General features: G+C 46.0%; 227 protein-coding genes and 8 tRNA genes (2 of these 235 running past the window's edge). 74 read left to right on the top strand and 161 right to left on the bottom strand.

The window, feature by feature from the left end:
• The 3 genes from P2W84_RS09985 to gyrB all read right to left on the bottom strand — a co-directional run.
• Nucleotides 1-161: the 5' portion of a right-handed parallel beta-helix repeat-containing protein gene (locus P2W84_RS09985; RefSeq protein WP_276089968.1), read on the bottom strand. It extends 1909 nt beyond the left edge of the window; the window shows 161 of its 2070 coding nt (coding positions 1-161); the start codon lies at nt 159-161; the stop codon falls past the left edge of the window.
• Between the two features lie 122 nt (nt 162-283).
• The gene (locus P2W84_RS09980; RefSeq protein WP_276089967.1) at nt 284-655 is read right to left on the bottom strand and encodes a hypothetical protein; all 372 of its coding nucleotides are present in this window, start codon (nt 653-655) and stop codon (nt 284-286) included.
• Nucleotides 656-882: 227 nt separating this feature from the next.
• Nucleotides 883-2841 (bottom strand): DNA topoisomerase (ATP-hydrolyzing) subunit B, encoded by a 1959-nt coding sequence (gene gyrB, locus P2W84_RS09975; RefSeq protein WP_276089966.1) that lies wholly within the window; start codon nt 2839-2841, stop codon nt 883-885.
• A gap of 165 nt (nt 2842-3006) precedes the next feature.
• On the opposite strand from gyrB, the gene P2W84_RS09970 reads away from it, so the two are divergent.
• Nucleotides 3007-3591 (top strand): OmpH family outer membrane protein, encoded by a 585-nt coding sequence (locus P2W84_RS09970; protein WP_276089965.1) that lies wholly within the window; start codon nt 3007-3009, stop codon nt 3589-3591.
• A gap of 58 nt (nt 3592-3649) precedes the next feature.
• Here the strand turns inward: P2W84_RS09970 and P2W84_RS09965 are convergent, their stop codons facing one another.
• Nucleotides 3650-4057, bottom strand: a complete 408-nt coding sequence (locus P2W84_RS09965) for an RNA-binding S4 domain-containing protein (protein WP_276089964.1) — start codon at nt 4055-4057, stop codon at nt 3650-3652.
• 91 nt (nt 4058-4148) lie between these two features.
• Here P2W84_RS09965 and P2W84_RS09960 point away from each other — a divergent pair, with 91 nt between their 5' ends.
• Genes P2W84_RS09960 through miaA form a run of 6 tightly spaced genes read left to right on the top strand, consistent with a single transcriptional unit; the run spans nt 4149 to nt 9758 of the window.
• Nucleotides 4149-4967, top strand: coding sequence for a 2,3,4,5-tetrahydropyridine-2,6-dicarboxylate N-succinyltransferase (locus tag P2W84_RS09960; protein WP_276089963.1), 819 nt, complete (start codon nt 4149-4151; stop codon nt 4965-4967).
• 2 nt (nt 4968-4969) lie between these two features.
• A complete protein-coding gene (locus P2W84_RS09955) occupies nt 4970-6091 on the top strand; it encodes a glycosyltransferase family 1 protein (RefSeq protein WP_276089962.1) in 1122 nt (373 codons plus the stop codon).
• Between the two features lie 5 nt (nt 6092-6096).
• Nucleotides 6097-6663, top strand: coding sequence for an L-threonylcarbamoyladenylate synthase (locus P2W84_RS09950; protein WP_276089961.1), 567 nt, complete (start codon nt 6097-6099; stop codon nt 6661-6663).
• Between the two features lie 26 nt (nt 6664-6689).
• The gene (locus P2W84_RS09945; protein WP_276089960.1) at nt 6690-8096 is read left to right on the top strand and encodes an HD domain-containing protein; all 1407 of its coding nucleotides are present in this window, start codon (nt 6690-6692) and stop codon (nt 8094-8096) included.
• 57 nt (nt 8097-8153) lie between these two features.
• Nucleotides 8154-8822: a hypothetical protein gene (locus P2W84_RS09940; RefSeq protein ID WP_276089959.1), complete on the top strand. Its 669-nt coding sequence runs from the start codon at nt 8154-8156 to the stop codon at nt 8820-8822.
• Between the two features lie 9 nt (nt 8823-8831).
• On the top strand, nt 8832-9758 hold the full coding sequence (gene miaA, locus P2W84_RS09935; protein ID WP_276089958.1) for a tRNA (adenosine(37)-N6)-dimethylallyltransferase MiaA: 927 nt from the start codon (nt 8832-8834) through the stop codon (nt 9756-9758).
• Here miaA and P2W84_RS09930 read toward each other — a convergent pair.
• The 19 genes from P2W84_RS09930 to P2W84_RS09840 form a co-directional block, all read right to left on the bottom strand.
• Entirely contained in the window at nt 9742-10056 is a 315-nt protein-coding gene (locus tag P2W84_RS09930) for a DUF3467 domain-containing protein (RefSeq protein ID WP_276089957.1), read from the bottom strand. The genes miaA and P2W84_RS09930 overlap by 17 nt on opposite strands.
• A gap of 99 nt (nt 10057-10155) precedes the next feature.
• A complete protein-coding gene (gene rpoC, locus P2W84_RS09925) occupies nt 10156-14442 on the bottom strand; it encodes a DNA-directed RNA polymerase subunit beta' (RefSeq protein ID WP_276089956.1) in 4287 nt (1428 codons plus the stop codon).
• Nucleotides 14443-14463: 21 nt separating this feature from the next.
• The gene (gene rpoB, locus P2W84_RS09920; RefSeq protein ID WP_276089955.1) at nt 14464-18267 is read right to left on the bottom strand and encodes a DNA-directed RNA polymerase subunit beta; all 3804 of its coding nucleotides are present in this window, start codon (nt 18265-18267) and stop codon (nt 14464-14466) included.
• A gap of 154 nt (nt 18268-18421) precedes the next feature.
• Entirely contained in the window at nt 18422-18799 is a 378-nt protein-coding gene (rplL, locus tag P2W84_RS09915; protein ID WP_276089954.1) for a 50S ribosomal protein L7/L12, read from the bottom strand.
• A gap of 63 nt (nt 18800-18862) precedes the next feature.
• Nucleotides 18863-19384, bottom strand: a complete 522-nt coding sequence (gene rplJ / locus P2W84_RS09910) for a 50S ribosomal protein L10 (protein WP_276089953.1) — start codon at nt 19382-19384, stop codon at nt 18863-18865.
• Nucleotides 19385-19387: 3 nt separating this feature from the next.
• The gene (gene rplA, locus P2W84_RS09905) at nt 19388-20086 is read right to left on the bottom strand and encodes a 50S ribosomal protein L1 (RefSeq protein WP_276089952.1); all 699 of its coding nucleotides are present in this window, start codon (nt 20084-20086) and stop codon (nt 19388-19390) included.
• Between the two features lie 23 nt (nt 20087-20109).
• Nucleotides 20110-20553 (bottom strand): 50S ribosomal protein L11, encoded by a 444-nt coding sequence (gene rplK / locus P2W84_RS09900; RefSeq protein WP_276089951.1) that lies wholly within the window; start codon nt 20551-20553, stop codon nt 20110-20112.
• 78 nt (nt 20554-20631) lie between these two features.
• Nucleotides 20632-21174: a transcription termination/antitermination protein NusG gene (gene nusG, locus P2W84_RS09895; RefSeq protein ID WP_276089950.1), complete on the bottom strand. Its 543-nt coding sequence runs from the start codon at nt 21172-21174 to the stop codon at nt 20632-20634.
• A 13-nt stretch (nt 21175-21187) separates the two neighbouring features.
• Nucleotides 21188-21385, bottom strand: a complete 198-nt coding sequence (secE, locus tag P2W84_RS09890; RefSeq protein WP_276089949.1) for a preprotein translocase subunit SecE — start codon at nt 21383-21385, stop codon at nt 21188-21190.
• Nucleotides 21386-21398: 13 nt separating this feature from the next.
• Nucleotides 21399-21469: transfer RNA gene (locus tag P2W84_RS09885), tRNA-Trp, on the bottom strand.
• Between the two features lie 83 nt (nt 21470-21552).
• On the bottom strand, nt 21553-22740 hold the full coding sequence (tuf, locus tag P2W84_RS09880) for an elongation factor Tu (protein WP_276089948.1): 1188 nt from the start codon (nt 22738-22740) through the stop codon (nt 21553-21555).
• A 121-nt stretch (nt 22741-22861) separates the two neighbouring features.
• A tRNA-Thr gene (locus P2W84_RS09875) sits at nt 22862-22933 on the bottom strand.
• A gap of 45 nt (nt 22934-22978) precedes the next feature.
• A tRNA-Gly gene (locus P2W84_RS09870) sits at nt 22979-23051 on the bottom strand.
• A 10-nt stretch (nt 23052-23061) separates the two neighbouring features.
• Nucleotides 23062-23144 (bottom strand) — tRNA-Tyr (locus P2W84_RS09865).
• 8 nt (nt 23145-23152) lie between these two features.
• Nucleotides 23153-23225, bottom strand: a tRNA-Thr gene (locus P2W84_RS09860).
• Nucleotides 23226-23430: 205 nt separating this feature from the next.
• Nucleotides 23431-23778: a ribosome-associated translation inhibitor RaiA gene (raiA, locus tag P2W84_RS09855; RefSeq protein ID WP_276089947.1), complete on the bottom strand. Its 348-nt coding sequence runs from the start codon at nt 23776-23778 to the stop codon at nt 23431-23433.
• A gap of 13 nt (nt 23779-23791) precedes the next feature.
• A complete protein-coding gene (locus P2W84_RS09850; RefSeq protein ID WP_276089946.1) occupies nt 23792-24673 on the bottom strand; it encodes a tyrosine-type recombinase/integrase in 882 nt (293 codons plus the stop codon).
• 138 nt (nt 24674-24811) lie between these two features.
• Nucleotides 24812-25006, bottom strand: coding sequence for a 30S ribosomal protein S21 (rpsU, locus tag P2W84_RS09845; RefSeq protein WP_276089945.1), 195 nt, complete (start codon nt 25004-25006; stop codon nt 24812-24814).
• A gap of 91 nt (nt 25007-25097) precedes the next feature.
• Entirely contained in the window at nt 25098-26267 is a 1170-nt protein-coding gene (locus P2W84_RS09840; protein ID WP_276089944.1) for an acyl-CoA dehydrogenase family protein, read from the bottom strand.
• Between the two features lie 197 nt (nt 26268-26464).
• Here P2W84_RS09840 and P2W84_RS09835 point away from each other — a divergent pair, with 197 nt between their 5' ends.
• Nucleotides 26465-27508 (top strand): hypothetical protein, encoded by a 1044-nt coding sequence (locus P2W84_RS09835; protein ID WP_276089943.1) that lies wholly within the window; start codon nt 26465-26467, stop codon nt 27506-27508.
• A 6-nt stretch (nt 27509-27514) separates the two neighbouring features.
• Here the strand turns inward: P2W84_RS09835 and P2W84_RS09830 are convergent, their stop codons facing one another.
• The 3 genes from P2W84_RS09830 to P2W84_RS09820 all read right to left on the bottom strand — a co-directional run bounded on the left by P2W84_RS09830 (nt 27515) and on the right by P2W84_RS09820 (nt 29879).
• Nucleotides 27515-28246: a LuxR C-terminal-related transcriptional regulator gene (locus P2W84_RS09830; RefSeq protein ID WP_276089942.1), complete on the bottom strand. Its 732-nt coding sequence runs from the start codon at nt 28244-28246 to the stop codon at nt 27515-27517.
• A gap of 184 nt (nt 28247-28430) precedes the next feature.
• On the bottom strand, nt 28431-28973 hold the full coding sequence (locus P2W84_RS09825; RefSeq protein ID WP_276089941.1) for an adenine phosphoribosyltransferase: 543 nt from the start codon (nt 28971-28973) through the stop codon (nt 28431-28433).
• Between the two features lie 3 nt (nt 28974-28976).
• On the bottom strand, nt 28977-29879 hold the full coding sequence (locus P2W84_RS09820) for a helix-hairpin-helix domain-containing protein (protein ID WP_276089940.1): 903 nt from the start codon (nt 29877-29879) through the stop codon (nt 28977-28979).
• A gap of 101 nt (nt 29880-29980) precedes the next feature.
• Between P2W84_RS09820 and P2W84_RS09815 the strand changes: the two genes are divergently transcribed.
• Complete coding sequence (locus tag P2W84_RS09815; RefSeq protein ID WP_276089939.1) at nt 29981-31732, top strand: GNAT family N-acyltransferase; 1752 nt, start codon at nt 29981-29983, stop codon at nt 31730-31732.
• Here the strand turns inward: P2W84_RS09815 and P2W84_RS09810 are convergent.
• Nucleotides 31729-33213, bottom strand: a complete 1485-nt coding sequence (locus P2W84_RS09810) for an alpha-amylase (protein ID WP_276089938.1) — start codon at nt 33211-33213, stop codon at nt 31729-31731. The genes P2W84_RS09815 and P2W84_RS09810 overlap by 4 nt on opposite strands.
• A 273-nt stretch (nt 33214-33486) precedes the next feature.
• On the opposite strand from P2W84_RS09810, the gene P2W84_RS09805 reads away from it, so the two are divergent.
• Complete coding sequence (locus P2W84_RS09805; RefSeq protein WP_276089937.1) at nt 33487-34680, top strand: hypothetical protein; 1194 nt, start codon at nt 33487-33489, stop codon at nt 34678-34680.
• A gap of 32 nt (nt 34681-34712) precedes the next feature.
• Here the strand turns inward: P2W84_RS09805 and P2W84_RS09800 are convergent, their stop codons facing one another.
• From P2W84_RS09800 to P2W84_RS09730, 15 genes are all read right to left on the bottom strand, one after another.
• Nucleotides 34713-35240 (bottom strand): hypothetical protein, encoded by a 528-nt coding sequence (locus P2W84_RS09800; protein ID WP_276089936.1) that lies wholly within the window; start codon nt 35238-35240, stop codon nt 34713-34715.
• Nucleotides 35241-35383: 143 nt separating this feature from the next.
• The gene (locus P2W84_RS09795; RefSeq protein ID WP_276089935.1) at nt 35384-36820 is read right to left on the bottom strand and encodes a hypothetical protein; all 1437 of its coding nucleotides are present in this window, start codon (nt 36818-36820) and stop codon (nt 35384-35386) included.
• 88 nt (nt 36821-36908) lie between these two features.
• Entirely contained in the window at nt 36909-39674 is a 2766-nt protein-coding gene (locus tag P2W84_RS09790) for a TonB-dependent receptor (protein ID WP_276089934.1), read from the bottom strand.
• A 179-nt stretch (nt 39675-39853) separates the two neighbouring features.
• On the bottom strand, nt 39854-40375 hold the full coding sequence (locus P2W84_RS09785) for an Mpo1-like protein (protein ID WP_276089933.1): 522 nt from the start codon (nt 40373-40375) through the stop codon (nt 39854-39856).
• A gap of 8 nt (nt 40376-40383) precedes the next feature.
• Entirely contained in the window at nt 40384-41946 is a 1563-nt protein-coding gene (gene rny / locus P2W84_RS09780) for a ribonuclease Y (RefSeq protein WP_276089932.1), read from the bottom strand.
• Between the two features lie 265 nt (nt 41947-42211).
• Nucleotides 42212-42502 (bottom strand): cell division protein ZapA, encoded by a 291-nt coding sequence (locus tag P2W84_RS09775; protein ID WP_276089931.1) that lies wholly within the window; start codon nt 42500-42502, stop codon nt 42212-42214.
• A 33-nt stretch (nt 42503-42535) separates the two neighbouring features.
• Nucleotides 42536-42826, bottom strand: a complete 291-nt coding sequence (locus P2W84_RS09770) for a hypothetical protein (RefSeq protein ID WP_276089930.1) — start codon at nt 42824-42826, stop codon at nt 42536-42538.
• A gap of 29 nt (nt 42827-42855) precedes the next feature.
• The gene (pheT, locus tag P2W84_RS09765; RefSeq protein WP_276089929.1) at nt 42856-45255 is read right to left on the bottom strand and encodes a phenylalanine--tRNA ligase subunit beta; all 2400 of its coding nucleotides are present in this window, start codon (nt 45253-45255) and stop codon (nt 42856-42858) included.
• A 57-nt stretch (nt 45256-45312) separates the two neighbouring features.
• Nucleotides 45313-45507 (bottom strand): hypothetical protein, encoded by a 195-nt coding sequence (locus P2W84_RS09760; protein WP_276089928.1) that lies wholly within the window; start codon nt 45505-45507, stop codon nt 45313-45315.
• A 1-nt stretch (nt 45508) separates the two neighbouring features.
• On the bottom strand, nt 45509-46900 hold the full coding sequence (locus P2W84_RS09755) for a radical SAM protein (RefSeq protein ID WP_276089927.1): 1392 nt from the start codon (nt 46898-46900) through the stop codon (nt 45509-45511).
• On the bottom strand, nt 46897-47640 hold the full coding sequence (locus P2W84_RS09750) for a prolipoprotein diacylglyceryl transferase family protein (protein ID WP_276089926.1): 744 nt from the start codon (nt 47638-47640) through the stop codon (nt 46897-46899). The genes P2W84_RS09755 and P2W84_RS09750 overlap by 4 nt, the downstream gene beginning before the upstream one ends.
• A gap of 1 nt (nt 47641) precedes the next feature.
• A complete protein-coding gene (gene radC / locus P2W84_RS09745; protein WP_276089925.1) occupies nt 47642-48343 on the bottom strand; it encodes a DNA repair protein RadC in 702 nt (233 codons plus the stop codon).
• 88 nt (nt 48344-48431) lie between these two features.
• Nucleotides 48432-48686 (bottom strand): 30S ribosomal protein S20, encoded by a 255-nt coding sequence (gene rpsT, locus P2W84_RS09740; RefSeq protein WP_256004177.1) that lies wholly within the window; start codon nt 48684-48686, stop codon nt 48432-48434.
• A 115-nt stretch (nt 48687-48801) separates the two neighbouring features.
• Entirely contained in the window at nt 48802-49341 is a 540-nt protein-coding gene (locus P2W84_RS09735; RefSeq protein WP_276089924.1) for an SRPBCC family protein, read from the bottom strand.
• Nucleotides 49342-49479: 138 nt separating this feature from the next.
• Nucleotides 49480-50970 carry a PAS domain S-box protein gene (locus P2W84_RS09730; RefSeq protein ID WP_276089923.1) on the bottom strand — a complete coding sequence of 497 codons (1491 nt, stop codon included), beginning with the start codon at nt 50968-50970 and terminating at the stop codon, nt 49480-49482.
• 229 nt (nt 50971-51199) lie between these two features.
• Between P2W84_RS09730 and P2W84_RS09725 the strand changes: the two genes are divergently transcribed.
• Together P2W84_RS09725 and P2W84_RS09720 are read left to right on the top strand one after the other, a co-directional pair.
• Entirely contained in the window at nt 51200-51565 is a 366-nt protein-coding gene (locus tag P2W84_RS09725; protein ID WP_276089922.1) for a hypothetical protein, read from the top strand.
• A 114-nt stretch (nt 51566-51679) separates the two neighbouring features.
• A complete protein-coding gene (locus P2W84_RS09720) occupies nt 51680-52210 on the top strand; it encodes a ferritin (protein ID WP_276089921.1) in 531 nt (176 codons plus the stop codon).
• 222 nt (nt 52211-52432) lie between these two features.
• Here P2W84_RS09720 and P2W84_RS09715 read toward each other — a convergent pair whose 3' ends face one another.
• Nucleotides 52433-53005 (bottom strand): thymidine kinase, encoded by a 573-nt coding sequence (locus P2W84_RS09715; protein ID WP_276089920.1) that lies wholly within the window; start codon nt 53003-53005, stop codon nt 52433-52435.
• 96 nt (nt 53006-53101) lie between these two features.
• Here P2W84_RS09715 and P2W84_RS09710 point away from each other — a divergent pair, with 96 nt between their 5' ends.
• Entirely contained in the window at nt 53102-54187 is a 1086-nt protein-coding gene (locus P2W84_RS09710; RefSeq protein ID WP_276089919.1) for a hypothetical protein, read from the top strand.
• Nucleotides 54188-54195: 8 nt separating this feature from the next.
• Here the strand turns inward: P2W84_RS09710 and rodA are convergent, their stop codons facing one another.
• The 7 genes from rodA to purN form a co-directional block, all read right to left on the bottom strand.
• Nucleotides 54196-55464, bottom strand: a complete 1269-nt coding sequence (gene rodA / locus P2W84_RS09705; RefSeq protein ID WP_276089918.1) for a rod shape-determining protein RodA — start codon at nt 55462-55464, stop codon at nt 54196-54198.
• Nucleotides 55445-57418: a penicillin-binding protein 2 gene (mrdA, locus tag P2W84_RS09700; protein WP_276089917.1), complete on the bottom strand. Its 1974-nt coding sequence runs from the start codon at nt 57416-57418 to the stop codon at nt 55445-55447. The genes rodA and mrdA overlap by 20 nt, the downstream gene beginning before the upstream one ends.
• Complete coding sequence (locus P2W84_RS09695; RefSeq protein WP_276089916.1) at nt 57418-57933, bottom strand: rod shape-determining protein MreD; 516 nt, start codon at nt 57931-57933, stop codon at nt 57418-57420. Before P2W84_RS09695 ends, mrdA begins: the two co-directional genes overlap by 1 nt.
• Entirely contained in the window at nt 57923-58762 is an 840-nt protein-coding gene (gene mreC / locus P2W84_RS09690) for a rod shape-determining protein MreC (RefSeq protein ID WP_276089915.1), read from the bottom strand. The genes P2W84_RS09695 and mreC overlap by 11 nt, the downstream gene beginning before the upstream one ends.
• 14 nt (nt 58763-58776) lie before the next feature.
• Nucleotides 58777-59799, bottom strand: coding sequence for a rod shape-determining protein (locus P2W84_RS09685; RefSeq protein ID WP_048907325.1), 1023 nt, complete (start codon nt 59797-59799; stop codon nt 58777-58779).
• Nucleotides 59800-59886: 87 nt separating this feature from the next.
• Nucleotides 59887-61413 carry a bifunctional phosphoribosylaminoimidazolecarboxamide formyltransferase/IMP cyclohydrolase gene (gene purH / locus P2W84_RS09680; protein ID WP_276089914.1) on the bottom strand — a complete coding sequence of 509 codons (1527 nt, stop codon included), beginning with the start codon at nt 61411-61413 and terminating at the stop codon, nt 59887-59889.
• Between the two features lie 54 nt (nt 61414-61467).
• Nucleotides 61468-62046 carry a phosphoribosylglycinamide formyltransferase gene (gene purN, locus P2W84_RS09675; RefSeq protein ID WP_276089913.1) on the bottom strand — a complete coding sequence of 193 codons (579 nt, stop codon included), beginning with the start codon at nt 62044-62046 and terminating at the stop codon, nt 61468-61470.
• A gap of 134 nt (nt 62047-62180) precedes the next feature.
• Here purN and P2W84_RS09670 point away from each other — a divergent pair, with 134 nt between their 5' ends.
• Together P2W84_RS09670 and P2W84_RS09665 are read left to right on the top strand one after the other, a co-directional pair.
• Nucleotides 62181-63359, top strand: coding sequence for a hypothetical protein (locus tag P2W84_RS09670; protein ID WP_276089912.1), 1179 nt, complete (start codon nt 62181-62183; stop codon nt 63357-63359).
• Between the two features lie 186 nt (nt 63360-63545).
• Complete coding sequence (locus tag P2W84_RS09665) at nt 63546-64856, top strand: gluconate:H+ symporter (protein WP_276089911.1); 1311 nt, start codon at nt 63546-63548, stop codon at nt 64854-64856.
• On the opposite strand, the gene P2W84_RS09660 is transcribed toward P2W84_RS09665, so the two are convergent.
• Nucleotides 64840-65055: a hypothetical protein gene (locus tag P2W84_RS09660; protein ID WP_276089910.1), complete on the bottom strand. Its 216-nt coding sequence runs from the start codon at nt 65053-65055 to the stop codon at nt 64840-64842. The genes P2W84_RS09665 and P2W84_RS09660 overlap by 17 nt on opposite strands.
• Before the next feature lie 154 nt (nt 65056-65209).
• Between P2W84_RS09660 and P2W84_RS09655 the strand changes: the two genes are divergently transcribed.
• The 3 genes from P2W84_RS09655 to P2W84_RS09645 all read left to right on the top strand — a co-directional run bounded on the left by P2W84_RS09655 (nt 65210) and on the right by P2W84_RS09645 (nt 70396).
• Entirely contained in the window at nt 65210-67612 is a 2403-nt protein-coding gene (locus tag P2W84_RS09655; RefSeq protein ID WP_276089909.1) for a TonB-dependent siderophore receptor, read from the top strand.
• Nucleotides 67613-67786: 174 nt separating this feature from the next.
• Nucleotides 67787-70258 carry an outer membrane beta-barrel protein gene (locus P2W84_RS09650; RefSeq protein ID WP_276089908.1) on the top strand — a complete coding sequence of 824 codons (2472 nt, stop codon included), beginning with the start codon at nt 67787-67789 and terminating at the stop codon, nt 70256-70258.
• A 65-nt stretch (nt 70259-70323) separates the two neighbouring features.
• Nucleotides 70324-70396 (top strand) — tRNA-Phe (locus P2W84_RS09645).
• 404 nt (nt 70397-70800) lie between these two features.
• Here P2W84_RS09645 and P2W84_RS09640 read toward each other — a convergent pair.
• Nucleotides 70801-71037 (bottom strand): hypothetical protein, encoded by a 237-nt coding sequence (locus P2W84_RS09640; RefSeq protein WP_276089907.1) that lies wholly within the window; start codon nt 71035-71037, stop codon nt 70801-70803.
• Nucleotides 71038-71065: 28 nt separating this feature from the next.
• Nucleotides 71066-71269, bottom strand: coding sequence for a hypothetical protein (locus P2W84_RS09635; protein ID WP_276089906.1), 204 nt, complete (start codon nt 71267-71269; stop codon nt 71066-71068).
• A 283-nt stretch (nt 71270-71552) separates the two neighbouring features.
• Between P2W84_RS09635 and P2W84_RS09630 the strand changes: the two genes are divergently transcribed.
• The 3 genes from P2W84_RS09630 to P2W84_RS09620 all read left to right on the top strand — a co-directional run bounded on the left by P2W84_RS09630 (nt 71553) and on the right by P2W84_RS09620 (nt 72848).
• A complete protein-coding gene (locus P2W84_RS09630) occupies nt 71553-71993 on the top strand; it encodes an Hsp20/alpha crystallin family protein (protein ID WP_276089905.1) in 441 nt (146 codons plus the stop codon).
• A gap of 240 nt (nt 71994-72233) precedes the next feature.
• Entirely contained in the window at nt 72234-72392 is a 159-nt protein-coding gene (locus P2W84_RS09625) for a hypothetical protein (RefSeq protein WP_276089904.1), read from the top strand.
• Nucleotides 72393-72476: 84 nt separating this feature from the next.
• Complete coding sequence (locus P2W84_RS09620; RefSeq protein ID WP_276089903.1) at nt 72477-72848, top strand: STAS/SEC14 domain-containing protein; 372 nt, start codon at nt 72477-72479, stop codon at nt 72846-72848.
• On the opposite strand, the gene P2W84_RS09615 is transcribed toward P2W84_RS09620, so the two are convergent.
• Nucleotides 72845-72982 (bottom strand): hypothetical protein, encoded by a 138-nt coding sequence (locus P2W84_RS09615; protein WP_276089902.1) that lies wholly within the window; start codon nt 72980-72982, stop codon nt 72845-72847. The genes P2W84_RS09620 and P2W84_RS09615 overlap by 4 nt on opposite strands.
• Before the next feature lie 160 nt (nt 72983-73142).
• Here P2W84_RS09615 and P2W84_RS09610 point away from each other — a divergent pair, with 160 nt between their 5' ends.
• Both P2W84_RS09610 and P2W84_RS09605 read left to right on the top strand, forming a co-directional pair.
• The gene (locus P2W84_RS09610) at nt 73143-73286 is read left to right on the top strand and encodes a hypothetical protein (protein ID WP_276089901.1); all 144 of its coding nucleotides are present in this window, start codon (nt 73143-73145) and stop codon (nt 73284-73286) included.
• A gap of 14 nt (nt 73287-73300) precedes the next feature.
• Complete coding sequence (locus tag P2W84_RS09605) at nt 73301-74092, top strand: type 1 glutamine amidotransferase domain-containing protein (RefSeq protein WP_276089900.1); 792 nt, start codon at nt 73301-73303, stop codon at nt 74090-74092.
• 95 nt (nt 74093-74187) lie between these two features.
• Here the strand turns inward: P2W84_RS09605 and P2W84_RS09600 are convergent, their stop codons facing one another.
• Nucleotides 74188-74856, bottom strand: coding sequence for a YceI family protein (locus P2W84_RS09600; RefSeq protein WP_276089899.1), 669 nt, complete (start codon nt 74854-74856; stop codon nt 74188-74190).
• 187 nt (nt 74857-75043) lie between these two features.
• Between P2W84_RS09600 and P2W84_RS09595 the strand changes: the two genes are divergently transcribed.
• The 9 genes from P2W84_RS09595 (at nt 75044) to P2W84_RS09555 (ending at nt 83821) form a co-directional block, all read left to right on the top strand.
• Entirely contained in the window at nt 75044-75445 is a 402-nt protein-coding gene (locus tag P2W84_RS09595) for a c-type cytochrome (protein WP_276089898.1), read from the top strand.
• 12 nt (nt 75446-75457) lie between these two features.
• On the top strand, nt 75458-75706 hold the full coding sequence (locus P2W84_RS09590; RefSeq protein WP_276089897.1) for a hypothetical protein: 249 nt from the start codon (nt 75458-75460) through the stop codon (nt 75704-75706).
• 10 nt (nt 75707-75716) lie between these two features.
• The gene (locus P2W84_RS09585) at nt 75717-76061 is read left to right on the top strand and encodes a TfoX/Sxy family protein (protein WP_276089896.1); all 345 of its coding nucleotides are present in this window, start codon (nt 75717-75719) and stop codon (nt 76059-76061) included.
• Nucleotides 76062-76176: 115 nt separating this feature from the next.
• Nucleotides 76177-78510, top strand: coding sequence for a PSD1 and planctomycete cytochrome C domain-containing protein (locus tag P2W84_RS09580; protein WP_276089895.1), 2334 nt, complete (start codon nt 76177-76179; stop codon nt 78508-78510).
• 37 nt (nt 78511-78547) lie between these two features.
• Nucleotides 78548-79966: a DUF1501 domain-containing protein gene (locus P2W84_RS09575; RefSeq protein WP_276089894.1), complete on the top strand. Its 1419-nt coding sequence runs from the start codon at nt 78548-78550 to the stop codon at nt 79964-79966.
• A gap of 68 nt (nt 79967-80034) precedes the next feature.
• Nucleotides 80035-80928 carry an aldo/keto reductase gene (locus P2W84_RS09570; protein ID WP_276089893.1) on the top strand — a complete coding sequence of 298 codons (894 nt, stop codon included), beginning with the start codon at nt 80035-80037 and terminating at the stop codon, nt 80926-80928.
• A 4-nt stretch (nt 80929-80932) separates the two neighbouring features.
• A complete protein-coding gene (locus P2W84_RS09565) occupies nt 80933-82225 on the top strand; it encodes a 4Fe-4S dicluster domain-containing protein (RefSeq protein WP_276089892.1) in 1293 nt (430 codons plus the stop codon).
• Nucleotides 82226-82233: 8 nt separating this feature from the next.
• On the top strand, nt 82234-83034 hold the full coding sequence (locus tag P2W84_RS09560) for a (Fe-S)-binding protein (RefSeq protein ID WP_276089891.1): 801 nt from the start codon (nt 82234-82236) through the stop codon (nt 83032-83034).
• A complete protein-coding gene (locus tag P2W84_RS09555) occupies nt 83024-83821 on the top strand; it encodes an MBL fold metallo-hydrolase (protein ID WP_276089890.1) in 798 nt (265 codons plus the stop codon). The genes P2W84_RS09560 and P2W84_RS09555 overlap by 11 nt, the downstream gene beginning before the upstream one ends.
• On the opposite strand, the gene P2W84_RS09550 is transcribed toward P2W84_RS09555, so the two are convergent.
• Complete coding sequence (locus P2W84_RS09550; RefSeq protein ID WP_276089889.1) at nt 83787-84269, bottom strand: hypothetical protein; 483 nt, start codon at nt 84267-84269, stop codon at nt 83787-83789. The two genes, P2W84_RS09555 and P2W84_RS09550, sit on opposite strands and share 35 nt — an antisense overlap.
• 51 nt (nt 84270-84320) lie before the next feature.
• On the opposite strand from P2W84_RS09550, the gene P2W84_RS09545 reads away from it, so the two are divergent.
• Entirely contained in the window at nt 84321-84800 is a 480-nt protein-coding gene (locus tag P2W84_RS09545) for an ABC transporter ATPase (protein ID WP_276089888.1), read from the top strand.
• A gap of 47 nt (nt 84801-84847) precedes the next feature.
• On the opposite strand, the gene mtgA is transcribed toward P2W84_RS09545, so the two are convergent.
• The 5 genes from mtgA to P2W84_RS09520 all read right to left on the bottom strand — a co-directional run bounded on the left by mtgA (nt 84848) and on the right by P2W84_RS09520 (nt 88101).
• Nucleotides 84848-85525 (bottom strand): monofunctional biosynthetic peptidoglycan transglycosylase, encoded by a 678-nt coding sequence (gene mtgA, locus P2W84_RS09540; protein WP_276090085.1) that lies wholly within the window; start codon nt 85523-85525, stop codon nt 84848-84850.
• 149 nt (nt 85526-85674) lie between these two features.
• Nucleotides 85675-86118, bottom strand: coding sequence for a 50S ribosomal protein L9 (rplI, locus tag P2W84_RS09535; RefSeq protein WP_276089887.1), 444 nt, complete (start codon nt 86116-86118; stop codon nt 85675-85677).
• Nucleotides 86119-86130: 12 nt separating this feature from the next.
• A complete protein-coding gene (gene rpsR / locus P2W84_RS09530) occupies nt 86131-86394 on the bottom strand; it encodes a 30S ribosomal protein S18 (RefSeq protein ID WP_276089886.1) in 264 nt (87 codons plus the stop codon).
• Nucleotides 86394-86753: a 30S ribosomal protein S6 gene (gene rpsF / locus P2W84_RS09525; RefSeq protein ID WP_276089885.1), complete on the bottom strand. Its 360-nt coding sequence runs from the start codon at nt 86751-86753 to the stop codon at nt 86394-86396. Before rpsF ends, rpsR begins: the two co-directional genes overlap by 1 nt.
• 82 nt (nt 86754-86835) lie before the next feature.
• Complete coding sequence (locus tag P2W84_RS09520; RefSeq protein WP_276089884.1) at nt 86836-88101, bottom strand: hypothetical protein; 1266 nt, start codon at nt 88099-88101, stop codon at nt 86836-86838.
• A 54-nt stretch (nt 88102-88155) separates the two neighbouring features.
• Between P2W84_RS09520 and P2W84_RS09515 the strand changes: the two genes are divergently transcribed.
• Entirely contained in the window at nt 88156-89973 is a 1818-nt protein-coding gene (locus tag P2W84_RS09515) for a DNA polymerase III subunit gamma/tau (RefSeq protein ID WP_276089883.1), read from the top strand.
• Here the strand turns inward: P2W84_RS09515 and P2W84_RS09510 are convergent.
• The gene (locus P2W84_RS09510) at nt 89970-90377 is read right to left on the bottom strand and encodes a hypothetical protein (protein ID WP_276089882.1); all 408 of its coding nucleotides are present in this window, start codon (nt 90375-90377) and stop codon (nt 89970-89972) included. The genes P2W84_RS09515 and P2W84_RS09510 overlap by 4 nt on opposite strands.
• Nucleotides 90378-90480: 103 nt before the next feature.
• Nucleotides 90481-92700 (bottom strand): NADP-dependent isocitrate dehydrogenase, encoded by a 2220-nt coding sequence (locus P2W84_RS09505; protein ID WP_276089881.1) that lies wholly within the window; start codon nt 92698-92700, stop codon nt 90481-90483.
• Nucleotides 92701-92894: 194 nt separating this feature from the next.
• Between P2W84_RS09505 and P2W84_RS09500 the strand changes: the two genes are divergently transcribed.
• On the top strand, nt 92895-94994 hold the full coding sequence (locus P2W84_RS09500) for a TonB-dependent receptor (RefSeq protein ID WP_276089880.1): 2100 nt from the start codon (nt 92895-92897) through the stop codon (nt 94992-94994).
• Between the two features lie 155 nt (nt 94995-95149).
• Here P2W84_RS09500 and P2W84_RS09495 read toward each other — a convergent pair whose 3' ends face one another.
• Both P2W84_RS09495 and P2W84_RS09490 read right to left on the bottom strand, forming a co-directional pair.
• On the bottom strand, nt 95150-95707 hold the full coding sequence (locus tag P2W84_RS09495) for an HPP family protein (protein ID WP_276089879.1): 558 nt from the start codon (nt 95705-95707) through the stop codon (nt 95150-95152).
• Nucleotides 95708-95767: 60 nt separating this feature from the next.
• Nucleotides 95768-98155: an ATP-binding protein gene (locus tag P2W84_RS09490; protein WP_276089878.1), complete on the bottom strand. Its 2388-nt coding sequence runs from the start codon at nt 98153-98155 to the stop codon at nt 95768-95770.
• 72 nt (nt 98156-98227) lie between these two features.
• Here P2W84_RS09490 and P2W84_RS09485 point away from each other — a divergent pair, with 72 nt between their 5' ends.
• A complete protein-coding gene (locus P2W84_RS09485; RefSeq protein ID WP_276089877.1) occupies nt 98228-98737 on the top strand; it encodes a hypothetical protein in 510 nt (169 codons plus the stop codon).
• A gap of 18 nt (nt 98738-98755) precedes the next feature.
• Here P2W84_RS09485 and P2W84_RS09480 read toward each other — a convergent pair whose 3' ends face one another.
• Nucleotides 98756-99442, bottom strand: a complete 687-nt coding sequence (locus P2W84_RS09480) for an RluA family pseudouridine synthase (RefSeq protein ID WP_276089876.1) — start codon at nt 99440-99442, stop codon at nt 98756-98758.
• A 26-nt stretch (nt 99443-99468) separates the two neighbouring features.
• Complete coding sequence (gene panB / locus P2W84_RS09475) at nt 99469-100284, bottom strand: 3-methyl-2-oxobutanoate hydroxymethyltransferase (RefSeq protein WP_276089875.1); 816 nt, start codon at nt 100282-100284, stop codon at nt 99469-99471.
• A gap of 166 nt (nt 100285-100450) precedes the next feature.
• Between panB and carA the strand changes: the two genes are divergently transcribed.
• The 6 genes from carA (at nt 100451) to P2W84_RS09445 (ending at nt 105644) form a co-directional block, all read left to right on the top strand.
• Nucleotides 100451-101563 (top strand): glutamine-hydrolyzing carbamoyl-phosphate synthase small subunit, encoded by a 1113-nt coding sequence (carA, locus tag P2W84_RS09470; protein ID WP_276089874.1) that lies wholly within the window; start codon nt 100451-100453, stop codon nt 101561-101563.
• A 4-nt stretch (nt 101564-101567) separates the two neighbouring features.
• Complete coding sequence (locus P2W84_RS09465) at nt 101568-102332, top strand: ABC transporter ATP-binding protein (protein WP_276089873.1); 765 nt, start codon at nt 101568-101570, stop codon at nt 102330-102332.
• Between the two features lie 10 nt (nt 102333-102342).
• On the top strand, nt 102343-103431 hold the full coding sequence (locus P2W84_RS09460) for an ABC transporter permease (RefSeq protein ID WP_276089872.1): 1089 nt from the start codon (nt 102343-102345) through the stop codon (nt 103429-103431).
• A gap of 113 nt (nt 103432-103544) precedes the next feature.
• Nucleotides 103545-104843: a phosphopyruvate hydratase gene (gene eno / locus P2W84_RS09455; protein WP_276089871.1), complete on the top strand. Its 1299-nt coding sequence runs from the start codon at nt 103545-103547 to the stop codon at nt 104841-104843.
• Nucleotides 104844-105021: 178 nt separating this feature from the next.
• Entirely contained in the window at nt 105022-105198 is a 177-nt protein-coding gene (locus P2W84_RS09450) for a histone H1 (RefSeq protein WP_276089870.1), read from the top strand.
• A gap of 146 nt (nt 105199-105344) precedes the next feature.
• The gene (locus tag P2W84_RS09445; protein ID WP_276089869.1) at nt 105345-105644 is read left to right on the top strand and encodes a septum formation initiator family protein; all 300 of its coding nucleotides are present in this window, start codon (nt 105345-105347) and stop codon (nt 105642-105644) included.
• 43 nt (nt 105645-105687) lie between these two features.
• On the opposite strand, the gene P2W84_RS09440 is transcribed toward P2W84_RS09445, so the two are convergent.
• The 6 genes from P2W84_RS09440 to P2W84_RS09415 all read right to left on the bottom strand — a co-directional run bounded on the left by P2W84_RS09440 (nt 105688) and on the right by P2W84_RS09415 (nt 111403).
• Nucleotides 105688-106299, bottom strand: a complete 612-nt coding sequence (locus P2W84_RS09440) for a trimeric intracellular cation channel family protein (protein WP_276089868.1) — start codon at nt 106297-106299, stop codon at nt 105688-105690.
• Nucleotides 106300-106309: 10 nt separating this feature from the next.
• A complete protein-coding gene (locus P2W84_RS09435; RefSeq protein ID WP_276089867.1) occupies nt 106310-108385 on the bottom strand; it encodes a hypothetical protein in 2076 nt (691 codons plus the stop codon).
• Nucleotides 108386-108387: 2 nt separating this feature from the next.
• Nucleotides 108388-109131, bottom strand: a complete 744-nt coding sequence (gene fabG, locus P2W84_RS09430; RefSeq protein ID WP_276089866.1) for a 3-oxoacyl-[acyl-carrier-protein] reductase — start codon at nt 109129-109131, stop codon at nt 108388-108390.
• A 54-nt stretch (nt 109132-109185) separates the two neighbouring features.
• The gene (locus tag P2W84_RS09425) at nt 109186-110256 is read right to left on the bottom strand and encodes an agmatine deiminase family protein (protein ID WP_276089865.1); all 1071 of its coding nucleotides are present in this window, start codon (nt 110254-110256) and stop codon (nt 109186-109188) included.
• Between the two features lie 8 nt (nt 110257-110264).
• Nucleotides 110265-111137, bottom strand: coding sequence for a carbon-nitrogen hydrolase (locus tag P2W84_RS09420; protein WP_276089864.1), 873 nt, complete (start codon nt 111135-111137; stop codon nt 110265-110267).
• 62 nt (nt 111138-111199) lie between these two features.
• Nucleotides 111200-111403 (bottom strand): cysteine-rich CWC family protein, encoded by a 204-nt coding sequence (locus P2W84_RS09415; protein WP_276089863.1) that lies wholly within the window; start codon nt 111401-111403, stop codon nt 111200-111202.
• A 76-nt stretch (nt 111404-111479) separates the two neighbouring features.
• On the opposite strand from P2W84_RS09415, the gene P2W84_RS09410 reads away from it, so the two are divergent.
• Nucleotides 111480-113618, top strand: a complete 2139-nt coding sequence (locus tag P2W84_RS09410) for an LruC domain-containing protein (RefSeq protein WP_276089862.1) — start codon at nt 111480-111482, stop codon at nt 113616-113618.
• A gap of 83 nt (nt 113619-113701) precedes the next feature.
• Here the strand turns inward: P2W84_RS09410 and P2W84_RS09405 are convergent, their stop codons facing one another.
• From P2W84_RS09405 to truA, 10 genes are all read right to left on the bottom strand, one after another.
• Complete coding sequence (locus P2W84_RS09405; RefSeq protein WP_276089861.1) at nt 113702-116080, bottom strand: ribonucleoside-diphosphate reductase subunit alpha; 2379 nt, start codon at nt 116078-116080, stop codon at nt 113702-113704.
• Nucleotides 116081-116176: 96 nt separating this feature from the next.
• Nucleotides 116177-117148: a ribonucleoside-diphosphate reductase small subunit gene (locus tag P2W84_RS09400; RefSeq protein WP_276089860.1), complete on the bottom strand. Its 972-nt coding sequence runs from the start codon at nt 117146-117148 to the stop codon at nt 116177-116179.
• A 382-nt stretch (nt 117149-117530) separates the two neighbouring features.
• A complete protein-coding gene (locus P2W84_RS09395; RefSeq protein WP_276089859.1) occupies nt 117531-117977 on the bottom strand; it encodes a septal ring lytic transglycosylase RlpA family protein in 447 nt (148 codons plus the stop codon).
• A 112-nt stretch (nt 117978-118089) separates the two neighbouring features.
• On the bottom strand, nt 118090-118569 hold the full coding sequence (locus P2W84_RS09390; RefSeq protein ID WP_276089858.1) for a methionine-R-sulfoxide reductase: 480 nt from the start codon (nt 118567-118569) through the stop codon (nt 118090-118092).
• A gap of 149 nt (nt 118570-118718) precedes the next feature.
• The gene (sucD, locus tag P2W84_RS09385; protein ID WP_276089857.1) at nt 118719-119591 is read right to left on the bottom strand and encodes a succinate--CoA ligase subunit alpha; all 873 of its coding nucleotides are present in this window, start codon (nt 119589-119591) and stop codon (nt 118719-118721) included.
• A gap of 54 nt (nt 119592-119645) precedes the next feature.
• Nucleotides 119646-120446, bottom strand: a complete 801-nt coding sequence (locus P2W84_RS09380; protein ID WP_276089856.1) for a DUF1080 domain-containing protein — start codon at nt 120444-120446, stop codon at nt 119646-119648.
• A gap of 41 nt (nt 120447-120487) precedes the next feature.
• Nucleotides 120488-122890, bottom strand: a complete 2403-nt coding sequence (locus P2W84_RS09375; protein WP_276089855.1) for a gliding motility-associated C-terminal domain-containing protein — start codon at nt 122888-122890, stop codon at nt 120488-120490.
• A 55-nt stretch (nt 122891-122945) separates the two neighbouring features.
• Nucleotides 122946-124202 (bottom strand): C4-dicarboxylate transporter DctA, encoded by a 1257-nt coding sequence (gene dctA / locus P2W84_RS09370; RefSeq protein WP_276089854.1) that lies wholly within the window; start codon nt 124200-124202, stop codon nt 122946-122948.
• A gap of 55 nt (nt 124203-124257) precedes the next feature.
• A complete protein-coding gene (locus tag P2W84_RS09365) occupies nt 124258-126030 on the bottom strand; it encodes an ABC transporter ATP-binding protein (RefSeq protein WP_276089853.1) in 1773 nt (590 codons plus the stop codon).
• A 3-nt stretch (nt 126031-126033) separates the two neighbouring features.
• Entirely contained in the window at nt 126034-126795 is a 762-nt protein-coding gene (gene truA, locus P2W84_RS09360) for a tRNA pseudouridine(38-40) synthase TruA (protein ID WP_276089852.1), read from the bottom strand.
• Between the two features lie 78 nt (nt 126796-126873).
• Here truA and P2W84_RS09355 point away from each other — a divergent pair, with 78 nt between their 5' ends.
• Nucleotides 126874-127332, top strand: a complete 459-nt coding sequence (locus P2W84_RS09355; RefSeq protein WP_276089851.1) for a DUF4293 domain-containing protein — start codon at nt 126874-126876, stop codon at nt 127330-127332.
• A gap of 81 nt (nt 127333-127413) precedes the next feature.
• Complete coding sequence (locus P2W84_RS09350; protein WP_276089850.1) at nt 127414-129228, top strand: DEAD/DEAH box helicase; 1815 nt, start codon at nt 127414-127416, stop codon at nt 129226-129228.
• Between the two features lie 83 nt (nt 129229-129311).
• On the opposite strand, the gene P2W84_RS09345 is transcribed toward P2W84_RS09350, so the two are convergent.
• The 3 genes from P2W84_RS09345 to P2W84_RS09335 form a co-directional block, all read right to left on the bottom strand.
• Nucleotides 129312-130310 (bottom strand): NAD(P)H-dependent glycerol-3-phosphate dehydrogenase, encoded by a 999-nt coding sequence (locus tag P2W84_RS09345; protein WP_276089849.1) that lies wholly within the window; start codon nt 130308-130310, stop codon nt 129312-129314.
• A gap of 76 nt (nt 130311-130386) precedes the next feature.
• Nucleotides 130387-131730 (bottom strand): efflux RND transporter periplasmic adaptor subunit, encoded by a 1344-nt coding sequence (locus P2W84_RS09340; RefSeq protein ID WP_276089848.1) that lies wholly within the window; start codon nt 131728-131730, stop codon nt 130387-130389.
• A gap of 42 nt (nt 131731-131772) precedes the next feature.
• Complete coding sequence (locus P2W84_RS09335) at nt 131773-133113, bottom strand: TolC family protein (protein WP_276089847.1); 1341 nt, start codon at nt 133111-133113, stop codon at nt 131773-131775.
• Between the two features lie 88 nt (nt 133114-133201).
• Here P2W84_RS09335 and P2W84_RS09330 point away from each other — a divergent pair, with 88 nt between their 5' ends.
• Together P2W84_RS09330 and P2W84_RS09325 are read left to right on the top strand one after the other, a co-directional pair.
• The gene (locus P2W84_RS09330; RefSeq protein WP_276089846.1) at nt 133202-133819 is read left to right on the top strand and encodes a polysaccharide deacetylase family protein; all 618 of its coding nucleotides are present in this window, start codon (nt 133202-133204) and stop codon (nt 133817-133819) included.
• Nucleotides 133820-134092: 273 nt separating this feature from the next.
• A complete protein-coding gene (locus tag P2W84_RS09325) occupies nt 134093-136366 on the top strand; it encodes an aconitate hydratase (protein ID WP_276089845.1) in 2274 nt (757 codons plus the stop codon).
• 106 nt (nt 136367-136472) lie between these two features.
• On the opposite strand, the gene P2W84_RS09320 is transcribed toward P2W84_RS09325, so the two are convergent.
• The 3 genes from P2W84_RS09320 to P2W84_RS09310 are packed head-to-tail and all read right to left on the bottom strand — an operon-like array spanning nt 136473 to nt 140162.
• Complete coding sequence (locus P2W84_RS09320; protein ID WP_276089844.1) at nt 136473-136898, bottom strand: DUF2007 domain-containing protein; 426 nt, start codon at nt 136896-136898, stop codon at nt 136473-136475.
• Nucleotides 136899-136954: 56 nt separating this feature from the next.
• A complete protein-coding gene (locus P2W84_RS09315) occupies nt 136955-138292 on the bottom strand; it encodes a GH1 family beta-glucosidase (protein WP_276089843.1) in 1338 nt (445 codons plus the stop codon).
• 49 nt (nt 138293-138341) lie between these two features.
• Nucleotides 138342-140162 carry a DNA mismatch repair protein MutS gene (locus P2W84_RS09310; protein ID WP_276089842.1) on the bottom strand — a complete coding sequence of 607 codons (1821 nt, stop codon included), beginning with the start codon at nt 140160-140162 and terminating at the stop codon, nt 138342-138344.
• A 62-nt stretch (nt 140163-140224) separates the two neighbouring features.
• Here P2W84_RS09310 and rlmH point away from each other — a divergent pair, with 62 nt between their 5' ends.
• Together rlmH and P2W84_RS09300 are read left to right on the top strand one after the other, a co-directional pair.
• On the top strand, nt 140225-140698 hold the full coding sequence (gene rlmH / locus P2W84_RS09305) for a 23S rRNA (pseudouridine(1915)-N(3))-methyltransferase RlmH (RefSeq protein WP_276089841.1): 474 nt from the start codon (nt 140225-140227) through the stop codon (nt 140696-140698).
• A gap of 52 nt (nt 140699-140750) precedes the next feature.
• On the top strand, nt 140751-140876 hold the full coding sequence (locus P2W84_RS09300; protein WP_276089840.1) for a hypothetical protein: 126 nt from the start codon (nt 140751-140753) through the stop codon (nt 140874-140876).
• Between the two features lie 26 nt (nt 140877-140902).
• Here P2W84_RS09300 and P2W84_RS09295 read toward each other — a convergent pair whose 3' ends face one another.
• The gene (locus P2W84_RS09295) at nt 140903-141439 is read right to left on the bottom strand and encodes a DUF5606 domain-containing protein (protein WP_276089839.1); all 537 of its coding nucleotides are present in this window, start codon (nt 141437-141439) and stop codon (nt 140903-140905) included.
• A 1-nt stretch (nt 141440) separates the two neighbouring features.
• Nucleotides 141441-141878 carry a peptidylprolyl isomerase gene (locus P2W84_RS09290; RefSeq protein ID WP_276089838.1) on the bottom strand — a complete coding sequence of 146 codons (438 nt, stop codon included), beginning with the start codon at nt 141876-141878 and terminating at the stop codon, nt 141441-141443.
• 81 nt (nt 141879-141959) lie between these two features.
• Here P2W84_RS09290 and P2W84_RS09285 point away from each other — a divergent pair, with 81 nt between their 5' ends.
• On the top strand, nt 141960-142523 hold the full coding sequence (locus P2W84_RS09285; protein WP_276089837.1) for an NAD(P)H-dependent oxidoreductase: 564 nt from the start codon (nt 141960-141962) through the stop codon (nt 142521-142523).
• Here P2W84_RS09285 and P2W84_RS09280 read toward each other — a convergent pair.
• The 3 genes from P2W84_RS09280 to P2W84_RS09270 form a co-directional block, all read right to left on the bottom strand.
• Entirely contained in the window at nt 142520-143161 is a 642-nt protein-coding gene (locus tag P2W84_RS09280; protein WP_276089836.1) for a DUF6266 family protein, read from the bottom strand. The genes P2W84_RS09285 and P2W84_RS09280 overlap by 4 nt on opposite strands.
• A 271-nt stretch (nt 143162-143432) precedes the next feature.
• Complete coding sequence (locus P2W84_RS09275) at nt 143433-144095, bottom strand: DUF6266 family protein (protein ID WP_276089835.1); 663 nt, start codon at nt 144093-144095, stop codon at nt 143433-143435.
• Between the two features lie 154 nt (nt 144096-144249).
• The gene (locus P2W84_RS09270; protein ID WP_276089834.1) at nt 144250-144735 is read right to left on the bottom strand and encodes a hypothetical protein; all 486 of its coding nucleotides are present in this window, start codon (nt 144733-144735) and stop codon (nt 144250-144252) included.
• Nucleotides 144736-144824: 89 nt separating this feature from the next.
• Here P2W84_RS09270 and P2W84_RS09265 point away from each other — a divergent pair, with 89 nt between their 5' ends.
• A complete protein-coding gene (locus tag P2W84_RS09265) occupies nt 144825-145988 on the top strand; it encodes an ATP-binding protein (RefSeq protein ID WP_276089833.1) in 1164 nt (387 codons plus the stop codon).
• A gap of 3 nt (nt 145989-145991) precedes the next feature.
• Here P2W84_RS09265 and P2W84_RS09260 read toward each other — a convergent pair whose 3' ends face one another.
• The 9 genes from P2W84_RS09260 to P2W84_RS09220 form a co-directional block, all read right to left on the bottom strand.
• Entirely contained in the window at nt 145992-146642 is a 651-nt protein-coding gene (locus tag P2W84_RS09260; RefSeq protein WP_276089832.1) for a cyclic nucleotide-binding domain-containing protein, read from the bottom strand.
• A 22-nt stretch (nt 146643-146664) separates the two neighbouring features.
• Nucleotides 146665-147030 (bottom strand): AraC family transcriptional regulator, encoded by a 366-nt coding sequence (locus tag P2W84_RS09255; protein ID WP_276089831.1) that lies wholly within the window; start codon nt 147028-147030, stop codon nt 146665-146667.
• Between the two features lie 22 nt (nt 147031-147052).
• On the bottom strand, nt 147053-148282 hold the full coding sequence (locus tag P2W84_RS09250) for a thioredoxin fold domain-containing protein (protein ID WP_276089830.1): 1230 nt from the start codon (nt 148280-148282) through the stop codon (nt 147053-147055).
• Nucleotides 148283-148298: 16 nt separating this feature from the next.
• A complete protein-coding gene (locus tag P2W84_RS09245) occupies nt 148299-150566 on the bottom strand; it encodes a prolyl oligopeptidase family serine peptidase (RefSeq protein ID WP_276089829.1) in 2268 nt (755 codons plus the stop codon).
• Between the two features lie 45 nt (nt 150567-150611).
• The gene (locus tag P2W84_RS09240; protein ID WP_276089828.1) at nt 150612-151286 is read right to left on the bottom strand and encodes a DUF4397 domain-containing protein; all 675 of its coding nucleotides are present in this window, start codon (nt 151284-151286) and stop codon (nt 150612-150614) included.
• Between the two features lie 24 nt (nt 151287-151310).
• Entirely contained in the window at nt 151311-152756 is a 1446-nt protein-coding gene (locus P2W84_RS09235) for a RagB/SusD family nutrient uptake outer membrane protein (RefSeq protein WP_276089827.1), read from the bottom strand.
• A 9-nt stretch (nt 152757-152765) separates the two neighbouring features.
• Nucleotides 152766-156110 carry a SusC/RagA family TonB-linked outer membrane protein gene (locus tag P2W84_RS09230; protein ID WP_276089826.1) on the bottom strand — a complete coding sequence of 1115 codons (3345 nt, stop codon included), beginning with the start codon at nt 156108-156110 and terminating at the stop codon, nt 152766-152768.
• A gap of 138 nt (nt 156111-156248) precedes the next feature.
• Entirely contained in the window at nt 156249-157553 is a 1305-nt protein-coding gene (locus P2W84_RS09225) for a FecR family protein (RefSeq protein ID WP_276089825.1), read from the bottom strand.
• Nucleotides 157554-157692: 139 nt separating this feature from the next.
• Nucleotides 157693-158259 (bottom strand): RNA polymerase sigma-70 factor, encoded by a 567-nt coding sequence (locus P2W84_RS09220; RefSeq protein ID WP_276089824.1) that lies wholly within the window; start codon nt 158257-158259, stop codon nt 157693-157695.
• A 131-nt stretch (nt 158260-158390) separates the two neighbouring features.
• Here P2W84_RS09220 and P2W84_RS09215 point away from each other — a divergent pair, with 131 nt between their 5' ends.
• The 6 genes from P2W84_RS09215 (at nt 158391) to P2W84_RS09190 (ending at nt 163620) form a co-directional block, all read left to right on the top strand.
• Nucleotides 158391-159089, top strand: a complete 699-nt coding sequence (locus P2W84_RS09215) for an SMUG2 DNA glycosylase family protein (RefSeq protein ID WP_276089823.1) — start codon at nt 158391-158393, stop codon at nt 159087-159089.
• Between the two features lie 180 nt (nt 159090-159269).
• A tRNA-Pro gene (locus tag P2W84_RS09210) sits at nt 159270-159343 on the top strand.
• Between the two features lie 162 nt (nt 159344-159505).
• Nucleotides 159506-160627 carry a DUF4105 domain-containing protein gene (locus P2W84_RS09205; protein ID WP_276089822.1) on the top strand — a complete coding sequence of 374 codons (1122 nt, stop codon included), beginning with the start codon at nt 159506-159508 and terminating at the stop codon, nt 160625-160627.
• 119 nt (nt 160628-160746) lie between these two features.
• A complete protein-coding gene (locus P2W84_RS09200; RefSeq protein WP_276089821.1) occupies nt 160747-162012 on the top strand; it encodes a hypothetical protein in 1266 nt (421 codons plus the stop codon).
• A gap of 535 nt (nt 162013-162547) precedes the next feature.
• Nucleotides 162548-162895, top strand: coding sequence for a hypothetical protein (locus P2W84_RS09195; protein ID WP_276089820.1), 348 nt, complete (start codon nt 162548-162550; stop codon nt 162893-162895).
• A 434-nt stretch (nt 162896-163329) separates the two neighbouring features.
• A complete protein-coding gene (locus P2W84_RS09190; protein ID WP_276089819.1) occupies nt 163330-163620 on the top strand; it encodes an antibiotic biosynthesis monooxygenase in 291 nt (96 codons plus the stop codon).
• Nucleotides 163621-163653: 33 nt separating this feature from the next.
• Here the strand turns inward: P2W84_RS09190 and P2W84_RS09185 are convergent, their stop codons facing one another.
• The 4 genes from P2W84_RS09185 to P2W84_RS09170 all read right to left on the bottom strand — a co-directional run bounded on the left by P2W84_RS09185 (nt 163654) and on the right by P2W84_RS09170 (nt 166262).
• Nucleotides 163654-164280 carry a hypothetical protein gene (locus P2W84_RS09185; protein WP_276089818.1) on the bottom strand — a complete coding sequence of 209 codons (627 nt, stop codon included), beginning with the start codon at nt 164278-164280 and terminating at the stop codon, nt 163654-163656.
• A gap of 139 nt (nt 164281-164419) precedes the next feature.
• Nucleotides 164420-164725, bottom strand: a complete 306-nt coding sequence (locus P2W84_RS09180) for a hypothetical protein (RefSeq protein ID WP_276089817.1) — start codon at nt 164723-164725, stop codon at nt 164420-164422.
• A gap of 87 nt (nt 164726-164812) precedes the next feature.
• A complete protein-coding gene (locus tag P2W84_RS09175; protein ID WP_276089816.1) occupies nt 164813-165406 on the bottom strand; it encodes an alpha-ketoglutarate-dependent dioxygenase AlkB in 594 nt (197 codons plus the stop codon).
• Nucleotides 165393-166262, bottom strand: coding sequence for a methylated-DNA--[protein]-cysteine S-methyltransferase (locus P2W84_RS09170; protein WP_276089815.1), 870 nt, complete (start codon nt 166260-166262; stop codon nt 165393-165395). Before P2W84_RS09170 ends, P2W84_RS09175 begins: the two co-directional genes overlap by 14 nt.
• 153 nt (nt 166263-166415) lie before the next feature.
• Between P2W84_RS09170 and P2W84_RS09165 the strand changes: the two genes are divergently transcribed.
• The 4 genes from P2W84_RS09165 (at nt 166416) to P2W84_RS09150 (ending at nt 170168) form a co-directional block, all read left to right on the top strand.
• Entirely contained in the window at nt 166416-167033 is a 618-nt protein-coding gene (locus P2W84_RS09165; protein ID WP_276089814.1) for a hypothetical protein, read from the top strand.
• A complete protein-coding gene (locus P2W84_RS09160; protein ID WP_276089813.1) occupies nt 167030-167332 on the top strand; it encodes a transcriptional regulator in 303 nt (100 codons plus the stop codon). The genes P2W84_RS09165 and P2W84_RS09160 overlap by 4 nt, the downstream gene beginning before the upstream one ends.
• A gap of 51 nt (nt 167333-167383) precedes the next feature.
• Entirely contained in the window at nt 167384-168778 is a 1395-nt protein-coding gene (gene creD / locus P2W84_RS09155; protein ID WP_276089812.1) for a cell envelope integrity protein CreD, read from the top strand.
• 208 nt (nt 168779-168986) lie between these two features.
• Complete coding sequence (locus P2W84_RS09150) at nt 168987-170168, top strand: asparagine synthetase B (RefSeq protein ID WP_276090084.1); 1182 nt, start codon at nt 168987-168989, stop codon at nt 170166-170168.
• On the opposite strand, the gene P2W84_RS09145 is transcribed toward P2W84_RS09150, so the two are convergent.
• Genes P2W84_RS09145 through lpxK form a run of 3 tightly spaced genes read right to left on the bottom strand, consistent with a single transcriptional unit; the run spans nt 170165 to nt 174028 of the window.
• Nucleotides 170165-172186, bottom strand: a complete 2022-nt coding sequence (locus P2W84_RS09145) for a putative porin (RefSeq protein WP_276089811.1) — start codon at nt 172184-172186, stop codon at nt 170165-170167. The two genes, P2W84_RS09150 and P2W84_RS09145, sit on opposite strands and share 4 nt — an antisense overlap.
• Nucleotides 172186-173001 (bottom strand): purine-nucleoside phosphorylase, encoded by an 816-nt coding sequence (locus P2W84_RS09140; protein ID WP_276089810.1) that lies wholly within the window; start codon nt 172999-173001, stop codon nt 172186-172188. Before P2W84_RS09140 ends, P2W84_RS09145 begins: the two co-directional genes overlap by 1 nt.
• Entirely contained in the window at nt 172973-174028 is a 1056-nt protein-coding gene (gene lpxK, locus P2W84_RS09135) for a tetraacyldisaccharide 4'-kinase (protein ID WP_276089809.1), read from the bottom strand. The genes P2W84_RS09140 and lpxK overlap by 29 nt, the downstream gene beginning before the upstream one ends.
• Before the next feature lie 63 nt (nt 174029-174091).
• Here lpxK and pruA point away from each other — a divergent pair, with 63 nt between their 5' ends.
• A complete protein-coding gene (gene pruA / locus P2W84_RS09130) occupies nt 174092-175726 on the top strand; it encodes an L-glutamate gamma-semialdehyde dehydrogenase (RefSeq protein WP_276089808.1) in 1635 nt (544 codons plus the stop codon).
• Between the two features lie 58 nt (nt 175727-175784).
• Here pruA and P2W84_RS09125 read toward each other — a convergent pair whose 3' ends face one another.
• From P2W84_RS09125 to P2W84_RS09115, 3 genes are all read right to left on the bottom strand, one after another.
• Nucleotides 175785-176450 carry a carbonic anhydrase gene (locus P2W84_RS09125; RefSeq protein WP_276089807.1) on the bottom strand — a complete coding sequence of 222 codons (666 nt, stop codon included), beginning with the start codon at nt 176448-176450 and terminating at the stop codon, nt 175785-175787.
• 5 nt (nt 176451-176455) lie between these two features.
• Nucleotides 176456-178060, bottom strand: coding sequence for a SulP family inorganic anion transporter (locus P2W84_RS09120; protein ID WP_276089806.1), 1605 nt, complete (start codon nt 178058-178060; stop codon nt 176456-176458).
• 82 nt (nt 178061-178142) lie between these two features.
• Nucleotides 178143-178484 carry a hypothetical protein gene (locus P2W84_RS09115; RefSeq protein ID WP_276089805.1) on the bottom strand — a complete coding sequence of 114 codons (342 nt, stop codon included), beginning with the start codon at nt 178482-178484 and terminating at the stop codon, nt 178143-178145.
• 94 nt (nt 178485-178578) lie between these two features.
• Between P2W84_RS09115 and P2W84_RS09110 the strand changes: the two genes are divergently transcribed.
• The 4 genes from P2W84_RS09110 to P2W84_RS09095 are packed head-to-tail and all read left to right on the top strand — an operon-like array spanning nt 178579 to nt 183083.
• Complete coding sequence (locus P2W84_RS09110) at nt 178579-179814, top strand: porin (protein ID WP_276089804.1); 1236 nt, start codon at nt 178579-178581, stop codon at nt 179812-179814.
• A gap of 17 nt (nt 179815-179831) precedes the next feature.
• The gene (locus P2W84_RS09105) at nt 179832-180992 is read left to right on the top strand and encodes an MFS transporter (RefSeq protein WP_276089803.1); all 1161 of its coding nucleotides are present in this window, start codon (nt 179832-179834) and stop codon (nt 180990-180992) included.
• Nucleotides 180993-181038: 46 nt separating this feature from the next.
• A complete protein-coding gene (locus P2W84_RS09100) occupies nt 181039-182151 on the top strand; it encodes a M42 family metallopeptidase (RefSeq protein ID WP_276089802.1) in 1113 nt (370 codons plus the stop codon).
• A 32-nt stretch (nt 182152-182183) separates the two neighbouring features.
• Nucleotides 182184-183083, top strand: coding sequence for a sugar phosphate nucleotidyltransferase (locus P2W84_RS09095; protein WP_276089801.1), 900 nt, complete (start codon nt 182184-182186; stop codon nt 183081-183083).
• A 116-nt stretch (nt 183084-183199) separates the two neighbouring features.
• Here the strand turns inward: P2W84_RS09095 and dnaK are convergent, their stop codons facing one another.
• From dnaK to P2W84_RS08930, 33 genes are all read right to left on the bottom strand, one after another.
• Nucleotides 183200-185110, bottom strand: a complete 1911-nt coding sequence (gene dnaK, locus P2W84_RS09090) for a molecular chaperone DnaK (protein WP_276090083.1) — start codon at nt 185108-185110, stop codon at nt 183200-183202.
• Nucleotides 185111-185272: 162 nt separating this feature from the next.
• Complete coding sequence (locus P2W84_RS09085) at nt 185273-186589, bottom strand: SAM-dependent methyltransferase (protein WP_276089800.1); 1317 nt, start codon at nt 186587-186589, stop codon at nt 185273-185275.
• The gene (gene rplQ / locus P2W84_RS09080) at nt 186546-187082 is read right to left on the bottom strand and encodes a 50S ribosomal protein L17 (protein ID WP_276089799.1); all 537 of its coding nucleotides are present in this window, start codon (nt 187080-187082) and stop codon (nt 186546-186548) included. The genes P2W84_RS09085 and rplQ overlap by 44 nt, the downstream gene beginning before the upstream one ends.
• Before the next feature lie 83 nt (nt 187083-187165).
• Entirely contained in the window at nt 187166-188158 is a 993-nt protein-coding gene (locus P2W84_RS09075; RefSeq protein WP_276089798.1) for a DNA-directed RNA polymerase subunit alpha, read from the bottom strand.
• A gap of 77 nt (nt 188159-188235) precedes the next feature.
• Complete coding sequence (rpsD, locus tag P2W84_RS09070; protein ID WP_276089797.1) at nt 188236-188844, bottom strand: 30S ribosomal protein S4; 609 nt, start codon at nt 188842-188844, stop codon at nt 188236-188238.
• 66 nt (nt 188845-188910) lie between these two features.
• On the bottom strand, nt 188911-189300 hold the full coding sequence (gene rpsK, locus P2W84_RS09065; RefSeq protein ID WP_276089796.1) for a 30S ribosomal protein S11: 390 nt from the start codon (nt 189298-189300) through the stop codon (nt 188911-188913).
• A gap of 23 nt (nt 189301-189323) precedes the next feature.
• Nucleotides 189324-189701 (bottom strand): 30S ribosomal protein S13, encoded by a 378-nt coding sequence (rpsM, locus tag P2W84_RS09060; protein WP_276089795.1) that lies wholly within the window; start codon nt 189699-189701, stop codon nt 189324-189326.
• Nucleotides 189702-189778: 77 nt separating this feature from the next.
• Nucleotides 189779-189895: a type B 50S ribosomal protein L36 gene (gene ykgO, locus P2W84_RS09055; RefSeq protein WP_008244551.1), complete on the bottom strand. Its 117-nt coding sequence runs from the start codon at nt 189893-189895 to the stop codon at nt 189779-189781.
• Between the two features lie 2 nt (nt 189896-189897).
• Complete coding sequence (gene infA / locus P2W84_RS09050; RefSeq protein ID WP_048907428.1) at nt 189898-190116, bottom strand: translation initiation factor IF-1; 219 nt, start codon at nt 190114-190116, stop codon at nt 189898-189900.
• Between the two features lie 71 nt (nt 190117-190187).
• The gene (map, locus tag P2W84_RS09045) at nt 190188-190973 is read right to left on the bottom strand and encodes a type I methionyl aminopeptidase (protein ID WP_276089794.1); all 786 of its coding nucleotides are present in this window, start codon (nt 190971-190973) and stop codon (nt 190188-190190) included.
• A 4-nt stretch (nt 190974-190977) separates the two neighbouring features.
• Nucleotides 190978-192318, bottom strand: a complete 1341-nt coding sequence (gene secY / locus P2W84_RS09040) for a preprotein translocase subunit SecY (RefSeq protein ID WP_276089793.1) — start codon at nt 192316-192318, stop codon at nt 190978-190980.
• 3 nt (nt 192319-192321) lie between these two features.
• Nucleotides 192322-192768, bottom strand: a complete 447-nt coding sequence (gene rplO / locus P2W84_RS09035) for a 50S ribosomal protein L15 (RefSeq protein WP_276089792.1) — start codon at nt 192766-192768, stop codon at nt 192322-192324.
• Between the two features lie 124 nt (nt 192769-192892).
• On the bottom strand, nt 192893-193072 hold the full coding sequence (gene rpmD / locus P2W84_RS09030; protein WP_276089791.1) for a 50S ribosomal protein L30: 180 nt from the start codon (nt 193070-193072) through the stop codon (nt 192893-192895).
• Between the two features lie 4 nt (nt 193073-193076).
• Nucleotides 193077-193595 carry a 30S ribosomal protein S5 gene (rpsE, locus tag P2W84_RS09025; RefSeq protein ID WP_276089790.1) on the bottom strand — a complete coding sequence of 173 codons (519 nt, stop codon included), beginning with the start codon at nt 193593-193595 and terminating at the stop codon, nt 193077-193079.
• Nucleotides 193596-193613: 18 nt separating this feature from the next.
• Entirely contained in the window at nt 193614-193967 is a 354-nt protein-coding gene (gene rplR, locus P2W84_RS09020; protein WP_276089789.1) for a 50S ribosomal protein L18, read from the bottom strand.
• Nucleotides 193968-193972: 5 nt separating this feature from the next.
• On the bottom strand, nt 193973-194530 hold the full coding sequence (gene rplF, locus P2W84_RS09015; RefSeq protein ID WP_276089788.1) for a 50S ribosomal protein L6: 558 nt from the start codon (nt 194528-194530) through the stop codon (nt 193973-193975).
• Between the two features lie 18 nt (nt 194531-194548).
• Nucleotides 194549-194947, bottom strand: coding sequence for a 30S ribosomal protein S8 (rpsH, locus tag P2W84_RS09010; protein ID WP_276089787.1), 399 nt, complete (start codon nt 194945-194947; stop codon nt 194549-194551).
• 105 nt (nt 194948-195052) lie between these two features.
• On the bottom strand, nt 195053-195322 hold the full coding sequence (rpsN, locus tag P2W84_RS09005; RefSeq protein WP_276089786.1) for a 30S ribosomal protein S14: 270 nt from the start codon (nt 195320-195322) through the stop codon (nt 195053-195055).
• Nucleotides 195322-195888 carry a 50S ribosomal protein L5 gene (gene rplE / locus P2W84_RS09000; RefSeq protein ID WP_276089785.1) on the bottom strand — a complete coding sequence of 189 codons (567 nt, stop codon included), beginning with the start codon at nt 195886-195888 and terminating at the stop codon, nt 195322-195324. The genes rpsN and rplE overlap by 1 nt, the downstream gene beginning before the upstream one ends.
• Nucleotides 195888-196226 (bottom strand): 50S ribosomal protein L24, encoded by a 339-nt coding sequence (gene rplX, locus P2W84_RS08995; protein ID WP_346348957.1) that lies wholly within the window; start codon nt 196224-196226, stop codon nt 195888-195890. The genes rplE and rplX overlap by 1 nt, the downstream gene beginning before the upstream one ends.
• 1 nt (nt 196227) lies before the next feature.
• Complete coding sequence (gene rplN / locus P2W84_RS08990; RefSeq protein ID WP_066006038.1) at nt 196228-196596, bottom strand: 50S ribosomal protein L14; 369 nt, start codon at nt 196594-196596, stop codon at nt 196228-196230.
• A 1-nt stretch (nt 196597) separates the two neighbouring features.
• Nucleotides 196598-196852 carry a 30S ribosomal protein S17 gene (gene rpsQ, locus P2W84_RS08985; RefSeq protein ID WP_084237687.1) on the bottom strand — a complete coding sequence of 85 codons (255 nt, stop codon included), beginning with the start codon at nt 196850-196852 and terminating at the stop codon, nt 196598-196600.
• Nucleotides 196853-196864: 12 nt separating this feature from the next.
• A complete protein-coding gene (gene rpmC / locus P2W84_RS08980) occupies nt 196865-197074 on the bottom strand; it encodes a 50S ribosomal protein L29 (RefSeq protein ID WP_276089784.1) in 210 nt (69 codons plus the stop codon).
• 74 nt (nt 197075-197148) lie between these two features.
• Entirely contained in the window at nt 197149-197571 is a 423-nt protein-coding gene (gene rplP, locus P2W84_RS08975) for a 50S ribosomal protein L16 (RefSeq protein WP_276089783.1), read from the bottom strand.
• A 38-nt stretch (nt 197572-197609) separates the two neighbouring features.
• Nucleotides 197610-198452: a 30S ribosomal protein S3 gene (gene rpsC / locus P2W84_RS08970; protein ID WP_276089782.1), complete on the bottom strand. Its 843-nt coding sequence runs from the start codon at nt 198450-198452 to the stop codon at nt 197610-197612.
• 5 nt (nt 198453-198457) lie between these two features.
• Complete coding sequence (gene rplV / locus P2W84_RS08965; RefSeq protein ID WP_276089781.1) at nt 198458-198820, bottom strand: 50S ribosomal protein L22; 363 nt, start codon at nt 198818-198820, stop codon at nt 198458-198460.
• Between the two features lie 7 nt (nt 198821-198827).
• The gene (rpsS, locus tag P2W84_RS08960; RefSeq protein ID WP_008244581.1) at nt 198828-199094 is read right to left on the bottom strand and encodes a 30S ribosomal protein S19; all 267 of its coding nucleotides are present in this window, start codon (nt 199092-199094) and stop codon (nt 198828-198830) included.
• Nucleotides 199094-199918, bottom strand: a complete 825-nt coding sequence (rplB, locus tag P2W84_RS08955) for a 50S ribosomal protein L2 (RefSeq protein ID WP_276089780.1) — start codon at nt 199916-199918, stop codon at nt 199094-199096. Before rplB ends, rpsS begins: the two co-directional genes overlap by 1 nt.
• A 23-nt stretch (nt 199919-199941) precedes the next feature.
• Complete coding sequence (gene rplW, locus P2W84_RS08950; protein ID WP_276089779.1) at nt 199942-200232, bottom strand: 50S ribosomal protein L23; 291 nt, start codon at nt 200230-200232, stop codon at nt 199942-199944.
• Nucleotides 200233-200234: 2 nt separating this feature from the next.
• A complete protein-coding gene (gene rplD, locus P2W84_RS08945; RefSeq protein ID WP_276089778.1) occupies nt 200235-200864 on the bottom strand; it encodes a 50S ribosomal protein L4 in 630 nt (209 codons plus the stop codon).
• Nucleotides 200865-200868: 4 nt separating this feature from the next.
• The gene (rplC, locus tag P2W84_RS08940) at nt 200869-201486 is read right to left on the bottom strand and encodes a 50S ribosomal protein L3 (protein ID WP_276089777.1); all 618 of its coding nucleotides are present in this window, start codon (nt 201484-201486) and stop codon (nt 200869-200871) included.
• Nucleotides 201487-201660: 174 nt separating this feature from the next.
• Nucleotides 201661-202056 carry a DUF1634 domain-containing protein gene (locus P2W84_RS08935; protein ID WP_276089776.1) on the bottom strand — a complete coding sequence of 132 codons (396 nt, stop codon included), beginning with the start codon at nt 202054-202056 and terminating at the stop codon, nt 201661-201663.
• Between the two features lie 2 nt (nt 202057-202058).
• The gene (locus tag P2W84_RS08930) at nt 202059-202895 is read right to left on the bottom strand and encodes a sulfite exporter TauE/SafE family protein (protein WP_276089775.1); all 837 of its coding nucleotides are present in this window, start codon (nt 202893-202895) and stop codon (nt 202059-202061) included.
• Between the two features lie 85 nt (nt 202896-202980).
• Here P2W84_RS08930 and P2W84_RS08925 point away from each other — a divergent pair, with 85 nt between their 5' ends.
• On the top strand, nt 202981-203583 hold the full coding sequence (locus P2W84_RS08925) for a hypothetical protein (protein WP_276089774.1): 603 nt from the start codon (nt 202981-202983) through the stop codon (nt 203581-203583).
• Between the two features lie 81 nt (nt 203584-203664).
• On the opposite strand, the gene rpsJ is transcribed toward P2W84_RS08925, so the two are convergent.
• The 4 genes from rpsJ to rpsL all read right to left on the bottom strand — a co-directional run bounded on the left by rpsJ (nt 203665) and on the right by rpsL (nt 207105).
• Nucleotides 203665-203970, bottom strand: coding sequence for a 30S ribosomal protein S10 (gene rpsJ, locus P2W84_RS08920; RefSeq protein WP_084237698.1), 306 nt, complete (start codon nt 203968-203970; stop codon nt 203665-203667).
• Nucleotides 203971-204071: 101 nt separating this feature from the next.
• Complete coding sequence (fusA, locus tag P2W84_RS08915) at nt 204072-206186, bottom strand: elongation factor G (protein WP_276089773.1); 2115 nt, start codon at nt 206184-206186, stop codon at nt 204072-204074.
• 21 nt (nt 206187-206207) lie between these two features.
• Nucleotides 206208-206675 carry a 30S ribosomal protein S7 gene (rpsG, locus tag P2W84_RS08910; protein ID WP_276089772.1) on the bottom strand — a complete coding sequence of 156 codons (468 nt, stop codon included), beginning with the start codon at nt 206673-206675 and terminating at the stop codon, nt 206208-206210.
• 16 nt (nt 206676-206691) lie between these two features.
• Nucleotides 206692-207105 carry a 30S ribosomal protein S12 gene (gene rpsL, locus P2W84_RS08905; protein ID WP_010599925.1) on the bottom strand — a complete coding sequence of 138 codons (414 nt, stop codon included), beginning with the start codon at nt 207103-207105 and terminating at the stop codon, nt 206692-206694.
• A gap of 153 nt (nt 207106-207258) precedes the next feature.
• On the opposite strand from rpsL, the gene P2W84_RS08900 reads away from it, so the two are divergent.
• Nucleotides 207259-207894: a hypothetical protein gene (locus P2W84_RS08900; RefSeq protein ID WP_276089771.1), complete on the top strand. Its 636-nt coding sequence runs from the start codon at nt 207259-207261 to the stop codon at nt 207892-207894.
• A 28-nt stretch (nt 207895-207922) separates the two neighbouring features.
• Here the strand turns inward: P2W84_RS08900 and P2W84_RS08895 are convergent, their stop codons facing one another.
• Nucleotides 207923-209887 carry a M1 family metallopeptidase gene (locus P2W84_RS08895; protein WP_276089770.1) on the bottom strand — a complete coding sequence of 655 codons (1965 nt, stop codon included), beginning with the start codon at nt 209885-209887 and terminating at the stop codon, nt 207923-207925.
• Nucleotides 209888-209936: 49 nt separating this feature from the next.
• Complete coding sequence (locus tag P2W84_RS08890) at nt 209937-210284, bottom strand: arsenate reductase (protein ID WP_276089769.1); 348 nt, start codon at nt 210282-210284, stop codon at nt 209937-209939.
• Nucleotides 210285-210405: 121 nt separating this feature from the next.
• Here P2W84_RS08890 and P2W84_RS08885 point away from each other — a divergent pair, with 121 nt between their 5' ends.
• From P2W84_RS08885 to P2W84_RS08865, 5 genes are all read left to right on the top strand, one after another.
• Entirely contained in the window at nt 210406-211920 is a 1515-nt protein-coding gene (locus tag P2W84_RS08885; RefSeq protein ID WP_276089768.1) for a histidine kinase, read from the top strand.
• A gap of 9 nt (nt 211921-211929) precedes the next feature.
• The gene (locus P2W84_RS08880; RefSeq protein ID WP_276089767.1) at nt 211930-212610 is read left to right on the top strand and encodes a LytTR family DNA-binding domain-containing protein; all 681 of its coding nucleotides are present in this window, start codon (nt 211930-211932) and stop codon (nt 212608-212610) included.
• A 70-nt stretch (nt 212611-212680) separates the two neighbouring features.
• Nucleotides 212681-216190, top strand: a complete 3510-nt coding sequence (locus P2W84_RS08875) for a response regulator (RefSeq protein WP_276089766.1) — start codon at nt 212681-212683, stop codon at nt 216188-216190.
• 1 nt (nt 216191) lies between these two features.
• Nucleotides 216192-217019, top strand: coding sequence for a protein-glutamate O-methyltransferase CheR (locus P2W84_RS08870; RefSeq protein ID WP_276089765.1), 828 nt, complete (start codon nt 216192-216194; stop codon nt 217017-217019).
• Between the two features lie 18 nt (nt 217020-217037).
• Nucleotides 217038-218627 (top strand): response regulator, encoded by a 1590-nt coding sequence (locus P2W84_RS08865; RefSeq protein WP_276089764.1) that lies wholly within the window; start codon nt 217038-217040, stop codon nt 218625-218627.
• A gap of 21 nt (nt 218628-218648) precedes the next feature.
• On the opposite strand, the gene pth is transcribed toward P2W84_RS08865, so the two are convergent.
• From pth to P2W84_RS08845, 4 genes are all read right to left on the bottom strand, one after another.
• A complete protein-coding gene (pth, locus tag P2W84_RS08860) occupies nt 218649-219209 on the bottom strand; it encodes an aminoacyl-tRNA hydrolase (protein ID WP_276089763.1) in 561 nt (186 codons plus the stop codon).
• Nucleotides 219210-219335: 126 nt separating this feature from the next.
• Nucleotides 219336-219914 (bottom strand): 50S ribosomal protein L25/general stress protein Ctc, encoded by a 579-nt coding sequence (locus P2W84_RS08855; protein WP_276089762.1) that lies wholly within the window; start codon nt 219912-219914, stop codon nt 219336-219338.
• Between the two features lie 131 nt (nt 219915-220045).
• Complete coding sequence (locus tag P2W84_RS08850) at nt 220046-220987, bottom strand: ribose-phosphate pyrophosphokinase (protein ID WP_276089761.1); 942 nt, start codon at nt 220985-220987, stop codon at nt 220046-220048.
• Nucleotides 220988-221058: 71 nt separating this feature from the next.
• Nucleotides 221059-221129: transfer RNA gene (locus P2W84_RS08845), tRNA-Gln, on the bottom strand.
• Nucleotides 221130-221535: 406 nt separating this feature from the next.
• On the opposite strand from P2W84_RS08845, the gene P2W84_RS08840 reads away from it, so the two are divergent.
• On the top strand, nt 221536-224565 hold the full coding sequence (locus tag P2W84_RS08840; protein WP_276089760.1) for a DUF2723 domain-containing protein: 3030 nt from the start codon (nt 221536-221538) through the stop codon (nt 224563-224565).
• Nucleotides 224566-224630: 65 nt separating this feature from the next.
• Here P2W84_RS08840 and P2W84_RS08835 read toward each other — a convergent pair whose 3' ends face one another.
• From P2W84_RS08835 to P2W84_RS08815, 5 genes are all read right to left on the bottom strand, one after another.
• On the bottom strand, nt 224631-225596 hold the full coding sequence (locus P2W84_RS08835; RefSeq protein WP_276089759.1) for an acetyl-CoA carboxylase carboxyltransferase subunit alpha: 966 nt from the start codon (nt 225594-225596) through the stop codon (nt 224631-224633).
• A gap of 175 nt (nt 225597-225771) precedes the next feature.
• A complete protein-coding gene (locus tag P2W84_RS08830) occupies nt 225772-227184 on the bottom strand; it encodes a calcineurin-like phosphoesterase family protein (RefSeq protein WP_276089758.1) in 1413 nt (470 codons plus the stop codon).
• A gap of 31 nt (nt 227185-227215) precedes the next feature.
• On the bottom strand, nt 227216-228751 hold the full coding sequence (locus P2W84_RS08825; protein WP_276089757.1) for a DUF5689 domain-containing protein: 1536 nt from the start codon (nt 228749-228751) through the stop codon (nt 227216-227218).
• 23 nt (nt 228752-228774) lie between these two features.
• Complete coding sequence (locus P2W84_RS08820; RefSeq protein ID WP_276089756.1) at nt 228775-230340, bottom strand: SusD/RagB family nutrient-binding outer membrane lipoprotein; 1566 nt, start codon at nt 230338-230340, stop codon at nt 228775-228777.
• 11 nt (nt 230341-230351) lie between these two features.
• Nucleotides 230352-230686, bottom strand: partial view of a SusC/RagA family TonB-linked outer membrane protein gene (locus P2W84_RS08815; protein ID WP_276089755.1) — the 3' portion only. 3121 nt of this gene lie beyond the right edge of the window; the window shows 335 of its 3456 coding nt (coding positions 3122-3456); the start codon falls outside the window, past its right edge; the stop codon is at nt 230352-230354.

The following is a 230686-nucleotide window of genomic DNA, read 5'->3' as shown; positions in this document are numbered from 1 at the left end:
TTCCTTGCAGCGGTAAGTGTGGCGAATGGTGCCTTCGCTGTGCCCGGGTTGTTGTCCTTACCGTCGGGGGCAACATAAATGGTCAATGCACTGGCGCTGGGAAGAGCTGCCTGCAGGCAGAATAAGAACAGTGAAACAGCGATCAGTCTGGCTTTGTTCATCTTACATAGGGGTTTGAACTCCTATAAATTTAAGCATAAGCCTGCACTGTCCGCATAATGTTCCGGAAATAAATTAAGATAAAAACGATAATAACCAAATTATTGCACCAGCCCCGTATAGTTTATGCCGAGGTACGGCCGTTTTTGGCCGGATATTTATTGCCTGTAAACTTGTTGCCTGTAAATTTACTGCCTCCAAACTTACCGGCTTCAGGTCCCTTGTTACCCGACCCCTTTTTTACAAAAGTCTTGGCCCTTTCCTCCGCGATCTTTACATTGAGGCGTTTACCACCAAGTTCCAGCCCGTCGAGTGCTTCTATTGCCCGGTCGGCAGCAAATTTGTCCTGCACTTCTACAAAGCCATAAAGGTTTTTTCCGGATTGCTTATCTACGATCAATTTAATGCTGCTTACTAAGGCGTGCAAGCTAAACATTTCGATGAGCCTGATCTCGCTCACATTGTCGCTGATATTCGCGACAAACAATTTCACCATATCCTGTATATTTTAAAAGTCTCCCTTTTCATCAAAGTTATTATTATTCTTTCTATTTACCAATGAGCGGAAGCTAAAACAGAAAGTTGCCCCGCTACCGGGTTTGCTTCATAGGGCATTTAAGCTATGTGTATGCCCGAAAGTACAACAAAAAACGGCGACCTTTTTTGGGTCGCCGCTTATCCTTTTATATTTTTATTATCGGATTGCTATTCAGAGACAGGCCTTTAGGCGTCGATTTTTGCATATTTAGCATTCCTTTCAATGAAGTCACGGCGCGGTGCCACATCGTCACCCATGAGCATGGAAAAGGTATGGTCACATTCGGCGGCATTTTCTATGGTTGCCTGCATGAGTGTTCGTCTCGAAGGATCAAGGGTGGTATCCCAAAGCTGTTCTGCATTCATTTCTCCAAGGCCTTTGTAGCGCTGTATGTGTACGCTGTCTTCCTTGCCTGCCCCCTTAAGTCGCTGCACGGCAGCATCGCGCTGCTGGTCATTCCAGCAATATTCAAATTCCTTACCCTTCTTCACCATATAAAGCGGCGGAGCAGCGATATAAACATAACCTGCCTCGATAAGCGCCTTCATATACCTGAAGAAAAAGGTAAGAATAAGCGTTGTGATGTGCGATCCGTCAATATCCGCATCTGTCATGATAATGATCTTATGGTAGCGCAGTTTAGTGAGGTTAAGTGCCTTATCATCTTCCGGGGTACCGATACTGACACCCAATGCCGTAAACATATTCTTGATCTCATCATTCTCATAGATCTTATGCTCCATAGCCTTTTCCACATTGAGTATCTTACCCTTCAATGGGAGAATAGCCTGGTAGTTACGATCACGGCCCTGCTTGGCAGTCCCGCCTGCAGAGTCACCTTCGACAAGAAAGATCTCGCATTTCTCCGGATCATTGTCGGAACAGTCAGCCAGTTTTCCCGGAAGGCCGGAACCTCCCATGACACTTTTGCGTTGCACCATCTCCCTGGCTTTACGGGCTGCGGCCCGTGCGGTAGCGGCGAGTATAACCTTATTGACAATAGACTTGGCTTCCCGTGGATTTTCTTCAAGGTAATTGCCTAAAGCCTCACCTACGGCAATATCCACTGCACCGGTCACCTCGGAATTCCCAAGTTTGGTTTTGGTCTGGCCCTCAAACTGCGGCTCAGCTACCTTAACAGAAACGACAGCAGTAAGTCCTTCACGAAAATCGTCACCGGTAATTTCAAATTTTACGTTCTTGAGCAGCCCTGATTTATCAGCGTAGTTTTTCAGCGTACGGGTCAGGCCTCTGCGGAAACCGGCAATATGGGTACCTCCTTCATGAGTATTGATATTATTGACGTAGGAGTGTACATTTTCGGTGTAGCTATCGTTATACTGCATCGCCAGTTCTACGGGAATGCCATTTTTGATACCTTCGACATAAATCGGAGATTCGATCAGTGACGGACGGTTACCGTCAAGGAACTGTACAAATTCCTTAAGGCCGCCTTCGGAATAGAAAAGTTCGGACAGGAAATTACCTTGCTCATCTTTTTCCCGCTCGTCGGTAAGTGTAAGTTTTATGCCCTTGTTAAGGAACGCAAGTTCGCGAAGCCTGGAAGCCAGGGTATCATAACGATACTCGATGGTCTGGGTAAAGATCTCGGGGTCAGGCTGGAAGGTCTGAATGGTACCTGTTTTGTCTGAAGTACCGATCTCCTTGACGTCGAACAGCGGTTTCCCACGTTCGTATTCCTGGGTAAATATCTTGCCTTCACGGTGTACAACGGTTTTCACGTGGGTGGAAAGTGCGTTAACGCAACTGACACCCACACCATGCAAACCGCCGGAAACCTTATAAGTGTCTTTATCAAATTTACCACCGGCGTGGAGTACAGTCATTACGATTTCAAGGGCCGATTTACCTTCTTTCGTATTGATTCCTGTAGGGATGCCCCTCCCGTTATCCTCAACAGTAATGGAATTGCCTTCATGTATGGTTACAAAGATATCGGTACAGTATCCGGCAAGGGCCTCATCAATGGAATTGTCCACTACCTCATAAACAAGATGGTGCAAACCTTTGACACCAGTATCCCCTATATACATCGAAGGGCGCTTTCGCACCGCTTCCAATCCCTCCAGAACCTGTATGTTATCTGCCGAATAATTTGATTTTGAATCCTGTTCTTCGCTCATAATTTTAGTTGAAACAATAAGATATCAAAAATAACCAATTGCGCTTAATTTAAGGCAAATGTGGATAACTACATTGTAAATTTTATATTTGTGGCAAAGCATGCCAAACCGGTCTTGCTTTTACTTAATGAACAGAAAACAAATACAGAACAAGAGCAATAGCTAATGAAAAAAACAACAAAACTAGGTAGCCTGGCCGCGGCGGTAGCAGTGGTTTCCCTGATGGCTTCCTGCCAGGACAAAGAGAAAACGGCAGGTGCTGTGAAACCTGCGGCTACTGAAGTGAGCAGCAGCGAAAAGATTGTATATGTGAACTCGGATTCGCTACTGAGCAAGTACCAGTATTTCAAGGACCTGAAAGTTCGTATGGATGGAAAAGCAAAAAAGGCCGAACAGGATGTACAATCTAAAGGGCAGGCTTTTCAGCGTGAGGTAGCTCAATACCAGGCTCAGCAGAGCACATTACCTGCCGATCAGCGTGCTGCTACGGAGGAGCGCCTGGGCCGCAAACAACAGGAGTTCCAGGCTTATCAGCAAAACGCTGCCGCGGCATTGCAAAATGAACAAAATTCGGAAAATGTAAAGCTGTATGACAAGATTGCAGATTACCTGAAAGGTTATGCAAAGAAAAAAGGGTATAAAATGGTGCTGACCTATGCAAAAGGTAACAGTGCAATCCTATTTGCAGACGAGAGCCTGGATGTAACGAACGAGGTGATCAATGGGCTGAATGAGGATTACAAAAAGTAAGGCGTTTAAACCAGATTAAAGTATTTCAGGCCGGTTCTTTCCAGAACCGGCTTTTCTTTTAATCTTCATCATCTTCACCGAATATACCTCTGATGAGTTCATCAGTTTCCCGGCGGTCTTTTTTAGTTGGCCGGCCGGTTCCACGGTCGCGTTTTAAAGCAGGTGCATGAAATACGGATTTGAATGCATGTGTTTCTTCTACAGGAGTGATGTCCCGGTACTTGGTGACCGCGATCTTTGCCTCTGCACGGTTGTAAAGCAATTCCACAACTTCGATCACCTTCCGCTCGATCCCTTTAGACACCTGATAAATGTCACCAGGCTTTACAATTGCCGACGGTTTAACGTTCTGCCCGTTTAGCTTAACTCTTCCAGCCTTACACGCTTCAGTCGCCATACTTCTTGTTTTAAAAAGTCTGATAGCCCAAAGATATTTATCAATCCTTAATTTCTCCTGTTCGCTCATAACTCAAATTTAGTGCAAAAAGAAGATTATATGTCAACAAACGCCTCCCAATCCCATAAAATTGATTTATTTTGTCAAAAAATAACATCAAATGATAGCAGATTTAAAAAAACTGGTTGAAGCGGCCTGGGAAGACAGGACTTTACTGGAATATGCAGAGTACTGCGAGGCGATTGAAACCATCATCCTGCAACTGGACAAAGGTGAACTTCGGGTAGCGGAGCCGGTGTTGAACAGTTGGGGTGTCAATGAATGGATCAAAAAAGCAGTAATCCTTTACTTCCCGATCAGGGAAATGAAGGTTTCTGAAGCTGGCCCCTTCACGTACCACGATAAAATGAAGCTTAAAACCAATTACAAAGAGTTGGGAGTAAGAGTTGTACCGGGTGCAAGCGCCCGTTATGGCGCATACCTGTCAAAGGGTGTGATCCTGATGCCTTCGTATGTAAATATCGGGGCGTATGTGGATGAAGGTACAATGGTAGATACCTGGGCTACTGTGGGTTCATGCGCACAAATTGGCAAGCATGTACACCTGAGCGGTGGTGTAGGTATTGGAGGTGTTCTGGAACCGGTCCAGGCTGCCCCTGTCATTATTGAAGACAACTGCTTTCTGGGTTCAAGGGCTATCGTGGTAGAAGGCGTACGTGTTGAGAAGGAAGCTGTTCTGGGTGCAAATGTGGTGCTCACGGCTTCCACCAAGATTATTGATGTAACCGGGCCGGAACCAGTAGAATATAAGGGTATTGTCCCTGCCCGCTCGGTGGTAATTCCGGGAAGTTATGCGAAAAAATTTCCGGCTGGCGAATATCAGGTGCCATGCGCATTGATTATCGGAAAGCGTAAGGAGTCTACTGATAAGAAGACTTCGCTGAACGATGCACTGAGGGAAAACAACGTTGCAGTATAAGTATGAATATTGGTTTTGACGGAAAACGGGCGGCCAACAATCTGACAGGATTGGGGAATTACAGCCGTTCACTGGTTACTCAGCTGGCCCGCAGTTTCCCTCAAAACCAATATTTCGTTTATACACCTAAAGTGCGTGTTGCAGCTCAGATCGAAGCGTTCATCAGAACTTCCGGAATAACGCTCCGCCTGGGCTCAGGAATATTATGGCGCAGTTTAGGGATTAAAAAACAATTACTCAGGGATCGGATAGACCTGTATCACGGATTAAGCCACGAGATTCCTTTCGGTCTTTCAGAAGCAGGCATTCCTGCTGTAGTCACCGTACATGACCTGATCTTTTTACGGTTTCCGCAATACTTTGGCCGTATCAGTCGTTGGATATACGAGCTGAAATGCAGGTATGCCTGTAAGCATGCAGACAAGATCATAGCGATTAGCGAATGTACCAAAAGAGATATTATTTCCTTTTTCGGCATTGAACCCGGTAAGATCGATGTGATTTATCAAAGCTGCGAAGATGGCTTTAAGACGATGGCCAACGTTGCTATACGAGCGTCGGTTAGGGCCAGGTTGGGACTTCCTGAACAGTATCTGCTTTATGTAGGCACGATTGAGACGAGAAAGAACCTCTTAACGCTGATCAGGGCATTGCCACGGATCGACACTGCTTATCCACTGATCGTTATCGGAAGGGAAACCCCGTATGCGGAACTGGTGAAACGGGAAATAGCAAAAATCGGATTGAAAGACAGAATACGCTTCCTGCGTAATGTATCCTTTGAGGACTTGCCTGTAATTTATCAAATGGCTGCCGTTTTTATTTATCCTTCCGTTTTTGAGGGCTTTGGCATACCCGTGATCGAGGCTTTGTATTCTGGTGTTCCGGTAGTTGCTGCCACAGGCTCCTGCCTGGAGGAGGCGGGAGGGCCTTCAAGCCTTTATGTGGATCCGGATGACCACGATGGCTTTGCCAAGGCAGTTAACAGTATTTTATCTGCTCCTGAAAAAGCTGCGGAAATGCGGGAAAAGGGGTTGCATTATGTACAGCGTTTTAACGACAATGCATTAAGCTCACAAATGATGACGGTCTATACTACCGTGGTTTCGACCAGAAAAAATTAAATGACATGCTGAAAACTGAGATTGAAAAGGCACTGGAGGTATTAAAAAACGGAGGCGTGATTCTTTACCCGACAGATACCATCTGGGGTTTGGGCTGTGACGCGACGAATGAAGCAGCAGCAGCTAAGATCAATGAAATTAAGGGCCGCAGTGAAGACAAGAGTTTCATTGTGCTGCTGGATTCAGAGGCACGTCTGCCTTCTTATGTTTCTGAAATACCAGATGTAGCTTATGACCTTATAGAATATGCAGAAAAGCCGTTGACATTAATCTTTCCAGGTGCAAAGAATCTGGCATCCAATGTAATCAATACAGACGGCAGTGTAGGAATACGTGTGGTAAGACACGATTTTTGCAGCCAGCTGGTGCAACGTCTCCGCAAACCCATTACTTCTACTTCCGCCAATAAATCGGGCGCGCCATCACCGGCCTTTTTTGGAGAAATCAGCCGGGAAATTATAGATGCGGTAGACTATGTGGTAGACTGGGAGCAGGAACTTACCGTAAGGAAACAACCTTCGACCATTATGAAGTTGGCTCCCGGAGGGCAATTTTCCTTTATTAGAAAGTAAGATTTGCTACTTTTGCAGTTCAGCAAATGGAAAAACATCTACAACACTCTGTTTTTAAGATTCTTGCCGATATCGCACATGCGAATAACATTGAAATTTATGTGATCGGAGGCTACGTACGTGATATATTCCTCAAAAGGCCATCAAAAGATATTGATGTTGTAGTATTGGGTAACGGCATTGCTTTTGCAGAACTCGTTGGCGAACAGTTACGAACCAAAGTATCGGTATTTAAGAACTTTGGCACTGCTATGCTCAGGTATCAGGACCTGGAAATTGAATTTGTAGGTGCCCGTAAGGAATCCTACCGGGCAAATTCACGCAAACCCATTGTAGAAGATGGTACCATACGGGACGACCAGTTACGTCGTGATTTTACCATAAATGCATTAGCTATTTCTTTGAATGCAGAGAATTATGGGGCAATGGTTGATCCCTTTAACGGACTAGAAGACCTGAAACACCAACTGATCCGTACACCGTTGAATCCGTCAGTCACCTTTTCGGACGATCCGCTTCGCATGATGCGTGCAATACGCTTTGCTGCACAGCTTGATTTCAGCATTGATACCAATGCCATGAAAGCAATCGATACACAGAAGGAAAGGATTGGAATTGTGTCTAAGGAGAGGATTACCGATGAGCTGAATAAGATTATCCTCTCTCCTAAACCTTCAATTGGCTTCAGATATTTGTTTGATACCGGATTGTTAAAATTGATCTTTCCTCAAATGGCCGCACTACACGGAGTGGACATCGTCCACGGCAAGGGCCATAAAGATAACTTCTATCACACGCTACAGGTACTTGACAACATATGTAAAGTTACAGACGACCTATGGCTTCGCTGGGCAGCGATTTTACACGATATTGCAAAACCTGCCACCAAACGTTTCGAAGAAGGACATGGATGGACTTTTCATGGACATGAGGATAAGGGAGCCCGCATGGTGCCCGGTATTTTTGCGCAGTTGAAACTCCCATTGAATGAAAAGATGAAATTTGTGCAAAAGCTGGTACAACTTCACCTTCGGCCGATTGTGCTTGCCCAGGAGGTGGTTACAGATTCGGCAGTAAGACGGCTGCTATTTGACGCCGGTGAGGACATTGAAAGCCTGATGCTTCTTTGCAACGCCGATGTGACTACAAAGAATGAATATAAAATCCGAAAATACCGGAACAATTTTGAATTGGTTAAGCAGAAGCTTAAGGATGTTGAGGAACGGGACAAAATCCGTAACTGGCAGCCGCCGGTAACAGGTGATGACATCATGAAGGCATTTGGCCTGCCTGCAGGGAAAGAGGTTGGCATTATAAAAAACGCCATCAGGGAGGCAATTCTGGAAGGTGAAATTGCAAACAATTATGAGGAAGCACAAGCATTTATGCTTAACAAAGGTAAAGAGCTGGGCCTCGTCCCTGCGGGCCTCTGACCAGATTACAAAAATCACGTTTAATTTTTTATTTTTACAGCCAGAAAAAAAGCTCAGATGGCCATTTACAGATTTAAGATAAGTTTCGAAGATTTTGACGAAGTTGTCAGGGAAATTGATATCAAATCAAACCAGACTTTTGAGGACCTGCATAAGGCAATACACCGCTCTACAGGATATTCTGCCGAAAAATCTTCTTCTTTCTACGTAAGTACAGATAATTGGATCAAAGGCGACGAGATTGCATATTTGCCCACTCAGCGAAAAGCAGATCGTGGCGTAGCTATGATGGAAAAATCCAAATTAAGTAGCTTTATTGAAGATCCCCATCAGAAATTTTATTATACCTACAATTTCGACCGTCCCTTTGATTTCCATGTGGAACTGATCAGGATTATACTCGAAACTGACCCCAATATTGAATACCCATTTCTAGTCAAGAGCGTTGGGGAGGCCCCAAAAATCATTGAAAAGAATAACTTAGGCTCATTCGCAGTAGCTTCGACACAAAGTTCATCTTCCGACTTTGATTTCCTGAATGAAATGGACTTCGTTCCGGAAGATACCGAAGAGCTTGAAGCGATGGGAGGTAGAGGGATCAATACAGATGTAATAGAAGACGATCATCATGACGAGCAAGAAGATGACGGTCCTGATGAGTTTTCTGATAATGAAAATTACGAAGAAGAAGACGGCGGCGGTTATAATAAGGAAGACGACTACTAATTCCTGGTCATGGTGCCCGGAAAAACCCTTATTGTTGTTGCAGGCCCTACTGCAATAGGCAAAACAGCCCTTGCTATACAACTTGCCAAATTCTTCTCAACAGAGATTATTTCTGCAGACTCCAGGCAATTTTTCAGGGAAATGGAAATCGGGACGGCAAAACCATCGAAGGAAGAGTTGGCGGAAGTAAAGCATTATTTCATAAACTCACATAGCATTTCAACACTTTTCAGCACTGGTGATTTCGAGGTTGAAGCCCTGACTTTAATCCAGGAGCTTTTTACAAAAAAGGATTTGCTGATCATGGTGGGAGGTTCGGGCTTATATCTGGATGCAGTATGCAAAGGTCTGGATGAATTACCCCAAACAGACTTAACGATAAGAAAACAATTGAATGAGCAGTTTGAACGGGAAGGAATAACGCATATCAGGGAGCAGCTTCGTATCCGTGATCCCGAATATTTTAATAAAACAGACCAGTCGAACCCGCAACGAATGATCAGAGGACTTGAATTTTTTTTATCTACGGGGAGCAGACTATCATCATTTCATACTAAACAGGTTAAAGAGAGGCCTTTTAATATTGTTAAAATTGCACTGAATACTGATCGGAATAAGTTATACGAACGTATCAATACACGCGTAGATTTGATGATGCAGGCCGGTCTGCTTGAAGAAGTCCGTTCATTACAACCTTACCAGCACCTGAATGCATTGAAAACCGTCGGATATTCCGAACTATTTGATTATCTTGAAGATAAAACAACTTTAGCATCAGCTGTTGATAAGATCAAACAAAATACCAGAAGGTTTGCAAAACGACAACTCACCTGGTTTAGAAGGGACGATGCCACGAAATGGTTTGAACCTGAACAACTACCGGAGATTATAGAATATATCCGGCAATCGGTTAAGTCTTTTAAGCCTGGGCTGTAGGACCACCAAAATTTATCGGAAAAGCCGGAGAATCCTCCTGGCTCTTGATCCTCCCATTTAGCGCCTCGAATTTTTCTATATTATCATTTAAGGCGCCTAGTAATCGTTTTGCATGCTCAGGGGTAAGTATAATTCTTGACTTGACACGAGCTTTGGGTATTCCTGGCATTACCCGTATAAAATCAAGTACAAATTCAGTATTGGAATGCGTTATGATTGCAAGATTAGAAAAAATACCCTCCGCAATCTCTTCAGAAAGCTCAATATTCAGCTGGTTGTCGTTGTTTTGTTCTTCCATGATACAAAACTAACGCTTAATATCAATAAACCCAGAGCATAATATAAAAAAAGTCCCCCGGTAAAACCGGGGGACTTAATAAAAATCAATTAAGGTTGACTAAGCTTCTACTTCTTCCTGTTTTGAAGCCAGGAGTTTATCGTATTCCTCCTGTGAACCCACAATGATACGCTCGTAGCCGCGAACACCAGTACCTGAAGGAATCAGGTGACCAACGATCACATTTTCCTTCAATCCCAGCATTTCGTCACGTTTGCCGGCAATCGCAGCTTCGTTAAGCACCTTAGTGGTTTCCTGGAATGATGCCGCAGAAATAAACGACTTAGTTCCCAGTGAAGCACGGGTAATACCCTGCAGAATAGAACTTGCCGTAGCGGGCCTTGCATCACGTACCTCGATCTGTTTAAGATCTTTACGCTTCAATTGAGAGTTTTCATCTCTCAATTTACGCAGAGAAAGTATCTGACCAGGCTTAACGGTTGACGAGTCTCCGGCATCAACAACAACCTTTTTATCATAAATCTCGTCATTTTCCGACATGAAGTCCCAACGGTCTACAGAGTTGTTCTCAAGGAAGCTGGTGTCGCCAGGATCCTCAATATGTACTTTTTGCATCATCTGATGTACAATCACCTCAAAGTGCTTGTCATTGATCTTCACCCCTTGCAGACGATAGACTTCCTGGATACCATTAACCAAGTACTCTTGAACGGCGGCAGGCCCTTTGATTGCAAGGATATCTGCGGGAGATATAGATCCATCGGATAACGGCATACCTGCCTTCACAAAGTCATTGTCCTGAACCAGGATATGCTTGGAAAGCGGCACGAGGTACTTCTTAACTTCTCCGTCTTTAGATTCAATAGTGATCTCACGGTTACCACGTTTCACGCCTCCGAGGCTAACAACACCGTCGATTTCAGTTACAACAGCTGGGTTAGATGGATTACGTGCTTCAAAAAGCTCTGTTACACGCGGCAGACCACCCGTAATATCCCTTGTTTTACCAGTAGCACGAGGAATCTTCACCAGGATTTGTCCAGGTTGGACATTCTCGCCTTCATCAACTGCAATGTGCGCACCTACAGGAATATTATAATTCCTGATCAGATCACCTTTCTTATCTACGACCTTTACCGATGGGTTTTTAGTCTTATCACGTGTGTCGATAATCACTTTCTCGCGGTGTCCAGTTTGTTCGTCAGACTCTTCCCGGTAAGTAACACCTTCAACAATAGCATCAAACTCAATCTTACCTGCAAATTCGGAGATGATGACCGCGTTATAAGGATCCCATGAACAGATCTTCTCGCCTTTGGTCACCTTAGCACCCTCCTCCACAAACAGGAACGAGCCGTAAGGAATGTTATTGGTCATGATCACTTTACCTGTTCCAGGTTCAACGATCCTGAATTCTCCGGAACGTCCGAGTACGATCTGGACATTACCCTCTTCAGTTTTGGTTTCTACAGTACGAACATTTTCAAACTCTATCACACCATCAAACTTAGCCGTGATTTGTGATTCAGCTGCGATGTTAGATGCAGTACCACCTACGTGGAAGGTACGGAGTGTCAACTGAGTTCCAGGTTCACCGATAGACTGAGCAGCAATTACACCCACAGCTTCACCTCGCTGAACACGTTTACCTGTAGCAAGGTTACGTCCGTAACAAAGCGCGCAAACACCACGCTCGTTTTCGCAGGTTAATACGGAACGAATTTCAATACCTTCAAGTGGCGATTCCTCTATTGCCCTTGCAATATCCTCGTCAATATCCTGTCCGGCAGCTACCAACAACGAACCATCCAATGGATTGAATACATCATGTAACGAAATACGACCAAGTATCCTGTCATACAAAGGCTCAACGATGTCTTCATTATCTTTCAGCGCTGTAGTATACATACCTCTCAGTGTACCACAATCCTCGGCATTTACGATCATATCCTGTGCAACATCATGCAAACGACGGGTCAGGTAACCGGCATCAGCCGTTTTCAGCGCCGTATCCGCAAGACCCTTACGGGCACCGTGCGTAGAAATAAAGTATTCAAGTACCGATAAGCCCTCCTTAAAGTTGGAAAGGATCGGGTTCTCAATAATCTCACCTCCCGAGCCAGATTTCTGAGGCTTGGCCATCAGTCCCCTCATTCCGCAAAGCTGACGAATCTGCTCCTTAGAACCACGGGCACCCGAATCGAGCATCATATACACAGAGTTGAAGCCTTGGTTGTCACTAGACAACTGATTCATTACATGTGATGTCAAACGGTTGTTGATACGAGTCCAGATATCAATAATCTGGTTATAACGTTCATTGTTGGTAATGAATCCCATATTATAGTTATTCCTTACCTCTTCAACCTCTGCAGAGGCCTGTTCAAGCAGCGCATGTTTCTCTACAGGAATGTTCACATCCTGTAAGTTGAATGATAGCCCTCCACGGAACGCCATCTGGAAACCAAGCTCTTTAATGTCGTCCAGGAATTTAGCAGCACGCGCCATACCTGTGATCTTCACTACTTCACCAATAATGTCTCTTAAAGATTTCTTGGTCAGCAACTCGTTGATGTAACCTACTTCTTCCGGAACTACCTGATTGAACAATACCCTTCCAACAGTAGTCTCAGTCAGTTTGTTTACAATATTTCCGCTCTCGTCCTTCACATTCACCTTCACTTTGATGAATGAATGCAGGTCTACTTTTTTCTCATTATAAGCAATGATCACCTCCTCCGGCGAATAGAATACAGCATCCTGACCTTTCATAACTCGCTGTGCATCAGTTCTGCGGCCTTTAGTAATATAATAAAGGCCAAGAACCATATCCTGGGAAGGAACTGTAATCGGCGTGCCGTTTGCAGGGTTCAAGATGTTATGAGCTGCCAGCATCAGTACCTGTGCCTCAAGAATTGCAGCGTTGCCCAACGGCAAATGCACCGCCATCTGGTCACCATCAAAGTCGGCGTTGAATGCTGTACATACCAATGGGTGCAGCTGAATTGCCTTACCTTCTACCAATTTAGGCTGGAATGCCTGAATACCCAACCTATGTAGCGTAGGTGCCCGGTTTAGCAATACCGGATGTCCCTTCAGTACATTCTCCAAGATATCCCACACCAGCGGATCCTTCCTGTCAACGATCTTCTTCGCTGATTTTACGGTTTTCACCACTCCCCTTTCGATCATTTTACGAATAATGAAAGGTTTGTATAATTCAGCTGCCATATCCTTAGGCAAACCGCATTCATGTAGTTTCAGGTTTGGACCAACGACAATGACCGAACGCGCTGAATAATCCACACGTTTACCCAATAAGTTCTGACGGAAGCGGCCCTGCTTTCCTTTCAGAATATCTGAAAGGGATTTCAATGCCCGGTTACCCTCAGTTTTTACTGCGTTCACTTTACGTGAGTTATCGAATAAAGAGTCTACGGCCTCCTGAAGCATACGTTTTTCATTGCGCAGGATGACCTCAGGCGCCTTGATCTCAATCAGACGCTTTAAACGGTTATTACGTATAATCACACGACGGTAGAGATCGTTCAAGTCGGAAGTAGCGAAACGGCCACCTTCCAATGGAACCAACGGTCGCAGTTCAGGCGGGATCACAGGAACGATCTTAATGATCATCCACTCCGGGTTATTCTCAATCCGTGATTGGGAACCCCTAAACGCCTCTACAACCTGAAGGCGTTTCAATGCCTCATTTTTACGCTGCTGCGAAGTCTCATTAGCCGCTTGATGGCGTAAGTTATAAGATAAGGTATCCAGATCTATACGTTTCAGAAGATCTTCAAGCGCCTCGGCACCCATCTTCGCCACAAATTTGTTAGGATCCTTGTCGTCAAGGTATTGGTTTTCCTTAGGCAACTTATCCAGAATATCCAGATACTCTTCCTCTGTCAGGAAATCCATAAACTGAATTCCCTCCTCAGCCATAAGACCAGGTTGGATCACCACATAACGCTCATAGTAGATGATCAGGTCAAGACGCTTCGTAGGAAGCCCCAGTAAGTACCCAATTTTATTAGGCAACGAGCGGAAGTACCAGATATGCGCAACAGGCACCACAAGATTGATGTGGCCCATACGCTCACGGCGTACCTTTTTCTCAGTTACTTCTACACCACAACGGTCGCAGACAATCCCTTTGTAGCGTATACGTTTGTACTTACCGCAATGGCATTCATAGTCCTTTACCGGTCCAAAAATCCGCTCACAGAACAAGCCATCACGCTCAGGTTTGTAAGTACGGTAATTAATGGTCTCGGGTTTCAACACCTCTCCACTCGAACGTTCCAAAATAGCCTCTGGCGATGCCAGACTAATAGTGATCGAAGTGAAATTGCTTTTTAATTTATTATCCTTTTTATAAGACATAGCTCTTTTGTGTTTTCTACGTTAATCTAACGTAATGTCCAAACCTAATCCGCGTAACTCATGTACCAGTACATTGAATGATTCAGGTACACCAGGTGTAGGCAGGTTCTCACCTTTAACAATCGCCTCGTAAGTTTTCGCCCTTCCGATTACATCATCAGACTTCACAGTCAGAATCTCTTGAAGGATATTGGCTGCTCCGAATGCTTCCAGTGCCCAAACCTCCATCTCACCGAAACGTTGTCCGCCGAATTGTGCTTTACCACCTAATGGTTGCTGAGTAATCAGTGAATATGGCCCGATAGAACGCGCGTGCATCTTATCATCAACCATATGTCCCAGTTTCAACATGTAGATGATACCAACAGTAGTCGGCTGATCAAATTTCTCTCCAGTCAGACCGTTGTTCAGATAAGTTCTTCCCGAAGCCGGCAGGCCAGCCTTCGCAATCCATTCCTCTACTTCATCATGCTTAGCGCCGTCGAAGATCGGAGTAGCAAACTTAACACCAAGTTCCTTACCTGCCCAGCCCAATACTGTTTCGTAAATCTGCCCAAGGTTCATACGCGATGGTACGCCAAGAGGGTTCAGTACAATATCTACAGGCGTACCGTCATCCAGGAACGGCATATCCTCATCACGTACGATACGGGCAACAATACCCTTATTACCGTGACGGCCCGCCATCTTGTCACCTACTTTTAGCTTACGCTTTTTAGCTACGTAAACTTTCGCCATCTGCACTATACCTGAAGGAAGTTCATCACCTACGCTAATCGCAAATTTATCGCGCTTATAAGCACCAAGTTCTTCGTTCACACGGATGCCGTAGTTATGGAGCAACATTTTGATCTGCTCGTTCTTGTCGTCATCGGTAGTCCACTTGTATGGGTTGATATGGGCATAATCCAGTTCGGCCAGGCTTTTCTGGGTAAACTTGGCGCCTTTAGGGAACAAGAGCTCCTTATAGACATTGTAAACACCCTGTGAAGTCTTGCCATTCACAATCAGGAACAATTTGTCAACAAGCTCAGCCTTGAGGTTCGTCATCGCGATCTCATACTTCTTATCGAGTTTGTCAATGGCCGATTTCTCTTCCGCCTTGGTTGTTTTCTTGGCCCTTGAGAACAGCTTGGTATCAATCACCACCCCTTTGATCGAAGGAGGCGTTTTCAGCGAAGCATCCTTCACATCACCAGCTTTGTCACCAAAGATCGCGCGGAGCAGCTTTTCTTCAGGTGAAGGGTCCGATTCACCTTTAGGGGTGATCTTACCGATCAGGATATCTCCTTCTTTTACCTCGGCACCTATACGGATGATACCATTGTCATCCAGGTCTTTAGTAGCTTCTTCAGAAACGTTGGGAATATCCGGTGTAAGTTCCTCTTCACCGCGTTTGGTATCCCTTACCTCCAGTTCAAACTCTTCGATATGCAGTGAAGTAAAGATATCTTCTCGCACGATACGTTCGTTGATTACGATCGCATCCTCAAAGTTATATCCCTGCCAAGGCATGAACGCCACCTTCAGGTTCCTTCCAAGCGCAAGCTCACCGTTCTCAGTCGCATAACCCTCGCAAAGCACCTGTCCTTTAACTACCTTTTGGCCTTTCTTAACGATCGGCTTCAGGTTGATACATGTATTCTGATTGGTCTTCTTAAACTTAGTCAGCTTATAGGTCTTACTATCACCCTCAAACGACACGAGACGATCATTATCATTTCTTTCGTATCTTATCGTAATTTCGTTTGCATCAACGTATTCCACCACGCCCGCACCTTCGGCATTGATCAGCGTTCTGGAGTCACGCGCTACCCTTCCTTCAAGGCCAGTACCAACAACTGGTGCCTCAGGACGCAATAATGGCACTGCCTGGCGCTGCATGTTCGATCCCATCAACGCCCTGTTCGCATCGTCATGTTCCAAAAACGGGATCAGAGAAGCCGCAATTGAAGTAATCTGGTTAGGGGCAATATCCATCAGATCGAGTTTCTCAGGCTCAATGATCGGGAAGTCACCTTCATAACGGGCTTTTACACGAGGAGTTACGAAATTACCCTTGTCGTCATATTCAGCGTTGGCCTGTGCGATAGTCTTGCCATCTTCATCCTCAGCAGAAAGATAAATTACCGGTTCATCAACAGCAACTACACCGTTGTCAACCCGCTTATACGGCGTCTCGATGAAACCGAGATTATTGATCTTAGCGTGAACGCAAAGTGACGAAATCAGACCGATGTTCGGTCCCTCAGGTGTCTCAATAGTACATAAACGGCCATAATGCGTATAGTGCACGTCACGTACCTCAAAACCTGCACGCTCACGCGACAGACCGCCTGGCCCAAGGGCCGAAAGACGACGCTTGTGCGTGATCTCTGCCAGCGGGTTGGTCTGGTCCATGAACTGCGAAAGCTGGTTTGTACCAAAGAATGAATTGATCACAGACGACAGCGTACGTGCATTAATCAGATCGGTAGGCGTGAATACCTCGTTGTCACGGATGTTCATACGCTCACGGATGGTACGGGCCATGCGGGCCAGACCTACGCCGAACTGCGCATACAACTGTTCGCCAACGGTACGCACACGACGATTTGACAAGTGGTCAATGTCGTCTACTTCTTCCTTGGAATTGATCAGTTTGATCAGATACTTGACAATCGCAATGATGTCATCCTTAGTGAGCACCTTAACATCGTCAGGAGTATCCATCTTCAGTTTGCGGTTGATGCGGTAACGCCCTACATCGCCCAGATCATAACGTTTGTCAGAGAAGAACAAACGCTCAATAATACCCCTTGCTGTTTCTTCATCAGGTGGTTCCGCGTTACGCAGCGCACGATAGATGTTTTCCACAGCTTCCTTTTCAGAATTAGAAGTATCTTTCTGTAAAGTATTATAGATAATCGTATAATCAGCCTGACTGGCACCATCATCTTTAGAAAGAATAATGGTCTTTACGCCAGCATCAATGATCATATCGATATGGTCATCTTCTAAAATTGTATCCCTGTCCAGGATCACTTCGTTACGGTCTATAGATACCACCTCACCGGTATCCTCGTCAACAAAATCTTCAACCCACTTGCGCAACACCCTTGCAGCAAGCTTCCGGCCAATATATTTCTTCAGACCTGATTTGCTGACCTTTACTTCGTCAGCAAGATCGAATAATTCAAGAATATCTTTATCTGAATCATATCCGATCGCACGCAGTAATGTAGTTACAGGGAATTTCTTCTTACGGTCGATGTAAGCATACATGACGTTGTTAACGTCAGTAGCAAACTCGATCCATGATCCCTTAAACGGAATTACACGGGCAGAATAAAGTTTAGTACCATTGGTGTGGCGGCTCTGACCGAAAAACACCCCTGGCGACCTGTGAAGCTGCGAAACGATGACACGCTCTGCACCATTGATCACAAAAGTACCCTTCGGAGTCATATAGGGAATTGTCCCCAGATAAACATCCTGAATGATCGTTTCGAAATCCTCATGTTCCGCATCATTACAGGAAAGCTTCAGCTTCGCCTTCAGCGGAACACTGTAAGTTAGCCCCCTGTCAATACACTCTGCGATATCATAACGCGGTGGGTCTATAAAATAATCAAGGAATTCCAGAACAAAGATGTTCCTGGAATCTGTGATCGGGAAATTTTCCGCAAATACCTTGAATAACCCTTCAGTATGACGATTGTCAGAAGTGGTTTCAATCTGGAAAAATTCTTTGAATGATTGCAACTGCACGTCCAGAAAATCTGGATAGTCTATGACGTGCTTACTACGTGCAAAATTTACTCTTTGGTCGACTTTATTTGCCAATGGACTAAAGTTAAATTACTTTAAGAATAAACTATTTGTTTGGTTAGCCAATATTCACTTTTCATCAACCAAACAAAATGAAAAGTTTATAAACAGGTATAGACTCCGACTATGTAGTCGGAGTCTATGTTAAAGTGATATTAAAATTAAGTGATTACTTAATCTCAACTACAGCTCCAGCTTCTTCAAGTTGTTTCTTCAAAGCTTCAGCTTCATCCTTAGCTACACCAGCTTTCAACTCTTTAGGAGCGCCGTCTACCAAGTCTTTAGCTTCTTTCAGTCCAAGGCCAGTAAGGTCTTTTACCAGTTTAACAACTGCCAATTTCTGACCACCAGCTTCTTTAAGAATTACATCGAAAGTTGTTTTCTCTTCAGCTGCAGGAGCATCAGCACCAGCAGCAGGAGCAGCAACAGCCACTGCCGCAGCAGCAGGCTCAATACCATACTCGTCCTTCAAAATTTGAGCGAGTTCATTAACTTCTTTAACTGTCAAGTTTACCAATTGCTCAGCAAACGCTTTCAAATCTGCCATTTTTATAGATTTTTAAAATTTACTTATTATATTAATTAATATGAACTTTATCTAAGGAAGCTCCTAACCTTCTCTCTCCTGGAGAGTTTTTACTAAACCTGCAATTGTATTTCCACCAGATTTAAGTGCGGAAATAACATTCTTAGCAGGCGATTGCAACAAGCCGATAATCTCTCCGATAAGTTCTTCCCTTGATTTCAGGCTTACCAAAGTATCCAGCTGGTTGTCACCAATAAATACTGTTGAATCAATATAAGCTGCTTTCAATACAGGCTTGTCAGAGCCCTTTCTCAAAGCCTTGATCAGTTTTGCCGGACCATTACCTACATTTGAAAAAAGTAAAGCCGACTGACCTTTAAGCGCAACAAAGATATCCGATGCATCGCCATCTAATCCTTCGATCGCCTTTTTGATCAAAGTGTTCTTAGCTACCTGCATTTCAATTCCTGCTTCAAAGCACTTACGGCGGATCATATTTACCTTCTCAACAGACAAGCTAGAGGTATCTGCAATATAGAAATTGCCATATTCCTGCATCTTACCCTGAAGATCAGAAACCAATACGTGTTTTTCTTCTCTGTTCATAAATTAAATCCCCGCTACTGATTTAGTTTCGATAGCAATTCCCGGGCTCATTGTAGAGGAAACGTGAATGCTCTTGAAATAAGTTCCTTTTGCTGCAGAAGGCTTAAGCTTAGAAATTACCTGAAGTACTTCAAGTGCATTCTCGTAAATCTTCTCGGCAGGGAACGATACTTTTCCTATCGAAGCGTGAATGATTCCTGTTTTGTCAACTTTAAAATCGATCTTACCACCTTTTACATCAGTTACCGCTTTACCAACTTCATTGGTTACAGTACCCGACTTAGGGTTAGGCATCAGGTTACGCGGACCTAAAACACGGCCCAGCTTACCTACCTTCGCCATACAAGCTGGAGTAGTGATAATAATGTCAACATCAGTCCATCCGCCTTCAATCTTGGCTACATACTCATCCAGACCTACAAAATCTGCACCGGCAGCCTTAGCTTCTTCCTCCTTATCAGGAGTACAGAGCACTAAAACGCGGACAGTCTTTCCGGTTCCGTGAGGTAAGGTTGCGATACCACGTACCATTTGGTTCGCTTTACGCGGATCAACACCAAGGCTGACATCTATGTCAACCGAAGCATCAAACTTAGTAGTGGTGATCTCCTTAACCAACGCAGATGCATCCTTAAGGGTATACACCTTACCGGCTTCTAGTTTAGCATGTGCCTTCTTTTGGTTTTTTGTTAATTTAGCCACTGTTGTAAACTGTTATTAGTTAATTAATTAGTCCAGGGCGCATCACCGGTAACGGTGATTCCCATACTGCGTGCTGTACCGGCAACCATACTCATCGCCGACTCAATAGTGAAAGCGTTAAGGTCAGTCATCTTATCTTCAGCAATAGCCTTAACCTGATCCCAGGTTACCGAACCAACTTTCTTACGGTTAGGCTCAGCAGACCCGCTCTGCAGCTTTGTGGCATCCTTTAATTGGATGGCTACAGGAGGGGTTTTGATGATGAACTCAAACGACTTGTCAGCATACACAGTAATTACAACTGGTAACACTTTACCTGGCTTATCCTGGGTACGGGCATTGAACTGCTTACAAAACTCCATAATGTTCACACCCTTTGCACCCAATGCGGGTCCAACTGGTGGAGATGGGTTTGCAGCACCGCCCTTAACCTGTAACTTAACAAGCGCACTGACTTCTTTTGCCATTTTCTGTTTCTGTTAATTTGTAAAACTCAATGTTAAATGTGGAAGCAATGTAACACTTAAGGTCTTTATAGTAGCTTACTACTCTTTTTCAACTTGCATATAATTAAGCTCCAGAGGGGTTTTCCTACCAAAAATCTTAACCATAACTTTTAATTTCTTTTTCTCTTCGTTAACCTCCTCAATCACACCAGTAAAGCCATTGAATGGTCCATCCATTACCTTCACATTCTCTCCAACGTAATAAGCAATGTTCATGGTCTCGCTTTGCTGACTCATTTCATCAACTTTACCTAGTATCCTGTTAACTTCTGCCTGGCGCATTGGAACAGGGTTACCTCCCTTGTCACCCAAAAAGCCGATAACACTATTAATATTCTTGATTACGTGTTCTAACTCTCCGTCCAGAATGGCTTCGATCAAAACATAGCCAGGATAATAGTTACGTTCCTTGGCAATCTTCTTACCATCCTTCATCTGGTAATACTTCTCCATAGGAATCAGTACCTGAGGCACCAAATGAGTGACCCCTAAACGGCTGATTTCAGCATCAATGTACTGCTTTACTTTCTTCTCTTTACCGCTAACAGCTCTGACTACATACCATTTCAACTGATCGTTCATTTAGCTATATATATTAATTAGAAAGTGATTTGTAAAACGTATCCAATACAAGAGTAGACCCTTTGTCCATTGCAAATATAACACAGGCAATGATCAGGGAGGCTACAAGAACGAGCACGGCCGAATTTTGCAACTCACCCCAGGTAGGCCAGGTTACCTTCTGGGTCATTTCTTCGTACGACTCTTTAAAAAACTGAACAACTCTAGCCATAATTATTTATTTGCACGGGAACAAGGATTCGAACCCTGATCAAAGGTTTTGGAGACCTCTATTCTACCATTGAACTATTCCCGTGTTTCAGAACAAAGTACTTAAGTAAAACCTAAGTACTTTGTTTCTTATTCTTCAATTTTCTGGTAGCCTAAGCTATCAAAAAACTATTTCAAAATTTCAGTCACCTGACCTGCACCTACTGTTCTACCACCTTCACGGATAGCGAAACGCAGACCTTTTTCCATCGCGATAGCGTTGATCAGCTTCACGGTGATCGTAACGTTATCACCAGGCATAACCATTTCAGTACCTTCTGCCAGTGAAATCTCACCAGTTACGTCAGTAGTACGGAAATAGAACTGAGGACGATATTTGTTGAAGAATGGAGTGTGACGTCCGCCTTCTGCTTTTGACAACACATAGATCTCAGCTTTGAAATCAGTGTGAGGAGTTACTGAACCTGGTTTGCAGATAACCATACCGCGACGGATATCAGTTTTTTCAATACCACGTAACAACAGACCTACGTTATCACCAGCTTCACCATAATCAAGGATCTTACGGAACATTTCCACACCTGTAACAGTAGATTTCAGGTTTTCAGCACCCATACCCAGGATTTCTACAGGGTCACCAGTGTTGATCTGACCACGCTCGATACGTCCGGTTGCCACAGTACCACGACCAGTGATCGAGAATACATCTTCTACCGGCATCAGGAAAGGAAGATCAGTCAAACGTGGAGGAATCGGAATGTAGCTATCTACAGCAGCCATCAGCTCCATAATCTTTTCAACCCACTTAGGCTCACCATTCAGGCCACCCAGTGCAGATCCTTGGATTACAGGAATATCATCTCCAGGGAATTCATAGAACGATAACAGTTCACGAACTTCCATTTCAACAAGTTCAAGCAGTTCAGGGTCATCAACCATATCCACTTTGTTCATGAATACAACCAATGAAGGTACACCTACCTGACGGGCAAGCAGGATGTGCTCGCGGGTCTGTGGCATCGGACCATCAGTAGCAGCAACCACGATGATCGCTCCGTCCATCTGGGCAGCACCGGTAACCATGTTTTTCACATAGTCAGCGTGACCTGGACAGTCAACGTGCGCATAGTGACGGTTTGCAGTTGAATATTCAACGTGCGCAGTATTGATCGTAATACCCCTTTCTTTTTCCTCCGGAGCAGAGTCAATTGAATCAAATGAACGTGCCTCAGACAAACCTGCATCAGACAGAACTTTTGTAATTGCTGCTGTCAAGGTTGTTTTACCGTGGTCAACGTGACCGATTGTACCGATGTTCAAGTGCGGTTTACTGCGGTCAAACTTTTCTTTTGCCATGTTTTTATACTTATTAGTAGGTTAACTTTTTTATTTTTTATTTATTGTTTTCAAACAATTTCAACACAAAAAACCTTGTTCATTCTGACATTACTCAGACTCAACAAAGTTTTGTTACTTGAGCCAAAGATGGGACTTGAACCCACGACCTCTTCCTTACCAAGGAAGTGCTCTACCGCTGAGCTACTTCGGCTTTAAAATCTCCAGCCACTTTTGCCGGTCGCCCAACTTTTCTTTGAGCGGAAGACGAGGTTCGAACTCGCGACCTATAGCTTGGAAGGCTATCGCTCTACCAACTGAGCTACTTCCGCTTTCTTTTAGTGGGGAGAGAAGGATTCGAACCTTCGAAGTCTTACGACAACAGAGTTACAGTCTGTCCCATTTGGCCGCTCTGGTATCTCCCCAAAAAAAGAGCCTCCTATCGGGATCGAACCAATGACCTACTGATTACAAGTCAGTTGCTCTACCAGCTGAGCTAAGGAGGCTTATATTATACTAATGCTGTTTTAAGCCAGTATTTTATAATATTTCATCTTTCATAGAACTTTCCGTTTCATTTCCGGATCAACGCCCTCTCTGAAATGGAATGCAAATCTACAAGATTAATATTTCCGTGCAAAATTATTTTCAAAAAAAATTGGCAGATTTTAGCTCTGCCAATTCATTTTAAACTACATTAAAAATATCTGTCTAATAATCAGACACTTCATTTCCCATTAAAATCGCCTTATGCTCGCTTAATTTTAACCTGGTTTTATCCTTATGTTTAGTAATCTGCTTTCTCAGTGACTCAATAGCCAGATCCGTGGCTTCTTCAAACGACTTACATTGCTCCTTTGCGAACATCGTACCACCTGGAACCATCAGCTTGATCTCACTGATCTTATTCGCCTCATCCTCTACATTTTCAAGTTTCAGGTAAACTTCCCCATTAATGATCTGGTCGAAAAACAAGTCAAGCTTATCAACTTTCTTCTGAATGAAATCTAACAACTTGCGGTCCGCATTGAAATGGATCGATTGAACAGTAATTTTCATATTTCCTCCTTTTTTACGCCTTTGGATGGGCTTGTTTATATATAGATTTTAATCGCTCTACGGAATTATGTGTATAAACCTGTGTTGCAGCCAGGCTCGCATGTCCCAAAAGTTCCTTGATGGAATTCAGGTCGGCTCCCCTGTTGAGCAGAGCCGTCGCATAAGAATGTCGTAAAACATGCGGACTCAGCTTCTCTTGTGTAGATACCCTGCTCAAATGATGTTTTACAATTTTGTAAACCATCAATGGATACGCTCTGATACCTTTATCAGTAACGATCAGGTGTGCATTTTTGTTCGCGGAAAAATGACGGGACTTCAACTCCACGTAAAACTTAAGCTGATCCAGCAACTGTTTGCTTACCGGCACAACCCTTTGCTTACTGCGCTTACCCGTTACCTTCAGGCTGCCGTAGTAAAAGTCAATATCAGACTCTTGTAATGCCAGGAGTTCGGCAAGCCGAATTCCTGTTCCATACAGCAGCTCAATGATCACTTTATTCCTTACCTCAGGGAAATTATCGTCAGGACATTGCGCATCAAGTAATTCATCCAGCTTATGCTCATCAACGAATACAGGTATGCGTTTAGGCACCTTTGGAGGTTTCACCAGCGCCACCGGATTACTGGCAATACAACCCAACCTCAGCATGTATTTAAAAAAGCTCCTTAGAGTCGAAAGCTTCCTGCCTACCGAACTTTCCTGCATCCCTTTTTCCATCAGCATAACCACAAATTCCCTGATGTGCAAATGACCTGCCTTCGAAACTTCCAGATCAAAAACGTCAGTCATAAAACCGGAAAACTGGTCGAGATCGTTACGGTAAGACTCGACAGTGTGCAATGAATATCGCTTCTCGTGTTGCAAGTATGTTAGAAATTGCTCAACAGCCATAGAAACCTTTTAATGCTCGGTAATGTCAATGTACGAAACATTAATTTAACAAAGACCATTTTTTCTGTAAAAAAATCCGGACAAAAAAAAAGCGTTTCAGGAGTGTCCTGAAACGCCTTGTATCATGAAGCTTCCGGCCTAGATTGTGCCTTCCTGCTGCAAACCTTGCTTATAGATCGCGTGTTTTACCTGTGTACGACGGGTAACGGATTTCTTTTCGTATGCCTGACGGCTACGAAGCTCTCTCAACACACCAGTCTTCTCAAACTTCTTCTTAAAACGCTTCAGCGCCTTATCCAGTGATTCACCGTCTTTAATATTAATAATGATCATATCGTAAAAATACCTCCTCTCGTCTTTTAAGGGACTGCAAAGCTACGGAGTTTTCACTAAAAACCAAACAATAAATTATTTAATTCAATACTCACTTTAATATTTCTCTTGCGATCACAATCTTCTGTATTTCCGAGGTACCCTCTCCAATCGTACACAGCTTGCTGTCTCTGTAAAACTTCTCTACCGGATAATCCTTGGTGTATCCATAGCCGCCAAAAATCTGTACTGCATCAGTTGCCACCCTCACAGCCACTTCTGAAGCATAATACTTAGCCATTGCCGACTCCTTGGTTACCGGGAGCCTGCGGTTCTTCAAATCGGCCGCCTGTCTTATCAGCAATTCCGCAGCAGCTATTTCCGTAGCCATATCGGCAAGCTTAAAACTGATTCCCTGAAAGCTGGATATGGGCTGACCAAACTGATGGCGCTCCTTCGAATAAGTTATCGCGGCCTTATAAGCCCCCTTAGCAATTCCCAGCGCAAGTGCCGCGATGGAAATACGCCCTCCGTCCAGCACTTTCATCGCCTGCTTAAATCCCTCTCCCTCCGCTCCAAGTAAATTACCCTTAGGTACGCGGCAATTGGTAAAGACCATTTCGGTAGTTTCAGAAGCCCTCATACCCAGCTTATTTTCCTTCCTTCCTGCTGAAAATCCAGGTGTATCACGTTCTACCACAATCGCAGATATGCCACCTGCGCGCCCTTGTTCCCCTGTCCGCACCATTACTACAGCAACATCTCCGCTCTTTCCATGTGTAATCCAGTTCTTTGAACCATTGATTACATACTCATCTCCTTCCAGTACTGCCGTAGTATTCATACGCAACGCATCAGAGCCGGTATTCGCCTCTGTTAAGCCCCAGGCTCCTATCCATTCTCCCGTAGCCAGCTTGGGCAACCAGCGGTGTTTTTGTTCTTCATTGGCAAAAGCCTGGATATGCCCGGTACATAGCGAATTATGTGCAGCCAGCGATAAACCGACAGACCCGCATACACTCGCAATTCCTGCGATAACGTCAACGTATTCCTGATATCCGAGTCCTGAGCCCCCGTAGGCCTCAGGAACCAGTATACCCATCAATCCAAGCTCACCCAGCCGCTTAAAAACCTCTAAAGGAAAATATTGAGCTTCATCCCATTCCATCACATGCGGACGGATGTTCTTCTCAGCAAAATCGCCGACCATCTTGCGAATCAATTCCTGATTTTCGGAAATATGAAAATCATATCCATCCGAATTGTCCATTATTTCTAACATAGCTTTTTTATGAATAACCGCAATTTTAAACAATTCAACTGCAATATCAGTAGCCAATAATCTGCCAAATCAATGAACAGACGAGTATTTGGTCTATAATCATTGTAAACTTTCACTATACCCACAGAAAATGCTGAGATTTTTTTTTATTTTTTTTAGATTAGTTACTCAAAAAGTATCTGAAAACGCGTAAATCTATGTCCTTCGTCAACAGACAAGCCATAACCACACAGCTAAAAGCCGATCTCATCGGTAAAGATTCCTATCGGGGTGTCACTCTTTCCTATGCTTGGCTGGCCAATCAATTCGGTCATTTTTCACTCGGTTTTATCCCGGCAATAGTCGTTTACCACCTTTTACAGTCTTACACATCAGTTAACTTTCCCGAACTATGGGCCTCTTTTGGGGTATGGGGACTTTGGGTTGCATTCGAAACCTACAACTTCCTGGGACCGCTACTGTTAAAGATCGGCACAAGGCGAAAGGCACTGAACAAAGGTGATTATACTTTCAGGCCCGCATGGGCAAACATAGCATTCGATACACTGACAGACCTTATCTATTTCGGTATTGGCGCACTTGCTGCAAGCCTCGTTTGTAAATTCCACCCCGAAATGCTGATGGGAACTCTTGCATTGCTTATTCTGGCAGCCTATCCGGCTTATTACTGGTATTCGACGAAAATTTATCTGCAGAATGCTGATTATCCCTTTCAGTTAAGACTAAGTCAATGGAACGAACGCATCAGTGATCAAAATAAAAAAGCTGTACTCGATTTTCTGGACCACAGAGGAACTGAAGGCAAGCACATGCTGCTGTTTGGTTCAAAAGGCAGTGGGAAAACGATGTTATCGGTGGGTATTGCCACGGAAACCTCCATAAGAAACAATTGCTGCAGTTATGTCACCGCGGTAAAACTATTAAGCATGTTTTTTGACCAGAATACCGCTCCCCAAACATTTTCCAGACTATGGTCCTGGCGACAATGTAACCTGCTGGTCATTGACGACATCAATCCCGGCAAACCGGTAAAAGGAGATATCATTACCACAACATTATTCTATGAGCTGCTTAACAATGTAGATTGCGGCCCTGACAACCTTCAGCACATCCGCGAAAAAAATATCATCTGGGTTATGGGCAGTGACGATCCTACAAGTCTCCTGGAGCAAAAATGGCAGGATCTTTTACTTCAGATTGGGATCAACCCTTCCAACATCGTTACCGTCAACCTTGACTAAACTTGATCAGGGCAGGATATTGTTGTCATAAGCAAAACTGACCAGGTGTGTAAGGCTTTTGACTTCAAACCGCTTATATAAAGGAATGATCCTCTTTTCGATCGCTGAATGGGAAACATTCAGCTCGTAAGCAATTTCCTTGAATGAGAATCCTCTGGAGACCATCGAAAGGGCTTCCTTTTCCTTATCAGATATCGCAAGGTGATAAAACAGGGCTTTGTTGAGTTCTTCTTCGAACTTTTCCTTCTCCGGTCCAAAGGCAGCGTAACGCATTACTCTCCCGAAGATCAGATTGCGGTTCACCTGGAACCTGCCAATAATTGCAGTTACCTTACCTTCTTCCGAACTGAACACACCTACACGGGCAACAACAGGCACCTCACTCCCATTCTTATGTATCTTTTTAAGTTCAATGGTAAAACTATAAGATTCCAGGTCTTCATTTTTACCATGAATAAATTTAAGAGCCTTGTCATTAAGATCATGCGAAAAAGGGGCAAATTCAGGCGCAGACATATTCACAATGGCCAGCATATTGATTTCGTCGTCCCGATAACCGACCACCTCTTCCCAACCGCTTGCAAAGACCATCCGATTCTCCTTAAAGGAGTATATGTATATGGCCTCCTCAGGAAACTTGGGAATTGTTCTTTTAAAGTATTGTGCCTGCTCGCTTTCCAGATCAGCAGGAATATCCGTAATGAACATACGGGAGTAATCTCCAAAATTTTTTTCCATTGCTTTGATCCCCTTGAACTTCAAAAATAATATAAACTGCGTATTTTCTCAGTTGATCGGCAACAAAATCAGCAATAATTTGCAACCAATTTCAACAAACCATGAAAAATAATCTTTACACCACCAGCTTTTCTGTGTTCGTTTTGCAATTCATTGCCTTCGTGTTGTTTATCCTCTGCATTTATCAGATATCCTGAATCTGGTAGGCGGAAAGGGCAAATACAGGAGCGCCCAACTGTTTCAGCCGCTCCTTGCCCTGAAGAAAATCAAGCGAGATTAAAAAAGAATAGGCAACAACCTTCGCGCCCAATTTGCCTGTCAGCTCCGATGCCGCAGCAATGGTGCCACCCGTAGCAAGTAAATCATCATGCAGCAGTACCCTCTGACCTGGAAGAAACGCATCTTCATGACATTCTATCGAGGCACTGCCATATTCAAGATCATAAGACTGACTAACCGTCCTGTACGGCAGCTTACCAGTTTTCCGCACAGGCACGAACGGCACATTCAACTTCTGGGCAAGCGAGGGTCCAAAGAGAAAACCTCTGCTTTCAATACCTGCGACAACATCTATCGCTATCCCATCCAACGCATCAGCAAGTGCCGAAACAATAGCTATGCATAAAGACGGATCTTTCAATATCGGGGTAATGTCCTTAAAGACAATCCCCGGTTTTGGAAATCCAGGAATATCGCGCACAGCCTGCTTAATTCTTTCTTCCATCATCAGTTAATAGGTTAAATAAGGTGCCAGCCGGGCAATATCCGCTGCACTGAATAACAACACCTGGCTAAGGTCTGCAATATTATGGTAATTACCATGCTGTTTTTTGAACTGCAGCAAAGCATTTATTTGTTTATATCTCAAATAAGGATGCCCCTTCAACATCTCAAAGGTAGCCTCATTTATATTGATTTTGCGTACAGCAGCTGAATCCACAGTAACCTGTTTCAATATTTCCATATATTTTAAGGAATCCAGTCCAAAAATCTCCATCAACTGGATAGTATTATAAAAGCCGCCGAGCCGGTTCCTGTAGCGAATGATCCTGGAAGCAAAGACAGGACCGATCCCTTTTATAAGGCACAAGCCAGCACTATCTGCGCCATTCAGTTCAATCGCTGGAAATACCGCCGGACGTTTTGTGTTATTGAGATTACCTTGTCTGAAACCCGTATCCGTACCTTGCCGTTCAATGCGTATATACGGCAGCAGCCTCCGGTAAATCCGGGGGTTTATTGTGTACATTTTCCGCAAGTCTTCCGGCTTATTGAAATGTCCTCCTTTCTCCCTGTATTTTAAGATCACAGCAGCCTGCTTTTCAGAAAGCCCCAATGCCAGCCATTCATCCAGGTCAACCTGGTTAGGATCAAAAACAAACAACCTGGTGTGTTTATTCGCAGTCGAATATTTCCTGTGTAAAGGAAAAGGGTTCATCACCGCCCTTTTTTCAAGCTTTGCAATTGCCTGCTCAGTTTCTTCGAGATCAATGCCATCCTGCGTGTCAGGCCGCAGCCATTGCCACACATAAGGCGCGGCAATAACGGTGATGACCAGCCAAGCGAGTACGATCAGCCCTCTAAACTCTGTTCTGGTCATTCCCAGATATTTATTCAGTCTTCTTTTTATCATAGGATAAGGTATGTGATTTTCTCCTGACCTCACGAGTTGTTACGTTTGAAATTTTAATACTATTTTTGAGGTTGGAATTCAGATCACTAACCGAGTTTTAAATGAAGATCATTACTACCCAGGAGTTTGCCAAAGCCACAAAAATAGATAAACTGGGCGTTCCGGGCCTCGCGGCCCTACTCATGGAAATCATGAAGCTCAACGACATCAATAAGGTATTTTCGCAAAACAAACATTTCAGTGGCCTGGAGTTCGTAGACAAAATATTAGAAACTATCGGAGTCAGTATAGATTTCGACGAAGATGACCTCAGGAATATTCCCAAAACAGGCGGGTTCATTGCCATAGCCAATCATCCTTATGGGGGTGTAGAAGGATTAGCACTCGTAAAGCTCCTTTGCAGCGTAAGACCTGAGGCCAAGGTCATGGTCAATTTTATTCTTAAGAAAATCCCCAACCTCAGTGAATTCTTTGTTGCCGTAAACCCTTTTGAAAATGTGCAGCACTCTTCCAGTATCAGCGGACTTAAAGCAACATTTGACCTTCTGCAAAACGACATCCCGATCGGAATATTTCCTGCCGGCGAGGTTTCTACATTCAGCCTCGACAAACAGGAGATTACCGACAGACTCTGGCATCCAGTCGTAGGTAAGCTGATTGCAAAGGCAAAAGTACCGGTTGTCCCCATCTATTTCCATGGTAATAACGGCGTGCTGTTCAATATACTCAGCTTCCTCCATCCTACCTTACGCACGGCCAAACTTCCGTCTGAATTCCTTAACAAGCAAGGTTTAAAAATAAAGGTGCGGATCGGTAAGCCCATAAATATTGAAGACATCTCTTACCATAAAAACACCAATAAACTACTTGATTTCCTCAGGGCACGTACTTATGCATTAGGCACAGGACTGGAGGAAGAGAAAAAGCTGTTCAATCCCATTAATCTGTTCAAGATTAAGAAAAAACCGGAACCTGTTATTGTAGAAACCGACCGTAACCTTATTGTCAATGAAGTTGCTCAGTTGGAGCAGTTCCGTGTATGGCAGGAAAAGAACTATGAAGTTTACATCTGCCCCACTGCAAACATCCCCAATATCCTGAGGGAAATCGGGCGTTTACGGGAGATTACCTTTCGGGAGGTAGGCGAAGGCACAAATAAAAAGATAGATCTTGATAATTACGATATCTATTACAACCATCTTTTCATCTGGGACAAGGACCTGCAAAATCTTGTTGGGGCCTACCGGATCGGCAAAGGAGATGAGATTCTGAATACGATGGGCAGGAGAGGATTTTATCTCTCCGAACTGTTTAAAATCAAAGAACCGTTCTATCCGGTACTTCGCAAAGGCATAGAACTTGGCCGCTCCTGGATCCGGAAAGAATATCAGCAAAAACCGCTACCATTGTTCCTGTTATGGAAAGGTATTCTCAAATACCTGCTCGACAATCCGCAGTACCGATATATGTTCGGCCCTGTGAGTATCAGTAATAGTTTTTCAAAATTCTCCAAATCACTCATAGTTGACTACATTACCAAAAATCACTTTGACTATGAACTGGCACGCTACGTAAAGCCAAAAAATAAATTCAAAGCCGATCTTTCTGCCATCGACAAAGACCTGCTTATAGAAAGCAGCGAATCACTGAAAGATCTTGACAGCCTCATCTCAGATATTGAAAACTCTCACATCAAGATACCTGTACTGCTGCGTCAGTATATGAACCTTAATGCCAAGATCATTTGCTTTAATATTGATCCCAAGTTCTCCGATTGTCTGGATGGCTTTCTACTGGTAGATACCCAGAATATTCCGCCAGAAATGCTGGAAAAGATCGGTAAGAATTTTTAACTATAAGTCCAAACAGATACAGAACCACTGTTTACGTTGAATTCACCCCATCCATTTTCATCAATTACCACGGTTTCCTGAATATGCCCAAGCTTGTCATAGAAGATTTTGCCAGCATGTTTCATACCCATCTCCATTCGTTTGGCAGCAGCAATACCGTTAGTCAGTATCACTGCACAACCGGATCCATGATGTGTTTCATCTCCTTCCCTTGTCCAGCCAATGCAATGCGCATCATCAAAGTAATCGCGTTGCAGCCCATAGGCTAGATATTTGCGGACATAAAGCAGCGCCTTTAGTTCCTGTAATATCGTCATCGTAACCTTCTGGTCTATCCCCTCCTTGTCCTTATCTTCATATTCCGAACCATAAAGATCAGCATAAAAAACACAGGGATACCCTGCCTCCCTGAGCAGGATCAGTGCATAGGCAATAGGCCTGAACCATGGTTCCACAGTTTGCTCCAAAGACTGTAAAGGCTGCGTGTCATGGTTTTCAACAAGCGTGACAGCCAATTCGGGTCTGGCCTGCACAAGTGTATTGTCAAATATCGTACGCATATCATACTGGTCAATACTCACCGACGCCCGGTGAAAATTCGCCTGTAAACAGGCGTCGAATAATGACATCCGTCCTTCGGTCACGCTAATATACCTCAGCATAGCGTCCAGATCTCCAGGCGCCCAATATTCTGCTACAGTATAAAACTCCTTTTTAAAATAACCCCTCATTGCATTCAGCCACTCATTAAAAAAAAGCGGATCTATATGTTTCACCGCATCCAGCCGGAATCCATCAAAGCCAACCGTTTCATAAAACCATTTTCCCCACTTCACCAGTTCTTCCCTTACATGAGGATTACGAAAATCAATATCACAAAGCATCAGGTAATCGTAATTACCAAACTCATCCGAAACTACATCCTGCCACCCTTCACCATATTCATTCTGTATACTGAAAATCGCCGTCTCTTGGGTACTGGCATCATAATCAATACCTGCAAAACAGTTATGGTCCCATACAAATTGAGAATACTTCGCGTTTCTTCCCGGAAAGCTAAACTTTGTAAAAGCCTCAATTTCATATGGCTCCGTAATAAATTCCAAACGGTTATCAGGATTTACCTTTCTTACCATCACCCGCTCCTTTTCCTCCGCGCCCCCCATGTGGTTAAGTACAATATCTGCATATACTTGCAGCCCCGCCTGTTGTCCGGCTTTAACAGCAGCAATAAACTCATCTCTGGTACCATACTTAGTCCTCACGGAGTTTCGCTGGTTAAACTCCCCAAGGTCATAGAGATCATAAGCATCATAACCACTTGCTTCAGCGCCCTCCATTCCCTTATGCGCCGGAGGCAACCAGACCGAATCAATACCAATGTCTTTTAGATCATTTGCCTGCTCAGCAAAAAAACGCCACAAGCTGCCATCTGCCGGGTAATACCATTCAAAAAACTGCAGCATTGCAAAGTTCTCCATCAACATTCTATTATCGGTTCAGAAGGGTCAAAGTTGCATAAATCATTCCAAAAAAAGCACAAGCCCGGCATCCACCAGGCTTGTGATTATCAACTAAACCTAAACGTATAAATACTAACCAAATATTTACGCTACAAAAGTAGCACAAACATGTTAAGGCTCCGTTAACCATCCATTATCTTAACAGCCACTCAGCACAAAAATTTAATACACATACAATGTTAATTTTATGTATATTCAATGTTATCAAAAAGTTAAGCAAACCGAAGTCAGATGCGAAAATGGATAAGAACGATGATCACTATTACCCTGTTGACCCAGGGTATGGTCTTCGGGCAGCAAATCCGTAACAATATCTGCTTTGACTTTTATGGCCATACTTTTAATCTCGAACTTTCCGCTTCCATTATCAACCGACTGCCGGATTCCTTGTCCGAAGCATATATATGGGAGTCCTACCGTAAGGCAAACAGCGGTCGATACCGCCCGATACTTGATTCTTTACTTACCTACAGAAAACAGAACGAGCTTAATGACTGGATATATTACCAGCTGATCAGGAAAACCGCAGAAGCTATAAGCCCCAAGAAGGAAAACTATGAACGCTATACCTTTTATAAGTGGTTTCTCATGGTCAAATCTGGTTACGATGCACGGTTGACCATATCGGGAAACCGCATTATCTTTTATGTTCATACCGACGAAGACATTTCAGACATTCCATACCTCGTCTACAAAGACAGGAAATACATGTGTCTGAACCATCACGACTATGCTTACGCAGATCTGAACAAGACTCCGCCCGATCACATGATCAGCATTCCCGAGGCAAAGGAAGCTTTTTCCTACAAAGTTACCCGCATGCCCGATTTCAGGCCTGAAAGTTACGCCGATAAACAACTCTACTTCAGCTACGGCCACAAAGCGTATCATTTCGATATCAAACTCAATCCAGGCGTTCAGGATCTCTTTGCCAACTACCCTGTGGTAGACTTCGAATCGTATTTCAACATTCCACTGAGCAAGGAAACCTATGGTTCCTTAATTCCCATACTCAAAAAGACAGTAACCGGCATGAAACAAAAAAAAGGCGTAGACTACCTGATGCGCTTCACCCGTTACGCCTTCCTTTATGAAGATGACGATCGCAACTTTGGCCGTGAAAAAAGGCTCTCGCCAGAACAGACACTCTTTGCCCAATACAGCGATTGCGATGACCGTGCTGCACTTTTCTTTTACCTGGTAAAGGAAATCTACAATCTTCCCATGATCGCCCTGCTCTATCCTACCCATATTACGATGGCTGTCCGGTTTGACAAACCAATAGGACAGCCTATCATCTACAATGGCAAAATCTATTCAGTTTGTGAACCCACACCTCAAAAAGAAAACCTGCCTATCGGCCAGCTTTCAGCTAAACTCAGGCACATTCCTTATGAGATCGTTTATGCTTATGATCCAAGATAAATACTTGCCAGTCCGTCAAACAACCTGAAGCGCTAGTTAATCACAAAATTCGGATAGAAATATTGTTTGATAAACAACGTATCGGTCACCTTACTCCCACCCTGAGGCATCAGATACAGCTTTACCTCCAGCAGCCATTTAGTCTGATCAGCACGCTTATCAGGTGATACGTTAATTCCCTTAATATATCCCTCTACCGGTCTCATAGGTATACTAAAACAAGCAGGACATATGCTGGTCAGCAGCACTTTACTTTCAAAGTCCTGCCGCTTAAGATAAAATTCCCGTGCATCCTGCGGTGTACGGATATATAATCTGCTGTCTATACCAGAATAACGGAAGCTGGACCAGAACAACCGGTAATTACCCGGCTGAAACAACAACTGCTTGCTAATATCCGCACCTTCGGTATACAGAAATTCACAGTCCGCATTATCCGGACACACCGTCAGGTCTTTGTCGGTAATTTCAATACCGGTTTTCTTTACCCCGTCTTTTTTGCAGGAACTAAATACTGGCAATATGGCCAGCAAAAGCAAATAGGTAGCTGATATTTTCATATTCTCAATTGTTTGATTCTACAGGTAATACGGGAATTAAAAGTTCTTCGCTACAATGGCATTGTTAAGCTTTCGTTAAATCGGTTGAAACAAAAAAAGCGAATGCCATAGGCATCCGCTTTTAAGTATAATTCAGGTTTAAATTATTTTACAGCACCAGGGGTAGTGTAAGCAAGCGTCTGAGGATTAAAGTGAGCCCAGCCTTCTGCCCAGCTAGTAGTACCAAACGCACCTTTATAAGCTACATTTTCAAAGCCAGAAGATAGCTTAGCATTTGTAAAACTAGCCCCGCTAGCAGCGATAGAACCATCTACTACCCTGAAATCAGGAGTACCTTGTTTAGCGGCAGCAGCCAGGTCAGGAGCAAATTTGTAAGGATCTCTAACCACTGCACTTGCATATACATTCGCATCAAAAGTATTACCAGCAGTCAGTGCGGTCTTCAAAGCATCCAATATGCCAGCTGCACCCTTAATCTGATTAGATTTACCATTGCAACCCAAAACCAGGTTATTCGCAAATACCGAGCTGCCAGAAGTAAAGTTTGCATAGGTAGCTCCGGCAGTAGCAACCTTGGTATCATCATAATAGATGCCTTCAGTATAGCCAGCGAAAATAGAATTAAAGATACTGATAGAAGAATTACGGCGGATTTGAGCCGCATGCTGGAAGTTAGAGTTAATACTTCCTGCACCAGCAACGTCAATTGGTCCAAGGATCGTTACGTTTGAAAACACTGCTGAAGTTTTTGGAGTATTGTTACTTCCATTGCCGTCGTTGTCAGATTCGAAACCGTTAGAACCAGATACGTCAGCAGTCGAAGCCAGACGCTGAGCCAGCGCAAACTGAACTTTTCCTGAATATCCGAAGTCAGTATCGAAATCATCATCCCAGCTATCGATGGCCAAAAGGTGTTTACAATTTACAGTTCCGCCAAACCACTCGAATGAGTCGTCACCGGAACGGTAAACCTCTACATAGTCAATGGTAGTCCCAGAACCAACGCTGCCCATGGTCAGACCATTAATCTCGTTATCCGGCCCTAAAGCAATACCTGCAAACTCTATCCGTACATATTTCAAAGTTCCGGAATTATCGCCGTCTTCGTTGCCACCATATTTAGCTTTATCAGTATCATCAGAAATGCCTTCGATTTTGATAGAAGTGCCCTGGTTGTTGGTAGCTTTACCTAATAGGATTACACCACCCCAGTCACCTTTGTCCCTTGCACCTGCAGGCTGATTTGAGGTGAAAACAATTGGTTTATCAACGGTGCCGGCTGCTTCAATTTTAGACCCTCTTGTAATAACCAAAGAGCCTTTAGTAGCTTTGTCACCTTTGATAATCGTTCCTGGCTGAATAGTCAGTGTAGCATTACCAGTAACAAAAACATTCCCTTTAAGAAGGTATATTTTATCTGCGGTCCAGGTTGTGCTTGTAGAAATATCACCGCTTACGGTAACAACCCCGTCTGTTGCAGGCGGATCGATGATTTCGTTTGAATCTTTTTTAGAGCAACTTGCGAGAAGTACAAGTAAACTCAAGGCAGATGCTAATAACTGTTTTTTCATTTTGTTCATATTTATAATTTCAAAAGTATTAAGGAGAATTTAAGTACTCATTAACAGTTCTTTAAATAAATGTTAAGTCTACTCAAATGCTGTTAGGTCAGAAGTTATAGGAGAAAGATAGTGAGTAATTGGTACCAAGCTTATACCTGTTAATTGTCTCATCCTGGTTATTGTCGTCATATCTCTTATTTGCGTTGTTATCGTAATATAAGGTCGTGTAGTTGTTTAACAGATCGCCGACATTAAGCTTAAACTCGCCTTTGTTTTTAAAGGCCCTGAGACCAAGTTGCAAATCGATAACATTTCTTGGAGCTTCCCAGATACTTCCGAAATTCGATCCACCAACAACAGTGATTCTACGTCCCACTCTGTTGTACAGCGCATTGAAGGTCATTTTATTATTCAAAAATGTATGTTGCAAACCTGCATTAACGGTATATGGTGCCTGGCCTACCATTGGGCGCTCCTTCTCTAAAAACGTGATACCAGAATTAACCGGATTCACTGCATTTGACTTTACCAGTGAAAGATTAGTATAAACAGTAGTATTCTTAAGGAAGTCACTCTCCGAGATAAAATTCAATGATTTACGAACTTCAAGCTCCAATCCGTAAACAGTAGCCTCTTTAGAATTGAAATAGCTAATCGTCCTTGTTGAATTGTAATCTTCATTCAAAGGCTCGATTGCATCTTTAAACTGTTTGTAGTAAGCCGAAATGGAGAAGATCTGCCCTACTTCAGGATATAACTCAAAACGGACATCTGCATTATTGATCTGAGCGCGCTTCAACTTTGAATTTCCGTCCATAAAAGCCAACTGTTCGTAATCATAATAGGAGAACGGCGCCAGTTCCCTGAACTCCGGACGGGCAATTGAACGGTAATAAGACGCCCTCAGGTTGATTTTATCCGTCAGACTGTAAGTGAAATTTGCAGACGGTAAAATGTCCAGATAATCCTGATCAATAGGTGGCCTTAACGGATCTTCAGATTTGAGATTCAGGTTAAATTTCTCTGCCCTGACTCCCCAGACCAACCTAATTTTACTCCCTATTTTATTGTCCAGCATCGCATAAGCTGCATTCGTAAATGCATTTGCTGTATACATATCGGTCAAGCTGCCTATTTCACCAAGCTTATATAGGTTTTGATCAATAAGATCTTGTCCGAAAAGCGTATTAAGCGGTCTTATACGTATTTCCCTTAGTTGCTCAGGATCGGTTGTTTTTACTTCAGCGCCAATAAACCTCGCATTGAAGTCACGATCCCGGTAACCAGATGACAACCCAGCTTTAAAAGTTGCCGATTGGGCAAACATCTTTAAAGGGAGCGCGTAGTTAACAGCACCATTATAACCATTTTCATTCAGTGTAGAAAACAAACGCGTATTCTCTTTTCCGATACCAGTAATATTTGCTTCATAAGGTACATCCGGATCATTAACGTAGGCGATATTCCTCGCATAATTTACCTTCCGTTGGTCCGGCTGATCATTTTTAACGTTACTAAAACCAATAGACCAATTCAGCTTGGCATTCCTTTCACCTAGCTGATGGTTTCCCTCAACAGTTGATTTAAGTAATGACTTTTCAATCAAATCAAATGCGTAAAACTTGTTGTCAGAAGTAGTGGACTCATTTATACCTGTACGATAAGTATACACATCGTCAAATATTCTGTTATAGATATTTTTGAATGTTATTTTGCTTTTACCATACGTATAGGCAAAGTTTGCCAGCGCTCCTATGCTACTTGAAAACTTGTAAGTATTATCCCTGTAATCGTAAGTATAGAAGTCACGGTCTGCGTTTAACGTGGTGCTTTGCGCATTCCTGTAACTCAGAGATACAATAGCGCCTAATTTTTTGCCATTATTCTGAAAATCCTTAACCCTGCCAATAGTAAACTGGTAATTTTGGGTTGGCAGTGCAGCATTATTATAGATATTCCAGTCCTGAGACAAGCTCTTCAGTGCCGCATTATTCTGCGCATTGCTCAGTCCACCGTCCGCAACTATCCTCTTGGTCGAAGGAAAGCTTGGAGGGAGTTTTCTGTTACTTCCATCAAAAGTAAAATAGTCGGTAGTGTTCCTCTGACCGCTGTAAAAATCCTTAAAAGTAGAAACGGTATTGTAGCCGAGACTACCGCTCAAAGAAATATAGTTCTGATCAGGAATATCCTTAGTCTGGATCTGAATTGCGCCACCTGTGAAATCACCAGGAAGATCAGGCGTTGCAGTCTTATTAATGATCAGGTTATCAACCAGGTTAGAAGGAACGATATCAAAGGAAAACGCCTTCCTGTTAGGTTCGGTGCTTGGCAGAGACGACCCGTCCAGGGTAGCTGTGTTATACCTGTCACTTAATCCCCTGATCACTACAAATTTGTTATCCTGCACAGTTGCACCGCTAACACGTTTCAGGACATCAGAAGTATTTTTATCGGGAGACCGCTTAATCAGCTCGGAGGAAATACCATCAGATACTGAGGCACTGTTCTTCTGCAAAGCATATAAAGCATTCACACTCTCCTTCTTAAAATCGGCTTTAATCACGATTTCCTGTAAGTTTTGTCCGGCAGACTCATCAAGTATCACATTCAATACGGTACTCTTGCCGTTTGATACATCAATACCGCTAACCTCTTTGGACGTATAACCGACATATTGGAATACCAACGTGTATTTACCTGCTGACAGCCCTGGAAGTGAATAATTGCCGTCTACATCCGTAGCGGCACCCTTACTGGTATCCTTAATACGAACAGTCACCCCGATGAGCGTTTCACCGGTCTTTCCGTCAGAGACCTTACCGGAAATCTTTCCTGTTTGTGCAAATACTGCAGAGCCGATTATTACAAACATTATTGTAATAATTGCTTTCTTTAGATTTAATTGTGGTTTCAATTTGCTGAATATTAATTTTCAGCAAAGCTATTACCACAATGTTAGGCCTGTGTTAGGTGTAAATTACCTTTCGTTTAGCTAAGTGTTAATTCCATGTTAAGCGCCCTGGCCCATGCATCCGCGCAAGGCAATATCCATCAGTACCTCAGGCCTATTTTCTTGCAAACGAAGTGCAGCAGCCATATGGGGCCGATTAATAAGAATTTAACATCATCCAGAAACGACGGCTTCTTTCCTTCTATTTTATGGCCTATGAACTGGCCGATCCAGGCCAGTACAAATATACCCAGGCATGTCTGCCATAATGCAGGGCCACCTGCAGCCGCCCACTTTTCCAGCTGCACTACGCCGATGCTCATGGCAAATATGATCAGCAGCATCAGGTAAGACATTACCGGAGAAAGTCTGTAATAGTAATATATAGAAAAGGCGATCAGGAAGGAGGCCCAATTTACGTAACCATTGTAACGACCAAGAAAATCAAGGTGCGGAAACGGCACCGACCACACCAGCCCCAGCAGGCTGAAAACAATAGCCGGCACACAGATCCAGTGGATCAGTTTATTTGTCGGATGTTGATGGCTTTCCGCATATTTATCAAAAAGCACATCAGCCTCACTTCTTTGTACCATCTCTGCAGGCTTGTTTTTCCTGGCCATGGCTTAGGTTATTTAGCAAATGCTACCGACCTGGTTTCCCTGATCACTGTCACCTTAATCTGCCCCGGGTACGTCATCTCGGTTTGAATACGGTTAGAGATGTCCGCAGCCAGTAACTCCGCCTGCTGGTCAGTCACGCGCTCACTCTCAACTACTACCCTCAGCTCGCGGCCCGCCTGTATCGCAAAAGTCTTTTCAACCCCAGGGTAAGACAACGCCAGTTCTTCCAGTTCCTTCAAACGCTTAATGTAGCTTTCCACAACCTCGCGCCTTGCACCGGGACGCGCACCGGATATCGCATCACAAGCCTGTATGATCGGTGAAATCAGTGCCGTCATCTCAATTTCATCGTGGTGGGCGCCAATGGCATTGCATACATCCGGATGCTCCTTATATTTCTCGGCAAGCTGCATACCCAATATGGCATGTGGCAGTTCCGGATTGTCATCAGGCACCTTACCAATATCGTGCAAGAGACCGGCACGCTTTGCCATCTTTGCATTCAGGCCCAGTTCAGCCGCCATCGTTGCACAGAAATTCGCGACCTCACGCGAGTGCTGCAATAAGTTCTGTCCGTAAGAAGAACGGTAACGCATACGACCAACCATCCTGATCAATTCCGGATGCAACCCATGAATACCCAGATCAATTACCGTACGCTCACCTATTTCCACGATCTCATCTTCGATCTGCTTCTTTGTTTTGGCAACAACCTCCTCAATCCTTGCAGGGTGTATTCTTCCGTCGGTTACCAAACGGTGCAATGCCAGACGTGCAATTTCCCTTCTCACTGGATCAAAGCCAGATAAGATGATCGCCTCAGGGGTATCATCTACAATGATCTCAATACCTGTAGCCGCTTCCAGCGCGCGTATGTTACGTCCCTCACGACCGATCACACGTCCCTTAATTTCATCACTTTCAATATGGAATATAGAAACTGTATTCTCAATGGCAGCCTCAACCGCGGTACGCTGTATGGTCTGGATCACTACCTTTTTCGCTTCCTTAGCAGCAGTCAGCTTAGCCTCATCCACAATATCCTTTACCTGGATCATCGCCTGTGTCCTCGCCTCCTGCTTCATATTCTCTACAAGCTGTGCCCTGGCTTCCTCTGCACTGATTCCTGCAATGGTTTCCAGTTGTTTCACATGCTGATTCTTCAGCACCTCAACCTCCTCCTGCTTCTTCAGTGCAATATCTGTCTGCTTCTCCAGGTTCTTCCGCTGGTTGTCCAGATCCTGCTCCTTACGGTTTGCATTTTCGAGTTTCTGGTTCAGGGACTGCTCCTTCTGTTTCAAAGAGTTCTCTCGCTGACTGATCTGGTTATTCTTGTTGTTTACTTCTTTTTCATGCTCCGATTTCAGCTGCAGGAACTTCTCCTTAGCTTCCAGCAAACGGTCCTTCTTCAGTATCTCCGCATTAGTCTCTGCATCCTTCAGTATTTTCTTTGCTTTGTTCTGCGCCGCTACCTCCTGGCTTTTCAGCAGGCTACGCAGCAGGTACCGGCCAACAACGACGCCGATCACCAGGCCAACCAATACATAACCAATTATTCCTAATATTTCCATTTTGTCTTAAATCCCCCTATACGATGCCTGGGGCATGGCTTTAAAAAAATTAAAAAAAAACCGCAACTAAATTTAATGGGTCTCATGTTTTAAAAACCTCAACTAATTATAATTAGGATTTAAGTCATTTTCAGGTGCGTTCGCAAATGAAATACACTTTCTCAATCCTATAAATATTGAAGTGTTAAGTTTTAAAAAGTGAAACCCAAAAATCTAGCTGCGGCTAATATCTTTGCAATTCAAACTAAATATAAAGAACTTCCTTTTATTTAGAGAAAAAACCATTCAATAAATTATCCAGTTCCTCCACCTTGCCCGCTACAGCGATATCCTGGTGCTGAACCTTGTTCTCCACCCTGAGCGCTGCCGTCGCATAATGCAGTACAGACATTGAAAGCAGGTCCTGTTTGTCCCTGACCGCATAATTTTCCTGATAGTCTTTTATGCGCTCATTAATCATTTTAGCAGCCCTTCTTACAATCTCCTCCTCCTCCATGTTTACCTTTAAGGGATAAACACGATCGGCGATGGTTATTTTTATCGAGATTTCTCCCATTACTTTAGCTTTGTTTCACTACTCCTGCACTGCTTATTTTTTAAGCAATGTTACACACTTATCAATTTCACGCACAAAATCGTTAATTTTTTGCTTTATATCAAGAGTCTTTTCACTAGTACCCTCAATACTTTTCGCCAGCTTCAATACCCGCATCTTTTCTTCCAGTTCCGCGTTTTTGGAACTGAAGTCTTTTAACGAGTTCTTTACAGACTGGTTTTCAAGCTTTAGCAGATCATTCTCTTCCTGCAATGCATTGCACAACTCGATCAAACGGGCCGTTTTCAGCAATACTGAATTTAACTGATCTGCAACTATTGACATTATCTTTTCTGTTTAACGTAACCTGACTCCTATTTCCTGATCTCAGCTCCCGCGTTCTGTACTAAGTTAGTGATAATCTTTTGCATCACCGCATCGATCTGCTTGTCCGTCAGGGTCTGCTCCTCGTCCTGTAAAGTAAAATTCAATGCATAAGATTTCTTACCCGCCGGAAGCTTGTCACCGGCGTATACATCAAACACCTGTACGTTCCGGATCAGCTTCTTCTCCGACTTATACGCAATCGCCTTCAACTGGTCAAAATTTACAGCAGTATCTACCAACATCGACAGATCACGCCTCACCGCAGGATACTTAGAAACATCCCGGTTCACGATCCTGTTCTTCCTTACCATGTCCAGCAGCCCCGCCCAGTCAAAGTCTGCATAAAATACTTCCCTATCCACGCCAGTCTTTTTCCGGTCAGCCCCTGTCACTGCACCAAAGGTCACGATCGTCTTTTCACCCCTGAAATACTTCAATCCGTAAGCGAAATCCGCATCACCAATCTCAGCGGATTGATAACCCGTTACGCCGAGTCTGCCCAGAACCGCATCTACCGCAGCCTTCAGGTTATAAAAACTCGCGGGGGCAGCCTTATGGTTCCATTGTTCCGGTAGTACCGATCCGGACAATACCAGCAGCAAACGCGGACGCTCTATATATTGTCCCCCTATCAGGTGATAAGTCTTACCGAACTCATAAAATTTAATATCCGCTGTCTTCCTGTTTTGGTTATAAGCAACACTTTCCAGCGCAGGCATCAATAAACTCTGACGCATCACATTCAGATCAGAACTCAGCGGGTTTAGTATCTGAACTGCTTCCTCCGGATGCTTCGAATAAGCACCTTTCGTCAAAGAGTTGCACCAGATCTCCATAAAACCATTTGCCGTCAGCAGGTCAGCTACCGCATGTTGCGTTTGCTCACGGTCAGGCTTCTGACTGTAAGACAGGGAAGCATTGACCTTACTTGGTATCGCAATATTATCGTAACCATAGATGCGCAGTACTTCTTCGGTAATATCGCACGCTCTGGTCACATCCACCTTATACGGGGGCACCTCCAGCTGAAGCGTACCCTCAGCTTCAGATTTCACCGCAATACCTAAAGCAGTAACGATCGATTTTATTTCTGCATCCGGAATCTCCGCCCCGATCAGCTTATTAATATATGCATAACTTACCTCCACCTCAAATGGCTTCACCGGTATCGGGTAAATGTCAGAGACTTCAGAAGTAACCTTTCCACCACCAAGTACTACGATCAGCAATGCTGCGCGTTTCAGCGCCGTCACCGTCATATCCGGATCCGTACCCCGTTCAAAACGGAAGGAAGCATCCGTTTTCAATCCGTGCCGCTTGGCTGTCTTTCGTACAGATACCGCATTAAAATAAGCACTTTCCAGGAAGACATTTACCGTAGATTCAGTTACCCCCGAACGTTTACCACCAAAAACACCTGCAATGCATACCGGACCCTCTGCGTCACAAATCATCAGGTCATCCCCGGACAGTTTGCGTTCCACTCCGTCCAGTGTTATAAAAGGAGTTCCCTCCTCACACTTTTTCACGATTATTTTTCCCCCGCTGATCTGGTCGGCATCAAAGGCATGCAGCGGTTGTCCCAGATCATGCAATACATAATTGGTCACATCCACCACATTGTTGATCGGCCTGATGCCAATTACCTTCAACTTGTCCTGCAACCAGTCCGGCGAAGCTTTCACTTCTACCCCACTAATCGTCAGGCTGCTGTATCTAGGGCAGGCAAGGGTATCCTCAACCGAAACTCCCAGAGCCAGCCCGTCAGCCCCTGCATTAAAATCAGAAAGGTCAGGCATTTGCACCTGCTTACGGAAATAAGCCGCCAGGTCTCTTGCCACCCCCAGGTGCGAAGCCGCATCGGCCCGGTTCGGAGTCAGACCAATTTCATAAACATAATCATCCTCAAGTTTAAAATAAGCCTTTGCCGGAATACCCGCCGCCGTATCCGCAGGCAGCACCATGATGCCGTCATGCGACGCACCCAGACCAATCTCATCTTCCGCGCAGATCATACCCTCGGAAACTTCACCCCGGATCTTAGACTTGCTGATCTTAAAAGGCTCACCGTCGGTTGGATGAACTGTCGTACCAACAGTCGCCACGATTACCTTCTGACCCGCAGCCACATTAGGCGCTCCGCATACCACCTGCAGCACTTCAGGCCCGCCGACGTCTACCGTGGTCACACGTAACCGGTCAGCATTCGGATGCTGCACACAAGTCAGTACCTGGCCGGTCACCAGCCCTTCCAGACCACCAGCCACCGCCTGTACCTTATCGAGACTTTCCACTTCCAAACCGATATTGGTCAGAATCAGGGAAAGCTCCTGCGGGGTTTTATCCGTTTCGATAAACTGCTTAAGCCAGTTATAAGATATCTTCATTTTTTAAGTTCCGTAAAAAACGCAAAGATATTATTTAATGGCGAAAGCAGAAAAGTCTTATCCTATACTTAGGCCACCGATCATGGCTGCACAGGCTCCGGCCCCTATTACCAGCAGGACAATACCCACCAGTAAGATTTTCAGTCCCGGCTTGTAAGGCTTTTGCTGCACTGCTGCTGCAATCAGCTTTATCAGCCCGACCAGCAACAGTACCAGCATCCCGATCCAATAAGCAATCAGCAAAAAACCCATATCAGTTTATATTAATGGTTTCCCTGAGACGGTCAATCTTCCCGTCCCGGTAAAAAATATTCATCGTCTCAAAAGGAATAATCTTCAGCTTGTCACTGACAATATGCACACACGATTTCTTCACTGCCCTTACATCAAAATCGAGCGGGTCCATGAAATTCATGATAATGATCCTGAAAAGATTACTGTAATTAAGGTCGCCGCCCTGCACCCTTGGCAGGCAGCACATCAGTTCACCAAGCATGCCTTCTGCACAATCCACCGAAACCCCTGTACTGAACAGGTTAAGCATATGCTGTTTCAGCCGCTCGTCGTGTTCAAACACAATCGTGTTTTTGGAATTGTTTAGTAAATCATCCGGGTTAACCAGCCGCGTCATCGGCGCAACCTCCCCGTTCAGTTTGAGTGCGTAAGCCATACACAAGGCGTCAGGATTACAAGGCACAGGTATCAGGTCCGCGGGGGTAAACAACGGATACTGCTCCGTGATCTTCCGCCTCACCTCGGTAAGCGTGATCCGGCCGGAAAGGTCATCATAGTTGTCGTTACGACCAGCAACCTGTGTCGGCTGAAAGGTAACCCCGCGAACACAGGGCTGTTGCAGGGCATATTCCAGCACATCACCGATCTCATGATCATTGAGCCCCTTTTGCAAGGTCATCACCAGCGTGGTCGATATGTTGAAAGTGTTCAGGTGCTCAATTGCCTTTTTCCGCACTTCACTCAGATCTTCGCCCCTCAGCCTTTCCAGTACCCCGCCGTCAAGACTGTCAAACTGAAGGTAAATCTCAAAATCCGGCATGTATCCGGCAAGCCGCTCGGCAAAGCCTCTATCCCTGGCAATACGTATCCCGTTGGTATTCACCATCAGATGTTTTATAGGCTTTGACTTCGCCAGGTCAAGAATCGCAAAAAAATCTGGGTGTATCGTAGGCTCACCGCCAGACAACTGTACCACATCCGGTTCACCTTCATTCATGACCACTACATCCAGCATTTTCTCAATCTCCTCCAGTGTCCGGTGCCGTCCGTAATGCGGTGAAGACGTGGCATAACACGTAGGGCAACTCAGGTTACAACGGTCCGTCACCTCTACAATGGTCAGGCAGGAGTGCTGCTCATGATCGGTACAAAGGCCGCAATCGTAAGGGCATCCGTAATGCACCTTTGTATTGAACTTTAACGGCATTTCCGACTGCTTGTTAAAATTCCTGATCTGTTTGTAGTACTCTACATCGTCGGCGATCATCACACGGCTTTGCCCGTGTTCTCGGCAATTCTTCAGCATAAAAACCTTCGTATCCTGAAAAACGATCTTCGCGTCACACAACCTCAGACACTCTGGACAAAGGCTTTTGGTGTAGTCATAATAGATATAGTCTCTTGTCTTCATAGGGGAAGCAGCTTACGGGTCCATCTGCAAAGGAACCGGTAATAATAAAGGAAGATAAGCAATGCCGACCAATGTATACTGCTCAGACCAAAAAAAAGCGGCTGGTAAGGCTTTATGAACTCCACCATGAACCTCCAGAAAAAATAGAGTATCATGAAAGCCTTGAATCGCTCACCAGGTGCAAGCGCACGCTCGCGGATAAGATAAAAAAACAAAGCCATAAGCGCTACATAAGCCATCTCATACAGCGCTACGGGGTGCCTGATCAATCCGTCGCCCAGGTCCATTCCCCACGGCCAACTGGTTTCCACACCATATACAGGCTCATCGGTCCCCATCAGGAAACACCCGATTCGCCCGACAAACAGCGCAAGCAGAATGGGAAACACATAAACATCTCCTGAAGCCACATGAACACCGATCAGCTTTTTGATCAGCTCTACTCCAAGCAGCCCGCCCAGCAAACCACCTGCTATCGTTTTACTCTGATAAACAACTGCCCAGCTCAACTGCCCCAGCTCAGCGGGCGCCTCCAGAACAGCAAAGAGCCTCGAACCGATCAGTGCACCGACCATGGCCCCAAGCATGATCCACAGCCTGTCCTCATCAGAAACAGGATCAGCGATCCCTTTTCTCAGATAAAAGTAAAGCCTGACCCCTGCAAAAAAAGCCAGCGTCTCCAGAATGAAATGCCAATGGAAAGATTGTCCGAACAATTGAAATTTTACCGGGAACACCATATCAGATCAGTCCTTCATCTGCAAAACTATAATAACCCTGGTCTGTCACGATCAGATGGTCGAGCACGAACAGGTCCATCATTTTCCCCGCTTCCACCATTTTCCGTGTAATGCCGATATCCGCATTACTCGGCTGCAGATTACCGGATGGATGATTGTGTGCCAAGATCATATTTGCAGCATTGTGCTCCAGCGCCAGCTTGAAGATGATCTTAGGATCGGCCACTGTACCCGACTGCCCGCCTTTGCTGATCAGGCATTTCCCTGTTACCAGGTTTGCGCGGTTCAGCATCAGTATCCAGAATTCCTCATGGTTCAGATCAGCAAATACCGGCTTCAGCAAAGCGAATGCATCCCTTGAACCGCAGATTCTCGCCCGCCCGGCAGATTTGGTTTCGCCCCTGCGCCTCCCCAGTTCCAGCGCGGCAATAATGGCAATTGCCTTCGCCTCACCGACACCTTTAAATTTAGACAGCTCTTTTACCGAAAGCTTACCCAGCGCATCCAGGTCATTTCTGTAGCTGGCCAGTATACGCTTGCTCAGGTCAACTGCCGTCTCCTTAGTGTTGCCTGTACCAATCAATATCGCAATCAGCTCCGCATCGGTAAGCAGTCTTCTACCCAGCGTTATTAATTTTTCGCGGGGCCTGTCAGCCTCTGCCCATAGTTTAATACCCAGTTTTTGCGGACATAGTTGTTCCATCCCATTAACAAATTAAAATTACGAATAAAAAAACGGGGTATGCAATTGAATGCATACCCCGCAGTACGAGTTATGGGATAACTTATGCTTATTTCAGGCCATTTACAAATTTAGTCAGCTTAGATTTGTTGTTCGCTGCCTTATTTTTGTGAATCACGTTCTTTTTAGCCAAACGGTCAAGCATAGATACTACCTTAGGCAACAGCTCAAGACCAGTTTTTTTATCCTCTGCTGCACGCAGTCTCTTAATGAAAGTACGTGTAGTTTTAGCCTGATACCTGTTGCGCAGGCGCTTTGCTGCGTTTGCCCTGATTCTCTTTATTGAAGACTTGTGATTTGCCATTTTTTATTGTTAAAATATTTTATAGTTAGGGCAAAGCCCTTTTTTGTTCTATTTTTTTAGGACTGCAAATATAGAACTAATGTTTTTAATTTACAAAACCACAATCAGAATAATTTTATTTTTCCAATATGGTTTTCAGGTTGTTGAGTCCGCTTTGCAGATCCTTACCCAGCATTTCGTCCATATTCATCATCACCAGCATCAGGTTCATCGGATAATCCATACGACCGTAAAACCCCCACTTGACCAGCGTCTGTCCATTCCCGGTATCTTCGGTAACCATGTAAGCGCTATCATTCGCTTCAAAAGGCTTTATAAAATGCAGTTTCATGTCAATCCGCTCGCCATCCTTAATAGCTGCGATCGTCTGTTCGCCCTTACCCGCCTCCTTTTTCTCACTGTCCCAGGCATAGGTAAAGCCAACCGTACCATCCACACCGGTATAGGCCTTCTGCATATTCGGGTCAAGCTGGTTCCATACGCTGTAATTATCCTGGTTCTTAATGTGTTTCACATATTCAAACACTTCCTGCCTGGGCTTGTTAATCGTCGTCTGCCTTTCCACTGCATAATCCTTTTTGATAAAGATAGCCGCTATCAGGGCGATTACAATAATACCCAGAACAATTAAAAGAATAGTTTTTAAAATTTTCATGTCTGTTGGTTTAAGTTAGCTTTTTGTTTGCTTAGTTAAATTTACATTTTTTACTTACAACACAAAGATCATTATCATTCCAAAAATTACCCCGGGGCATAAGCGACAAATCAAGGGGCCATTAACGAAGTAACGCGTCTAAGGCTTCAGCAATTCCGGTATCATAAAGTAAAAGGTAGTACCTTCACCTTCTTTGCTTTCTACCCAAAGTTCTCCCCCATGCTTCAGCACAAAATCATTGCAAAGGCTCAGGCCCAAACCAGTCCCCTTCTCTCCCGCCGTGCCAAACGTCGTGTAACTGGCATTTTTACTAAAAAGCTCCGGAATCTTATCCGCAGGGATCCCCCTCCCGTTATCCTGTACCATAAATAACGTTCCTTTCTCACCCAGTTCCGCCCTGATCTCAATCTCCCCTCCCTGACCGGTAAACTTCACCGCATTCGTCACCAGATTCCTGATCACGGTTTCCAGCATCGCTCTGTCTCCGTATATCCGTACCCCTTCCGGCACACGTTCAGAAACCCGTATCCCTTTCTTCTCCGCCATTACCATTGCAGTCTGTATGCTTTTGTGGATTACCTCGCTCACATCGTCAATATCGACCGGATTAAAACTCACTGCATTAAACTGCGATCTCGCCCAGGTCAGCAAGTCTTCCAACAGGTTATTGGCATTGGACAATTCCTGCTTCATCCTTGAAAGGTACATGTGCACTTCGTCCGCAGAACTCGATTCCAGGTCATTCAGCGTCAGATCCAGCAATTGGAGACTTCCCGAAATCGGGTTTCTAAGATCATGACCAATAATCGAAAACAACTTGTTTTTTTGTTCATTTGAAGCCGTAAGCTCGTTATTCAATGCCTGTAGTGCATTCTCATGGAACTTCCGGGTAGTCACATCACGCATGCTGCCCTCGGTACCCGTTACCACACCATCTTCCATAATCAACCGCGCATTTACTGAAGCATAGCGCAGTTCGTCATTCTTTGTTTTCAGCCTTACTTCGAAATCCACCACCGAGCCGTGTTGCCGCAATTCTTCTACAATCCGCTCCCTGTCCTGCACATAATAATAGAAATTGTCTACCGTCCGGCCAATGATCTCCAGTCGGGAATACCCAGAGTGCTGCTCGATCGAAGGGCTTATATCCGTGACGACCCCATCCTTGTTAGTCTGGTAAAACACATCCTGTACATTCTCAAAGATCGTCCTGTATTTTTTCTCGCTCAGCACCAGATCGTCTTCTATTTCCTTCCGCTTGGTAATATCCTCTATCTGCGAAACATAGTGCAACGGTCTGCCTTCCCGGTCATAAAGCATCGTTGCCGCAATGATCACCCAGATATAATATCCGTTCTTATGCTTATACCGCTTTTCGTATTTAATGTCTTCTATCTCTCCCTTGCTCAGGCGGTTCAGTAAACGCAGCGTATTTCCCAGATCATCAGGATGCGTAATGTCCTTTACATTCAACCGGATTAATTCTTCTTCTGTATAGCCGAGTATGTGACACAAACTACGGTTGGCCCGCTTCCAGTCCCCCCTCAGGTCTACCAAACCCATGCCGATCATCGAATTTTCAAATATCTGCTGAAACTGCTCGTTATAGTCTTCTTTGGCCTTTTCCATGGCGCGCTGTTTTCTTTTGAGAATATCGTCTTTTTTTTGGTACAAAACGAATAACAGCTTATAAGTTTTTTTGTTCAACCCGGTCCAACCCGCGACGTAAACACGCAAAACGAGTCCATTTGTGGTCAACTTAATTTCAGAAGAATCATAATCAAAGAATATTTTTTCTCCGATTTGGATTAATTCTAAATAAATACAATATTTGCATCCATAATATTCAAAGCGGAAAATGCAAGAAGTATCTCTACTACCAACTTTCGATTTCTCTGAAGTGTTCAGTACTGCTTCCGGCGCCATCTTTCAGAGCGACAGCGAGCGTTGCTGGTACGTGGACTTTGCCGGTAAACTCGCCCGTTTTGATTACCGCAACCTGCTGAAACTGAAAAAGGCGGTTTACCAGGTAGATATCGAACAGAAACTCCTCAGCAACGATAAGTCGCCGGACGTCGAGATCCTTTTCATCTGTGCCTCCGACCACTGCTATGTATTGTCCCTTCTACAGGTCATTGCATTAAAGGAACTGCTGCAGGGAACCTTCGTTATGCTGGAGCTCAACCACATTATCTGCGACAGGTTGTACAGGATAGTAGCCTGATTAACTTAGAATTAGAATCTTTCCATATTGTTTTTATTTTCTTTCACGCATATTTATAGCATTACTTTTGATACAGTAATACCAATCAGGATAAGCTAAAGAAAAGACAATAACATGAAAGATATCATTCGCGCGAAGTGCCTCATCTCATCAGATGTGGAGGCGCTTATCAACCAGCAAATAAAAAAGGAAGCACACTCATCGGCAATTTACCTGTCTATGGCTTCCTGGTGCAACCGCAATGGTTACGACTTTTCATCTGAATATTTCTTCAAACAGGCGGAGGAAGAACGTATGCATCAGCTGAAGTTCTACAAATACGTCCTGGATATGGGTGGCACGGCCATTTCTCCGGAAATCACCAACATTAAGATCGAGTATAATTCTTTCCGTGAAGTATTTGAAGAGGCTCTAGACCAGGAAGTAAGTGTAACCCAGTCCATCAAAAACATAGCTGCCCGTTGCCACAAAGAACAGGATTATGTTACCCTGGAATTCCTGAACTGGTTCTTTAAGGAGCAACGTGAAGAGGAATACAAAGCACGCCGCGCCCTCGAACTATTCGACGTGATCGGAGAAGAAGGAACCGGAAGATGGCAGATCGACAAGCATGTCGGACAAATCAAATATGACAGCGAGCCATAAGCACAGTCAGGTTAATAAAGAATTGAGGTACATGCTGAAACAGTATGTACCTTTTTGTTTACTTTTACTTTCCGGTTTCTAAAATTGGCACATGTCGAAGAAAGACAAAAAGAAATCCAAACAGGAAAAGAAAGAGAAAAAGAAGAAAGAATGTTGTGAGAAGTACCTGAGGGGCAAGCGCTGCAAAAACTGCCCTATGCGCTAAGCAAGTCATCTATGATGTCAGATCATATGAAAGCAACGTCTGCATCTAGGCTCGTAACTATCCTTTTCCCCAAGCAATACTCTCGCCTCACTGGCGACAGTACGGTAAGAATACATAGCTGGGGCACCGCAACGTACACACACCGCATTTACCTTGGTTACATGTTCAGCAATGGCCATCAGCGCAGGAACAGGCCCGAAGGGCTTCCCTGAAAAATCCATATCCAGACCCGCAACGATTACCCTGATCCCTTTCTGGGCAAGCCTGTTGCAAACATCCGGCAACTCATCGTCAAAAAATTGCGCTTCATCAATACCGACCACCTGGGTTTTTGTTCCCAGCAACAATATGGCAGACGAATTGGCTACCGGTGTAGATTGTATGGAATTGAGGTCATGAGAGACCACTGCATTCAGATCATAGCGGGTATCCGTACTTGGCTTGAATATCTCCACATTTAATCTGGCGATCTGCGCCCGCCGAAGCCTCCGGAGGAGTTCTTCGGTTTTGCCTGAAAACATGGAGCCGCAAATAACTTCAATACTACCGCAAAATTCTCCTCTTCTGAAGTTCTGTTCGCTGAATAACATAAGGTTTGTGTACCTGATCGGCCACTAATATCAGAATTTTGCACTATTTTTGATGGTCAAGTTACCAACATTGTAACCTTCTAATCAATTAAACACATGATGAACCAGGCCGATATTTTCAGAAAGATAGGAAACATACTCAACGAACTGACCGAGCAATACGATTTTCTTGCCAGAAACCCAGAACAGCTCAACGAACTGGAGCTGGAGCTTTTTCTTGCCAATGCAAGTTTCCTTTCCGATCATATCGACATCATCAGGCGACTGAACATAGCAAAGCCGGTAAAACACCTGTCAGAACCTGCAAAAGATGCCCGCCAGGAAGAAGCGTCCCAGCAATCTGTTGAACCGCCGGTAACCAATGCACCAGTGGTGGATGATCTGCCAGAGCCCAAAGACTATTCTTTCTTCGAGAAGCCAGCCGACCTGGTTGAATACGTTCAGGAGGCCGGCGAAGAGAAAGTCACGGATGAGGAAGCGGATAATGAAGAACAAGCCGAAGCCAGGCCTGGTTTTGAGTTTGATTTTAGCGAACCGGCTTCCGGCAGGTTTGACTTTGAAGAGAAACCGGTTACGCAGATATTCGATCGCCAGCTGAGCGACGAAGAACAGCGTATCATTGCCGAAAAGCAGCATACCCTGGAATTACAGGAACGCAACCGGGAAATCAATCCCGCCCCCTCCCTGGTCACCGATTTCATTGCCGAGAAGATCGTACACCCAGCCCCAGCCGTTTCCGATTCCGATTCAACTACTCCGTCACCTCTGTTCAGTGAAGACAAGATAGCACGTAAAATCGTACCTGATCCTGCACCTGCAACATCAGATCCGGCCTATAAACCAACATTAAACGATCTGCTGGCCACAAGGGCCGGCAATCACAGTGTCTCACCTGCTGCACCTGCACAAAGACATGGTGAAGAAAGTCAGGCCAAGCCCCCGGTCAGTGATCTCAAAGCTGCGATCACCCTCAATGAAAAACTGTTGTACATCAAGGATCTTTTTAACGGTTATAATCTGGCTTATTCAGAGGCTATAGATCTGATCAACAAAATGCCCGACCTGAAAACTGCTGATGCCTTTCTGAAAAACAACTATGCAGAGAAGAACAACTGGGCTGCCAAACAAGGAACTGTCGAACAGTTCTATGAATTGCTTGCCCGTCGTTTCCCCAATGGCTAGCCCTACCCTTAAATAAATCCCATACGGTTAGAATCCAGCTTCAGAAAGATAAACAACAGCACCGTAAAGCTCCATAGCGAAGAACCACCATAGCTGATAAACGGTAAGGGAATACCAATTACCGGTACAATTCCTATAGCCATGCCGATGTTAATGAAGACGTGAAAGAAGAGGATACAGGCTACGGAATATCCGTATACCCTTGAAAAACTCGAACGCTGCCGTTCTGCCATATTGATCAGTCGTAACAGCAAAAAGATAAACAGCCCGATCACCACAAAGCAGCCCACAAACCCCCACTCCTCGCCAATTGTAGAAAAGATAAAATCGGTACTCTGTTCAGGCACATAGCCGTATTTTGTCTGTGTCCCCTGCAAAAATCCCCTCCCGGTCAGTTGCCCGGAGCCAATGGCAATCTTGGATTGGATGACATTATAGCCTACCCCCTTGGGATCGGTCTTCAGGCCCAGGATAATCTCTATCCGGCTGCGGTGGTGTTGCTTCAGGATATTATTATAGGCAAACTTTACCATAAACAGGTAAGCGATGGCTACAATCGTCGTAATAATGGCCGAGAACATGATCTTTTGTTTTCTGCGGTTGCTGTAGACAAAAAATCCGCCGATCATCAGAATCACCGGAATAAGTACATTGGAAGGCACGAGGAAATCCGCGACAAACAGCACGATCATACCCAGGAACGTAAGCAGAAAATAACCGGAAAGTCCCTCACGATACATCGGAAACATAAAAGAAAGGAACACCAGGGCAGATCCCGCGTCCGGTTGCCTCAGGATCAGGAACAGGGGTATACCCACGATCAGCGCAGCCGTCAATATAGAACGGGAATCCCTGAATTTGGGATTAAAGGTACTCACATACCGGGCCAGCAACAGGGCTGTACCTACTTTTGCAAGCTCCGAAGGCTGTAACCTGAAACTACCAATGGCAATCCAGGCCTGGTTACCACCTACATTCCTGCCAATCACCAACACCAGTACCAGCAACACCAGGGTAATGCCATAAACGACCGGGGAAAATATACTGAAGAACTTCGCATCCAGCAGCAATATTGAAAAACCCAGAATAAGACCGGTGACAATAAAGATAAGCTGCTTACCGTAATTAGCGCCAAAATCAAACAAGGCCCCCTGTTCACTGTTAGAGGGCACGGAAGCATAGATATTTACGAAACCTACTGTGCAAAGCAACACATAGACCAGTATTGTAATCCAGTCTACTTTGAAGAAGAACCTGTTATTGTGCTGAGTGTTCATTTCTGCTCGTAATCTTGGGTTGCTGTTCAGGCTTTACCGGGCTGTTCAGCGCTGGCAAAGCCTGTTCCGTTTTCAATACTGTACTGTCTGCCGGTTTGATCAAAGGCTTTCCCTTAGCCTTGGGTGGTGGCGGTAGCACCACCTGTTTCTTCATCCATTCGACTTGTGCCTTCCTGTAGCCGCCAATACTGTCTTTCAGGTATTTTTCAGCCATATAGCTGGCAATCGGGGCAGCATAGGCACTGCCATAACCTGCATTCTCCACGATGACCGCCAAAGCGATCTTCGGATTGTCACGCGGTGCAAAGCCGATAAATACGGAGTGGTTCTTTCCCCTTGAGTTTTGCACCGTACCCGTCTTTCCGCACATCAGGATGTCCGGTATTCTCGATTGTATCGCAGTTCCCCAGGGTGAATTTACCGCCTCCTGCATTCCATCTATGACCGGGTTAAAATGCCGGGCGTCCACGCCCACATAGTTCTTCCTCACATATTCCTTCCGGATAACATGTTTCTGACCGATGGCCTTGATCAGGTGCGGTTTAATATAATAACCCCGGTTGGCAATCACCGCCATAATATTGGCCATCTGCAATGGGGTAGCATCCATTTCGCCCTGCCCGATCGCAAGCGAGATCACCGTACCATACCCCCAGTATTTACTGTACTTTTTTGAATAGTAAGCCGCATCATAAAGCCTTCCCATCCTTTCACTGGGCAGATCAACACCCAGGGTATCGCCCAGGCCCCACAGCTTCACCTTATTCCGCCAGTCATCATAGGCAATTTTCTGATTTTTGTATTTGCGCTGGGTCAGGAGTTTCTGGAACACATAACACGCATAAGTATTACAGGACCTGGCCAGGCCTCTGCGCAAGGCAATATTACCATCCACATGTTCACATTTTGTAATGTGGTTACCAACCTTGAAATAACCCGGGCAATTGAAAGTCGTATTTTCATCAATTACCCCTTCCTGCAAACCGATAAGAGCATCAAGCGGCTTAAATGCCGAACCCGGAGAATAATAACCCTGTATAGGGCGGATGTTGAACACACGGTTCGGATTTTTCAGCAGCTCCATATAATTGTTGCCCTGTTGTCTGCCCACCATCAGGTTAGGATCATAGGAGGGGCTGCTTACGAAAGCCAGGATCTCACCGGTAGCAGGCTCTATCGCTACGATACTCCCTATCTTATTCCGCATGAGTTCTTCGCCCATTTTCTGCAGGCCGGCGTCAAGTGAGGAGATCAGTTGTTCTCCAGATACAGCGGCTGTATCGAATTTACCTTCGGCATAACTGCCCTGAGGAACATTATGCACATCATAAAGCATATTGACGACTCCCCGTTCGCCCCTCAATACCGTTTCATAGGCACGCTCTACTCCGGATTTTCCGATATAGTCGCCCGACCGGTAGTAACCTTCAGAACGATCGATCTCTTTCTGGGTAACTTCCTTAATGTAGCCTACGAAATGACTGCCTATACTGTCCGGATATTGCCTTATCGTTCTGCTCTGTACAAAGAAGCCGGGAAAACGAGAAAGTTGCTCAGAAAGGGCCTGGTAGATCTCGACCGAAAGCTGCTTTTCGATAATCCCGGGCTGATACCTGGACAAACGCCTTGCCTTTCGAAGGTTTTTACCGAAACGGGCCGTATCCACGTCAATGATCCTGCACAGTTCAATCGTATCAAAAGGTTTGACATCATTTGGAATAGCCATCAGGTCATAGACTGGCTCGTTCTGTACCAGTACTTTTTCGTGCCGGTCCAGGATCACTCCGCGCGCCGGGAAAGTATAGATCTTTCTCAGCACATTACTCTTGGCTGAAAGAAAATATTTGTCACTGTATACCTGTATATAAAACAAGGTGCCCAGCAGGATCAATCCAATGACGATAAATAGCCCCTGTACCACATATTTCCTGTTAAACAGACTATTTGTTTCCATCAGCGGGCCTTTCTGTTATAAAAAATGAATTCGACCAGAACAACGGTAAACAAGGTGAACATGCCACTCATCAGGCATCTGAGCAAGGTATAGGATAGCTCTGTAAGACGGAAGGTCTCTAAAAGAAACAATACAAGATGATGAGAGAAAGTACAAAACAGTGCGTAAAGAAGAAACCACTTAAACCCCATATTTCCCAGCGTAGGCTCAGGTTCGTCAAAGCCATCCCGGCTCACCGTTACAGAAATAAACAAGATGCGCACGAAGACCAGCGTTATACAAGCTGTCGTATGCACGCCCAGCGTATCATAAAATGCATCCAGGGTAAGTCCGGTAAAAAAAGCGACAAGGTACAATACGATATTGGGAATGCCAAAAGGCAGCAGCAGCAGAAAAAGGATATAAGTAAACGGGGTGGCCATGTTGTAAAAACTCAGGTTCCTGAGCAGCAGGATCTGTATCAACAGCAGGATTACCCAGCGCGTTATATTGACCAATATCAGTTTACTGTTCATCTGAATTTTTAGCTTCTAGTGCCTGCTGTTCCGCGGCATATTTGTTTTTGATCACATAAACGTATTGCAAAGTACTGAAATCATTGATCAAGTTGATTTCAATCGTCATGAAATTACCACCGGTAGCAATACCCGTATTACTTACAGTGCCAACAGGTATTCCCGAAGGGAACTTAGAGTAGATAGAGGTCACTACCGTATCTCCCAGTTTCACTTTAAAATGATTGGGAATTTCTTTAATGTAGGCCTTGCGGTAGTCAAGATTGCGTTCACCCCAGATCAGCGAGCCTACCGCATGGTTTTTCTTGATGCTTACACTTACATAGGTCTTCTGGTGCAGCAAGGATTGTATCGTAGCCAGGTGTTCGGATACATCGCGTATATATCCTACCACACCCTTACCCGGAGAAATCACAGACATACCGGGCTTGATGTCGTCAAGGCTGCCCTTATTGATCGTGATCACATTGTTACGCAACGTAATTGAGTTCTTGATCACCCGTGCTGCCAGGTAAGTATACTGAGGCGTACCCATAGTATCCTTTATGGTAACATCCCTTGCGGTGTCCACACTGCGCAGCGCGAGAATCTCGGTTTTCAGCCGTGCATTTTCTGCGGAAAGGCTGTCGTTCACCATACCCAGATTCATATATTTCTTCAGGATATTCAGGTTATTGTATACATCGCCTACCACCTTATTTGTAGAATTAACGGTCACACTACGCTGGTAAGCGTTGTTCTTTACCGTTAGGACGATACCTGTAATGAAGAAGATGACAAAGAAGAAAAATGCGTTATATCTGCTGACGAAAATCCAAAGGTTACGCATTGGGCTTCATTCCGTTATTGCATTAAGAACTTAAAGCCACCGATGTTCTTCAGTGCAATCCCCGTACCACGGACCACTGCACGCAACGGGTCCTCCGCAACATGCACGGGCAGCTTAGTCTTGGCAGCCACGCGCTTGTCCAGTCCACGTAGCAGGGCTCCGCCGCCGGTCAGGTAAATACCGGTCTGGTAGATATCGGCCGAAAGTTCAGGAGGAGTAATTTCCAGCGCTTTCAGGATCGCTTCCTCAATCTTGGAAATGGATTTATCCAGACAGTGTGCAATCTCGGTATAAGATACGGTAATCTGCTTGGGCACACCGGTCATCAGGTCACGCCCCTGTACGGCAAAGTCGGCAGGCGGATCCTGAAGCTCAGGTAACGCAGCACCTACCTCGATCTTGATCTTTTCGGCAGTACGGTCACCGATCATGATATTATGCTGGCGGCGTATATAGTTCACGATGTCTGAATCAAAGTTATCGCCCGCTACACGTATTGACTGATCACAGACAATACCCGAAAGCGCGATCACTGCGATCTCAGTAGTACCCCCACCGATATCGATGATCATATTGCCCATAGGTTCCTCCACGTCGATACCGATACCTACAGCAGCAGCCATAGGCTCATGGATCAGGTACACTTCCTTTGCACCGGCAATCTCCGCAGAGTCACGCACTGCACGTTTTTCCACCTCGGTAATGCCTGAGGGGATACAGATCACCATACGCAGGGAGGGGAACATCCAGCCCTTACCGCCGTTCAGCATCCTGATCATTCCTTTGATCATCGCCTCGGCAGCATTAAAGTCGGCGATCACACCATCTTTCAGAGGCCTTACCGTACGTATATTATCGTGGGTCTTGCCTTCCATCTGCATCGCCTGGCGCCCTATCGCTATGATCTTGTTGGTCTGCCTGTCAAAAGCAACAATGGAAGGTTCATCTACTACTACTTTGTCATTATGTATGATCAGGGTGTTGGCCGTACCTAAATCTATGGCAACTTCCTGTGTGAACCAATTGAATAAACCCATCTATAGGTGATAATTAAGTATTAAAAATCCTGTGTACTATTACTAATGTAAAACTACGTGTTTTTATTGTATTCGCCGACAAATAAATTAGTGCTTAAAGTGTCTTACACCGGTAGTTACCATCGCAATCCCCTTCTCGTTGGCCATATTCACAGAATCTGCATCCTTTATAGAACCTCCCGGCTGTAAAACCGCGGTAATACCTGCTTCGGCGGCCAGTTCTACGCAGTCAGGAAAAGGAAAAAACGCATCGGAAGCCATTACCGCACCCTTCAGGCTGAATCCGAAAGATTCTGCTTTAACAACCGCCTGTTTCAGCGCGTCTACCCTTGAGGTCTGCCCTACTCCCGAGCTGATCAGCTGATCATCTTTCACGAATACGATCGTATTCGACTTGGTATGCTTCACGATCTTATTTGCAAAGTGCAGGTCTTTCAGTTCCTGTTCCGTCGGTTGCTTCCCGGTTACGGCAGTCATCTGCTCAGGCCCTTCGATCACCAGGTCCTTGTCCTGCTCGATCACTCCGTTCAGCAAGGTCTTGAACTGCTTTTTGCTCAGCTCTACCTCGTTGCGCTGCAGAATCACCCGGTTCTTTTTGGTACGGAAAAGCTCAATGGCCTCCGGCGCATAGGAAGGCGCGATCAGCACCTCAAAAAACAGTTTGTTGATCTCTTCCGCAGTTGCCAGGTCGATCTCGCGGTTAGCGATCAGGACACCGCCGAATGCCGATACCGGGTCACAGGCCAGGGCCACGTTCCAGGCTTCCAGGATGGTAGGTTTGCTCGCCACACCACATGCATTCGTATGCTTCAGGATAGCGAAGGTAGGTGCCTCGAATTCGTCGATCAGTGCTACTGCAGCATCTACATCGACCAGGTTATTGTAGGAAAGTTCCTTACCGTTCAGCTTGGTGAACATTGCATCCAGGTCACCATAGTAAACGCCTTGCTGATGCGGGTTCTCGCCATACCTCAACGTCTGCGATTGCGCGATGCTGTGCTTAAACACGGTCAGCGGCTCTTCTGTATTGAAATAATTAAAGATCGCCGTATCGTAATTGGAAGACGTGTGAAAAGCCTTCTTTGCATAAGCCTTGCGCTGCGCCTGCGTAGTCTCACCATTCTGTGTTTCCAGTTGCTCCTGCAAAGTCGAATAATCGTCTTTAGAAGCCAGGATAACCACATCGTTAAAGTTCTTTGCCGCCGCCCTGATCAGCGAAATACCACCAATATCAATTTTCTCGATGATTTCCTGCTCAGTACCTCCGCCTTTTACTGTTTCCTCAAACGGATAAAGATCAACGATTACCAGGTCAATTTCAGGGATTTCATACTGTGCGATCTGCTCCTGGTCACCAGCAAGTGACCTGCGGTTCAGGATGCCGCCAAATACCTTCGGGTGCAGTGTCTTCACACGACCACCCAGAATGGAGGGATAGCCCGTCAGGTCCTCCACTGCCGTAACCGGCAAACCCAGGTCCTTAATGAACTGTTCCGTACCTCCCGTAGAGAACAATTGCACACCCTGCGTGGCCAGCAAGCGCACCAAAGGCTCCAGACCGTCCTTATAATAAACTGAAATTAAAGCGTTTTTGATCTTTATAGATTGGCTCATTCGAGAAAAATTTTGAGCCGCAAAGTTACCGGTTTTTCTCTTAGTGTCAAATGCTTATTTCCTGATCTTTCTGATGATCGTATCTACAATGCGGGGATAATGCAAATGCTCCAGTTGCTGCCCTTTGAACTTGATTGTCTCCAGCGTATCGCCGGGCTCAATCTTGTATCTTCCCTGATAGATATACTCGCCCTCATCATACTGCTCATTTACGTAGTGGATCGTAATGCCGCCTTCTGCCTCCCCACCGGCCAGCACCGCATTGTGCACATGATCACCATACATACCCTTGCCTCCAAATTTAGGCAGAAGTGCAGGATGGATATTGATAATGCGGCCCGGATACTCGTGGATCAGGTTTTTAGGGATCAGCCATAGGAAGCCAGCCAGCACAATCAGGTCAATGTCCAGGTTCTTCAGCATATCGATAATCGTATCGGTATGGTAGAATTCATGACGGTCAAATACGTGAGAAGGTATCTCGAAATTATCAGCACGTTGCAATACGTATGCATCAGGATTGTTGGTCAGTACCAGAGCTACCTCAACGTCAGGACTACGTTTGTAAAGTTCCATGATCTTCTGGGCATTGGAACCAGAACCGGAAGCAAAAATGGCAATGCGTTTTTTCATAGGATATGATGTCTTCAGTTCGCCTGACATCCCCAAAAATAGGATTTTGCCTGGTTTTCAAAAGTATTTTTTGTGCAAATCACTATTTTAGCGGCAACCGGTAACGAAATTACCCCCTTGCAGAATTATTGAGTATGACCAGAAAACTACATTTCCTGTCCCGTTTTTTTCTTTTGTCCCTGCTTGCGGGTACCTCCTTTTCCCTGCAGGCACAGCGGCTGAATAAAGCCCAGGCAGGAAAATTTGCCACCGAAGCCCTGCGCCGTCAGGCGGCACTTCAAAAACCGGCACTGGAAGCCATCTGGCAGCAAAAGCAAATCAGCTACGATAAATATACCATGAAGTTCGAGTATCGCATCCTTGGTGAAAAACCTGCCGGCGGACGTAGTCTGTACATTTCCATGCACGGCGGCGGAGGTACTGCCGCAGCGGTGAATGACCAGCAGTGGAAGAACCAAATCAGCCTTTATACGCCCAAAGAAGGCATTTATGTTGCACCCAGGGCTCCCACAAACAACTGGAACCTCTGGCACGAACCCCATATAGATACCCTGTTCGCGCAACTCATCAAAGCCGCCATCCTTTCTGAAGATGTCAACCCGGATAAGATTTACCTCACCGGGTATTCAGCCGGGGGAGACGGAACCTTTCAGATGGCCCCCCGGATGGCTGACCACTGGGCCGCGGCAGCGATGATGGCGGGACATCCCGGAGACGCAGAAGCCCTGAACCTGCGCAATCTGCCTTTTGCGATCTACATGTGCGGTAAGGATGCTGCCTATCAGCGCAATGAACTGGCGGCTGTGTGGGGCAAAAAACTGGATAGCCTGGAACAGGCAAATCCAGGCTGTTTTAAGCACGACCTGCATATTTATCCGGATATGCCGCACTGGATGAACAGAAAGGATACCGTCGCCATACCCTGGCTGGCGCAGTTCAGCAGAAAAGCGCTGCCTGAAACCGTATTCTGGGTTCAGGATGATGTGCACCGCGGCCGTTTTTACTGGTTGGGCGTGCCCTTGAATGAGCATGTTAAAACCGGAGCAAAAACAATAGTCGCTATTTCCGGCAATGACATCACCATCGTGCAGAACGAAAATCCCGTATTATTTATCTATCTCAACGACGGGATGCTGAATCTGGATAAAAAAGTTAGGGTAACGCAGAACGGCAAGGTACTGTTCAGCGGCAAAGTACACCGTAATGCGAAACTTATAGAATCCACAGCAGCGGATCTGGATCCCGGACATGTCTTCAGTGCAAGGCTTACTGTTACCGGCAAAACGGTCACATCGTCCCTGCCCGGGAATTGATAGGGCTATGTACCCTTCAGGTTCACTGCAGCTTCGGAACGAATCCGGCGCAGCTTCGGAAAAAAGAACCCGTTTTCCGAAGCTGATATGACTTTGCCGCAGATTTGCCCTGGTTTTGCCCTAAGCATTGACCGTGTAATACTTAAGCCAGATAATTTCATTAAGTTTGGTGATAACCCTAACCAAATGACACTGATTATTGTAACGGCTTCTATTTTGTGCCTGGTACTGCTCATCACCTGGTTACGCCTGAATCCCTTTATCGCGTTTCTGATCGTATCTATCGTCTGCGGACTATTGCTCGGTATTCCCGTAAAATCGGTGACAGGTTCGGTACAAAAAGGTATGGGTGACCTGATCGGAGGGCTTTTACCGGTGATCATCTTTGGTGCCATGCTAGGTAAACTGGTGGCCGAAAGTGGTGCCGCCCAAAAGATCGCTTCAGTAATGGTGTCCTTATTCGGAACAAAATATGTACAATGGGGCCTTGTATTTACAGGCTTTATCGTCGGTATTCCATTATTCTATAATGTAGCATTTGTTCTGGTCGTTCCTTTGATCTTTTCCGTTGTTTACAAATACAAACTGCCCGCAGTCTTTATTGGCCTGCCTATGTTGTCCGCTTTGTCGGTAACACATGGTTTTCTGCCACCTCACCCCGCCCCTTCTGCCCTGGTGCTGCAATTCAATGCCAATATGGGGCTTACCTTACTTTACGGGGTCAGCCTGGCCATCCCGGCCATCGTCCTGGCCGGTCCCGTCTATTCCCGCAGCCTCCGGCAAATTAACGCAATGCCGCTGAAAATTTTTCAGTCCGAAGAACTCCCGGAAGATAAACTGCCAGGTGCAGTTAACGCTTTCCTGTCTGCCTTGCTACCGGTAATTATGCTGAGTGCTACTGCGGTTTACAGTGCCTTTGTACCGGAAGGCATTTGGAAAGACATTACTGTCTTTCTCTCCGAACCAACTGTAGTGATGCTGATTACCTTACTGATCACCACCTGCACACTCGGTCTGCGGTCGGGGAGGGATATTAACCGGGTAATGGAGATTTATCTGGCTGCTGTTAAAGACATTGCTATGGTCGTGCTGATCATCGCCGGTTCCGGCGCATTAAAACAGGTGCTGACAGACAGCGGCGTAGGCCAGCAGATCGGCACAGCTTTAAACGGCCTGCAGATAGAACCTTTGGTACTCGGCTGGCTGATCGCTGCACTGATCAGGGTAAGCGTAGGTTCTGCTACAGTAGCCGGACTGACTGCGGCGGGGATTATTCTCCCTGTGATGCAGCAAACGCATACCAATCCAAACCTTATGGTCTTATCTATCGGTGCGGGCAGCCTGATGTTCTCTCATGTGAACGATCCGGGCTTCTGGATGTTTAAAGAATATTTCAACCTGACCATTAAACAGACCATACGCTCCTGGTCAATAATGGAAACAATCGTTGCAGTGACCGGCCTGATCGGAGTGCTGTTGCTCAATATGGTTGTATAAGATCAGCCTTATTCAATTTGCTGTTTTCAAGTAAATAGACCACGATCTGGTCTAAAGTATTATTACGGCAGGCCCTTGCTGCAGATTTAATGATTTCCCTGGTGGTGCCCAGCTTGGTCGCCCAGTAATCGATTTGTGCTTCTTCGGAAAAGTCCAGAACAACATCTTTAATGCTGATCTGATCGCTAGCTTTTTTCATGAACAATAAGAATACGTACGGTTGATAAACAACCTAACCGCAAAAAAGTTTGAACAGCATATCCATGCTGCAAATAAATTATTATTTGGATTTGATCTAAATTACATATTACTTTGCTGCATTATTTTTACACATTCTAAATAGCATTGCTTATATGAAATTTTTACGATTTTTTTTGCTTTTGGTTATGACGATGGGCTATGCCTATGGCCAGCAGGCTAAAACAACATCAGTCAGGGGCAAAGTTACGACCTCAGATGGCCACAATGCAGCTTCTGTATCAGTAAAGCTGGTTGGCAAAGCCCTTGGCGCTACAACCGACGAAAATGGAAACTATGAAATCACCAGGGTAAAGCCGGGACATTATACCATTCGCGTTTCAGCAGTTGGCCTCACCGCTCAGGAGAAACAGATTGATGTTGGGGATACAGATGTTACAGTAGCGGATTTTGTATTAAATGAGGATTTAAGCACCCTGGAAGAGGTGAATATTTCGACCAATACCAGAAGGTATAAGACGGATAAGCCTTCTGCTTCATTGAGATTAAACCAGCCCTTGCTGGAAGTTCCGCAAAATATTCAGGTAGTTACCGCCTCCGCTTTAGCGGATCAGCAAGTGATCAGCATGAGCGACGGCGTATTGAGAAACGTGAGTGGAGCTGTAAGGCTTGAACACTGGGGCGATCTTTATACCAACGTGCTGATGCGCGGGTCTCAGCTTCAGGCATTCCGCAATGGCTTCAACGTAGTAAGTTCTTTCTGGGGGCCGCTCACAGAAGACATGAGTATTGTCGATCACATAGAATTCGTAAAGGGTCCGGCTGGCTTTATGCTCGCCAATGGCGATCCTTCAGGTCTTTATAACGTCGTTACCAAAAAACCCACAGGACAGACACGCGGAGAGGTAAGCATGACCCTGGGCAGCTATGATCTGTACCGGACCTCCCTTGACCTTGACGGAAAGCTCAGCAAAGATGGTCGTCTGCTTTATCGCCTTAATGTAGCGGGCCAGAACAAAAAATCGCACCGGGCATATGAATACAACAACAGGTATACTTTCGCACCGGTGCTTTCTTATCAGATCGACGACCAGACCAGGTTAACTGCAGAATACACGCTGCAATACGCCAAAATGAGCGACGTTGGCTCCTATTACCAATTTTCTAATGAAGGGTATGGATCTTTGCCGGTAGATGCGACCAGCTTACAGCCGGGTCTGGATCCTACCAAAATTAAAGACCATTCCGCCTTCATCAACCTGGAACACAAGCTGGACGACAACTGGAAGCTCACTGCACAGGTTGCTTACCTGAAATACATCCAGAATGGCAGCAGCATGTGGCCTGCGGATGTAAATCCCGACGGCACAATGATCCGCAGCGTAGGCATCTGGGATGCCGACAGCGAAATGACACTTGGGCAAGCCTTTTTAAACGGCAATGTACAAACCGGGGCAATACAGCATCGCATACTCGCCGGCCTTGACGTTGGGACCAAGGACTATATGGCGGATTGGGGCCAAAGCCATGCGCTTGACCTGGCGGCAAGTCCGTTCGACCCTAAAAATCCTGCCTATGGATTCCCTTCTAACGGATTTCCAAGGTTTGACCGTACAGCCAGCCTCGGAGAACGTGCGCTTGCCGCAGGAGGCTACATCAATCAAAAATACAGAGGTATCTATGTACAGGACGAACTTGGTTTTTTGGAAAACCGGTTCAGGCTGACGTTGGCAGGGCGCTATTCCAAGGTCACCCAGTCTGAATGGGGCGGAGCACCGGTAAGTGCAGATCACTTTACGCCACGTATCGGATTGAGCGTCTCTCTGGATAAGCAAAGTACAGCTTACGCATTATATGACCAGGCGTTTATTCCCCAGGCCGGCAAATTGAGCAGTGGCGGAAAAGTAAGACCAATTACAGGCAACAACATTGAGCTGGGATTAAAACGGGACTGGCTTGACGGCAAATGGAACACCACACTCTCTGCCTATCGTATCATCAAGAAAAACGAGCTTACTGCCGATCCAAATGCTGCACCAAACTCGGGATTTAGCGTGGTAATCCCTGAAAAGATTGCCCAGGGCATTGAGTTTGATCTCAGGGGTGAGCTGGTCGACGGTTTCAACGTGACGGTAAATTATGCCTATACCGATGGAAAGTATACCGATGTCGCCGGAACCACATTTGTTCCGGATGGCCCCATTCCCGGTTTCGCAAAGCACACCTTCAACTCATGGTTAAGCTATAAGTTTCAGCAGGGGCCGGTGAAAGGCCTTGGTGCTTCGGCCGGAGCGAGCTACCTGGTAGACAGAGCGACGTCAACCTTTTTTCCTGAACACCCCGAAAGGAATATTCCGGACTACTTCCGGTTAGACGGCGGGTTATTTTATGAAAAGGGCAAAGTCAGGCTGACTGGCAACATCATTAACTTACTTAACCGTTATTTGTATAGTGGTGGTTATTATGAGGGTTATTTTGTTTCTTCACCAGCAGGTGTATACTCCTGGCAGACTGAAGCGCCCCGAAGCTTTAGGTTGAGCTTAAACTACAAATTTTAAACACTATAACACTGACGCTGAAGCAGGACCATTCCCGGTCCTGCTTTTTTTTTGAAATTTTCTGTAACCTTTCGGGTAGCGCGCTCATCTTATTGCTGAATAACCAAAACCACCTGATCATTTTAACACAGACCCAAGGGTATGCCGGCAGGCGTACGGGCCAGACTATGCCTTATGAAATACCTGAAAACAACCATCCTCTTGATAACTGCAGCTTTTTTTCTAAGCAGTGCAAGGGCACAGACCGTCAGCGATACCGGTAAGCCTGTAACGGGAGACGCGGAACTTTCAGGAAAGGTTCTTGACGAACAGCAAAAAGATTTTCCCTTTTCTACAGTCAGCCTGCTTTCCGTAAAAGACTCTGCCCTGGTCAAAGGAACCCTGAGTGCTGAGAATGGAAGTTTTACCTTTAGCGGCCTGAAACCTGGCAGCTACCTGGTCTCGGTGTATGTGGTCGGATATAAAAAGTTGCTGAAAGGCCCCTTTACATTGACAGCCGGCAATAAAAAGCACATCGGAACCTTGCAAATGCTGGTCGAGGCACAACAACTTAAGGGTGTTGAGGTTGTAAAAAAGAAACCGCTTATAGAACGTCAGATTGACAAAACCGTGGTTAACGTGGAAAAGAGTGCACTTGCTGCCGGAAATTCAGCGCTGGAAATACTTGCCCGGGCACCTGGAGTAACCGTAGATAAGGATGGCAAGATCAGCCTGAGGGGAAAACAGGGTGTAAACATTATGCTGGACGGTAAGCCAGCTTATCTGTCTGCTGAGCAACTGGCTAACCTGCTCCGCTCCACAGAGGGTAACGCGGTACAGAGTATCGAACTGATCACCAACCCTTCTGCCAAATATGATGCGGCGGGCAATTCGGGTATTATTAACATTAAACTGAAAAAAAACCGGAGTTATGGCACAAACGGTTCGGTATTGGCCGGGGGTGGCTACGGAGCGTACTATAAATTTAACGGGGGACTGAGCCTGAACCACCGGCAAAAAAAGTTCAATGTATTCGGCAATCTCGACTATGGTGAAAACAAGCGCTTCGGAGGTACCGATATTGAACGTGTGAACGGCACGGCAACTGATCCCACTTATTTCGACCAGACCAACTTTTCAAGAAGGATGCGAAAGAACGGCAATTACAAGGCCGGTATCGACTATTTCATCAGTGACAAACATACTTTGGGCTTCACGGCAAATGGATATAACAGCCATGGCCATACGGATTCAAAAGTCCTTACACTGATTGGGAGTGCCCCCGGAAGAAGAGATTCGTCCGTTGTCGCCAGTAATCCCAACGGCTACAGGTACACAGGCAATTCCTTCAACATGAATTATAAAGGCACCCTGGATACACTCGGTCAGGAGATCAGTGCAGATGCGGAATATGCTGATCATGTAGGCCGCGAGGACAACAATTTCAATAACCAGTATCTGGATGTAACCGGACAACAATTGAAACCGCCCTATCTGTTCAGGAACCTGGCAAAGACGACTACCAGAATACGGGCCGCGAAGATAGACTATGTCTATCCCCTGCAGAAAGACATGAAAATGGAGGCCGGGCTAAAAACCAGCTTTGTAAAAACGAATAATGATTTCTACTTCGAAAATTTCGACAATGGGAACTGGATAAATGACCTCAGGCGCAGCAACCAGTTCCTCTATGACGAAAGTATCAATGCGGCCTACATAAATGTCAATCGAAAATTTGGCAAAACTTCAGTCCAGCTGGGCCTTAGGGCAGAGCAAACGAATTCCAAAGGCAATTCAGTTACTGAGCAAAAGGTAGCAGACCGGCATTATCTCAATCTGTTTCCCAGCGTTTTTCTAAACCAGGAACTGGGCAAAAAGCACGAAATGGGCTTTTCTTACAGCAGGCGCGTCGACAGGCCCAATTATGAATCGTTAAATCCGTTTATCTATTACCTGGACCTGTACTCCTACAGGTTCGGCAACCCGTTCCTGAAACCTCAGTATACGAATTCCTTTGAGCTTTCCTATTCTTTTAAAAAAGAATTACATATGAGCGTGGGCTACAGCCATACCACAGATGTAATGTCTGATGTACTCCTTACAGACACGGCTACAAAAACCATCTTTATTTCTAACCAGAACCTGGCGACACAGGACAGCTACAACCTGAATGTAAACTACCCGCTTCAGATCACCAGTTGGTGGAATAGCTCCAACAACCTGAACACCTATTACAATAAATTCAGTACACCCGATCTGCTGGGTACACCCTACAAAAGCGGAAAACTGGCTGCCAGCTTTAATACGACACATACATTTACATTTAAACATGATCTCGGTGCCGAGCTTTCAGGCTGGTATAATTCCAGGCAGGTATATGGCACTTTACTGATCGACCCGCAATACAGTATAGACCTGGGACTGAGTAAAGGGTTAATGAACAAACAGCTGAACATAAAACTGGCGGCTAACGATATCTTTAAGCTGCAAAAATCCAGGATAAGGAGCGCCCTGCCTTCCCAGAACTACCTGATCAAGGAACGCTGGGAGAGCCGGGTTTTTCGCATGACACTGACCTACCGTTTCGGAAGTAACGAAATCAAGGCGGCCCGTGAGCGTTCCGGAAGTGCGGATGCAGAAGGAAGACGTGTCAAATCAGGCGGTTAACAATTAATTTCAAAAAAGATTTTGATACTCAAAAAAAGAAACTAGATTTGCAGTCCCAAAAGGGCGGTACGGTAGCTCAGTAGGTAGAGCAATGGACTGAAAATCCATGTGTCGCCGGTTCGATCCCGGCCCATACCACACTCAGATAAAAGGTCTTTTTCACTCGAAAAAGGCCTTTTTTGTTGGATTAAGGCATGTATTAAACCTCCTTCCATAAAGAGCTAAATCAGCCATTTCAAAAAAAGCACGTTTTTTTTGTTTAATTGAGCCAAAATGTTTTACAATGTTTTACAGTGACAAACATTGGCTCGAAACCGGTAAAAGTGGCAAGATTACGCGAAGTAGTTTTGGCCCATGAAAAGAAAGAAGATGGTACCTGGAACTTAAAAATCAGAGTAACCCACAAAAGACGGTCTCTGTAACTTGACTCAGTTCACTATGTCAGGAGGTAAAGTCTAAGACTAATTGTGCAAAACGCAATTCTGGTTGATCCCCAAGAGTGGCCTAAGCAGGTTGCTAAAACCGGCTCCCGAGGCTGCGAATTAATTTTCAGCGAACATCTTGTGCAGGAAAATGTTCTTGCGGATGGAACTGAGTATTGGTAAGTCCAGTGTACAACCCCTGGTCTCGCAGTGATCATGGTTTTTCTCATCAATTTTGATCTCTCCGGCAAGCTTCCCTGATTCGTCATAGATTTCGTACCACTGGTTTCCGAGCGCTTTCAAGCGGAGATTTCGCTCTTTAATGTCGTCGCTTACGCTGATTTCAAATTCTTCCATTATTGTTTTTGATTTTTGATTTTGCTAATTATAGTTCGACTGGGATTTCCGGGCGGTCGAGGTTGTGCCGGTGTGCCAGATTTGGAGCAGGATCATGTCTGTGAATTTTGAAGCCCTTGCCGCCCAGGGTAATTTGCCTTGCAAGATGTTGCTGTCTTTCTTTCTGCCTGATCCAGACTTTGATGCCTTCGTAAATGGCGATGCCGATGATCGCGTCTTTGATAAATCCCATTTCCTTATTTTAGGTACTTAACAGCTGATTGGCCGGACTGGTTTGGGACTTGAGGTTTTTGGGGTTAGCGCTGACTTCGGTAGTGCTAAGCCTGGTTGCGAAATTATGACATTTTTAGGCTGAAAATTTTTCATTGTTTCTGCAATTTTTTCAGCGTTTGAATGGCAAAGATAGGTATTTTGGGTAGTGGCATTTTGCTTGTAGTAATGCTTTCGAACACGTGGTTCAGCGTTTAATTAATTGTAAGTTTTAATCATAAAATCAAATTAAGGAGGATAAAACTATGACACTGGTTAAATTTAATTCCGACGCTAAAAAAAACGTAGCTGTACCAAGCTTTAACAACGTTTTTGATTCTATTTTCAACGACACCTTTTTCTCAGACCGTATGATGACCCGCGTTCCTGCGGCGAACATCAGCGAAACTCAGGACCTTTATCACGTGGAGCTAGCTGCACCAGGCTTGAAAAAAGAAGACTTCAAGTTGAAACTGGAAAGGGATACCCTGAGCATTTCTGTAGAGCAGGTGAATCATCAGGAGCAGGATGAACGCAGCTATGCGAAGCGTGAGTTCAGCTACAGTTCATTTGTGAGGGCATTCACTTTGCCTGAAAGCGCCAACACTGAAGGTATTGAGGCGAAGTACCTTGATGGGATTTTGTGCATCGATATTCCTAAACGCGAGGAAGCTAAAATGGTGACCCGCCAGATTGAGATCAAATAATTTTTTGGTTTTTCCTATTTGATTGGGGCTGCTCTTTTGGAGCGGCCCTTTTGTATATTTTGTCAGTCAAACTATGGAAGTCAGGTATGTGAAAGGACATAATACCTCGTCTTTGAGCAGAATGGATATACCACAGAGATCGGCTTGGCCAACCGTGCTGGTTTAGGAACAACTTGAAATTTTGTAAACCTTTGGGATCGTGATATGTTGTATAGACACATCAACCTAAATTCAAAGATTATGCCTAGAGGAACAAAAGTGGAAAGGAATTCGGTATCGAATCAGCCACATGAGATCAATTATGAAGCTGGAAAAATGGGTGTTAAAGCATCTGATATTAAGAATGTGAAAAAAGATGGTTCAAACCAGCGCAAGGACATTGAAAAGAAAATGAAATAAGAAAGGCCCCGGTTACGGGGGTTTGTTGTTTTAAGGGCGATACCTCCGCAATCAATAATTCTTGAATTAAATGCTACCATAACGATGTTAACTACTATTGAAAACCTGCCCGATCATGTATTGGGCGTTCGTGCAACTGGAGAAGTGGATAAGGACGATTTGGACAATGTGCTACTTCCCGGACTGAAAGCTTTGGCTGATCAGTACGGGGAAATTTATTACCTATTGGTACTGGAAACTCCAGTAGAGAATTTTACTGCGGGAGCCTGGTGGAAGGATTTAGTGGCGGGGGTCAGGCACTTGACGCATTGGAAGAAGATGGCCATTGTCACGGATCAGAAAGCGGTCGAGAAATTCACGGATTTGTTTAGTTACGTAAGCCCCGGTGAGGCGAAAGGTTTTGAACTGGCGGAACTGGATGAGGCGATCAGTTGGGTGAGTAATAAAACCGATTAGTATGAATCGCTTGCGGTCATCATTGTGCAGGACGTGCCCTTGCGCTCAAAAGCCCCATAAATGATCACAGGGTATTTGCTGTTGGGGATAGTCCCGTCATCGGTCAGGTTAAGAATTTCAAATTGAGGTTCCATATGCTGTTTTAAAAACAATAGTGCAGGAAGATAGTCGAAGATTTCAGCAGAAAATATCAAAACTAACATGCCTTTACTCCTGACCAGCTCGCCCTAATTCAAAAAGGGCGAACTAATGCTGCAGAGTTTTGTTATCAATCACAACTAAATCCCATTGACCATGAAAGATCCCAACGAAAAAAGCGAGGCAAATCCTGATACAAACCATCCTGAGCGAGCATCAGAAAAAGAAAACAGCGGCTGGGACCAGCACCAGCAAATAGATGAAGAAGGTAACGAAGTTGCCCCTGATGATGTCAAATAACAACAACACCTATCATGATGAAAACGATACTGATGGTACTGACATCGCACAGTTCGATGGAAAATACCGATAGCAAGACCGGAGTATGGCTTGGCGAGTTTACCGATCCCTATTACAAATTTATCGATGCAGGCTACCAGGTCAGCCTTTGTAGTCCTAAAGGCGGCAGGCCACCGGTAGACCCCATGAGTGAGCTCACCGAGCACATTACCGGAGCTAACCGCAGATTCCAGGATGATGAAGCCGCGAAACACGACTTCAGTCACACCACCCCGCTAAATCAGATCAAATCATCCGACTATGACGCGGTATTTTACCCGGGCGGGCATGGGCCAATCTGGGATCTTGCAACAGACAATAACAGCGGCATGCTGATTCACGAATTCCTGGATGCAGGGAAGCCGGTAGCAGCAGTTTGTCACGGACCGGCCGCACTCATCAGCGCAGAAAATCAAAGGCCCGGATTTCTAAAAGAAAAAGTGATCTCCGCCTTCAGCAACACTGAAGAAACTTTGGTAGCGCGCAGCAGCAATGTGCCCTACATGCTTCAAAGCAAACTTGAACAATTCGGTGCCCAGGTAAAAACCGCATTAATGCCCTTCCTGTCGCACGTAGAACGGGACGGCCTGCTGATCACCGGACAGAATCCTTTATCAGCAGGACCCGCAGCAGAGGCCCTGATTGAGATGCTGGAATCACTTGCCGCGGTACGATCTAATGAATCCAAAACAGAAGAACAGCAATGGCAAGAGCGGGCCGACAAATACATGGAAACAAAACCGGATAGCACAGTCTGCCCTGATTAAAAGCAAAACCCAGTTAACCATAAGTTAACTGGGCCTTAATTTTTTTATAGATGCAAAATATGCCTGCTTTCGTCAGGTATACCTGCTTAACGATCTTATTTTTTTGCGTTCAGGGTCAGACCGATCTCCACATCTTTTGAAATGATCCAGTTCTCAGGGCTACCCTCAGTTTTATAGTTGATTTTCCAAGCCGTTCTATCGATAACAAATTTAGCTAAAGCAGTCACCTCCGACGAGGAAACCGTAACCTTTGCAGGGAAAGTAATATTAAGTGTACTGTCCTTAAGCGTAAGATTACCACTGATCAGATAATTAGGATCAGCTAATAAAGTAGATTCTTCACCTTTTACAAAAGGTGCAACCTTCGTGATGACGAATTTCGCAACAGGGGCTTTGGCAACATCAAAAAAGTCGGCACTTTTCAGGTGGCCTTCCAGGTCAGAAGCTTTTTTATCTTTCTCAGTAACAGATGCCGGATCGACATGAAGAGAATTCATATCAATTGTAAACTCACCACCACTCAGGGAATCATTATTAACAAAAACTTTACCGGTAGTAACACTGATTTTACCCCAACGAGGGGCAAGTCCGCCCTTGTGCGTAGCCTTCCAGGACACCGATGTTGCCGCTGTGTCAATCGCTAAAGAATCACCGGTCTGGACCGCAGCAACCTGCTCTTCTGCAGTTTTTGCATTATTAGTTGAAGAACCTCCACAAGAGGCGAGTAAAAAAAGCGCCGGAAGCGCAAAGATTAATTTTTTCATGTTTTTAATTTTTTAAGTTTATTGCATGATAGCAAGCTATAAAATTTACCAAAAGTAGATATAGAATCAATAACAGGTCTTGATGTATGTTAATTAATGTAATTAAATTAGAATAGAATCATTCTGAATTGCCATTTTACATACAATAATCCATTTCTGGTCTGTATCTTATCCTATATTTTCCGGTATGCGCCACAAAAAGACCTTTACCTTAACCATCATGATCGCTACGGTAGCCATCATGAGTAGTTTTATGTCAAAGCAGGAACCTAAGCCAAAATATACCAATCTGAAGGTCCTCCCAAAGAACATCAGCAAAGAAGAACTGGACAATGTCATGGATGGTTTTAAAGCAGCACTTGGTGTAAAGTGTAATTTCTGCCATGCGCCAAGAAAAGACGACGCCAAAAAGCTGGATTTCGCGAGTGACGAAAAGCAGCACAAGCTGATCGCGAGGGAAATGATGAAAATGACAGCTAAAATAAATAAGAAGTATTTTCACAGAAAAGACAAGGAAGGCAAGATGACGAACATTAGCTGCATGAGCTGTCATAACGGCAAGGAAGAACCCCAGACCATCAAGTTATAGCCGACGATACCGATGAGTGCATATCAACAGGAATGGAAGGTCCTGATGCAAAAGCATGAGGATTTTAAAGACTGGAAGATCAGGGCGAGCGGTGGAGATCTACTGGTACGTGTACCTCCTGATACCGATATGGATGTATTAAGGATGCAATTTGCAGATACCATCGCCCCTATAGCGCCGCTGATAAAATCACCGAAAACCACCTTGAAATTCTTTGTCGGACAGTCGGAAGAAACCGATTTCGTATTTACACTCAACTAAACCCGCTGCTATGGCGTTTGATACCCATCTGGCAGACCGTATCCGCGAACTGCTCGAAGACCGTGAAGATGTTACCGAAAAGCTGATGTTCAGCGGAATTTGTTTTATGGTTAACGAAAAGATGTGCATCTGTGTGACCAGTTCCGGTCTTTTATGCCGCGTGGGGGCCCAGGAGGCCGTAAAAGCACTGGAAAGCGGCAACTGCAGGCAAATGATCAACAACGGCCGGGCCATGAAAGATTTCGTATACGTGGAAGATATCGATCTCAGAAACACTGCGCAATTGAGGTACTGGCTCGACCTCTGTCTGCAGTACAACCCCCTTGCCAGGGCCTCCAAAAAGAAAACAAAATAACCACTAGCTGGACAGGACAGTACAGGTTGCCTTTACCGTCAAATAAATGCATATTTATCTTCATTGGCCTGTCCAACACATAAGGCCTTGATTAACCAAATATAAACCTGGATTTATGGGAAAAGCACCTGCGTTTTGGCTATGGGATTTTTTCGGGCACCTGCACCCGCTGGCCGTACATTTTCCGGTAGCCCTGTTGCTCTTCGCCGCCTTGCTCGAACTTCTCACCCTGAAGAACTACCGTTCCGGGCTACGCCAGGGAATCAATGCACTCATCATAGCAGGCACAGTCTCCGCAACTGTTGCCGCAATTTTCGGCTGGCTGCTCTATTTTCACGGCGACTATAAGGGCAATACACTTAATCTGCATCTCTGGACCGGATTGTCTACAGCGCTGCTGGCCCTGATCACCTGGATCCTGATGGCCAGAGCCAACAGGCACCCTAGCGGCAAGGGTGCCGGCAGCTACCGCATATTTCTTTTTCTGACGGCCATCGGAGTGGCTGTCGCTGGGCACTTCGGCGCCAATCTTACCCATGGAAGCGATTTTGTTTCTTCAACCCTGCCCTGGAACAAACAGCGTGCGGACAGCACATCGGCCGGCAGTCCGGAGTTCATAGAGGTGAAAGCTATCCTTGCCCACAATTGTTACAAGTGTCACGGGCCTGACAAAGTAAAGGGCGACCTTCGGCTGGATGGCAGGCACGTTGCTTTTAAGGGTGGCGAAAACGGCCCGGTCATTATCCCCGGAGATCCTGCAAAAAGCGAGCTTTACCGGCGCATTGCTTTACCGGCAGGGCATAAAGACCTGATGCCCGCCAAGGAAAAGAAGCTCTCAGACAAAGACATCGCTACCATCATGAACTGGATTGCCAAGGGCGCCATCTGGCCCGAAGATGGCAGCAAACCGGCCAGCTTCAGGGTAGCCAAGCTCGAACCCAGGAATCCACCCCTGCCATCTGGCAACGCACAGCTGGTTAATCCTGTAGACCGCTGGACGGACCAGTATTTCCGTAAGGCTAAATTTGCCTGGCCTGAACCAGTAAGCGACCCCGTTTACCTGAAACGCATCTACCTGGACATCATCGGCCTGCTGCCCACACCCGCAGAACAGGACACTTTTATAAACGACAAAACACCGCAAAAACGAGAGGCATGGGTTAAAAAGCTGCTCAGCCGTAATGACGACTATGCACTGCACTGGCTCAGCTTCTGGAACGACGCGCTGAGGAACGACTATACCGGCACCGGTTACATTACAGGCGGCAGGTATAACATTACCGATTGGCTGTACCGGTCACTTCGCGATAATAAGCCTTACGACCAGTTTGTTCGCGAACTGATCAGCCCCAGCCCCGAATCACAGGGATTCGTTGCGGGCATCAAATGGCGGGGCGTAGTCAATGCCAGCCAGCGTACCGAAATGCAGGCCGCACAAAATGTATCGCAGGTCTTTCTGGGGCTCAATCTTAAATGCGCTTCCTGCCATAACAGTTTCATCAGTGATCTTAAACTTGAGGATGCTTATGCATTTGCCAACATCTTTGCAGACACCGCACTGGAAGTCAGCCGCTGCGAAAAGCCAACCGGTAAGTTTGTCGACGCCCGCATGCTGTGGAAGCAACTGGGCAATATCGACGCCAGGGCACCAGCAGCAGTAAAGCAAAGGCAACTGGCGGAAAACCTCACAAAACGCGAGGATGGCCGGTTATACCGCACCCTGGTGAACCGGGTATGGGCACAACTGATGGGCCGGGGGCTGGTAGAACCGGTGGATGTGATGGACAACGAACCCTGGCACCAGGACCTGCTCGACTGGATGGCCTTTAATTTTGCAGAGAATAAAGCCAACGTCAAAGACCTGATCGCCATGATCGTTACCTCCCGCACCTATCAGTTGCCATCGGTCGGGTATAAAGATGTGGCCCAGCTTGGCGACCAGAAATATCAGTTTAGGGGAATGGCGCGCAAACGCATGTCTGCCGAACAGTTTTCCGATGCAGTAAGCAGCATTGTGTTCCCCGTCTTTGCAGACTCGAACATAAGGTATAATCCATTTAGCGATGCCCGCTATACCAATTTCCGCCCTCAGTTCATCAGGGCCTCGCAGGTAGCCAACAATGGCTTCCTGACTGCCCTGGGCAGGCCGAGCAGGGAAACGGTAGTTACCAGCCGGGAGTCGCAGGCCAACTTGCTGCAGGCCCTGGAACTGACCAACGGAACGACCTTCAATACGACGCTGAAAAACGGGGCCCTGCAATGGGTTGGCCGGGGCACCGGCGGCGACCCGATAATCGCAGATCTTTACAAAAGGGCACTGGGCAGAAAGCCGAGTGCGGCAGAATGGAAGGCTGCCCGTAAGGTCATAGGCAACAAGCCCGGCACCGAAAATATACAGGATTTGTTCTGGGCCATACTGATGTTGCCGGAATTTCAAATCATTTACTGACATACCCAATGGTTGAACGTCAAAATCAAAAAGAAAGATGAGCTGGAACAGAAGAGATTTCTTAAAGAACACAAGTGCCGCCACACTGGCCGCACTTGCCGCAGGAAGCCCGCTGAGCAGTCTGCTTTCCGGCTGTGGCCGCAAGGGCAGCAACGCCACTGCCGATACCGTCATTTTGCTGTGGATGGCAGGCGGGATGGCACATACCGAAACCTTCGACCCAAAAAAGTACACGCCCTTCAGCAAAGGCATGGAAGCCAACAGTGTATTAAGCACTTTCAAATCTGTACCTACGGTGCTGGATGGCGTACATTTCTCTGAAGGACTGGAATCCATTGGCCAGGTGATGGACAGAGGCACCCTCATCCGCTCCTACGTAGCAGCCGATATGGGCCATATCCTGCACTCCAGGCACCAGTACCACTGGCATACCTGCTACAAACCCCCACAGTCTGTAGCCGCCCCGCACATGGGGTCCTGGATCGCGAAGGAACTTGGCCCGCTTAACCCGGTCATCCCCGCATTTATAGATATCGGTCAGCGCTTTACCGTCGGCGAAAGCGAAGAACTCAAAGCCTTTCATACTGCAGGCTTCCTGGGCAATGAATATGGCCCCTTCCTTATCCCCGATCCTTCTTCCGGGCTGGAAAGCGTAAAGCCTCCGGCCGGGATGTCGGCGTCGAGATTTGAAAAGCGCAACCATATCTATAACGAACTGATCAGTGGAAGTGCATTTGGCGAATTTGGCAGCGATTACCAGAAAGAGTCCCTGAAACGTTCGATGGAGCAAGCTTATATCCTGCTCAATTCCCCGGAAGCCAGGGCCTTCGACCTCAGCCAGGAGCCCAAAGAGGTCTATGACATTTACAATACCGGCAGGTTCGGGCTAGGTTGCCTCATGGCCAGGAGACTGGCAGAACAGGGTGCCCGCTTCATTAGTGTAACTACAGAATATGAGCCATTCAAAGGTTGGGATACGCACGACAACGGCCATACCCGCCTGTCCGACATGAAAAAGCAGATTGACGGGCCTGTCGCACAACTCATCAAAGACCTGGAAAAGACCGGCAGGCTAGACCGTACGCTGGTGATCCTCGCCAGTGAATTCAGCCGTGATATGATGGTAGAGGGCCGGCCGGATGCAAAGGTACAGGAACAGGTAGATCAGCCGGACATCATACAGGACATCAAGAACTACGGCATGCACCGTCACTTTACCGACGGCTGCTCCATCCTCATGTTCGGTGGCGGCATCAAAAAGGGCAGTGTCTACGGGAAAACCGCCGACGAGCGCCCCTGTAAGACGGTCGAGAACCCGATCGTTATCGACCAGGTGCACCAGAGCATTTACCACGCCCTGGGCATAGCGCCGGACACCAGCTATACGATCGAGAAGCGCCCGTTTTATACCACACCCGATGGGCTCGGCAAACCGGTAATGGAGCTTTTTACATGAAAAAGATGAACAATCACACCTGTTCCTAAGTTTATTCGCTTAAATTTGGGCTTATACAACAGGATTATATGCAAAAGGTTTACATGGGGGACGCGGGCCCGAAGGTATCGCCCGCGATATATGGATTCTACAGATGGGATGACGTACAGGACAGGGTTGAAGTGCTCAGAAAAACGGTACATCTTTGCCTGGAACTTGGCATCAACACCTTCGAGCATGGCGACAGCTATGGCTCTTATGAATGCGAGGAACTGTTCGGCAATCTGCTGAAGGAAGGCGGCATCAGGAGAGAGGAAGTCATCCTGTTCACCAAATGCGGACTCAGACAACCACATCCCCAAAACCCGGACATCAGGGTAAAACACTACGATACTTCTGCTGCGCATATCACCAGGAGCGTAGAGTCCTCACTGAGAAAACTGCGCACCGATTATATCGATATTTTCCTGCTTGATAAGCTTGACGCCATTTCCAACCTCGAGGAAACGGCGCTGACACTGGAAAAGCTGAAAGACTCGGGCAAAGTAAAAAGCCTGGGCGTGGCCAATTTCTCTGTCTTCCAGCACCAGCTGCTGGCTTCTTATCTGAGTAAACCCATTGTCACCAACCATATCGAACTGAACCTCCTGCGCACACAGGCACTGGATAACGGGCAGATTGACTACATTAAACAGCGCTATATGCGCCCGCTGGCCTATGCACCGCTGGCAGAGGGACGGATCGCCATCGGAACCGACAAGCAGGCGGTAAGAGTGCGTGAAAAACTGGAAGAACTCAGCACCAAATATCATGTCGATATTGAATCATTAGCAGTAGCCTGGCTGGTAAAACTGGGTGCCTTACCTTTGATCGGTACCACCAACGAGCAGCGCATCCGGAATGCCGTCAATGCCTTTACCATAGAACTTGATCACCAGGACTGGTACGACCTTTATAATACCTCGGTAGCCAACCTAGCATAACTTTATGGCACAGATCCTATTCATCGTACTGACTGTTTCCGCCGTTGCGCTGTTCAGCTACAACCTCAGGAAAATCATCCGGAACATCCGCCTGGGCAGACCGGCCAACCGTTCAGACCAGCCGCAGAAAAGATTCGCTACCATGCTCCGCGTAGCTTTCGGACAATCGAAGATGTTCTTCAGGCCGGTACCTGCTCTGTTGCACCTGTTTGTTTACGCTGGTTTTATCATCATCAATATCGAGGTTCTGGAAATCATGATCGACGGTATTTTTGGTACGCACCGGGTATTTGCCGGTCTGGGTGGCTTTTACAATTTTTTGATCGGTGCTTTTGAGCTGCTGGCCCTCAGTGTTTGGCTGGGCTGTGCAGTATTCCTGATCAGACGCAATATCATCAGGCTCAAAAGGTTCAGCGGAACAGAAATGACCAGCTGGCCAAAATCCGATGCCAATGCGATCCTGATCACCGAGATCCTGCTGATGACCGCGTTCCTGACCATGAATGCGGCAGACGCGAAATTACAGTCAATGGGAGCGGGACATTACATCACGGCAGGCGCATTTCCGGTCAGCCAGTTCCTGCTGCCTTTAATGCCCGGTTCCGAAAGTGCACTGGTCCTGATTGAAAGGGGTTGCTGGTGGTTCCACATCATCGGTATCCTGGCCTTTCTCAACTACCTCCCCTATTCCAAGCACCTGCACATCATTGCGGCGTTCCCCAACACCTATTTTTCAAATCTGGAGCCCAAAGGTGAATTTACCAATATGAAGAGCGTGACTAACGAAGTAAAGGCCATGCTCGATCCCGCTTATACCCCGGAAGAAACACAACCCGGCAGGTTTGGTGCAAAAGACGTTAACGATCTCAGCTGGGTCAACCTGATGAATGCCTATTCCTGCACCGAGTGCGGGCGCTGCACCTCGGTATGCCCCGCCAACATCACCGGAAAACTGCTGTCGCCGCGCAAGATCATGATGGACACACGCGATCGGATGGAACAGGTAGGCCGTAACATTGACAAGACCGGAAAAGGCTTCGAAGACGGGCGCTCCCTGCTGGATGACCACATCAGCCGGGAGGAGATCTGGGCCTGCACCAGCTGCAATGCCTGCGTCCAGGCCTGCCCGGTAAACATCGATCCGCTGGCCATCATTACTGAACTGAGAAGATATGCCGTTATGGAAGAGTCGCAGTCTCCGGCCAGCATCAGCGCCATGCTGGGCAATATTGAAAACAATGGCGCACCGTGGAAGTACTCCCCCGCAGACCGTTTCAACTGGGCTGGCGAAAACTAAAGAGAAAAATGAGCGAGAAACTGAATTTTGAAGTACCTACCATGGCACAAATGATGGCCAGGGGCGAAGAACCGGAAATCCTGTTCTGGGTAGGCTGCGCAGGCAGTTACGACGAACGTGCGCAAAAGATCACCCGCGACATCTGTAAGATACTGCACCATGTAGGCATCAAATATGCAGTGCTGGGCACCGAGGAGAGCTGTACCGGCGACCCGGCAAAACGTGCAGGAAATGAATTTCTCTTCCAGATGCAGGCTATGGCCAATATAGAATTGCTGAACGGCTATAACATCAAAAAAATCGTTACCGGCTGTCCGCACTGCTTCAACACCATAAAGAACGAATACCCGGGCCTGGGCGGAAGCTACGAGGTCATCCACCATACACAACTCATTCAGCAGCTCATCGATGAGGGCAAGCTGAAGGCCGAAGGCGGTGAAAGCTTCAAGGGCAGGAGGATCACTTATCATGATCCCTGTTACCTGGGCCGCGGCAACGGCGTTTACGAAGCTCCAAGAAAGGCGCTGGAAATTCTCGATGCCCAGCTGTTAGAAATGAAACGCTGCAAATCGGGAGGACTTTGCTGTGGTGCCGGAGGCGCCCAGATGTTCAAGGAACCCGAAAAAGGCCATAAAGACATCAATATTGAACGTATCGAAGAAGCACTTGAATTGCAGCCTGCTGTTATTGCCGCTGGTTGTCCCTTCTGCATGACCATGCTGCGTGACGGCGTAAAGCTGAAGGACCAGGAACAAAACGTACAGGTACTGGATATCGCCGAAATTACGGTAAAGGCCAATGGTCTCTAAACCACTCTATATCGCCTCCCTCAATTCCGGCAGCAACGGTAATTGCTATTACGTAGGTAACGATGATGAAGCTGTATTGATCGATGCGGGCCTTTCCTGCCGGGAAACGGAAAAACGCATGGCGAGGATCGGACTGTCCATGGGTAAGGTAAAAGCGGTCTTCATCTCCCATGAGCACACGGATCATATCAAGGGGCTATGCACCCTCTCTGCCAAATACAGCCTGCCCGTTTACATCACCGGGGGTACGCTCAACGGTTGCCGGTTCAACATCCGGCAGGACCTGGTCAGGCCGCTTTCCGGTCACCAGCAGGCCCAGGTCGGCCAGCTGACCATCAGCAGCTTCCCGAAGATACATGATGCCAGGGAACCCCATAGTTTTATGGTTTCCTGCGGCGCACTCAACATTGGGATCTTCACCGATATCGGCCATCCCTGCGAGCCGCTCGTCCATCATTTCAAACAATGCCATGCTGCCTTTCTGGAGGCCAATTATGACGATGAGCTGCTCAATAAAAGTGCATATCCCTATTTCCTGAAACAACGCATCAGAGGCGGGCGCGGACACCTCTCCAATGCCAAAGCGCTGGAACTGTTTACCACACACCGGCCACATTTCATGAGCCATCTGTTACTTGCCCACCTTTCCGCAGACAACAACTGTCCGGACCTGGTCAAGTCATTGTTCGACCTCCACAGCGGCAATACGGAGATCATCATCGCTTCGCGCTATAGCGAAACACCTGTTTTTACTATTTCTGCGCAAGCCGCTGAGCGTTCAGCCTGACCAGCCTTTCCGAAAGCGCCGTCAACTGTTCCGGCTCAATTTCCTTCAAAGGGATGGCCATGTAGCTGGCCATACTGTCTATATCCCCGCCCCTGCGGTCATGATAAGTCTGCACAATGACATCCTCGCCCTTTGTACGCAGGTACAGTACACCCTGCTTATCTGTTCCATAATAATCCATATCCCGGAACTTTTCGAGGTTAAAGGAAAAAAACTCTACCTTCCCATTGTCAAAATAACGCTTGTAACGGCAGAAGCCACTGTTGAGAACATTCAGCTCATACCGCCTGATCTGTCTTTTTCCCTGGGTACTGTCATGGTGTTCGGAAAGCAGCTGCCTGATAAATTCCGTCTGCTCATCCCTGAGACCAGCTTCAGAAAACGCGGCAAAAACCAGGGATACAGTTATAAAAAAGCACATTTTCAAATACAATGTAAACTTTCTCATCACGTTATTTATTTAGTCAAATCAAGATAATTAAATCCGTAATTTTGGACTATGAGTTTTTCTCCACAATCCAGGGTCTGGGTATACCAGAGTGACCGGGTGTTATCATCTGAAGAGACCGTTGCGATCCAGCATCTGTTAGATGAATTTGCTACACAATGGAAAGCACATGGCCATCAGCTTCAGGCAAAGGCACAGGTGTTGTACAACCTTTTCCTGGTGTTCACCGTCGACGAGGCCGCAGCGAATGTAACGGGCTGCTCGATAGATTCTTCCGTAAGGGTAGTCAAAGCGATCGAACAGCAGTATGGGATTGATCTTTTCAACCGTTTCAACCTGGCTTACAAGCAGGATGGCCAGGTGATTGTAGTCAATAAGGAAGATTTTGAGACATTGGTCAACATCAGGGCCATTGGTCCGGAAACCATTGTGTTCAACAACATGGTGCAGACACTAGCCGAGTTTGAAGCGAAATGGGAAGTCCCTTTTGAGCAAAGCTGGCACAGTAAAGTCTTTGCGCACCTGCTTTGAACCCAAGGTCAAAATACGCCGGTCGTTATCTGCGCAACAAAAACCACTTAAAAATCAAGTGGCCCCAACCTGCGCATATTGCGCATGATCAGGTATTTCCGGTGTAAGATGTATGGGGTTGCCTTCTCAGGTGTCCACCTCCTGGGATTTGGAAAACAAGCCGCGATCAGGGCCGCCTGAGATCTGCTCAATTTACGGCAGGATTTACCGTAATAGGCCTGGGAAGCCGCTTCCGCTCCATAGATCCCATCCCCCATTTCAATGACGTTCAGGTAAACCTCCAGTATCCTTTCCTTATTCCAGAAAATCTCAATCAGCATCGTAAAATAAGCCTCGAAACCTTTTCTGATCCAGGAACGGCCGGGCCACAGAAAGACGTTCTTGGCCGTCTGCTGCGATATGGTACTGCCGCCCTTAACCCGCTTTCCCTTCTGGTTCGACTGAAAAGCCTTTTCAATGGCCTTCACATCAAAACCCAGGTGTTTTAAGAACAGCTGGTCTTCCGCAGAAACAGCTGCCCGTTTCATATTGTCCGAAATGTCCTCAAAAGACACCCATTTCTTGTCTGTCTTAAAAGGCTTTCCCTCCGCCTTACGCTCAAAATTACGCTGTATCATCAGAAAGGTAACCGGGGGGTTAATAAAGCGGTAGGCGATTACCCACAACACAGTAGCAGAAACAAACCACAACAGTATCCTGCCAGCTATCCGGGCTATTTTCTTCAGCAGGGGCAACTGTAATACCCCCTTACTTTGTTTGCGCTTTTTCACCGTGCAAAGTTAAACTTTAACTACTTTCCTTTATCTGCCGGTGCATAAAAAAACGGCCTGCCGTTGTCGGCAGACCGTTTATATCTTTCATTTGTTAATTGCGATTACTCGGCAACTACCTCGAAAGGAACTTTCACCTTCACTTCTTTGTGCAGGTTCAGGTTAGCGACATACTCGCCCAGTACCTTAGGCTCAGTTTCGAAAGTAATACGGCGACGGTCAACATCAAAACCTTGTTGTTTCAGGGCTTCAGCGATCATGATGGTATTTACTGCACCAAAGATCTTTCCGCTCTCACCAGCTTTCGCACCGATGCTCAGCTTCACATCAGCAAGACGTGCAGCAACGCTCTCGGCATCTTTCTTGATTTTGTCTTGTTTAAAGGCTGCCTGTTTCAGGTTCTCCGCCAGTACTTTTTTAGCTGAAGGAGTAGCCAGTATAGCGAATCCCTGAGGGATCAGGTAATTACGGCCATAACCAGGCTTCACAGTTACGATATCGTCTTTCTCCCCTAGGGATTTAATATCTTGCTTTAAAATAATTTCCATCTCTCTCAGCTCCTATTTTAATTGGTCAGCAACAAAAGGTAACAAACCAATGTGACGTGCACGCTTAACTGCCTGTGCCACCTTGCGTTGGAATTTCAAAGAAGTACCGGTCAGACGACGTGGTAAAAGTTTACCCTGCTCGTTAACGAACTTCAGCAAAAAGTTTGCATCCTTATAATCAATGTACTTAATGCCATTTTTCTTGAAACGGCAATATTTCTTCCTGTTATCGTCCACTTTAGGAGCGGTAACATATTGTATCTGATCCTTTGCCATTATACTGCAGCCTCCTGTTTTGGTTTTTTGTTAAAAGCTCCGCTACGTTTTTTCTCGTTGTAGGCAACCGCATGACGGTCAAGCCTAACGGTCAGGAAACGCATCACGCGCTCGTCACGCTTCAGCTCCAGTTCCAGTTTACTAATCAATTCACCTGAGGCTTTGTACTCGGTAAGGTGAAAGAACCCGCTTGCTTTTTTAGCGATCGGGTACGCTAATTTTCTCAAACCCCAATTGTCTTCCTGGACAATTTCGGCTCCGCTGTCAGTGATGATCTTGGTGAATTTTGCAATCACCTCTTTGGCCACCTCTTCTGACAACAACGGGGTTAGAACGATAACAGTTTCGTACTGATTCATTGTTATAATTTAATTATTTATACATCCGCTTCGAATGCGGGATGCAAAAATAGCAATAAATTTCTAATAATCAAACGTATAATCAATTATAACCCTTAAAGAAATAAGAGAAGCCGAAAGTCGTTCTTGCAAACAACACACTGTAGCCACCGAAGGTGCGGATTTCTGCGGGAGCAATATAATTTGCCGACAACTCGAACCTCCGGGAAACCAGCACGCCTACCCGGCCGACAGCAGATACGGTGAATGGTTCAAGCTGGGTGTTTTCACTTTCAAACATCTCCGGGGCCGCAGCAGTCGCAGAAAAAAACCTTCCAACACGGTTATTGCGATAGTTCGTATAATTCACGACCCCACCCAGTCCAGCATAAATCCTCAGGGGACGGCTGGCATAAAAATGATAGATTACCTGCGGCATCACGGAAACGGTGCGTTCGTCAAAAGAATGAATATATTCCGATTTCCGGATCTCGTTTTTGCTGCTAAAATAGGCCAGTTCGGCCCTGAGCACTATTCTTTTCCGCTCAGCGTCCAGAAACAGATCACAGCCTGCGTTAAGCATTAATTCCGTGGATCTCTTTGTCCTGACGTCATCAGCACTAAGTATGTGGCTGCCTTTATAGCTCAGTTCAGCCACATTTATTCCGGCACCCGCAAAAAATGCAAACCTGGACGCCGTTTCCCGGGGAAGCCGCTGGCCATTAGCTGCAGCAACCACCTTGATCAGGTCACTGCCGTCATACCTGAGCACATCCAGTTTGGTAATGTCATATCTGTCTTCCACACCATTGGCGGTCATGGCATTCAATAGCTGCGTCCGGAAGCGGTAATCTCCCTTTACTTCATAACCGGTACCAGTCAGATACTGCGCGCGGAACAGTTCCACCGGTTCCTTGTCCAGGCTGCTTTGCAGGTAAAACCGCTCCTTGATCTCGTCGGTGTATGAGAAGAGCGTGAAAGGCTTTCCCCTTTGCAGAACCTTCAGAAATACCGTTTGCCTGCGGTATGAAGTATCCAGTCCCGGCCTCAGGTTGGAGGTGCGGGTATAGGCCTGGCTCACGTTCACTGTAAACCGTTCATAGTATGCCTTGCCGTCTACCCCGTAGCCCAGGCAATTTTCCAGATTATAGGTTTCCGCAGGGGCATCCTCATCTTTTTTAAACTTCAGTGATTCAGCAGTCTGGTATGTTCCCTTAAAATCTACATAGCCCTGTAACGTCTCCCCGGATACAGTAATGACATAACCCTTCAGGTAATTGGACTGCGCCGTACCCAGCAGCGGTGCCGCCAGGAACAACAAAAAAAGAAAGCGGTAAATCAGCGCTTTGCCGGAAAGCCACAGTTTCATATCAGCATTAATTTTAGATGCTGCGAAGATAAATGTTTTGTTTAATTTCGCCTAATGGAAAACTTTATCGTTTCTGCCCGTAAGTACCGCCCGGCAACGTTTGAGACTGTTGTGGGTCAGGGACATATCACAGGCACGCTAAAAAATGCCATCAAGAACAACCAGCTGGCACAGGCTTTCCTTTTCTGTGGCCCGCGCGGCGTAGGCAAGACTACCTGCGCACGCATCCTGGCCAAGACCATTAACTGTACAAGCCCTACGGCCGATATGGAAGCCTGCGGGACCTGTGAGTCCTGTATATCCTTTCAGACCGGTCATTCTTTCAACTTCCATGAACTCGATGCCGCTTCCAATAATTCTGTGGACGACATCAGGAGCCTCATCGAACAGGTCAGGATACCGCCCCAGGCCGGTAAATACAAGACCTACATCATCGATGAGGTGCATATGCTCTCGGCCAACGCCTTCAATGCTTTCCTGAAGACGCTGGAAGAACCACCTTCCTATGCCATCTTCATCCTGGCCACCACGGAGAAACATAAGATCCTGCCTACCATCCTGTCCCGCTGCCAGATATTCGACTTCAACCGCATACAGGTAGAGGACATCGCGGGACACCTAAGCCAGATCGCCAGCCGCGAAAATATCCAGGCAGAACCTGACGGACTGCACATTATCGCCCAGAAGGCAGACGGCGGCCTGCGTGACGCACTGTCTATGTTCGACCAGATCGTCAGCTTTACGAACCGGAACCTGACTTATAAGGCCGTGATCGAGAACCTCAACATTCTCGATTACGATTATTACTTCCGGCTTACTGATCAGCTTACCGGCGCCAATGTCAGTGAGGCCCTGCTGTTATTTGACGAAATACTGAACAATGGCTTCGATGGCAACAACTTCATTAACGGGCTGGCCAGCCATCTGCGTAACCTGCTCGTCGCCAAAGACCCTCAGACCACGCGTCTGCTTGAGGTGAGTGAAAACATCAGGCAAAAATACATCAGGCAAAGTCAGCAGGTACAGACCTCCTTTCTGCTGACGGCACTGAACCTGGCCAACCAGTGTGATCTCCACTACAAAAACAGCAAGAACCAGCGCCTGCAGGTGGAACTGTCGCTGATCAAGATGTGTCACATTCCATCGGTCATCCAGCTCGCACAGCAACCACATACACCAACTGACTCAGATCAGATTAAAAAAAAAACTAATCTGAGTTCCAACAGCCCCGTCACATCAGGACTGCCTGCTGAACCTGTGGTTCCTGGCCCGGGCCCTGATTTTGCAACCCCGCACCATGGGACAACGGCTGCCCCGGCAAATGAAAACCCAGATAACAACAAGCCTGATGCCGTACCTGTAAACCCTGCCCCTGCCGGGAAAATCGCCCTGACTCCAGTAACCCTTCCTAAAACCAGCCTGCTCATCCCCTCGCTTACCGATCTGGAAAGGGCTGCCGCCGGAGAAGACGAAGAACCTAAATACCTTACCGGAAACGACAAGGAACCCTTCACACAGGCGCAAATGGCCGAGCTGTGGAATGAATACGCGGAGCAGGCAAAGACAAACCACAGGATCAACGTATATACGCTGCTGAGCACTGCGGCCCCGCTGCTGGAAGCAGATGATGTCATCATCGCCCATGTAGAGCACAAGATACAGGAAACCCTGCTGCAGGAAGAAATGATTGAGCTGCTCAATTTCCTCAGGCCGCGCCTGAAGAACTTCAACATCACCATCCGGCCCCGGCAAATTGAACGCGAGGTCGTGAACCGCCTCTATACCAGCGGAGAGAAATACCAGTACCTCGTCGGGAAAAACCCCAAACTGGAAGAAATGCGCCGGCTGTTCAACCTGGATATCAATACCTAAGGCCTGTCATTGACCGGATATCCCTCTTCATCCAGGTCATCACGGTAATCTTCCGGTGTCCTGGACAAATATTCGTCCTCAGGGTCAACCGCTACACTCTCCCCATTGTCCACATGCATACCCAGGTCATCCAGCCTGTTTTCTGCAAGCTCATCTTTCCTGGCATATTCATCGCCGATATAAGGATTCTGCTCGTCATAGTCCGAGTTGTCATCGCCGCCGCTTGCCGCGGTGGTATCATAGGGAAGCGGATGGTCATAATCCTTATCTTCCCCTTTTACATCGAGTTCATAACTGTCCTTTTCCTCATCAAAAGACAACTCATTAAAGTCCTGGGTTTCGTCCAGGTTGTAGTCATGGATCTTATCCTGAGCCTTCCGGCCGTTGTTGCTGTTGGTTTCCATATTGTCAGAATTACATCCCTATAACCAATGCCTGCGGCGATTTGTTTGTAAACAAAAGACCCGGCTTATGGCCGGGTCTTCCTTATATTCCTGATTCGATTGGCTACAAATCTGCCAGGGCATTGTTCAGCGTTACGCTTGGGCGCATGGCAGCCGAAGTCTTTGTTTCATCCGGGTTATAATAACCGCCGATATCCTGCGGCTTACCCTGGGCAGCGATCAGTTCGGCAGCAATCTTCGCTTCATTTTCAGCCAGTACCTTCGCCAGCGGGGCAAACTTAGCCTGAAGTTCCGCATCCTTACTCTGGGCGGCCAACGCTTCTGCCCAGTATAATGCCAGGTAGAAATGCGAACCACGGTTATCAATCTGGCCTACCTTACGCGCAGGCGATTTGTCATTGGCAAGGAATTTCTCGGTTGCGGCATCCAGTGTTTCGGCCAGCACCAGCGCCTTCGCATTGCCCTGGGTCTGTCCCAGATGCTCCAGCGAAACCGCAAGGGCCAGGAACTCACCCAGCGAGTCCCAGCGCAGGTAACCTTCCTGTATAAACTGCTCCACATGCTTAGGCGCAGAACCCCCTGCCCCCGTTTCAAACAGGCCGCCTCCGTTCATCAAAGGCACAATAGACAGCATCTTCGCAGAAGTGCCCAGCTCCAGGATGGGGAACAAATCGGTCAGGTAATCACGCAATACATTGCCCGTTACCGAAATCGTATCCTCACCTTTGCGGATCCGCTCCAGTGAAAACTTCGTTGCCTCAACCGGTGACAGGATACGGATATCCAGCCCGTTGGTATCGAAATCAGGCAGGTATTTATTGACTTTCTTAATGATCTCGCGGTCATGTGCACGGTTCTCATCCAGCCAGAAAACCGCCGGAGTAGCAGACAGGCGCGCACGGTTTACCGCCAGCTTCACCCAGTCCTGTATCGGTGCATCCTTGGTCTGGCACATCCTGAAAATATCTCCCTGCGCAACCGGCTGCTCGAAGAACACCTTGCCGGAAGCATCCGTCACCCGGATCACACCCTTAGCCGCAGCCTGGAATGTCTTGTCATGGGAGCCGTATTCCTCTGCCTTCTGCGCCATCAGACCTACGTTGGGTACCGAGCCCATGGTCTTCACATCAAAAGCGCCGTGTGCCTTGCAATCTTCGATCGTAGCGGTATAGACTCCTGCATAATTGCGGTCCGGAATAACCGCGATCGTATCCTCAAGCTTGCCTTCCTTATTCCACATTTGTCCTGAAGACCGGATCATTGCCGGCATGGAAGCATCCACGATCACATCTGATGGCACATGCAGGTTGGTAATTCCCTTATCTGAGTTCACCATAGCCAGGTCAGGACCTGCAGCAATGGCCGCGTCGATCGCCGCCTTCACCTCAGCCTCCTGCGGATGCCCGGCAATTTTCGCATAGACGTCACCAAGACCGTTGCGGGTATCTACGTTCAATTCGCTAAAAAGCTGAGCATATTTTTCAAATACGTCAGCGAAGTATACCTCTACGATCGCACCGAAGATAATCGGGTCGGAAACCTTCATCATTGTTGCCTTCAGGTGAGCAGAAAGCAGTACGCCCTCTGCCTTGGCCGAAGCGATCGCATCAGCCACAAAAGCCTTCAGTGCAGACAGGCTCATCACCGAACTGTCGATCACCTCTCCTGCCTTCAGCGGGCTCAGTCCTTTCAGTTCCGTCACAGCACCATCTTCAGCCACAAACTCGATCTTAAACTGAGTCGCCGCTTCTACCGTCACCGACTTTTCAGAACCATAAAAATCACCTTCGCTCATGCTCAGCACACGCGTCTTAGACTCCGGAGACCAGGCCCCCATCGAATGCGGGTTTGCCTTCGCATAGTTCTTCACTGCCTTTGGCGCCCTGCGGTCAGAGTTACCTTCGCGCAGCACAGGGTTCACTGCCGATCCCAGTACCTTAGTGTATTTGGCCTTTATCTCTTTCTCTTCCGCAGTCTGTGCATCCTCCGGATAGTTTGGCACCGCAAATCCCTGCGCCTGCAATTCGGTTATCGCAGCTTTCAGCTGAGGGATAGAAGCAGAAATATTCGGCAGTTTGATGATATTGGCCTCCGGCGTAGTCGCCAGATTGCCCAGTTCCGTCAGTGCATCTCCAATCCGCTGGTCCTCCTTTAAAAACTCGGGGAAATTGGCCAGGATCCTTCCGGCAAGCGAAATGTCCCGTGTTTCCACATCGATCCCTGCAGATGCCGTAAAGGCCTGAACGATCGGCAATAAAGAATAAGTCGCCAGCATAGGCGCCTCATCGGTCTTGGTATAGATAATTTTTGATGTACCTGACATACTGAATACTAAATTATTAAGGTAAGTAATCAGGCAGGCCGCAGCAGCTGCCCGCCCGGGTTAAAAAACGCCTAAAGATATAACAAAATTTAACAACTGAAGCCATCCGGATAAATTCGGCACCTGGTGACGCCAGGGGTAAATTAACGGATACAGAAACAAAATTATGCCGCGAAATCTTAGCTTTGTTGAGCATGAGAATCTTTTTGACCTTCAGCATCGCCTTTGGTTTGACCTTCACCGTCAGCACACTGCTGGCCCAGAAAAGCAAGACGGATACCGCAACCCATCTGCAGGAAGTCATCATCCGGCCCTATTTCAGCCCCGTTTCCCTGCAAAGGGCCACCGGCAGCGTCGGCATTGCAGATACCACCGTGCTGGACAAGCAGCCCTCAACTTCGCTCGTCAGTACCCTGAATACCCTATCCGGTGTCCGCATGGAGGAACGTTCCCCCGGAAGCTACCGGCTCTCCATCAGGGGCAGTCTGCTCCGGTCGCCATTTGGCGTCCGTAACGTCAAGATCTATTTCGATGATTTCCCGCTCACAGATGCAGGCGGCAACAGCTATCTCAATGCACTGGATGTGTCCGGCACCACTGCGCTGCAGGTACTTAAAGGTCCCCAAAGCAGTATCTTCGGAGCCAATTCCGGCGGCGTCGTACTCGTCCAGCCGACCGGAAGCACCGGTTTCGGCCAGCCAGGGCAGCCTGGCAGCACACTTGCGCAGTTTTCCGCAGAAGGCGGCTCCTATGGCACGTTTCGGGAAAGCGCTTTCTTAAATCAGCAATACAGACGTTACCGTTTCAACATCACTCAGGCCTATCAACGCAGCGATGGCTACCGCGAACACAGCGCTATGGACCGGAAATACCTGCAAACTTTCCAGCAGTTCGATTACGCCACCAATGCCTCCTTAAAAGCCCTGCTTTTCTATTCTGATTTACACTACAATACACCAGGTGGTCTCACTGCAGCTCAGTTTACCGCCAATCCGCAGGCATCCAGGCCGTCCACCCCCGCCACCCGCAGCGCCATCGAGCAGCGGGCCGGCATTTACAGCAAGACATTCTACGCAGGGCTCTCCAATAACTGGGCCATCAGCGAGCACTTCCGTCATGTGCTTTCCGTTTATGGCAGTTATACCGATTTTAAAAACCCCTTCATTACCAATTACGAACACCGTATGGAGACCACGCTTGGGCTCCGATCCTACCTGGAATATGCCTTACAAACCACAAACGCCAGGTGGAAGGTCAATGCCGGTCTAGAAAGCATGACCACCGGCACCGGGTTCAACAACTATGACAACAACTTCGGCACCCCCGCAGCAGTTCAGGCAACTGATAAACTCCATGCAGACGCCAGCTTCGGCTTCCTGCAACTCACCGCAGACCTGTATGATAAACTGCTGATCGAACTGTCTGCAAGCCTGAACCTCTACGGCTACGATTACAAAAGTACCGCCCCGGTAGCGATTGCCCGTAAAACTGTAGCCTTTGACACCCAGCTGATGCCCCGCGCTGCGGTTTCCTACCTCATCAGCAACGCATTCTCCCTGCGGGCATCCGCAAGCAAAGGCTACTCGCCGCCCACCCTTGCCGAAGTGCGTGCTTCCAATAATGTGATCAACACCAGCCTTCAGCCCGAATACGGCTGGAGCTACGAGACAGGTTTCCGGCTGCAAACAATGGACGGCCGTTTCTTCGCCGATCTGAACGGCTTTCATTATCAGCTGCGCGATGCCATCGTCAGGCGGCTGGACCAGGCTGACCGGGAATACTTTATCAATGCCGGTGGCACCAGCCAGTGGGGCCTGGAAACCGGTATGTCTTACCAGCTGCTTCCACTGCGCGGCCAGGGCATCGTGAGAGGTTTTCTGCTGCGCAATGCCTATACCCTGAGCAGGTTCAGGTTTGGTGATTACGTAAGCGGCAACAACGACTATTCCGGAAACGCCCTGACCGGGGTACCGAGGACCGTAGTGGTCAGCAGCGCAGAACTGCAGCTACCCCATGCCGTATATGTCTTTTTCCAGCACAATTATACCTCCAGCATCCCGCTCAACGACGCCAATTCCGTTTATGCCCGCAAGTATCATTTGCTGCAGGCCAGGATCGGCTGGAAAAACCTGCGCATCGGGACCACCACACTTGAACTCTTTGCCGGTGGCGACAACCTGCTCAACCAGACTTACAGCCTGGGCAACGACTTGAATGCCGTGGGCAACCGCTATTTCAACGCCGCAGCAAAACGCAATTTCTACGGTGGACTGGCCGTAAAATTCAGGAAGTAAAATCTAAATGAGCTATTATCTGCTCCGGCTTTGCTACGGGTTTGCTTCGGCTTTACTACGGCTTTGACACGGTCCGGGCCGCAGCAAACGCATAGCAGTGCCCTTCCGGATCTCTGGCAGGAAAGGGATCAATACTGGTTCAGATCTTTGCTTCTTTACCTGAAAAAACTGCGGTGCGGATATTTCCGGTGCCGGAGGTTGTTAAACACCATCGCCACTGCCAGCAGGATAAACACTCCTGAAAATACCGGTGACAAGACATACAGATAGCCCAGAGCCTTGATCTTTTCGCCGCCGGTAACAGCGATCAGCGCGGTAGCCCCGCCGGGGGGGTGCAGGGTTTTGGTCATCTGCATGACAACAATAGATACGGAAACTGCCAGGGCACAGGCCAGCCAGGGTTCACCTCCCGCCAGCTTCTGAACGGTGACACCGACCAAAGCGCTCAGCACATGCCCACCGATAAGGTTGCGGGGCTGGGCGAGCGGACTGTTGATGATCCCATAGATCAGTACAGAGGAAGCACCGAAGGAGCCGATCAGGTAAATGTTGTCGTTAACGACCAGATATTGGCTATTCAGCAGGCCGATGAGCCCGATACCTGTAAATGCCCCTATAAAAGTTAATATGTGTTCCTTTACATCGATAAGGGTTTCACGATACAGCACGTACCTGGCCTTGCGGAATTGCCTCCTGATCAGTCTTCTTGGCATTGGCTATTTTTTGGGCGCAAAAATAACATATTCGGTCATTATCTTCCGCCCGTATCCTGTTTAATCAGGGAAGACGTAATTCCATACCTTATTATAAAGTACCGCGGGCAAAAATGGCTTTACCACCATATCGTCCATCCCCGCGGCATATACTTCTCCGCTCACTTCTCCCGGCAGGTTAGCGGTGAGTGCGATGATGGGAATCCGGATGCCTGAAGCCCGCATAAGCCTTGCAGACTCATACCCGTCCATTACCGGCATGTGCAGATCCATCAGGACAAGACGGTGACGGGAGGTATCGAGCAGTGCCAGGGCCTGTTCACCGTTTTCGGCTACATCTACCCCCGCACCCCACGACCTGAGGAAATTTCGGGCTACCATGACATTGACCGGGTTGTCTTCCACCAGCAGGATATGGATACCCTCCAGCGGCTTTTCATCCTTATGGGGCAATTGCCGCTGCTTTTCCGGGACAACAGGTACGACCGAAAGGTGCTTTTCGAAGGTAAGATCGAAGTAGAACGTGGAGCCTTTTCCCGGGCTGCTGTTCAGTTTCAGCTCCGACTCCTGGAGTTCGAGTATCCTTTTGCAGATGGCAAGTCCCAGGCCAGTGCCCCCGAAACCTCGTGAGGTTGAAGAATCGGCCTGTGTGAAGCGTTCAAAAATGATCTTCTGGTGGGCTTCTGAAATGCCGATGCCTGTATCCTTTACCGCAAACCGCAGGCTGACGTGTTGTGCGGTTTCTCTGAGCACCTTGACGATCAGACCCACTGAACCGGCATGAGTAAACTTTATCGCGTTATGTACCAAGTTGTTAAGCACCTGAAACATGCGCGTAGGATCCCCTGTAACTTTGTTCTTCAGCGCTTCGTCCAGTTGCAGGTAAAGTTCCAGTTGCTTTTTCTCGGCTTCCGCCTGTAAACCGGTAACTACATTGGAAGCGACGGATGCAATGTCCATTTCAATGTGTTCAAAACGGACTTTCCCTGCCTCTATCTTGTTGTAGTCGAGAATGTCGTTCACGATGGTGAGCAGGTGGTTGGCGGAAAACAGCATGATCTCCAGCTGGCGGGCCTGGTCTTCACGGGGATTGTTTTCCAGGAGGATATGGCTGATTCCGATTACAGAGTTAAGCGGGGTCCTGATCTCATGACTCATATTGCTCAGAAATTCACTTTTGATCTTTAGCCCCTGTTCCGCTTCCAGTTGTGCCTTTTTCAGGACGAAGGATACCCTGTGGGAGAGCACCATGGACTGCAGGAAGAAAAAACCGATATAGCTCATAAAATTGAGCACTTGTAGCGCATGCGTAATCCCCCAGTAGTGTAAGAGCGAGATCGCAAAGACGCCCATGAGCGCAACGGAACTCCAGAGTGCATAAACAGCCCCGGGCAGCCTCCTGCGGAAGGCCTTGATGTAGATAAAGGAGGTATAGACAATACAAAAGACCATGACCACCAGGAAAGGATTGATGAGCTGGCTAAACCATACCGGCGGCATCAGCAGTGAACTGAGTGCGAAAGCAGCGCAAAGTATGGTGACAAGACCGACAGCCAGCGGACTGACAACGCTGGGATAGAGGTAGCGGGTATATAAGGCAAAAAGGCTGACGCCGAGAAAAAGACTGAGGTATTCCAGTCTTATCGTGATGTACCAGCTGAGGTCTGGAAAAATGGTATGCAGTACATAATTGTCTACTCCGGCAATACGGTAACTGAACACGATGGAGTACAGCGAGAACAGCAGGATGGCCTTATCTCGGCTGCCCCGCAGGTAGAGGCCGAGAAAAAACAGTCCGCCCATAAAAAGACATCCGGTTAGAAAGACATCTACTGCGCCGTCCCGCTGACGGGCAAGCTCCATTTTCTTCCGGTTGCCGATAGTGATCTCATCTTTAAATCCTCCTTTGTGATGCGAGAAGTTTGCCACCTGGATCAGCAGGCGGATGGTATCGGTGCGCCTGGGCAGATCTGTGTAACGATATTGCCAGTGCGGCTCGAAACCTTCGGCTGAAGTGCTTACCTTTCCGTTGGCAGCGGCAAGTTCGCCGTTGATATAGAGTGTATAAGCGGAGTAGGCGTCGGGCATACCCAGACGCAGTTCTCTTTCGCCTGGTGGGAGCAGAAGCATGAGCGAATAAGTGGCATAACCAAAGCCGGGGTTTTTCTTCCCCTTATTTTGCGGGTAAAGGTTCCAGATACCCGGAAAGTTTACATTGAACGGCGTGCTTTTCGGTTCATCTCCAGGTTTCAGCAGTTGCTGCCAGTAACATTTGAATTCTCCTGATATGGCCAGTATTTCTGAAAAATTTTCCTGACGGAGATCCAGTACGCCATTTTTTGCATAAACCTTGCGGCTGGCTTCAGGCGGATGTGCCGAAAGGCGGCCCGTCGCCACAAAAAGCAACAGACAGATGAAAGATAGTGCCCTGGTTTTTCTTATAGTCATTGGCAACAAGTCAATTAAAAACAACAGGGTAATGAAAACGTTATATATTGAAAGCTAATATAATATTAATCTATGATAAAGAAACCACTTTTTCTGGCCATGCTGTTTGCAGGATGCATAGCAGCCTGTAACAGCGAAAAAAAGGACAACCAGGCAGCAGACAGCACGGAACTGATCGCGGAGGATACGACCTTTACAGCGACCCAGCCGAAAGACGGACAGTCTGAGGAAAGCCACCGCACCGAGTGCTATGCCTATGTAAAGGGCAGGGATACGGTGATGATGCAGCTAAATGTGGCTGCAGAAGAATACACGGGTACGCTGAGCTATAATTTTTATGAAAAGGACAAGAACAAGGGAACCTTTTCGGGGGAAATGAAAGGCGACACGCTGATCGCGGAATACATCTTCGATTCGGAAGGCATGCGATCGGTACGTGAGGTAGTGTTCCTGAAAAGGGACGGTAAGCTGGTGGAAGGTTTTGGCGATGTCGTGCAAAAGGAAACAAAGACGGTCTTTAAAGACCGGTCGAAACTGAAATTCGGAGATGCAGTGGTTTTGTCTGAGATCACCTGCAAATAAAGGCAGCTTCAGTAAACGCTAAAAACCCTCGAATTTTTCCCAGAAGCCATCTTTGGGCAGCCTGGCAAAGATGCTGACCGGTTCTTTTTTTACCGGATGGATAAATTCGAGTCTGCGGGCGTGAAGGCAGATGCTGCCTTTGCGGCTGCCGCGGGGATAGCCGTATTTGTTATCGCCGACGATGGGGCAGCCCATGGTGGAAAGCTGCACCCGGATCTGGTGCGAACGGCCGGTAAGCGGGTCTACTTCAATCAGGTAATAACCATCCAGTTCGCCAATGAGCCGGTAGCTGAGTTCACAGCGCTGACTTCCGGGCACTTCTTTATCGTATGGGGTGACGACGTTTTTCTGCGGGTTCTTAATGAGCCAGTGAACCAGCGTACCGAAGGGCTTTGCCGGTTTGCGGCGAACGACGGCCCAATAGGTCTTTTTAACTTCCCGGTTCTTAAAGATCTGGTTCATCCGCTCCAGGGATTTGCTGGTTTTGGCAAAAAGGATGACCCCGCTGACAGGACGGTCTAAGCGGTGTACCACGCCGAGAAAAGCTCCGCCCGGCTTGTTGTATTTAGTGGCGATATACTTCTTGACCTGCTCGTCCAGGGGCTCGTCACCAGTCTCATCGATCTGTACGATATCACCTGCGCGCTTAAGGACAGCAATGAGGTGGTTATCTTCGTAAAGGATGTCTTTATCGGTTACAGGCATCAATATGGTTCTTTCTCTCTGCTGGTTTAATATTGCTCTTTTTCGCTGGGGAAGTCCCTGGCCTTTACATCGCTGATATAGGATTGGGCGGCACCTTTGATACCTTCATAAAGGTCAAGGTACTGACGGAGAAAACGCGGTTTGAAGCCCTTGGTAAGCCCGATCATATCGTTGACCACCAGTACCTGTCCGTCACAATGGGTCCCCGCACCGATACCAATGGTGGGGATATGCAGGTTTTCGGTGACCTCCCGGGCCAGCAATGCGGGGATCTTTTCCAGTACGATACCAAAACACCCTGCCTGCTGCAGAGCCATGGCATCGCTGCGCAGCTTTTCTGCCTCTGCCTCTTCCTTTGCCCGGACAGTATAGGTACCGAACTTATAAATAGACTGCGGGGTAAGCCCCAGGTGGCCCATGACGGGAATGCCTGCGGTGATGATGCGGGAAACGGATTCCGTGATCTCCACCCCACCTTCGAGTTTCACACCATGCGCGCCGGACTCTTTCATAATGCGGATAGCGGAATTGAGGGCTTCCTTGGAATTTCCCTGGTAACTGCCGAAAGGCAGGTCTACGACAACGAAGGCACGGCTTGCGCCCCTGACCACACTCTGGGCATGGTAGATCATCTGATCAAGGGTGATGGGCAACGTGGTCTCGTGCCCGGCCATGACATTGGAGGCAGAGTCGCCCACCAGTAAAACATCGAGGCCCGCATCGTCAAGGATTATAGCCATCGAGTAGTCGTAAGCGGTGAGCATGGCGATTTTCTCGCCCCGCAGCTTCATCTCCTGAAGGGTATGCGTGGTTACACGCTTAACTTCTTTATTTACAGACATGGTGATCTTGTTTTGTCAGGCAAAATTAGTTTTTACATTTGATAAAGGCGGACATTAAAAAAAATTGGAGGATAATGTTACAAAGCCTTATATTTGTACCCCGAAATGAACGGATTCTACTACAGCACATCCTCCTTTTTTTACACCTTAAAATTTTCTTTGTTACATGACTAATTACACAAAATTACCTGCGGTTTTGTTACTGGCCGATGGCACCGTTTATTATGGAAAAGCTGCCGGAAAGATCGGGACGACTACAGGTGAGATCTGCTTTAACACCGGAATGACAGGGTACCAGGAAATCTTTACCGACCCATCTTACTATGCGCAGATCATGGTGACTACCAATGCCCATATTGGTAATTATGGCATCCATAAGGATGAGGTAGAGTCAGAAAGCATCAAGATTGCGGGCCTGGTCTGCAAGAACTATAACATCGGTTATAGCCGCAAGGGTGCTTCCGAATCGATACAGGACTATTTCCAGGATGAAAATATTGTAGGTATTTCAGATATAGATACCCGTGCACTGGTGCGCCACATCAGGCACAAGGGTGCGATGAACGCCATCATTTCGTCGGAGATCACGGATCTGGACGAGCTGAAAAGCAGGCTTGCGGAAGTTCCGTCAATGGACGGACTGGAGCTTTCTTCTGTAGTATCGACCAAGGAGCCTTACTATTACGGTTCGCCTGAGGCGAAGTATAAGATCGCAGCGCTGGACCTGGGTATCAAAAAGAACATCCTGCGCAACTTCGACGACAGGGATGTCTATGTAAAGGTGTTCCCGGCCAAAACCACTTTTGAGGAAATGAACGCATGGGGTGCAGATGGCTATTTCATTTCGAATGGCCCTGGTGACCCTTCAGCAATGCCTTATGCGATCGAGACCGTGAAGCAGGTACTGGCGGCGGACAAACCAATGTTCGGGATCTGCCTGGGCCATCAGCTGCTGGCAGAGGCAAACGGCATCGGCACAATGAAAATGTTCAACGGACACCGTGGTTTGAACCACCCGGTTAAAAATATCATTAAAGACCACTGCGAGGTGACTTCCCAGAACCACGGATTTGGTGTGGTTCCTGAGGATGTACGCAACTCGGATAAAGTGGAGATCACCCACATCAACCTGAATGACCAGTCTATCGAGGGGATCAGGGTAAAGGGCAAGAAGGCTTTTTCTGTGCAGTATCACCCGGAATCTTCTCCGGGCCCGCACGATTCACGCTATCTTTTTGACGATTTTGTGGACCTGCTGAAAGGCGGTGAGGGCTGGTAAACAGATGGGCACCCGGGCAATCATCAGTGTAAAGGACCTGGTCAAAAAATATGACGACTTCACCGCGGTGAAGGGGCTCAGCTTTGAGGTGTTTGAAAACGAGATATTCGGCTTGCTGGGGCCTAACGGCGCCGGCAAGACGACCACCCTGGAGATCATAGAGACTTTGCGTGAAAAGACTTCGGGTGAGGTCTGGGTAGATGGCCTTTCTGTGGATACGGACGCGGGTAAGATCAAACAGCTGATCGGCGTTCAGTTGCAGGCGGCGGGCTATTATCCAAACCTGAACCTGGTCGAGCTGATCGAGCTTTTTTCCGGGCTGTATGGTTCGGACGTGAAACCGATGGAGATGCTGGAAAAGGTGAACCTGCAGGACAAGGCAAAGGCAAAATACAAGGCACTTTCGGGTGGTCAGAAACAGCGGTTTTCCATCGCTACGACGCTGATCAATTCTCCCAAGATCATTTTCCTGGATGAACCCACTACCGGGCTTGACCCCCAGGCCAGGCGCAATCTCTGGGACCTCATTACAGAAATCAGGGACCAGGGTACTACGGTAGTGCTGACGACACATTATATGGATGAGGCAGAACAGCTTTGTGACCGCGTGGCCTTTGTGGAGAAAGGCGAGATCATGGTGCTGGATACCCCTGACAACCTGATCGATCAACTCGTAAACAGTGGTTTTGAGCGTAAGAAGGAAGTGAAGAAGGCCAACCTGGAGGATGTTTTCATCAGCCTGACGGGGAAAGAATGGCGGGAGGGTTAATATAACACAGATGAACAGACCTTATAGTAACACCAAAGCAACGCTGGCCCTTGCCAAGGCAAGTTTCCGCTCGATCATGCGCAGCCCTTCGGCGGTTGTATTCACACTGGCTTTTCCATTGATCTTTATCCTGGTATTCGGCTTCCTGGGTGGCGGCCGCGTACGTGTGGATGTAGCAATAGCTCCTGGTTCGGATTTACAGAACCCGGTGATCGCGGCACTGGAAAAGATAAGCGTGGTACACCTCATCCGCGACAAGAGCACCGAGGAGATCAAAACGGCACTGGAAAAGGGTAGTTATGATGCGGTGATCGACGTGCGCAGAAATACGGGACAGCCTGCCTTTCTGGCCAGTGTGCAATATACTTCGGCCTCTGTGGATAAGGGAAATATCCTGAAATCGGTGCTGAACAATTTAATCTATTCGGTAAATGCGCAGGACAGGGCACCTGCGGTGGCTGAGCTGAAAGAAAGCACTGTACAGGGCAGGGTTTACCGTACCATCGATTTTATCCTTCCCGGGCAACTTGGGTTTTCCCTGCTCAGCACCGGTGTATTCGGCACGGCCTTCGTGTTTTTCAGCCTGAGGCAGAACCTGGTAATCAAGCGCTTTTTCGCTACTCCGGTAAAACGGTCGAGCATTGTGTTCGGGGAAGGTATTGCCAGGATCGGTTTTGCATTACTTGGTGCAGTATTCATTATCCTGGTCGGACATTTTTGCTTTCACTTTACGCTGGTTCACGGCGCGGTCACGGTGATCAATATGCTGTTGCTCTCGCTGATGGGCCTGATCGTATTCATGGGCTTTGGTTTTGTGGTGTCGGGTATCGCCAAAAGTGAAAGTACGATCCCTCCTATTTCCAATATCATTACTTTGCCGCAGTTCCTGTTATCGGGTACTTTCTTTTCTATTGAGGCCTTTCCCTCCTGGTTACAGCCCATCAGCAGGGCTTTGCCACTGACCTACCTGAACGATGCGATGCGGAAGGTCGCTTTTGAGGGTGCGGGACTGTGGGATGTGAAACAGCAAATCCTGATCATTGCTGTTTGGGGCATAGGCGTTTACGCGGTGGCGGTGAAGGTTTTCAAGTGGGAATAAAATTTAATTTCGGTCACGAAAATTTAAAATTTATTATAACTTTGGAAGCCGTCCTGGTAATTGTACTTTGTACACTAAGACCAATGGCTGATTAACTAAAAAAACCAATAAAAATGAGTTTAATAATTGATGTTCGTGCACGGCAAATCCTTGACTCCCGTGGCAACCCTACGATCGAAGTAGACGTAATTACAGAAAATGGCGTACTTGGCCGTGCAGCAGTACCTTCCGGTGCTTCTACCGGCGCCCACGAAGCTGTTGAGCTTAGGGACGGTGACAAAAAAGTTTACCTGGGCAAAGGTGTGCTGAAAGCTGTAGCCAATGTAAATGACAAGATTGCCGCTGAACTGAAGGGTATTGACGTATTCGAGCAGAATGCGATCGACAGCCTGATGATCAGGCTGGACGGAACTGAAAATAAAGGTAACCTGGGTGCAAATGCGATTCTTGGTGTTTCCCTGGCTGTGGCTAAGGCTGCTGCGCAGGAAAGCCGTCAGCCGCTGTACCGTTACATTGGTGGTGTGAATGCCAATACCCTGCCGATCCCGATGATGAACATCGTCAATGGCGGATCTCACTCTGATGCACCTATCGCATTCCAGGAGTTTATGATCATGCCGGTTGGCGCTTCTTCTTTCTCTGAGGCCCTGCGCTGGGGTGCTGAGGTGTTCCACAACCTGAAATCTATCCTGCATGACAGGGGGCTTTCTACTGCTGTGGGTGATGAAGGTGGTTTTGCACCTACCTTTGACGGCACTGAAGACGCAGTTGAGACCATCCTGAAAGCGATCGAGAAAGCTGGCTATAAGCCCGGCGAGCAGATCTGCCTTGCTTTCGACTGTGCGGCTTCTGAATTCTATAAGGACGGAAAATACGATTATACTAAATTTGAAGGCGACAAAGGAGCTATTCGCACCAGCGCTGAGCAGGCCGACTACCTGGCTTCCCTGACTGAGAAATATCCGATCATTTCGATAGAAGATGGTATGGGTGAAGACGACTGGGCAGGCTGGAAGCTGCTGACCGAGAAGATCGGTGACCGCGTACAGCTGGTCGGTGACGATTTGTTTGTAACGAATGTAAAGCGTCTGCAAACAGGTATAGATAACGCTACGGCCAACTCTATCCTGGTTAAGGTAAACCAGATCGGTTCACTTACAGAAACCATCAATGCGGTTTCGCTGGCACAGACCAATGGCTATACTTCTGTAATGTCACACCGTTCCGGTGAGACCGAGGATGTGACCATCGCCGACCTGGCTGTAGCGCTGAACTGCGGACAGATCAAGACAGGTTCTGCTTCACGTTCTGACAGGATCGCTAAATACAACCAGCTGCTTCGTATTGAAGAAGAACTGGGCGATGCGGCACGTTTTATCGGCAAAAATTTTAAGTACGCCATTAAGAAGTAATCCGCTTACAGATCAGGAACTGACTTTTCCTGACAGACAAGTACAAAAACCCCGGAAATCCCGGGGTTTTTTATTTTGTAATTTTTGCAGTTTTCAGAGGAAAATATATAAGTTTACAATAAGTCCCGCTATGGTTTGTATAAACCAGGCAATTATCAAATTAATTATTTAAAGAATAATGGAAAAATTCACTAAATTAAAAGAGCTTGTTGCAGCAGCTGAAGCTGATGCAGGAAAATTTTACAGTGCGGCAAATGGTGCAGCAGGAACACGCACCCGGAAGGCTATGCAAGACATCAAAACACTTGCACAGGAAATCCGCAATGAAATTACGGAGAAGAAAAACGCGAAGTAAGATCGGTCACGTTTTAATAAGCCCTGTAGGAGATACGGGGCTTTTTTTTGTTTAAATTGGCCAGTTTTACCCTTCGCGATGGCCATATGTGGATAAGTGGAAGATTTTTTTGCGGATACGCAATGACTTTTTATAACTTTGGTAGTATGGAACGTCTACTGGAACTTGCCCGCAATAAATATTTCCTGGCCGTGGCTGCTTTCGCAGTATGGATGTTGTTTTTTGACAAAAATGATGTCATTGCACAATATGAATACAGGAGCGCAGTGAATAAGCTCCAGGAAGAAAAGGACTTCTATGTCAAAGAAATCGCCAAGGTAAAAAAAGATCTTGACGAACTGAATACCGACCTGGGAACCGCCGAAAAGTTCGCCAGGGAAAAGTACTTCATGAAGAAGGACAATGAGGATGTCTTTGTGATCGTTAAGGAACATCCCAAAAACTAAGTACCCTACTCCGGCAATGTGTTTCCTGTAGCGTGATGGCTGATCAGTACCTGAATTTGGGTAAAGTGATCTTGTACCTGACAACGATGATCCTGAAAACGAATATGAAGGCGATGACAACAATCTTTGCCACGTTTTCTCCTAAGTTGAAATAAAGCAGTATAAAATACAGGACCCCACCTAATATACAGGCTGTGGCATAAACTTCCTGGCGGAAGATCAGTGGAATCGTATTGAGCAATGTGTCTCTGATGATCCCTCCGAAGCATCCTGTAATGGTGCCCAGTGCAATGCAGATGCCCGGACTGAGGCCGAAGGTAATTGCCTTTTGTACGCCAAACATGGTAAACAAGCCCAGTCCCATAGAATCGAACAAAAATAACGTGACCTTAAATTTCTTGATGTGCGTTTTGAAAAAGATCGTTGCAATAGAGGTAAGCAGGATCAGCAGCGAGTAATTGACGTTACGCATCCAGGCCACAGGGGTATCGCCCAGAAGGAGGTCACGTACGGTACCCCCTCCTATAGAGGTAACAAATGCGATGATCAGTACGCCAAAAGGATCCAGCCTGCGCTGCATGGCAGCAAAGGACCCTGATATGGCGAAGGAAATAGTCCCCAGTATCTCGATGGCATCCATGGTATCGATCTGCATAAGCCTGTTTTTAAGTTTCCCCGTTCTGTTTGCGCAGGAACCATTCCGCGCTTAACAGCAGCAGGATGAGGGCGAACACCCATTTAAAGTTAATAAGTTCGCGGTAATTCCGGTCTTCATAGCTGATGGTCCTGATCTGCTCATTCGCCCTGATTTCATCTGCTATTTTCAACAGGTTGACGGGCATATATAGCTTACCGCCGGTTTGTGAAGATAAAGTATGCAGAAGCTGATGGTTCGCAATTGTCTGCTGAAATTCTGTATTGAGCAGTTGTATATGAAATTCACCTTTCGCCGAATACGCTGCATTCCCCAACCTGACGGACGCCTCATAGCGATAACTGCCGGCTGGTAATGCGCCCGCATCGAGCTGATAGGTGTTTTCCTTCTTTGAGAAAAGGAACCGGTAACGTTTGCCGGCATCGTTCTGCAGCGAAATACTGACATCCGGGGTATTGACGGCCTGATAACTGTCGTTGTACAGTACTGCATTGAGGATCACGTTCTCGTTTTCTTCAAAGGTAGCCTTAGCCGGGTAGACCCTGAACTTACGTTTGTCATCCCTTACAGAAAGGTACTGAACCGTTGCGCTGATCAACTGATCGGTGACGCCTGCGCGTGCAGGATCTTCTGCTTCGGACAACCTCCAGCGCCAAAGCCCTTCACCTGCGAGATAGCCGGCCTTGCGTCCATTGTCGTTGCTGAAAAAAAGCAGGGGCTGGCCGGTTCTGATCTTACCGATACGCTGGGTAAGTGCTACCGTAGCAGTGGAAAGAGGTACAATTTTACCCAGGGGGGCCTGCAGGGGATCGAAGGACGCAAGTACTTTCGCAGCTGCCGGATGCAGGCTGAACAAGGTAAAACTGGGATCTGGTTCGGCAAAAACATCCTGGAGCGTAGTCGTGGTGCCATTGTAAGTCGCCTGCTTTTGGACCTGGTTAAAGTCACTGAGGCTACTTTGCGCCCCCAGGATATACCAGGCCGGGGTATTGCTCCGCTGCAAGGCCGAAACCAGGCCCTTTCCCTCCTGATGAATACCGGGAAGCTGATATAGGATGACCAGACTATAACCGTCAGGGTTAGCCGCATCGGCCTCCTGGCCAATGGCCACCTTCAGTTCGTAATTTTTATTGCTGGAAATCGCCTGCTTTAAGGCAGAAAGATCGGGATGAGGCCCTGCTGCCGCCAGTAAAACCTTATTCCGGGCGTCAATTACTTCAATGAAGATCTGCTGTGTATTGTTTTGTATGGAGATTTCACCTGGCAGGCTGCCCAGGCTCAGGGTATATTTCTGCAGGCCAAGTTTCTTTGCCTTTAATTTGAGCGGTATCTGTTGCACAAAGGCTTCTGAAGTGATGTCTACACGGCTTTCGAGTACCGGTTTGCTGCCTTCGGTAACAGTTAACCGCGCTGCAGTTCCTTTTGCCGCAAAAGCCTGAATCTGTACTTCTATCGTAAATTCGTTGTCGAGGTAAACCAGGTTGTTGTAGTTTACATTGGCAATAAGCAAATCCTTTTTGGGAACTGTATCGCCCAAAGCGATGGTATAAACCGGAGCCTTAAGTCTTTCTGCCTCGGCCAGGGGGCTGCCCCCCCGGTTAAAAATACCGTCGGTGGCCAGTATGACCGCTCCCACATTACGGTTCACCAGGCCATCCACGATCTGGTTCATAAACCGTGTGCCGTTGGTAAACGTACCCTTGCCGGCGAATTCAAACCCATTGCCTACACGATCACTGAAATGATAGACCTTTACATCATAGTCTTTACTGAGTTGTTCTTTGAGTGCTTCCAATTGCTGCCGGTAACGTTTGGGATCGAAACCCGCAGGACTGACCTGGCTGACGGAAAGGGAGTTATCCTGGCCGATGACGATCACCGGCTTTTCCAGGCGGTAAGCAATGCTCCTGACCAGGGGAAAAAACAAAAGGAAGCCGATTCCAGTAATCACCAGGCTGCGTAAAACGGCAAGGCCCAGCCGCAGCGGCTTATCCAGATGGCTGGACCTGCCGTAAAGCAGCCAGGCCAGAAGGATACCTGCAAGCAGGCTTCCCAGTAAAGTAACTATGGTGAAAGCGCCATCCATGGCTACAACATGCCGCCGCAGACTGAGATCACCTGTCCGGTTACATAAGCGCTCATATCCGAAGCCAGGAATACGCATACGTTGGCCACATCGTCAGTCTCTCCCGCACGTTTCAACGGGATTCCCTCTTCCCAGCCCTGTACTACCTTAGGATCAAGCACGTCGGTCATTTCGGTGCGGATGAACCCTGGTGCAACTACGTTTGTACGGATGTTTCTTGAGCCAAGTTCCTTTGCTACCGATTTAGAGAAGCCGATGATACCTGCCTTTGAGGCCGCATAATTGGCCTGACCGGCATTGCCCTGGACACCTACGACAGAGCTCATATTGATGATAGATCCCTTGCGGGCCTTCATCATGACCTTGGATGCCGCCTTGGTGACATTGAAAACTGACTTCAGGTTAACGTCCAGTACTTCGTCCCAGTTTTCCTCGGTCATACGCATCAGCAGGCCATCTTTGGTAATACCGGCATTGTTTACGACGATATCTATGGTACCAAAATCGGCGACGACAGCATTGATCAGCTGTTCTGCCTCAGCAAATTTCGAAGCATCGGAACGGTAACCTTTTACCTTGGTGCCAAAGGACTGCAGTTCCTCCTCAAGTGCCTGTCCTTTTTCTACCGATGAAAGGTAAGTGAAGGCCACGTTGGCACCCTGTTCTGCAAATTTCTCGGCGATCTTGCGGCCGATACCTTTAGATGCACCTGTAACCAGTGCCGTTTTTCCTGCTAATAACTTCATGTTGTTAATTTGAATATTTTTATTTGGTTGAATATACGAATCGGTGTCAAATGTTTAGCCTTTGAGTGCAGGCTCCTGCTGGCTGAGGCAATGGAAGCTGCCCAGTCCCCAGATGATATCGGTGGAATCAATACCGACCACCTTACGGTCGGGGAAGACACTGCGAATGATGGCCAGGGCCTTTTCATCGTTGACATCGCGAAAGGTGGGTACAATGACCGCTGCATTGGCAATGTAAAAATTGGCATAGGAAGCCGGCAACCGGGTATCTTCATAAATAACCGGAGACGGCATGGGCAATTCAATGATCTGCAGCGGACGTCCATCGGAAAGGCGCATTTTCCGGAGTGTTTCCAGGTTTTCCTGCAGCAGGAGATAGTTCTCGTCGAGCGGGTTGCTTTCTACTACGGTCAGTACAGTGTCCTCATTGACAAAACGGGTAATGTCATCGATGTGGCCATCGGTATCATCCCCTACGATGCCATCACCCAGCCAGAGCACTTGTTCCACTCCGTAATATTCCCGAAGGTATGTTTCGATCTGTTCCTGACTGTATTCAGGATTTCTGTTCTCATTAAGCAGGCAGGCCGTAGTGGTCAGAACCGTACCGGCCCCGTTGAACTCTACGGAACCGCCTTCCATGACAATGCCCGGATGGAATACCGGCAGGCCGAAATGTCCGGCAATACGGGTCGGAATGACATCATCCAGGTCATAAGGAGGATATTTACCGCCCCAGGCGTTGTAGCCCCAGTCCACAACGGCTTTTTTTGTCCCCGCCGCATTGAGCAGGAACGCAGGGCCATGATCGCGGCACCAGGCATCGTTACTGGGATTAAAATGGAATTCGATCTGGCTGAGGTCTGCACCTGCTGCTTTAAGTTTGCTGACCGCAAATGCCCTGGTCGCCTCATCATTGATATTGATCCTGACCTTTTCACCTGCAGCCACTTCTTTGATAAATTCACAGTAGGGTGCATAAATGGCATCGATCTTACCGGGCCATGAGGCTTCTTTATGGGGCCAGCTGAGCCAGGTGGCTTCATGCGGGGTCCACTCTGCGGGAAAGCTGTAGCCCTGCTTTTTAGGGCTGTTACTGAATTGTGCTTCGTTAAAAGAGGACATGCTATTGGTTATGCTTCGTCGTCAATGTATCTTTTGGTAATCTGAGAATAGCTGTCTATGCGGCGGTCGCGCAGGAAAGGCCAGTGGGTGCGGTAACTGTCCGATTTGGCCAGGTCCAGCTCCACTACTTTCAGGGTTTCCTCATGGTGGGGAGCCTGGTAGAGTACCGTGCCGAATGGATTGGCGACAAAAGAGCCGCCCCAGAAGTCAACGCCTGCTTCATGCCCGACCCTGTTGACGCTTACCACCGGAATACCATTGGCAACAGCGTGCGAGCGCTGAATGGTCTGCCAGGCGTTGTACTGTTCCGTATTCGTGTCCTGGTCCTGTGTAGTTGCCCAGCCGATGGCTGTAGGATAGAAAAGAAAATCAGCCCCCATAAGGGAAGTAATACGGGCAGCCTCCGGATACCACTGGTCCCAGCAGATCAGCACACCTATTTTGGCATATTTTGTTTTGAATACCTTATAACCGAGGTCTCCCGGAGTAAAGTAGAATTTCTCATAGAACCCCGGGTCATCCGGAATGTGCATCTTACGGTATTTTCCAAGGTAAGCCCCGTCTGCGTCGAGCACTGCTGTTGTATTGTGATAGAGGCCTTCTGCACGCTTTTCAAATAAGGACGCAACGATCACGACGCCGAGTTCTGCCGCTACTTTCGATAGAGTATCGGTTGAAGGTCCCGGAATGGCCTCTGCAAGCGCGAAGTTGTCATAATTTTCCTCGTCACAAAAATAGAGGGAAGTGAAGAGTTCCTGAAGGCATACGATCTGCGCACCCTGGGCCGCAATTTCCCTGATCTTTGCTACTGCCTTATCTAAATTTTCCTGCTTATTGCTGGTACAGCTCATCTGCACCAGGCCAACTTGTATTTTTGCCATGCCTTGTCAACATCTGTTTTGCCGCAAAGTTAGCAAAAAAATAAAAGACGCCTGCTGTAGGTTCAAGACGACATACTGTCCTGATATTCCTGCCGCAACTGAAATAAACAAAAAGAACACAGGCAGCCGTCGTACTGCTCGCCGATGTATTCCATTTCGTTCAGTGTAAGCTGTACCTCGCTGCACTGACATTTGGTATAGGAATTGGCCTTGCATTCGATCGGAGCGCTACAACGCTCGCAGGAAATGATCTCGTGTTTAATCATTTATCTGCAAAGGTACGATGTTTTATGGCATCTGTTTTGTGCCGGTTGTCACATCAACTTAAAAAAAAATTCAGCCATGAAAAAAGTCATCCCTTTTTTTGGTCTGGTTTTTCTTGTTATGGCAGGATCTTTATCCTGCAAGAAAGACAGGTCAAAAGATCCTGATCCCGATCCCGGCGGCGGGTCTGAAATCCCAGGTAGTTTCAGTTACATCACCACCAAGAACCTGGACATTACCGTAAGGCTCCTGAGTAATGACAGCAAACCAATTAAAGGTGCGCTGGTGAGCATTACAGACCCCGGAAATACCGAGCGTGACGTGCTTAAGGCAGTAACGGATGCCGACGGTTACGTCCGAGGGAATATTACGGTACCGGCATATCTGGATACTTTACTGATCAACCCTAACTACACCGGCCTGCTCAACAGGGTCAAAGCGCTGATCGGGGGAAAAACGGCCATCAGTGCTGTGATCGGGGGAACGTCTATGCTCAGCGGTGACGTGCTCATTGAAGGCGTAAATCCGCGCAATACCAATCCTGATGTTCTGCTTGCTACAGGGGATATCGGGGCCAGGGGACTGTTCAGCGTTACTTACGGTTACCCGACGGGATACACCTCTTCGGGAGACGCTATCGTGAGCAGTCCGGCTTATCCTGCGAGCCTGGGCAGGCCAAAGTACCTCGAGCCGACTCCTGACGCCATAGACCCCAGCCTGCTGAGTTATGTCAATGCATCTCTTCCTGAAGGAAAGCCCCTCACGACCACGCATCCGGAATACCTGACTTCCTCGGCCGGATCTAACCTGGTGATCACGCAAACTGCCGATGTATGGGTCACTTTTGTGTCTGAAGGTGCAGGCTATCTGAATACCCTTGCTTACTATACCTACGACACCAATAACCCACCCTCTTCTGTAACGACAGGTACCGCGTTTGGCGGAATTGATAAGGTAACGATGATCTTTCCCAATGCATCTGCCTACGGCACAGGAGGCGGGCTGCTGTCCGGGGACAAGGTCAAACTAGGTACCTTTGAAGCAGGCACAACCATTGCATTCGTACTCCTGCAAAATGCCTGGACAGGAAGCGGCATCAATACGTCAACCTCGACCAAGTTCTATTCAGAGTCGAAATTTAATCCGGAAACCGTTACCAGCAGAAAAAAGCATTCCGTGCTCCTGTATGATGACGTTCATAAACTATACCTGATGGGATTTGAAGATATCAACCGCTCGGACGGTTCAGGTTCTGATAACGACTTTAACGACCTGGTGATCTATGCGACTGCCAACCCGATAACCGCCATCTCTAATACAGGCGTATCTACGGTAGATAAAGGAGGTGATTCTGATGGCGACGGCGTGCCGGATACGCAGGATGCATTTCCAAACGACCCGTCAAGAGCCTATATTACTTATTTCCCTTCATCAACCGGATATGCGACCCTGGCCTTTGAAGATTACTGGCCGTTCAAAGGCGATTACGACATGAACGACCTGGTGGTCAATTACAGGTATACATTTACAAAGAACGCACAGAACAATACCGTAGAGATAAAAGGCGAATATCAGCCTGTTGCGGCTGGTGCTGGTTATAAGAACGGCTTTGGGGTACAATTCCCCTTTGCCGCCGGAAAAGTCAGTTCCGTAAGCGGCCAGGTCTTACAAAGCAATTACATCCAGCTTGCAGGAAACGGAGTGGAAGCAGGCCAGACGAATGCTGTGGTCATTCCGTTTGACAATTATGAGAACCTGATCAAAAATGCCGACGGCAGCGAAAAAGTAAACACCGACCCGGCGAAACCGAAAGCTAACGCGTCTACGGCTACATTGAATATCAAGTTCAGCAGCCCGCTGACTGCAGCAGAGCTTGGATTACCTCCGTTCAATCCTTTCCTGATCAGCGACCGCCGCAGGGCTTATGAGATCCACCTGCCTAATAACCCACCGACAGATAAGGCTGATAAATCCGTTATCGGCACCTACGATGACAATGGTAGTGTCGCTACAGGAAGATACTACCTGAATAAAAACAACGAGCCCTGGGCGCTGAGCTTTACAGATACCTTCAGCTATCCTGCCGAAGCCAGGTCCATACTCGATGCCTATCTGCATTTCCTGGAATGGGCCAAGTCGGGCGGTGTAAGTTATCCTGACTGGTATATAAACACCGCTGCCGGTTACCGGAATACAGCCAATATTTATAATAAGTAGCAATAATTCTATAAAAACAAGGGGGCCTGATGTTGATCAGAGCCCCCGTTGTTTTTTATTGAGGTTTCAAATGGTGACAAACTCTAACCTGAGCAGCTGATGCAGCCCTCTTCCATTGTACATACCGGACCTTCGATGATCTCCTCGGCAGGTTGTTCGATATGCGCGGGAATAACCGGCTCCATATTCTTACCAGCCTGGTTTTCCACGGTGAATTTAACGGCTTGTGACGCTGCCTGGGTACGCAGGTAATACATACCGGTTTTCAGCCCTTTCTTCCAGGCATAGAAATGCATTGAGGTCAGTTTCGACGTGTTAGGAGAATTGACGAAAAGGTTCAGTGACTGAGACTGGCAAATATATGCACCTCTGTCTGCAGCCATATCGATGATACTGCGCATCTTGATCTCCCAAACGGTTTTGTAGAGTTCCTTGATATAATCCGGAATTTCCGCGATGTCCTGGATAGAACCGTTGGCCATAATGATCCTGTCCTTCATGGCAGGCGACCATAAGCCCAATGCGACCAGATCCTTCAGCAAGTGCTTGTTCACCACGATAAACTCACCACTCAGCACACGCCTGGTGTAAATATTGGAAGTATAAGGCTCGAAACATTCATTATTGCCCAGGATCTGCGAAGTTGAGGCAGTAGGCATAGGTGCTACCAGCAATGAGTTATATACACCGTCCTTTACTACTTTCTTACGAAGGTCTTCCCAATCCCATCTGCCGCTGTCCGGTGTTACATTCCACAGGTCAAACTGGAACTTGCCCTGCGATAACGGAGAGCCCTTAAAGCTCTGGTACGGACCATGCTTTACAGCCAGGTCGTGTGAAGCAGTCATCGCGGCAAAGTAGATGGTCTCGAAGATTTCCTTGTTCAGGATACGGGCACCTTCACTCTCAAACGGCAGACGCATCAGGATAAAGGCATCGGCAAGGCCCTGTACACCAAGCCCTACCGGTCTGTGGCGCATGTTCGAGTTTCTGGCTTCCTCTACAGGATAGTAGTTATAATCGATGATCTTGTTCAGGTTCAATGTAGCCTGGTAAGTAACATCATAGAGTTTCTGATGGTCAAATTCACCATTGATCACATACCTCGGCAAAGCAAGGGAGGCCAGGTTACAGACAGCTACCTCATCCTTTGAGGTATACTCTATAATTTCAGTACAAAGGTTTGAGCTCTTGATCGTACCCAGGTTTTGCTGGTTGGATTTGCTGTTTGCCGCATCTTTATATAACAGGTAAGGGGTACCGGTTTCGATCTGGGAGTCCAGGATCGCAAACCAAAGCTCCTGGGCTTTCATCGTTTTACGCGCACGGCCTTCTTTTTCGTAACGCTCGTATAATTCTTCGAACGCCGCACCGAAACAATCCGCTAAACCGGGTGCCTCATCCGGAGAAAACAAACTCCAGTCTCCGTTTTCTTCTACGCGCTTCATAAACAGGTCGCAAACCCAAAGTGCGTAAAACAGATCCCGTGCACGCAGCTCTTCCTTACCATGATTTTTGCGCAGGTCCAGGAAGCTCAGGATATCTGCATGCCATGGTTCAAGATAGATCGCGAACGCGCCCTTGCGTTTGCCCCCACCCTGATCTACATAACGTGCGGTATCGTTGAAGACTTTCAGCATCGGGACAATGCCGTTACTGGTTCCGTTCGTGCCACCGATATAAGCACCGGTTGCACGGATATTATGGATGCTCAATCCTATACCTCCGGCACTTTGAGATATCTTAGCCGTTTGTTTTAATGTATCATAAATGCCTTCAATGCTGTCATCCTGCATCGTCAGCAGGAAACATGAAGACATTTGTGGCTTAGGTGTGGCTGCGTTGAACAAAGTAGGTGTAGCATGGGTAAACCAACGCTCGCTCATCAGATTATAGGTTGCGATGGCACTGTCGATATCCGACTTGTGGATACCTACGGCAACACGCATGAAAAGGTGTTGCGGACGTTCTACGATCTGCCCGTCGATTTTCAGCAGGTAAGATTTTTCCAGCGTCTTGAAACCAAAATAATCAAAACCGAAATCACGGTCATAGATAATCGTGCTATCAAGTACGTCAGCATTGTCCCTGATCACTTCCCATACATCATCAGCGATCAGCCCGGCCTGCTTGCCTGTCTTTTCGTCAATGTAGGTGTAAAGCTGTTCCATCGTCTTAGAGAAGGACTTGGTGGTATTCTTATGCAGGTTAGACACCGCGATACGTGAAGCCAGCAGCGCATAATCGGGGTGTTTTGTCGTTAAAGAGGCTGCTGTTTCGGCAGCTAGGTTATCCAGTTCTGAAGTGGTCACCCCGTCATACAACCCCTCGATCACCTTCTTGGCAACATCGATCGGGTCTACAAGTTCAGCATTAAAACCATAGCATAACTTCTCAATCCGAGCCGTTATCTTGTCAAACTTTACGGCTTCCTTCCGGCCGTCTCTCTTTATTACAAACATATTTTCTAAGGTATTTTAGGGTTATGGCACCCGGCAGGTTTCCGCCACCGGACACCAGAAATTAACTAAATCATTTTTATCAGGCGATGACGTTTGTTAAAAATCGTCGTCCAGTGAAAATGCCTGGGCCTTATCTTCAGAGGCGGTAAGTACTCCGCTCTTCTGATAGTCGCCCACACGCTTCTCGAAGAAATTGGTCTTACCTTGCAATGAGATCATTTCCATAAAATCAAATGGGTTGGTCGCATTATAGATCTTAGTGTAACCCAGTTCCTGTACCCATCTGTCGGCCACAAATTCGATGTATTGCGACATCAGCTTGGCGTTCATTCCGATCAGGGCTACCGGCAATGCGTCACTGATAAATTCCTTCTCAATTTCCACTGCGTCCTTGATGATCTCATGTACCTGTTTCTCGGTCAGTCTGTTCGACAACATGCTGTATAACAGACAGGCAAATTCACAATGCATCCCCTCGTCCCTGGAGATCAATTCGTTACTGAAAGTCAGCCCGGGCATCAGGCCACGTTTCTTCATCCAGAATATAGAACAGAAACTTCCGCTGAAGAATATACCTTCTACCGCCGCAAAAGCAACCAGACGTTCCGCAAAACTACCGTTCTCTATCCAGCGCAGGGCCCATTCCGCTTTTTTACCGACACAAGGTACTGTCTCAATGGCATGAAACAACCGGTCCTTTTCTTCGGGATCTTTCACATAAGTATCGATCAGTAATGCATAGGTTTCAGAATGGATGTTTTCCATCATGATCTGGAAACCGTAAAAACAGCGCGCCTCCGGCAACTGGACCTCGCTCATGAAATTAACGGCCAGGTTTTCGTTAACAATGCCATCACTCGCTGCAAAAAATGCAAGAACATGTGAAATGAAATGACGCTCGCCGCTGTTCAATCCTTCCCAGTGCTTCAGGTCGTCAGACAGATCGATTTCCTCCGCAGTCCAGAAGCTTGCCTCACTTTTCTTATACATCTCCCATATCGCCGGATACTTGATCGGCAACAGTACGAACCGGTCCTTATTTTCCTTCAATAATAATTCTTCTTGCATAAGCCTCTGTATTTGATAGTGAATGAATAAATTGGTTGTCAGCAGACCTCAATAAACAACGCAGACACCGAACCGGTATTTAAATCGAAAGATCGAAGAACATGAAATTCTATAAAACCTTAAGCAACTAAATACTAAACCTTTAACTAAGAATCGACGTGTGATTTATCAAAGAATCTTACTAAAACAAATATAGATGAGATCGATTTTTCTGTGGAACAAAGTTGTTAACACGTTGTTGGTTTTAGCCGGCTTCAGGATCAGATGAGCGTCATAATCAACTACCAAAAATGCTAATCATTTCGTTTTTAGCGAATAGTAAAAAAAAGAGAGTGTTAATAATTTATTAAAACTGACTTTTGCAGCACAGAAAGTTAGGCGGTCAGTCTTCTTCAGGAGTGTAGGCAATTTCCAGCTCGGCAACACCTTTACCGTAAAAGCCAAGGGCCTTTGCAGCAGCGGTTGATACATCTATAGAGAATTTTTTTGAATGTGGACCCCGGTCATTGATCACCACATCGACCGACCTTCCGTTGTCTGGATTGGTTACGGTAACTACCGTGCCAAAAGGAAGTGTTTTATGGGCTGCCGTGAGCTTTTTTCCACGGTAGCGCGCACCACTGGTTGTCCGCCTTCCTTCAAAACGACGCGCATAATAAGTACCATACACCGTCTCGGAAACCATCGCAGAAGATTTGTCTGTTGCTGTTGAGTCTGCTACCGCCGCTATTGCTGTACCTGTATCATTTGAGTCCCGGTTTCCAGGCATATTCTGGGCAAAAGCCACAGAAGAAAAGAGCATCCCACTTAACAATAAACAATACTTCATATATTTACTTTAGTTGGTGAATGCCACAAACATAAGCAAACGAAATCCGTAAAAACAAAAAATGCCTGGCAAGTTATCGCCAGGCAAATATTTTATATACGCATCAAACAATTTATTTCTTATCGGGCACAAAACTCATGGAAATCGAATTGACACAATGCCTTGTATTTTTTGAGGTGAATCCTTCACCGATAAACACATGTCCGAGATGTGCTTTGCAATTGGCGCAAATGATCTCGGTACGTGATCCGTCTGCATCCGGTATGCGAAGCACTGCACCTTTGATCTCGTCATCAAAACTGGGCCATCCGCAATGTGAATCAAACTTATCATCAGAACGGTATAAAGGGGCGTTGCAGCGTCTGCAGATGTAAGTTCCCTTCTCTTTATTGTTCAACAGCTTACCCGTACCCGGATACTCGGTACCTTTGCGTACAATTACATCCTCTTCTTCCTTAGTGAGCTTATTCCATTCCATACTTTTTGTATTTTTCTGAGAGTTTTCTTTTTTAGGTTGCTGCGCGCACGCAGCCAGCGTTGTTAAAGCCAACACGCTGAACAGCATAAATGTTTTATTGACCAATATTCCCATTTGCATTACGTTTATACAATATACGGCCAAAACACTATCTGTGGTTCTACTTCTTTGCCATAATTTGGTCACAAGCAAGTGGAAAGACACCACATAAAAAAGACCTGGCGAAATACGCACCAGGTCTGGAATATCCTGAATGATTGTATTTACTTTTTCAACAGGGCAGCCATTGTCTCGCCGATCTCAGCAGGACTTTCCACTACGTGGATACCGCACTCTGCCATGATCTTCATCTTGGCGGCTGCGGTATCGTCAGCGCCGCCTACGATTGCGCCTGCATGTCCCATTCTGCGACCTGTCGGGGCAGTCTGTCCCGCGATGAAACCGACCACGGGCTTGGTGCCATTTTCCCTGATCCACCGTGCAGCCTCAGCTTCCATACCTCCGCCGATCTCGCCGATCATGATAATTCCTTCAGTTTCGGGATCGTTCATCAGCAGCTCTACTGCTTCTTTTGTGGTAGTTCCAATGATCGGGTCTCCACCGATACCGATCGCAGTAGTAATTCCTAATCCGGCCTTTACCACCTGATCTACCGCTTCATAAGTCAGGGTACCTGATTTTGATACGACACCTACAGGTCCTTTCTTAAAGATGAAGCCAGGCATGATGCCAATTTTAGCCTCATCCGCAGTAATTACTCCGGGACAGTTCGGGCCGATCAGCCTGCAGCCTTTATCTGAAATGTACTCCTTTACCTGAACCATGTCTTTGGTAGGGATACCTTCGGTGATGCATACAATTACCTTAATCCCCGCTTCTGCCGCTTCCATAATTGCATCAGCAGCAAATGCGGGAGGTACAAAAATGATAGATACATTTGCACCAGCCTGGTCTACCGCGTCTTTAACGGTATTGAACACAGGTCTGTCGAGATGGGTCTGACCACCTTTTCCAGGGGTTACACCACCAACAACATTAGTGCCGTATTCGATCATCTGGGAAGCATGATAAGTACCTTCGTTACCGGTGAAACCCTGAACAATAACTTTTGAATCCTTATTTACTAAAACGCTCATGTATCTTGATTTTTTTCGTTGCAAACTTAGATAAAATTGTCCTTAAAAACAATGTCAGCGATGTGGCAGCTCCTTAATTTCTATATTTCTGAAATCAATGGGCTGGCCCTCGCTCTGAAGCGCGATAAACCCGCTGCTGAGCAATTTGCCGTCTTGTTTATATCTGGGATCGTAGCCATGCGCCACGCCGCCCCCGATCTGGGGTTTTGAATATTGCAACACGGTATCTCCGTTGATGACATGCGTAATCAATTCGTTACCTAAAACGATCAGCTCGCCTTTTACCCATTCCCCCGCGGGATAGGTTTTTGAGGTAGAATTGATACAATGATCCGGTGAGATCCTGCCTTTATAGATCACATCTGTTCCCGGCGAACACATATTCCCTGTAGGGCGGGGCCGTCCGTCCCCCAGGCCGGCCAGCAACTGCATTTCTATAGAGATCGGCCAGTCCTGTTCCTTAAGCATTGTCCTTGGGTCCTGGGAATGGAACATCACCCCGCTGTTGAGCAGGGTATAGTCAGGTGCACCACGCTGCAATTCACCGACAAAGCGGTATTCGAATTTCAGGTGGTAGTAGGAAAAGGGTGTCTTATAATACAGGTGTCCGAACTGGTCATTAAAATCGCCATACTGATCATAACGGATCTTGATCATGCCGTCTTCTACCCTGAAGGTGTTGCCGTAATTCTCCCCGACTTCATGGTGATGGATTTTGACAAACCAGTCCTTGGTGTCTTTTCCGTTAAACAGCTTTTTCCAGCCTTTGCCGCCGGTTCCGGCTTCAGTGGCCGACTTCTTTACGCCGCCGCAGCCCAGACATAGCAAGGCAACGACGATACAGGTATATTTCATGACCTATTCAATTTGGTTTCGGGTACAAAATAAATATTTTTCTAACGAATCAAACTAACAGGCCCCGTCAATGTCTTGTCGCCATCTTTTTTCAGTACATAATAATAAGTTCCGGGCGGCAGATCGACACCCCGGTGCCTCCCGTCCCATTTGATTTTGTGGCCGCTATCCTGGAATACTGCCGCACCGTAACGGTTATAGACAACAACGGAAATGGTTTCATCAGACGCGTCTGCTTCCACTACCCACATGTCATTCAGCCCATCCGAATTCGGGCTGAAAACATTGGGAGGTTTGGGCGGCGGGCAATAATCCATTACAAGGTATAATGTACTTGCTTTACATCCTCTGGCATCGGTGACCTGAAGCGTATAGCTTCCAGCCGACGTAACATCCAGGTAATTTGCCGTCGTTTCCACTCCGTTCCAGGTATAAGATGAAAATCCCGGTGCCGCAGTTAACCGCAGCTGCTGCTGCTTTTTGGTACACAGCTGGAAATCCGGTGGCCGTTCCAGCTTGATCTCTTCTTGTACCTTAACCACGGCGGTGGGGCTCCTGCGGAAACAATTTCCATCCAGGATCACATCCACATGGTAATTGCCTGGCTTGGCAGTAACAATCGACTGTGTAGTTTCGCCGGTGGGATACCACTTGTAACTGGCTCCTTCCTGGTAAGGAGCGGTCAACGTTACCTGTTCTCCGAAACACAACGACTCCTGTTTACTCATGGCAATTACAGGTTGTATGGCGGGCACCAGCTTGAGTTCTACCACCTCAGATCGCGTGAAGTTGTTTTCGCAATCCTGGTACAGCAGCCTGTATTTGCCAGGCATCGTGGTCGTCAGCACATTGGAAGTCGCACCCGGGATCAGTTCGCCGTCAAGTTCCCACCGGTAAATATTTCCCTCCTTTGCACGAAAGGTATAGCTACAACCCTCGTACATTGTGATCACCTCCGGATAGTTAAATTCCGGCTCTATTTTCTGCGGCTGCCTGAGCCATATTTTCCCCAGATCCATACTTTCGCCACAGTCTGAAGTGATCCGTATCCCGAAATCCCCCCTTACGTCGATCACCGTTGTCGTCAGGCCGGTTAGGTTCTCCTGTACCACCCGGTCAGATTCAATCTCCCACATATTCTCCGCGCGAAGCCACTCGATTTTATAAGTATGCGTTAACACCTGCGGCAACTGTATTTTAAAGGTATATTGCTGCCCGTTACAGAGCTGATAGATCCTTTGTCTTACCGGTCCGTCCACATAAAAGATATCAGGCGCCTTTTTGATCAGGTCAACATCTACGTCGGAAAAACGTGCCGGAGATAAGCCAAGCCTGCGTATACCATCAGCAGTCGCGAGCCAAACGGCCTGATCGCATAACCCGTCAGGATTGTCCGGAGAATAATAGACGTCCAGCGCAATGCTGTTGACTGCTCCATTATAGATATTGAACCGGTAAAATGAAATCCGAGTAATATCTGGTGTTGTGCCGTAAATCATGCCATACTGGAGTGCCGGCATAAACAAGCCCTCGTCAGTAGCTACCAGTGTAACCTTATAGTTAAAAAAATCACGGAACAGATTGAGCTGTTTTATATCATTTACCTTACTCTGTATCACCCGCCTTACGTTGCAGCTCTGCGCATACTTGATGAAAAGACCATTGTCCGTTCCCCAAAAATCCATCATCGTGGCTGGTTCCTGAACTTCCTCGTTATAGGTGGACTCAAAGTAGCTGCAGTTAACCTTTCCGGAATATTCCGCTCCGGACTCCGGCAACTGCCGCATGCGGGGTGCTGTACCGACCCGGTTAAAGTATTTGAACTCCGTGTTTCCGAAGCAACTGCTGGCTTCAGGCGCACGGAACTGGAAGTCGATCGACTTATAGCCCGCATTGGTGATCCGCCAGTCCTTTGCCGGATCAAGTGGATCCAGTTCATTGCTGATTTTAAGTGTACGGAGGGGATCAGACCTTTCAATCCGGAACAACTGTGTCGACGTAGCCACCGCGAGCCAGTCCTGCTGATGCGGTATATATCCCGCTAGAAACCGATTCGTCGAGCCATTGACGACCGCAATATTATTAATCGTGCCTGTGCCAGGAGGAAGACCAATCTTTGCGGTTGCAGATGGGCCGGACACCTCATAAAGTTCGGCACCAATTAAGAAATACATTTTGTCCACCCGGTATCCTGCGAGATCCCTCACACCAGTAAAATTTCCGAAACGTTTGAAATCGTCTTCTCCGCTTTTCTTTAAATAAACTTCCCCGTTTACAGCAAGTCCCCATACCGCATGGTCATCCGCACATACCACGACCTTTTGCATTGCAGGAAGCTTAAAATAGGTTACATTCTGCGCAGATATTCCCGACTGAATATCTTGGCCTGAGGCCAGGAAACAGCCAAAAAATACAAATAAGATACAGAGAGATGCGGTCTTCATTAAAGCAATTTAATGAAAAACAAGCAGATTTTCAGGATTATAGAAGGTTATTTGGCTACCGCTCCTCCGTTGTATCGCCAACGGCCAGCAGATACTTTTGTTCGTCAAATTCACTTTCACTCTTGGCAATCACGATCGTCGCAATGCCATTGCCAATCATGTTGGTGATCGCCCGTGCTTCAGACATAAACCGGTCAACCCCAAGAAGTATCGCAATGTGTTCTACCGGCATGATCTTAAGCGCAGTCAGTGTAGATGCAAGTACAATAAAGCCACTTCCAGTCACTCCTGCCGCTCCCTTACTGGTCACCATCAGTACTGCAAGCACACTCAATTGCTGAGCGAGCGACAAGTTTACCTGGAAAACCTGGCACAGAAAAATAACGGCCATACTCAGATAGATCGCAGTACCATCCAGATTAAATGAATATCCGGTCGGAATCACCAATCCAACCACAGATTTTTTGCAACCAATGGCCTCCATTTTCTGCATCATACTGGGCAATACAGATTCAGAAGAAGATGTACCCAAAACAATCAGTATCTCCTGTCTGATATAACGGAGGTATTTCCAGAGGCTGAAACCATAGTAGCGGCAGATCATGTTGAGTATAACAAAAATGAACAGGAAGCAGGTCAGATAAACTGCCCCCATTAGCTTGGCCATAGGCAGCAATGTATTCAACCCATAGGTGCCTATACTATACGCCATACCACCAAATGCCCCTACCGGCGCAAGCCGCATAATGACCTTCATGATGTTAAAGAACACTTTAGACAGCTTTTCGATACCAGTAGTCAGGGATGCTCCTGTCTCACCCATTTTGTTCAGGCCATAACCAAATAAAATAGCAAAAAACAAGATCTGCAGGATTTCTCCCTTCGCAAAAGATTCTGCAATATTATGCGGGATAATATGGACGAAGAATTCCACCCAATTGATGCTGCCTGCCTGGTCGGTGTAAGTCCTGATCTTCTCTGCATCAGCATCTGTCGCCGTCACGCCTGCACCGGGCCGCAACAGGTTGGCCACCGCCATACCGATCAGGATCGCCACTGTAGTCACAATCTCAAAATATAGCAATGCCTTCCCACCCACGCGGCCAACCTTTTTCATATCGCCCATATGGGCAATCCCCAGTACTATCGTAAGAAATATGATCGGGGCAATCAGCATGCTGATCATATTGATAAAACTCTGGCTGATCAGTTTTGCATGCGGAGCAAAGCCGGGGAAAAAAACGCCGGTAACAATCCCCAGCGCAATAGATACCAGAACCTGGAAAGTAAGGTTTGACAAGATTAATTTCATCAAACGATTATACAAAAATTTAACTGCTTCAGGAACAACAAACGAGGCTGTTCTTTTACCTCACCGATATACCTCCGGAATTAAACTGAAGATCATAGAGTTTCTTATAGTAGCCGTTGAGCCTGAGCAGTTCCTGGTGTGTTCCTTTCTCTTTGATCTGGCCTTTGTCCAGTACGATGATCTGATCGGCTTTTTGAATGGTCGATAGCCGGTGAGCAATGACAATTGAAGTACGCCCCTTCATCAGGTTCTCTATTGCACGCTGGATCAGCAGCTCTGTTTCGGTATCCACTGAGGAAGTCGCCTCGTCCAGCACCAGGATAGCGGGGTTGTATACCAGCGCACGGATAAAGGAGATCAGCTGGCCCTGACCTGCAGATAATGTAGCACCTCTCTCCATCACATTATAAAGATATCCGCCAGGCAGCCGCTCGATAAAATCATGCGCACCTACCTTTTTTGCCGCTTCCACAACCTCATCTAAAGTGATATCGGGATTACCCAGTGTAATATTGTTGAATATGGTATCTGAAAAAAGAAAGACATCCTGAAGAACCGTAGCGATATTCCCTCTCAGGTAATTCAGCTCATAGTCCTGTACACGGACACCATCGATGCGGATCTCACCTTTCTGAATCTCATAAAACCTGTTCAGTATGTTTATAGTGGAAGATTTTCCGGCACCGGTTGCTCCGACCAGTGCAATCGTTTTTCCGGCTTCTACCTCAAAGGAAATATCCCTGAGTACATAATTGTCGTCGTTATAGGCAAACCATACCTGGTCAAAGCTGATATTACCGCTTATCCTTTTTGGAACAACAGTCCCCCTGTTTTCAGTGATTTCATTTGTATCCAGAACCTTGAACACCCTCTCGGCACCTACCATACCCATTTGCAGCGTATTGAATTTATCTGCAAGCTCCCGGATAGGCCGGAACAGCATACCGATATAAAGCAGGAATTCTGCAATTGTACCCGGTGTTACATCCAGCGGCTTGGCCAGGATGCTCTTAGCTCCATACCATACCAGCAGTCCCATCGACATTGCCGAGATGATCTCTACAACAGGAAAGAAAATAGAATAATACCAGTTAGACCTGATGTTTGCGTCGCGGTACCTCGAATTGATCTTTACAAACTTGTTGTACTCCTGCTCCTCTCTTGCAAAGTACTGGATGATAGAAACTCCGGTAATATGTTCCTGCAGATAAGTATTCAGATTAGCCACCTCAGTCCTGATCTGTTGAAAAGCAGATTTTATGGCGCGCTGAAAAACCGATGTGGCGATCATCAGTAACGGCATGGGCAGCAGCACAACCAGTGTAAGGGCCCAGTCCTTATAAACCATTACACCAATGATGACGACCACCATCAGCATATCGCCGATAATAGAGATCAATCCCTCAGAAAATATCTCTGCGATTGTTTCCAGATCGGAAACAGTACGTGTGATCAGCTGACCGATCGGCGTATTGTCAAAATACTTTAACCTGAGACTGCTGATGTGATTGAACACGTGAATACGCAGGTCGCGGACAGCAGACTGCCCAAGCGTATTGGTCAAGAGCGTATGGCTGAACTGGATGATTACCTGTAATATCAGCAGTGCAAGCATCAGCACGGTCATTGACAATAAGCCATTATAATTTCCCTTCATGACATATCCGTCCAGCGTATACTGGATCAGGAACGGCCTTACCGGTGCGATCAGTGCAAGCAGGACCGTCAGTATCACGGCCCAGCCAAATATTCCGCGGTAAGGCTTTACGTACTGAAACACCCGTTTCAGTAATCCTATATTGATCGCATCTCCGGTAATTTTCGACATCGCTTATGATAAAAAAGGATAAGTAACACTGACCAGATACAGACCACAGGCAGGAACAGACTGCCCGGCATTGCTCCGGTCTTTACTTTCAATGATCTCGCGAAATCTCTCCAGGTCAACCTCCTGCTTCCCGACAAGTACCAATGTACCGACAATCGCACGCACCATATTCCGCAGAAACCGGTCTGCGCGGATCGTAAATCTGAGCCCATTGTCAAATGGCTCAAAGAATGCTTCCGTAATCCTGCAATTGTTCGTAAAAGTCTGCGTATGTGATTTACTGAAACAGGAAAAGTCGGTATAGTCCTTTAGCAGGGCCGCTGCTTCGTTCATCGCTTCTACATCGAGGACTCCCTTGAAAAGCCAGGACCTGTCCAGTAAAAAAGGGTCCTTGTTAAAATGCAGATGGTAGTGATAGGCCCGTGAGTTGGCGTCAAATCTTGCGTGTGCTTCCGGACCGACCGGGAAGACCCGCTTTACAGCGATCTCATAAGGCAACAGCGCGTTGATCCCGTTAACAGCCTTCTCCAGCCGGTTGTCTTCATCGGCCTGTCCGTATGGTGTGTGGAGATCGAAATGGGCGAAAAACTGCGTCGCATGCACGCCGGTATCTGTACGGCCGCAGCCCACAGATACCACCGGTTCCCGGAAAAAAACAGACAATGCGCGGTCCAGTATTTCCTGAACACTAACGGCATTTGGCTGGCTTTGCCAGCCGTGAAATCCGGTGCCCTTATAGGATAGCTCTGTAAAGTATCGATACATGGTCAATGCCGCAAATCTACGTTTTTGGATTGCTTAGTTTCAGCCTTTTGGTATCTTTGTTGAAATTGTGGATTTGATATGATACAAAGGGTTCAGTCTATATGGCTGTTTTTAGCCAGTCTATCGTTGGTTTTGTTGTTATTGTTACCGGTGGCAAGCAATCAAAACAGTGGTTCTGAATTTTGGGTCACTGTTACGGGATTATACCAGCAAAGCAACGGAACGGCACAAAAGATAGAAACCTTCCGTCCATTATACACAGGCGTCCTGGTTACTGCGCTTATTTGTTTTGCGGCTATTTTCAGCTTCAGAAACCGCACGGTGCAAAAACGGATCATCAGTACAGTCATCATCCTTATCGCGGGCCTTTCCTTCTGGACCGTCAGCTATGCAGGCAAGATACCAGGCGGACTGGAAAGTGCATCCTTCGGAATAGGCATTATTTTGCCCCTGCTTTCGGTTGTATTTTGTGTACTTGCCTTCAGAGGAATACGCAAAGACGAACAATTACTGCGGTCAGCGGACAGACTCAGATAACTAACCCCCTCATTTTTATTTAGTTAACAACACCGAAAATACGGATTATTAACCGTACCTTTGCGGCTTAATTTTATATACATGATAAACCCATTTAGTAATTTGGGGATAAGTGATGACGTTGTTAATGCCATAAAGGACCTGGGATTTGAAAACCCAACTCCTATTCAGGAACAAAGTATTCCTGTACTGTTAGAGGGCAGTAACGATTTTGTTGGTTTGGCCCAAACAGGAACAGGAAAGACAGCAGCATTTGGCTTGCCGCTGTTAGAATTGATCGACTTTAGCATAAGAAAGCCCCAGGCACTCGTCCTGTGCCCTACCAGGGAGCTATGCTTACAGATCACAGGCGACATCAGGAATTTCTCCAAGAACATTCCGGGGGCAAATGTGGTAGCCGTTTATGGCGGTGCCAACATTGTACAGCAGCTCCGTGAAATCAGGCAAGGCGTACAGATCGTCGTAGCCACTCCAGGCCGTATGCTGGACATCATCCGCCGTAAGGCGATAGACTTCAGTGACGTGAGCTACGTTGTACTGGACGAAGCAGATGAGATGCTCAACATGGGCTTCCAGGAAGACATCAACGACATTCTGTCAACCACACCTGACGACAAAAAAACATGGCTGTTCTCGGCCACCATGCCACCAGAAGTAAGGCGGATCGCCCGCAATTACATGGAAGACCCGGTAGAACTTACCATGGGCACCAAGAATACAGGTAACGTAAATATTGAGCACGAATACTATATCGTCCGTGCAAGGGATAAATATGCTGCTCTGAAACGCATCGTAGACTTTAATCCCGAGATCTTCGGTGTCGTATTCTGCAAAACCAAAATTGATACCCAGGAAGTAGCGGAACACCTGATCAAGGACGGATACAATGCCGATGCACTGCACGGCGACCTTTCCCAGCAACAACGCGACAAAGTCATGCAACGGTTCCGTGACCGCAGCATGCAACTGCTGATCGCTACCGACGTAGCGGCGAGGGGTATCGATGTAAACAATGTTACCCACGTGATCAATTATGCCCTTCCTGATGAGGTAGAAAGCTATACCCACAGAAGCGGGCGGACCGGCCGCGCCGGAAAAACAGGTGTATCCATTTGCATCATCAATTCAAAGGAACTCGGAAAGATCCGTCAGATCGAAAAGATCATTGGCAAGAAGTTTACCAAGGCAGATCTGCCTACCGGCTTTGATGTGTGTGAAAAACAACTGTTTGCACTGGTACACAAAGTACATAACGTGGAAGTAAATGAAGCTCAGATCGAGCAGTACATCCCACGCATTATGGATGAATTCTCGGAATTGAGCAAAGAAGAAGTGATCAAACGCTTTGCCTCGCTGGAATTCAACCGATTCCTGGAGTATTATAAAAACGCGCCCGACCTGAACGTCAGCGAAGAGCGCCGCGGTGAGCATGGTGAAAGGCCAGAGCGCGGAAGCCGCGTACGCAACGACGACGGTTACACCAGAATGTTCATCAACCTGGGCTCAGTAGACGACTTTACCCGCGGCGACCTGTTGTCTTTCGTTTGTAACAACGGAAAGATCAGCGGAAAATCTATCGGGAAGATTGACCTGAAAGGTGTATACTCTTTCTTTGATATCGAAAATACAGCTGTAGACGGCCTGCTGAATAACTTCAGGAACGTAGACTTTAATGGCCGCGGCGTGCGGATAGAACAGACAGCTGAAGGTGAATCCAAAAGCCGCGGCGGCGGTAGCTATAATGGCAGCAAACGTCGCGACGGAGAGCGAAAAAGCTTCGGAGGAAAACGTGAAAGCGGAAGGCGTGAGGGCGGCAGCAACGGTGGCTTCAGAGACTATTCCGGCAGAAGCCGTGAAGAACGGCATGGAAAGCGCGAAAGCGGAAGGCGCAGATAGATAGCGTACGAATAAAAGAAAAGCCCCGGTGCAGTTATACTGACCGGGGCTTTTCTTTACCTGTTATACTCCGCAACGGATATTTAACTCAGTTGTTCTGTCAGCAGCCTCATTTCAATCTGCGGACTATGCTTTTCATACAGAACTGCATAGACGGCTCTGCTGATCGGCATATCTACCTTATACTTCTTATTCACATGATGCATAGATTTTACCGCATAATACCCCTCTGCGATCATATTCATTTCCAGCTGCGCCGATTTCACTGTATACCCCTTTCCGATCATGTTACCAAAGGTACGGTTGCGGCTAAATTGAGAATATGCCGTAACCAGCAAGTCACCCAGGTAAGCAGATTCATTAATGTCCCTTGATATCGGATGCACAGCATCTACAAACCGTTTGATTTCCCGGATCGCATTGGCGATGAGTACAGCCTGAAAATTATCTCCATATCCAACGCCATGGCAAATGCCACTGGCAACTGCGTAAATGTTCTTAAGAACGGCTGCATACTCTGTACCGAAGATGTCATCGGACACATTCGCTTTGATATACCTGGTAGAAACCAGTCCTGCGAAACGTGATGCAAGCGCCGTATCTATGCCCGCAATAGTGAGATAAGACAGCTTTTCCAGCGCAACTTCCTCTGCATGACAAGGGCCGCTGATCACCAGGATATCTTCCAGTTGCACGCCATAGTTGTTATGGATAAATTCACCCACAATGCTGTTGTCTTCAGGTACAATCCCCTTAATTGCAGAAACCACTTTCTTACCTTTCAGCGCCTCAGGGCCAATCGCGGCCAGCGTTTCCTTCAGAAAGGCGGCAGGCACATTAAGAATAATATAATCCGCTGCAGCGATCACACCGGACAGGTCATTGGAAATATTATCTTCCGGTATCCTGACCTCTACAGAACTCAGGTAACTCGGATTGTGTTTATATTTACGGATGTGTTCAATTGCTGTCACATTCCGCATCCACCAGTAGATCTCCTTCGCAGCGAAATTATCCGAAAGCATCTTGACAATCGCTGTAGCCCAGCTACCACCGCCAATCATTGCAACTCTAGGTACCATAGCAAAAAAATAAAAAACCCCGGCTTATTTTAGCCGGGGCAATTTAGTTATTTAAAACGATTGAAGTCCGATCATTTTATTTTGGAGCAGCAAACAACTGGTCCTTAGTCGTTTTTTCAACCTTTGCGCCATCTTTTAACCGGCCCTGGATTGCGGAATACGGGCCTGTCACGATTTCTTCTCCCGCCTTCAGGCCAGATTTGACCACAATATACTGGTCGTTCTGTATACCGGTCGTTACTTCTGTCTTCTTTACCTTACCATCACTGCCATACACATAAACATATTGTTTTATCGTCTTGTCCGTCAGCTTAGACTTCTGCTTACCAGAGTCATTATTATTATTCGGCTCTGTGTTCGGCTTTGCCTGGTTGTCATCGGTAAATACTGCCTGGATAGGTACCGACAATCCTTTCACCGTTTCGCTTTCGATATCCACAGTAGCACTCAGCCCGGGCCTGAAAGGTGAGGGTAAATCTCTTGCGCCTTCCTTCAGGTCGTTATAAGACTCTGTCAGTATACGCACTTTCACCACAAAATTCGTCACCTGGTCGGTAGATGTCGCCGTTCCAACATCTTTCGAAGAACTGGCGATCTCGGTAACTATCCCTTTAAACTTCCTGTCCGCAAATGCATCTACCTCAATGGTAGCCTTATCATTTACATTTACCCGGTTAATGTCATTTTCGTTTACATCGACATTTACCTCCATAGAATTCAGGTTAGATATCCTCATAATTTCTGTACCCGCCATCTGTGCGGTACCCAGGATACGATCTCCTAGTTCAACCGAAAGCTTGGAGATGACGCCGTCAACAGGAGCATAGATCGTTGCCTTGGCCAAATTGGCGCCTGCTTCCTGAACATTTGCGGCAGTCTGCGCCTGCTGAAACTTCGCAGCGGTATAATCTTCCCTGGCACGGCCCAGATTGGTCTTGGCGGTGAGGTAGGCAGCCTTCGCCGCATCGAACTCAGCTGCGGAAATCACTTTCTTACCGTGAAGTTCAACATTACGTTTATAAGTTGCCTCTGCATTTACAAAATTGGCCTGGTTTTGCTGAAGTATCTGCTGTGCAGCAGCTACGCTGGCCCGCTGCGAGCTATTGGCTGCCACAGCCCTGTCAAAGCCAGATTTCAGGACATCCGGCCTCACGCGGATCAGCAATTGTCCCTTTTTGACGATGTCCCCCTCCTTTACCAAAAGTTCCGTAACCTCACCCGAAACCTCAGAACTCAGCTTCACTTCAGTTTCAGGCTGTATCTTTCCACTGGCAGTAACCGTTTCGATCACCTCCTTCACGGCCGCCTTTTCCACAGTTACCTTTTCCACTTTCTCGCCCCCGATCAGGCCGGTAAATTTGGCTATAGCCAGCAGCACCGCCAATGCGCCTACGATTATCAATATGGTCTTCAGTTTCATCAGTTATTGGTTTTATATGTGTTTCTATTATCTGCTCCGGTCTTAGAATACGATCTGCTTGCCCAGGTAATAATCAATCACCTTTGCCTTAAACAGCAGGTCATATTTTGCCCTGATCATGTCGATCTCCGCTTTATTTCTATTTGTCTGCGATGTATTAAAATCCAGGGAATTCACCAGTCCCACATTGTAGCGCTGCTCGGTCACGACAAAAGCTTCACTGCGGGCGTTAAATGTTTTGGTTGCGGACTCGTAAGTACTTCTTGCGGCTTTCAGATCGGCAACTGCCTGATAAACAATCTTGTTCAGGTTATTTTTGGCCAGCTGTTCATCTACCTGGTATTGCATGTAGTTAATCTTCGCACGCTTCACGGTAATGCGGGTCTGCAGGCCATTAAATATCGGAATCGAGATCCCAAGGCCAACCCCCTTCGAAACATTGTTCTTGATCTGGTTCCAGAAGTGTGCGTTTTCATTAGCAGACAGGTTATAATTATAGTTGTAAAATGACCCATAGCTGCCGCTCAATGTAACTCTTGGAAAATAACCGCCTTTGGAGATGTCAATATCCTTTTTTGCAGATGCAGTCCTGAGCCCCGCCAATTTGATATCGGGGTATATGTTCAATGCCTGCTGGTAAACCTGCTCCGCTGAGAATACCATTGTCGGCTCCTTAAAAGTATCGATTGAGGGTGCCTGAACTTCATATCTCGTATCAGAAGGGATATCCATCAACTGGGCCAGGATAATTAAAGAGATCGACAGTGCATTTTCCGCCGTGGTCACATCAAGTTCTGCAGTTGCCACCAATGCGCGTGTCTCAGCAATGTCGGCAAGTGTCTTATTCCCTACATCCAGAAGCTCTTGTTGTTGTTTCAACTGCAGATTGGCCACTTCAAGCTGCTGCCTGGCGGCCTTTAACCGGTCCCGATTATAAAGAATGTCCATGTATGAAGTTACCACCTGCAGGATGAGGTCATTTTTTACCTTATCAGTGTTCGCTTTACCCACTTCGAGCAGAATCTTGTTTTGCCTGATCTGGTTAAGTTTCGCAAACCCGTTAAATATATCTACAGACGCCGAAGCCCCGGGTCTGAAACTATAGTTTTGCGTGTTCTCGTAAATACCGGTGTTACCGAGGTTGTTACGGCCCCATCCCATGTCCTGGTTCAGCCCGGCATTCAGGCTCGGATAAATAGCCAGTCTGGACTGACGGAAATTTTCAAACGCCACATCTTCGCTCAGCCTGGACTTTTTTATCTGCAGATTATTATTGAGCGTATTTTCAATAGCTTGCTGTATCGTGATCACCTCCTGCGCTGCTGTATCGATATAGCAAATAGTCAACAGTGCAAGTGTAATAATTAAGGTAAGCTTTTTCATAATTTAAATTTCACAATATTAATATAAACAACTTATTCATTTTGTAAATTTTCGGGTACACCAACTGCATTTTTTTCTAAGTTTGGGCATGTACCTTGTCAAATCCCCCATTTTGCTGAAATGGTATTACCCATCGCTTACCTGGCATAAAAACCGGGATGAACAAGTCATTTATCTCACCTTTGACGATGGCCCGATCCCTGATGTTACAGAATTCGTCTTAAAAACTTTAAAAACGTACAGCGCCAAAGCCACATTTTTCTGCATTGGCGACAACATCCGTAAACATCCCGGTATTTTCAGCAAGATAAAGAACGACGGCCACTCCATCGGTAACCACACCTACAATCACCTCCGCGGTTGGGCTACCCCCGATGACACCTACCTCGACAACTTCAGCCAGTGTCAGCAGCTCACACAGACCAGGCTGTTCCGTCCACCCTACGGCAGGATCAGAAAAACGCAGGCCAGCGGCATCCGCAAGCTCGTTCCCGGTATGGAAATCATCATGTGGGATGTCCTCAGTGGCGATTTCGATCAAAGTCTGACACCTGAAAAATGCCTGCAGAATGTACTCCGGCACACCACCAACGGCTCCATTGTTGTCTTTCACGACAGCATTAAAGCCTTCGACCGGTTAAAGCACGCCCTTCCGGGGCTGCTGCATCACTTCAGCGCCAGGGGCTACCAGTTCCGTGCGCTTTGACACCTGAATGCCAATTTGCAGGCCAGAGAAGTAAAAACACGCAATAAATTCAATATCAACAATTTAGCAGCAGACCGAAAATGTATACCGTTCATAACCGGACAGTACTGTACGCTACCGGACTGCATATACATGCATGGTTTAAAACAGCCGAACAAAGCTATTTAGAACATATATAAATAATACAATGACCCGGAGATGATCCCCTCCGCCTGTTTTTTTTTGTAAATTCGCTAAATTTTATAAGTACTTACCCTTTTAACCTAATTATCAATGGCTTTTGATATAGAAATGATCAAAAAGGTGTATGCAAACTTCGGCCCTCGCGTAGAAGCGGCACGCAAAATAGTAGGCAGACCTTTAACACTTTCAGAAAAAATTCTTTACGCCCACCTTTGGGACGGACATGCGAGCACCGCTTACGTAAGGGGTACCGATTATGTGGATTTTGCACCTGACCGTGTGGCCATGCAGGACGCTACGGCACAGATGGCCCTGTTGCAGTTCATGCAGGCAGGCAGGCCAAAGGTAGCTGTTCCTTCTACAGTACATTGCGACCACCTGATCACAGCCAAGAACGGAGCTGAGGTAGACTTGCCTGCGGCAAATACCGAAAGCAAGGAAGTATTCGATTTTCTGGCATCAGTATCCAATAAATATGGTATCGGCTTCTGGAAACCTGGTGCAGGTATTATCCACCAGGTCGTACTTGAAAATTATGCGTTTCCCGGAGGCATGATGATCGGCACCGACTCCCACACCGTAAACGCGGGTGGGTTGGGTATGGTAGCCATCGGTGTCGGCGGTGCAGACGCCTGTGACGTCATGGCCGGGCTTCCCTGGGAACTTAAATTCCCTAAACTGATCGGCGTTAAGCTGACCGGAAAACTCAATGGCTGGACCTCTGCAAAAGATGTGATCCTTAAAGTTGCCGGTATCCTTACCGTAAAAGGCGGCACGGGTGCAATTGTTGAATACTTTGGTGACGGTGCGACCGGTATGAGTTGTACCGGAAAAGGCACTATCTGTAATATGGGCGCGGAGATTGGCGCTACCACCTCTACTTTCGGATATGACGAAAGCATGGAACGCTACCTGCGTGCTACCAATCGCGCCGATGTAGCCGACGCGGCAAACTCCATCAAAGAATACCTGACAGGTGACCCTGAAGTGTATGCAGAACCTGAGAAATATTTTGATCAGCTGATCGAGATCAACCTATCCGAGCTCGAGCCTTACCTGAACGGACCTTTTACACCAGACCTGGCTACCCCGATCTCCAAAATGAAAGAGATTGCTGTTGCAAACGGCTGGCCAACCAAGGTTGAAGTGGGCCTGATCGGCTCCTGTACTAACTCTTCTTATGAAGACATTTCCCGCGCCATCAGCGTGGCCAAACAAGTAGCAGAAAAAGGCCTGCAGTCTAAAGCAGAGTACTGTATTAACCCTGGTTCGGAGCAAATACGTTACACGATACAGCGCGATGGCTTTATGGACGTGTTCAAAAACATCGGAGCCAAGGTATTTACTAACGCCTGCGGCCCATGTATCGGCATGTGGGACAGGGTTGGTGCTGAAAAACAAGAGAAAAACACGATTGTGCATTCCTTCAACAGGAACTTCGCAAAACGTGCGGACGGTAACCCGAATACCTTTGCCTTTGTGGCCTCTCCGGAGATCGTTACCGCACTGGCCATTGCAGGCGATCTGGGCTTCAACCCGATCACTGACACCCTGACCAACGATAAAGGTGAACAGGTGAAACTTGATGAGCCATCAGGCTACGAGCTTCCGGTAAATGGCTTCGCAGTTGAGGATGCCGGCTACCAGGAACCCGCAAAAGACGGCAGTGGCGTACAGGTGATCGTCTCACCAACCTCGCACCGTCTGCAATTGCTCGATCCTTTCGCAGCATGGGAAGGCACCGACCTGAAAGGCCTTAAACTCCTGATCAAGGCCAAAGGCAAATGTACTACCGACCATATCTCCATGGCCGGTCCTTGGCTGAAGTTCCGCGGTCACCTCGATAACATTTCCAACAACATGCTTATTGGTGCCGTTAACTACTATAATGAAAAAACTGACCTGGTCAAAAACGCCCTTACAGGCGAATACGGCCCGGTACCGGCCACCCAGCGTGCGTACAAGGCTGCAGGTCTGGGATCGATCGTAGTAGGTGACGAAAATTATGGCGAAGGCTCCAGCCGTGAACACGCAGCGATGGAACCACGTCATCTTGGCGTGCGTGCGGTACTGGTAAAGTCATTTGCCCGTATCCATGAGACCAACCTGAAAAAGCAGGGCATGCTCGCATTGACTTTTGCTAATAAGGAAGATTACGACAAGATCCTTGAAGACGATGTAGTTGACATCATCGGACTGACCACCTTTGCACCGAATACCCCACTTACCCTGGTACTGCACCATGCTGACGGCACTACAGACGAGATCGCTGTAAACCACAGCTATAATGCACAACAGATCGAGTGGTTCAAAGCGGGTGGCGCATTGAACATCATCCGCAGGGAAGCAGCTGCAAAAGGCTAATTCCTGGCAAACTTAATCATAAGACCCCCAAACGGGTCCACAATAAAAAAACTCCCGCTTTTCAGGCGGGAGTTTTTTTATGAATTGCTGAACTTATTGTTTATTCTTAGAATTCGTGCTGGCAATTAAAACAATGATGTACTTTCTTTGCCCTGAACGGATACACCAGCAGCAGCAAAGACACCAGTATGGTCAGAATGCCAAACCGCTCCTTTGTAGCCTGAACATAGCCCACATGATCAGATCCGCAATTCGGGCAAGTCATACCCGATACACCCTCCGCATCCTCAGCATTCTCAAAATCTTCCGCTCCCTCCGCACCGCTTTCGGCCAAAATACTCTTCACCAGCGGCACGTCATGTTCAAACACATGCAATTTAACCCCACCCAGTGCCTGGTTATACAAAGGATTCACCGTCAACGTATTTTCATCGGAAAGAAAACACTGTACCCCACTGTCCAGCAGCTTAGACTTAATGATATTGGCCTCGATGGGATTATAGAAAGTTTCGTAAACAACGATCTTGCTCATGATGAAATCAGTTAATGGTAAATCAGGCTGGCATTCTGAAGATACTGATTTTTTCCTTAACGACCCAGAAACTCGCGAAACCAATATCCCGAATCCTTGATCACCCGTTCCTGCGTCCTGAAATCCACATGCACCAGGCCAAAACGGGCGTTATAACCCTCCGCCCATTCGAAGTTATCCATCAGGGTCCACACCAGGTAGCCATCTACAGGAATTCCTTCACGTTTTGCCCGCAGCAGCGCCTCCAGGTAAAGCTCAAAGTAAGCGATCCGCTCAACATCATGTACCTTGCCCTGCACCAGCTTATCCCGGTAAGCCGCCCCGCCCTCCGTGATCATCAGCCTCCTCACACCCGGATAAGCCGCAAACTGCTTAATGATGTTGTAAAAACTATCGGCATTGATCTCCCAGCCCATCGCCGTATGCGGTTTCCGGCGGTTCACCGCTTTCACCTCCCAGGCCTGCAGTATCGGCACAAAGGCATTGTATTTTACCGTGATGGGGAAATAATTCTGCAGCCCGATAAAGTCAAAGTCAAAGGCCATCCGCTGTGTATGACGCCAGGTAGAATGCTGTATTTTGAACTTCTCCAGTACCTCCCAGTCGGTTTCCGGGTATCCCATACCCAGCGCCGGTTCTATGAACAGACGGTTCATCAGACTATCAAACCGGCGCGCAGCCATGAGGTCCGCATCACTGTCGGTATAAGGCATTACCTCCGAGCAGGAAAATGTCGTACCGATATTGGCGCTGCTCACCTCTGCCCGCAGAATCCTGCCGCCATCCGCCTGCGCCAGCGCAGTATGGTGCACTGCTGAAAAGAAATTAGTCAGACCGGTCCTGCCCGGCGCATGGATCCCCAGCATATAGCCCAGCGAAGTAAAGCCAAAAGGTTCATTCAGTACGATCCAGTTCTTTACCTTATCGCCATAGGTCCGGGCGCAAAATGAGGCAAACTCGTTAAAAGCATGGTTAATGCCATATGCCGTCCAGCCCCCCTCCTGCTCCAGAACTTCAGGCAGGTCCCAGTGATAAAGCGTCACATAAGGCACCAGGTTTTCACGCAGACAGGCATCTATTACCTCATGATAAAAACGCACACCCTCCATATTCACACGGCCTCTGCCAAAAGGCATGATCCTCGACCAGGAAAGCGAAAACCTGAACACCTTAAACCCGAGTGCTTTCACCATCTGGATATCAGCTGCATACCGGTGATAAAAATCACAGGCTACCGCCGGATGGTGACCGTTCCTGATCTTGCCCGAACGCTTTGAAAAAGTGTCCCAGATCGAAGCGCCCCGCCCATATACATCCGCTGCGCCCTCAATCTGCGCTGCAGCCACTGCCACACCCCAGAGGAAGTCCGCCCCAAAATCTGATGAACTGATCATGTACTCAATTGTATAGCGCGTAAGATGCGACTCTATTGTTAAATTAGCATTAAGCCTCACTCAAACTTAGCCCGATTTGCTTCAGCAGCAAAGCAGCATTAAAGGTCTTACAAGGGCCAGTCTTCAGTTGATAATCAAACTCCATTTCACCCGCTTCTATCCTGATATCGAAATGATAGTTCCTTACCGCATCAGGATAGCGTTCCTGCAACTCCGAAAGCTGCAGGTCATGCGTCGCGAAAAGCGCCGGCGTCCGTTGTGCGATCAGCTTCTCGATAAAAACGCCCGAACCCAGAAACTTGTCCCTGCTGTTGGTCCCCCGCAACATTTCATCAATCAGCACAAAGGCATTCTCCGCTTCAGCAGTCAGTTCAAGGATCATCTTCAACCGGTTCAGTTCCGCCTTAAAAGTTGAAGTACGGTCATTCAGCGAATCCCTGATGCGCATATAAGAAACCAGCCTGAACACCGAAAGCGACAAGGCCGCCGCACAAACCGGCGCACCTGCATAGGCCAGCACCATATTTGCCCCTACCGTACGCAGGAAAGTGCTCTTCCCCGCCATGTTCGAACCCGTCACGATATCTACCGTCGGCTCTGCTCCCAGCGAAAAATCATTCGTCACACGCTCGCCGGCCGCGATCAGCGGATGCCCCAGCGCCTGCGCTTTCCATCCAAAATCCTTATTCAGCACGGGGAAAACCCATCCCGGTTCATTGTACAGCAAGGTCGCCAGCGATACCAGCTCCTCAAACTGGCCTACCCGCATCAGGCCCCGCATCAGGTCATCCGAAGCCCGCTCATACCAGTCGGCCAGCCGGAAGGAACAACGCAGGTCCCACAACAGCATCACGCTCAGCACAGGTGCCAGCACCAAATTCAGCCGCGCATCAAAATCCCTGATGATCGCCGCCAGTTCCCTAATTTCCCCACTCACCCCCGAAGACCGCTGCCCGGCGAAGAACCGTTCAATATAGGGGCTTTTCCATGCTCGCGTCTCCGTCCATTTTATGGTCGAGGCAAAACGGTCCAGCGACTTCGAGCTGTCACCAAAACCATAATACAACTGGTTCACCCGACCGATCACCGAAACCACCGCCACAGCGTTCAGCAAAGCCACCAACCCGAAAATATTCCACAACAGCCCGCCATAAACAATCGCCGCAAACAGCAGCCCGAACATGACGAAAGGCATTACCTTTACATAAGGCCGCAGCCAGGACTTCCGCGTGAAAGCCAATTGTGCAGGCATCTGGTACTGCAATTTATCTTTGATTTGCCGCATCTGCGCAAGATCATGATCCTGTAGTAAAGCCCTGAAATCAAAAGTTGCGTCAATCGCCTCCGCAATCTCACGAACCGCCACCTGCCGCTGCAACATCGCGCCAGTGTCCGCAGGAAAGCTGCCCAAGGCAGCAGCCAGCAAACTAAGCCCGTCCTCCGTTTTCCCCCGGTTGATCATCGCGAAAAGTGAGCCCCTGCCATATATGTCGAGATCTGAAGCATAAGGATGCGCATCATCTACAAAAGCAGTCCCATGATCATAGCCGTTCGCCTCCCCATTGAATATGGCTACCTCGTTCTCATACACCCAGAGTAATTTAGCCGCATATTCTTTATCGTCCAGCAAACCTGCCTGGCGCTTTACCAGGTACAAAAACAACAATACCGGCCCGAGCAACAGCGGAATGAAGATCCAGGAATAGCCCAGCCTGATCATCAGCGCCACCAGCAAGCCCTCTGCGATGAACACACCCAGCCGCGAAAAAGATGTCCTGTCCAGCCTGCGCTGCAGATCACCCAGCAATTTTCGTTGCACACGCACCCTACGTTCATATTCCGTTAAAATATCCTGCCTCGTTTTCTCCATATTAACCCGGTTTTGGCTATGTTTGATAAATATAGGCAATTCGTAATCTGCCGCTGAATTAGATGAAAATAACTTTGCTTGTTACAGGAAAAACTGAAGAAAAATACCTAACGGAAGGCATAGAAAAATATTTGTCCAGGCTCAAACACTACATCGGGTTTAGCATGACCGTCATCCCCGAACTTAAAAATACCAAACACCTCAGCGAAGCACAGCAGAAAAGCAGGGAAGCCGAACTTATCCTCAAACAGCTCAGCAACAGCGATACCGTTATCCTTCTCGACGAAAAAGGAAAAAAATACACTTCCATGCAATTTGCAAACTATCTGAACAAACAGATGATCGGCAGTGTTCAACAACTGGTATTCGTGATCGGCGGGCCTTACGGTTTTGACGAGACCATTTACAAAAGGGCAAACGGTAGCCTGTCCCTGTCAGATATGACCTTTTCCCACCAGATGGTACGTCTGTTCTTCGCAGAACAACTCTATCGGGCATTCAGTATCCTCAGGGGAGAGCCCTACCATCACGAGTAATTTTTATGGAAACCCAGGCCGGAAGGCATCTTTAGAAAAAGGAGAAAACAAGATGCAATTATCAGATTATAAAAGAAAATACCGCTACAAAAGCGACCAGAGTAAACATAAGCTCAGCTACACCATCGCGATCATTATATCTATAGTCGCCTTCCTGCTGATCTGGTTCCTGGTATAAGCGTAACACCATAAAAAAAGGGGTTACTAAACCCCTTTCTTACTCGTCATATTCGCTTTTTTCGCAGGCTGGGCCGTTTTGGCCGGTGCCTTGGCATTTGCAGCCGGTTTAGGCGTTTTTGGCTTCTTCTCCGCAGGCTTATCCTCTACCTTAACCGCTTCAGGCCCGTTTTCCGCAGGCAGCTCCTCGGTAAATGCAGGCGTATCCTTCAGAATATGGTACCAGCTAACAATTTTTTTCATGTCAGAAGTGTATACCTTATCACGGTCATATGCAGGCACCACCTCCTCAAACAGTTTCTTTAAAGCAGCAGCATCGGCCTTACCGTCCGGTACCTCGCTGGCTGCAGCAATGTTCGTAAATACATCCGCAAGCTTAAGGTCTTCATCCTCACCATACACCGTAATGTCCTCCAGCGAAGCCAGTTTGGCTGTAGCCAGGTTAGCGACGATCTTTACCTTTTGTGCGTCCAGGCTCTCCAATATATAACCAGCCTTATTCTGTCCAACCAGCCTGAACAGGCCCGGCCTTCCCGATACCGCTACGATTCCTCTTAAATTCATATTATTCTTCAATAACGTCAATTCCTAAAATCTTGTCCCCTTGTCTGATGTCGTCTACCACATCCACATTCTCGATCACCTTACCAAAGCAGGTATGGTTACGGTCTAGGTGCGCAGTATTGTTACGGCTGTGGCAAATGAAAAACTGGGAACTTCCGGTATCGCGTCCGGCATGCGCCATAGACAAGACTCCGCGGTCGTGGTACTGATTGCCACCATCCAATTCACATTTGATGCGCACACCCGAACCACCAGCACCTGTACCGGTAGGATCACCACCCTGGATCACAAAGTCAGGGATCACACGGTGAAAGGTCACACCGTCATAAAAACCTTCCTTAGCCAGTTTCAAAAAGTTAGCTACGGTATTTGGGGCATCCTGATCGTAAAACTGAACAGTCATGTCACCTTTCTCTGTCTTGATTATTGCTTTGCTCATTGTTTTTCTTGTAAAATGCCAAACTTAGCTAAAATTGGCTTTATATCCAAGAAGCCTTATATTCGTAAAAATACACCTGCGATGCATATCCTTATTCTTTCCGCCAGCGTACGCCAGGGCCGCAACAGCCACCGGGTAGCGCTTTACTTTCAGCAGTATATCCGTGAAAACGAGCTTGCAGAAGCAGAGATCGCAGACCTCAACGAATACCAGTTCCCTGTCTTTGAAGAAAGGTTACAGTACATGAGCAATCCCGGCGAAAAAGTCCTCAGGTTTCAGCAGAAAATCCAGGCAGCCGACGGGATTGTCCTGGTGACACCGGAATACAACGGCGGTTACCCCGCAAGCCTCAAAAACGTGGTAGACCTGCTGTATAAGGAATGGCAGCGCAAGCCCATTGCCATGGCCACGGTATCGGCAGGCCCTTTCGGGGGTGCGCAGGTAACCACCTCGCTTTTGTTCTCCCTGTGGAAGATCGGCGCCTGGGTTGTTCCTGCCATGTTCCCGGTGGCGCAGGTACAGAATAACTACAGCGAAGAAGGCATACCAGCCGACAAAGAAGCAACTGACAAAAGGGCGCAGAAATTTATCGGCGAACTGCTGTGGTGCATCAAAGCCAAACAGCTGATGGCCGGAACCAGTTAAGCCTCCAATTTACCCAGGTACAAAGTCGTACTTACCGCATCTCCTGTTATGTTTACGTAATGCATCCACACCTGCACACAGCTGCCTGCAAAAACAACCGGTAGTTTTAAGTCCGTCCCGGATGCCCCGCGGTCACATACCCGGTCAAAAATTGCGAACTGCCTGCAGTCAGGACTATAAACGATAAAAGTCGCCTTATCGTCCGGAGCAGAAAAAACGGAGTTTCCGGAGCCCTCCCATCTGATCTTCAGCACCCTTCCGGCAGAAATCTGCACTTCATATACATAAGACATGAGCAGTTCTCCGCGGCTAAATACCGCCTTTTCAAAGTCAATTGCCCAGACTCCTTCATCGTCCTGCTTCAGCGCATGTACCAGGTGGTAGCCAATACAGCCGTTCATCGGCGTCTTGCTCCCTTTAAAATTTCCGTAACCTACCCAGATCACGTCTCGCAAAGGCTGCAGCCAGCCCGACACCAACGCAAATTTAAAACGCTGCTCCAGCTGCTTCCCGGTACCATTGCTTCCCCGCTTATCCGGCGCCTCCCTCAAATACTCGACACCGCGCCAGTTCACCGCCACCGCATTGCCCATCTTGCCGCTAAGCGGCCCTATGATTCCACTTTTATATTTTGCCATAATATATATCTACCCAATTATTAAACATTCCGTCATCCCTTTCAGTTCCGTCATCCCTTTCAGTTCCGTCATCCCTTCCAGTTCCGTCATCCCTTCCAGTTCCGTCATCCCTTTCAGTTCCGTCATCCCTTCCAGTTCCGTCTTCCCGAGGAACGAGGGACCTCTTGCCTTTTAATCCGTCATTGCGAGGAGGAACGACGAAGCAATCCCTCACTCGCTTGTCAGAGATTGCTTCGAAAGCTACGCATTCTCGCAATGACGGAGCACTAACTTACTGCACTTCAAGCTGCCCCGCGTAAACCGAGTCAGAGACCTTCATTCCATCACTCCTTACAAAGTAACACCAGACATGTACAACAGACCCTGACCACGACGCAGGCACCTGCAGGTCATACCCCTCTGCGCTCCGTTCGGCAGCTCCCTGTCTTATTGCCCAGCCCTGCTTCAACGGGCAATAGACCACAAGCGTAATCTTGTCATCATTCGGGTCCAGCGGATCAGCCGGCACCACCGGAGCAGGTGCATTGTTCTCCCAACTCACGTCGATCTGCGCATCCACCGTTGTGGCCAGTACCGGAGCCGCTACCGAAAGCAGCCTCCCCTGTGCAAACACCACTTTGGCATAGTCGATCGACAGCGCAGGGTAAACACCCGTCACCGCCTCCCTGCGGTTCTGCGAAAACGCCTTGTTAAAAGGTGTCATGCCTTTCTCCACAGACTGGAAGCCAACGGCAAACAGCGGGGCGCAGTCCTCATTCATAAAATTGTTCATTAAGGTAAAGGCCGCCCTTGCAGCCAGCACCGGCAAGGTTGCCGGTTTGGTAGTCGGAGTCGGGCGCTCCTTTACCACGTTGATACCACGCCATTTTGAAAACACCGCGTTACCTACCAAACCCGAGACATTACCCAGAATGCCCTGTTTAAACTTTCCCATTCTTATTCAATTTTTAATGGGTTAAAAACACCACGTGCCCCGGCAAACTAATTTGATATGAACAACCGCCGGGGCCGTGATGAAGCTCCTTAAGGGCGAGCAAATTACCCTCTTTTTAAAAGGCGCCACTTCCTGGAAGCGGCAGCAGAAATCCTCAACCGATCTTCCGGTTTCTGTTCATTGCATTGGTTAAATAGTAAATAGCAGCGGTAAAATCTGAAGGGCCGCCGTCCCATCTGAACCTGTTTACGTTTACCTCGCCTTCACCCGCTGCCGGTTCAAGCTGCAGGTCAATTGCACCGTTTACATACCGGACAGAGAACCTCCAGCCTTTACCCCTGCATACACGCAGGTCGCAGGTAAAGTCTGTCCTGCCGCCAGCTTCAACTGCACGGGCCAGTTGCTCCAGCTCTGCCACAAAATGCAGCGGGTTGTGCAACGTAATCCTGAAATTCTGGTCTGGCTTTCTGAAAACCAGACAGGCCTTACGGCCACTGCTCATCGTGTAAATACTAATGATGAGCGTTAATTGTTTGTTAGATAGAGATGTCTTCATAGATTCTTGAGGTGCAAAGCTATATCGCTTCCCTGCCCTGGCATCGTCCATTCCCGTACTGAAACCGGAATTTACCTTAAACAAACCTTCAATTTTTATGTAAATTCAAAACAAACTTCATGTAATTTGAAAATAAATCTTATGCAATTTCAAAATATACCTATATTTACACGATGACTGCATTCATTAAAAGACAGATTTACAATCAAATAGAGCTACAACAAAGCAAATTCCCGATACTTGCGTTAACGGGACCCAGGCAATCCGGAAAAACTACCCTGCTAAAACAAATTTTCCCAAACTACAAATATGTATCTCTCGAAGATCCAGACCTCCGGTCTTTTGCAGAAAATGACCCCATAGGGTTCCTGAAAAACTACAGCGATCAGATCATCTTCGATGAAGTCCAGCGCGTACCAAGCCTATTTTCCTACCTGCAGCGCATCGTAGATGAAAGTGGAAAAATGGGACAGTTCATCTTATCCGGCTCCCAAAATTTTCACCTGCTTAGCAATATCACCCAAACACTTGCCGGCAGAGTCGCCTTATTCAAACTTCTTCCATTCGATTTCACCGAACTGAAAGCAACAGAACACTTCAGCTCCTCCTATTTAGAAGCCGCCATAAAAGGCTTTTATCCCCCGATATATAGCAGAAACATAGAGCCGGTTGTATTCTATGCCAACTACCTGGAAACATATGTCCAAAAAGACGTAACGGAGCTTCTGAACATCCGCGATCTCGGCCTGTTTCGCACCTTCCTGGGGCTTTGTGCCGCCAGGGCCGGACAACTATTGAATGTCAGCTCACTTGCCAACGAGTGCGGCATCTCACAGCCAACAGCAAAAGCGTGGTTATCCATATTGGAAAGCAGTTACCTTGTTTTCCTTTTACAACCCTATCATCAGAACTTCAATAAAAGGCTGGTAAAAAGCCCAAAACTATACTTCTACGATACCGGCCTGCTCACCTACCTTCTACACATCAGGAATAGTGAAGACCTCGTTCAGAACAGATTAAAAGGCAATATCTTCGAAAATATGGTCATTGCAGAATTCCAAAAACAAAACTATCATCAGTACCTTCACAAAGATTACAGTTTTTGGCAAGACAGCAACAAGCGCGAAGTAGACTTGCTTGTGAAAACCCATAATGGTTTCGATATCTTTGAAGTAAAAGCAACACAGACCATTTCAGCCGACTTGTTTAAGGAAATGGATTACTTTGAATCTCTGGTACCTAACCTGAACATACGTAAGACCCTCGTTTACGGCGGCAATGAAAACCAGCAGCGCACCAATTATACCATCAACAGTTGGAACAGCATTAGTCCCTGATCATCACTTCCCCGGCAACAATCCTTTTTCAATCAGTCTTCCCTTTGCTTCCGCAAGCGTAGTACGCCCCATACCCAGAAAACTCGCGATCTCCTCCAGCGGTACCAATCCGCTGTGCAGCAAGCCCGGATGCTTCCCGTAAAACTTCAGCACCGCCTCCTCTATCGGCAAATTCTTCGTTACCAAACGTTCCACTTTGCGCGCTTCAAAACCGCCCAGTGTAAGCCGCACCTGCTCTTCCAGGCCCTTCACCCTTCTGCAACCTTCCTCCAGATCGGCCTTGCTGATCGCTAAAACATAAGTGTCTTTTACAATCCGGATGTTGTAAGGGCTCGGCTGCCCCGTCACAAAAGAAAAGCCGCCCACAATCTCATCCTCACCATAAATGCCCACCACATGCACCGATCCGCGCACCTCTGCATAGGTTACAATATAACCCCTGCCAATGTAATAAGCCGTCTCTACATGCTCGCCCTGTGCATGGTGCGGAAACTTAAATTTTCGTTTACACAAACCCGCCTTCATTACCTCCGACAGGTAATCTACGCTCTCCGGATTCATCGCTTTAAAACGCGATATGTACCGGATCATCCGGTCAAAAGTCTTCCTGTTCAGGACCGCCGGGTCCAGTCTTGCTCTTAAATTTATATTCAATGTTGTCGTTAATTTAAATTGGTCATCTCGAGGTTGCGCAGCTTCCGCTCGTCATGCCGAGCGCAGCGAGAGATCTCTTGTACTGCACCGGCGAAACCCCTTCCCTCTTCTTAAAACTCCTCGTAAAATGCCCATGGTCATAACAGCCAATGGTATACGCAATCTCGCTTACTTTCAGGGATGAATGTAGGAGGAGATGAAGCGCTTCATTGTGAATTCTGTCCTGAATACACTCATAGACCCTTTTACCGAGCTCTTTTCGGGTAAGGTTGTTGATCTGGAACAGCGTCATATTCATCGCCGAGGCATAGAACATTGGCTGGTGTTCGTCACGGAAGTGACATTCCAGCAGATACAGAAACCGAACCATCATAAGCCTGCTATGCATCGAATGATATTGTTTTCCTATGTCACCAAATCTTAGCTCCCGCCTTCATTTTCTCCAACGTATCTACAAACTCTTTCCCATTTTTTGACAACTCAACAGCTTTCTCCTGTGCAGCAATAGCCTCAGCTTTCCGACCCGCTTTATAAAGCAGGTTTGCATAGGTGTCCCATGCGCCGGCGTTATCCATATCATAGTGCTCATTATTGTATTTCATGGTATTTACAGCTACATCAAGGACAGAAGGATCATTAACGTACTGAGCAACCCACCAAGAGATATTGTTGATATGATAAGCGCTGTGATTAAAAGCAGTTTTGTAGTACAGGGCATAGAATTTACCGAACTCATCCCAAAGTTTATTTTCCGAAGCATAATACATGCGTATACCGTAATAATATTCATCATCAAGAGCTTCGTATTTCTTTTTGATTGTTGAAAGTATTTTCTCCCAGTCAGCATTTCCTGATTTAGCATAAGGCTCAATCTCTTCTCCATAAATAATCTTATCCACGAGTCGCTTAGAGGGCCTCCTGAATTTCGGCCCGAAAATATCGTCTGCCTTCTTTGCCTGGTTTCTGAAAATTTTAAATCCTCTATCGGTCGATTTACTGGTATGAACGTATGTAAACACCAAGTTATGAGGCTTAAATAATTCTGATTCAGATAAGTTATTTATGTATTTCTGCGCGAGGGTATGGGCCAATCCCTTTCTTCCTATTCTGTCCGCTTCCACTACCAACGCTTTCACATACGCAGAATCATTCTTGCCTGCAAGGTACGCCCGATATTTCGGTTCAAAAGCTTCACTGTCTTCAATGATCTTTTTGGCTTCCGCTATTAATTCATTTGCATCCCGAAAACCGAGAATCTTTCCGGCAAGTTCTGCGGAAGTATTAAATATCAAGATTGTCGGAAAAGCGCTTACCTCATATTTTCCAGAAATTTCCTTTGCGTCAACATACCAACTCTTCACTTTGTCATTATCGTTCTTCAATTGGTCCATCTGAACTTTTACGGAGACAAACCTTTCATTGATAAAGTCACCGACCTCTTTTTTGGGAAATGTGTTGGCATCCATTTCCTTACAGGGAACGCACCAACTCGCGTAAGCATCCATGAAGATGTATTTGTTTTCCATTTTCGCTTTGTCTGTTATCTGTTTCCAGTTTAGCGAATCTTCAAAGCGAATTCCCTGGGCATGAGCAATCACAGCCAGTATCACAGCAAAAAATGTTGTAATTAAGTTTTTCATATGATAAGTTTTAAATTTATGGTTCTACGCCTGGATCCAGTTCAAGTCCCGAGTCAACTTGCTTTAGATCTGGAAGGATGCCTTGCGTCATCCACTTAGGAGCTGGTTTATCTTTTAAGTAATGATCGAAGAATTGGGAAATTCTGAGGTAGCAATCTGTCATGCTTTTTCCTTTTTGCAAACCATGTTCGCTATCGTCATATTGCAACAACCAGGCTTTCTTGCCAAGCCTTCGAAGTAATCTAAAATATTGCAAGCTTTGATAGAAAGGCAATGGATCCTGTCTGTTATGTCTGATCAATAACGGCGTAGTCACTTTCTCAGCAAGAAACAACGCAGATTGACTTACGTAATTTTCTGGTACTTCTGTTATCAATCCCCCGAAAGATTCACCTTTACCCGGCATATTGTAATCAGGCGATATTTCAGAAGAATAGCCGGTACTTGAAATGTATTCTGAATATGCAGCTGCCGAATGAGCAGCAGCAAAAATGTCTGATTGGGTCACGATATAATTTGTCTGCATTCCGCCCCAGCTAGCACCTTGTAAGCCAATCTTCTTTTCACTAACAAATGGAAACGACTTGATACGGTTTACTCCAGGAATTAGTGTATTGTATGTATCTATTAATACCTTTCCTGGCCTACGCAGTGTGATGTCGGGTACGAAAACTAGATAACCATTACTAGCCAACCAAGTGACCGGCAAAAAGTTGCCGTGGCCCAAGGAGTTGACATTGTAGAATGGAAACCTATTGAGAAATTGTGAGAATCCATCATAAATAACAGTAACAACAGGATATCTCAAGTTTGGATTGAAGTTCTCCGGCTTGTAAAGTATACCGTCGCAACCCTTTCCATTTAAGTCAGTCCAATGGACCAACTCTGAGGTTAACCAGTTGTATTCCTTTTCAGGTTTAACATCAGTTAATCTTTTAAAAGCTTTAAAATCACGAGTCGCGAATAGGTTCGGAGATTCCTTAGCTGTCTCGCGCTTAACAATGTAGACATCCGAGCCTTCCGCCTTCAGTATAGGATTTGACTCACCGCCATAGTAGTATGGCCCCATTGATAATTCTATGGGGTTAGAGCCATTCAAATTTTTTAAGCTATAAAATCCCCAGGACTTATTTTTAGTGTCGAAAGCATTAATAATGTACCCGTTAACTTCACGATGCAATTTCCGTTCTCCGGTTTTAATCTTTACTTTTTGAGTACGGAAAGCAATCTTATTAGCTCTGCCGTAACCATTCGTTAAGTTCACTGGGGCAACATCTCCTCTAAGGTCCAGCTTCCAAAGGTCATACTCATCGCCAGACAGCAAAGTACTGTCTGACAAAAATGTAAAATCCATTGGCAAAATTTCTACATCCATATGCCCTGCTCCTCTTCTTGTAATTTTCTTGCCTTTTGAGATATCGTATAGCCTTTTTGTCTTGATATTAAAACATGAATAGGAAAGATTCGCGTTATCAGGAATAACAATATACCCTGTACCTGGAGAGAACTGTATATATGTTGTACCTTCACTCTTAGGCTCACGCATAATAAATGTTCTAGTCCCGTCAATCAATGAAGTAAGGTAGTATTTTACACGAGCCTTATCGTTCCAGAATTTTTCTGTAGGGGAGTCTCCACCTTCACAGTAACTGATAATCGCCCATTCACCCTTTATTTGAACGATTTGTTCATTTTTATGAGTAAGCTGGAAACCTTTGCCGGTAGATCTATTGGTCACATAGTCATATTCCAACACGTCCTTCCTTTTACGCCAGGGGTTAGCATAGTTAGCATCTTCATAACCCCAAACATCTACCCGAGCTAGATTAGGATCAGGTGATGGCAGAGCTTCTGCCTTTTTTGAAAAGACGTATTCTTCTGTGGCCTCTTGGATTAGTAAGTTATCATCGTCCCTGGCAGAATAGATTTCTTCTTTCCGGCTGTTAAGGTCAACGCGGTATTTTTTTCCGTCGCTCTTCTTGAAAAAGGCATATCTTCCATCAGGAGAAAATTTAAATGAAAAAGCATTTACATCTTCATATCTTTTTTGCCAGTCAGAAGCGATTGATTTTACAATTAAAGCTTTCTGCGTTATACCAGTATTTCCGTTTTCCTCGATAGCATACATAATATGCTTTCCGTCGTCACTTATAACCGTACTCTCAAAACCTATCGAAGACCATTTCTCAGGACCAGAAATCCCGATGGCTGGCTTTTGCTCTTGAGCACGTGTGCTAAAGCAAATAAGCATCCCGCACACTAGAAATATTGTTCTATTGTTCATATAGTTGTTTTGAAAAGGGCAGATATAATCTGCCCTTGATGTACATTAAGGTCTGTCGTTATTCACCTTGAAAATACCTATTCCCGGAGATCCGTTCATTAATCCCCTTATTACCAGCGTCACGTTAGCCGAGCGCGGGATAGGTGTAAGTGTATAGGTTGCCAGAACAGAGTTGTCGCTCGACTTTCTGATCTGGAAACTGTATGATGTTGCTGTGCCTGGAATATAAGTTTTAAACTCGGTGTACTGCTTATAAGCAAGGTTTTCCACTTCGTTTATTGTAGGCGTATTCGTGAAACTAACATTTAGTGGTTCACTATTTGGAGAAAGGTTAACAAATCGTATACCAGCAGTAAAGGCTGTTTGCTTTGGAATATTGTCCTTGATTATTACCGCTTCAACATTGGGTAAAGTGCCGGCCAAAAACAAAGAGTACATCTCGCCGTTGCCCATACTGATTGCATTATTGTAATATGGCTTTAGGGAATCAGTTTGTGGGAAGATATAAAGCTGGCTGGAACCAGCGACAAAGGTAAATTTACCGCTGTTGTTATTGCCAATGGTAGCGGTGTTACTTCCGATTTTCGCTGTTGAGCCGCCAATAATTGCGTTAGTGACAGTCAGGGATGCCAAAGGTTTGGTCTCTATAGAGTCCTTTTTGCAAGCCGTTATAACGGCGATACTTATCAGTAAGTAGAGATGTGAATTAAATATTTTCATGATCTTCGGTCTGTTTAACATTAACTATTGTGGGTTTTGATGCCCCCTTATTCCTGGGTTAGCGTCAATCTCCTCTTGGGGAATCAAATAAAGCTGATCGGTGGTCTGCCAGTTTGAGCCCTTTATCGGTCCTAATATTGCATCTGCATTGCCTAATCGTTTCAGATCGAACCAGCGATGCCCCCACTCCGTAAATAATTCAACCTGACGTTCCGTGAGTATTGCGTCCATCATTGCGGCTTCATTACCAGTTGCCGTAGTCCCGGGCAATCCCGCACGTGTTCGTATTTCGTTTAGATCACTTTCTGCAGAGTTGGCTCCAGACAGTCTGCCTTGCTTGGCACGTGCTTCGGCTCTGATTAGGTATTGCTCAGCGAGTCTGAACACGATAGTTTGTTCGGTAACCTCTGACGTCGTTACATCGTTCTTGTATTTCTTAGGATAGTAAAAATTTGTCCCAGCGATATCGACATTGCCGATCCAATTAATCCTTCTTTTGTCAACCGGCTGCAGTTTGTCAGCCAATTCTGGATCCAGGGTTACAGGGAAACCGCCTTCCGGAAAAGAAAGGTCAGCCTCATCAGGAATGAAGAAATTGGCATCGGTTGTATTTGTGATGTCGGTTGAAACAGATTGAATTGACCATATAATCTCTTTACTTTCTTTTATGAAAGCATACGGAGCATCCTCAAGTTGGTAAACCGAATTGTTTGATATAATTTCGTTGGCCTGTGCTTCTGCTTCTGAGTATCTACCCATATACAAATATGCTCTGGAAAGCAATGCGATAGCGGCATATCTGTTAGGTCGGGTCCTTTCTGATGTACTAAGGTGTTTCGAATTGATATAGTCCGGACGCATCAGATTTTCGGCCATTGTTAGATCTGAGACTATTTGCTCATAGACATCAGCTTTAGGAGTACGCGGCCTTACCCTGTTTTTCTCGTAATCTGTGGTCAAGTTTAGTGGTACATCGCCATAAATATTTATCAAATAGAAATAGTTGAATGCCCTCATAAAATACGCCTCCCCAAGCAGTTGGGATTTAACTGCCGGGCTAAGTAAATTATTATCCGGAAGTTGCTCCAAAACCATATTTGTAACATAAATAGCATTGTAACATTTAGACCAGTAGTTGGCAGCCCCAGGGGTAGTTACGGATAAATTGTTTTCATAATGAGCTTCGTAACCACGATCTGTTTGTCCCGGAAATAGAATAAGTTCGTCGGCGGATAATCCTCCGAATACTGAAAGGCTCATTAGATTATCAGACGCTCTGATACCGCCCTGACTTAAGCCGATATACAGATTGGTCAACACTGAAGTCGCATCAGCATCGCTCGCAAACACTGTTTTGTCGTTTGTACTTGTTATGGGCGCATCAACTGTAGTAAGTTTTTTACATCCGGTGAAAACTATCAAGTTTAGCAATAGACAGATAATCGCTTTTGGATATAATATTGTTTTCATAATCATCAGTTAAAAAGTGAAGTTTGTTCCAAAAGTTATTACACGCAATGGAGGCAGGACAGTAGAGCTTTTACTTTCAGGATCAAGTCCCTTGTAATTTGTAATGGTGAAAAGATTTTGCCCTAGAACAAACAACTTCGCATTTTGAAACCTTAGTCGGGTTCGCCATGCTTGCGGTAACTCCCAAGTGAGCGAAACATTCTTAAATCTAATAAATGATGCATCCCCCCAAACGGCTGTACTCCGACCCAAGGGGGTGGATTGCCCACTATTCTGAATAGTAGTGTTACTATTTGTAAACTGACCTATTGATGTGATATCGCCTGGCTTTTTCCAACGGTTTAAAACCCAGACAGGGTCATTGAATCTTTGTGTGTTTCTACCCTGTGCATAACTTCCATAAAGATAGCTTGGTCCATTTTGCTTTACGAATTGAATTAAAAAATCCAAACTAATGCATTTGTATTTAAAACTGTTCTGTAAGCCACCATATAACGATTGCGCTGTATTCATGCGCAAATGATCATTATTTGGCTGCTGATCTGGCCGCGATGTCAAATTGCCATTTTTGTCACTATATTTATACATCCCAGTGGCAGGATCTACTCCTGCAAAATCAAATAATTTGATGTAGCTCATGGGTTGGCCAACGACCAACTCATTGGCGTAAGAAGAATTTTCAAGGTCTGGGAAAGAGAGGAGCTTATTGTTGGGTATTGTTATATTAAAGGCACTAGTCCAATCAAAGTCCTTTGTTCGAATATTTTGTGTGTTCAGGCTAAACTCTATACCCGTATTTTGTATGACTGCCGGAAAATTAGATGTGATTAATGTGAATCCTGTACTTGATGGTAACTTATAGCTGACCAACTGATTTCCGGAACGGTTTCTAAAGTATGTTGCATTTAACAGAATCCGGTCACGAAAAAAACCTAGATCTATACCGACTGATACTTTTTTGGTTTCTTCCCACTGGATGTAGGGGTTAGCTAAGCCTATAGGAAATTGGCCATTACCCTCTCCATATGGAATATCAGTTCCATTGCTCCAATATTGGGATAGATATACGTAGTCACCAATTTGGTCGCTCCCGCTTGTACCATAACTGGCTTTGAGTTTACCAAAGCTTAAAACTGGGAAATTTTCCTTCAAAAATAACACGTTTGAAAAAATCCATGCTCCACTTAATGCAGCGAAATTGTGGAATTTGTTTTGATCCCCAAAGCGAGAACTTCCGTCCCGTCGTGCAGATAATTCGACAATATACCTATTAGATAATACGTAATTTAATCGACCAAAAATCGCAAAATATTTATAAGCAGAATCAAAAACACCCGTTGATGTCAGTGTTTGCGCAGCGGCCATGTTTTCCAGAACAAGATCGTTGTTATAACCTTGACCAAATATGGAATTACTTTTCCCGGTAGTTTGTTGAATGGATGTCCCTGCTAAAAAATCCAATCTTCCGTTCCCAATAGTGTTAGCATAGTTTAATTGAGGCTCAACATTCCAAGTACTCTGTTCAGTGTCTCCATAGGAGGCGGTTCTTATATGAGTCTTCGCAGCAACTGGATTTACCGCTGTAGATGGGCTGGTAGCAATTTCATCTGTTACAAGTCTATTATATCCAAAGCCTAATCGGAAGTTCAACTTTGACAAGAGCTTATAAGCAACGGTTCCATTACCCAAAAGGTTATTTGTGCGACCCCTGTAAATTCTTGAGAATTCCCCTAGGGGATTGCTAAAGGTACTGCCAATGAGATTGAGATTATCATAGTTTACCATCTCCCAATTCAAACTCCCATCAGGCAAATAAATATCTGGCCCATTCGGGCGTAATGTCATAGCGCGTGATGTTAAATCTACACTTGAAAGATTGTTAATGTCCGCCATATAACTTCCTGACACGGTGATCCGAAGTCTTTCATTTACATTGGAGTTTATGTTAAAATGAACCGATCCCTTTTGGTCGTTGCGATCTCCAGGAAAAACTGTGGTCTCTTTATGATAATTACCGTTAAGCATATACTGTATATCCGTACTGCCACCCGAAATACTTACTTGCGCATTGTGATATTCTGCACTACCGCCAATGAGTTCCTTTTGCCAATCAGTATACCGATTGGTATCAGACAATAAAATATCTGGTGCATAGAAATACTGATAGGCCTTATTGTTAAATGGGAAAGTCGTGACAAAGTCAATTCCGTCATTTGAGAAGGCTTCCTTTCTCATTGCCACATATTGCTTAGTGTCCATCAGATCAAGTTGTTTTGCAACTCTTCCGAAACCAGTCTGAAGATTAAAATCTATCTTTGCTTTACCAAACTTTCCCTTCTTCGTTGTAATTAAAATAGCTCCATTTTGCGCCCTACTTCCGTAAATTGATGTTGCAGCTGCATCTTTTAGCACTTCTATACTTTCAATATCTTGTGGATTTATAAAGTTCATCGGATGACCTATATCTCCCGGCTGGCCGGTGCTCACTAATTTGGTTGATGGATATGGAACCCCGTCAATTACGTAAAACGGCTCGTTCGCATTGCTCCTAATACTATTTGTCCCCTGAATTCTGATACGGACGCCTGATCCAGGCAAACCATTTGACTGGGAAATCTCTAATCCCGGCACCCTTCCAGCTAACGCTAGAAGTGGGTTCGTGACCGGCTGTTTAGCAATGTCCTCAGCCTTGACACTCGAAATATTCCCGGTACTCAGCCTCCTCGAAGTAACCCCATAGGCCTGTATCTGCACCTCATCCAGTTTACTTTCACTCTGCTGCAAAACCACATTCATAAACTCCTTACTCGAAGCAACTTCCCTTATCACATAACCTAAATAATTCACCACCAATACCGCTCCCTCATCCACATTCTTCAACTGAAAACTTCCTCCCGCATCGGTAGATGTAGAGCCTTTGCCATTCTTTACGCTCACTGTCGCCCCGGCTAGTCCGTTGCCCAGCGAATCCACCACCTTACCCCGTACATCAATCGCCTGAAATCGGGCAACGATGTTATCCAGGAAAGACGCTTCCTTTTGCTTAATCACCACGGTCTTATCCTCGATGGTATAAGTCAGCGGCTGGTTTTCGAAACAGGCCTTTAACACCGCTTCCAGGCTTTCGTTCCTGGTCTTAATGGTTATGCGCCTGGCGCTGTTCAGCGCAGCGTCGTTATATAAAAAGTCATAGCCGCTTTGCTGGCCTATGCTTTGCAGCACCTCCCGCAGCCGGGCGTTTTTTTTGTCCAGGGTTATTTGTGCTTTCGTGGTGGCACTCACCTGAACCAGTGCAATCGCGATAATGAAAGCGGTCAGTTTCATAATCCGAAATAATTGGTAATACAATTTCATTAACTTTGGTTTAGTTTGGATTTATACGAATCGGTTGTTTAGTCGCAATGTTTTTGGATAGATCCAGACTGTTGCCAGGGGTAGGTCAGAGCACTCCTGGCTTTTTCCTTTTCTATCTTTTCTTTGGTTTTTTGGTAGCTATCTGGTCACGGCAATCCTCCTTCCCTCTATTTTAAAATGCACGGTATTGGTCAGTTCAATCTTTCTCAGCAGCATAGAAACCTTATCAAACCGGTTTACCGATCCCGAGAAGGTCTCCCGGGCCAGCTCATCGCTGATACTCACTTCTACACCATACCATCGCGATACCTTACGCATGATACTGCCCAGGCTCTCGCTCATGAAAACAAATTTTCCATTTCTCCAGGCCACAATAGCCGCTGCATCAATAGGGATTACATTTAAGGAATGATTATTTAGAATTGCTTGCTCGTTTGGCTTAAGTACCTCGCCATTTACCGCCGCACTACCCTCTACCAAAGTCGTCTTTACACCTGGTTCATCAGGGTAAGCGTTAATGTTAAACTCCGTGCCGATATCTTCCACCACCTGCTCCCTTCCACCCGGCGTTTTACTCACTACTTTGAACGGTTGTTTATCATTATGTTTTACTACAAAATACGCCTCACCTTGCATAAATATTTTTCGCTCTTTACCAGAAAACTGAGCTGGAAACTCCAGTTTTGAATCTGCGTTCAGCCAGACCTTTGTTCCGTCCGGTAGTGTAAAGGTGTAGGTCTGGCCTTTGGCTGTTGTCGCGATCATCATTACCTTGCTTTGCGCATTCCCGTCATTCGTAGTGCCGTCATTCGTAGTGCCGTCATGTCGACGTGAGGAGACATCCCTTGAACTGGCATCTTCAAGAGATCCCTCGTTACCTCGGGATGACGGGTTGGAGCGGTCGTCATTGCCACCCCTGCCGTCATTGTGAGGTTGCGTAGCTTCCGAAGCAATCTCACTGCCGTCTTCATAACTCAGCCCAGCAAGCCCCGCAGCGCCTCCGACAACCACACCCTTTTTCGCGCTGTCCAGTTGAATCACCTGTCCATTTGCCAAAGTGATCGTCGCGCCATAGTTACCGGGAGCAATGTCGTTAGCGGCATTCAAGAGATTCCTCGCATCCTCGGAACGACGGGAAGCATTAAATGTGGAATTAAAAAACCACACCCCAAACACAATCGTCGCCACCGCAGCGGCAATACCTGCAATCCTGACGTACATCGGCAACCGCTTAACCCTACCTCTTTTCTCTCCGCTAACATCATCCGCACCGGCAAGTACCCGGCTCCACACCGCTGCGCCGATCCGCTCAAAATCCTCATCGCTCAGCCCCGCCGCTTCACCGGCATGCAGTTCCAGCAGCCACTTGTCTACCAGACGCAGTTCGTCCTCACTGCAAGTGCCAGCCTTATATTTCTCCAGAAGTGCTTTCGCTTCATTCATTTATTTTTTTCCCTTTTCAACTTCGCAAGCCCTTTTCTAACGCTTACAAATTACAGGACGAATGAAAAACCGTGAGTGGGTACTCGTAAATAAAAAAATTTAATGTATCTCAAATACTCAGCATTATAGATCATTCAATTTAAACCACCAGCATAAACAGCTCTGGGCCAAGCCTGCCTTTAAGCGTTTTCAAGGCACGCTTCATATGCGTTTCTACAGTCTGCTCGGAAATTCCCAGTTCCTCTGCAATTTGCCTGTTGCTCATAAAAGCATCCTTCCTAAGCAGAAACACCTGCCTCATCTTATCGGGCAAGGCCGCAATTTCCTGTTCGATCAATCGGGTAATGTCTTTTTCACGGATGCGGTGATCTGTTCCGCCTGCCTCTTCTTCAATGAGCTGCTGCAGTTTAGCGATATGCTCCTCATGCATTACCCGGTGCCGGAATCCGTCCCTGATCCTATTTAAGGCCGCAGTAAACAAATAACTCGCCAGCGTCTGCACCACAAGCCCACTCCTTTGGTTCCATAACTGCACGAAGATATCCTGAAGCATGTCCTTTGAAGCATCCTCATCGCCGATCTTTTTATAGATAAAGCTCAGCAGCAGCGGCTCATAGCGAACAAAGACTTCCTCAAAAGCAGCGGCATCGCCCTCATTTAAAAAAGCCAGCAGATCCTGATCTGTGTACGCAGCGTAAGCCCCCATAGTTTTTTTAGTTGAACTAAAATAAGAATAAGTTACAGCAAGTATAGGCTATTTCACTGACTTCCCACCTTCACCGATGACAAAAACCTCAGGTTTGCCAATCTCTAACCAATAGCACTATATTAGCCTGCATGAAAACCTTCGCCGAAAAAGTAGTTGAATTCAACCGCAACCTGCGTTACACAGGCGATCTGCCACCGGGCATTCAGGTCATGAATCCATACCTCGATAATCCGGAAACACTACAGGTAATGGAAGCATTCTACCACAAGTTTTACAGCGACTCGAAAAAACGACGGTTTATAGTAGGCATTAACCCGAGCCGTCATGGGGCGGGTGTTACCGGCGTACCCTTTACCGATACGAAACGTCTGGAAAGTGCCTGCGGCATTACGATGCACACGGCGCATACTCATGAGATCTCATCAGTCTACATGTATGACATGATCGCTGCATACGGCGGCGCGGCGGCTTTCTACAGGGATTTTTATATCAATTCTCCTTTTCCACTGGCCATCATCCGCCAGACCCGCGACGGAAAGTGGCTCAATGCCAACTATTATGATGAACCGGTTCTTTTCGAAACCCTCCGCGACTTCATGATCAAATCCTTAAAGGCACACATCAGTCTTGGCCTCGATACTTCAGAAGTTTTCATCTTAGGCAGAAAAAATGCAGATTTTATCCAGAAGATCAATAAAACAGAACAGCTGTTTGAAAAGCTAGCCGTACTCGAACACCCCCGCTACATTCAGCAATACAAATCAAAGGAAAAAGAGCTGTACATTGATAAATACCTGCGCTCATTTGCAGGTTATACAACCGGCTAATGATGCCGCCAATATGGCAAACTTCCTTACTACACCTAAGCCTGGCCCATACTACGAACCTGCAACGACAAAATAAAGCAATACCATCATTACAAAACTGCAAATCATCTTGCAAAACACAACAATATCTCTAAATTTGCAACCCCGGGAGCAAGGGCTTTATGCCTTAGCCTCACCGCTCGGGATGTAGCGTAGCCCGGTATCGCGCCAGCATGGGGTGCTGGAGGTCGTCGGTTCAAATCCGGCCATCCCGACAAAAAAAGCCTTTTCTGATAGTCAGGAGAGGCTTTTTGTTTTTACGAGGTATAGTTTGGAAGGCTTTAAGCGGGTTATCTAGGGATTGTTGAAAGCTAGATTCTGATTAAGTAATTTTTACTGACCTTGCTACCATTTTGCTATATTAAGGAAAATCAACAATGAAAACTTTTAAGCTTAGCCTTTTTATCTTATGGTTATGCCCGATATTTTGTTATTGCCAGCATTACAACGTCAAAAAAGCGAGCATTATCTATTGTGGGCTAGGGAATGAAATTTACTCAATATTCGGCCATGTTGGAATTAGAATTACAAATGGTGTAAGCGACAGAGTCTATAATTTTGGAACCTTCGATGCCTCAACGCCACAGTTTATTTCAAAGTACATCAAAGGAAATTTGGATTATGCGTTATCAATTGAAGATTATGATCAGTTTATTCTTTCCTATGAGGCCGAAGGTAGAGAGGTAAAGGAATTCCAGTTGTTATTAACTGAGAACGAAGTTTATGATCTAGAAGCTAAGCTCCATAACATTTACAACTCTTCATCTAGATTTTATAGATATCAGTTTTTACAAAATAATTGTTCAACAAAGATTTCCGAACTGCTGAAGAGAATATTAGGCGATCAAATTATTCAGCCTGACTATGAATTAAATTCTACGTACCGGCAATCTTTAAATGAAACCATGAGATTTAACTCCGTTTGGAGATTTCCTGTCAATTGTTTATTAGGGGCAACAGGAGAAAAAAAACTCAGTATAGCATCTAATTATTATTTGCCAGATTCGTTAATAAATACTCTATCCCATACCAAGCTGTCCAACTCCAAAGAAAGTTCAATTCTCGGGAACCCAACTTCAATTCTTCCACCAAAAAATGAATTAAAGACCTGGCATATTGACTACATAGTTGTACTTTCGGTATTGATCTTTGTGGTTTTGTACAAAAGTAGATACCTCTTAGTATTCACCAGTGTTTTAGGAATTGTCATCGTTTTTTTAATGCTATATTCCAATAGGGAGGAATTTTCATACAATTATAACATATTGATATTTAATCCTTTCGACTTAGTTTTGTTCATTCCAAGATCCCCTAAAAAGTCGATACTGTTTTGTTCTGTGCTCCTAAACATTGGATATGTGTGCGTCTTCATTATACTATCAATTACTTACTTACCATTGATTTTATTAGCCGTGGGGTTGATTTATGTAAAAGCAAAAACTCTGTATGGCATACATAGGCAAAATAATTCCCACATCTGGTTGCAGCTAATGCTATAAAATGGCATTCATCAAATATTATCTTAATTCCGTACCTTAACGCCTATGGAATTCGCATGATGATGGCGGTCCTATTGATAAGGTCATCAATGATTCGAGGTACCTATTTAAATTCAAGCATGAACATCATTATGAAACGCCAGCTATTATTTTATTCGTTCTTTCTGGCTTTGGTACTTACTTTTAACATCAGTCTGGCCCAACAAAAACGTTATCAGTTTCAGGAAATAGTACCTGGTTGTGCATGTCCTGAATTTGAAAAGAGTAATTATGGGTGGGAATTGAAGCCTACTGACGATTCCACTGAATTTGAGATCAGGTTTCTACTTAATGCCAAGTGGTATGACCAAACGGTAACGACAATTACCAGGAAAGATGGGAAATACGTAGGTTACTTTTATCATAAAATGAAGGATGATTTCCGAAGTCCAGCACCTCTATCTGTAAATCCCTACAATTACAAGAAATTCCATATTGATGAAGCTAATCTTGATTCTATAGTTGAACAGTTGCTTGCCCATCAGATTACAACTTTACCAAATCAGCGCGAGATATATAAGAAAGGGTTTCTAACTCCGTATCATATTATTTATAAGATAAACGGGAGTAAAAGATCATTCAGTTTTGGATCTCCGGAAGATCCTATCCGAGAGTATCCGGATGAGCCTGTGTATCGACACTACGAGGCAATTCTCACGATGTTTCTAAAGATGGTGAGACCGATGTATAGCCAAGTAAGATCAGACATCAGCCGTGAAATTACATTGCAACAGGAGAAAGAGAAAAGAGACACCATTTTTCTGAGAAAGCCCAATGCGGAAGGGCACTCAGTTTATGTGGATAAAGACGAAGCTAAGTCGCCATACTTTGCAGTACTTACAAACCTTGATTACACTAATTCTGACAAACAATATAAGCAGGACGTTAAGGAACTTCAGAAATACAAAAAGCCACGCATTCAACCGATTACCCTAAGTGAATTGCCTCGTAACTGGGTTCAACTCCACACGTATAAAGAGAGATTCTATGTCTACTCTCCATCAAATAGAACACAAAGGAAGGTGTCGTTTAATGACAGCACCATGCTCGTGAAGGAAATGGAACGAATGGTACACTTGATTAATGGGGTGACGCAAAATAGTAAAGATGTTTACGCGGTCAGTACTACAGACTTTAGAGGTAACGAGCGAAAATTCCGGGTTCATTTAGTTGAAAAGTCACGTGGTATCGCAGTATTTGAAAACTTCTTTGGAAAAGGTTCACATGCCCTTATGGTAACTGTTGAGCGTGCTAACCGGTTTCCACTTGTAGTTAATTACAGCCCTAATCATATGGAGCCCGAGTTTGTGTTCGATACACCGGACTTCAAAACCCTGCTGAATTAGGTTTTTCATGATGAAAAGAAGTAATATTCTAACTTTAATATTTTCTATAACGATTGTAGCTTCTGGCTATGCGCACATGTACTATGCGCATAAGTTGTCAACCCTTTATGGCCTCGATCAATTAGTTATCGCAATATCTATTTATTTTCTAATTCAGGTATGGTTTTCGGGAAACTACCTGATCCAAGGCTTAACCTTCGTCCTTTTAGCAGGATCTACACTTCTTTTAATTAATATTCTTCATAATAATTATGTTGACACGCAGCTTAGGATGTATGGTAAGAATGCGAATGCGATAGTCACATCGGTTAAATACATGAGCGGTCCCAAAAGTTACCCAGGAATAATAATTAAGTTTACTTATTCTTCGAACGGTAAGATATACAATCATCACATAATAGATGATGTTGAAGATAGTAAGCGAATTATCGTTGGAGATATATTTCCTATAAGATATTCATATAAGGATCCGGACTTGTTCGAAGATGCAAGGAAGTGATGGTGGATTGCTACTCTTTTTTGCTATAATTACTTCATGAACAATCCTTCATTTGAAATATACGTCAACAATCATCTGGTTTCGACTGCCGGAATCACATCGGAGTTTGGAGTGGTATCGGTAATAACGCAATGGGTAAACAGCAATGTGGATAGTCACAAATACCTGAGCATCAACGTGAGCGGTTTAGATTCAACAACTGAAACATATTTAACTTGGTGTGATCGGGAATTGATCATTGGTGATGAAGTGACGATAAAAGTCACTGATGGAAAGAATATCTCAACTCCGATTGCTAAACCAAAGATGTCTGAAAAGGATCTGCTGGCGAGCAAAATCAGCTACTTTCATAAGCTGAAAGAAGAACTGAAAGACCACTTGTAAATATATCATTCCTAAATCAAGCCGTTTCTAAGAAGCGTTGCTTAAGACTGTTCTTTGAACATTGTTGCTCTTTTTTGTTATAATTACATCTCAAAGCACGCATAATCTACATCTAAATGTAGGATATGCAACGGTCATATCTGCCATACTTGTCTTTCCCTGGGCATGGTATCACTCTAGTGATAAATTCAAGAATAAAACAATTGAAGACAACAAGTATGACTTTGGCCGGTTACCATTGGCAATTAGATGGCTTTACATCGCATATTCCACGCTCATGACGATTGTCGCCCCTTTGGTTATAGTCGGAATGATTGCCTGGTCAATTGTTAGATAGGCATAGCATTCTGAATCTTTCGCTCCGCTAACGTCCTTGATCCAGAGTAATTACCCATAAAACACGAAACGCTCAGACAATCCTTAACTTTAAAACTATGATACTTGAAGCAGCAATGCTATATGTAAAGAAGCCTAACCTCGAAAGCTTTGAATCCGACTTCAAAGAAGCAGGCCAATATATAAGTCAAATTCCCGGTTACATTAACCATACTTTACAGAAGTGTATCGAGCAAGACAATAAATATCTCCTATTGGTACAGTGGGAAACACTCGAAGACCACACAATCGGTTTCAGGCAATCTGAAGCATACACTAAATGGCGGGAGCTTTTGCACCATCATTATGATCCGTTTCCGGTAGTGGAGCACTTTGTACAAATCGTTTAATTATTTGAAATAGACGGGTTAATTGGATTGCATTCATTGAACATATTCCCGAAACAACCCTTCTATTTTGAGAACCGCTTCCCTGCCTCTACGCCATTTACAATATTTCTGGTAGAATGCCGGCGCATAAAAGTAGAGCTGCTTGATTTCATTGCCCGTAATCAAATATAAGTTTAGACCCCCGCCGTCATATATTACAGGACTTTTGCGCCCATTCACACCGCAACCTTCTCCATCAACTTTATCATCAGAAAGTGTCCATGGTCTCAGGCGATGTATCTGTTTCCACAGATCCTGTAGCGTTTCTTGTTTTATTGCACAAACACTAAAGAATTCATTTACATCCACGGGCTCGGTCAAAATTTTATGTTTATGAACCTTATACATAGACTGTCTGATGTGAGTTGGAATAAGAACGCTGTTGCTTCTTGAATAAGCAAGATCTCTGTAAGTAAAACAATTCAATGTATCGCCCTTCTTACTGAGAAGGTAAACATTGGGGGCAACGCTAATCCAATTGGAAACTTGCTCAATCACAATCGTAGTATCGGCATTTGCCTGCATAAACTTGTACAATGGCTCAATCTTATGACTATACTGGGTATAGGATTGGAATACGAGCAATAACAGGAAGCCCATAATCAAAATGGTCGTCTTCATACTGTTAAATTTAACCAATCCAAGCTAACTATTCTTTTTTCGAAAAGATAACATTTTAACATAATGACAGTTAAAACAATTATGAAGGCGCGTTTTAATTACTGACGATACAATTCATCAGATTCGCCACTGGCAACGATCATTGCTGGGCGATTTTTTCATATTTATAAACCTGAGTTTTCCCGCTTGCCTTATAAATACTGTCCTGTTGCTTGTCCTTACGGTATTCCGTCAGCACAACCTCTTCCGAACTTAAGAAAACAGCATCAGGGTTTCTGGAAACTTTAGGGTCTCTCGAGTAAAAAATCGCAGGTCCGTCATCTTTCACGCGTGCACGGTAAAGATCTCTCTTCCACTTATAAAGTGTAGTATCATCATCACTGAACTTTTTCTTACAGCCGAAAGCTACTAAGAGCAGCAATGCGATCAAAAGGTTTCTTGCCATATTTTTTTTACATGAAAAAACAAAAAAAATCGGGCATAGCCAAACCTCGGCCGCCTATTTAACATAAATTAACGCGATAATCTTGTCCTACTCCCCCGAAACAATCGTTCTGAAGGTCAGGTTTACCCGCAACCCTGCAACCTTTTTTGAAGGAGGCAGCCGGTGCAGCCACCAGGTCTGTGTTGTGCCTTTCATGACCAGTAAACTACCATGTTCAAGTATCATTTCTACCTTTTCGCCGCTTTGCTTATGCTTAAAGGCAAATTTCCGTTCGGCGCCAAGGCTGAGCGAGCCGATGGCCCCGTTTTTCTTCAGGTCTTTTTCTTCATCACTATGCCAGGCCATTCCTTCGTCCCCACTATGGTAAAGGTTCAGCAGGCAGGAGTTGAACGTCTCACCTGTTTCCTGCTCTATCAACTCCTTTAACTCCAGTAGTTCCCTTGTCCAGGGCAGGGCACGTTTCGTCACATTGGAATAGGTGTATTCAAAAGGCTTTTCCCCATACCAGGCCACCTTTCTTTTAGTAATGATCTTCCTGCCAAAAATCATCGCCTCATCGTTTTTCCACTCGATGGTATGCAGCAGGGCATCAAGATAATGATCGGCTGCCGCAATACCCAGCAGCGGACCGTAGTAATTGACAATGCCATCTGCAGGTAACAGGTTCTTAAGCTTCTCCATATTCGCCCGCTCCTTCCCGTTCCATTTGCGCCGCTTCCCACCCAATGATTGCGGCCTTCCTGGTAGGCCCCCACATATAACCGCCAAAAATCCCCGATGACTGGATCACCCGGTGACAAGGGATGAGGAAGGCTACGGGATTGCTGCCGATTGCCGTGCCCACAGCCCTGGACGCCGCCGGACTGCCGATGCTTTCGGCAATGCTACCATAAGTAGACAACCTGCCCATCGGGATTTTCAGCAGGCTCTCCCATACCTTCAGCTGAAAATCTGTACCCTTCAGGTGAAGTTTGATCTCTGAAAGCCTGCTCCAGTCATTTTGAAAGATAAACAGGGCATTCTGCTGCATCTGGTCAAGCTTTCTGTGAAACGAGGCATTGGGAAACCTGACCTGAAGATCCTGCAGGGCCTTTAACTCATCTTCCTCAAAAGCCATATAACATACACCCTTGGCTGTTGAGGCTACGATGATACTGCCAAAAGCACTCTCTGCAAAACTGTAATTGATAACAAGTTCCTTCCCCCCATTCTTGTACTCGGCAGGGGTCATCCCTTCGATACTGACGAACAGGTCGTGCAGACGACTGGTACTGGAGAGACCGGTCTCAAAGGCCGTGTCAAACAGGGTCGCCTGCCGGTCAGATAACAGTTGTTTTGCATATTCTACACTGATGTATTGCAAAAAGCGCTTTGGACTTGTTCCGGCCCATTCGGTAAAGAGCCGTTGAAAGTGTGATGGACTTAGGTGCACCTTTTCGGCAACTTCATCCAGATTAGGCTGCTGCCGAAAGTTCTGCTGTATGTAATCGATCGCCTTTGCAATTCTAGCGTAGTTGAGTGCCGCCTGTGTCTCCATGTCTGTTCAAAGTTACGATACAAAAATCTGAATGTTGCGGCCCATATCAAATCCGGATCTTGCTGAATATTGCAGCATACTCATCTATTTTTACAGAGCCCCTTGACATTGAATGATAAAATATTTTACTTTGTAATTCAAAGTACATTCCACATGAAAGAAGAAGATATCTATTCAGAGCTCAGCTCAATCAGGAACCTGATGGAGAGATCAAGCAAGTTCATCTCGCTGAGCGGGCTTTCTGGAGTGCTTGCAGGGATTTATGCGCTGATCGGGGCGTATGTCGGATACAAATTGGTTTACAAGGACAATGGCGGCCTGATGTTCAGGGACAGCTACATTGATCTGAATATCTTGTGGCAGCTTTTCCTGATCGCTGCCATTGTATTGGTACTTTCGCTGTCTACCGGTATCTGGCTGACCATACGGCAGGCACGTAAACGGAACGAGAACTATTGGAACCCGGTAAGCAAGCGTCTCCTGATGACCATGACGATTCCGCTGGTTACCGGTGGGTTGCTGATCCTGATCCTGATGTCGAGAGGCTATTTCGGTGTGATCTCTTCTTCCTGCCTGATTTTTTACGGCCTTGCACTGGTGGCGGGCAGCCAGTACACGCTTTCCGATGTGAAGTGGCTGGGCTTGTGTGAAATCGTGCTTGGACTGATGGCCGCAGCATTTCCCGGCTATGGCATCGTGTTCTGGACCATAGGGTTCGGGGCGCTGCACATTTTGTATGGAACTGTAATGCATTTTAAATACAATCAGTGAAGATCTCGTTAGAACAATTTGATAAGGCTTTTGAAAACCGGATCCGCCTGCAGGTCATGAGCGTGCTGGTTGCCAACGACAGCTACGATTTCAACTCGCTGAAAGAGCTGCTGAACGTGACAGACGGCAACCTGGCCTCGCACCTGAAAGCACTCGAAAAGGAGAGCTACATCATCGTCAATAAAAGCTTTATTGGCCGGAAACCCAACACCCAGTATTCGGCATCACCTGCAGGAAGGGAAGCCTTTAAGAAGCACCTCCAGGCGCTTGAAAATTTAATCAGACAGCAAAAGCAATAATTTTTTTTACCCATACACTTTGAAATACAAAGTACTTTTAAAACAACAGATATGAACAACTCAATTGAACAACCGGTAACCAACATTTTTAAATGGTTCGGACAATCTGCCCTGATCAAACTCTTCATGATCGGTGTACTTACCCTGCTCCTGCTGATCCCATCCAGCATGATCCAGAGCCTCATCCAGGAACGACAGCAGCGGCAGGAGGAAGTGATCGGAGAGGTTTCCGATAAGTGGTCGGGCAGCCAGCTCTTACAGGGTCCGGTATTGGTATTGCCCTACAAAACGATGGTACGCACGAAGGACAATGCCGGCAAGGAAAATTTCAGTGAAGTGATCAGCCAGCTCTTTCTGCTGCCGGAAAAGCTGGACATTACCGGGAAAGCCGATCCGGAAGTACTGCACCGCGGAATTTTCGATGCGGTTGTGTACAACAGCAAACTGACGGTAAACGGCAGCTTCGGAGACCTGGAGCTTAAAAAGTCGGGGATCAATCCTGATCTGATCTTATGGGACAAGGCAAAGGTGGCCATCGGCATCAGCGACCTGAAAGGCCTCAAAAACAATCCTTCAGTTAAACTGGGCAATGCCGTTTACAGCGCTGAAACCGATTTCAGTCAGTCTACCCTGTTCAGCAACAACCTGATCGTGCTCCCCGACCTGAGTGCGGGAAAAAGTACGCGGCTGAATTTCAGTTTTGACCTCGACATCAGGGGCAGCAGTGAACTCAACTTTATGCACCTCGGAAAAAGTACGACGGTGCGGGTAAATGGTCCATGGACCAATCCCAGCTTCACTGGAAGGTATCTCCCCGAAGACCGCAAGATTGCCGACAGCGGCTTTGATGCATCCTGGAAAATGTCCTATTTCAACAGGCCTTTCCCCCAGCAATGGCTGGCCAAGGATGCAGCATTGTTGAAGGTAAATAATGACGCTGTATTTGGCGTGAAATTCATTTTGCCGGTAGATCAGTACCAGAAGACCATGCGGTCTGCGAAGTACGCGATCCTGATCATACTGCTCACCTTTGTTTCCCTTTTTTTCACAGAGATACTGGGCGGGAAGCGGGTGCATTTGCTGCAATATGTGCTGATCGGCGCAGCAATGACCATTTATTATACGCTGCTGCTTGCTTTTTCCGAGCAGGTCGGCTTCAATATTGCCTATCTCATCGCTTCAGTAGCTACCGTCCTGCTGATTGGCTTTTTCATTGGTGCGCTCCTCAGGAACAGGAAACCTGCGTTGGTATTTTCAATGATACTGACTGTATTTTACAGTTTCATTTTCGTGATTATCCAGTTGCAGGACCTGGCATTACTGTTTGGCAGCGTCGGCTTGTTTGTGATCATAGCGGTGATGATGTATCTCTCTGCACGAATTGACTGGACCCCGAAGCCCGTGTCGGAGGCACTTCAACCCTCGCCTGATTCGGGGCTGAATTGAGATTGGGTTGGGATTTGTTCGCAAACAGGTACCCGTTTTGCGAACAAATCCTGGTTCAGTTCCGAACAAATCCCATTTCAGGTACAGGCTAAGTGTATCGATTATCCGTTATATTTACAAAATGAAGCCTGATATGCGCAAACCATTACTGTTTCTGTTATTCTTTTTATTCCTGACGGCAGCAAAGGCCTCGTCGTTGCTGGTATATATGGACGAGGAACAGAAAAACCATCTGAAGGCTTACGGCATTGCTTACTGGTCCATTAAGCAGGGTGCAGATGTGAGCTGGCTGCTGAACTACCGCGGCGGAAGCTTTCTGCTGGCTTACAGCAAAACGATAGAAGACGAATGCAAGACCCGGGGGGTCTCCTACCAGGTGATGGCCGATGGCCGGGTGACGGCTATCCTGAACGAGATCGCCGACCCTCAGGTAAACATGGAAATGGTAAAGCTGGAAAAGGCACCTAAAATTGCGGTATATTCTCCCAAGAGCAAGCTTCCCTGGGACGACGCGGTAACGCTGGTGTTGACCTATGCGGAAATTCCCTACGATGTGGTCTATGATGATGAGGTACTGAAGGACAAGCTGAGCGGCTATGACTGGCTGCACCTGCACCATGAAGATTTCACGGGACAGTATGGACGTTTCTGGATGAACTTCAGGAATGCAACCTGGTACAGGGACGATGTGAAGAACCAGGAAGAGGCAGCCAAAAGGAACGGTTTTAAGAAGGTTTCAGAGATGAAGCTGGCGGTGGCAAAAAGGATAAAGGAATTTTGTGCGGGCGGTGGCTTCCTGTTTGCCATGTGCTCGGGTACGGACAGCTTTGACATTGCGCTGAGCGCCGAGGGTGTGGACATTTGCGAGCGTATGTTTGATGGTGATCCGGCAGATCAGGACGCGCAGTCAAAATTGGACTTCGGGAAGACTTTCGCCTTTAAAGGCTTTACGCTGGACCAGAACCCGGGCAACTATGAGTTTTCCAACATAGATGTGACCCAGACGCGTGACCTGACTATGGCTAATGATTATTTCACAATTTTTGACTTCTCGGCCAAGTGGGACATTGTGCCGACCATGCTCACGCAGAATCATGAAAAGGTGATCAAGGGTTTTATGGGCCAGACGACTGCTTTTCGCAAAAGCCTGGTGAAACCGAGCGTGACGGTATTGGGTGAAAACAAGGGGGCAGCTGAAGTGCGTTACCTGAACGGTGAAACTGGCAAGGGCCGGTTTACATTTTACGGGGGCCATGATCCGGAGGATTACCAGCACCAGGTGGGTGACCCTCCTACTGACCTGAACCTGCACCCTAACTCGCCGGGATACAGACTTATCCTGAACAATGTGCTGTTTCCCGCAGCAAAGAAAAAGCCACAGAAAACTTAGTCGTAGAAATTCCAGCTGACACCGAATTTCAGCAGCTGCCTGTCTGGCATTGGATAACGGTCTACCGTATAATATCCTTTGGAAAGCAGGCCCTGGTTTACATAATCGAACTTGACAAAGATATTGGCCCTTCTGAGGCTAGCCTTGACCCAGACATCGGCTACGGGCTCTGCGTTGAAGGTAACAGGATTAGAGGAGAGGTAAAACTGGCCTGCGGCTATGGAATAGGCGTAGTTCTGGTAAGGGGTATTGTACCTGATGTCGAAGCCGACATTGGTCTTCAGCACCTTGAAAAAAGTCTGGTCAATGAAGAAGCTGTTGAAGGTATAAAACTCGGGTGTGCGCAGTTTGCCTGGATTATCCGTTTTCTGGTACACGATATAGCTGTCGAGATTGAATTTACCGAAGGTGAAGCGCTTACCTGCCCTGATCTTGAGCAGGTTGATACTTCCGCTCAGTTGCATGGGCAGGATCGCTTTGGGATTGTCGGGGTTTTGCCCGAAATACAGGTAGTTGCTGATCAGGTAATATTCCGCGCCTGCGTCAAATTTGAAACGGTCGTTGAAGTAGTCAAATGAAAAGTTGATGGTCTTTGTACGGTCCAGGTCTTCTTTCCAGTCGTAATGATTGCCAAAATAACGGGTATAGGTCTCTTCGGGAGACTTGTTCTGAAAATAAGTACCCAGTACGACACGACCGGCCGACCGGCTGAGCAGGACATTGCTCTTGGCCTCATAGAAAAAGTCCCCGGCATTGCGTCCCTGGAATATCTGCTGGGCATCGCCGTTGAGGGTGACCCGGTTGCTCAGTTTAAAGCCGATGCCGCCCAGGAGCGTGATATTCTGGAAGGTGCCTTTATAGTCATAGTAAGGGCTGTTGTCCCTGTACAGCACACTTTGTTCGTACTTATAAAACTCATGCCGGATACCGGCGTCGATCTTCAGCTCATTGCGCGAAGACTTACCGGACTTGCCCCGCAGAAAGAAACTGTAAATAAATTCATTCTGTATACGGGAATAATGTGTACTGTCATTGGTATAGACGGTGTCGGCCAGTCCGCGTGGCAGTATGCCATACTGATCGGTCTCATTTTTTTTAAAACCATAGGAATTGGCGTCGTACCGGAAGGTATAGGAAATCTTATTGGTGGGCAGGATCTTTTTGGTGATCTCCTGTGCCGTACTGTCTATACGGCCAACAAAATAGGTCTGTTTAAGCTGTAGTGAGTTTTGACGGTATGTCCTGCGGGCAGTGTTGAGCCGGATGCTCTCTGCCTGCCTGTCTGTGGCGATCTGGTCGTTGACGACCTGTATGTCTTTAGAGAATATAGAGTCATTGAGAATGGACCCGTTTTCCTGGGCCTTCAGCGTATTAAAGACTGCACTGGCCCAGAGGTTATAACGTTTGTTCGGTGACTGGAACCAGGTGAACAAGGCACCGTTGAGATCATCTCCACGCTGCCACCTGTAGAAGCCGTTGGCGCCGATCCTGTTGAAATTGGCGCCAATGTTCCAGTTGGGTTTGATGTTCTGGGAATGAATGACCTTGAAGACTTGTTCTACTTCACCTGCACTGACGTAGTACAAACTGGTAAAGGGGGTGCGGGCCTGGTAGAATTTGATGTCTTCGTGGTTGAGGGCGTACAGATCGAGGGTATGGAAACCTGCGTCGAAACCGATGGTTTTTGTGGGCTGAAACAGCAGTGGCATGGCCGACAGGCCAAGGTTGCCGGTACTGATATAGGGGTTCCGGGGCTGTATCTGGATGTTGAAGTTCTGGAAGCCGTTGAGGGTAGTGTCCAGGGGCAGTGTCTGGATGCTGTCTTTGGTGAGCCGCAGCGTGGTGTACCGGATGTATTTGGAATTGAAGATGACAGAGTCTTTGCCTTCCTCTTCCAGTTTCCTGAGCGAATCGAGTTCTTTATTTTCACGGACGGTGGTTTTCAGATCCTGCGCATGCAGTGCCGGGGCGATGAAGATGGCCAGTAAAAACAGGAAAAGTGCGGCGTTCCTTAACATTATAGCGTGGCGATTAACTGGCTGAGTATTTTAGTCATTTTCGGTTCGGCCTCCCTTGCGGTTTCCAGTATCTCATCGAGGCTTACGGGCTGAAGTTCTTCGGGGAAGCCTTCGTCGGTAAGCACGGAAATGGCGAATACGGGAATGCTCATGTGGTTGGCCACGATCACTTCGGGTACTGTGCTCATGCCGACGGCATCGCCGCCAATGATGCGAAGGTACCTGTATTCTGCCCTGGTCTCCAGATTGGGTCCGGTCACGGCTATGTAAACGCCTTTATGGCAGGTAATGTTGTGTTCGGCGGCAATATTCAATGCCCTGGAAATAAGCTGCCGGTTATAGGGCTGGCTCATGTCGGGAAAGCGGGGGCCCATGTCTTCATCGTTTCGGCCCCGGAGCGGGCTCTCGGGCTGCAGGTTGATGTGGTCGCAGATGACCATGAGGTCGCCCTTCTTAAACTCAGGGTTAAGCGAGCCTGCGGCATTGGACACGAATAGCTGTTTGATGCCCAGGAACTTCATCGTACGCACCGGGAAGGTGATCTGCTGCATGCTGTAGCCTTCATAGTAGTGCAGCCTGCCCTGCATGGCAACGATCTTTTTACCCTGAAGGGTGCCGAAGATGAGCTTTCCAGAATGGAACTCGAGGGTTGAGATCGGAAAGCTGGGAATGTTGGCGTACATCAGGCTGTACTCAACCTCGATCTCGCTGACCAGCCCGCCAAGGCCGGTGCCGAGGATAATACCTATTTCAGGTTCAAAGTTATTGGTCTTGCGCTTGATGTACTCAATGGTTTCGTGTAGTGCCTGCAACATAATCGGTGATCTTCTGGTCAAAGATAGCACTTGCCCGGGGCTGCATGGCTATTTTGACGGGTAAATAATATATGGGCAAATTTAACAGTAATTCACGTAATGTGCCTGTCTGCAGGCGCTGCATGTCCTTTTCTGTCGTAATGATGAGTTTATCTGTTGCTGTGCTGCCTATAAATGCAGCGGTAAGGCGCCTGATATCGACTGCCTTGAAGGTATAATGGTCGGGGTGCTCGAAATGCCGCAGCCGCGTCGTATAGGCGGCGAGTTTACGGCAAAGCGGAGCAGGGTTGGCGATGCCGCTGAGCAGGAAGACTTCTGTAGCGGGCTGGATGTCCTGAAGGGGTTTGGTTTCGCCGGTATGTAAGTGGACCAGGTCGCCGTAGCGGAGAAAGGAAAACAGCACCTGTTCCGGGCGGCTGAACGCAGAGGCTGCGCTGGCTATTTGCTGATCGGTGGGTTGTTCAGGGGCTTTGGTGACCAGACAGAGCTGGGCGCGCTGATGACTTTTGAATGGCTCTCGCAGGTTACCTGCAGGTAGCAGGAACTGTGGCCTGCGCAGTTTATCATACTCAAACAGCAGGATACTGAAGCCGGGAGTAACCGAACGGTGCTGGAAAGCGTCATCTAGGATGATCAGATCGTGGTTGTCCTTTAACCTGCGGATGCCTTCTGCCCTGCTTTCACACACTGCAACGGTGACACCGGGAAATTTGCTGCTGAACTGTTTAGGTTCGTCGCCGATGGTTTCAGCGGTATCTGCAGGCCCGGCAAGGATGAAGCCCCTGGTCCGGCGGCCATAACCTCTGCTGAGGATAGCGATTTGCTTTCCCCGGAGCAGCTGCACCAGGTATTCGGTAACCGGGGTTTTCCCGGAGCCACCCACGGCGAGGTTGCCGACACAGATCACGGGGATGTCGAATTTTTCAGTTTTCAGAATGCCTTTATCGTAGAGCAGATTCCTGACCATGACTACAACGCCATACAGCAGGGAAACGGGAAGTAGTAACAGGCGCAGGTATCTGATCATGGGCTGACCTCAAAAATAACAATAAAATAATTACTTATCTTTGAGCAAACAATTATTCATAATATGCTTAAAGGATTTTTTAACGTTCCTGAACCGGTAAATGAGCCGATCCTGGCTTATGCCCCGGGCAGCAAGGAGCGTGAATTGCTGAAGGCCGCGCTGGCCGATGCGCGTTCCAGAGAAATTGAGATGCCGATGTATATCGGCGGAAAAGAAGTCCATACGGACAAGAAGGGAATTTCAACTCCTCCTCATGATCACCAGCATGTATTGGGCAGGTACAGCATTGGCGACAAGGGCCATGTAAAACAGGCGATCGAAGCGGCGCTGGCAGCAAAGGCGCAGTGGGAGAACCTGGCCTGGGAACAACGGGCTGCGATTTTTCTGAAAGCGGCTGAACTGGTGGCTGGTCCTTATCGTTATAAACTGAATGCGGCGACCATGCTTGGCCAGTCTAAGAATGTATACCAGGCAGAGATCGACTCGGCTTGTGAGCTGATCGACTTTCTGCGTTTCAATGTGAGCTATATGGCGGATATTTACAAACAGCAGCCTCCTGTATCTCCTAAGGGTTCCTGGAACCGTGTGGAACAGCGTCCGCTGGAAGGTTTCGTGTTCGCGCTTACTCCGTTTAATTTCACGGCAATTGCGGCCAACCTCCCTGCCTCTGCAGCCATGATGGGCAATGTGGTGGTCTGGAAGCCTGCCGATACGCAGATTTATGCGGCCCATGTGATCATGCAGATCTTCCGCGAAGCGGGACTTCCTGACGGGGTGATCAACCTGGTGTATGTAGATGGTCCTGAAGCGGGCGAGGTGATCTTTAACCACCCTGATTTTGCGGGCATCCACTTTACGGGTTCTACCAGGGTGTTTCAGGACATCTGGAAAACGATCGGCAATAATATCCATAAGTATAAGACGTATCCGCGCATTGTGGGCGAGACGGGTGGTAAAGACTTTATTCTGGTACATGGTTCTGCGGATGCAGCGGCTTCGGCCACGGCGATTGTGCGCGGTGCTTTTGAGTACCAGGGGCAGAAGTGTTCGGCGGCTTCCCGGGTATACGTGGCGGCAAGTGTGTGGCCGGAAGTAAAGGAGCAGATGCTGCGTGACCTGTCGAGCTTCAAAATGGGTGGTACGGAGGATTTCAGCAATTTCATCAATGCAGTGATCAGCGAAGTTTCTTTTGATAAACTGGCGAAGTATATAGATGCGGCTAAAGGAGATGCGGATGTTGAGGTAATCGCCGGTGGCGGATATGACAAATCGAAAGGTTATTTCGTAGAGCCTACTGTGCTGGTGGTGAAAGATCCTAAATATGTGACGATGTGCGAGGAGCTCTTTGGCCCCGTACTGACGGTGTATGTTTATGAAGATGCGGAGTTTGAGAACATCCTGGAAGTGATCGATACGACTTCAATCTATGCACTGACTGGTGCCGTACTGGCGCAGGACAGGTATGCAATTGCTAAGGCTACCCAGGTATTGAGAAATGCAGCTGGCAATTTCTATATCAATGACAAGTGTACTGGTGCGGTAGTTGGACAGCAGCCGTTTGGCGGCGCCCGTGGTTCCGGCACAAATGACAAGGCCGGTTCAATGATCAACTTGCTGCGCTGGGTATCGCCACGTACGATCAAGGAGACATTCGATCCACCAAAAGATTACCGCTATCCTTTTTTAGCGGAAGACTAGCATTAAAGAAAAAAGCCCGGACAAATGTCCGGGCTTTTTTCTTTTGGCCGTTTATTTTTTAAGCCTGCATTTTGAACACAGGAGAGAGATCTTCTGAGTTTGAAGCGCTTACTTTCATATCTGTGATAAGGCCGGTTTTCAGGCTGTATACCCAGGCGTGAACGCTCAACTCCTGACCAGCAGCCCATGCATTCTGTACAATCGAAGTGCTCATGACGTTAGCGGCTCCTTCAATGGCATTCAGTTCGACCAATCTCTCTGATTTACGAACCGGGTCTTTAATGGTCGACATTTCACGTTCATGAATACGATATACATCCTTGATGTTTCTCAGCCAGTTGTCGATGAGACCAACCTGTTTGTCTCCCAACGCGGCATTTACACCTCCGCAGCCGTAATGGCCACAGACAATGATATGCTTTACCTTAAGCACATTAACGGAGTAGTCCAGCACACTGAGCAGATTCATATCTGTATGGGTAACTACATTGGCAATGTTGCGGTGCACAAAGATGTCGCCGGGCATGGTATTGGTAATCTGGTTGGCAGGCACGCGGCTGTCAGAGCATCCGATCCAGAGCACCGGGGGAGCCTGCCCGGCAGAAAGTTTATTGAAAAATTCAGGATCTTCTTTCAGGGTATCTGCAACCCATGCTTTGTTACCTTCCAAAAGTCCTTCATAAGTAATTGCTTTATTATCTTGTGTTTCTATTTTAGCGCACATAATATTTAGTTTTTAATTTCCTCAATAGGTTTACTGTCAATTTTAGGGACGATGTAGTGCTTTTTAATGTTTTCCAAAGTTACGATAATCCCTTTAGTATAAGCGTTGTGCTTATAGTTAAAAATGGTCTCAAGTACGTCAGGGTCGATATACCGGCTGTTTGTGCCATCAATGATCACGTTGGTTTCATTGGGTATTTTATTGAGCACAACTTGTATAGCCGCTTTGTTCAGAAATGACACTTCTTCGGCCAGCCTGATCCGGAGATGCTTCTTGTCGCCTTCTTCCTGTATTCTGTAAAAGAACGGATTGCGCATATTGGTGCGCAGCAGGTAGAAAATTGAGAAAAGCATACCTATGGCTACGCCTTTCAGCAGGTCGGTGAGTAATACAGCCACGATGGTGATGACGAAGGGGACAAACTGATCCCAACCTTTGTGATACATGTGTTTAAACAGGCTGATCCTGGCCAGTTTGTAGCCGGTAACCAGCAATATGGCTGCCAGGCAGGCCAGCGGAATCATATTGATAAGGCCGGGAATAAACAGCAGGGACAACAGCAGCCAGCAGCCATGAAAAATAGCTGACATCTTGGTGCGTCCACCTGCATTAACGTTGGCCGAACTGCGCACGATTACTGAGGTCATTGGCAGACCGCCGAGCATACCGCTGACGATATTGCCGGTACCCTGGGCGACGAGTTCGCGGTTGGTGGGTGATACTCGTTTGATCGGGTCTATTTTATCAATCGCTTCCAGGCTCAGTAATGTCTCAAGGCTGGCCACAATGGCTATCGTGAACGCAACTACCCATACTTTACTGTTACTGAACTGCGAAAAATCTGGCGTGGTGAACAGGTTAATAAATTCGTCCCAGCCATTGACTACCGGGATTGCCACCATGTGTTTGGATTCCAGTGCATAGGGTGAATTCTGAAAGGCCGTTGCCAACAGTACACCGAGTACAACAACCACTAATGGAGCCGGTACGAGGCTGAGCTTCTTAAATTTTGGCCACAGAACGAGCACTGCGATGGATAAGGTACTGATGACGATCGCTGCCAGACCAAAATGGCTCATCGCAGCACTGATGGCAGAGAAGGTATTCTCATGATCGGCCTGCCAGAAGCTTTCATCTCCGAAAAAATCGGAATCTACCCCAAGTGCATGTGGCAACTGCTTGAGAATTAAAGTAAGGCCTATGGCCGCAAGCATTCCTTCGATGACGCTCGAAGGAAAGTAATTTCCAATGGTACCTCCCTTTAGGATGCCCAGGATAAGCTGTATAACGCCCGCGAGCACAACAGCCAATAAAAAGGTCTGGTAAGCACCCAATTGTGTGATCGCACCCAGTACGATGGCGGTAAGCCCTGCCGCCGGGCCACTGACGCTCAGTTGCGAACCGCTGATGCTGGCCGTAACGATACCTCCGATGATGCCTGTGAGCAGGCCGGCGAAGAGCGGTGCCCCCGACGCCAGGGCAATGCCGAGGCACAAAGGCAGTGCGACCAGGAAGACGACGATACTTGAGGGAAGGTCGCGCTTCAGGTTTTTTGTTAAAAAATATTTCTTCATATCCAGCCCTGAAAGGGCTGATTTCCCACTTTGCATAAAACGATGTTTTAATGTTTTGCTTTAACTAATTCTAAGGTCTGCATCAGCACACCGGAAGGTGCGGGTGATGCGCATCGAATCAGCAGCGGTTAGGCGGCGGTGTGGGAACAGACGGGTGGAACGGGTCAACGTACCGCTTGAAATGGTCGATAAAGCTATTACTGACCTTTACCAGGACAAGTTCAGTTGAAAAGTTGTAATCGTAGTGAAAATCGATCTTGTAGTCGCAAAGCTTTACTTTGGCCTTGCCTCCGCTTTCTCCGTCGGAGCTGTGTTCCAGTTCGATCTGCATAATGACCGAATTCATGATCTCCTTATCGATATGGCCCAGGAATACAGGTGCGCCGGAAATAACCATCTTCGCAGAGAAGATGGCAAGAAAGGCTACGATGATATGAATCCTGTATTTTCTGAGGAACATCTGATCTGATTTTACGGTTGCTCATGCCAAAAATAAGTCCAAAGCAGGGTAATAAACAAATTATCCTGTAATAAAAATGTAATTTAGCCACAGAATGAAGAAGACACTCCTATGTATATTATCGTTTTGCCCTGTTTTATTATTTGGGCAAAACAACAATGCTCCCTCTTCGTATGATCCGCATGAGATCGCTATAACCGGTTATCTACAGACTCAGTATCAGCGTGCCCAGTCTGACGGGATCGGCTCTTTTTCTGGAGGGGATTTCAGTAAGAACTCAAGGGACAGATTTGTCGTAAGGCGCGGCAGGCTGAAGGTTGACCGTGTGGACAAGTATTCGAGCATAGTTTTTCAGCTGGATGCCACGCCTACGGGTATTCAGCTGATGGATGCATTCATCCAGTTTTACAGCCCGAAGGTAAAATCATTGCGCTTTACAGCCGGGCTTTTCAACAGACCTTTCGGCTATGGTATTGTGTATTCATCCGGATACCGCGACTTTCCGGAACGGCCGAGGATGTTTCAGACGCTGATGCCGAGGGAAAGGGATATTGGCGCAATGGTGACTTTTAAACCGGTCGGTGCCTTTAAGTTTATCTTCGCTGACCTTGCAATGGTGAACGGCAGTGGTTATAATGCAAGGGATTATGATTCCCGTAAGGACATGATTGGAAATTTGCATTTCAATTTTGACAGCCTGGCGGGTAAGCGGTTACATGTAGGCTTTGGGGGATCTTTTTACAAGGGCTTTGTGAGGAACGATACGGAGGGTTATTTTACTTATGAGGGTAGCGCCTACCTAAGGCATATAGCCCCGGAAAACCTGGGCAGGTATTTTAAAAGGGATTATTACGGGGTCAATATTCAGCTGCAATACGACAATACTTTTGGGGCTACAAGCTTTAAGGCGGAGTATATGGAGGGTACGCAGCCGGGGGTTGCTGCTTCTTCTTCGGTATCTGGCCCGGCTGCGAGTACAAGTTTTTCTGCCCAGCCGGCAACAGACCTATACCTGAGGCCTTTTCAGGGCTATTATCTCTGGCTGACGCAGAAAATTGCGAAAACGGGTTTTTCTGCCATTGCTGCCTATGATATGTATGATCCTAACCGGAAAGTAGATGAGGAGCAGATCGGCGCAACGGACAGCAATACTTCAGCCGGAGATGTTAAGTTTGGCACTCTGGGATATGGCGTTACTTATATGATCAACCCCCGGTTAAAACTAACAGTTTATAATGAGCATGTGGTAAACCATGCAACCCAGTTGCAGCAATATGCCAGCGATCTTAAGGACGATGTTTTCACTGCCCGGCTGCAATACCGCTGGTAAACTGCTTCTTAATTTTTATGAAACTAAGCAGGACAGACATTTTACTAATGGCCTTTTGTACGGGGCTGATCGTCGCTAACATTTATTATTGCCAGCCGCTGGTGATCCTGGTGGCCAGAGAATTTGGTCTTACAGAACCAGTTGCAGGCAAAATCAGCTACCTGACTCAGGCTGGCTACGCTTTGGGGCTGTTCCTTATTGTACCGTTGGGCGATATGTTTGAAAGGAAGAAACAGATCCTGGTAATTACCGGCCTTGCCATCGTTTCACTGTTAATGGCTGCCGTCTCTGGTTCTTTCCTGCTGCTGCAATGTTCATCTGTATTGATCGGAGTGAGTTCTGTAGTACCGCAGCTGATCCTGCCAATGGCCGCGAACCTGAGTTCTGACGAGAAACGTGGAGAAACGATAGGCATTATCATGAGTGGCCTGCTGGTGGGGATACTGGCTTCGCGCTCCATAAGCGGGAGTATTGGCTTTTTATGGGGCTGGCGCGCAATGTACTTCATTGCAGCTAGTATTTGCTTCCTGCTGCTGTTGCTGATGGCGAAACGCTTTCCACAGAGTGAACCTTCTTTTAAAGGAAGTTATGGTCAGCTGATGGCTTCGATGTGGCATTATGTGCGCACGCAGCCGGTGCTAAGGGAGGCTTCGCTGATCAATTTTATCGCCTTTGCTACCTTGAGTGCCTTCTGGACAACGATGGTGCTGTTTCTGGCGAACCCACCTTATAACCTGCAATCGCTTCAGATTGGGATGTTCGGCATTGCAGGAGCAGCAGGGGCACTGGCAGCGCCTTTGGTAGGCCGTTTTAGCGGTGTTGGCAATCCGAGAAGGAATATACTTATTGGTCTGCTCCTGCAGCTACTCAGCCTGGCTGCCTTTTATTTTACCAAAAGTCATCTTATCGTCTTTGTATTAGGCATTATTCTGATCGATATCGGGCAACAGGCCATACATGTAACTAACCAAACCAGGATCTATACAATTATGCCTGAGGCCAGGAACCGGCTGAATACGGTATTTATGTCGGTGAGCTTTGTCGGAGCTGCCAGTGGTTCTGCTTTAGGCTTATGGCTGTGGGATAATGGCGGCTGGCCGGTGTTTTGCTCTGGCATTACGTCGATTATCATCCTTAACCTGATTATCTATTTGTTTTACAGCAAAAAGCGCGTTTAGACCAACATTTTTTTATATTTGTTTGCATCATCATCATCATAAAAAAATGAGTAAAAAAAAAGAAGATCACCCTAAACACACCGGTGTGGTTAATAAGAAGTCGCTCCAGTTTTTCGAAAAATACATTAACAATCCTTCCCCAACAGGTTTTGAATATCCGGGCCAAAAGTTATGGCTGGATTATCTGAAACCTTATATCGACGAAAGTTTCATTGACAGTTATGGTACTGCAGTAGGCGTAATCAATCCAAAGGCAGATTATAAGGTAGTTATAGAGGCACATGCTGACGAAATTTCATGGTTTGTAAACTATATTACGAATGATGGCCTGATTTACGTTATCCGAAATGGCGGCTCTGATCATCAGATTGCCCCTTCAAAGCGGGTTAATATCCACACCGAAAACGGAATGGTTAAAGCTGTATTCGGGTGGCCTGCCATTCATACCCGCAACGGAGAAAAGGAAGAGGCTCCTGCAATTAAGAATATTTTCCTGGATTGCGGCTGTACTTCTAAAGAGGAAGTAGAAAAATTGGGTATCCACGTAGGTTGCGTGATTACCTATGAGGACGAGTTCATGGTGCTGAACGATCGCTATTACGTAGGCCGCGCACTCGACAACCGTGCGGGTGGCTTCATGATCGCTGAAGTGGCCAGACTACTGCATGAAAACAAGAAAAAGCTACCTTTTGGCCTATATATCGTCAACTCTGTGCAGGAAGAGATCGGATTAAGAGGTGCTGAAATGATTGCGCACCGGATCAAACCTAATGTAGCGATTGTAACTGACGTAACGCACGATACATCTACTCCGATGATCAACAAGATTACCCAGGGAGACCTGGCTTGTGGTAAAGGCCCGGTAGTATCTTATGCTCCTGCCGTACAAACTAACCTGAACAAGCTGCTGATCAAAACTGCCGAAGAAAACAAAATCCCGTTCCAGAGACAGGCTTCCTCTCGTTCCACAGGAACAGATACAGATGCATTTGCTTATTCGAACAGTGGAGTGCCATCTGCACTGATTTCCCTGCCGCTGCGTTATATGCATACTACCGTAGAAATGATCCACAAAGACGATGTAGACAATGTGATCAACCTGATCTATCACTCTCTGCTGAACATTAAGAAAGACCACGATTTCACATATTCAAAATAACACTTTAATAACCTTATCAAGCAATTCGTAGAATGAAACCTACTTTATTAATTTTAGCAGCAGGCATGGCTAGTCGCTATGGCAGCATGAAACAAATTGATGGCTTTGGACCTAACGGGGAAACCATCATCGATTACTCAATATTTGATGCGATTAAAGCAGGGTTTGGCAAAGTGGTATTTATCATTAAAGAGGAATTCGTAGAAAACTTTAAGTCGATTTATGAGCCTAAGTTGAAAGGAAGGATTGAGATAGATTATGTATTTCAGAATTTTGACCTTAAGCAATTTGGCATTGAAGAGGAGATTTATCGCGAAAAGCCCTGGGGTACTGCACACGCCATTCTATCAGGACGCCACATCATTAAGGAGCCTTTCTGCGTGATCAATGCGGACGACTACTATGGATTTGATGCTTTCAAAAAAATGGTAGATTTCCTGAATACAGATGCTTCTGACAGTAATTTCTCAATAATAGGTTATCAGATTGGCAAGACTTTGTCAGAATTTGGCTCAGTTTCCCGCGGTGTATGCAAAACCAGCGAGGCTGGCTATCTGGAGGAGATTAATGAGCGTACTCAAGTATATAAAAAAGGAGATATCATCGTTTATGAAGAAAATGGACAGGAATATCCTTTAGCCTTTGATACTCCTGTATCTATGAATTTCTGGGGTTTCACACCAGCTGTCTTTAAGTTAGCGGAAGAGTTATTTAAGAAATTTGCGATTGAAAATAAAGAAAAGCCAAAGGCAGAGTTCTTTATCCCTTTGATCGGCGAACACCTGGTCCGTACCAATCAAGCCACCTTTAAAGTGATCCCTACGGATAGCCAATGGTTCGGTGTTACGTATAAGGAGGATAAACCTTTCGTTCAGGCTAGTATTGATCAGTTGGTAAAAGATGGGATATACCCAGAGAAACTTTGGAATTAATCTGAAATCACAGGTTACTGACTAGTTTGCTGTAAAAAAGAACAGAAATACCTCAGAATTATACAAATAAAAAAAGCCCCAAAACGGGGCTTTTTTTATTAAAATCACAAGATATATTATTTCTTATCGTCTTTAACTTCTTCAAAGTCTACGTCAGTCACATGATCACCGCCATCATTTTGCGGCTGACTACCAGCCGCTGCATCAGGCTGTCCACCCTGATCCTGACCAGCTTTATACATCTCTTCAGAAGCGGCATTCCATGCAGTTTGAAGTTCAGCCTGAGCAGCATCTATATCTGCAAAATTCCTTGCAGCGTGTGCATCCTTGAGCTTTTTCAAACCAGCTTCAATAGGAGCTTTTTTATCAGCCGAAAGCTTATCTCCAAACTCCTTCAGTTGTTTCTCGGTAGAGAAGATCAATGCATCTGCACTGTTGATCTTTTCAGCCTCTTCCTTGGCAACTCTGTCAGACTCGGCATTCTTTTCTGCTTCTTCCTTCATACGTTTGATCTCATCGTCTGTCAAACCTGAAGAAGCTTCAATCCTGATCTTCTGCTCTTTTCCTGTAGCCTTATCTTTTGCGCTTACATGGAGAATTCCGTTCGCATCAATATCAAATGTAACTTCAATTTGAGGTATTCCACGTGGTGACGGTGGAATTCCATCAAGAATAAAGCGACCTATTGTCCTGTTTTGGGCAGCCATAGGACGTTCTCCCTGAAGAATATGAATTTCAACAGAAGGTTGATTATCAGCTGCAGTGGAAAAAGTCTCCGCCTTTTTAGAAGGGATAGTTGTATTTGCTTCAATCAACTTAGTCATCACTCCACCCATCGTCTCTATACCTAGAGAAAGCGGTGTTACGTCTAGCAACAATACATCTTTCACTTCTCCAGTCAATACGCCACCCTGAATAGCAGCGCCTATAGCTACGACCTCATCGGGGTTTACTCCTTTAGAGGGCTCCTTTCCAAAGAATGCTTTTACTGCATCCTGAATAGCTGGAATACGTGTCGATCCACCAACCAGGATGATCTCATCAATATCAGTAGTTTTCAATCCGGCATTCTTTAATGCTGACTTACAAGGATCGATAGTACGTTTAATCAAGTCCTCAGCAAGCTGCTCAAATTTTGCGCGGCTTAAAGTCCTTACTAAATGTTTGGGCCCTGTAGCATCAGCAGTAATATACGGAAGGTTTATTTCTGTCGAAGTAGTGCTGGAAAGCTCAATTTTTGCTTTTTCAGCAGCTTCTTTCAAACGTTGCAGTGCCATAGGATCCTGATGCAGGTCCATACCGTTCTCGTTCTTGAACTCCTGGGCCAACCACTCAATAATCACGTGATCGAAGTCATCTCCACCGAGGTGAGTATCTCCATCAGTTGACTTTACCTCAAATACACCATCGCCAAGCTCCAGTACAGAAACGTCATGTGTACCTCCACCGCAGTCAAATACTACAATTTTCATATCCTTATGCGCTTTATCCAAGCCATAAGCTAACGCTGCTGCAGTTGGCTCATTAATGATCCTCTTCACGTTTAAGCCTGCAATCTCACCTGCTTCCTTAGTTGCTTGACGCTGTGCATCATTAAAATAAGCAGGTACGGTAATCACAGCCTCGGTTACTTCCTGACCAAGAAAATCCTCAGCAGTTTTTTTCATTTTCTGCAGAATCATTGCCGAAATTTCCTGCGGAGTATACTTGCGGTCATCAATTTCAACCCTTGGAGTATTGTTATCACCCTTTACTACTTTGTAAGGCACACGTGCAGCCTCCTTTGACACCTCTGAGTAACTACTGCCCATAAAGCGCTTAATCGACGAAATGGTCTTGGTTGGATTCGTTATGGCCTGACGTTTGGCAGGCTCTCCAACTTTACGTTCGCCATTTTCTGCAAAAGCAACTATCGAAGGCGTAGTACGCTTACCCTCACTGTTTGCAATCACGACAGGTTCATTACCTTCCATTACAGCAACGCAGGAGTTAGTTGTACCTAAGTCTATACCAATAATTTTTGACATGCTCTTATATATGTTTACGTTATTAAAATCTTTTTGTAACATGTATTTAACAAGCAATGTGCCAATAGGTTTTTGGCAGAAAATCTATGCAATTAACGGTTCATTCAAGATTTTCTGACTGGAAGTGACCGAAAAAATGACAGTATGACAGTATAAATGGGATTAGATCTCCAGTTTAAGTAAACGCTCTAAATGATGGTATTGTATTCCGAAAAATACTTTGATGTCTCTTAATTGGCTGAGTATTGCCCTTTGCCTATGTTCGTTAGTCATCTTGGAGGATTTACTACCTACGATCAGTACATTCTTAGGAGTATGGACGTCTGATATAAATTCCATGACCTTTGCTTTATAACCGAAATACTCTAATATTAATGCGCGCATACCGTCTGTAATCATTTCAGCCTGTCGTTCAAGGAATATTCCGTATCTAGTAAGGAAAGATAAGTCATTTTCAATCTTTGATTTCTCAATTTCCTTTCTGATCTGCTTATGGCAACAAGGAGCAACAGCTATTAATTTAGCTCCCGCCTCAATTCCCTTAAAGATTGCATCATCAGTAGCTGTATCACAAGCGTGTAGTGCAATTAGTAGATCCGTTCCGCGAACATCATGCTGCTCAATCGTCCCTTGAAAAAATCTCAGATCATTAAACTCCGATTTGACAGCTATCTCATTACACAAACTCACCAGATCTTCCCTCAACTCAACGCCCAATACCTCAACATTCCATCGTAGAACATTACTCAAATAATCATAAAGCCCAAATGTCAGGTAGCCTTTTCCGGAGCCCATGTCCACTACCTTCCTGATTTGCTCTTGAGAAAAATCCTTAATTAGCGGACTCAATATCTCTATGTAATGATTGATCTGCTTGTATTTATCCTGGGCATTCCTAAATACGTTCCCTCTCTCATCTGTTATCCCGAGATCTGTTAAGTAACGCTTACCTATTGCTTCGATAGTTTTTGCCTTTGGCCGGTCATGGCTATACGTCAAGGTCTCGGGCCTACGTTGACGTCCCTTTGTCCTTAGTACAATTTTTCCTTCGCGGTTAAGTTCAAGAATCAACTCCTTGTCTATTGTAATTAATGTGGCAATCCGAAAATCTTTGCTCAGCAAATCCATCGCCATACTCAACCCTTCATCTACAGGATAATTTTTTATAATGTCTCTTCTTTTATACCGATAAGTAAAAGAAAGCATTGGGATTTTCCGGATATCCACACGCTTTACATAAATGTTCTTCAGTTCAGGGTCGTCTCCACAATAGTTACCAAGAGACAATTTTACAAAATGCCCCTCAGTTAAACTCAGCGAGCATCCTGCCTCAAACTTTATCCAGTTATCCCGATCTATCATAATAATCATCAAAATTAAAAAACCCCAGTCAATACTGACCAGGGTTATGAATAAATTATAAGAAGCTATTTGACTATTCCGCTTTAGCTTCGGTTGAAGCTTCAGGAGCAGATTCATCAGAAGCCTCGGTAACTGCAGGTGCTTCTTTCACTTCTTCTGCTTTTTCAGCAGGCGTATCCGTTTTCTTAACCTTACTTCTGCTTCTGCGGGTAGTCTTCTTCTCTGCGGCAGCTGCTTCTTTACCGTATACCTCGTTATAGTCAACAAGTTCGATAAGTGCCATCTCCGCGTTGTCACCCAAACGATTGTTGAGCTTAATAATCCTTGTGTAACCTCCTGGACGATTAGCCACCTTAGCGGCAACGTCACGGAACAGCTCTGTTACTGTCTCTTTGTCCTGAAGATAACTGAAAACCACCCTCCGCGAATGGGTTGTGTCATTCTTAGACTTAGTGATGATCGGCTCCACATAAGTACGCAATGCCTTAGCTTTAGCCAAGGTGGTAGAAATCCTTTTGTGTTTAATCAGCGATGAAGCCATATTGGCTAACATTGCTTTCCTATGTGAGTCCGTTCTTCCGAGGTGGTTTACTTTTTTACCGTGTCTCATTTTTTTTAGCTTTTCAGTGTGTACCGTCTCTTGAGTATAATCTGAGGGAATTACACACTATTAACAAATATGTTATTTATAAATTAATCTTCGTCCAGTTTAAATTTTGCAAGATTCATTCCGAATGATAAACTCTTGGACTTCACCAACTCCTGAATTTCCGTTAATGATTTTTTACCGAAATTCCTAAACTTCAGCATATCAGCCACGTCATAAGAAACAAGATCGGCCAAAGTCCGGATATCAGCTGCCTTAAGGCAATTTAATGCCCGAACTGACAAATCAAGATCTACCAACTCTGTTTTCAAAATCTTCCTCATATGCAGAATTTCCTCATCAACCTCTTTAGTCTCCTCCTTGGCTTGAGACTCCAATACCAGGTTCTCATCAGAGAAAAGCATGAAGTGTTGAATAAGAATTTTAGCTGCCTCCTTGAGAGCCTCCTCAGGATGTATAGATCCATCTGTAGAAATATCCAGAATCAGCTTCTCGTAATCTGTCTTTTGCTCAACACGATAGTTTTCAATTGTATATTTTACATTCTTCATTGGAGTGAAGATAGAATCTATAGCTATAACGCCAACTACCGCATCAACAAGTTTATTTTCCTCAGCCGCAACATATCCCCTGCCTTTATTGATAGTCAGCTCCACCTCTAGTGTAACTGACTTCTCCATATTACAGATAACAAAATCCGGGTTTAACACCTGGAAATTATTAGAGAACTTAGTGATGTCTCCTGCTGAGAATTGTTCCTGGCCGTTAACGACAATAAATACCTTTTCTGAATCACCCGACTCACCCACTTTCTTAAAGCGAACTTGCTTTAAGTTAAGGATGATCTCTGTAAGATCCTCAACAACCCCTTTTATGGTAGAAAATTCATGGGATACACCTGAAAAACGAATACTTGTAATAGCATAGCCTTCCAAGGAAGAAAGCAATATCCTCCTAAGGGCATTACCAATGGTTACGCCAAAACCTGGCTCCAAAGGACGAAATTCAAATGTACCATCGAAATCGGTCGACTTCTGCATGATCACCTTATCGGGTTTCTGAAATGCTAAAATTGCCATTTATAATGTTTTTTAGATCGTTATTAAAATTTGTAAAGTAAAAAAGCTAATCGCCAAGAGGCAATTAACCTATATTATTACTTAGAGTACAACTCGACTATCAGGTTTTCCTTGATATTCTCAGGAATCTCATCCCTGTTTGGATAAGCAAGAAACTTACCGCTAAGTTCCTGTGCATTCCAGTCCAGCCAGTTGAATTTATTGATTACTCTTCCAGCAACTGAATTGGTAATTGCCTCAAGTGTCTTAGACTTTTCACGGACAGCAATAACATCTCCTGCTTTTAATTGATATGAAGGAATGTTGACTACCTCCCCGTTAACCGTAATGTGTTTATGGCTAACTAACTGACGAGCGGCCGAACGGGTAGTAGCGATACCTAGTCTGTAAACTGTATTGTCCAAACGTGCTTCCAGTAATTGTAACAAATTGTCACCAGTAATTCCCTGACGAGAAGAGGCCTTCGTAAACAAATTACGGAATTGGCGCTCTAGTACCCCATAGGTATATTTAACTTTCTGCTTCTCCATTAACTGGACTGCATACTCAGACTGCTTTCCTCTTCTTTTGGAAACACCATGCTGTCCGGGAGGATAATTCTTTCTTTCTAATACCTTGTCAGGGCCAAAAATTGGCTCTCTGAATTTACGGGCGATTTTGGACTTTGGTCCTGTGTATCTTGCCATTTCTCTTTTGTTTTAAAGTATCTTGCAGCCTATATCTGCAGACTCTTAGCTTTAAAAATTAAATAATTAAACTCTTCTCTTTTTAGGTGGACGACATCCGTTATGTGGAAGCGGTGTAATATCCTTAATCGAGGTCACCTCTAGACCTGCAACCTGTAAAGTTCTGATTGCGGATTCACGTCCGGAACCGGGGCCCTTTACAAATACGTCCACTTTACGTAGACCCAGATCGAAAGCAACCTTACCACAGTCTGAAGCAGCTTGACCCGCGGCATAAGGGGTATTTTTCTTTGACCCCTTAAAGCCCATCTTCCCTGCTGAAGACCAAGAGATGGTTTGACCATTGTTATTTGTTAATGTAACAATGATGTTGTTAAAAGTAGCATTGATGTGTGCCTGGCCAACAGGCTCAATAGCAACAATACGCTTTTTGGTAACTTTTTTACTTTTAGCCATAATTATTATTCAGTACTAAGCTATTATTTAGTAGCCTTTTTCTTGTTAGCAACTGTTTTTCTCTTGCCCTTACGTGTACGAGAATTATTTTTAGTACGCTGACCGCGCACCGGCAAGCCCTTTCTGTGACGCAAACCACGGTAACATCCAATATCCATCAAACGCTTGATGTTCAACTGAACCTCCGAACGCAGAGCACCCTCTACTTTTATGCCGTCATTGATAATAGTACGAATCGCAGACAGTTCATCATCCGTCCAGTCCTGTACCTTCTTGCTGAAATCAATACCCGCTTCGCTTAGTATGCGCTGAGCAGTCGACCTTCCTATTCCATAGATGTAGGTCAAACCAATTTCACCCCTTTTGTTTCTTGGTAAATCTATACCTGATATCCTTGCCATATTTTATATAAATGTGTTATTGGACAAAACGACCGATTGGGCAATCCGTACGTCCAATCCAATCTACTCTACTAATTTTAACCTTGACGTTGCTTAAACTTAGGATTTTTCTTGTTGATGACGTAAAGCTTACCTTTACGACGAATAACCTTGCAATCAGCACTACGTTTTTTAATTGACGACCTAACTTTCATTTTTATTTATATCTATAAGTAATCCTGCCCTTTGATAAATCATAAGGCGACATCTCTAATTTTACTTTGTCTCCAGGCAAAATCTTGATGTAATGCATCCTCATTTTACCAGAAATATGCGCAATAATCTCATGTCCGTTCTCAAGTTCAACCCTGAACATCGCATTAGACAATGCTTCTTTTATTACTCCGTCTTGTTCAATTGAGGCTTGTTTAGCCATATATTATTGATTTTTACTTAATTACCTGCCACTAAACAGGGTTGCAAAATTAAATAAAAAAAACTAATTATCTATCTTTTTTTATTTAAAACTTCATCAACCAAGGTAAAAGTAGATAAAACATCCGCCTTTCCTTTGCCTACAGCCACGGTATGCTCAAAATGAGCAGATGGCTTATTATCTTTTGTTGTTACCGTCCAGCCATCTGACCAGAATTTTACAGAGGCTGTCCCTGCATTGATCATAGGTTCTATAGCGATTACCATACCTTCCTCTAGCTTAACTCCGGAGCCACGTTTTCCATAATTTGGAACTTCTGGTTTCTCATGAAGCTTTATACCTACACCATGCCCTACAAGCTCTCTTACAACTCCAAAACCATGTGCTTCAGCAATAGATTGAACCGCAAAACCAACATCTCCAACACGACATCCAACTATCGCCTTTTCTATACCAGCTTCCAGACACCTCTTAGTAACTTCTACCAGCTTTTGCTTCTCCTCGCCAATATCACCTATTGAAAAAGTATATGCCGAGTCACCAAAATACCCAGACTTAATCACACCACAATCAACAGATATCAAATCGCCTTCCTCAATCACATAGTCGCTAGGAAAACCGTGAACAACCTGCTCGTTAGGCGATATACATAGAGAATATGGAAATCCATTGTAATTCAAAAAAGCCGGTATTGCGTCATGATCTCTGATAAATTCCTCCGCATGTCTGTTAAGAGCCTTTGTTGTAACACCAGGCTCAATTATAACCGCTATCTCAGCTAAAGTTTGGGATACTAGAAGAGAACTCTCCCGTATTAGTTCTATTTGCTCCTGTGATTTATAGTGTATCTTGGACATCTGATCAAATCACTGCGTCACTACTCCCTGCAGTAGCCGGAATACCCGACCTCCCAGTCACACGTCCAGTCTTCATTAAACCATCATAATGACGCATCAATAGATAACTCTCAATTTGTTGAAGTGTATCCAACACTACTCCCACCAGAATCAGTAAAGAAGTGCCGCCGTAAAAGTGAGCAAATTCCGATTTGATACCGAATTTAACAGCTATAGATGGGAGAATCGCTATGATTGCCAAAAAAATAGCCCCGGGGAAAGTAATTTTCGAGATGACATCATCAATAAAAGTTGACGTAGGTAAACCTGGTTTAACACCAGGTATAAAGCCTCCGTTCTTCTTCATATCATCCGACATCTGAGTTGGATTTACAGTAATTGCCGTATAGAAGAATGTAAAAGCAATAATCAGAAAGGCAAATGTAAGACTGTAAGCCAATGATGTATAATCACTAAATTGGATTAGCCAGGTATTTTGAAGCGACGTAAAAAACTGGGTTAAAGTCGCAGGAATGAACATCAATGCTTGGGCAAAAATGATAGGCATTACACCTGCGGCGTTCACCTTCAAAGGAATATATTGTCTAACACCACCAAACTGCCTGTTACCAACAATACGCTTTGCATATTGAACAGGGACCTTGCGGACGCCCTGAACAATCATGATAGTAAACATTACAACAGCAAAAAGTGCAACAATTTCGGCAATCAGTGCAATCAGGCCACCACCCTGATCTACAACACGGGAAGATACTTCCTGCTGGATTGCAATTGGTAACCTTGCAATGATACCGACCATAATAATGAGAGAAGTCCCATTACCGATTCCTTTATCCGTTATTTTTTCACCAAGCCACATCACAAATAATGTGCCTGCAGATAATACAAAGGTAGACAGTACAAAGAAAAGCGTGTGATCAATAATGATAGCCTCTTGAGGAACCTGCGTCTTCACATAACCAACAGCTTGAACAGCCGTAATAGCTACTGTTAGATAACGAGTGATCTGGTTAAGTTTCTTCCTGCCGCTTTCTCCTTCTTTTTGCATCTTTTGAAAAGAAGGTACCGCGATACCTAACAGCTGAACTACGATCGACGCAGAGATATAAGGCATCACACCAAGGGCCAGGATAGACACACGTGAAAACGAACCTCCCGCAAACATATCCAATAATCCCAAGAGCCCTGATTTCTCATTGTCTCCTAAAAGGTTAGCATCTACACCAGGCAAAACCACATGAGATACAAACCTGTAGATCAAAAGAATCATGAGCGTAAACACTATACGCTCCTTTAATTCCTGTATCTTCCAAATATTACTTAAAGTAGTAAACAGCTTCTTCATTAATTATAGATTTTCGATTGAGCCTCCGGCAGCTTCAATTGCCTTTTGCGCACTAGCAGAAAAAGCATGTGCCTTCACACTTAATTTAGCTTTAAGTTCTCCCCGACCAAGGATTTTCACCAGGTCGTTCTTAGAAGCAAGACCGTGTGACTGAAGTGCAGCGACGTCAACAGTGGTCAGTGCAAAATCTTCAGCTAAGCGTTGTAATACGTCTAGGTTGACACCAACGTATTCAACACGGTTGATAGGTTTAAATCCTACTTTTGGAACACGGCGCTGCAAAGGCATTTGACCACCTTCAAACCCAACTTTTGTAGAATGTCCAGACCTTGAGCCAGCACCCTTATGACCACGGGTAGATGTACCACCACGGCCTGATCCTGTACCACGACCAATTCTCTTTTTGTTTTTTACAGCACCTTCAGCAGGTTTCAAATTACTTAAGTTCATTTTTTAAACTTATTATGCTACCCTTCGCTTTCACTAATCAGGGCAACGGTTAAACAATATAAAGGTTGCAAATGTAGTCATATAACTTAAATCTGCAACCCCTAATCAATAATAATGATATATTCTAAAGACTTTCAATAGCTATCAGGTGGTTAACCTTTCTCACCATACCAATAATGGCAGCAGTAGCTTCTACCTCTACACTTTGGTTGATTTTAGTTAATCCTAATGCCTGCATTGTCTTCTTTTGGCGTTCGCTTCTGTCGATAACGCTTTTTACCTGTGTTATTTTGATCTTCGCCATAATGTTATCCGTTAAAAACCTTATTTAAATCAACACCACGGTGCTGCGCCACTGTATATGCATCACGCATTTTAGTCAGCGCATCCACAGTTGCCTTTACCACGTTATGTGGGTTGGATGAACCTTTAGACTTTGCCAGTACGTTGTGTATACCTGCACTTTCCAAGACAGCACGCATCGCACCACCTGCAATAACACCAGTACCCACAGCTGCTGGCTTAATCAGCACAAAACCACCGGAAAACTTGCCGATTTGCTCATGCGGAACAGTTCCATTAAGCAAAGGTACTTTTACAAGATTTTTCTTTGCGTCGTCCACACCCTTAGCAATAGCTTCGGTCACCTCCTTAGCCTTACCTAAACCATAACCTACGATACCGTTCTCATCGCCAACGACTACGATGGCTGAAAAGCTGAACGTACGGCCACCCTTGGTAACTTTTGCAACACGCTGTATGCTCACTAGACGATCTTTGAGTTCGATCTCGCTAGTTTTAACTCTTTTTATATTGATAGTTGACATTCTTATCTATTTACAAGGTTAAAATATTAAACCAGCTTCACGTGCACCATCTGCCAGTGACTTGATGCGACCATGGTACAAATAGCCGTTCCTATCGAAAACAACCTCTTTAACACCTGCAGCCAGTGCCTTTTCAGCAACCAGCCTACCTACTGCTATCGATTGATCAGTTTTACTTCCAGCACCTGAAAAGTCTTTAGACAGTGAAGAAGCTGAAACAATTGTATTACCGGTTTCATCATTGATAATCTGAGCATAAATTCCTTTATTGCTTCTGTAAACCGATAAACGTGGACGGCTTTCAGAGCCCGCAAGCTTTTTCCTGATGCCTTTCTTTATGCGCTCTCTACGAGATATTTTTTTACCTGCCATGATGATTATTTTTTAGAAGCCGATTTACCTGCTTTTCTTCTTAACACTTCGTTCACAAACTTAATACCTTTGCCTTTGTATGGTTCAGGTGCACGTAGCGAACGGATCTTCGCTGCAACCTGACCAATCAGTTGCTTATCGATACTCTCAAGGATGATCTTCGGCGTCTGACCTTTCTCTGAAGTCGTAGTCACCTTAATTTCTTGAGGCAACTGAAAGACATAGTGGTGAGAATATCCCAACACCAAATCTAGGGTATTTCCCTGATTAGTAGCACGATAACCTACACCTACCAGTTCCTGTTCCAGTCTATAACCTTGAGTCACGCCAACAACCATATTATTCAACAGTGAACGATACAAACCGTGCAGTGCCTTATGACGCTTCTGATCAGAAGGACGTTCCACTGTAAGTATGCCGTCTTCCTGTTTAATGGTGATATCTGAATCAATCGCTTGAGTGAGTTCGCCTTTAGGTCCTTTAACCGTAACTACATTATCTTGTGAAACAGTTATCGTAACACCTGAAGGAATATTAATTGGAGCTTTTCCTATTCTTGACATTTTGCTATCCTCCTTTTATTAATAAACGTGACACAAAACCTCACCACCAATATTCAGCTTAGCAGCCTCTTTATCAGTCATCACTCCCTTTGAAGTCGATAGGATCGCAATACCCAGGCCATTTAACACTCTTGGCATATTTTCCACGCCAGCATATTGCCTCAAACCTGGCTTACTGATGCGTACTAGTGAACGGATGGCAGATATTTTAGTGATCGCGTTGTATTTCAACGCAATTTTAATAGTGCCTTGAGTTGTGGTATCCTCAAACTTGTAATTTGCTATATAACCCTTGTCAAAAAGAACCTTAGTAATCTCCTTCTTTAGGTTAGATGCTGGAATCTCAACGATTCTGTGATTTGCCTTAATGGCATTCCTTACTCTTGTAAGGTAATCCGCTATTGGATCTGTGTTCATTCTTTTTATAGTTGTGATAGTGGTTTCCTTCCCGACCCATTCAGGACGACCTTCTATCTGTTAATTCATTTTTAAGTCGGGACCTCAGTTCCCTGAGGCTGGATGCTACCAGCTTGCCTTTCTAACTCCTGGTATCTTACCTTCCAGGGCCATCTCACGGAAAGTTACCCTGGAGATACCAAAAGTACGCATGTAACCACGGGGACGGCCTGTAAGCTTACAACGATTGTGCAAACGTACGGGTGACGAATTCTTAGGAAGCTTGTCTAAAGCCTCATAGTCACCGGCGGCTTTAAGTGCAGCACGTTTCTCAGCATATTTAGCAACCAGCCTCTGGCGCTTTAATTCGCGGGCTTTTACTCCTTCTTTTGCCATTATTGATTAGTATTTTGATTTTTAAAAGGTAATCCAAATTGCTTCAAAAGTTCCAGGGCTTCTACATCAGTCTTAGCAGTAGTTACAAAAGTAATGTCCATACCTAGTATCTTACTGATTTTATCGATATTGATCTCAGGAAAAATGATCTGCTCGGTGATACCCAGTGTATAATTTCCCTTTCCGTCAAATCCCTTATCGTTAATACCTTTGAAGTCACGAATACGAGGCAGGGCTACTGAGATCAAACGATCAAGGAATTCATACATGTTATTGTCACGCAAAGTAACACGCACGCCAACCGGCATTCCCTTTCTCAGTTTAAAGTTAGACACGTCCTTCTTAGACTTTGCAGCAACAGCCTGCTGCCCGGAGATGGTAGTCATTTCTAATATAGAACTGTCAACGATCTTCTTGTCGGTTACCGAAAAACGGCCAACACCCTGATTGATGGAGATCTTCTCCAGTTTAGGGACCTGCATTACACTTTTATAGTTAAACTTATCCTTAAGTGCAGATACGATCTCCTCTTTATATTTATTCTTTAATCTTGGTACGTAAGCCATTATTTGATCTCCTCTCCTGATTTTTTACTAAACCTAACCAATTTCCCATCAGCATTGAGCTTCCTGCCAACACGGGTAATCTCACCTGATTTAGGATCGACCAAAGCCACGTTAGAAATATTAAGAGCAGCCTCCTTTTTGATGATGCCACCGTTTGGAGTAGCAGCATTCGGTTTTGTATGTTTTGACACGAGGTTAACGCCTTCCACAAGTACACGGCCTTTTGAAACCAGTACAGAAAGTACTTTGCCCTGCTGACCTTTTGAGTCTCCGGCGATAACCTTTACTAAATCCCCCTTACGGATTTTTATCTTCGGTGTAGTTACTTTATTTTCCATTTTATAATACCTCCGGTGCTAATGATACAATTTTCATGAATTGCTTTTCACGCAGTTCTCTTGCTACCGGTCCAAAGATACGTGTTCCGCGTGGCTCATCCTGATTATTCAGTAGTACAGCCGCATTGTCATCAAAGCGGATATAAGATCCATCCTTACGTCTGATTTCCTTTTTGGTCCTCACCACAACTGCCTTAGAAACTGTTCCCTTCTTAATGTTGCCTGAAGGAAGCGCGCTTTTTACGGTAACAACGATCTTATCACCAATAGAAGCATATCTTTTACCGGTACCACCCAATACACGGATAACCAATACTTCTTTTGCACCGCTATTATCGGCTACGTTTAATCTTGATTCCTGTTGTACCATGTTATTTAGCCCTTTCTAAAATTTGCACTAATCTCCAGTTCTTGTTCTTGCTCAGCGGACGTGTTTCCATGATCAGCACAGTATCACCGATACCACAATCATTCTTTTCGTCATGAGCCATAAATTTGGTAGTTTTCTTCACGAACTTACCATAGATCGGGTGCTTCACTTTCCGCTCAACTGCGACAACGATAGACTTATCCATCTTGTTGCTTACTACCAACCCGGTTCTTGTTTTTCTTAATTGTCTTTCCATTTGGACGCTAAATTATTTAATTTCAGTAGCAGACTGAGCTTTACGCTGAGTCACTTCAGTTTTTAATCGGGCTATATCTTTTCTTACCTTACTGATACGTGAAGGATTCTCTATAGCCGAAATTGCGTGAGCAAATTTCAATTTAACCAGGTTCTCTTTTTCTTCGGCGATCCTGGCAATCAATTCCTCCTGTGAAAGCCCTTTGATTTCTGAGTTTTTCATTTTGTTATCTTTTATTAATTGGGTCCAGCGGTTATAATAACAAGTTACTTACAACATCCAACCCAAAACTCTTACTATGCTTCTACGTAATCTCTACGTACTACAAATTTAGTCTGGACAGGTAATTTTTGAGCAGCAAGTCTCATCGCTTCTTTAGCGATTTCCAACGGTACACCTTCTGCTTCGAAGATGATACGCCCCGGTCTTACCACGGCCACCCAATACTCAGGAGCGCCCTTACCTTTACCCATACGCACTTCGGCAGGTTTTTTGGTCACCGGCTTATCCGGGAATATCCTGATCCAAACCTGGCCTTCGCGTTTCATGAAACGAGTTACCGCAATACGGGCTGCCTCTATCTGACGACTGGTAATCCAGGTCGCCTCCAAAGATTTGATCCCGAAGGATCCGAATGATAATTCAGCACCACGAGTAGCTAAACCTTTCATTCTGCCCTTTTGCATCTTTCTGAACTTCGTTCTTTTTGGCTGTAACATTTTATCTTAATATTATCGTAAAACGATCTGTTAACTAATTATTTACGGGGCCCTCTGTTCTGAGTATTCCCGCCTCTGTTATCTCTTCCTGATCCGGAACCTCCCTGACCAGGGCCTCTTCCGCCACGGCCTCTGTCATTTCTCCTTTCGCCACCGCGGCCGTCTCTTTCTCTGCCAGAGAATCCACTACCTTCAGTCCTGCCACCTTTACCTGGGGCATTGTTTGCGGCACCGATGTTAGGAGAAAGATCACGTTTACCATAAACTTCACCTTTGCAGATCCATACCTTAACACCGATCTTACCATAAGTGGTCAATGCCTCAGCAAGCGCATAGTCTATATCTGCACGGAAAGTATGCAAAGGAATCCTTCCTTCTTTGTATTGCTCGTTTCTTGCCATCTCCGCACCACCAAGACGTCCTGAAGTCATGATCTTGATACCTTCTGCCCCCATACGCATGGTTGAGGCAATTGTAGATTTCATTGCTCTGCGGAAAGAGATCCTCGCCTCAAGCTGTTTGGCTACGCCCTCTGCAACCAGTTGCGCATCAAGCTCGGGACGTTTGATCTCAAAGATATTGATCTGTATCTCCTTTTTAGTCAACTTCTTCAATTCTTCCTTGATTTTGTCAACTTCCTGACCTGCCTTTCCGATCACAATACCCGGACGAGCAGTATGGATGGTCACGGTAATGCGTTTCAGCGTGCGCTCAATCACTACCTTTGCAACACCACCCTTAGCAATACGTGCTGAGAGGTATTTTCTTATTTTCTCATCCTCAACTAATTTATCAGCATAGTTGTTGCCCCCGAACCAGTTAGAATCCCAACCTTTGATGATTCCTAACCTGTTACCTATTGGATGTGCTTTTTGTCCCATTTCTGTTAATTAGTTTGAGTTTCAACGTTTTTACTATCTACAATCAGTGTAACGTGGTTGGAACGCTTACGGATTCTGTATCCACGTCCCTGAGGAGCAGGTCTCAGTCTCTTTAACTGACGGCCACCGCCTACCATCACTGTTTTCACATATAACTGACTTTCTTCAGGGCGTGAACCTTCATTTTTGCTTTCCCAGTTTTTGATCGCCGACAATAAAAGTTTCTCAACCCTTACAGCCGCATCCTTATTGGTAAATTTCAAAATATGTAAAGCTTTTTCTACGCGTTCACCTCTGATAAGATCTACAACCAGACGCATCTTACGCGGCGAGGTTGGACAATTGTTTAATTTCGCTACTGCTTCCATCTCTTAATTACTTTTTCTTTTCAGAGTGCCCTCTAAATGTTCTGGTTGGAGCAAACTCTCCCAGCTTATGACCAACCATGTTTTCTGTTACGTATACCGGTATAAATTTATTACCGTTGTGTACTGCAAATGTATGTCCCACAAAATCCGGTGAGATCATTGATCTGCGAGACCAAGTTTTGATCACAGACTTTTTGCCTGAATCATTCATAGAGACAACCTTCTTCTCTACGTTATGGTCAATATAAGGTCCTTTTTTAATTGAACGAGCCATTATTTCTTCCTTTTCTCTATGATGAAACGATTTGAGTATTTTTTCAGGGTACGGGTTTTATAACCTTTAGCATAAACACCGTTCCTTGACCGTGGCTGGCCTCCGGATGCACGGCCCTCGCCACCACCCATCGGGTGATCTACAGGGTTCATAGCTACCGGACGTGTCCTCGGACGACGACCGACCCAACGGCTGCGTCCTGCCTTACCCAGTACTTCATTCGAATGGTCAGAGTTGGAAACAGCTCCGATAGTTGCCAGACAAGCAGTCAGAATCAACCTGGTTTCACCCGAAGGCATTTTCAAAGTCGCATACTTACCATCGCGGGCAGCAAGTTGTGCATAGGCACCGGCACTACGTGCCAGCTGCGCTCCCCGTCCCGGATGAATTTCCACGTTGTGGATAATTGAACCCAGCGGAATGTTCGCCAGTTTCAATGTGTTTCCGATTTCAGGGGTAGCAGTATCACCTGATACAACTTTCTGTCCAACCTGTAGTCCTTCAGGGGCAATAATATAGCGCTTCTCGCCATCTGCATAGTTCAGCAAAGCGATCCTTGCTGTACGGTTAGGATCGTACTCAATAGTCGCAACGGTGGCAGGGATGTCGAACTTATTACGTTTAAAATCAATTAAACGATAAGATTGCTTGTGACCACCACCAATATAACGCATGGTCATTTTACCTGTATTGTTACGCCCTCCCGATTTCTTAGAAGATACAACCAATGATTTTTCGGGCTTGGTTGCTGTAATCTCCGTAAAGCTGGCCCCAACCCTGAAGCGGGTACCCGGAGTAACTGGTTTAAATTTTCTTAAGCCCATAGTTTATACTTATTCAATTCTTATTAAAGATTAGCGTAATAGTCTATAGTTTCGCCTTCTTTAAGGGTAACGATAGCCTTCTTATATTTCGGACTGCGTCCGGTCACAAACCCAGCCTTGGTATTTCTGGTCTTCACTTTACCATCAACCACCATTGTATTCACCGCAAGCACATTAACACCATACATTTTCTCAATCAGTTGCTTGATCTGCAGTTTGTTCGCTTTATGGTCTACCTTAAATGTAAAACGGTTAGACTTTTCGGTTAAGGCTGAAGCCTTTTCTGTTAATATCGGTTTTCTTAAAAGTTCCATTATTACTTGGCAAACGCCTCCTCCAGGGTTTTAAGAGAATCAGTAGTCAGCAACAGCTTGCCGCAGTTCAATACATCATAGGTATTCAACTCAGCGGCGGTAATCACCTTTGCCTTCTGAATGTTTCTGCTTGATAAATAGATATTGTTATTTTGTGAAGGTAAAACCAGCAAAGTCTTTTCACCTGCAAGGTTCAACGCGTTAACCAGGTTTACATAATTCTTAGTCTTCACCGAGTCGAATGTAAAATCTTCGAGTACCACAACATTCTGGTCATGTGCTTTATAAGTAAGAGCAGACTTCCTTGCTAGTACTTTAAGCTTTTTGTTCAGTTTAAAACTATAGTCCCTTGGCTGAGGACCGAATACGCGACCACCACCATTGAATAATGGAGACTTGATACTTCCTGCACGGGCACCACCAGTCCCCTTTTGCTTATACAGCTTGCGGGTAGATCCGGCAATCTCATTACGCTGCTTAGACTTATGGGTACCCTGACGCTGATTAGCAAGATATTGCTTAATGTCCAGGTAGATCGCATGGTCAACCGGAGCGATATCAAAAATAAATTCAGGAAGCTGCACCTTGGCACCTGTTTCTTTTCCTGAAATGTTTAATACTTTAACTTCCATCTGCTTACTTATCTAAGATTACGTAAGAACCCTTAGCTCCTGGAACAGAGCCACTAACTACTAAAAGATTTTGATCAGCATAAACTTTCAAAACCTGAAGGTTCTGAATCTTAACCCTGTCTCCACCCATTCTGCCCGCCATACGCATACCTTTGAATACGCGAGAAGGATAAGAAGATGCACCTAGTGAACCAGGAGCACGCATTCTGTTGTGCTGTCCATGGGTCTGCCCCCCAACACCTCCAAAGCCATGGCGCTTCACAACACCCTGATGACCTTTACCCTTTGATGTACCAACAACATCTACAAAATCTCCTTCACTGAAGATATCCACAGTCACTGTGTCACCCAGATTCAAAGAATCCTCGAACGGCGCAAATTCAACCAGCTTACGCTTAGGCGTAGTACCAGCTTTCTTAAAATGGCCTTTCAAAGGCTGTGTCGTGTTCTTCTCTTTAGCTTCATCATAGCTCAACTGAACAGACTCATAACCGTCCTTTTCGGCGGTCTTCACTTGTGTTACCACACAAGGCCCAGCTTCAATTACCGTACATGGAATATTTTTCCCATCGGCATTGAAAATACTGGTCATTCCTACTTTTTTTCCAATAATACCTGACATTTTCTATTTTAAATTAACACCCATCGAAGCAGTAGGGCTTCGTTCAAGGTGGATATACAATCCCCGCAAAGGGACGGCAAAAATAGAAAAGAAATCTTAATTTTCAAATAGTTAGCACTTATTTTTTCAAATAAATGCTAAAAGAAATTGTGGCCCACACTACTTTAAATGAGATCAGACCATCAGTTTATTGCTTAGGCCAAACAATATAACAGTCAATACAAATACGCCAATCAACACATAGAGATAATCCCTTTCGATCATAAAGCCAAAAATAGAAAACAAAATACGTAGCACCGGTGTAAATATCAATAGTAGGATTCCCATTTGTATCACCGACTCTCCGTTACCTGTAGTCAATCCCGATAGTATTTCTCCAATAGAACCCTTCGGTGCTTGTGCCGGATCAAATTTGGCATAATTGACCAGATCCCTATAGTGAAAAAACAAATAAATCAGCGCCCCTACAAACACGACACTCATTGAGCTTATAATTCCCACTCGCAACAAAGCACCCAGAATCAACTGTATATCTCTGTCTCCTGACCTATTTATATTCACATTCTTCATATCTATAAACCGTCAGTCAATCCATTATAAATCATTTGCGAAGCCAGAAATAAAACAACTACAGCAAAAAATAACTTCAGCTTATCCGTTTGCACGCGGATCAATAGCCTGGCTCCCAGGATTGAACCGGAGAGCACGCCCAAAGCTACAGGCATAGCAATCCCAGGATCAATTTGTCCACGGTGAAAATACACTATCGCACTCGCAGCACCAGTTACTCCCATCATAAAGTTACTAGTTGTGGTAGATACCTTGAAGGGGATTTTCATAATATTATCCATCGCAATTACCTTTAAAGCCCCCGAACCAATCCCCAGTAACCCCGAGATCAGTCCAGCCACAAACATCATCAGAAAACCACCTGCAACGTGGTGTACCTGATAATACTTCCATTCTCCATTTGCGGGGTAACGTCCGTCAAGCCTCAATAAAACCGCAAGCCTGTCAGCAGGTTTATCATCAGTATGCTCATTTTTCTTTTTGAGCATCATCAGTGCTGAAAACACCAGAACAATACCAAAAATTACTGCAATATAATCTGGATCAACAAAAATAGTAACAACTGCACCCACAATTGCACTAACAGTAGTAGCTATTTCAAGAAACATTCCGATACGCACATTAGTAATCCCTTCCTTTACATAAGTAGCAGCCGCACCCGAAGAAGTCGCAATTACAGAGATGATGGATGCCCCGATAGCATAATGGATATCTACCTTAAGAAGCAGAGTTAGGAGCGGTATAATGATTACTCCCCCGCCAAGCCCCGTAAGCGCTCCTACCAGGCCGGCAATAAAAGCACCCGTCAGAACAATAAATGTAAACAGCAATACAGACATGCATCGCAAATATACTATCTGCCGTCATAACACAATAAATTTAAAATACGATTGTTAAATTAGGCAAACGAATAAATTTCGGCTTATGAGAAACCCCCTATCAACCCTGATTGTATTTGTATTTTTTTTGACCAATGCAAAAGCACAGTTCAAGCCAGACAGCATCAGAACAGATCCCAGTATCAATGGACAATATCAGCTCCTGCTCAGCAAATCCCGGACATTGGACGGTTATAAAATGATCAATCCCTATAGGCTTAGCACATTCTGGAAAAGTGTTCAGGATACCTTGGCCATATCAAAACGACAACTTTCAAGCGCAAAAAAAGAGATCAGCGGATACAAAAGTGAAATCAGAAATCTGAAGCAGCACATCAGCGGTACCGAAAACTCTCTGGCCAGCTCTAACGCAAAGATCAACAAAATCAGTCTCCTTGGAATCAGCTTTACAAAAGGCAATTATAACCTTATTGTATGGGGGCTTATCCTCACCCTCACGCTGACACTGATCATCGTAATCCTCAGATCTGCAAAAAACATACATGAAGCGCGCTACCGGAGCACTTTATATGAAGAAATCAGCCAGGAATATCAAGCCTACAAAGTCAAAGCCAATGAAAAGGAAAAGAAACTTGCACGAGAACTCCAGGACGAGCGGAACAAACTCGAAGAACTAAGAAACCGATGACACGAAATTTAAAAGAATGAAACCGATAAAGCAAAACGGTCCCGGGAATTCCCGGGACCGTTTTGCTAAAATTAAAATCCGTTAAACTTTGATCTCTACTTCAACACCACTAGGCAATTCAAGCTTCATTAAAGCATCAACTGTCTTAGAGTTTGAACTGTAGATGTCCAGCAGACGCTTGTAAGCACATAATTGAAACTGTTCACGTGCTTTTTTGTTTACATGCGGTGAACGCAATACGGTAAACACTTTCTTTTCAGTTGGCAACGGAATAGGTCCGCTCACTACCGCGCCTGTCGGCTTAACGGTCTTTACGATTTTCTCAGCAGACTTGTCTACGAGATTGTAATCGTAAGATTTCAATTTGATTCTGATTCTTTGGCTCATTGTTTTATTTAATTAAGGCAACTTGTTAGAGCTATTAATAACCTGCCGCCGTTTATCTTTAATAGGCACCGGACCTAAGTCCGGTGCCATTATTGTATGGATTAATCTAAAGATTTAACTTTACCTTTAGACTTCGCGATCACTTCATCCTGAACGTTTTTAGGCGCTGGCTCATAGTGGTCAAACTCCATCGTAGAAGTTGCACGGCCCGAAGTAATGGTACGCAACTGGGTTACATAACCAAACATTTCCGACAGTGGTACCAAAGCCTTGATCACCTGTGCACCATTACGTGTATCCATGCCTTGCAGCTGTCCACGACGACGGTTAAGGTCACCCATTACATCACCCATGTTTTCCTCGGGAGTTAGTACCTCAATCTTCATGATCGGCTCCATCAACACAGGCTTACACTTAGGCAATGCTTCACGGAAAGCGGAACGTGCTGCGATCTCGAAGGACAATGCATCAGAGTCGACTGCGTGAAATGAACCATCGATTAGACGGACTTTCATATCAGGCAGAGGGAAGCCAGCCAAAACACCATTAGACATAGCAGCGGCAAAACCTTTTTCTACAGAAGGGATGAATTCGCGAGGAATAGCACCACCTACGATCTCGTTCACGAACTGTAGACCACCTTTTTCGAAATCCTCGTCGATCGGAGAAATCACCACCTGGATATCTGCGAACTTACCACGACCACCAGTTTGCTTCTTATAAGTCTCACGATGCTGTGTAGAACCTGTAATCGCCTCTTTATAAGCAACCTGAGGTGCGCCCTGGTTTACCTCTACCTTGAATTCGCGCTTCAAACGATCGATCAGGATGTCCAGATGAAGCTCTCCCATACCAGAGATTACAGTCTGTCCGGTCTCTTCATCAGTCTGAACCCTGAAAGTAGGATCCTCTTCTGCCAGTTTACCCAATGCAATACCCAGTTTATCTACGTCAGCCTGAGTCTTAGGTTCAATCGCCAAACCGATAACCGGATCCGGGAACACCATAGACTCAAGAACGATAGGATTCTTCTCATCACAAAGCGTATCACCTGTTTTGATATCCTTAAAGCCTACTACCGCAGCAATATCACCAGCTCCTACGTTAGGAATAGGGTTTTGCTTATTGGCATGCATCTGGAAAATACGCGAGATACGTTCTTTGCCTTCTGAACGTGCATTATACACATAAGAACCTGCTTCCAGATTACCTGAATAAACACGGATAAAGCATAGACGCCCTACAAAGGGGTCAGTCGCGATTTTAAATGCAAGTGCAGAGAACGGTTCGTTAACATCCGGTTGACGAACGATTTCCTCGCCTGTATTCGGGTTGGTACCAGTGATGCCATCCACATCCAGCGGTGAAGGTAATAACTCCATAACCAGGTCAAGCATAGTCTGAACACCCTTGTTCTTGAAAGAAGATCCACAAACCATGGGAACGATCTTCGCATCCAGAGTTGCCTTACGCAACGCATCCAGTATCTCACGTTCAGTGATCGAATTTGGATCATCAAAGAACTTCTCCATCAGCGACTCATCGTAATCAGCAACCGCCTCCAGTAAGTTTTCTCTCCATTCTGCTACTTCATCCAGCATATCGTCTGGGATTGGCACTTCAGTAAAGGTCATTCCCTTATCATGCTCATTCCAGACAATACCGCGATTATTGATCAGGTCAACTACACCTTTAAAAGCATCCTCAGAACCGATCGGCAATTGCAACGGAACAGCATGACTGCCCAGCATATCCTTTACCTGTTTCACAACCTTTAGGAAATCAGCACCTGAGCGGTCCATTTTATTCACGAAACCGATACGCGGAACTGCATAATTGTTTGCCAGACGCCAGTTGGTTTCAGACTGAGGTTCAACACCGTCCACAGCTGAAAACAAAAACACCAATCCGTCCAGTACACGCAATGAACGGTTTACCTCAACAGTAAAGTCCACGTGTCCTGGAGTATCGATAACATTCACCTGATATTTGTTACCACGGTATGGCCAAAAAACAGTAGTGGCAGCAGACGTGATGGTAATTCCACGTTCAGCCTCCTGTACCATCCAGTCCATTGTAGACGCACCTTCATGCACCTCGCCAATTTTATGGTTTACACCGGCATAATAAAGGATACGCTCGGTAGTAGTGGTCTTACCCGCATCGATGTGCGCCGCGATACCAATGTTTCTTGTGTATTTTAAATCTCTTGCCATTTTTATTAATGATCCTGATAATTAGAAACGGAAATGTGAGAATGCCTTGTTGGCCTCGGCCATCTTATGCGTATCCTCTTTCTTTTTAACTGCTGCACCTTCACCTTTAGCCGCAGAAACGATCTCACCAGCCAATTTTTCCTTCATGGTCTTCTCGCCGCGCTTGCGTGCATAAGAGATCAGCCACTTCATGCCCAGGGCAATCTTGCGATCTGGTCTTACTTCAGTAGGAACCTGGAAGTTCGCACCACCTACACGACGCGATTTCACTTCTACAGAAGGCATAACATTAGCCAAAGCACGTTTCCATACCTCCAGCCCGTTCTCACCGGCTTTTTTCTCAGCCAGTTCCACTGCGTCATAAAAAATATCATAAGCGATGGACTTCTTGCCATCGTACATCATGTTGTTCACAAACCTGGTTACCTGAACGTCATTGAATTTAGGATCAGGAAGGATAATTCTCTTTTTTGGTTTTGACTTTCTCATTGTTTATTCCTCCTGATTATTTCTTTTTACCTTTTGCAGGTGCGGCAGCGGCCTGACCTGGTTTAGGACGTTTAGTACCATATTTAGAACGACGCTGATTACGGCCCGCAACACCTGAAGTATCCAGAGCACCGCGGATGATGTGATAACGTACACCCGGCAAATCCTTAACACGACCACCACGGATCAATACGATAGAGTGTTCCTGAAGGTTGTGTCCTTCTCCAGGAATGTAAGCGTTCACCTCTTTACCGTTGGTAAGGCGTACACGCGCTACTTTACGCATTGCTGAGTTTGGTTTTTTAGGGGTAGTGGTATATACACGTGTACATACTCCTCTTCGCTGTGGACAGCTGTCCAACGCCGGAGACTTACTCTTGAACTCCAGTGCTACTCTACCTTTTCTAACTAATTGTTGAATGGTTGGCATTGTTTACTTTTTGTTTTCTATTTATGTTTTTAAAAACTTTACCCCTGTAATAAGGGACTGCAAAGGTAAGACAATACATTTTATAAATCAAGCGGTTAACAGAAAATAAATACATTGTTTAAATTTGCCGCACATTAACAGCAAAGGCATCATATGAATTACAAATTAGGCGATTTCGTACGTTTCGTAGACGAGAACCTGGAAGGTTACATAACCCGCATTATTGACAAGGATACTATCGGCGTTACAGATTCTAACGATTTTGAGATTCCTGTCCTGGCCTCAAAGGTTACACTCATACATGGCGATGTCCAAATAGAAGAAGTACGCGCCAAGGCGTCTGCAGCACCACAGCTCGATAAACCGTTCACCAAAGAAGGTATTTTTCTGGCCGTAGTTACCGATCAGCACAATAGTTCCGTAGCTCATTTCCATCTGCTTAACGAAAGTTCGTTTCAGCTTCTGGCCAGCTTCAGTACAGAGAAAGGCAGCAATTTTAAAGGAGAGTTTGCGGGAGATATCCAGGCAGGCTCGTCAAGAAAAATCTATACGACTCGTCTTTCGGATATTCAGGTCTGGCCCGAGTTCAGGCTCGAGATCATCTTCCACACTCCCCTGAGTATCCAACCTCCGCCTCCGCTCATTTTCCACAGGCAGCTTAAAGGCAAGGACCTTTCCGTTGCCAAGACCAATATTGCATTGCTGGAGCAAAAAGGTTGGCTCATCCGTCTTGACGAACCTACTCCGTTGATCGATGCAGAAAAGCTAAAGAACAGCTTTTTTAAATAACCTTAGTTAAAGCAGGCCAAATCCGAACTCAGTTCTTTGACCAGCGGTTGTTATCCTCGTTGACATCTGGCAGTACGTGATCAGGATCAAGTTCCACGGATAACACCTCTTCATTTACAGGATAATTCACAGTCCAGGACGTATTGCGCATCCACACATCGACCGGCAACCTGATCATACTCGTCTTTCCACTGCGGGTCTGCACCTTAAGGATTACTGGCATTGGTAACTGTCCAAGATTGTCAACCGTTATACTGTAACCACTGATCTTTGCGTCCTGCCTTAATTCCTTCACTGCCCCGATACCCTGATCCATCTTCCAATTGTTTAGAAACCAGCCTCTCCAGAACCAGGCAAGGTCTTCACCTGCACCGTTTTCCATCGACCGGAAAAAATCAAAGGGGGTTGGATGCTTAAAAGCCCATTCTGCGATATAATTACGGAATGCATAATCAAATCTGTCCGGTCCGATGACTTGGTCACGCAGCAATTTCAGGCCCCAGCCCGGTTTACTGTATAGGTTCAACCCGATATTCTTTTCTCTCATTGCATCCGGCATCAGCATAATATATTCCAGTTCTTCCGCCTGCAGTCTGCGCGCCACACGGTGCATGTCGTCCTTTTCTTGCTTATATTCTCCATTATTAAACGATTCTGCAGAAATCCCATTAATAAATGTATTAAAGCCTTCATCCATCCAACCATGCTTCCGCTCGTTACTGCCCACAATCATCGGGAACCAGGTGTGACCGAACTCATGGTCAATCACTCCCCAGGCACTTCCTTTCTTCGCTTTCCAGCCACAAAACACAATGCCGGGATACTCCATTCCACCAACATTGCTCGCAACATTTACTGCCATTGGATAAGGATATTCGAACCATTTCGATGAATAATGTTCAATTGAAGTCTTGATATACTCCACAGCACGTCCGTAACTATCTTTAGAGTTGCTTTCTACCGGATGTACAGCTACGGCCAGCGATTTCTTCCCGCTTGGCAGGTCGATCCTCGCCGCATCCAGCACAAAAGCTTTTGACGAAGCCCAGGCCGCATCCCTCGCATTTCTGATCCTGAACTTCCAGGTTAGTTTATCTGCGGCAGGCCTAGACTTCGGGTCAGTCACCTCATTTTCCGACCTGATCACTGTCTTTTCCGCACTATTCTTCGCCGTGTTCCAGCGCTGAAGCTGTACAGGGGTAAATACCTCCTCAGGGTTTAGCAACTCCCCAGATCCCATTACTATATGTGAAGCCGGCGCAGTCACCGCAAAATCAATATCCCCATACTCACAGTAAAACTCTCCCGCTCCCCAATAAGGCAACGTATTCCAGCCAAGTACATCATCATACACACATATACGTGGGAACCACTGTGCGATACAGAATACCTCGCCATTTTTTGTTTGCAGATGTCCCATACGGTCAGAACCGTTGACAGGTACGACAAAAGAAAAATCCATCTTCACAGTCAGGACGTCCCCTTCGGGGGCCAGCGGTTCTTCCAGCCGCAACTGCATACGAGTATCTTCCGTCAGAGACGTAAACTTAACGGCCTTCCCCTTGCGCAGCACCGACAAGTTACTGATCTGGTAACCGCCGTCCAGTTTTTCTCCTCTTGCACCATACCGGCTTCCATCCGGAATCAGCACATTGCCTCTCGATCCCTCTGAAAACAGGTTCTGATCCAGTTGCAACCATAAATAAGGCAACCTGTCCGGACTGTTGTTCTTATAACTGATCGCCACCGTACCACTCACCCGGTTGTTCTGCTCGTCCAGACGAGCACTAATATCATAGTCCACACGGTTCTGCCAGTACTTCGGACCAGGATAACCACTCGCTGAACGATATTCATTGCCATTCTGGGTATAGAACAAAGGTCCGAACGCTTCATGAGGATCATATCCTCCCGGAGTTAATGTTCTTTGGGCAAAGCTGCCAAACAGCGCACCGCAAAGCAGCACGCAAAGCAAGACTGTTCTTCTACACATAAGTGATCTGTATTTTCAAGTCAATAATAAATATGCAAACCAGCTGGATCTACTTCAATTGGTTAGCATATGCTACTTCATCAAACCCTATCAGCACAGCTTTGCCATTCTTTTCAATTACAGGCCTTTTGATCGCACTCGTATATTTTCGCAATATAGAAATGGCACCCGCTTTACTCAATGTTTGCTCCTGTTCTTCTTCTGTCAGCTTTCTCCAGGTGGAGCCCTTTTTATTCAGTACCTTTTCGGAACCAAAAGCCGTACACCAATCCGTCAGCTTTTCCGCCGTTATTCCCTTTTTCTTAAAATCATGAAATTCATACCTAAATCCGTTCTCATCCAGCCAGGTCAAAGCCTTTTTTACAGTATTGCAGTTGGGTATTCCATATACGATCATACAGCAAACATAATTAAAACCCACATCAAACACAATTCGTCACATTTTTCCATGCATTCATCACATTTTAAACATCCAAACAAAAAGCCTTTGTAGTATTGCAGGACAAAACACCATTCATATGAATTTAAAAGATCTCTCAAGAATTGAATTCTGGATTGCCACTGGTCTCTACGGCTTTGCCATGTTGCTACTCATTACCAACTCCGGCGACAGAACCCCTACTCATACAGAATATCTGATGGACGGGGCTGGTCTTAAGTATTCCTACATTTCCAATTACCTAATTCCCGAACTTTTCCGGTTTTCTATCCTCTATTTTACCTTTCTTGCTCTCAATTTTTGTATTGCCCCCTCATTGTTCGACGCCAATTCTCGGCTCTTTTCCGCCATCGTCATTTTTGTGCTTTTTCTGGGTATAGGACTTACTACGAGCATCCTTAACACCTATAGCCAGGCCTACCGCTTCTCAGATTTCTCCACAAATGACGAAGCCTACAGTCATTTCTTTCTGAAAGGCTTTACCTACGCTGCCTGGCTTATTTCTGTTGTCATGATTTATATCGTCATCAAAAAGATGATCTTCTATTTCCGTGAACACCAGGCTAATGAATACGATCCGGCCAGCCGTATGAAACTTGAAACAGTATTCGGCGCTGCCGTCTGGTTCGTTGGTCTGCTCTTGCTACTAGCTACCTCTTCGCCGTTTGAAGTTATGGTTTGCTGGACACTTGTCATCTCTGCATCCGTCTTCCTTGTCATTCTGTCTATTTACTACCTTATTCCACAAGCCCTGGAAGCAGGCAAAACCTTCCGCAATTATTTCGGCAAGTTCATACTCATCACACTTACCTGCTGCATTCCGCTGGCCCTGGTTGCTTTACTATTTAGCAGTCGTGGTGAAGTGGCTGCCGTCGTTATTGCCTTTCACATTCCTGTACAATTGACGATCAGTGCACCGCTATCCTGGTATATTTACAGGCGACGGAATGAAACCAATGCGCAACTTATGTCCCTGAAAACAGAACTTGGCCGTTCAGATGCCAGTCTTAGTTTCCTACGCTCTCAGATCAACCCTCACTTCCTTTTCAATGCATTGAACACCCTTTATGGGACTGCCCTTCAGGAAAGTGCCGAACGCACCGGAGAAGGGATCCAGATGCTCGGCGATATGATGCGGTTTATGCTCCAGGAAAATGTACAGGAAAAAATCTCTCTAACCCGCGACATCGATTACCTCAACAATTATATCGCCTTACAGAAATTGCGTACCTTTCGTTCTACTTCCATTGTTATTGAAACCAGCATAGAAGACCGTCCAAACAGCTACCAGATTGCCCCGATGCTGCTTATCCCCTTTGTAGAGAACGCCTTCAAACACGGCATCAGCCTACAGCAACCCTCACACATTAAAATTACCCTTCAAATGAAAGATGACACCCTGTACTTCGACGTTCATAACAGTACTCATCAGAAGACCGGGCACGATCCCGAAAAAGGAAAAAGCGGTATTGGTCTGACGAATACCCGTCAGCGCCTCCAACACCTCTATCCTAAAAGCCACGAGCTCATTATCCGTGAAAGTGCAACGGAATTCTTCGTTCACCTTACCTTGAAAATTGGCAAAAACAGCTAAATTTAATCTATGACCGCTATTGCCATAGACGATGAACCCATTGCCCTAGATGTGATCCGTAACCTATCTTCCAAGGTGCCTTTCATCCGGTTAGAGGCTACTTTCACTAACGCATTCGAGGCAGTCAGTTATCTGCAGCAACATAAAACAGCACTTATTTTTCTCGACATCAAAATGCCCGATATCAGTGGCATTGATTTCCTCGCCAGCCTGAGTAACCCGCCTATGGTCATTTTCACTACCGCCTATTCTGAACACGCGGTGAAAAGTTTCGAACTTGATGCCGTTGACTATCTGCTCAAACCCTTCTCACTTTCCCGGTTTCTTAAAGCTTGCAACAAGGCCTATGAACTGCATAACCTCAGAAACCCCGAAACCCCGCCGGGCCAGACATCGATATTTATAAAAGATGGGTATGAACAAGTCAGGGTACAGTTGCAAGACATTCTCTACATCGAAGCCAGCGGTAACTACACACTATTACAACTAATAGGTGATAAGCGAATTAGCACTCGGATACCTATGAACGACATATTGCTATTACTTCCCCAGGGCAAGTTCGTCCGCACCCATCGGGCATATATCGTTTCCAGGGAAAAGGTTACCCGATTTGATCGTTCCCAGGTTTGGATTGGAGGAAAGTCCATCCCAATTGGGGTAACCTACACAAACTGCCTTCACGAACTTTAACAACCAGACCATATAATTAAGATTATTATTAATATTGCGTTATTGATCTACTGGGATCAACATACAAACTATGTTAAAGCTTAGCTTCAAGCAACAAGTACTTACAGGATTCACCATTTCTCTATTGTTCGTACTGGTCTCCGCGATCACCTCACACCTCAGTGTTAAAAAGCTAACGGATAATGGTTCCTGGGAAAACCATACCTACGATGTGATCAACTCTGTCAAAGACGTAGAATTCTTCATACTCAATTCAGAAACAGGTATCAGGGGATATATTCTTTCCGGCCAGGAGCAATACCTGGCGCCCTATAACGGTAGTGTCCTGAAAGTACTTCCCGCTGTACAAAAACTTAAAGCCCTCGTATCCGACAATCCGGTACAGGAAGCCCGGATCGACTCTATCAACTTGTATGTTAACCAAAAGGTTGACGAAATGAAGGAGGTGCTCAGGATTTATGAGGAAGAGGGCCGGACAAAGGCAGCTGATCGGGTCATGAAGGGAAAAGGGCAATTCTATAAAAACCAGATACTCAGAGTAAGTGCAAAGATAATTCAGGATGAATATGTGCTGCTGAAAAAAAGAAAGGCTGCTACTGTGGCCAGCAGTACACAAAGTGAACTTGTCGTATTGCTCAGTTCTGCAATCATTTTCGGTCTGATCCTCTTTTTATTCTCTTACATCAAAAAAACATTTGATCAGCAAAAACTTACCGAAACGCAAATCAGGGAGTCAAATGCTGAACTGGAGCGAATATCAGGTGAAAATGAACAAAAAAACTGGCTGCTTTCAGGTGCCGCAGCTGTCAATGAAGCCATGCGCGGCGAGCAGGAAATAGAAGAATTGTCCTGCAACATCCTCAGCCAGATATCCAGTTATACCGGTGCGCAGATCGGTGCGCTCTTCCTGATAAGCAGCAACGGCAAGTCGTATGCCCTTCGCGGTACATACGCCTGGACACATAAAGGTTCACGGCAGGAATATACCACCGGAGAAGGCCTTATCGGACAGACGGCCACTGAGAAAAGAACCAAATTCGTCACCAATATTCCCCAAGATTACATCAAAGTCAGTTCATCTCTTGGCAGTACTTCACCAACAACACTACTCCTGCTGCCTATCATATTCGAAGAAGAAACTATCGCAGTTATTGAACTCGGACTAACAAACACTCCCGGCAATGAGGTCATACGCTTTCTGGATACTATTGGAGAAAGTGTCGGCGTAGCGCTCAACAGCGCAATTGCTAGGGTAAAGCTGCGTGCCCTTTTCGAACAGACACAACTGCAGGCGGAAGAGCTGGAAAGTCAGCAGGAAGAGCTCCGCACGACTAACGAAGAACTCGTTTACAAGTCAGAACAGCTCCAGGCTTCAGAAGAAGAACTGCGTGTACAGCAGGAAGAACTTCGCCAAACCAATGCTGAATTGGAAGAAAAAGCCCAGCAACTCGAAGAACAAAATATCATTGTCAACCAGGCCCGAGAAGCCATGAGTCTGAAGGCCGAAGAACTCGAACTTTCCAGCAAGTATAAATCGGAATTCCTGGCTAATATGAGCCATGAACTCCGCACGCCGCTCAATAGCATCCTGATACTTGCACGCATTCTTAAAGAAAACAAGCCAGCTAACCTCACTGAAGACCAGATCAAATATGCCGGCGTCATCCACAATGCCGGAAGCGATCTGCTTACGCTGATCAACGATATTCTTGATCTGTCCAAGATCGAGTCAGGAAAAGTCGACCTCAATGTCGAACCAGTTAGCCCTGAAACCATTAGCGCGGACATCGACGCGTTATTCAGGGAACTGGCAAAAAGCAAGAAATTGAATTTTACCATCAATACCAGCGCTGATCTTCCCGAAAAACTGATGACGGACCCGGCGAGAGTTGAGCAGGTGATCAAGAATCTGCTGTCCAACGCCTTCAAATTTACTTCGGAACAAGGGAACATTAGCCTGGATATACACTGCGCAGCATCCGGTCAGCAATTTTACTCCGAACAGCTTCGTCAGGAGAAAGGAAAAATTATCGCCTTCAGTGTCAAAGATTCAGGCATCGGCATCCCTGAAGACAAACAGAAGCTTATTTTCGAGGCTTTTCAACAGGCTGACGGATCTACCAGCAGGAAATATGGAGGTACTGGCTTGGGCTTGTCCATCAGCAAAGAACTTGCCCACATCCTTGGTGGTGAGATACAGGTCTGGAGCCTTCCTGGACAAGGCAGTACCTTTACATTCTTTATCCCTGAAAGCATAGAAAAAGAAAACCTGGTACAGTCTTCCACTCCTATGTCCGATGCAAATGACTCAGTACTAACTGAGCATAAAGTCATTCAAAATAATCCCGAACCTCCTGCAGTTCCTGTAAGTTCCGGACAAAATATAGCTGACCATCAGACTTTACTAATTGTTGAGGATGACATAACATTTGCTGATGTGCTTAGTGACTATGCCCGTGAAAAAGGTTTTGAACCCATTATCGCTCATAGCGGTGATATTGGCTTGAAAATGGCCATTTCAAAACTGCCCGATGCCATCGTGCTTGATATAATGCTGCCTGTCATGGATGGTTGGACCGTCTTGAGGGAGCTGAAGGCAGATCCCAGGACCCGGCATATCCCTGTGCATATGATGTCTGCCGGTAATGAAAAAGAAAGTCGTGCCAGACAAGAGGGTGCCATTGGTTTCCTCAAGAAACCAGTAGAGAAAGAACAGCTTGATGAAGCTTTCAAATTGCTCAGTATTGCATATGCTAGCAACAATCTCAACAAGGTCCTCGTCATTGAAGACCAGGAACTGCAGAGCAAAATACTCACTCAGCAACTTACCGAAAAAGGTGTAGAAGTTATGCAGGCTTTCACCGGTCAGGAAGCTATCGAACTGCTTGCAGCAAATTATTTCGATTGCATTATCCTTGATCTCAAATTACCTGATATCTCAGGCTTTGACCTGCTTGATAAGATCAAAGCTATTCCCGGACTTGAGCAAACACCAGTAATCATCAATACAGCAATGGAACTGGACGACCAGAAAATGGCTCACATTATGCGGTATACGGAAGCCATGGTATTAAAGTCCAACAAGAGTAATGATCGCCTGATTGATGAAGTAAGCCTGTTCATGAATAAACTGAAGCAGGACACACAACCTGTTACTGCCGTCCCTTCCGGCAAAACAAAAGGCAGCCTCACCATTGAGAAAGCACTCAAAGGAAAAACCGTGCTAATCGCAGATGACGACATGCGTAATATATTTGCACTTTCAAGTGCACTTCAGGACTACGACATGAACATCGTCATTGCCAATAACGGCCGGGAAGCCGTTGAGAAGCTACAGGAGAACCAGGAAAAAATAAACCTGGTGCTGATGGACATTATGATGCCTGAAATGGATGGCTATGAGGCCATGCGGACCATCCGAAGAGACAAGCAATTCAGCAAACTTCCCATTATTGCACTAACAGCCAAGGCCATGAAAAACGATCGGGAGAAATGCATAGAAGCCGGAGCAAACGATTATATCTCAAAACCTGTTGACATGGATAAACTGCTCTCCATGATGCGCGTATGGCTTAGCTAATATGAATACACTCCATCCCGACATCATCACCTACGAACAACTTACCGCCCTGGTCGGTCTTATACGTAATGTACATGGGTTCGATTTCAGCAACTATTCAGCTGCTTCACTTAAAAGACGGGTTTCCAGGATCATGCAGCTCCAAAAGCTTGACTTGTTCGATTTGCGAGCGTTATTGACCAATAATCCCGATTATTTCGAGTCTTTTCTTATTGAGATCACTGTTAATGTCACTGAGATGTTCAGAGACCCAGCCTTCTACCGTTCTCTGACGACCCATGTCCTGCCCTATTTAAGGTCCTATCAGCGTATTAAGGTCTGGAATGCCGGCTGCTCTACAGGGGAAGAGCTGTACTCTTTTGCAATTCTATTTTCAGAAGAGCACTTGTATGAACGTACCTTTTTCTACGGGACCGATATTAATAACGATGTGCTGGAATATGCCAGAAACGGAATATACGAGCTGCAGAAAATGAAAATCTATTCCGAGAACTATCATAAAATAGGCACCCAACATACACTTTCAGATTACTATACAGCAAAATATGACGCAGCTAAAATCAATCATTCACTCAAGAAAAACGTTCTCTTCTCCGTCCATAACCTCGTTTCAGATGGTGTCTTCAACGAGTTTCAGGTCATTTCCTGCAGAAATGTTCTTATCTACTTTAATTTAGAACTTCAAAAACGGGTAATCGATCTATTTTACAATAGTTTAGCTAATTTTGGATTTTTATGCCTGGGCTCTAAAGAGACCCTCAGGAGCAACGAAACTGGCCGATTCAAAATAATAGATAAGAAAAACAATATTTACCAAAAAATAGCCTGAAGGCACACCAAGCAACCTATGGAAAAAATCAATATACTTATTGTAGATGACCGACCGGAAAACATTGTAGCCCTGGAAGCACTGCTACAACGTTCCGACATTAACCTGGTCACAACTACCAATCCAAACGAAGCCCTTAGGCTTTGCTGGGAGATCGATATTGCCATCGCCTTGGTTGATGTGCAAATGCCTGAAATGGATGGCTTTGAACTGGTAGAGATACTCAAAAGCAACCCCAGAACAAAAGACATCCTCATTATCTTCGTTACCGCAATCTCCAAAGAGACTAAATATGCAGTTAAAGGCCTCAATACGGGAGCCGTAGATTATCTTTATAAGCCCCTGGACCCATTCGTTACCTCTGCCAAGGTAGACTCTTTTATTCAGTTTGTAAGAGGACAGCGTGAGCTCAAACAGAAGAACAAAGAACTGGAGGCCTATCAGAAAGAACTCATCAAAGCTAAAGAACAAGCCGAACAGGGCAAACGCATCAAAGAGAACTTCCTGGCCAATATGAGCCATGAGATCCGCACCCCGATCAATGGCATCATCGGGATCACCCATCTGCTGGAAAAAAGCCAGTTAACGACCGAGCAAAAAGAAATGGTAAGTCTGCTCGAAATCTCATCCAACTCGCTCCTTGGAGTCATTAATGACATTCTTGACCTTTCTAAGATTGAAGCTGGCAAATTTAAGATCAACCGTGCTTCCACCGATATTATCGGGCTATGTAATGCAGTAGTCAACCTGCTCAGCATTCGTGCGCGCGAAAAACGCCTCGAACTGATCACAGATTTTGCCGCTGACCTTCCCGGACATATCATGGCCGATTCACTCCGGCTCAACCAGATCCTTATGAACTTGATCGGTAACGCGATTAAATTTACCTCAGAAGGAAGTGTCACCTTAAAAGTGGAAACCCTAAGCATAAAGGGCAACAACGTGCGGCTCAGGTTTTCCGTCATCGATACCGGAATCGGTATTGCTCCAGAGAATATAGAAAAAATATTTGAATCCTTTGAGCAAGCTGACGATCAGACCAATAGTCGGTTTGGCGGCACCGGGCTTGGCCTGTCCATTGTCAGGAACCTTACCAAATTGAAAGGTGGTTTTCTCGAGGTCAGCAGCCAAGAAGGTAAAGGTAGCACATTTTGTTTCACTAACTGGTATGAAGTCGTGAGAGAAGCAGAAACCCATAAAGCGGCAAAAAAGGAAACGCTAAGGACTTTTAATAATTTGAGAGTGCTGGTAGCAGAAGACAATCCTATCAACAAGTTCCTGATCGTTAAGATACTAAAAGAATGGAAAGTTGACACAGATGTTGTAGAAAACGGTAAGGAAGCCCTGGAAAAACTCAAGGGAAACAACTATGACATTGTGCTAATGGATACCTTCATGCCTGTAATGAACGGATTAGATGCGATTAAGCTGATTAGGGAAGGTCATGTTCCCGGCAAAGAGAACATCCCTGTGATTACCTTTTCTGCTGCAGTTATGGAAACGGACAAACAGACTGCAATTGAAGCAGGTGCCAACGATGTCATCAGTAAACCCTTCGAGCTGGATGTACTCCACGAAAAACTTGTTCAGTATACTGGCGCACACTAAGAACAGGACCAAACGGCAATATTACTTATTGAATTGCGTCATGGTCTGAGCAGGCCCAATTGTTACAAAACTCTTGATCAGCTCTACGCTCCGGTCAATAAGCCCCGGAAGTTCAGGTAACTCATCTCGGTCAAATCGTCCAAGCACGTATTCCACTTGCCTGCCTTTGGAGAAATTGTCCCCAATACCAAAACGTAATCTGGCATAGTTCTGCCCGCCGCACACCTCTTCGATACTTTTCAGGCCATTATGCCCCGCACTGCTCCCCTGTAACTTTAACCTTAATCTGCCCAGAGGCAAAGCCAGGTCATCTACAATTACTAATACGTTTTCAGGATCTATTTTGAGTTCCTTCATCCAATAGTTCACCGCCTTACCACTCAGGTTCATAAATGTAGTCGGCTTAATGACATGTAATTTTCTTCCTTTGAAGGAAACCTCCGCGTGATAGGCCAGGCGGCCTGTCATAAAGTCACCTTCCAGACCAGATACGAGTGCATCTGCAATATTGAACCCGATATTATGCCGGGTATCTTTATATTCAGGCCCTATATTACCAAGGCCGACAATCAAATATTTCATCTTCCCAAATATAAATCTTCTTTTAGTAATCCGAATGTTTAACATCAGAAGCAGCAACTATCAGCAATAAACACTAAAAAAAAAGGCATCCGTATCCGGATGCCCCCTTTTCTGAAACAGAAAAACTTATTTCTTTTTTGCTTCCTGTTCTGCCTGTTTCAACGCCCTTGACATTGCTACGGAAACAATGGTATCTTCAGGGGTATTGGTCACTAGGTAAGCACCTTTTTCAAGGTCACGTACACGGAACAAATTACCTACTTCAAGTTTATCTATACTCACTTCAACTGCCTGCGGCATGTCCTTAGGTAATGCCTTTACACGCAGCTTGCGCAGTTTCTGAACCAGTTTACCTCCCATTTTCACACCTGGGGAAGTACCTGTCAACCTTACCGGAATTTCCATGGTAATGGCTTTGTCGTCAAACAACTGAAGAAAATCCACATGCAGCAATGTTTCAGTCAGTGGATGAAACTGTAATTCCTTGATTATTGCCTTGATCCTTTCATTGCCTAAAGCGATTTCCACAAAGTTAGCTTCAGGCGAATAGATAGCGTCCTTAAGTTCTGTGATCGTTATAGCAAAGTGCTTCTGCTCTTTTCCACCATACAATACCGCAGGAGCCTTACCTTCATAGCGCAGTTCCTTAGCATCGCGTTTCCCTACGTTCTCTCTTGGAGAACCGCTAATTGCGATTGTTTTCATTTTTATTTATTTAGTTATTAATTATTCTAATTTTCTACTACTTCTCCCCGCACATCACTTTTAATTTCCTGCAAATCATTCTTCCGCATGCCCCACAGAGGAAGCTCATCAACCCAAACTCTTTTTTCCGCTTACACTTTAAACAGGTCTGCAATCGAACCATGTTCATTCACATTTGCTATTGCCTTAGCAAACAAAGGGGCTGTACTCAGCACTCTGATCTTCTTGCTCTCCTGCTTTAACGGGATCGTATCCGTCACGATCAGTTCCGTCAATGCCGAATTTTCCACCGTTTCATAAGCCTTCCCGGACAGCACAGGGTGCGTACATACAGCACGAACGCTTTTTGCTCCCTTTTCCATAATCAGTGCGGCAGCCTTGGCAAGCGTACCGGCCGTGTCGCATATATCGTCAATCAACACTACATCCAGTCCCTTCACATCGCCGATGATCGACATCGACTCAATCTCATTGGCGCGCTTACGGCGTTTGTCGCAGATTACCACTTCTGCATTAAAGAACTTGGCAAATGTCCTGGCCCTGTAAGAACCTCCCATATCCGGGGAAGCGATGGTCAGGTTTTCAAGTCCGAGGCTCTTAATATAGGGTACAAAAATCACCGATCCGTCCAAATGATCTACCGGAATATCAAAAAAGCCTTGGATCTGCGCTGCATGCAGGTCCATGGTCATAATCCTGTGAATACCTGCCGATTTTAGCAGGTTAGCCACCAGCTTAGCACCGATCGCAACCCTAGGCTTATCCTTCCTGTCCTGCCTGGCAAGGCCATAATAAGGCACTACAGCAGTGATGTAATGCGCTGATGCCCTTTTTGCCGCGTCTACCATCAAAAGCAGTTCCATAAGGTTATCTGAAGGCTGATAAGTAGACTGAATCAGGAACACATCACACCCCCTTACGGTTTCGTCATAAGAAGGTTGGAATTCTCCATCGCTGAACGTATTCAGGGTAACACTTCCAAGCGGCTTGCCGTAACTTTCGGCGATCCGCTGTGCTAAGTCCTTTGTACCACTTCCGGCAAAAAGCTTAACCGGGTTAAATTGCAATGGCATTCTCGAAAACGATGAATAATGTTAAAAAAAATCGGATTGCGTTTTTTACTTCACAATCCGAATATGTTTAGTTGCCCGACCAGGATTCGAACCTAGACAAACGGTACCAAAAACCGTCGTACTACCATTATACTATCAGGCAATCTCCTTTTTCAAAGCTTCCCTTGAATTGGGAATGCAAATCTACGCAGATTTTCTGCTTTTGCAAGACTTCACTTGAAAAAATTTAAATATTTTTTTTACACTCACCGTTACGAAAATACCGAAAATTCAGAAGATCAGCTTTTTGAACTCGGAAAGCCAATGCTCCCTGCATATCTGCAAGGTATAGCCTGTGTGCCCATGCAGACTTCCATCTTTACACTCGGCTTTTAAGCTATGCTGGAAGCATCCATCGCGTCAGGATGTTGTAATAGACTCAGAGCACACCCTGTTCACACCATATTAAAATTTGTTAAACTCTGGCCTTCTTTTCCCGATTATCAATCTTATTCTTTATTTTCGGCTGCGATTATTTGCTCTTATAACAATAAGTACTTGATAACGAAATGAATTACTCAAAGATTAACAATATAACCGGCTGGATTTGTTTCTTCATTGCCACTTTGTCTTATGTCTTGACGCTAGAACCCTCAGTTAGTTTTTGGGATTGTGGCGAGTTTATCGCCTCGGCACTGAAAATGCAGGTCGTACACCAGCCCGGCGCTCCCCTGTTCCTCATGATCCAGAGGTTCTTCTCGTTGTTTGCCTTTGGTGACAATACAAAAGTCGCCTATTTTATGAACCTAGGTTCGGCGATAGCCAGCGGCGCAACCATTCTTTTCCTGTTCTGGACCATCACTGCACTGGCAAAAAAGATTGTAGTAAAGGCAGGAGAGGAGATCAGTAAGGCCAACATCATTGCTATTATGGGCTCAGGCATTGTAGGCGCATTGGCTTATACCTATTCAGACAGTTTCTGGTTTTCTGCCGTTGAGTCAGAAGTGTATGCCCTTTCTTCACTGTTCACAGCAATCGTATTCTGGGCGATATTAAAATGGGAAGCGGTAGCTGACGAGCCCCGCGCCGACCGCTGGCTGCTCTTCATCGCCTATATCATGGGTCTTTCCATTGGCATCCACCTGCTCAACCTGTTAACCATTCCGGCTATTGCCTTTGTATATTACTTCAAAAAGACCAGCAAACCTACCACCGCGGGTATTATTAAGACCGCATTGGTAGGCATCCTGATCCTTGCTGTTATTCAATACGGCATTATCCAGTACTTGGTGTCTTTTGGAGCTTACTTTGACTTGTTTTTTGTGAACAGCTTGGGCATGGGTTTCGGTTCCGGAGTTGTCGTTTTTGCAATATTGGTCATCGGTGGCCTGGTATGGGGCATCCGTTACTCCATTAAACACCAGAATAAGGTACTCAACCTTGGCCTGCTTTCCACGGTACTGATCATCTTTGGTTACTGCTCTTTTGCCATGATCATTATCAGGGCCAAGGCGGATCCAAACTTGAATAACAGCGATCCTGACAACGCCTTTTCATTCCTCAGTTATCTGAACCGCGAACAATATGGCGACCGGCCGTTGCTATTCGGACCAAACTACAATTCTCAGGTCGTGGAGATCACCGAGGGTAAGACCAATTATCGTAAGGGTGCCGAGAAGTATGAAGTTTCAGGCAGGAAAATGGATTATGTTTATGACAGGACCACACCTTTTCCCCGAATGTACAGCGATGACGCAAGGCATGTTGCCTATTATAAAGATATGCTGGGCCTGGACGATTCGCATTTTCCGACGTTGGTGGACAACGTTAAATTCTTTTTCAGCTATCAGGTAGGATTGATGTACATGCGATATTTCTTCTGGAACTTTGTAGGCCGCCAGAATGACGACCAGGGTCAGGGAAGCCTGTACGAAGGCCAGTGGCTAAGTGGTGTAAAACCGATCGACGCAATCATGCTGGGCAATCAGAAAAATCTGCCGCCCTCCATCCTGGAAAGCAAGGCCTATAACAGATTCTTTTTCCTGCCGCTAATTCTAGGTGTAATCGGTGCGGTATGGCATTTTAAACGCAAGCAACAAGATGCAGGTATCGTCGCCCTGTTGTTTTTCTTTACAGGCATCGCCATTGTATTGTATCTAAACCAGAAGCCCATGGAGCCGCGTGAGCGTGATTATGCCTATGCAGGTTCCTTCTACGCATTTGCCATCTGGATAGGTTTGGGTGTACTCGGACTTCGTGATTGGCTGATTAAGAAGCTGACTCCTGCAACCGGTGGCGTTGCCGCTACGATAGCCGGCCTTTTGGCTGCGCCCGTGATCATGGCAGCACAAGGCTGGGACGACCATAATCGTTCTGAAAAGATGGTGGCTCACGATATCGCGGTAGACTATCTGCAGTCCTGCGCCCCCAATGCGATTTTGTTTACTTATGGTGACAATGATACCTATCCACTCTGGTATGCACAGGAGGTAGAAAACGTCCGCCCGGATATCCGTCTGGTCAACCTGAGCCTTTTTGACACAGATTGGTACATCAATGGCATGAAGCGCAAGATGAATGAGTCTGAACCCTTGCCTATCAGTATGACCCCTTCTCAATACGTACAGGGCGTACGAGACGTGATGTATTACCAGGACCATAAGATCGAGGGAAATGTAGAACTGAAAGATATCGTTGACCTGTTGTTGTCTGATAATCAGGAGGACAAGATTCAGCGTCAGGATGGCACATGGGACAACTTTATACCGACCAAAAAATTCAAACTGACAGTCAATCGTGAAGATGTGCTGAAAAACCATGCTGTACCAGCTAAGGATTCGACCAATATCGTCCCCACCCTGGAGTGGACGTTTAATAAAAACTATGTGACAAAAGGAACACTGGCTATGCTCGATATACTGGCACATAATAACTGGAAGCGTCCGATATATTTCGCTTCGACTGTACCTTCAGATCAGTACAACGGCCTGGATAATTACCTGTATACTGAAGGACTTGCACTGCGCCTGATGCCGCTGAAGGTCGATACCGTAAATACACAGCGCGGTGATTTGATCAATACCGACGAACTTTATAACAATGTAATGAATAAATTCGTCTGGGGTAATGTAAAGCACGCCAGTTATCTGGATCCGCAATCAGCAGACGATATTTCTATCTTCACCAACATCTTTAACAATACGATCACTGGGCTACTCAAGGAAGGACGTACAGCTGACGCAAAAAAAGTTGCTGACCGTTATTTTGAGGTGATGCCTGACCGTTTCTTTGGTATGAGATCTACTATGGGCGCCTATTTCCTTTCAGAGAATCTATATGACATGGGTGACACCACCCGTGCCAATGCATTAATAGAGAAGGCTGCTGCTTATATTAAGAAGGAGCTGGATTACCTTGCGGATGTTTCGCAAAGCAAACATAAGCTCATCGGCGGTCAGAACGTGCAATTGGGCATGTCTTTCCTAAACCAGATGGCAGGAGTCGCAGAAAAGCACAAACAGGCTAAGCTGAGCAAGGAACTTGTAGACCAGTTCAACTATCTTGAAAGCCGGTTCTCACAATATTTTGCACAGCAGTAAATAAAAAAGCCCGGATGTGCATCCGGGCTTTTTTATTTAAACAAAGGCTTTAAAGGCCATGCGTATTATTCTTCGACAACCACACCCATTGCACAGAATTTATCAATGCGGTTCGCAATCATCTTATCCGTTTTTTCCTTCTTAAGTTCCTTCAGGTCTTTCAATATCTGTTTCTTAACAGTAGCGGCCATTTCCAGGGGGTTCTGATGCGCCCCTCCTAGCGGCTCTTTAATGACACCGTCAATGAGTTTATTACTGAACATATCTTCCGACGTCAGTTTCAGACATTCCGCCGCCTTCTCCTTATAATCCCAGCTTCTCCAAAGAATGGATGAGCAAGATTCGGGAGAAATCACTGAATACCACGTATGCTCCAGCATATATACCTTATCACCAATACCAATGCCGAGTGCACCTCCCGACGCTCCCTCACCTACTATGAAACAAAGTACCGGGACCTTAAGTACCGACATCTCCAGCAGGTTACGCGCAATCGCCTCGCCTTGTCCGCGCTCTTCGGCTTCAAGGCCCGGATAAGCACCCATTGTATCTATAAAAGAAATAACGGGCTTATTGAACTTTTCTGCCAGACGCATCAGGCGCAATGCTTTACGATAACCTTCAGGATTGGCCATACCAAAGTTGCGATATTGTCGCTCCTTGGTATTCTTACCTTTCTGATGACCAATGATCATAACCGTCTGCCCTTCAATCGTCGCAAAACCACCGACAATTGCCTTGTCGTCCCCTACGGTACGGTCACCGTGCAGTTCTACAAAGTCATCACAGATCAGACTGATATAGTCAAGGGTCTGTGGCCTTTCAGGATGCCTGGACATCTGAACCTTCTGCCAACCGGTTAGGTCGGTATACATATCCTGCCGGGTCTCCTCGAGTTTGCCCTCCAGCTCTTTAATTGTCGCAGACATATCTACTTTTGTTTTATCGGCGATTTGTTTCACCTTCTCAATTTGCTGTACCAGCTCTGCCAAAGGTTTTTCAAAATCAAATGACGTTTTTATCTGTTCCATAGCGGGCTGTAAAAATAGGAATTCTTTTTATCATTTCATGTTAATACTATATCCGATGCCCGAAATGCTTCAAGGAGAAACTTTGAAGTATAAATAGCGCAAAAGGCTGTCCGGGAGTATAAATACTTCCGGACAGCCTTGAGAATTGTACGATACCTGATTTATCCGCCAGCCTTTAGGAACTGATCTGTTTGCTGAATCTATTTCCGAACCGGTCAGTAGCGGTAACCTTGATTACTTTTACGTCCGGCGCCAGGTGTGCCATGAAGAGATGGTCCGTCTGAGTTGGTTTGGTAAAGGCACGGCCCTTTGCAGGTTTACCCAAACCGTTCAGACGGATGGCCTCCGGATCGCTGCCAGTCTGCTGCTCCAAAGTGCCCATTGCCTTACCGTCTACGCTATATTCTATCTTCCATTCTGGATCCCAGTTCCAGATATTTGCCAGCAGACGTTTCTGATTGGTCAGGTTGTCAAGATAAAGGGATATCTGATGTTCCTTAGGTAAACCAGTAGGTTTATAGAACCACTCCAGTCTCGTACCGTCTACATGATAAACACCATATCCTCTCGGCGTGCCATCAGAACAGATATTTCCCGCCCACCAGGCACCACATACTGCACCATGGTTATGTTCGTATATCCCATCAGTAATCTTGTTGACATTAAAATGGGTATGTCCGGACATGATATGGACATTTTTGAATCCTTGCAGAACTTTATACAATTCCGCATTGTTCTTTACAGAGTTGTGTACCGGAATATGCAGGTTGACAATCACCAGGTTTTCCTTAGGTACAAATTTCAGGTCCTTCTCCAGCCAGGTCAGCTGTGCCTCGGTGATGTAACCATCATAGTCGCGTTCGGTCCCGAGGTAGCGTACATCATCCAGTATCACATAATGTACCTTTCCCCGGTTAAAGGAATAATAAGTTGGGCCGAAAACCTCCTTAAAGGTCTTGTCGGAAGTTTCATCGCCACCCTGACGATAATCCATGTCGTGATTACCCAGAGCCTGGAAAAAAGGAATGCCCATCTGGGAAACCGCCTTGTTGTAATCTTCAAAGAATTCCAGATAATCCCAGGCGATATCACCTACAGTGATCCCGTGCACCAGCGCCCCTGGTCCTAATGCCCTAATCTGTTCAATTGTATCCGGGACAGAGGTTTCCATCATCTGACGCACATCATCCTTTGTCCTTACCTGCGGATCAGCCCATATGATAAAATGATGTTTGTTGTCATCTTTCTTCAACCGGTTCAGTTTAAAGTCATATTGGTTGCGTACACCCAGAAGCTCGTATTGCCTGGCGATATGAGCATTAGTCTTAAATTCATAACCTGAAGGGGTACTCATAAAAAGATGGTTTGCTTTTTCATCTGGACTGATCTTATATCTGCCTTTAGTATCAGTGGATACCACTGAATAGCCATCAGATATGACTACATTGGCTACACCACCTGTTTCATCAGTCACTCTGCCACTGATTTCCTGCCCGCGCCTGAGTGTTGAATAAGCATCCGACTTCAGGCTGATAAACGCGCTTCCGGCAATAAAGCCTATGCTCTGTAAGAATGATTTTCTGTTCATTGATTCTGTACTTTAAGTTAACCTCTGATGACTAATTTTCAACCTTCGTGACCCCTGGCATTTTTTCAATTACCGATAAAGGTGCGGCTTTGGCTACCGGGATGGTTTTATGTACACGCTTGACTGTCCATTTTTTGGCTGCAGCATCATATACACCCCCAAGATAGCTAAACTCACTGTCCACTGGCGCCGCAAAGCCTATAGTATTGGTTCCTTGCTTGTAGAACGGCTGCGGCGTAGTACCATTCAAGGTACTGTAAAGATCGTTAGTAGTAATTGAATAGCCCATACCATTGCTGTAGATGTTCCCATTCCCCGCAAAAAACACCACATCAGACGGCTCGGTAGTCATACTTACCGAATTTGTTGCGAAAATGGCAACACCGGCAGCATTACCACTGTTGGCAAGCAGATTGGCAGTTTTATCTCCAGTACCATCATCTCCTTCGTTGTCATTATAGAGCTTGCTTACTACCCAGTTGGCCTGGCTGATGTCTGTGGAGGTTATGCCGGCAATCTGCTTATAACCACCAACATAGAAGAAATTACCTTTTGCCACAGTTCCCTTGGTGATACTAAACTTATAGGTACGGAGGCCACCGGTATTCCATCCATTAACAGGATATCCTGTTGGCGTAGATGCTCCCGCGTTATTTGTAGTGTATACCGTAAAGGGCTTCTGCCTGAAATCCAGGTCCTGGGTTGCCATAAACTGTATATACTCATAATTTGCATCTGTGCCTGAAGGATTTGCAAAATAACCTGCGATGATCGCCGGATTGGGCCCAAGCGGCACATTTGGATCAACAATGATGCTGGTCGCTATGAAATCCGCTTTCCTACGCGGCCAGATCTGCGGCACTCCAGTAGTAGCCGAAGGAAGTACAATTCCCTGCACATTAGCCGACCATGGCAACAGTTCAGCCCTGAAATTTGCAGTTGAATTTACATTCATCTGCATGTCGCCGGAGCCTTCATTGAGCCTCTTAACGCCTTCCAGAGTTTCAACCCCGATATTGGGTTCAAAATTGCAGTTGTAAACTACTCCCAGACACCCCTCAAAGTTCTCAGGCTTAGCCAGCATACTTAGCGCAGAAATAGGTATAACTTTTAGCTTAACGTTTGAACCTACCTTCTGTACGCCAGAAGCTGCTACTCCAGTAATCTGCAAAATGCCGTTTACCCGTTTCAATACTCCGCCTTCAATGACTACATTCACAGAATCACCCGGTATATAATTCGCCGCAGCGGCACCAATATTGATCGCCATCCCCCGTAACGAATCGATCCCGCTACCGGTTTGCCTAGTGTTCTGTAGAAACAACAGGCCGGCAGGCAGGTTATTTCCAGAATGGTCAGAAGTAACCTGACCTGTCACCACGGTCGCTCCGCGCATTACATCCTTGGTCAGCACAAGTTCGGAGCCTCTGTAAAGCTTTCTTAGGTCCAGGTTGGAAATATAAGTGCTTGGTGTGCTCTTTACATAATCACTATCACGCTTACACCCTGCCAGAATAGCCAAACACGCCCCGGCGATCAACATTTTTTTCTTTATTATCCTCTTCATGGAATTTTATCGTTAAATAAACACTAGGGTTTTTGCCACCATACCAGGGTATTGATATCGTCAGGTCCCTGTACGGCAACCGCATTTTTATAACTGGTCGGGTTGGTCGACTGGGTAACCAGCGGATAGTTCAGCCTTGCCGGCATCCTGCCACCATTAGCCAGGCCGGTACCCTTCGGCAAGATCGGATGGCCGGTACGTCTGTATTCAAACCATTGCTGAAAATCGACGAGGAACATGGCATAGTACTTTTGTATATGGATCAATTCCATTTTGCTTTTGCTACCTGCACCTGTTGCGTCCAGCGGAAGGCTCGGATCCCACTTGATATTGGCATCAGTTACATAAGTGATGAACTTCGTGTCTGCCGGACTTGTAATATAAGTCGGCATCCAATAATTGATCGCATAAGCCATACCCTTATAATAGTAGTTTTCTGCAGCGCCCGATATCCAGCCTTTGGCGGCTGCTTCTGCCAGGATAAAGCTCACCTCGGCGCAATTCATAATAATACCAGTATTCGGATCGGTCTGTAAGGTAGTCTTATTCTCGGTGTCTGAATTGAAATGCGCCTGCATCGTCAGACCGGCTCCGGGCGCTGAGCCACTTGGAATGCCTACATAGCCATCAGCGCCTTTATCTATGCCAAGACGAGGTACACTATTAATACCCAGGGCCGGGTCTACCCTCGGATCGTCCCAGGCGACCAGCTTACCTAAAAAGAAGTCACAGATCGGCATGCTTCTGAAATCTACCGCACGGATATTCACCATAAAAGGAGAGGAATATACTGCAGTGCTGCTATTTGTGCCATTCCAAAGGATTCTTGCAGTGTGGCTATTGTCTTCCATGATCGGATACTCGCCGGGATTAGTGTCTACAATCTCCTTGATTTTTGCAATTATAGTCGAAGCTACTTCTGATTTACCTGAGGCACGAAGTAGCAACCGCAGATAAAGCGAGTTGCAGAACCTTCTCCATTTATCAAGATCGCCCTTATAGACCGGGTCGCTAGTTGCGACAATGGCCGTACCTTCCTTCAGCAGGTCATTCGCCTGTTCAAGTTTACCGAACATGTCGGCATAGATATCCTTCTGCTGGTCAAAAGCAGGCTGTGTAATGCCATCCTTGCCCATATTAGCCTGACTGTAGGGAACATCGCCATAAGTGTCGGTTAGCAGGGAATATACCCAGGTTTGCGTAATCAGCGATATCGCCTGATAAGATTTATTCAGGTGTTCTGGCTGGCTGGCAATGCTGTACATGTCCTTTAGGTCAGTAAGGTTCTGATACCAGTTATTCCAGGTATAGTCGGCCCAGGTCCTTCTTACGTCATAACGGAACACCCTACCCTCTGAATCATTGATCTCTACAGTTACCTGCATCAGCTGATTGTTAAAGTTCCAGTTACGGTACAAATTGGTGCTTAGCACGTTCACAAGTGCAGGCGCCAGCAACTGGTTAGCATTTGTGCTGCTCTTGCCGATAGGATCGGTATTAATTTCGGTAAAGTCCTTGGTGCAGGAAGCCGTCAGCAGCCCCGCTATCGCAAGGAATGTATATGCAACTGTATTTCTAATCTTCTTCATAATTCTTGTAATTAAATGCCCATAACAAAACGCAGACCGATAGTTCGGGTAGACGGCAATTGTCCGGTTTCAAATCCCTGCACGATATCTGAGCCCGCCAGAGTCCCAAACTCCGGATCGAATGCCGGCCACGGAGACCAGATAAACAGGTTACGGCCGTAAACGCTCAGGGTTGCACTGTTTATACCAAGACCCTGTAATAGTCTCTTGCTGAAAGAATAGGCGATACTTGCCTCCCTGAACTTAAGGAAATCTGTACGGAAGATACTGCCCTCTGCCTGGCCACTGCCATAAATCGATTCATAGTATGCTGCAATATCAGAAGCGATTACATCATTTTTCCGGT

Origin of the sequence: Pedobacter sp. JY14-1, from assembly GCF_029269825.1 — a bacterium.
Lineage (GTDB): Bacteria > Bacteroidota > Bacteroidia > Sphingobacteriales > Sphingobacteriaceae > Pedobacter.
Note: the sequence above shows the minus strand (reverse complement) of the source record. Positions and strands in the feature narration are given on the sequence as shown.

What these genes read in the sequence shown, in the direction of transcription:
- P2W84_RS09240 (WP_276089828.1), bottom strand. Translation starts at nt 151,286, where the DNA reads ATGAAAATATTTAATTCACATCTCTACTTACTGATAAGTATCGCCGTT.
- P2W84_RS09410 (WP_276089862.1), top strand. Translation starts at nt 111,480, where the DNA reads ATGAAAAAAGTCATCCCTTTTTTTGGTCTGGTTTTTCTTGTTATGGCA.
- rpsT (WP_256004177.1), bottom strand. Translation starts at nt 48,686, where the DNA reads ATGGCAAATCACAAGTCTTCAATAAAGAGAATCAGGGCAAACGCAGCA.
- rplF (WP_276089788.1), bottom strand. Translation starts at nt 194,530, where the DNA reads ATGTCAAGAATAGGAAAAGCTCCAATTAATATTCCTTCAGGTGTTACG.
- P2W84_RS09120 (WP_276089806.1), bottom strand. Translation starts at nt 178,060, where the DNA reads ATGCAAAGTGGGAAATCAGCCCTTTCAGGGCTGGATATGAAGAAATAT.
- rplE (WP_276089785.1), bottom strand. Translation starts at nt 195,888, where the DNA reads ATGGCTTACGTACCAAGATTAAAGAATAAATATAAAGAGGAGATCGTA.
- P2W84_RS09300 (WP_276089840.1), top strand. Translation starts at nt 140,751, where the DNA reads ATGCAATTATCAGATTATAAAAGAAAATACCGCTACAAAAGCGACCAG.
- P2W84_RS09970 (WP_276089965.1), top strand. Translation starts at nt 3,007, where the DNA reads ATGAAAAAAACAACAAAACTAGGTAGCCTGGCCGCGGCGGTAGCAGTG.
- P2W84_RS08935 (WP_276089776.1), bottom strand. Translation starts at nt 202,056, where the DNA reads ATGAAGAATGTGAATATAAATAGGTCAGGAGACAGAGATATACAGTTG.
- P2W84_RS09670 (WP_276089912.1), top strand. Translation starts at nt 62,181, where the DNA reads ATGACCAGAAAACTACATTTCCTGTCCCGTTTTTTTCTTTTGTCCCTG.
- P2W84_RS09805 (WP_276089937.1), top strand. Translation starts at nt 33,487, where the DNA reads ATGCGAAAATGGATAAGAACGATGATCACTATTACCCTGTTGACCCAG.
- P2W84_RS09600 (WP_276089899.1), bottom strand. Translation starts at nt 74,856, where the DNA reads ATGAAAAAATTAATCTTTGCGCTTCCGGCGCTTTTTTTACTCGCCTCT.
- dnaK (WP_276090083.1), bottom strand. Translation starts at nt 185,110, where the DNA reads ATGTCAAAAATTATTGGTATAGACTTAGGTACAACTAACTCCTGCGTT.
- P2W84_RS09575 (WP_276089894.1), top strand. Translation starts at nt 78,548, where the DNA reads ATGAGCTGGAACAGAAGAGATTTCTTAAAGAACACAAGTGCCGCCACA.
- P2W84_RS09095 (WP_276089801.1), top strand. Translation starts at nt 182,184, where the DNA reads ATGAAACCTACTTTATTAATTTTAGCAGCAGGCATGGCTAGTCGCTAT.
- P2W84_RS08850 (WP_276089761.1), bottom strand. Translation starts at nt 220,987, where the DNA reads ATGCCATTGCAATTTAACCCGGTTAAGCTTTTTGCCGGAAGTGGTACA.
- rplK (WP_276089951.1), bottom strand. Translation starts at nt 20,553, where the DNA reads ATGGCAAAAGAAGTCAGTGCGCTTGTTAAGTTACAGGTTAAGGGCGGT.
- sucD (WP_276089857.1), bottom strand. Translation starts at nt 119,591, where the DNA reads ATGAGCGTTTTAGTAAATAAGGATTCAAAAGTTATTGTTCAGGGTTTC.
- P2W84_RS09265 (WP_276089833.1), top strand. Translation starts at nt 144,825, where the DNA reads ATGACTGCATTCATTAAAAGACAGATTTACAATCAAATAGAGCTACAA.
- P2W84_RS09345 (WP_276089849.1), bottom strand. Translation starts at nt 130,310, where the DNA reads ATGGTACCTAGAGTTGCAATGATTGGCGGTGGTAGCTGGGCTACAGCG.
- gyrB (WP_276089966.1), bottom strand. Translation starts at nt 2,841, where the DNA reads ATGAGCGAAGAACAGGATTCAAAATCAAATTATTCGGCAGATAACATA.
- P2W84_RS09110 (WP_276089804.1), top strand. Translation starts at nt 178,579, where the DNA reads ATGAAGAAGACACTCCTATGTATATTATCGTTTTGCCCTGTTTTATTA.
- P2W84_RS09630 (WP_276089905.1), top strand. Translation starts at nt 71,553, where the DNA reads ATGACACTGGTTAAATTTAATTCCGACGCTAAAAAAAACGTAGCTGTA.
- pruA (WP_276089808.1), top strand. Translation starts at nt 174,092, where the DNA reads ATGCTTAAAGGATTTTTTAACGTTCCTGAACCGGTAAATGAGCCGATC.
- P2W84_RS09280 (WP_276089836.1), bottom strand. Translation starts at nt 143,161, where the DNA reads ATGGCAAAATATAAAAGTGGAATCATAGGGCCGCTTAGCGGCAAGATG.
- P2W84_RS09220 (WP_276089824.1), bottom strand. Translation starts at nt 158,259, where the DNA reads ATGGGGGCTTACGCTGCGTACACAGATCAGGATCTGCTGGCTTTTTTA.
- rplR (WP_276089789.1), bottom strand. Translation starts at nt 193,967, where the DNA reads ATGGCAGGTAAAAAAATATCTCGTAGAGAGCGCATAAAGAAAGGCATC.
- P2W84_RS09930 (WP_276089957.1), bottom strand. Translation starts at nt 10,056, where the DNA reads ATGGAAGAACAAAACAACGACAACCAGCTGAATATTGAGCTTTCTGAA.
- P2W84_RS09425 (WP_276089865.1), bottom strand. Translation starts at nt 110,256, where the DNA reads ATGTCCTCTTTTAACGAAGCACAATTCAGTAACAGCCCTAAAAAGCAG.
- P2W84_RS08855 (WP_276089762.1), bottom strand. Translation starts at nt 219,914, where the DNA reads ATGAAAACAATCGCAATTAGCGGTTCTCCAAGAGAGAACGTAGGGAAA.
- P2W84_RS09615 (WP_276089902.1), bottom strand. Translation starts at nt 72,982, where the DNA reads ATGGAACCTCAATTTGAAATTCTTAACCTGACCGATGACGGGACTATC.
- P2W84_RS09125 (WP_276089807.1), bottom strand. Translation starts at nt 176,450, where the DNA reads ATGTGCGCTAAAATAGAAACACAAGATAATAAAGCAATTACTTATGAA.
- infA (WP_048907428.1), bottom strand. Translation starts at nt 190,116, where the DNA reads ATGGCTAAACAAGCCTCAATTGAACAAGACGGAGTAATAAAAGAAGCA.
- P2W84_RS08895 (WP_276089770.1), bottom strand. Translation starts at nt 209,887, where the DNA reads ATGTGTAGAAGAACAGTCTTGCTTTGCGTGCTGCTTTGCGGTGCGCTG.
- P2W84_RS09710 (WP_276089919.1), top strand. Translation starts at nt 53,102, where the DNA reads ATGATGAACCAGGCCGATATTTTCAGAAAGATAGGAAACATACTCAAC.
- P2W84_RS09685 (WP_048907325.1), bottom strand. Translation starts at nt 59,799, where the DNA reads ATGGGTTTATTCAATTGGTTCACACAGGAAGTTGCCATAGATTTAGGT.
- purN (WP_276089913.1), bottom strand. Translation starts at nt 62,046, where the DNA reads ATGAAAAAACGCATTGCCATTTTTGCTTCCGGTTCTGGTTCCAATGCC.
- P2W84_RS09635 (WP_276089906.1), bottom strand. Translation starts at nt 71,269, where the DNA reads ATGGGATTTATCAAAGACGCGATCATCGGCATCGCCATTTACGAAGGC.
- P2W84_RS09580 (WP_276089895.1), top strand. Translation starts at nt 76,177, where the DNA reads ATGGGAAAAGCACCTGCGTTTTGGCTATGGGATTTTTTCGGGCACCTG.
- P2W84_RS09355 (WP_276089851.1), top strand. Translation starts at nt 126,874, where the DNA reads ATGATACAAAGGGTTCAGTCTATATGGCTGTTTTTAGCCAGTCTATCG.
- P2W84_RS09335 (WP_276089847.1), bottom strand. Translation starts at nt 133,113, where the DNA reads ATGAAAAAGCTTACCTTAATTATTACACTTGCACTGTTGACTATTTGC.
- P2W84_RS09285 (WP_276089837.1), top strand. Translation starts at nt 141,960, where the DNA reads ATGCATATCCTTATTCTTTCCGCCAGCGTACGCCAGGGCCGCAACAGC.
- P2W84_RS09825 (WP_276089941.1), bottom strand. Translation starts at nt 28,973, where the DNA reads ATGATGGAAGAAAGAATTAAGCAGGCTGTGCGCGATATTCCTGGATTT.
- radC (WP_276089925.1), bottom strand. Translation starts at nt 48,343, where the DNA reads ATGGAACAACTATGTCCGCAAAAACTGGGTATTAAACTATGGGCAGAG.
- P2W84_RS09165 (WP_276089814.1), top strand. Translation starts at nt 166,416, where the DNA reads ATGAAAGAAGAAGATATCTATTCAGAGCTCAGCTCAATCAGGAACCTG.
- secE (WP_276089949.1), bottom strand. Translation starts at nt 21,385, where the DNA reads ATGGCTAGAGTTGTTCAGTTTTTTAAAGAGTCGTACGAAGAAATGACC.
- rplQ (WP_276089799.1), bottom strand. Translation starts at nt 187,082, where the DNA reads ATGAGACACGGTAAAAAAGTAAACCACCTCGGAAGAACGGACTCACAT.
- rpsD (WP_276089797.1), bottom strand. Translation starts at nt 188,844, where the DNA reads ATGGCAAGATACACAGGACCAAAGTCCAAAATCGCCCGTAAATTCAGA.
- rodA (WP_276089918.1), bottom strand. Translation starts at nt 55,464, where the DNA reads ATGAACACTCAGCACAATAACAGGTTCTTCTTCAAAGTAGACTGGATT.
- P2W84_RS09325 (WP_276089845.1), top strand. Translation starts at nt 134,093, where the DNA reads ATGGCTTTTGATATAGAAATGATCAAAAAGGTGTATGCAAACTTCGGC.
- P2W84_RS09215 (WP_276089823.1), top strand. Translation starts at nt 158,391, where the DNA reads ATGAAAACCTTCGCCGAAAAAGTAGTTGAATTCAACCGCAACCTGCGT.
- P2W84_RS09735 (WP_276089924.1), bottom strand. Translation starts at nt 49,341, where the DNA reads ATGAAAATTTTAAAAACTATTCTTTTAATTGTTCTGGGTATTATTGTA.
- P2W84_RS09775 (WP_276089931.1), bottom strand. Translation starts at nt 42,502, where the DNA reads ATGGGAGAAATCTCGATAAAAATAACCATCGCCGATCGTGTTTATCCC.
- rplI (WP_276089887.1), bottom strand. Translation starts at nt 86,118, where the DNA reads ATGGAAATTATTTTAAAGCAAGATATTAAATCCCTAGGGGAGAAAGAC.
- P2W84_RS08840 (WP_276089760.1), top strand. Translation starts at nt 221,536, where the DNA reads ATGAATTACTCAAAGATTAACAATATAACCGGCTGGATTTGTTTCTTC.
- rpsQ (WP_084237687.1), bottom strand. Translation starts at nt 196,852, where the DNA reads ATGGAAAGACAATTAAGAAAAACAAGAACCGGGTTGGTAGTAAGCAAC.
- P2W84_RS09100 (WP_276089802.1), top strand. Translation starts at nt 181,039, where the DNA reads ATGAGTAAAAAAAAAGAAGATCACCCTAAACACACCGGTGTGGTTAAT.
- map (WP_276089794.1), bottom strand. Translation starts at nt 190,973, where the DNA reads ATGTCCAAGATACACTATAAATCACAGGAGCAAATAGAACTAATACGG.
- P2W84_RS09495 (WP_276089879.1), bottom strand. Translation starts at nt 95,707, where the DNA reads ATGCCAAGAAGACTGATCAGGAGGCAATTCCGCAAGGCCAGGTACGTG.
- P2W84_RS08865 (WP_276089764.1), top strand. Translation starts at nt 217,038, where the DNA reads ATGGAAAAAATCAATATACTTATTGTAGATGACCGACCGGAAAACATT.
- P2W84_RS09820 (WP_276089940.1), bottom strand. Translation starts at nt 29,879, where the DNA reads ATGATAAAAAGAAGACTGAATAAATATCTGGGAATGACCAGAACAGAG.
- P2W84_RS09085 (WP_276089800.1), bottom strand. Translation starts at nt 186,589, where the DNA reads ATGAATCTGCTCCTGAAGCTTCAACCGAAGCTAAAGCGGAATAGTCAA.
- P2W84_RS09115 (WP_276089805.1), bottom strand. Translation starts at nt 178,484, where the DNA reads ATGTTCCTCAGAAAATACAGGATTCATATCATCGTAGCCTTTCTTGCC.
- P2W84_RS09205 (WP_276089822.1), top strand. Translation starts at nt 159,506, where the DNA reads ATGAAAACTTTTAAGCTTAGCCTTTTTATCTTATGGTTATGCCCGATA.
- eno (WP_276089871.1), top strand. Translation starts at nt 103,545, where the DNA reads ATGAGTTTAATAATTGATGTTCGTGCACGGCAAATCCTTGACTCCCGT.
- rplX (WP_346348957.1), bottom strand. Translation starts at nt 196,226, where the DNA reads ATGGAAAATAAAGTAACTACACCGAAGATAAAAATCCGTAAGGGGGAT.
- P2W84_RS09795 (WP_276089935.1), bottom strand. Translation starts at nt 36,820, where the DNA reads ATGAACAAAATGAAAAAACAGTTATTAGCATCTGCCTTGAGTTTACTT.
- P2W84_RS09595 (WP_276089898.1), top strand. Translation starts at nt 75,044, where the DNA reads ATGCGCCACAAAAAGACCTTTACCTTAACCATCATGATCGCTACGGTA.
- P2W84_RS09140 (WP_276089810.1), bottom strand. Translation starts at nt 173,001, where the DNA reads ATGTTGCAGGCACTACACGAAACCATTGAGTACATCAAGCGCAAGACC.
- P2W84_RS09800 (WP_276089936.1), bottom strand. Translation starts at nt 35,240, where the DNA reads ATGAAAATATCAGCTACCTATTTGCTTTTGCTGGCCATATTGCCAGTA.
- tuf (WP_276089948.1), bottom strand. Translation starts at nt 22,740, where the DNA reads ATGGCAAAAGAAAAGTTTGACCGCAGTAAACCGCACTTGAACATCGGT.
- P2W84_RS09490 (WP_276089878.1), bottom strand. Translation starts at nt 98,155, where the DNA reads ATGACTATAAGAAAAACCAGGGCACTATCTTTCATCTGTCTGTTGCTT.
- rpoC (WP_276089956.1), bottom strand. Translation starts at nt 14,442, where the DNA reads ATGTCTTATAAAAAGGATAATAAATTAAAAAGCAATTTCACTTCGATC.
- rpsJ (WP_084237698.1), bottom strand. Translation starts at nt 203,970, where the DNA reads ATGAGCCAAAGAATCAGAATCAAATTGAAATCTTACGATTACAATCTC.
- P2W84_RS09255 (WP_276089831.1), bottom strand. Translation starts at nt 147,030, where the DNA reads ATGCATAGCAGGCTTATGATGGTTCGGTTTCTGTATCTGCTGGAATGT.
- P2W84_RS09375 (WP_276089855.1), bottom strand. Translation starts at nt 122,890, where the DNA reads ATGAAGACCGCATCTCTCTGTATCTTATTTGTATTTTTTGGCTGTTTC.
- P2W84_RS09565 (WP_276089892.1), top strand. Translation starts at nt 80,933, where the DNA reads ATGGCACAGATCCTATTCATCGTACTGACTGTTTCCGCCGTTGCGCTG.
- P2W84_RS09770 (WP_276089930.1), bottom strand. Translation starts at nt 42,826, where the DNA reads ATGTCAATAGTTGCAGATCAGTTAAATTCAGTATTGCTGAAAACGGCC.
- fusA (WP_276089773.1), bottom strand. Translation starts at nt 206,186, where the DNA reads ATGGCAAGAGATTTAAAATACACAAGAAACATTGGTATCGCGGCGCAC.
- P2W84_RS09195 (WP_276089820.1), top strand. Translation starts at nt 162,548, where the DNA reads ATGAACAATCCTTCATTTGAAATATACGTCAACAATCATCTGGTTTCG.
- P2W84_RS09505 (WP_276089881.1), bottom strand. Translation starts at nt 92,700, where the DNA reads ATGTCAGGTACATCAAAAATTATCTATACCAAGACCGATGAGGCGCCT.
- P2W84_RS09750 (WP_276089926.1), bottom strand. Translation starts at nt 47,640, where the DNA reads ATGGTGTTCCCGGTAAAATTTCAATTGTTCGGACAATCTTTCCATTGG.
- P2W84_RS09420 (WP_276089864.1), bottom strand. Translation starts at nt 111,137, where the DNA reads ATGGCAAAAATACAAGTTGGCCTGGTGCAGATGAGCTGTACCAGCAAT.
- P2W84_RS09650 (WP_276089908.1), top strand. Translation starts at nt 67,787, where the DNA reads ATGAAATACCTGAAAACAACCATCCTCTTGATAACTGCAGCTTTTTTT.
- P2W84_RS09655 (WP_276089909.1), top strand. Translation starts at nt 65,210, where the DNA reads ATGAAATTTTTACGATTTTTTTTGCTTTTGGTTATGACGATGGGCTAT.
- P2W84_RS09785 (WP_276089933.1), bottom strand. Translation starts at nt 40,375, where the DNA reads ATGGCCAGGAAAAACAAGCCTGCAGAGATGGTACAAAGAAGTGAGGCT.
- P2W84_RS09365 (WP_276089853.1), bottom strand. Translation starts at nt 126,030, where the DNA reads ATGTCGAAAATTACCGGAGATGCGATCAATATAGGATTACTGAAACGG.
- P2W84_RS09550 (WP_276089889.1), bottom strand. Translation starts at nt 84,269, where the DNA reads ATGAGAAAGTTTACATTGTATTTGAAAATGTGCTTTTTTATAACTGTA.
- rplL (WP_276089954.1), bottom strand. Translation starts at nt 18,799, where the DNA reads ATGGCAGATTTGAAAGCGTTTGCTGAGCAATTGGTAAACTTGACAGTT.
- P2W84_RS09715 (WP_276089920.1), bottom strand. Translation starts at nt 53,005, where the DNA reads ATGTTATTCAGCGAACAGAACTTCAGAAGAGGAGAATTTTGCGGTAGT.
- P2W84_RS09105 (WP_276089803.1), top strand. Translation starts at nt 179,832, where the DNA reads ATGAAACTAAGCAGGACAGACATTTTACTAATGGCCTTTTGTACGGGG.
- rpsH (WP_276089787.1), bottom strand. Translation starts at nt 194,947, where the DNA reads ATGAACACAGATCCAATAGCGGATTACCTTACAAGAGTAAGGAATGCC.
- P2W84_RS09570 (WP_276089893.1), top strand. Translation starts at nt 80,035, where the DNA reads ATGCAAAAGGTTTACATGGGGGACGCGGGCCCGAAGGTATCGCCCGCG.
- P2W84_RS09810 (WP_276089938.1), bottom strand. Translation starts at nt 33,213, where the DNA reads ATGGAGAACTTTGCAATGCTGCAGTTTTTTGAATGGTATTACCCGGCA.
- rplJ (WP_276089953.1), bottom strand. Translation starts at nt 19,384, where the DNA reads ATGAACAGAGAAGAAAAACACGTATTGGTTTCTGATCTTCAGGGTAAG.
- rlmH (WP_276089841.1), top strand. Translation starts at nt 140,225, where the DNA reads ATGAAAATAACTTTGCTTGTTACAGGAAAAACTGAAGAAAAATACCTA.
- rpsL (WP_010599925.1), bottom strand. Translation starts at nt 207,105, where the DNA reads ATGCCAACCATTCAACAATTAGTTAGAAAAGGTAGAGTAGCACTGGAG.
- P2W84_RS09605 (WP_276089900.1), top strand. Translation starts at nt 73,301, where the DNA reads ATGATGAAAACGATACTGATGGTACTGACATCGCACAGTTCGATGGAA.
- P2W84_RS09515 (WP_276089883.1), top strand. Translation starts at nt 88,156, where the DNA reads ATGGAAAACTTTATCGTTTCTGCCCGTAAGTACCGCCCGGCAACGTTT.
- P2W84_RS09625 (WP_276089904.1), top strand. Translation starts at nt 72,234, where the DNA reads ATGCCTAGAGGAACAAAAGTGGAAAGGAATTCGGTATCGAATCAGCCA.
- P2W84_RS09400 (WP_276089860.1), bottom strand. Translation starts at nt 117,148, where the DNA reads ATGCAAGAAGAATTATTATTGAAGGAAAATAAGGACCGGTTCGTACTG.
- rplO (WP_276089792.1), bottom strand. Translation starts at nt 192,768, where the DNA reads ATGAACTTAAGTAATTTGAAACCTGCTGAAGGTGCTGTAAAAAACAAA.
- rny (WP_276089932.1), bottom strand. Translation starts at nt 41,946, where the DNA reads ATGGAAATATTAGGAATAATTGGTTATGTATTGGTTGGCCTGGTGATC.
- P2W84_RS09560 (WP_276089891.1), top strand. Translation starts at nt 82,234, where the DNA reads ATGAGCGAGAAACTGAATTTTGAAGTACCTACCATGGCACAAATGATG.
- P2W84_RS09290 (WP_276089838.1), bottom strand. Translation starts at nt 141,878, where the DNA reads ATGAGCAAAGCAATAATCAAGACAGAGAAAGGTGACATGACTGTTCAG.
- mrdA (WP_276089917.1), bottom strand. Translation starts at nt 57,418, where the DNA reads ATGGAAACAAATAGTCTGTTTAACAGGAAATATGTGGTACAGGGGCTA.
- P2W84_RS09145 (WP_276089811.1), bottom strand. Translation starts at nt 172,186, where the DNA reads ATGTTAAGGAACGCCGCACTTTTCCTGTTTTTACTGGCCATCTTCATC.
- P2W84_RS09840 (WP_276089944.1), bottom strand. Translation starts at nt 26,267, where the DNA reads ATGTTAGAAATAATGGACAATTCGGATGGATATGATTTTCATATTTCC.
- P2W84_RS09330 (WP_276089846.1), top strand. Translation starts at nt 133,202, where the DNA reads ATGTACCTTGTCAAATCCCCCATTTTGCTGAAATGGTATTACCCATCG.
- dctA (WP_276089854.1), bottom strand. Translation starts at nt 124,202, where the DNA reads ATGAAATTAATCTTGTCAAACCTTACTTTCCAGGTTCTGGTATCTATT.
- P2W84_RS09640 (WP_276089907.1), bottom strand. Translation starts at nt 71,037, where the DNA reads ATGGAAGAATTTGAAATCAGCGTAAGCGACGACATTAAAGAGCGAAAT.
- P2W84_RS09350 (WP_276089850.1), top strand. Translation starts at nt 127,414, where the DNA reads ATGATAAACCCATTTAGTAATTTGGGGATAAGTGATGACGTTGTTAAT.
- rplW (WP_276089779.1), bottom strand. Translation starts at nt 200,232, where the DNA reads ATGGAACTTTTAAGAAAACCGATATTAACAGAAAAGGCTTCAGCCTTA.
- P2W84_RS09175 (WP_276089816.1), bottom strand. Translation starts at nt 165,406, where the DNA reads ATGGAGAAGCTTAAGAACCTGTTACCTGCAGATGGCATTGTCAATTAC.
- P2W84_RS09545 (WP_276089888.1), top strand. Translation starts at nt 84,321, where the DNA reads ATGAGTTTTTCTCCACAATCCAGGGTCTGGGTATACCAGAGTGACCGG.
- P2W84_RS09380 (WP_276089856.1), bottom strand. Translation starts at nt 120,446, where the DNA reads ATGAAATATACCTGTATCGTCGTTGCCTTGCTATGTCTGGGCTGCGGC.
- P2W84_RS09940 (WP_276089959.1), top strand. Translation starts at nt 8,154, where the DNA reads ATGGCCATTTACAGATTTAAGATAAGTTTCGAAGATTTTGACGAAGTT.
- P2W84_RS08890 (WP_276089769.1), bottom strand. Translation starts at nt 210,284, where the DNA reads ATGATCGTATATGGAATACCCAACTGCAATACTGTAAAAAAGGCTTTG.
- P2W84_RS09230 (WP_276089826.1), bottom strand. Translation starts at nt 156,110, where the DNA reads ATGAAATTGTATTACCAATTATTTCGGATTATGAAACTGACCGCTTTC.
- P2W84_RS09225 (WP_276089825.1), bottom strand. Translation starts at nt 157,553, where the DNA reads ATGAATGAAGCGAAAGCACTTCTGGAGAAATATAAGGCTGGCACTTGC.
- rpsC (WP_276089782.1), bottom strand. Translation starts at nt 198,452, where the DNA reads ATGGGACAAAAAGCACATCCAATAGGTAACAGGTTAGGAATCATCAAA.
- ykgO (WP_008244551.1), bottom strand. Translation starts at nt 189,895, where the DNA reads ATGAAAGTTAGGTCGTCAATTAAAAAACGTAGTGCTGATTGCAAGGTT.
- rpmC (WP_276089784.1), bottom strand. Translation starts at nt 197,074, where the DNA reads ATGAAAAACTCAGAAATCAAAGGGCTTTCACAGGAGGAATTGATTGCC.
- P2W84_RS09720 (WP_276089921.1), top strand. Translation starts at nt 51,680, where the DNA reads ATGAAAGATATCATTCGCGCGAAGTGCCTCATCTCATCAGATGTGGAG.
- rpsF (WP_276089885.1), bottom strand. Translation starts at nt 86,753, where the DNA reads ATGAATCAGTACGAAACTGTTATCGTTCTAACCCCGTTGTTGTCAGAA.
- P2W84_RS09150 (WP_276090084.1), top strand. Translation starts at nt 168,987, where the DNA reads ATGGACGAGGAACAGAAAAACCATCTGAAGGCTTACGGCATTGCTTAC.
- P2W84_RS09465 (WP_276089873.1), top strand. Translation starts at nt 101,568, where the DNA reads ATGGGCACCCGGGCAATCATCAGTGTAAAGGACCTGGTCAAAAAATAT.
- P2W84_RS09340 (WP_276089848.1), bottom strand. Translation starts at nt 131,730, where the DNA reads ATGAAACTGAAGACCATATTGATAATCGTAGGCGCATTGGCGGTGCTG.
- P2W84_RS09660 (WP_276089910.1), bottom strand. Translation starts at nt 65,055, where the DNA reads ATGAAAAAAGCTAGCGATCAGATCAGCATTAAAGATGTTGTTCTGGAC.
- P2W84_RS09075 (WP_276089798.1), bottom strand. Translation starts at nt 188,158, where the DNA reads ATGGCAATTTTAGCATTTCAGAAACCCGATAAGGTGATCATGCAGAAG.
- P2W84_RS09965 (WP_276089964.1), bottom strand. Translation starts at nt 4,057, where the DNA reads ATGAGCGAACAGGAGAAATTAAGGATTGATAAATATCTTTGGGCTATC.
- P2W84_RS09315 (WP_276089843.1), bottom strand. Translation starts at nt 138,292, where the DNA reads ATGATCAGTTCATCAGATTTTGGGGCGGACTTCCTCTGGGGTGTGGCA.
- pheT (WP_276089929.1), bottom strand. Translation starts at nt 45,255, where the DNA reads ATGAAGATATCTTATAACTGGCTTAAGCAGTTTATCGAAACGGATAAA.
- P2W84_RS09980 (WP_276089967.1), bottom strand. Translation starts at nt 655, where the DNA reads ATGGTGAAATTGTTTGTCGCGAATATCAGCGACAATGTGAGCGAGATC.
- P2W84_RS08825 (WP_276089757.1), bottom strand. Translation starts at nt 228,751, where the DNA reads ATGAAGAGGATAATAAAGAAAAAAATGTTGATCGCCGGGGCGTGTTTG.
- P2W84_RS09830 (WP_276089942.1), bottom strand. Translation starts at nt 28,246, where the DNA reads ATGGAAAAAAATTTTGGAGATTACTCCCGTATGTTCATTACGGATATT.
- P2W84_RS09755 (WP_276089927.1), bottom strand. Translation starts at nt 46,900, where the DNA reads ATGAAGACAAGAGACTATATCTATTATGACTACACCAAAAGCCTTTGT.
- P2W84_RS09850 (WP_276089946.1), bottom strand. Translation starts at nt 24,673, where the DNA reads ATGGCTGTTGAGCAATTTCTAACATACTTGCAACACGAGAAGCGATAT.
- P2W84_RS09510 (WP_276089882.1), bottom strand. Translation starts at nt 90,377, where the DNA reads ATGGAAACCAACAGCAACAACGGCCGGAAGGCTCAGGATAAGATCCAT.
- P2W84_RS09190 (WP_276089819.1), top strand. Translation starts at nt 163,330, where the DNA reads ATGATACTTGAAGCAGCAATGCTATATGTAAAGAAGCCTAACCTCGAA.
- P2W84_RS08930 (WP_276089775.1), bottom strand. Translation starts at nt 202,895, where the DNA reads ATGTCTGTATTGCTGTTTACATTTATTGTTCTGACGGGTGCTTTTATT.
- P2W84_RS09725 (WP_276089922.1), top strand. Translation starts at nt 51,200, where the DNA reads ATGCAAGAAGTATCTCTACTACCAACTTTCGATTTCTCTGAAGTGTTC.
- P2W84_RS09250 (WP_276089830.1), bottom strand. Translation starts at nt 148,282, where the DNA reads ATGAAAAACTTAATTACAACATTTTTTGCTGTGATACTGGCTGTGATT.
- P2W84_RS09170 (WP_276089815.1), bottom strand. Translation starts at nt 166,262, where the DNA reads ATGGAGACACAGGCGGCACTCAACTACGCTAGAATTGCAAAGGCGATC.
- P2W84_RS09200 (WP_276089821.1), top strand. Translation starts at nt 160,747, where the DNA reads ATGAACATCATTATGAAACGCCAGCTATTATTTTATTCGTTCTTTCTG.
- rpsN (WP_276089786.1), bottom strand. Translation starts at nt 195,322, where the DNA reads ATGGCAAAAGAAGGAGTAAAAGCCCGCGAATTAAAGCGCCAGAGGCTG.
- P2W84_RS09440 (WP_276089868.1), bottom strand. Translation starts at nt 106,299, where the DNA reads ATGCAGATCGATACCATGGATGCCATCGAGATACTGGGGACTATTTCC.
- lpxK (WP_276089809.1), bottom strand. Translation starts at nt 174,028, where the DNA reads ATGATCAGATACCTGCGCCTGTTACTACTTCCCGTTTCCCTGCTGTAT.
- P2W84_RS09445 (WP_276089869.1), top strand. Translation starts at nt 105,345, where the DNA reads ATGGAACGTCTACTGGAACTTGCCCGCAATAAATATTTCCTGGCCGTG.
- P2W84_RS09555 (WP_276089890.1), top strand. Translation starts at nt 83,024, where the DNA reads ATGGTCTCTAAACCACTCTATATCGCCTCCCTCAATTCCGGCAGCAAC.
- rpsU (WP_276089945.1), bottom strand. Translation starts at nt 25,006, where the DNA reads ATGATCATTATTAATATTAAAGACGGTGAATCACTGGATAAGGCGCTG.
- P2W84_RS09415 (WP_276089863.1), bottom strand. Translation starts at nt 111,403, where the DNA reads ATGATTAAACACGAGATCATTTCCTGCGAGCGTTGTAGCGCTCCGATC.
- P2W84_RS08885 (WP_276089768.1), top strand. Translation starts at nt 210,406, where the DNA reads ATGAATTTAAAAGATCTCTCAAGAATTGAATTCTGGATTGCCACTGGT.
- P2W84_RS09405 (WP_276089861.1), bottom strand. Translation starts at nt 116,080, where the DNA reads ATGTTTGTAATAAAGAGAGACGGCCGGAAGGAAGCCGTAAAGTTTGAC.
- pth (WP_276089763.1), bottom strand. Translation starts at nt 219,209, where the DNA reads ATGAAATATTTGATTGTCGGCCTTGGTAATATAGGGCCTGAATATAAA.
- P2W84_RS09310 (WP_276089842.1), bottom strand. Translation starts at nt 140,162, where the DNA reads ATGGAGAAAACGAGGCAGGATATTTTAACGGAATATGAACGTAGGGTG.
- rpsK (WP_276089796.1), bottom strand. Translation starts at nt 189,300, where the DNA reads ATGGCTAAAAGTAAAAAAGTTACCAAAAAGCGTATTGTTGCTATTGAG.
- P2W84_RS09390 (WP_276089858.1), bottom strand. Translation starts at nt 118,569, where the DNA reads ATGGGAATATTGGTCAATAAAACATTTATGCTGTTCAGCGTGTTGGCT.
- P2W84_RS09960 (WP_276089963.1), top strand. Translation starts at nt 4,149, where the DNA reads ATGATAGCAGATTTAAAAAAACTGGTTGAAGCGGCCTGGGAAGACAGG.
- P2W84_RS09790 (WP_276089934.1), bottom strand. Translation starts at nt 39,674, where the DNA reads ATGTTTGTAATAATCGGCTCTGCAGTATTTGCACAAACAGGAAAGATT.
- P2W84_RS09500 (WP_276089880.1), top strand. Translation starts at nt 92,895, where the DNA reads ATGAGAATCTTTTTGACCTTCAGCATCGCCTTTGGTTTGACCTTCACC.
- rplN (WP_066006038.1), bottom strand. Translation starts at nt 196,596, where the DNA reads ATGGTACAACAGGAATCAAGATTAAACGTAGCCGATAATAGCGGTGCA.
- fabG (WP_276089866.1), bottom strand. Translation starts at nt 109,131, where the DNA reads ATGAAGTTATTAGCAGGAAAAACGGCACTGGTTACAGGTGCATCTAAA.
- P2W84_RS09590 (WP_276089897.1), top strand. Translation starts at nt 75,458, where the DNA reads ATGAGTGCATATCAACAGGAATGGAAGGTCCTGATGCAAAAGCATGAG.
- P2W84_RS09320 (WP_276089844.1), bottom strand. Translation starts at nt 136,898, where the DNA reads ATGAGCAAGATCGTTGTTTACGAAACTTTCTATAATCCCATCGAGGCC.
- P2W84_RS08875 (WP_276089766.1), top strand. Translation starts at nt 212,681, where the DNA reads ATGTTAAAGCTTAGCTTCAAGCAACAAGTACTTACAGGATTCACCATT.
- P2W84_RS09760 (WP_276089928.1), bottom strand. Translation starts at nt 45,507, where the DNA reads ATGGGTTTTTTGCTGATTGCTTATTGGATCGGGATGCTGGTACTGTTG.
- P2W84_RS08870 (WP_276089765.1), top strand. Translation starts at nt 216,192, where the DNA reads ATGAATACACTCCATCCCGACATCATCACCTACGAACAACTTACCGCC.
- P2W84_RS09520 (WP_276089884.1), bottom strand. Translation starts at nt 88,101, where the DNA reads ATGAAACTGTGGCTTTCCGGCAAAGCGCTGATTTACCGCTTTCTTTTT.
- P2W84_RS09395 (WP_276089859.1), bottom strand. Translation starts at nt 117,977, where the DNA reads ATGAAGTATTGTTTATTGTTAAGTGGGATGCTCTTTTCTTCTGTGGCT.
- P2W84_RS09185 (WP_276089818.1), bottom strand. Translation starts at nt 164,280, where the DNA reads ATGAAGACGACCATTTTGATTATGGGCTTCCTGTTATTGCTCGTATTC.
- purH (WP_276089914.1), bottom strand. Translation starts at nt 61,413, where the DNA reads ATGAGCCAATCTATAAAGATCAAAAACGCTTTAATTTCAGTTTATTAT.
- rpsE (WP_276089790.1), bottom strand. Translation starts at nt 193,595, where the DNA reads ATGTCAACTATCAATATAAAAAGAGTTAAAACTAGCGAGATCGAACTC.
- nusG (WP_276089950.1), bottom strand. Translation starts at nt 21,174, where the DNA reads ATGAACGATCAGTTGAAATGGTATGTAGTCAGAGCTGTTAGCGGTAAA.
- P2W84_RS09730 (WP_276089923.1), bottom strand. Translation starts at nt 50,970, where the DNA reads ATGGAAAAGGCCAAAGAAGACTATAACGAGCAGTTTCAGCAGATATTT.
- rplV (WP_276089781.1), bottom strand. Translation starts at nt 198,820, where the DNA reads ATGGAAGCAGTAGCGAAATTAAACAATTGTCCAACCTCGCCGCGTAAG.
- P2W84_RS09485 (WP_276089877.1), top strand. Translation starts at nt 98,228, where the DNA reads ATGATAAAGAAACCACTTTTTCTGGCCATGCTGTTTGCAGGATGCATA.
- P2W84_RS09480 (WP_276089876.1), bottom strand. Translation starts at nt 99,442, where the DNA reads ATGCCTGTAACCGATAAAGACATCCTTTACGAAGATAACCACCTCATT.
- rpsG (WP_276089772.1), bottom strand. Translation starts at nt 206,675, where the DNA reads ATGAGAAAGTCAAAACCAAAAAAGAGAATTATCCTTCCTGATCCTAAA.
- P2W84_RS08820 (WP_276089756.1), bottom strand. Translation starts at nt 230,340, where the DNA reads ATGAAGAAGATTAGAAATACAGTTGCATATACATTCCTTGCGATAGCG.
- rplC (WP_276089777.1), bottom strand. Translation starts at nt 201,486, where the DNA reads ATGTCAGGTATTATTGGAAAAAAAGTAGGAATGACCAGTATTTTCAAT.
- creD (WP_276089812.1), top strand. Translation starts at nt 167,384, where the DNA reads ATGAACAACTCAATTGAACAACCGGTAACCAACATTTTTAAATGGTTC.
- rpsR (WP_276089886.1), bottom strand. Translation starts at nt 86,394, where the DNA reads ATGGCAAAGGATCAGATACAATATGTTACCGCTCCTAAAGTGGACGAT.
- rplP (WP_276089783.1), bottom strand. Translation starts at nt 197,571, where the DNA reads ATGTTACAGCCAAAAAGAACGAAGTTCAGAAAGATGCAAAAGGGCAGA.
- P2W84_RS09435 (WP_276089867.1), bottom strand. Translation starts at nt 108,385, where the DNA reads ATGGATGGCGCTTTCACCATAGTTACTTTACTGGGAAGCCTGCTTGCA.
- rplD (WP_276089778.1), bottom strand. Translation starts at nt 200,864, where the DNA reads ATGGAAGTTAAAGTATTAAACATTTCAGGAAAAGAAACAGGTGCCAAG.
- P2W84_RS08900 (WP_276089771.1), top strand. Translation starts at nt 207,259, where the DNA reads ATGAATTACAAATTAGGCGATTTCGTACGTTTCGTAGACGAGAACCTG.
- rplB (WP_276089780.1), bottom strand. Translation starts at nt 199,918, where the DNA reads ATGGGCTTAAGAAAATTTAAACCAGTTACTCCGGGTACCCGCTTCAGG.
- truA (WP_276089852.1), bottom strand. Translation starts at nt 126,795, where the DNA reads ATGTATCGATACTTTACAGAGCTATCCTATAAGGGCACCGGATTTCAC.
- P2W84_RS09275 (WP_276089835.1), bottom strand. Translation starts at nt 144,095, where the DNA reads ATGGGAAAGTTTAAACAGGGCATTCTGGGTAATGTCTCGGGTTTGGTA.
- P2W84_RS09620 (WP_276089903.1), top strand. Translation starts at nt 72,477, where the DNA reads ATGTTAACTACTATTGAAAACCTGCCCGATCATGTATTGGGCGTTCGT.
- P2W84_RS09235 (WP_276089827.1), bottom strand. Translation starts at nt 152,756, where the DNA reads ATGAAAACAATATTATATCCAAAAGCGATTATCTGTCTATTGCTAAAC.
- secY (WP_276089793.1), bottom strand. Translation starts at nt 192,318, where the DNA reads ATGAAGAAGCTGTTTACTACTTTAAGTAATATTTGGAAGATACAGGAA.
- P2W84_RS09180 (WP_276089817.1), bottom strand. Translation starts at nt 164,725, where the DNA reads ATGGCAAGAAACCTTTTGATCGCATTGCTGCTCTTAGTAGCTTTCGGC.
- carA (WP_276089874.1), top strand. Translation starts at nt 100,451, where the DNA reads ATGACTAATTACACAAAATTACCTGCGGTTTTGTTACTGGCCGATGGC.
- P2W84_RS09950 (WP_276089961.1), top strand. Translation starts at nt 6,097, where the DNA reads ATGCTGAAAACTGAGATTGAAAAGGCACTGGAGGTATTAAAAAACGGA.
- P2W84_RS09245 (WP_276089829.1), bottom strand. Translation starts at nt 150,566, where the DNA reads ATGAACAATAGAACAATATTTCTAGTGTGCGGGATGCTTATTTGCTTT.
- P2W84_RS09835 (WP_276089943.1), top strand. Translation starts at nt 26,465, where the DNA reads ATGTCCTTCGTCAACAGACAAGCCATAACCACACAGCTAAAAGCCGAT.
- rpsS (WP_008244581.1), bottom strand. Translation starts at nt 199,094, where the DNA reads ATGGCTCGTTCAATTAAAAAAGGACCTTATATTGACCATAACGTAGAG.
- raiA (WP_276089947.1), bottom strand. Translation starts at nt 23,778, where the DNA reads ATGAAAATTACTGTTCAATCGATCCATTTCAATGCGGACCGCAAGTTG.
- P2W84_RS09295 (WP_276089839.1), bottom strand. Translation starts at nt 141,439, where the DNA reads ATGAATTTAAGAGGAATCGTAGCGGTATCGGGAAGGCCGGGCCTGTTC.
- P2W84_RS08835 (WP_276089759.1), bottom strand. Translation starts at nt 225,596, where the DNA reads ATGGAACAGATAAAAACGTCATTTGATTTTGAAAAACCTTTGGCAGAG.
- rpsM (WP_276089795.1), bottom strand. Translation starts at nt 189,701, where the DNA reads ATGGCAAGGATATCAGGTATAGATTTACCAAGAAACAAAAGGGGTGAA.
- P2W84_RS08830 (WP_276089758.1), bottom strand. Translation starts at nt 227,184, where the DNA reads ATGAACAGAAAATCATTCTTACAGAGCATAGGCTTTATTGCCGGAAGC.
- P2W84_RS09450 (WP_276089870.1), top strand. Translation starts at nt 105,022, where the DNA reads ATGGAAAAATTCACTAAATTAAAAGAGCTTGTTGCAGCAGCTGAAGCT.
- P2W84_RS09665 (WP_276089911.1), top strand. Translation starts at nt 63,546, where the DNA reads ATGACACTGATTATTGTAACGGCTTCTATTTTGTGCCTGGTACTGCTC.
- mreC (WP_276089915.1), bottom strand. Translation starts at nt 58,762, where the DNA reads ATGCGTAACCTTTGGATTTTCGTCAGCAGATATAACGCATTTTTCTTC.
- P2W84_RS09945 (WP_276089960.1), top strand. Translation starts at nt 6,690, where the DNA reads ATGGAAAAACATCTACAACACTCTGTTTTTAAGATTCTTGCCGATATC.
- P2W84_RS09815 (WP_276089939.1), top strand. Translation starts at nt 29,981, where the DNA reads ATGAAGATCATTACTACCCAGGAGTTTGCCAAAGCCACAAAAATAGAT.
- P2W84_RS09610 (WP_276089901.1), top strand. Translation starts at nt 73,143, where the DNA reads ATGAAAGATCCCAACGAAAAAAGCGAGGCAAATCCTGATACAAACCAT.
- P2W84_RS09460 (WP_276089872.1), top strand. Translation starts at nt 102,343, where the DNA reads ATGAACAGACCTTATAGTAACACCAAAGCAACGCTGGCCCTTGCCAAG.
- panB (WP_276089875.1), bottom strand. Translation starts at nt 100,284, where the DNA reads ATGTCTGTAAATAAAGAAGTTAAGCGTGTAACCACGCATACCCTTCAG.
- P2W84_RS09585 (WP_276089896.1), top strand. Translation starts at nt 75,717, where the DNA reads ATGGCGTTTGATACCCATCTGGCAGACCGTATCCGCGAACTGCTCGAA.
- rpmD (WP_276089791.1), bottom strand. Translation starts at nt 193,072, where the DNA reads ATGGCGAAGATCAAAATAACACAGGTAAAAAGCGTTATCGACAGAAGC.
- P2W84_RS09695 (WP_276089916.1), bottom strand. Translation starts at nt 57,933, where the DNA reads ATGAACAGTAAACTGATATTGGTCAATATAACGCGCTGGGTAATCCTG.
- P2W84_RS08925 (WP_276089774.1), top strand. Translation starts at nt 202,981, where the DNA reads ATGAGAAACCCCCTATCAACCCTGATTGTATTTGTATTTTTTTTGACC.
- P2W84_RS09955 (WP_276089962.1), top strand. Translation starts at nt 4,970, where the DNA reads ATGAATATTGGTTTTGACGGAAAACGGGCGGCCAACAATCTGACAGGA.
- P2W84_RS08880 (WP_276089767.1), top strand. Translation starts at nt 211,930, where the DNA reads ATGACCGCTATTGCCATAGACGATGAACCCATTGCCCTAGATGTGATC.
- miaA (WP_276089958.1), top strand. Translation starts at nt 8,832, where the DNA reads ATGGTGCCCGGAAAAACCCTTATTGTTGTTGCAGGCCCTACTGCAATA.